We start from the raw sequence: 225973 nt of genomic DNA on the forward strand, positions 1-225973 counted from the left end.
CGTCCTGAGCCAGGATCAAACTCTCCGTGAATGTTTACTCGGCAAGTAAATTAATACAGCCGGTCGACACACACGAGAGCGGAACCATCGGAGGAATAGTCCGATGGTTCACAGCGTCCTCGCTGTGTTTTTTCAAAGGAACCTCGTCCCAGTCAGTGACTGGAGACGGGGTTATCAACATATCTGGCGTTGACTTTTAGCACGCTGTTGAGTTCTCAAGGAACGGTCGCTTCCTTTGTACTCACCCTCTCGGGCTTTCCTCCGGGCTTCCCTTCGGTGTTTCCGACTCTATCAGATCCTTTCGGCGTCTGATTCCCAGTCGGAGTGGGATTTTCTTGGGCTTTTCGGCTTTCGCCGTCCGGCCTTTCGACATTCACTACGTTAGCCGATCTCCGCTGTTACTCATAATCGAGTCTCGCGGAGTCGAATTCGGACGTGCGGGCACGCCGAAATCATCCCCGCCAGGGGAAGTCGTAGGTAGTGGGTGGCCGCTTCCGGCTGCAGGCGAATGCCGTACCCGGTTCAAGCGACTCGGACTACATTACGCATCCCACGGGGACGAGTCAACGTGACCTGCGTCTCGGGACATGGGCCCGGTAGGGGCTCACGGTGGGGTCGTCCGCGATCCAGAAGCGCCAGGGGTGGACGCCCCCGTCGCCGGCCACGCCGGTGCGCGGGCCGCTGCGTACCTGCTCAGGCGGGACGGGCGTGCCTGCCAGGACGCGGATCGGGGTGTCCCCCGGGGCGCAGGCGTCGGTGCCGTCGAGGGAGCGGTCGACGTCCAGGGCGGTCGCCAGGCGGGCCGGGCCCTTGGCCAGTTCCTTGTCGTTGCGGGCCGAAAGGCGGCGCTCGCGGGTCAGCTCGGCGCCCTCGACGATCTCGCCGGCGCGGAGCAGCACCCCGCTCGCGGTGCCCTCGGGGCCGCAGACGAGGTTCATGCAGTGCCACATGCCGTAGGTGAAGTAGACGTACACGTGGCCGGGCGGGCCGAACATCACGTCGTTGCGGGGGGTGCGGCCCCGGTAGGCGTGCGAGCCGGGGTCGTTCGGGCCGTCGTACGCCTCGACCTCCGTGAGGCGGAGGGCTGTCGGACCGTCGGGGGTGGTGCGGACGATCAGGCGGCCGAGGAGGTCGGGGGCGACCTCCAGGACGGGACGGTCGAAGAACTCCCGTGGCAGTGGCATACGGTCCGGGGGCGTGATCATGCCCTCCGAGGGTAGTGCAGCCGCACTGTCGTCCCGGCGGAACCGGTCGTGGCCGGTTCGCGTTTGTACGGGTCGAGGGTTCATTCGTAAAGGGAGAGTCAATGGCGTTCAAGAAGCTGCTCGCGAGCCTGGGGGCCGGGGGCGCCTCCGTGGAGACGGTGCTGACCGAGGTCAACGTGGTGCCCGGCGGTGTCGTCCAGGGTGAGGTCCGGATTCAGGGCGGCTCGGTCAACCAGAACATCGAGGGCCTGTCCGTGGGCCTCCAGGCCCGGGTGGAGGTGGAGAGCGGCGACCAGGAGTACAAGCAGGACGTCGAGTTCTCCAAGGTGTCGCTCGGCGGTGCCTTCGAGCTCCAGGCCGGAGCGGTGCACGCGGTGCCGTTCGGGCTGGAGATCCCCTGGGAGACCCCCGTCACGGTGATCGACGGGCAGGAGCTGCGCGGGATGCACATCGGGGTGACGACCGAGCTGCAGATCGCGCGGGCGGTGGACTCCTCCGACCTGGACCCGATCCGGGTGCACCCGCTGCCCGCGCAGAAGGCGCTGCTGGACGCCTTCATCCAGCTGGGCTTCCGCTTCAAGAGCGCCGACATGGAGCGCGGCCACATCCGGGGCACCCGGCAGCGGCTCCCCTTCTACCAGGAGATCGAGTTCTACCCGCCGTCGCAGTACCGGGGTCTGCACCAGGTCGAGGTCAGCTTCGTGGCCGACGACAACGCGATGGACGTCGTGCTGGAGATGGACAAGAAGCCGGGCCTCTTCAGCGAGGGCTCGGACACCTTCCGCTCCTTCCAGGTGGGTCTGCACGACTTCCACGGCACCGACTGGGCCGGTTACCTCAACCAGTGGCTGTCCGAGGTCGGCAGCCGGCGGAACTGGTTCTAAGGTCGGAAGGACCGAACGGAACGATCAGCAGGAGGTATCGACGTGACCGAGCACAAGCGGCGGCCGCTCCCCCATGAGTTCCATCCGCCCGTGCCGTCGTTCACGGTGACGAGTGAGGACATCACCGAGGGCGGGACGCTGAAGGACGCCCAGGTGCAGTCGGAGGGGAACACCTCTCCCGAGCTGAGCTGGTCCGGCTTCCCGGCGGAGACCAAGAGCTTCGCCGTGACCTGCTTCGACCCGGACGCGCCGACCGGCAGCGGTTTCTGGCACTGGGTGGTCTTCGACATCCCGGCCTCGGTGACCGAGCTGGCGGCGGGCGCGGGCAGCGGTGACTTCGCGGAGCTGCCCAAGGGCGCGATCCAGGCGCGCAACGACTACGGCGCGCCGGGCTACGTCGGCGCGGCCCCGCCGCCCGGCGACGGATCGCACCGGTATGTGTTCACGGTGTACGCGGTGGACGAGGAGAAGCTGGGGATCGGCGCGGACGCCACTCCGGCGGTCGTCGGCTTCAACCTGCGTTTCCACGCGCTGGCGCGTGCCCAGCTCATCGGGGAGTACGAGATTCCCGCGCAGGGCTGAGTACCCCTTCGGTGTTTGCCCGCCCCTGGTCTTGGAATTGATCAGGGGCGGGCGCTTTTTATTTCGTTGTCCATCTCGTTGCGTCCGTCCAGAGTTGATCCAGGTCCGCCGGGGGTGCGGACAGGCGCACGGGAGGTGGGCGGGATGCGTGGCACATTGGTCCTGAACGCGAGTTTCGAGCCGCTGTCGACGGTGACGGTGAACCGTGCCGTCGTGCTGGTGCTCCAGGACAAGGCGGTGGTGGAGCAGGCGCACACCGGGCTGCGGATGCGCGGCACGGCGGTGGACATGCCGGCGCCACGGGTGATCCGGCTGTGCAGATACGTAAGGGTGCCGTTCCGAAGACAAGCGCCGTGGTCGCGGCGGGGTGTGCTGGTGCGGGACCGGCACCGCTGCGCGTACTGCGGGCGGGCGGCGACCACGGTGGACCATGTGGTGCCCCGGGCGCAGGGGGGCGCGGACTCCTGGCTGAACACGGTGGCGTCCTGCGCGGAGGACAATCACCGCAAGGCGGACCGGACGCCGGCGCAGGCGGGGATGCCGTTGCTGCGGCAGCCGTTCGAGCCGACTCCGGCGGACGCGATGCTGCTGGCGCTGGGGTCGGCCGACTTCGCGGCGCTGCCGGAGTGGCTGGCGCCGCCCGCGGCGGCATAGGGCATGTATGACAGAGGGCCCGCTTTCCCCTGCCGGGAGAGCGGGCCCTCTGTCGTGTCCGGCTCAGTCGATGGTCGGGCGTTCGCGGCGGTCGGTGCCGGTGGCGGTGCCCTTGTTCTGCTGGGGTACGGCGCCCCCGCCGCCGCCCCCGCCTCCGCCGAAGTTGCCGAAGTTGCCCATGGCGCCGGAGAGGCCCTTGAGGGCGTCGCCGATCTCGCTGGGGACGATCCAGAGCTTGTTGGCGTCGCCCTCGGCGATCTTCGGGAGCATCTGGAGGTACTGGTAGGAGAGGAGCTTCTGGTCCGGGTCGCCCGCGTGGATGGCCTCGAAGACGGTGCGTACGGCCTGGGCCTCGCCCTCGGCGCGGAGGGCGGCGGCCTTGGCCTCACCCTCGGCGCGCAGGATCTGGGACTGCTTCTCGCCCTCGGCGGTGAGGATGGCGGCCTGCCGGGTGCCCTCGGCGGTGAGGATCGCGGCGCGCTTGTCGCGGTCGGCACGCATCTGCTTCTCCATCGAGTCCTGGATGGAGGTGGGCGGCTCGATGGCCTTCAGCTCGACACGGTTGACGCGGATGCCCCACTTGCCGGTGGCCTCGTCGAGGACGCCGCGCAGGGCCGCGTTGATCTCCTCGCGGGAGGTCAGGGTCCGCTCCAGGTCCATGCCGCCGATGATGTTGCGCAGCGTGGTGACGGTGAGCTGCTCGATCGCCTGGATGTAGCTGGCGACCTCGTAGGTGGCGGCGCGGGCGTCGGTGACCTGGTAGTAGATGACGGTGTCGATGTTGACCACCAGGTTGTCCTGGGTGATCACCGGCTGGGGCGGGAACGGTACGACCTGTTCGCGCAGGTCGATGCGGTTGCGGATGGTGTCGATGAACGGGACGACGATGTTCAGGCCCGCGTTCAGGGTGCGCGTGTAGCGGCCGAAGCGCTCGACGATGGCGGCGCTGGCCTGTGGGATGACCTGGATGGTCTTGATCAGGGCGATGAAGACCAACACCACCAGAATGACCAGGACGATGATGACCGGTTCCATCGTGTTCCCCGTATCCCCTCTCCGCTTCGGTGCGCGCGGCGGATGCCGTGGCCGTGAAGGATCTTGCCGGTCGAGTCTGCCAGACCGTCCGGCAAGTCGCGTGCTGTTCGGTTCAGTTGAGTCGTGCGAGGTCAGATGACGAGCGCGGTGGCGCCGTCGATGTCGACGACGTCCACCTCCTGGCCGACGTCGTAGGCGCGGGCGGCGTCGAGGGCGCGGGCGGACCAGATCTCTCCGGCGAGCTTGACGCGTCCGCCGGAGCCGTCGACCCGTTCGGTGACGACGGCCTGTCTGCCCTTCAACGCGTCGATCCCGGTGGGCAGATGGGGGTGCCGGCTGCTGTGGCGGGCCGCGATCGGACGGACCACCGCGATCAGCGCGACGGAGACGATCACGAAGGCGAGGACCTGGACGACGATGCCGAAGCCGAGTCCGGCCGCGCCCGCGGCGACCACGGCCCCGACGGCGAGCATGCCGAATTCGGGCATGGCGGTGACGACGAGCGGGATTCCGAGGGCCACGGCGACGACGAGCCACCACACCCATGCGTCTATGGCGTTCACCCGGTCATGGTAGGTCCGGGGGCCGGGCCGCCGACAGGGTGCGGACGGACCGGTGGTGGCCGAAAGCGGCGGGTCAGCCGAGCGGGAGGCCGCGCGCGGTCCAGCGCTCGCCGGCCTGCTCGACGACGAGCGGGAGGCCGAAGCAGCGGGAGAGGTTGCGGGAGGTCAGTTCCAGCTCGATCGGTCCGGCGGCGAGCACCTTGCCCTGGCGGATCATGAGGACGTGGGTGAAGCCGGGGGCGATCTCCTCGACATGGTGGGTGACCATGATCATGGAGGGCGCGATGGGGTCGCGGGCGAGCCGGCCGAGGCGGCGGACCAGGTCCTCGCGGCCGCCGAGGTCGAGTCCCGCGGCGGGCTCGTCCAGGAGCAGCAGCTCGGGGTCGGTCATCAGGGCGCGGGCGATCAGGGTGCGCTTGCGCTCGCCCTCGGAGAGGGTGCCGAAGCGGCGTTCGAGGAAGTCGCTCATGCCGAGACGGTCGAGGAAGGCGCGGGCGCGCTGCTCGTCGACGTCCTCGTACTCCTCCTGCCAGCCGGCGGTCATGCCGTAGGCGGCGGTGAGGACGGTCTGGAGGACGGTCTGGCGCTTGGAGAGCTTCTCCGCCATGGCGATGCCGGCCATGCCGATGCGGGGGCGCAGGTCGAAGACGTCGACCTTGCCGAGGGTGTCGCCGAGGATGGTGGCGGTGCCCTGGGTGGGGAAGAGGTAGCTGGACGCGACGTTCAGGAGGGTGGTCTTGCCGGCGCCGTTGGGGCCGAGGATGACCCAGCGCTCGCCCTCCTTGACCGACCAGGAGACCTGGTCCACCAGAGCCCGGCCCTCACGGACCACGGATACGTCCTGAAGCTCCAGAACATCGCTCATGAGCGCGTTGTCTCCCCTTGATCTGCGGCCGGTCCCGGCTGTCGCGTACGCCTGTGGCTGGGTCGCCGCGCCGATGGGCGCAGCCCATATGAAATCTACGCCACGAGTGCCCCGCTCCATTCCATCGGTCCGGTCCTTAGGGTGGGGGCATGCTCACGGAACCACGTTCAGGACGCCTCGCCGCTTGGGGAAATGCCCTCTTGGTCGGACTTGTCTCGCCGGATGACGCCGTGCTGGCCGCTGTCGGTGACGACGCGGTGCACCGGGTGGCCGGGCTGCCGGGTGAGAACGGGGTGGTGGGTCTCACGTTGGCGCTGGGCCGGCTGCGGGCGCTCGGGGTGAGCGGGCTCAGGGTGGCACTGCCCGCGCCGGGGCATCCGCTGGGGCTGAGCGGTCCGCCGGACTTCAACGCGCGGGCGCTGGCCGCCGGGGAGGCGGTGGTGTGCACGGGGGCCGCCTTCGGGCTGGTGCCGGAGGTCTCCGAGGCGGGTCCGGCGGGCGACGTGCACGTGGAGGTGGTGTGGCACGTGCTCCCGGTGCGGGAGGCTCCCCCGGCCGACGTGCCCTCGCTCGGTGAGGCGGAGCGGGAGCTGGCGGAGGCGCTGCGGGAGGCCACCGAGGTGCTGTCCCGGCTGGACGTGGCGGGGTCGGGGCCGATGGCCGCGGCGGCGATCGACGCGTACCGGGCGCGTGCCGAGCGGGACGGGGAGGTGCTGGCGCCGGGGTATCCGCCGCGTGCCGCGCGGGTGCTGGAGCTGGCGGGGCGGGTGGGGCTGCTGGTCTCGCTGGCCGAGGAGCGGGGGCACGGCGGGGCGGTGAGCGCCTCGGAGATGGGGGCCCGCGCCGAGGCGTTGCGCCCGGTGGAGCGGACGGCGCGGCGGGCGCGGGTGGCGGCGTACAACTCGGTGGTGGAGGAGCGGGAGCGGCGCTGACGTCCCGGTTCAGTCGGTCATGCCGTGCCGTACGGCCCACAGGGCGGCCTGGGTGCGGTCGGCGAGGTCGAGCTTCATCAGGATGTTGGAGACATGCGTCTTGACGGTCTTCTCGGAGAGGACCAGGGCGCGGGCTATCTCCCGGTTGGAGCGGCCGTCGGCAATGAGGCCGAGTACCTCGCGCTCCCGTTCGGTGAGTGAACCGCCCCTCCCCTGGCCCGAGTTGGGCCCGTCCTGGGTGAGGAGGGCCTCGGCGACCTCGGGCTGGAGCAGGATGTGCCCGGCGTGCACGGAGCGGATGGCGGCGGCGAGCGCGTCGGGGTCGACGTCCTTGTAGACGTACCCGGCGGCGCCCGCGCGCAGGGCGGGGACGACGGTACGGCGCTCGGTGAAGCTGGTGACGATCAGTACGCGGGCGGGGTTGCCGCGTTCGCGGAGTCCGCGCAGGGCGTCGATGCCGTCGGTGCCCGGCATGAGGACGTCCATGAGGATCACGGCGGGCCGCAGTTCCTCGGCGCGGGCGATCCCCTCGGCGCCGTCGGCGGCCTCGCCGACCACTTCTATGTCGTCCTGCACCTCCAGGAAGGTGCGCAGTCCACGGCGGACGACCTGGTGGTCGTCGACGAGCAGCACCCGGATCGGCTCAGCCACCGGGGACCTCCATCTCGATCGCGGTGCCCTTGCCGGGCGCCGATTCCACGGTGAGTGAGCCGCCCACGCCGTCGGCCCGGTCCCGCATGGAGACGAGGCCGAGGTGGCGGCCGGCGCGGCGGACGGCGGTGGGGTCGAAGCCGCGCCCGTCGTCGGTGACCTTGAGGACGGCTCCCCGGCCGCGCCGCGCCAGGTCGACGTGGACGTTCTCGGCGCCGGAGTGGCGCAGGGCGTTGTGCAGGGCTTCCTGGGCGACGCGCAGCAGGGCCTCCTCCTGGGCGGCGGGCAGGGCGCGCAGGCCGTGGCCGCTGAAGGTGACGCGGGCGGTGTGGGCCCGGTCGAGCACCTGGATCTGGGTGCGCAGGGTGGCGGGCAGGCCGTCCTCGTCCAGGGCGGCGGGGCGCAACTCGACGACGGCGGCGCGCAGTTCGTCGGCGGCTTCGGCGGCGAGGGCGGCGACCTGGTGGAGTTCGTCCTTGGCGCGGGCGGGGTCGCGGTCCACGAGGGCGGTGGCGGCCTGGGCGGTCAGGCGCAGGGAGAACAGCTTCTGGCTGACGGCGTCGTGGAGTTCGTGGGCGAGACGGGAGCGTTCCTCGGCGATGGTCAGCTCGCGGCTGCGTTCGTAGAGGCGGGCGTTGGTCAGGGCGATGGCGGCGTGCTGGGCGAGGATGCCGAGCAGGTCCTCGTCCTCGGCGGTGAAGCCGCAACCGCCTTGTGGCTTGGGGCAGTTCTTGTTGGCGAGGAAGAGGGCGCCGATGATCTCGTCGCCGTCGCGGACGGGCAGGCCCAGGAAGTCGGCGAGTTCGGGGTGGGCGTCGGGCCAGCCCTCGAAGCGGGGGTCCTCGCGCACGTCGCCGAGGCGGACCGGGCGCCCCTCGCGCAGCATCGCGGCGAGGATGCCGTGCTGGCGGGGCAGCGGACCGATGGCCTTCCACTGGGCGTCGCTGACGCCGTCGACGACGAACTGGGCGAAGCCCCCGTGGTCGTCCGGGACGCCGAGGGCCGCGTACTGGGCGTCGAGCAGGTCGCGGGCGGAGGCGACGATCGTCTTGAGGACGTCGCGCACCTCCAGATGCCTGCTCATGGCCAGCAGCGCGGCGCTCACCGCGGCGAGACCGGACCGGGGACCTGGATGCATGCCCTCACGGTACCGGCGTGGTGCCAGGAGGCCTCACGAGGAGGTACAACGCGCGCGGGCGGGCGGGCACGCACAGACATCAGGGTGTGGGGGGAGTTTGCTAACGCAGAGAAGCGCACGATGAGCCCGGCGTGACATCGGGCCCGTACCGGTGTGAGCCCTCGCATAGGGCGCACATCACTTACGAACGGACATAGGAGACAGAGCACCCCTAGATGAACGGGGCGGATGGGCTGGTCTGTCCTGTTTTACGTGGACCTGATCCACTACCCGGCTTCGTACGTCACATCATTGCCAGGGCATTTTGCGGCCGCTAAGAATTGCTCATGTCGCTCAGCGCCGCGGTTCACCCCGCGGCGTTCGTGCTGGAGGAACCGATTTCCCCGGCGGACGCGAGAGCGACCTCCGCGCTAACGAAGAGGTCCATCAAGCCATGCCCAAGAACACCCTGAATCGTCGTCTCAGTCGCCCGCTCGAGAAGTTCTCCGCGCTGAACAAGCAGCACAAGATCGCCATCGCGGGTGTCAGCACCCTCGGCGCCGCTGCCATCGCCCTGTCCGCCGTTCCCGGCGGTGCCACGACCGTGGCCGGTGGTACCCCGGCCGTGGCCGCCAAGCCGGTGGCCGCCGAGCAGACCCAGACCCGCGACCTGCACGCCACGCTCAGCAGCCCGCTGACCGGCGACAAGGTCAAGCTCGACGCCATCAAGGCCAAGCAGCAGGCCGCTGCCAAGCAGAAGGCCGCCGACGCCGCGAAGAAGGCCGCGGCCGAGCGCAAGGCCGCCGAGTCGCGCTCCGCCAAGAAGGCCGCCGACCGGTCCGCGAAGCGTCCCCAGATGGAGACCGTCGCCGCCAAGACCTACAAGAACAACCTCGACGGCTGGATCCGCCAGTCGCTCGACATCATGCACTCCAAGGGCATCCCGGGCAGCTACCACGGCCTGCACAAGAACATCATGCGGGAGTCCTCCGGCAACCCCCGCGCCATCAACGGCTGGGACATCAACGCCATCAACGGCGTCCCGTCCAAGGGCCTGCTCCAGGTGATCCCGCCCACCTTCGCCACGTACCACGTGAAGGGCACCTCGAACGACATCTACGACCCGGTCGCCAACATCACCGCCGCCGCCAACTACGCGGCGCACCGGTACGGCTCGATCGACAACGTCAACAGCGCGTACTGAGGTCGGCGCGGACCTCTGAGACGACGCCGAAGGGCGGCACCCGTACGGGGTGCCGCCCTTCACGTGACTTCTCGAGGAGTGAGCGCCGCTACTTGCGCATGACCTCGGGCTCGTGCCGCCGCAGGAAGCGCGAGACGAGGAAGCCGCAGGCCACCCCGAGCGCGATCAGCACGACCATGTCCAGGCTCCAGGCCGCCGCCGAGTGGTTCCACAGCGGGTCGGTACTGGTCGGGTCGTCGGTGTTCGGCGCGATGTTGTTGAAGTCCAGCGTGGTGCCGGCCGCGGCCACCGCCCAGCGGGACGGCATCAGGTACGAGAACTCGTTGACACCGGGCGTGCCGTGCAGTGTGAACAGGCACCCCGTGAACACGACCTGGATGATCGCGAACATCACCAGCAGCGGCATGGTCTTCTCCGCGGTGCGCACCAGCGACGAGATGACCAGACCGAACATCATCGACGTGAAGCCCAGTGCCATGATCGGCAGGCACAGCTCGATCAGCGTCGAGCCGCCGAGGACGAGGCCCCGCTCCGGGATCTCCCGGCTGGCGAAGCCGATCAGGCCCACCATGAGGCCCTGGAGCACCGTGACGGCGCCCAGCACGACCACCTTGGACATCAGGTAGGCCGAGCGGGACAGGCCGGTCGCGCGCTCCCTCTCGTAGATCACCCGCTCCTTGATCAGCTCGCGGACCGAGTTCGCCGCGCCCGCGAAGCAGGCGCCGACCGCGAGGATCAGCAGGACCGTCGTCGCCGTGCCGTTGGGCACGTGCAGGCCGGTTCTGGGGTTGAGCGGGTTGACCAGCAGCCCCTTCTCGTGGTCGATCAGCAGGCTGACCGCGCCGAGCACGGCCGGCAGGATCACCGTGAGCGCCAGGAAGCCCTTGTCGGAGCCGATGACCGACACGTACCGCCGGACCAGCGTGAACAGCTGGGAGCCCCAGCTCTGCGGCTTGGGCGGCTTGACCGCCTGCGGCGGCGGCGCGGTGACGGACTGGGCCGCGACGGCGTCCAGGTCGGCGGCGTACATCTGGTAGTGCTGCGAGCCCTTCCAGCGGCCCGCCCAGTCGTAGTCGCGGTAGTTCTCGAAGGCGGAGAAGACGTCGGCCCAGGTGTCGTAGCCGAAGAAGTTCAGCGCCTCCTCCGGCGGGCCGAAGTAGGCCACCGCGCCGCCAGGCGCCATCACCAGCAGCTTGTCGCACAGGGCCAGCTCGGCGACGGAGTGGGTGACGACCAGGACGGTACGGCCGTCGTCGGCGAGGCCGCGCAGCAGCTGCATGACGTCGCGGTCCATGCCCGGGTCGAGGCCCGAGGTCGGCTCGTCCAGGAAGATCAGCGAGGGCTTGGTCAGCAGCTCCAGGGCGACCGAGACGCGCTTGCGCTGGCCGCCGGAGAGGGATGTGACCTTCTTGTCCTTGTGGATGTCGAGCTTCAGCTCGCGCAGCACCTCGTCGATGCGGGCGTCGCGCTCGGCGGGGGTGGTGTCGGCGGGGAAGCGCAGCTTGGCCGCGTACTTCAGCGCCTTCCGTACGCTCAGCTCCTTGTGCAGGATGTCGTCCTGCGGGACCAGGCCGATGCGCTGGCGCAGCTCGGCGAACTGCTTGTACAGGTTCCGGTTGTCGTAGAGCACCTCGCCCTCGTTGGCGGGGCGGTAGCCGGTGAGCGCCTTGAGCAGGGTGGACTTGCCGGAGCCGGACGGGCCGATGACCGCGATCAGCGACTTCTCGGGGGCGCCGAAGGAGACGTCCCGCAGGATCTGCTTGCCGCCGTCGACCGTGACGGTGAGGTGGCGGGCGGAGAAGGACACCTCGCCGGTGTCGACGAACTCCTCCAGCCGGTCGCCGACGATGCGGAAGGCGGAGTGGCCGACACCGACGATGTCGTCCGGGCCGAGGACCGCGGTGCCGCCCTTGGCGATGGGCTGGCCGTTGACGTACGTGCCGTTGTGCGAGCCGAGGTCGCGGATCTCGAAGCGGCCCTCGGGGGTCGTCTGGAACTCGGCGTGGTGCCGGGAGACCTGGAGGTCGGAGACGACGAGGTCGTTGTCCAGCGAACGGCCGATGCGCATCACATGGCCGAGGGCGAACTGGTGGAACGTGGTCGGGCTGCGGTCGCCGTGCGCGTGCTGGTCCGGCGCGGCGGGCGTGCCGCCCTGCTGGTGCGGGAAGGCCGGGGCCTGCTGCGGGCCGCTGTGCCACTCGGCGCCCTGCGGCTGCGGCTGCGGCTGGGTGGCCTGCGGTACGGCCTGCGTCTGCTGGGCCCAGGTGGCGGACTGGGCGGCGTACGGCGCGGCCTGGTGCGCGTCGGCCCCGGTCAGGTTCAGCCGCGGGCCGTCGGTCGCGTTGCCCAGGTGTACGGCCGTGCCGGCGCCCAGTTCCGTCCGGCCGACGCGGTGGCCCTGCACGAACGTGCCGTTGGTGCTGCCGTGGTCCTCGATGACCCAGGTGTGCCCGTCGAAACGGACCGTGGCGTGGCGCCACGACACCCTGGCGTCGTCGAAGACGATGTCGCCCTGCGGATCACGTCCGAGGGCATAGGACCGGGACGGCTCCAGCGTCCAGGTCCGTCCGTTTGTTTCCAGTACGAGTTCCGGCACTCCATGCCCCACTGAGTTGTCCCCCGAATTACCCCCGACACGGGGAGTCTAGGGATGTCGAACATCGTGGGGAACTATTCCAGGCGGGACCGCCGAACTGTTAGCCGGGCGGGTGGGGGGACGGGAGTCGGGGGGGCGGATACCGGTGCGGAGGGGGCCAATTGACCGCGAGCGGGACGGGCCGGGGCGCCGTCCAGCCGGCGGACCTGTCGGGCGGGGGGTGTTCGGGGGCGGATACGGTGGTGGGACCATGAGCGCTTCGCAGATCACCGCTTCGCGGACCGGTGAGGTCCCCACTCTTCTCGTCAAGGTGTTCGGGAAGGACCGGCCCGGTATCACGGCCGGGCTGTTCGACACCCTGGCCGCCTTCCAGGTCGACGTGGTCGACATCGAGCAGGTCGTGACGCGGGGCCGGCTGGTGCTGTGCGCGCTGGTCACGCAGCCCGGTGAGGGGCTGGAGGGCGACCTCCGGTCGACCGTGCACAGCTGGGCCGAGTCGATGAAGATGCAGGCCGAGATCATCTCGGGGCACGGCGACAACCGCCCGCGCGGTGTCGGCCGCTCCCTGGTGACGGTGCTCGGGCACCCCCTGACCGCCGAGTCGACGGCGGCCATCGCGGCGCGGATCGCCGGGGCCGGCGGCAACATCGACCGTATCTTCCGGCTCGCCAAGTACCCCGTGACCGCCGTGGAGTTCGCGGTGTCCGGCGTGGCGACCGAGCCGCTGCGCAGCGCGCTGGCCGCGAGCGCCTCGGCACTCGGTGTCGACATCGCCGTGGTCTCGGCGGGCCTGCACCGGCGGGCGCAGCGGCTCGTGGTGATGGACGTGGACTCGACCCTGATCCAGGACGAGGTCATCGAGCTGTTCGCCGCGCACGCCGGCTGCGAGGCGGAGGTGGCGGCGGTGACCGAGGCGGCGATGCGCGGGGAGCTGGACTTCGAGCAGTCGCTGCACGCGCGGGTGGCGCTGCTGAAGGGGCTGGACGCGTCGGTGGTGGACAAGGTCCGCGAGGAGGTCCGGCTGACGCCGGGCGCGCGGACCCTGATCCGTACGCTGAAGCGGCTCGGCTATCAGGTCGGGGTGGTGTCCGGCGGCTTCACCCAGGTCACGGACGCGCTCCAGGACCGGCTGGGGCTGGACTTCGCGCATGCCAACACGCTGGAGATCGCCGACGGGAAGCTGACCGGCAAGGTCACCGGTGAGGTCGTGGACCGGGCGGGCAAGGCGCGGCTGCTGCGCCGGTTCGCCGCCGAGGCGGGGGTGCCGCTGTCGCAGACGGTGGCGATCGGTGACGGCGCCAATGACCTGGACATGCTGAACGCGGCGGGTCTGGGCGTGGCCTTCAACGCCAAGCCGGTGGTCCGCGAGGCCGCGCACACGGCGGTGAACTTCCCCTTCCTGGACACCGTGCTCTATCTGCTGGGCGTCAGCCGGGAAGAGGTCGAGGCGGCGCAGACGCACGACGAGGACTGAGCGGACGCGACGAAGGGCCCGGAACCTTCCGGGCCCTTCCGCATGTCCGGGCAGGTCACTCCGAGGGCGCCCAGTAGTCGACCAGCGTCGCCTTGCCCGGCTCCAGGTCCTTCCAGTCGCCGTCGAAGGTCAGCACGGCGAAGGCGGAGGTGGGGAAGCCGCGCCGGTTCATCCGCTCGCGGGCGTCGCCCTCGGCGGTTCCGGCGAGGATCTCGACCAGGTTGTGCACGCCGGGGTTGTGGCCGATGAGGATCGCGTCGCGCACGTCGTCCGGCGTCTCGTTCAGCACGGCGATCAGCTCGCCGGGCGAGGCGTCGTAGACCCGGTCCTCATAGACCGTTTTCGGCCGGTGATCCAGCTCGGGTACGGCGAGTTTCCATGTCTCGCGGGTGCGTACCGCGGTGGAGCAGACGGCCAGGTCGAAGGAGATCCCGGTGTCGGCGAGCCTGCTGCCGGCGACGGGGGCGTCCGCGCGGCCCCGGTCGGCGAGGGGCCGCTCATCGTCGGAAACCTGGGGCCAGTCGGCTTTCGCATGGCGGAAGAGGACGATCCTGCGGGGTTCAGCGACGCTCATGTCACCCAGCTTCGCATGAAACAGGCCACCTGGCGCAGGGAGTTGACATGCGGATTCACCGGTGGCAGGGGGCCGCCCTCAGCGCTCCGCGAGGTGCCGGGCGCGCTCCAGTATCTGCGCGAGGGCGGGGTCGCCGCTCGCCGCGTGCGCGTCGGAGGGGTTCATGATCAGCAGGAGCAGCGCGACGAACGCGAGTATCGGCAGCGCCAGCGCCCACCAGGGCAGCCGGGTGCCGGCGGGGTGGGGCCGGGTGTGGGCGGGTGCCGGCATGGTCGCCTCCGTCGCTCGTCGGACCGTCCGGGAATCGCTCTCCCGGTACCCCTCGAAGCTACGCGGTCACCGCCGGTCAACCCATCCGGGCTTCCACCCACTTGACCCTGATCTCCGCCCCCTAGGGGATGGTGGGGAAAACCCCCGCCGGACCCCTCCGGGCGGAGACGGTCAGGAGGGGGCGAGCAGCATCGCGACGATGCCGATGACGACGAAGATGGCGAAGAAGGAGCCGAAGACGATCAGCATCTTCTTCTGGCCGTTCTGGGGGTTCGGGTCGAGCACAGGCTGCATGCGGCCAGTGTCCCACCCCCGCCGGGGCCAGGGGCCGCCGCCCCCGGCCTCAGTGGGCCTCGTCCTCCACGATCCGGTCGCGCCCGGCGAGGAACCCGACCGCCATCTGCGGCAGCATCAGCGCGGCCATGAGCGCGATCGGCACGCCCCAGCCCCCGCTGCGCTGGTACAGCACGCCGACCAGCAGCGGCCCGGGGATGGAGAGCAGGTACCCGGTGCTCTGCGCGAACGCGGACAGCTGGGCCACGCCCGGACCGGTGCGGGCCCGCATGCCGACCATGGTGAGCGCGAGCGGGAAGGCGCAGTTGGCGATGCCCAGCAGCACCGCCCAGGCCCAGGCCCCGGTGGCGGGAGCGAGGTACAGCCCGGCGTACCCGGCGAGGCCGCAGGCGCCCAGGACCAGCACGATGGGCCCCTGGTGCGGCAGCCGGCTCGCCACGCGCGGGATGACGAAGGCCAGCGGGACGCCCATCACCATGGTGACCGCGAGCAGCACGCCCGCCGTACCGGCCGGGACGCCGGCGTCGCGGAAGATCTGCGGCATCCAGCCCATGGTGATGTACGCGGCGGTGGCCTGGAGGCCGAAGAAGACGGCGAGCGCCCAGGCGGTGCGGCTGCGGGCGATGCGCAGCCGGGGGCCCGCCTCCGCGCCCGGCACCGGGACGGGCGCGGGCACCCGCTCGCGGACCAGCGGCAGCCAGGGCAGTACGGCGATGCCCGCGAGGACGGCCCAGACGGCGAGCCCGGACTGCCAGTGGCCGCCGAGGGCGCCGGTGACCGGCACGGCGACGGCGGCGGCGACGGCGGTGCCGAGGGCCAGCGCCATCGAGTACAGGCCGGTCATGCTGCCGACGCGGTCCGGGAACCAGCGCTTGACGATGACCGGCATCAGCACGTTGCTCAGCGCGATGCCCATGAGGGCGAGCGCGCTGGCCGCCAGGAATCCGGCGGTGGAGCCGATGTAGGGGCGGATCAGCAGGCCGGCGGTGATGGCGGTCATGCCCGCGCAGACCACCGCGCCGGGGCCGAAGCGGCGGGCGAGACGGGGCGCGGTGGCGCCGAAGACGGCGAAACAGAGCGGGGGCACGGAGGTGAGCAGTCCGGCGACGCCGCCGCTCATGCCGAGGCCGTCGCGGACCTCCTCCAGGAGGGCGCCCAGGCTGGTGATGGCCGGGCGGAGGTTGAGCGCGGCCAGCACGATGCCGACGATCACCAGGCGCACGGCCCAGGCGGGCGGGGCGGTGGGTGTCGTCAGGGGGGTGCTTGTTTCGGGGACGGCGGGCTTCCGCACGGTCCGGGTCTCCTCAGCCATGAGACCCATCATAGAATCATGGGATGATTGGTTGTCCATTCCGTTGGTGCGGGCCGGAACTCACGTGCCAAGGTGAGCCATGCCTCTGAGCCACCCGCGCCGGTCGGCGCTGTCCGAACAGGTCATCGCGGAGCTGCGCGCCCAGATCACGTCCGGCGAGTGGCCGGTCGGCTCCCGCATCCCCACCGAGCCGGAGCTGGTCGAGCAGCTGGGCGTGGCCCGCAACACCGTCCGCGAGGCGGTACGTGCACTCGCGCACAACGGCCTCCTCGACATCCGCCAGGGCTCCGGCACCTATGTGGTCGCCACCAGCGAGCTGGCCGGGGTGATGCACCGCAGGTTCGCGGACGCCGATCCCCGGCACATCGCGGAGCTGCGGTCCACCCTGGAGTCGTCGGCGGCGCGGCTGGCGGCGGAGCGGCGTACCGAGAAGGACCTCAAGCAGCTGGACGCGCTGCTGACCCGGCGCGAGGAGGCGTGGGAGGCCGGGGAGGCGGAGGCGTTCGTGACGGCCGACGCCACCTTCCACCTGGCCGTGGTGTCCGCCTCGCACAACGACGTGATGACGGCGATGTACGCGGACCTCGGCGAGGTGCTGCGGGAGTGGCTGCGCGCGGACGTGGGCGCCGAGCTGGAGCCGCGTGCGTACATGGACCACACCCGGCTGGTGGACGCGATCCGCACCGGGGACGCGCGGGCGGCGGCCACGGAGGCGGCGGGCTACCCCTTCCAGTGCCGTCCGGAGCGGTTCAGCCCGCCTTCTGGTGACTGATCCACACCACCCGGATCTCCTTCCAGCACCGCCCGGTCAGCTTCACCGTCAGGGCGGGCCCCGCCGCCACCGGGGCGCTGTCGGTGTCGATGTCCCACCACCGGGCGCACTCGACATGCAGCCGCACCCGGTCGACGTGCACATACGGGTTGTGGCAGTACGCCACCACCTCGGACCCGTCCACCTTGATACGGCAGGACGCCCCGAAGAGGTCGGGCGCGTGCGGCTTGCCGTCACCGGCGCGCGCGACACCGCCGGGCAGCGCGAGGACGAGCGCCGCGACCACGGTCACCGGGGTCAGGCTGCGGGAAGGACGCACGTAGAGGAAACCTCCTCGGCCAGGGCTGCGGAGGGGACGCGTACTACGAGCGTGCGCCGCCGGAGCCGGGACGGCCCGGCCGGTGACCCGAACGGTTGACGGGGCGGCTCAGGTGGCCTCGCGGAGCATCGCGGCGTGCGGGGCCGAGCCCACGCCGAGAGCCAGCACGGCGGTGGCGGCGAGGGCGACGGGCAGGTGGTCCGGGGGCATGAGGATGACCGTCCAGGGGTGGGGCTGACCGCTGCCGCCCGTGTTGCCGATGAGCATCATCGTGATCACCCAGGCGACGGGGGTGATGGCCGCCGCCTGATGACCCGCGATCCGGCGCGCGCAGAGCATCAGCCCGACCAGGAACGCCGTATTGCGGCCCGCCGTGTTCGCAGTCGGGGCGTCGAGGAGCACGGCGACCGCGTACGCCACCACGACGGTGGCCAGGACGGCGGCCAGGATGAGCGCCTGGTCGAAGCGGCCCACCGGACGGCTGCCCGACGCCTCGGCGGCGGGGAGCCTGCTGCCAAGGCAGACCGCCAGCCCCATGCAGACCAGGAGCGGAGCGAAGAGCACCAGGGGCCGGGCGGCATCGCTGCCCAGGGAGGGCAGGTCGACCAGGGTGTCGCCGGCCGCCGCGGTCAGCGCGGCGTAGGCCGCGAGCGCTGCGGCGAGGACGGTGATCCATCGCGTTCTCAGCCAGATGCGCATCGGGTCACTCCCCTTCTGCGGCAACGGCCGGCAGGGTCTCCGGGGCGGGCAGGCACCGCTTCAGCAGCGTGACGTTGCGGGTGAACCACGCGAGCTGCTGGGCGGAGGGCAGTTTCGTCTCCTTGTCCACCACGGACATCACCCGGGGGTCGGCGGCCAGTTTCTGGCCGCGCTGGCTCTGGATCTCGTCGGCGCCCATGCCGCCCTTGACCATCAGCCAGGCGGCGAGCGTGCCCGCGTGGCCGGTGCGGACGTCGGAGGTGTCGGGGCACGACGGCATCGTGGGCAGCGCCGACGCGGCGATGCTCGCCCTCAGGTCGACGTCGGTCATGTCGCGGTAGAGGAACAGCTTCCACGTCCGGGGGCCGGTGCGGGCCGCGTCGGAGACGAAGGCGAGTTGCTCCGGCGGCTCCATGCCCGCGTCGACGAGACGCGGTACGACCTCTTTCGCGGCGCCGGACAGCGGCTTCAGGCTGCCCGCGGCCTCTACGGGGACGCAGATCCGGGGTGCGGCGCCCGCGCACACCGGCGGGTCGGCGCGGGGGCGCGGCGGCGGGTCACCGGTCCAGTCGCGCACGGGCATGACGGCCGAGACGGTGAACACGCTCAGGCAGACCACGGACGCGGCGGCCGCGGCGCCGACGCGTACGACGCGGGGGCCGCGCCACCGGGCGATCCCGGCGCTGACCAGCACGGCGGCCAGGATGCCCGTGGCCAGCACCATCGGGACGGCGAGCGCCACCGGGTTCATGGTGACGGTCAGGTCCCCGTAGGGGGCGTCGAGCCATCCGGTCAGTTCGCGCAGCCACATCGGGTCGACGACCGTGACCGGCATGACGAGGCACAGGTAGTCGACGACGAGGATCAGCGGGGTGGCCAGAATGCGGGGCAGCAGCATGCCGAGCCCGTAGCCCATGACGGTGTGGACGATGATGAGGTAGCCGGCCATGGCGAGGACGCCCAGGTGCGGCCAGTCGTGTGCCGCGCCGGTCTCCAGGCGCACGGTCAGCAGGCAGGCCGCGACCGCCGTCACTCCGAGGGCCACCACGGGCCACAGGACGCCGAAGGCGATCGCGTATCTGCCGCGTACGGGTGCCAGCCGCTGGACACCGGCCCGCTTCAGCCGCCCGGCCTCCCAGGCCGCGAAGGCCGCGCAGGCCGGGGCGTAGAAGGGCAGGGTGTGACCGACCAGGGCGGTGTTGCCGGCCCAGTAGGCGGGTTCGTTCGCGGCCTCGTGACTGGTGACGAGCCACACCCACGCGAGGACCAGAGGTGCGACCCAGACCACGCTGGTGGTCCGCAGCGCTGTCGTCACGCGCATGCGGTCTCCTCCTGGACCGTGTGGTAGTACGCGGCTTCCGCGAGGCGGCCGGGCGCGGTGCCGGGTGGTGCCATGGCGTGGAACTCGCGTACCGCGCCGGCGAACCGGACGGTTCCGCCGTTGAGGACGACGACGTGGTCGTAGGTGTCCTCCAGGTCGGCGACGTCGTGGGTGGAGAGCAGTACGTGCTGGTCGAGTCCGGCGAGGATCTCGTGGAAGACGCGTCGCTGGCGCGGGTCCATGCCGGCCGTCGGCTCGTCCAGGAGGAGGACTTCGGCCTCGTGCACCAGGGACTGCGCGACGCCGACCCGACGCTGCTGTCCGCCGGACAGCCGGTGCACCTTGCGGTCGGCGAAGTCCGCGAGTTCGACCCGCTGGAGGGCGCCGAGGGAGGCGTCCCAGGCGTCCCTGCGGTTCATGCCCTTCAGCCAGCCGACGTAGGCCACCTGTTCGCGGGCGGTCAGCCGGGGCACCGACTCGATGCGCTGGGGCAGCCATGCGATACGCCGGCGGTATTCGGCGAGGTCACCGCGCCGGCCGGTCCTCTGCCTGCCGTACGCGACGGTGCCGGACCTCGGCATCAGCACGGAAGCCGCCAGAGACAGGACCGTCGACTTCCCCGCCCCGTTGGGGCCGAGAAACACGGTCCGCCCGGGCGGAAAGACAAAGGTGAAGTCGTGGATGACCGGAGTGCGGCGTCGATAACCGAACGCAGCGGAGTGGAAGCCGATGGGCATGGGGCGTGCTCTCTGACGGTGGAAAAGCCCGCACCGGATCGGTGCGGGCCCTCTGGCTCCTCAAATCACCACATGTGAACGCGAGTCGCGCTGAGCGTCGGCCCACTGCCGCTGTTCGTGGTCCCGTTCACCGCCTTGATCTGAAAGAAGAGGTCATCGCCCTTGCGTCCGGCCCACTCTCCGTGGGACTGACCTCCGTCGAAGCAGGCGGTGAAGGTCTTCTCCTCCCAATACTCGTTCGGGGTGGTGTAGTTGTAGTTGATCAGCTGGACCTTGGTCGACTCGTCCACCAAGCCGTGGTCCGAGGTCTTGCAGTTGTAGAAGTCGATGATCGTCGGTGCCGAGCCGATGTCGGTCTTGCTGGACTGGAAGCCCGGCCGTACGCCCGAGAGGTAGCTGTCGATGGCCTGGATGGACACTCCGCCACCCTGCGCCTTGCTTCCCTAGGCGTCCTCGGCGGATGCGGCGGGCGCCGCGGCGAGCGGCAACACGGCGGCGCAGGCCACAACTGCGGCGACCTTGCTTATATTGAGGGACGAACGCATGGATCACTCCTGGTGTGACGGCGTTCGCGAGGCCGGATTCGGCCTCGCCGCCTCTCCGGGAGTGCGACCCGGAGGGGCACCCAAGCTTCACCCGCTATTCACAGCCCGCGAAAGCGGATCATGATCACCGTGATCGATTCGTGATCAATTCCAGGTAAAATACGCGTAGTTATTCGGACAAGCGATCACCAGCGAAACGTCAAGTCGCCCCGGTGAGTGGCCTGTTGGGCGCGTCCGCACCTCTGGATGTGTGAACGCGTGCCCCCTGGGCGGCTTCGCATGTCCCCACGCGACGGAGAGGCCCGCACCCCCTTGAAGGGGTACGGGCCTCTCGTGTGCGCGGTGTTGGTCAGGCGCCGATCGCGTGCAGACCGCCGTCGACGTGGATGATCTCGCCGGTGGTCTTGGGGAACCAGTCGCTGAGGAGGGCGACGACGCCCTTTCCGGCGGGCTCCGGGTCCTTCAGGTCCCACTCCAGCGGGGAACGGGTGTCCCAGACGGCGGCCAGGTCGGAGAAGCCCGGGATGGACTTCGCGGCCATGGAGCCGATCGGGCCCGCGGAGATGAGGTTGCAGCGGATGTTCTGCTTGCCCAGGTCACGCGCCATGTAGCGGCTGGTGGCCTCCAGGGCGGCCTTGGCCGGGCCCATCCAGTCGTACTGCGGCCAGGCGTACTGCGCGTCGAAGGTGAGGCCGACGACCGAGCCGCCGTTCTGCATCAGCGGCAGGCAGGCCATGGTGAGCGCCTTGAGCGAGAACGCCGAGACGTGCATGGCGGTGGCGACCGACTCGAACGGGGTGTTCAGGAAGTTGCCGCCGAGGGCGTCCTGCGGGGCGAAGCCGATGGAGTGGACGATGCCGTCGAGGCCGCCCAGCTCCTCGCCGACGATGTCGGCCAGGCGCGCGAGGTGCTCCTCGTTGGTGACGTCCAGCTCGATGACCTTCGCCGGCTTCGGCAGCTTCTTGGCGATGCGCTCGGTCAGCGTGGGCCGCGGGAACGCGGTCAGGATGATCTCGGCGCCCTGCTCCTGGGCCAGTTTGGCGACGTGGAAGGCGATGGAGGACTCCATCAGCACGCCCGTGATCAGGATGCGCTTGCCGTCGAGAATTCCGCTCATGGTGTTCAGTGACCCATTCCCAGTCCGCCGTCAACGGGAATGACGGCTCCAGTGATGTACGAGGCGTCGTCCGAGGCGAGGAACTTCACCGCCGCGGCCACCTCCTCCGGCTCGGCGTACCGGCCGAGCGGTACCTGCGACACGATGCCCTTGCGCTGCTCGTCGGTGAGCGCCTTGGTCATGTCGGTATCGACGAAGCCGGGGGCGACGACGTTGAAGGTGAGGTTGCGCGAGCCCAGCTCACGGGCGAGCGAGCGCGCGAAGCCGACCAGCGCGGCCTTCGACGCGGCGTAGTTCGCCTGCCCCGCCGAGCCCAGCAGGCCGACGACCGAGGAGATCAGTACGACGCGGCCCTTCTTGGCCCGCAGCATGCCCCGGTTGGCCCGCTTGACCACCCGGAAGGTGCCGGTCAGGTTCGTGTCGATGACCGAGGTGAAGTCCTCCTCGGACATCCGCATCAGCAGCTGGTCCTTGGTGACGCCGGCGTTCGCGACCAGCACCTCGACCGGGCCGTGCCGCTCCTCGATCTCCTTGTACGCCTGCTCGACCTGCTCGGCGTCGGTGATGTCGCACTTGACGGCCAGGAAGCCCGCCGGGGGCTCACCCGAGCGGTACGTGATGGCGACCTTGTCGCCGGCGTCGGCGAAAGCGCGGGCGATGGCGAGGCCGATGCCCCGGTTGCCTCCGGTGACGAGAACCGAGCGGCTCAACGGATCACCCTTTCATCAGCGGTCTACAACGTTCCGACAATCCGCCCGGACGCCCTCGTGACGGGCCTGACAGGCGGCTTCCCAAGAAACCTATCGGTCCGCCCGCGACCACGGACAATCGGGCACCGACAGTGACACATCCCTGCTCCTGTCGGATTCCTACAGATCAGGACTCTCCCGTCTCGCACTCCGCCCACACCGTCTTGCCCGGTCCCGTCCTGGGGCTCGTGCCCCAGCGGGTGGCTACCGCCTCGATCAGGAGGAGGCCCCTGCCTCCCTCTGCGGTGGGGTCCTGGGCGGGGAGCTTGGGGTGGGCGGGGTGGGTGTCCGAGACCTCCACGCGGATGCGGTCGGGGGTCTGGTGGAGGCGCAGTTCGAAGTCCCTTCCCGGTACGCGGCCGTGGAGCACGGCGTTCGCGGCGAGTTCGGCGACGAGCAGGGCGACGGTGTCGGAGGTGGGGGTGCCGTACGGGTGGCCCCACTGGTCCAACTGGTGCGTGGCGAGTCGGCGGGCGAGCCGGGCGCCCCGGCGGGTGGCGGAGAAACGCTGCGCGAACGTACGTACGGTGACTGCCTCTTGGGCGGGTGTGGGCGACATACGTCCAGCGTGGGGAGTCCCTCCGGGGGGCCAACAGGAACGAAGCCCATACAACTCCGCTTGTATCAGTGCACACTCTGGACTGGGTGGGTTACTCCCCGTGACGATGAGCGGATCGGCCGGGTTGAGCGGGGTGCGCGAAAGGTGGGCGGCGATGGTGGCAGAGCACGGGGCAGAAGCTTCCGACAGCCTGAAGATGTTCGGCGCGGTACTGAAGTCGCTGCGAGACCAAGGGGGCCTGACTCAGGAGGAGTTCGCGCTCCGGGTGCAATATTCGGCGCCCTATATCGCCAAGATCGAGCAGGGGAAGCGGTTCCCTCCGGCGGACTTGCCGACGCGCGTAGCGGGTGTCCTGGGCGAGGACGCGGCGAAGGTCCTCACAGCGGCGGCCAAGACCCTGACGAGGCGGTCGGGTCTGGCGACCTGGTTTCAGCAGTGGGCGGGGATCGAGGAGGAGGCGATCTCCCTGTGGGCGTACGAATGCCGAGTGATTCCGGGGCTGTTACAGCCGGAGGGGTACATCCGCGCGGTGTTCGAACAGCAGATCCCGCCCCTGTCGGAGGAGCAGTTCGAGCGGCAGGTGGCCGCTCGCCTGGAGCGGCAGCGAATCCTGGACGAGCGGCCGAACACCGGGTTCTCCTTCCTCATCGAAGAGGCAGTCCTGAGGCGCGGTCTCGGTGGCGTGGAAGTGACGCGGGACGTCGTCAGAAATCTTTTGGAGCAGGGCAGCCGGCGGAACGTGGAGATCCTCCTCATGCCGCTCCAACAGGTGGACCACTGCGGTGTCGACGGCCAGATGTACCTCGCCGAACGCGACAGCCACCAGTGGGTCGGCTACATCGAAGGACACGATTGCAGCACCCTGCTCACCCAGCCCAAATTGGTGAGTCCCATGCTCCAGCGCTATGGAAAGATGCGCTCACAGGCCCTGAGTCACCTGGCCACAGCGGACGTGCTGAGAGACATGCAAGGAGCGCTATGAGCACCGAACTGACATGGTTCAAGAGCAGCTACAGCGGCACCGGTGGCGGCAACTGTGTCGAGGTCGCCATGCGCCCCGGTGCGATCCACATCCGTGACTCCAAAGACACCCGCATCCAGCCCCTCACCGTCACCTCGGACGCGTGGGCCATGTTCGTGGGCCGTATCGTGCCCTCATGCCCGGTGATCTGATTCGTATCGTCTCCCGCAACTCCCCCATGGCGCTCGCCCAAGTCGAGCGCGTGCGCGCAGAGTTGGCCGTACTGCACCCCCATGTCCGTACCGAGGTCCTGCCGGTCACGACCACCGGTGACCGGTGGATGGGGGACCTCGCCCAGGTCGAGGGCAAGGGAGCCTTCACCAAAGAGGTGGACGCCGCCCTGCTGCGCGGCGACGCGGACCTCGCCGTGCACTGCATGAAGGACGTACCCGGTGACCGCCCCATCCCCGCAGGGACCCGCTTCGCCGGGTACCTGAAGCGGGACGACATCCGGGACGCCCTCGTAGACCCGCAGGGCCGGACCCTGGACCAGCTCCCGCGGGGGACCCGCATCGGCACCTCCTCCGTGCGCCGGGTCGCGCAGCTCGCCGCGTCCCACCCGCACCTGGAGTGCGTGCCGATCCGGGGCAACGCGAACAGGCGGCTGGAGAAGATGGCGGCCGGAGACGCGGACGCGCTGATCCTCGCCGTGTCCGGCCTGGAGCGCATCGGGCGGATGGACGCGGTCAGTGAAGTCCTGACGCTGGAGACGATGCTGCCCCCGATCGGCGCGGGCGTCCTCGCTCTCCAGTGCCGGGAGGACGACACCGAGACGACCGACGTCGTCAGCGACCTGGGCGACCCCGCCACCCACCGGGAGACCAGCGCCGAACGGATGCTGCTGCACGTCCTCCAGGGCCACTGCAACTCCCCCATCGCCGGGTACGCCCGTACCGAGCGCTCGGGCGAACTCTCCCTGCGCGCGGCCGTGTTCACCCCCGACGGCAAGACCGTGCTGCACGCGCACGAGTGGGCCGGCCGTCTCGACCCCGCCACCCTCGGCACCTCCGTCGCCGTGGCCCTGCTCCGGCAAGGGGCGCGGGAACTCATCGACGGCATCGCCCACTGAGCGACGTATCCTCCTGAGCACCCCACCCTGTGCAGGAGGAACCCGCCCGTGGCTCAACACATCGACCCTTCCTTCCTGGCGCTCCCCCTGAGGGCCCTCGCCGACGCGGCCCTCGCCCGTGCGCGCGCCCTCGGGGCCGAGCACGCCGACTTCCGGCTGGAGCGGGTGCGCAGCGCCTCCTGGCGACTGCGGGACGGACGCCCGTCGGGGTCCTCGGACACCACCGACCTGGGGTACGCGGTCAGGGTCGTGCACGGGGGCAGCTGGGGGTTCGCCTCGGGGGTGGACCTGACGATGGACGGCGCCGCCAAGGTCGCCTCGCAGGCGGTGGCGATGGCCAAGCTGTCCGCGCAGGTGATCAGGGCCGCCGGGTCGGACGAGCGCGTGGAACTGGCCGACGAGCCCGTGCACGCCGACAGGACGTGGATCTCGTCGTACGACATCGACCCCTTCACCGTGCCCGACGCGGACAAGTCCGCGCTGCTCGCGGACTGGAGCGGGCGGCTCCTCGCGGCGCAGGGCGTCGACCACGTGGACGCCTCGCTGACCACCGTGCACGAGAACAAGTTCTACGCCGACACCGCCGGGACGGTCACCACCCAGCAGCGCGTCCGGCTGCACCCGGAGCTGACGGCCGTCTCCGTGGACGACTCCAGCGGTGAGTTCGACTCGATGCGCACCCTCGCCCCGCCCACCGGCCGGGGCTGGGAGTACCTGACCGGCACCGGCTGGGACTGGGACGCCGAACTCGAACAGATCCCCGAGCTGCTGGCCGAGAAGATGCGCGCCCCGAGCGTGGACCCCGGGCTGTACGACCTGGTCGTGGACCCCTCCAACCTGTGGCTCACCATCCACGAGTCCATCGGCCACGCCACCGAACTGGACCGCGCCCTCGGCTACGAAGCCGCCTACGCCGGCACCTCGTTCGCCACCTTCGACCAGCTCGGCAAGCTCAGGTACGGCTCCGAGCTGATGAACGTCACCGGCGACCGCACCGCCGAACACGGCCTCGCGACCATCGGCTACGACGACGAGGGCGTGGCCGCGCAGTCCTGGGACCTGATCAAGGACGGCACCCTCACCGGGTACCAACTCGACCGCCGTATCGCCAGGCTGACCGGCTTCGAGCGCTCCAACGGCTGCGCCTTCGCGGACTCCCCCGGCCATGTCCCGGTCCAGCGCATGGCCAACGTCTCGCTGCGGCCGGACCCCGCCGGGCTGTCCACCGAGGGCCTGATCGGGGGCGTCGACCGGGGCATCTACGTCGTCGGCGACCGGTCCTGGTCGATCGACATGCAGCGCTACAACTTCCAGTTCACCGGCCAGCGCTTCTTCCGCATCGAGAACGGGCGGATCACCGGCCAGCTCAGGGACGTCGCCTACCAGGCCAACACCACCGACTTCTGGGGCTCGATGGCCGCCGTCGGCGGCCCGCAGACCTATGTCCTCGGCGGCGCCTTCAACTGCGGCAAGGCCCAGCCCGGCCAGGTCGCCGCCGTCTCCCACGGCTGCCCCTCCGCCCTGTTCCGGGGCGTCAACATCCTCAACACCACGCAGGAGGCCGGGCGATGAGCGCGCGGACCAGCAAGCCGTACGAGATCGTCGAGCAGGCCCTCGCGCTGTCCCGGGCGGACGGCTGTGTCGTGATCGCGGACGAGGAGTCCAGCGCCAACCTGCGCTGGGCGGGCAACGCGCTCACCACCAACGGCGTGACCCGTGGCCGTACCCTCACCGTGATCGCCACCGTCGACGGGCAGCAGGGCACCGCCTCCGGTGTGGTCTCGCGGTCGGCGGTGACGGCCGCCGAGCTGGAGCCGCTGGTGCGGGCCGCCGAGGCCGCCGCGCGGGCGGCCGGACCGGCCGAGGACGCGCAGCCGCTGGTCAGCGGGGTCCCGGACTCCCCCGACTTCCACGACGCGCCCGCCGAGACCTCCTCCGCCGTCTTCGCCGACTTCGCCCCGGCGCTCGGCGAGGCGTTCGCGCGCGCCCGGTCCGGCGGCCGCGAGCTGTACGGATTCGCCAGCCACGAGACCGTCTCCACCTACCTCGGCACCTCCACCGGCCTGCGCCTTCGGCACGACCAGCCGACCGGCACCCTGGAGCTGAACGCCAAGTCCCCCGACCACACCCGCTCCGCCTGGGCCGGCCGCTCCACCCGCGACTTCAAGGACGTCGACCCCGGCGCCCTGGACACCGAGCTGGCCGAGCGCCTCGGCTGGGCCGAGCGCCGCGTCGAGCTGCCCGCCGGGCGGTACGAGACGCTGCTGCCGCCGTCCGCCGTGGCCGACCTGCTGATCTACCAGCTCTGGTCCGCCTCCGGACGGGACGCCAGCGAGGGCCGCACGGTGTTCTCCAAGCCGGGCGGCGGCACCCGTACCGGCGAGCGGCTCAGCGAGCTGCCGCTGACCCTGCGCAGCGACCCCGACGAGCCGGGCCTGAACTGCGCGCCCTTCGTCGTCGCGCACTCCTCCGGCGGCGACCGCTCGGTCTTCGACAACGGGCTGCCGGTCCGCGCCACCGACTGGATCAAGGACGGCGTCCTCGACCGCCTCACCACCACCCGGCACAGCGCGGACCTGACCGGCCTGCCGCTCGCCCCGGCGCTGGACAACCTGATCCTGGACGGCGGCAGCGACCGCTCGCTCGCGGAGATGGTCGCGGCCACCGAGCGCGGCCTGCTGCTGACCTGCCTCTGGTACATCCGCGAGGTCGACCCGGCGACCCTGCTGCTCACCGGTCTCACCCGCGACGGCGTCTACCTCGTGGAGAACGGCGAGGTCACCGGCCAGGTGAACAACTTCCGGTTCAACGAGTCGCCGGTCGGCGTGCTCGGCCGGGCCTCCGATGCGGGCCGCACCGAGCAGACGCTGCCCCGCGAGTGGAGCGACTGGTTCACCCGGGCCGCGATGCCCGCGCTCCGCGTGCCGGAATTCAATATGAGCTCTGTCAGCCAGGGCGTATAACCTCGTACTCGGCTGTCACCCGACCGCCGCCTGATCATCTAGGAGACACGAGAACCGTGACGGACATCGTCGACGAACTGAAGTGGCGTGGGCTGATCGCCCTCTCCACCGACGAGGACGCATTGCGCAAGGCGTTCGCGGACGGTCCTGTCACGTTCTATTGCGGCTTCGACCCGACCGCGCCCAGCCTGCACCTCGGCAACCTGGTCCAGATCCTCACCATGCGGCGCATCCAGGACGCGGGCCACCGCCCGCTGGGCCTGGTCGGCGGCGCCACCGGTCTGATCGGCGACCCCAAGCCGACCGCCGAGCGCACGCTGAACGAGCCGGAGATCGTCGGCCAGTGGGTGGAGCGGCTGCGCGCGCAGATCCAGCCGCTGCTGGACTTCGAGGGCCCGAACGCGGCCGTCATGGTCAACAACCTGGACTGGACCCAGGGCATGTCGGCCATCGAGTTCCTGCGGGACATCGGCAAGCACTTCCGGGTCAACAAGATGATCGCCAAGGAGGCCGTCTCCCGTCGGCTGAACTCCGACGCGGGCATCAGCTACACCGAGTTCAGCTACCAGATCCTCCAGGGCATGGACTTCCTGGAGCTGTACCGGCGCTACGGCTGCACGCTCCAGACCGGCGGCAGCGACCAGTGGGGCAACCTCACCTCGGGCACCGACCTGATCCACCGGGTCGACCCGGACGCCGTGGTCCACGCGCTGGGCACCCCGCTGATCACCAAGGCGGACGGCACCAAGTTCGGCAAGACCGAGTCGGGCACCATCTGGCTCGACCCGGAGATGACCACGCCGTACGCCTTCTACCAGTTCTGGCTGAACGCGGACGACAGGGACGTCTCCAAGTTCCTGCGGATCTTCAGCTTCAAGTCCCGCGAGGAGATCGCGGAGCTGGAGCGGCTCACCGAGGAGCGTCCGCAGGCCCGTGCCGCGCAGCGCGCGCTCGCGGAGGAGCTGACCACGCTGGTGCACGGCGCGGACCAGACCGCCGCCGTGATCGCCGCGTCCAAGGCGCTGTTCGGCCAGGGCGAGCTGGCGGAGCTGGACGAGGCGACGCTCGCCGCCGCGCTCTCCGAGCTGCCGAACGTCCAGGTCGCGGAGCTGGGCCCGGTGGTGGACCTGCTCGCCGAGGTCGGTCTCGTGGCCAGCAAGTCGGCCGCGCGGCGCACGGTGAAGGAGGGCGGGGCCTACGTGAACAACGTCAAGGTCGCCGGTGAGGACGCCGTCCCGGACGCCGGGGAGCTGCTGCACGGGCGCTGGCTGGTGCTGCGCCGGGGCAAGAAGAACCTGGCGGCGGTCGAGGTCACGGGCGTCTGAGGCATGAAGAGAGGGCGGCTTCCCTTCACGGGGAGGCCGCCCTCTGCCGTACGCGGGTCACACCCGTTCGTCGTACTTGCGCTTGCGGCGCTTGCCGAGGGTCGCGGTGTAGAGCATGTCGACGAAGAACACGATGATGATCGCCGCGACGAGCTGGAAGATGTGCCGGCTCCAGTCGATGCCCTTGGTCTCCGCGACTCCCAGTCCGCGCGCGATGGCGTTGCCCGCCAGGGCGCCCAGGATGCCGCAGATGGTGGTCAGCCACAGGGGGCTGTGCTGCTTGCCGGGAATGATCGCCTTGGCGAGCAGGCCCAGCACGAATCCCACGATGATCGCCCACAGCCAGCCCATGGCGGCCTCCTCGTCCGGTCCGACCTGATCGATCTGATCGTCCTGGCCAGTGTGGGTGTGCCCCGGCCTGCGCGCATGCCGGACGCACCCGGACGGTGGACGTTCCCGCAGGCCGGGCGGCGCCCCGGTATCGAGCGCGGCGGCCCGGCGGCGTACCGTGGGTGGGTGTGCCGGGTCCGGTTCGGGCCCGGATGCGGCTTCGGGCCGGGGTTGGACCCATGCGGGCGGATGGTGGACTGATGGGCAAGCAGCGTGGCGAGGTATTCCGGATCACCGGTGCCCGGACCGGCCTGGCCGAGGACGTGCGGGGCCGGCAGCGGCGGTACGTCATCTCGATGTCGATCCGCACGGTGTCCGTGATCCTGGCCGCCTCGCTGTGGAACGTGGAGCGGTACGTCGCCATCGTGGCGCTGGTGCTGGGCGCCGCGCTGCCGTACATCGCCGTGGTGATCGCAAACGCGGGGCGGGAACGGCCGCAGTCGCTCCCGTCGACCTTCGTCGTGATGCCGTCCAAGCCGATGATCACACCGTCTCGTGACGAGCCTCGTGACGAAGAGTCAGCGGAGCGGTCGGATTCCGGCCCGGAGGAGGCTTCGGCCCGGCCAGGGGCGGAGTCCCGGGAGAAACGTTCCGACCGAGCCTGAGCAGCGCGGGAGCGGAAAAAGCGGAAGACGACTTCCCGCCAAGCTCAGGAAAAGCTCAGTTCAATCATGCTGTTCTTGTGCCGGTCGGCCAGTGGTGCGTGACATACTGCGTACGCGCTCCGCATCCCCCGTCGGAGCGACAGACCGACGCCGGGCAGCTCCCCCCGTGGCTGCTCGGCGTCGCCTTGTTCGCAGCCGTTTCCGCGCGAATTCACTTCGGTCCGGCCGCGTGAATCCCCCTCCGCTCGCCTCGGCTCGCCTCTGCGAGAATCTTTCCGTGAGTGAGACACCGATCTGTTCCGCGAAGGGCTGCCGGGCCGACGCCGTATGGGTGCTGGCGTGGAACAACCCGAAGATCCACACCCCGGAGCGGCGCAAGACCTGGATCGCCTGCGAGGAACACCGCGAGCATCTGTCGCAGTTCCTCGGCGTACGCGGCTTCCTGAAGGACGTGGTCCCGCTCCGGGAGTGGGAGGACTCAGCCGCCGATCGCTGACATGGGGCGGTCGGGCTGGACGAAGGACGGGTCGTCGAGGCCGGCGCCCGCCTTCTTGCCCCACATCGCCTTGCGCCACAGCTCGGCGATCTCCTCGTCCGGCGCGCCGGAGCGCAGCAGGGCGCGCAGGTCGGTCTCCTCGGTGGCGAACAGACAGGTGCGTATCTGGCCGTCGGCCGTGAGCCGGGTGCGGTCGCAGGCCGCGCAGAACGGGCGGGTCACCGAGGCGATCACGCCGACCCGCTGCGGGCCGCCGTCCACCAGCCAGCGCTCGGCCGGGGCCGAACCGCGCTCGCCGGCGCCCTCCTCCGTCAGTTCGAAGCGGGTGCGCAGGGAAGCCAGGATGTCCTGGGCGGTGACCATGCCCTCGCGCTTCCAGCCGTGCTGGGCGTCGAGCGGCATCTGCTCGATGAAGCGGAGTTCGTACGCGTGTTCCAGGGCCCAGGCCAGCAGGTCGGGGGCCTCGTCCGCGTTGAGACCCGGCATCAGGACCGAGTTGACCTTGACCGGGGTGAGGCCCGCGTCGGAGGCGGCTGCGAGGCCGTCCAGCACGTCCTGGTGGCGGTTGCGCCGGGTGAGGGTCTTGAAGACGTCGGGGCGCAGGGTGTCCAGCGAGACGTTGACCCGGTCCAGACCGGCCTGTTTCAGGGCGGCGGCGGTGCGCTTGAGGCCGATGCCGTTGGTGGTGATGGACATCCGGGGGCGCGGCTCCAGGGCCGCGACGCGCTCCACGATGCCGACCAGACCGGGGCGGAGCAGGGGCTCGCCGCCGGTGAAGCGGACCTCCTCGATGCCGAGGTGGGTCACCGCGAGGTCGATCAGGCGGACGATCTCGTCGTCCGTGAGCAGATCGGGCTTGGCCAGCCACTGCAGACCCTCCTCGGGCATGCAGTAAGTACAGCGCAGATTGCACCGGTCGGTCAGTGAAACCCTCAGGTCGGTGGCCACCCGGCCGTAGGTGTCGATGAGCACGTGGGCCCCCTCCCTCGTCTCGGACCGCTTGTCTTCCGTCACCTGCGAGCCTACGCGAGACCTCGGACATCGACAGCCGCTGATGGCCCGGCACGGCACGGGGACGGTACGGACGCGGCCGCGCCGCGCGGGTGTCCTGCCCCCGCGCGGCGCGGCCGTGAGGTGTGCCGGGCGGGCGGCTCAGTGCGCCCCGGTGCCGGTCAGGGACCGTACCTCCAGCTCGGCGTACTTCTCCGCGTCCGGGACCTCCTTGGACAGCAGGGTGCCGACCGCGCCCAGCAGGAAGCCGACCGGGATCGAGATGATGCCGGGGTTCTCCAGCGGGAACCAGTGGAAGTCGGCGTCGGGGAACATCGAGGTCGGCTTGCCGGAGACCACCGGGGAGAACAGCACCAGGCCGACCGCGGTGACCAGGCCGCCGTAGATCGACCACAGGGCGCCGGAGGTGGTGAACCGCTTCCAGAACAGGCTGTAGAGGATGGTCGGCAGGTTCGCCGACGCGGCGACCGCGAAGGCCAGCGCCACGAGTCCGGCCACGTTGAGGTCGCGGGCGAGGGCGCCGAGCACGATGGAGACGGCGCCGATGCCGACGGTGGCGTAGCGGGCGGCGTTGATCTCCTGCTTCTCGGTGGCCCGGCCCTTCTTGATGACGTTGGCGTAGATGTCGTGGGCGAAGGACGAGGAGGAGGCCAGGGTGAGGCCGGCGACGACCGCGAGGATCGTGGCGAAGGCGACGGCGGAGATGCTGGCCAGCAGGATGGCGCCCCAGTTGGAGTCCACTCCCCCGAGGTGCAGGGCGAGCAGGGGGGCCGCGGTGTTGCCCGCCTTGTTGGAGGCGATGATCTCCTCCGGCTTGATCAGCGCGGCGGCGCCGAAGCCGAGGGCGAGGGTCATCAGGTAGAAGGCGCCGATCAGGCCGATGGCCCAGATCACCGACTTCCGGGCCGCCTTGGCGGTGGGGACCGTGTAGAAGCGGATCAGGATGTGCGGCAGGCCGGCGGTGCCCAGGACCAGGGCGATGCCGAGGGAGATGAAGTCCAGCTTGGAGGTGCCGGAGGCGCCGTACTTCAGGCCGGGCTCCAGGAACGCCTTGCCCTTGCCGCTGTTGTCGGCGGCCGAGCCCAGCAGGTCGGAGACGTTGAAGTGGAACTTGAGCAGCACCAGGAAGGTCAGCAGCAGGGCGCCCACGATGAGGAGGACCGCCTTGACCATCTGGACCCAGGTGGTGCCCTTCATGCCGCCGATGGTGACGTACACGATCATCAGGACGCCGACCAGGGCGACGATGCCGATCTTGCCGCTGTCGCTGGTGATGCCGAGCAGCAGCGAGACCAGGACACCGGCGCCGGCCATCTGCGCGAGCAGGTAGAAGATCGACACCACGATGGTGGAGGTGCCCGCGGCGGTGCGCACCGGGCGCTGGCGCATCCGGTAGGCCAGCACGTCGCCCATGGTGTAGCGGCCGGAGTTGCGCAGCGGCTCGGCGACCAGGAGCAGGGCGACCAGCCAGGCGACCAGGAAGCCGATGGAGTACAGGAAGCCGTCGTACCCGAACAGGGCGATGGCGCCGGCGATGCCGAGGAAGGACGCGGCGGACATGTAGTCGCCGGAGACGGCCAGGCCGTTCTGGAAGCCGGTGAACTGGCGGCCGCCCGCGTAGAAGTCGGCGGCGTCCTTGGTCTGGCGGCCCGCCCAGACGGTGATGACCAGGGTCGCGGCGACGAACACCGCGAACAGGGAGATGATCAGCCCTCTGTGCTCACTGGCCTCGCCGGCCGCGAGCACGGCGTGCTGGGCGGCGATCGTGTGCGATGCGGACATCAGGCGCCGCCCTCCATCCGGGACTTGATGGCGTCGGCCTTCGGGTCGAGCTTGGCGGCGGCGTGCCGCGCGTACCACCAGGCGATGAGGAACGTGGTGAGGAACTGGGCGAGGCCCAGCACGAGGGCCACGTTGATGTTCCCGGCGATCTCGGTGCCCATGAAGCCGCCCGCGTAGCAGGAGAGCAGCACGTAGGCCAGGTACCAGGCGATGAAGGCGATCGTCAGGGGGAACGCGAACGAGCGGTGCGCGCGGCGCAGTTCACGGAACTCCGCGCTCGCCTGCGCCTCGGTGAACTCCTCGGGGGAAGGAAGTGGGTGCTTCGCGGGGGGCGGTGTCTCGGTCGCCACTCAAGGTCTCCTCGCGTCACGGACGGGCGGTTGCCGACCTCACTGGAACGGAGATCACGTTACCGGGCGTCAACGCGCGACTCCCCGTGGTGATCCTCCGGGGGGCACGATCCGGCCGTACCCCCTCGTTGACGCACACGGCCCGGCGGTGACGCCGGTTCACGCGGGTTCCGCCCTTTCGGAGTTCCGCGCCACCGGGATAGCTTCACCTTGTTCCACCCGTCATGTACCTGCCCGAGCGCCACCCGTGCCTCGGGCGGTTTCCGTTTCCGGATGATGTGGAGATCCCATGGCTCATCTGCGCTCCCGGCGCCGGTTCGCGCCGGCCGTCCCGGTCGTGCTGTCGCTGACCGCCTCGCTCGGCTTTCTGCCGACGGCGGCTTCTGCGGCCCCGTCCACGGCCCCGACGACGCGGGCGGCGGAGGGTTCGGCCACCACGTACGACGGCCCGGAGCTGTCCTACGTGGTCAACACGAGAACGGACCATCGCACGATCGAGTCGGTGCGCCGCGCGATAGGACGCAACGGCGGCACCGTCGTGGCCAGTTACGACCGTATCGGCGTGATCGTCGTGCACTCGTCGAACCCCGGCTTCGCCACCTCGATCCGCAAGGTGTCCGGCGTCTCCTCGGCCGGGGCCACCCGCAACGCGCCGCTGCCCGCGCAGTCCACCACCGACATGGGCGCGCCGAAGCCGCTGACGGCGGCGGAGCTGGCCAAGGCCAAGGCGGTGGACGGGCAGGACCCGTTGGAGCCGCTGCAGTGGGACCTGCCCGCCATCAAGGCGGACAAGGCCCATGAGAAGACGCTCGGCAGCAGCAAGGTGACGGTCGCCGTCATCGACACCGGGGTGGACGACACCCACCCGGACATCGCGCCCAACTTCGACCGGGCGGCCTCCGTCAACTGCGTCTCCGGTGCGCCCGACACGGCGGACGGCGCCTGGCGGCCGAGCGCCTCGGAGTCGCCGCACGGCACGCATGTCGCGGGCGAGATAGCGGGCGCCAAGAACGGCGTCGGCATCACGGGCGTGGCGCCGGGCGTGAAGGTCTCCGGCATCAAGGTGGGCAACCCGGACGGCTACTTCTACACCGAGGCCGTGGTCTGCGGGTTCGTGTGGGCGGCCGAGCACCACGTGGACGTCACCAACAACAGCTATTACACCGACCCGTGGTACTTCAACTGCACCGGCGACCCGGACCAGAAGGCCCTGGTGGACGCCATCACGCGGGCCACCCGGTACGCGGAGAGCAAGGGCACCGTCAACGTCGCGGCGGCCGGCAACGAGAACTACGACTTCGCCGCCGACTCGATCACCGACCCCTCCTCCCCCAACGACGGCACCCCCTCGGACCGGACCGTCGACCCGCGCAAGTGCTTCGACATACCCACCCAGCTCCCCGGGGTGGTGACGGTCGCGGCGACCGGCGCGAAGGGCGTCAAGTCGTCGTTCTCCAACTACGGCCTGGGCACGATCGACATCGCGGCCCCGGGTGGTGACTCGACCGCCTACCAGACCCCGGCCCCGCCCGCGACCAGCGGCCTGATCCTGGGCCCGCTGCCCGGCGGCAAGTGGGGGTACATGGCCGGCACCTCGATGGCCTCGCCGCACGTCGCGGGTGTCGCCGCGCTGATCAAGTCGGTCCACCCGCACGCCCCCGCCGCCGTGGTGAAGGCCCTGCTGTACGCGGAGGCGACGGCCACGCCGTGCACCGACCCGTACGACATCAACGGTGACGGCAAGGTCGACGCGGTGTGCGAGGGCACGAAGAACCGCAACGGCTTCTACGGCTGGGGGATCGCGGACGCGCTGGCGGCGGTGACGCACTAGGCGCCAGGGCGCCTCCTTGTGGGGCCGGGGTGGCTGATGCATAGTGCGGCCATGATCGATCCCATGACCAAGTCCGCCTGGGTCGCGCTCGGCGGCGATCGCACGCTGCTCGGCCGGCTGGTCTGTGTCGAGCGGCCGGGGGCCCTGATCGCCCGCCTTCCCGTGCAGCGGCTGGCGCGTGCGTGCGTGGGCACGTGCGCGCTGGCCGCCGCCGAACTGGGCGCGCTGCGGGCCGGGCTCGACCCCGTGCCGCGTGCCGTGGTGGACGACGGCGCGGTGGTCACCGCCTTCCACAGCGAGCGGCTGCTGCGGATCGACGGCCGCGCCCCGGTCAACTTCGCCCCGCTGTCCCGCTGGTGGCGCGCCGCGTACGGCTGGGTGCGCACCCACGCCAACTATCCGCACCACCGGCAGCGCCTCCTCGGCGCGCTGGGTCTGCCCGACGACGCCGGTCCGGAGGACGTGGAGCGGGTGCTCCTCGAACGCTCCGCCCTGGAGGTCGAGGAGGCGGTGTACGCGGCCGGGGGGCTGGCGGTGGCCCTGCGCACGCCTGGTCAGTGGGCGGCGCATCCGCAGGGCGCGGAGGTGGCGCAACGGCCGCTGGTCGAGCGCACTCCCATCGGGGCGACCTCGACACGTCAACTCCCGCCCCTGGAAAGGGGTTCCGGGCCCCTGCTGCCCGCCGCCGGGCTGCGCGTCCTGGACCTCACGCGCGTCATCGCCGGGCCGGTCGCCACCCGTACCCTCGCGCTGCTCGGCGCCGACGTACTGCGCGTGGACGCCCCCGAGTTGCCCGAACTGCCGGACCAGCACGCGGACACGGGCTTCGGGAAGCGGTCGGCCACTCTCGAACTCACCGCCGAAAGCGCGGCGTTGGAGGAGCTGCTGGCCTCCGCCGACGTGGTCGTCACCGGCTACCGCCCCGGTGCCCTCGACCGCTTCGGCCTCTCTCCGGAGGCGCTGGCCGAGCGGTACCCCGGCCTGATCGTCGCCCGGCTCTCGGCCTGGGGCGCGTACGGGCCCTGGGGTGAGCGGCGCGGCTTCGACAGCCTCGTCCAGGTCGCGACCGGCATCGCGGCCACCGAGGGCTCGACCATGGAGCCCGGCGCGCTGCCCGTACAGGCCCTGGACCACGGCACGGGCTATCTGCTGGCGGCGGGCGTCCTGCGGTCCCTTACCGAACGCTCCCGCGACGGCCGGGGCCGCCTGGTACGCCTCGCCCTCGCCCGGACCGCGCACTGGCTGACCACCGAGGCCGGCCGCGACCCACGCCCCGGCGGCCCGGAGTACGAGGGCCCGGACCCCTGGCTGGCCGAACAGGACAGCCCCCTCGGCCGCTTGCGGTACGCCCGGCCCCCGGTGTCCTTCACCGGCGGCCCGGCCGACTGGGCCACCCCGCCGGTGCCTTGGGGGTCGAGCCCGGCGAAGTGGAACTGACCGGGGCAGCCGGCCGCGCGCCAGGACGGGCCGGGATACGAGGGCCGAGGCCCGTGGCCGCGCCGGGAAGCCCGGGGCACGCCCGCCCCAGTCGCTCTTCACCGGCAACCGGCCCGACCGGGCCACCTCGCCCGTGCCCTGCGGGTCCAGGCCGGCGACGGGGAGCTGACCGGGCCGACCCGCAGGGGGCGAACCGTCAGTCGTTGGTGACCAGGACCTTCAGGGCCGTCCGCTCGTCCATCGCGCGGTAGCCGTCGGGGACGCCCTCGATGTCGACGGTCATGTCGAAGACCGGGGAGGGGTCGATGGTGCCGTTCAGGACGTCGGGCAGGAGTTCGGGGATGTAGGTGCGGACCGGGGCGACGCCGCCGCGCAGGGCGATGTTGCGGTCGAACATGACGCTGAGGTCCAGGCCGGTGCCGCTGCCGTGGGGGACGCCGACGAAGCCGATGGCGCCGCCGTCGCGGGTGATGTTGACGGCCGTGCTCATGGACTGCTCGGTGCCGACCGCCTCGACGACGGCGTGCGCGCCCTGGCCCCGGGTCAGCTCGCGGACGGCCGCGACCGCCTCCTCGCCGCGTGCCGCGACGACGTCGGTGGCGCCGAAGCGGCGGGCGATGTCGGTACGGGCCTCGTGGCGGCCGAGGGCGATGATCCGCTCGGCGCCGAGCCGCTTGGCAGCCAGTACCGCGCAGAGGCCGACCGCGCCGTCACCGACGACGGCGACCGTGGCGCCGGGGCGGGCGCCCGCGCCGAGGGCGGCGTGGTGGCCGGTGCCGAGGACGTCGGAGAGGGTGAGCAGGCCGGTGAGGAGGTGATCGTCGGAGGCCGCCTCGCCCGGCAGCTTCACCAGGGTGCCGTCCGCGAACGGCACCCGCACGGCCTCGCCCTGGCCGCCGTCGTAGCCGACGGAGCCCCAGAAGCCGCCGTGCACGCAGGACGTGGTCAGGCCCTCGGCGCAGTACTCGCAGGTGCCGTCGGACCACATGAACGGCGCGACCACGAGGTCCCCGCGCCGCAGGGTGCCCACGGCGGAGCCGGTCTCCTCCACCACACCGAGGAACTCGTGCCCTATCCGCTGCCCCGGCTGCCGGGCCGCCTCGCCCCGGTAGGCCCACAGGTCGCTGCCGCAGATGCAGGCGCGCAGCACGCGGACGACCGCGTCGGTGGGGAGCTGCACGATCGGCTCGGGCACGTCCGTCACCCGCATGTCGAACGGGGCGTGGATGGTGGTGGCGCGCATGACGGGGTCCTTCTCGTACCGGTGTGGTGGGGGCGCCCGGAGATGTCCCGAGCGCACCCACGGTACGCCGTCGCGGACCCGCTTCGCGCCGCGCGGTGCCCCGGACCAGCGGTGACGCCGTCAAGGGCGTCTCCCCGTACCGGTCTTGGGGGCGTACATCCTTGCGAGGACCGACCCGGTCGGTGGGGCGGAAGCCCCTGGGCGGCCCGGGTGTCGGCGGTGACCCGTATCCTCATTGACCATGCTCGAAGACCCCGCGACCGCAGTGTCCTCGCCCACCCCGTGGCCGGCCGTGTATCCGAAGGGATACGCGGTCGTTGACGTCGAGACCACGGGACTGGCGCGCGACGACCGGATCATCTCCGCGGCCGTGTACCGGCTGGACGCGCGCGGCGAGGTCGAGGACCACTGGTACACGTTGGTCAACCCCGAGCGCGACCCCGGCCCGGTGTGGATACACGGGCTGACGAGCGACGTGCTCGAAGGGGCCCCGCTCTTCACGGAGGTGGCGGAGGAGTTCGCGGCCCGGCTGGACGGCCGGGTGCTGGTCGCGCACAACGCTGTCTTCGACTGGCAGATGATCGCGCGGGAGTACGCGCGCGCCCGGCGCGAGCCCCCCGTGCGCCAGCGGCTGTGCACGATCGCGCTCTCCAAGGAGCTGCGGCTGCCGCTGCCCAACTTCAAGCTGGAGTCCCTGGCCGCGCACTTCGGGGTCGTGCAGCAGCGCGCCCACCACGCGCTGGACGACGCACGGGTGCTGGCCGAGGCGTTCCGGCCGAGCCTCAGGGCAGCCGCGGCGAACGAGGTGCGGCTGCCGCTGCTGGAGTGCCGTCCGCTCACCGAGTGGTCGGACGCCCCGGTCATCGGCCGCCAGGCGACCAGCTCCTACGGCGGCGGACGCGGCCCCGGCTGGCGCCCGGCGCGCAAGCGGCCCGCGTGCCCGTATCCCAACCCCGGGCGGTACGAACCGGGCAAACGTCTCAAGCAGGGCATGCGGGTGGCCTTTTCGGGTGACACCTCCACCGAGCGCGAGCTGCTGGAGGACCGGGCGACCGACGCCGGGCTGCACGTGGCCACCAGCCTCTCCCGGCTGACCAGCCTGCTGGTCACCAACGACCCCGACTCGGGCACCTCCAAGACGGCCAAGGCCCGCCAGTTCGGCACCCCGGTCATCGACGAGGCGGCCTTCGGGCAGTTGCTGCGCGATGTGGAAGCGGCCGACTGAGAGCCGTACACACGGGTGATTCCCCGCGATTCGCACCCGCGCCCGCTCGCCCGGCGGCCGGGTACGGCCCACTCTGAGGCGCATGGCGAGATGCGAAGTTTGCGGCAATGACTACGGAATGACCTTCGAGGTCCACGCACAGGGCGCGGTGCACGTCTTCGACTGCTTCTCCTGTGCCATCCACCGCATGGCACCCATCTGCGAGCACTGCCGGGTGCAGATCATCGGGCAGGGCGTGGAGGTGGAGGGCCACTGGTACTGCGGCGCCCACTGCGCCCGCGCGGAGGGGAGGGCGGGGGTGGTGGACCGGGTCTGACCCGGTACCCGCCCGAATGCGCCCCACGGCCCACAGGTACCGTCGTGGGGTGCACCGCTACCGCTTCCTGCTCACCCGCCAGTGGGTGATCCTCACCCTCGTCGTGATCGCGCTGGTCCCGACGATGATCAGGCTCGGTTTCTGGCAGCACCACCGGTACGAGGAACGCACCGCCCGCAACAACCTGGTCGCGCACGCCCTGCACGCCGACCCGGTGCCCGTGGAACGGCTCGCCGCCCCCGGCCGCGCCGTCACCCACGCCGACAAGTACCGCACGGTCACCGCGACCGGCACCTTCGACACCGCCCACGAGGAGGTCGTCCGGCGCCGCACCAACGCCGACGACGAGGTGGGCTTCCACGTCCTGACCCCGCTGCGGCTGACCGACGGCCGGGTGCTGCTGGTCAACCGCGGCTGGATTCCGGCGAACGGCGCCCAGACCGAGTTCCCGAAGGTCCCCGCGCCCCCCGCCGGGAAGGTCACGATCACCGGCCGGCTGAAGGCCGACGAGACCACCGCGGCCAGCGGCATCAAGCAGATCGCCGGCCTCCCCGACCGCCAGGTCATGCTGATCGACAGCGCCGACCAGGCGAAGCGGCTCGGCGCCCAGGTGCTCGGCGGCTATGTGGAGCAGACCGCGCCGGAGCCGAAGGGCGACACCCCGGAGCAGATCTCCAGCCCCGGCAGCGAGGACGCCCCGCTGAACTACGCGTACATGATCCAGTGGTGGCTGTTCGCCGCCGCCGTGCCGGTCGGCTGGTGGTTCCTGGTCCGGCGCGAGCTGCGCGACCGGGCGGCCGCCGCCGGACAGGAGAGCGCGGCCGAGGCGGAACCCGCCGCCGTGTGAGCCGGGCGTCACTCCCCCGGCGCACCACCTGATTGGCCGTCAGGCCGTGCGGGGAATCGCCAAGGCGTGAACCCGCGCATCGAGGACTACGCCGTCATCGGCGACGAGCAGACCGCCGCCCTGGTCGGCCGGGACGGCTCGATCGACTGGCTCTGCCTGCCCCGCTTCGACTCCGGCGCCTGCTTCGCCCGGCTGCTGGGCGACGAGGACAACGGCTACTGGCGGATCGCGCCGAAGGGCGCCGGCACCTGCACCCGGCGCGGCTACCGCCCCGACACCCTCGTCCTGGACACCGAGTGGGACACCCCCGAGGGCACCCTGCGCGTCACCGACCTGATGCCGCAGCGCGAGAAGGTCCCTGACGTCGTACGGATCGTGGAGGGCGTCAGCGGGCGGGTCACCGTGCGCAGCACGCTCCGGCTGCGCTTCGACCACGGCTCCATCGTGCCGTGGATGCGTCGCTCGGACGGGCACCGGGTCGCCGTCGCCGGCCCGGACTCCACCTGGCTGCGCTCCGAGCCGCACGTACGGACCTGGGGCGAGGACCTCGGCACGCACTCGGAGTTCACCGTGGCCGAGGGCGAGCGGGTGGCGTTCGTGCTCACCTGGCACCCCTCGCACCAGCCGCGCCCCCGGCTGATCGACCCGTACAAGGCGCTCAGCTCCAGCGTCCGGGACTGGCGGCACTGGAGCGGGCGGTGCCGCTACGACGGTCCGTACCGGGACATCGTGGTGCGCTCGCTGATCACCCTGAAGGCGCTCACCTACCGGCCCACCGGCGGGATCGTCGCGGCGGCCACCACCTCGCTGCCGGAGAAGCTGGGCGGGGTGCGCAACTGGGACTACCGCTACTGCTGGCTGCGCGACTCCACCCTCACCCTGAACGTGCTGCTCGCCGCCGGGTACCACGAGGAGGCCGAGGCGTGGCGCGACTGGCTGCTCAGAGCGGTCGCGGGCAGCCCGGAGGACCTCCAGATCATGTACGGGGTCGCGGGCGAGCGCCGGCTCCCGGAGACCGAGCTGCCCTGGCTCGCGGGGTTCGCGGGCTCGGCCCCGGTCCGCATCGGCAACAGCGCGGTGGACCAGCTCCAGCTGGACGTGTACGGCGAGGTGATGGACTCCCTGTGGCTGGCCCGGCAGTCGGGTCTTTCGGCCCGCCCGCACATGTGGGCCCTGCAGTGCGCGCTGATCGACTTCCTCGATGAGCAGTGGCGACAGCCGGACGAGGGGCTGTGGGAGGTGCGCGGCGGGCGCCGCCAGTTCACCCACTCCAAGGTGATGGCCTGGGTGGCGGTGGACCGCGCGGTACGCACCCTGGAGGAGCACCCGGAGCTGGAGGGCGACCTGTCGGGCTGGCGGGCGCTGCGCGACGAGATCCACGCGGAGGTGTGCGCCAGGGGCTACGACCCGGAGCGCAACACCTTCACCCAGTACTACGGCTCCCGCGAGCTGGACGCCTCGCTGCTGCTCATCCCGCGCGTGGGCTTCCTGCCCCCGGACGACCCCCGGGTGATCGGCACGGTCGACGCGATCGCCGCCGACCTGGGCGAAGGGGGCTTCGTGCGCCGCTACGACACCGAGGACCCCGAGGGCCCGGTGGTCGACGGGCTCCCCGAGGGCGAGGGCTCCTTCCTCGCCTGCTCCTTCTGGCTGGCCGACGCCCTGTACATGACCGGCCGCGCCGACGAGGCCCGCGCGCTGTTCGAGCGGCTGGCCGGGCTGGTCAACGACGTGGGGCTGCTGGCCGAGGAGTACGACGCGGAGGCCGGGTGCCAGCTGGGCAACTTCCCACAGGCGTTCAGCCACATCGCGCTGGTGAACACCGCCCTCACGCTGTTCGGCACCGAGGAGGCAGGATAGGAGCATGGATCTTGGACTGAAGGACCGGGTGTACATCGTCACCGGCGCCTCGCGGGGCCTCGGCAACGCGGCCGCGCGGCAACTGGTCGCGGACGGGGCGAAGGTGATCGTCACCGGCCGGGACGAGCAGCGGGTGGCGGACGCCGCCGCCGAACTGGGCCCGGACGCGGTGGGCGTGGCCGTCGGCAACGCCGAGGAGGACGCCCCGGAGCGGCTGATCGCGCTGGCCCGCGAGCGCTTCGGCCGTTTCGACGGCATCCTCATCAGCGTCGGCGGCCCGCCGCCCGGCTTCGTCGCGGACAACAGCGACGAGCAGTGGCGGGACGCGTTCGAATCGGTGTTCCTCGGCGCGGTGCGCCTGGCCCGCGCGGCGGCGGCCGAGCTGGAGCCGGGCGGGGTCATCGGCTTCGTGCTGTCGGGCTCGGTGCACGAGCCGATCGCGGGGCTGACCGTCTCCAACGGGCTGCGGCCGGGCCTCGCCGGGTTCGCCAAGTCCCTCGCGGACGAGCTGGGCCCGCGCGGCATCCGGGTCGTCGGCCTGCTCCCGGCCCGGATCGACACCGACCGGGTGCGGGAGCTGGACTCGCTGTCCGCCGACCCGGTCGCCACCAGGACGGCCAACGAGTCCCGCATCCCGCTGCGCCGGTACGGCACCCCGGAGGAGTTCGGGCGGGTGGCCGCGTTCCTGCTGTCCCCGGCCGCGTCCTATCTGACGGGCGTCATGCTGCCGGTCGACGGGGGCATGCGGCACGGGTTCTAGTACGGACCTCAGCTCACCCGGTCCGCCTTGTGCTTGACCCTCTTCAGCCGCACGTCCGTGGGCAGCGACTCCAGGCCCGTCGAGTCGCGGGCGGCGGCCAGCGGGCGGGCGCTGAAGTCGGCCAGGGTGGCGGCCGGGGACGCGTCGGGTTCCAGCCGGAGCCCGGCGCGCAGCGTCGGGGACGTACGACCGCCGGCCAGCCGGGTGTCGGCCCCGGCCACGCCCGGCCGGCGGGCCGCGTCGTCCGCGAGCGCGGACCGCAGCGCCCCGCCGCGCACCAGCGCGCCCCTGCCGTCGCCGGTGTCGACGAGGATCTCGGACAGGCTGCGCCTGCGCAGCACCGACACCAGCCACCACAGCCCGATCAGGAACAGGACGGCCAGCAGCGCGATCAGCGCCGGCCACCACCAGTCCTGGTCCCGCCAGGCGGTGCGCTCGGCCCGGCTGAGCAGCACGTCGTGCCGGCCGGAGTGCGGCCACCAGGAGGGCGGGGGCGCGCCGAGGCCGACGGCCAGCACGGACCCGCCGAGCACGAACAGCACCAGTCCGGCGAGCGCCAGCAGAACGCGGTTGAGGGCTCCTGAACGCATGCCGCTCATCCCTTCTTCCCGGGTCCGCGCAGGCGTACCGACAGCTTGGGTGGCCGGACCATGCCGAGGTCGGTCACGGCGCCGGCCAGCGCCGCGTCCAGGTCGCCGCGCACCTCGACGGGGTCACGGAAGTGCGAGATCACCCGCACGTCGGCACGGCGGCGGCGCATCCTCACCCGCGCCTCGCGCACCCCGGAGACCGTGACGGCCCGGTCGCGCAGCACCTGGGCGGCGGCGTCCCGGGTGAGCGCGGCGCGCACGTCGTAACGCGGGCGGAGCATGGGGAGCAGGTCGCGCAGGCCGGGGGTGATCGCGAGCAGGATCAGCCAGAGGCCGACGGCGGTGACGAAGGCGGCGCCCGCGAGCACCGGGATGTCGTCGAGGTGCCGCTCGGCCAGCTGGCGGGCGAGTTCGCGGCGCCAGTACATCGCGGGGTGCCCGGTGCGGACGGCGACCACGTCGTACAGCAGCAGGCCGGCGCCGCCCAGGGTGAGCAGGGCGATGATCGCCGAGGGGACGCGGCGGGCCGACCAGAAGCGGCCGCTGCCCTTGGCGTCCGGCGAGAGGGCGGGCTGCTGGGCGGTCGTGCCGGGGTGCTTCCCGGTGTCGACCACGGGCATGGGCCGGGTGGCGTCCTGCGGCGGCTCGCTCATACCGTCCTCCCCTGAAGCTCACCGGGCAGCCGCAGTCGCTCCACCTCGACGACCACCTCCGGCACCTCCATGTTCGCCAGCGTGCCCAGCCGGTCGGTGACCCGGCGGCGTACGGCGGCGCAACGCGCGCCGATGTCGCCGGGGTACTCCAGTTCCAGCACGACCCGCACCCGGGCGGTGGCGAACGGGCTGTCCTCCACCGGGCCGGTGCCGCGGGCCCGGGGACGGACATTGACCGTGGCGTGCGGGGGGTCGAGGTCGCGCGGCAGCGGGGCGATCGCCTCGCGCGCGGCCCGCGCGGCGATCTTGGCGACGACCCGGTCCGCGATCCGGGTGAACCCGCGCTCACCCGGCGGGGTGCGGTCCGGGACAGCCGGCGCCGCCGCGCCGGTGTCCGTGCTCATCGCGCTCACCGGCGCCAGTCGCGCCGGTCGCCGCCGGCGCGGAACCGGTCGTCACGGGGGCGGTCGTCGCGGCGGCGGAAGAAGTCACCGAGTTCCAGATCGCCGTCCACGAAACGACCGGCGAAGAATCCGACGGCCCCCAGGGCCGCCACCAGCACGAAGGCTCCGAACCCGCCGTAGAACCCGGCGAAGCCCAGCGCCATTCCGGCGATCATGCCGACTGCTGCCATGCTCATCTCTGCGGCGCTCCTTCACGCGAGTCGGCTCGTCCGGCCGAGTGATGTCAGCCGGTCCGGCCACTGGTACGAGTACCCCCCAACTCACTGGATACGAGGCTGCTCCGGCTCCTCGTCGTCCTCCTCGTCGGGGAGGTGGACGTCGCTGACCGCGATGTTGACCTCGACGACCTCGAGGCTGGTCATGCGCTCCACGGCGGCGATCACGTTCTCCCGTACCGCGCGGGAGACGTCGCCGATCGGGAAGCCGTACTCCACGACGATCTCCAGGTCGAGCGCGGTCTGCACCTCGCCGACCTCGGCCTTCACCCCTCGGGTCACGGTCTTGCCGCCGCCCGGGACCCGGTCGCGCATGGCACCGAGCGTGCGGGAGATGCCGCTGCCCATGGCGTACACGCCCACCGCGTCACGTGCCGCCATTCCGGCGATCTTCTCGACGACGCCGTCCGCGATCGTGGTGCGGCCTCTGGTCGCCGGGTCGCCGCCGCCGGGCCGGTTCTGCCTGCGGGCGGAGGTCTGCGGCTCGTTCTCGCCGCCATGGGTTGCCATCTCGCTCATCGCCACTGCTCCCCTTTTCGGTCGTCGTTCTCCGACCACCGTAAGCACGCCTGCGCCGTTGCGCGCCGTGGAGAGGGCAGGGTGGAGGAATGACGGCGGACTGGACACAGGCGGTACGGCAGCGACTGGCGCCCGGCAGACTGCTGCCGCTCGGCGGCAGCCGGGACGGCGCGTGGATGACGGAACGGGCGGCCGCCTCGGTGCTGGCCGGGGCGGCGGCCGGGGTGCCGGGGGCGTGGCTGGGCACGCTGCGGATCGGTCCGGCCGATCCGCCTCAGACGCGCGAGCCGGTCGTACCGGCTCCGCCGAGCGCGCTGTGGCCGGGGCCCCTTCGGGTGACGGCGGACTTCGCGGCGACCGCCGCCCGGCCGCTGCCGGAGACGGCGGACCGGCTGCGGGAGGCGCTTGACGCGGCGGCCGAGCGGCTCGGGCTCACCGTGACGGAGGTGGACCTGCGGGTCACGGACCTGCTGGAGCCGCCCGCCGAACCGCCTCCGGCGCCGCAGGCGCAGCGGGCGCCGGACGCCGAGCGGACCACCGACCCGGACGAGGCGGCGGTGGCCGCGGCCGTGCTCACGGTGGCCGGGGTGACCCGCCTGACGGCGGCCTTCGGTGACCGGGGGCACGCGGTCCGGGTCCAGCGGCGCGAGTCGGACGCGGCCCTCCCGCACCGGCATGTGTACGTGGAGGTCGCCACGGACTCCGCCCACCGGGCCACCGAGGTGGCCCAGCGGGTGCGCGCGGCGGTACGGGACGCGCTGGAGGACCGCCCGACGGTGGCGGTCCTGGTGACCGGCGTGGAGTGAGAGCCGGGGCCGGCTCAGTCGCCGATGCCGGCGAGGTCGCGCAGGCGGCGGGCCTGGGCGGCGCGTTCGGCGACGACCTGGGCGTCGAAGGAGCGGCCGACGGCACCGCGCAGCAGCGCCTTGGTCTCCACCACGGCGTCGCGCGGCGCGGCCAGCACCGCGGCGGCCAGGTCGGTGGCGGCGCCGTCGAGGTCGGCGGCGGGCACGGAGACGCTGGCGAGGCCGGAGACGACCGCCTCCTCGGCGTGCACGAAGCGGCCGGTCACACAGATCTCCAGCGCGCGGGCGTAGCCGACGAGGCCGACCAGCGGGTGGGTGCCGGTGAGGTCGGGGACCAGGCCGAGGCTGGTCTCGCGCATGGCGAACTGCACGTCGTCGGCGACGACGCGCAGGTCACAGGCGAGGGCCAGCTGGAAGCCGGCACCGATGGCGTGTCCCTGCACGGCGGCGATGGACACGATGTCGTTGCGCCGCCACCAGGTGAAAGCCTCCTGGAACGCGGCGATGGCGGAGTCCACCCCGGCGTCGTCACGGCGCGCGAGATCGATGAAGGTCGGCTCGCCCTCGATCCCCTCCGGGGTGAACATCTGGCGGTCGAGACCGGCGGAGAAGGACTTGCCCTCGCCGCGCAGCACGACCACCCGGACGGAGCCCGGCAGCGCCCGGCCCGCCTCGGCCAGCGCCCGCCACAGAGCGGGGCTCTGCGCGTTGCGCTTGGCGGGGTTGGTCAGGGTCACCGTGGCGAGCGCGTCGTCGACGGTGAGCCGTACGCCGTCCTTGTCGAGTACAGGAGTGAGGTCCTGGTCGGGCGAAGCCATGGGGCGCCTCCGGTGGGTGCGGTCATCGCACGGCGCCGTACGGCACCGCGAAGTGACTGCACAGTAACCACCCGGACGATCAGGGGACCGACCGGGTGGCCACCATCGAAGCCGATGGGCCGCCCGGAATCAGGACGACGCGGCCTTCTTGCCCCGCGTCGCACCGCCACGCCCACGGAGCGTGACGCCCGACTCGCTGAGCATCCGGTGCACAAAGCCATACGAGCGACCGGTCTCCTCGGCCAGCGCCCGGATGCTCGCACCGGAGTCGTACTTTTTCTTCAGGTCTGCCGCGAGCTTGTCGCGCGCGGCGCCGGTAACCCGGCTGCCCTTCTTCAGAGTCTCGGCCACCCGGTCCTCCTCATGGGAAGTGCGCTCTGGTCTTCTCATGATCACCCCTTCTCGTCGGGTTGGCCACCCATTCGGCAAGGTCCGTGAGACGAGGTTGTGACGACAGGAGCGGGTCCGCACATACGGAATCAGGGATTCCAGCCCGGCGCGCGCGTACCGCCGAACGGGTGGAATCGGGAAGTCCCAGGTCAGAGACGCGAGACGGCCGGCCCCCCGGTACCGCTCGGGTACGGGGGGACCGGCCGGAAAATCCGTGTAGGACACACCTCGGTATGAGGAGATCTCACTCAGATGGTGGATCACCACTGGGCCGAATGATCGGTGCGAGTGATCGCGCGGGGGTCAGGCGAGGGCCACCAGGTCGGCGTAACCGGAACCCCACAGGTCCTCGACGCCGTCCGGGAGCAGGATGATCCGCTCCGGCTGGAGCGCCTCCACGGCGCCCTCGTCGTGGGTGACCAGGACGACGGCGCCCTTGTAGGTGCGCAGCGCGCCGAGGATCTCCTCGCGGCTGGCGGGGTCGAGGTTGTTGGTGGGCTCGTCCAGCAGCAGCACGTTGGCCGAGGAGACGACCAGGGTGGCCAGGGCGAGGCGGGTCTTCTCGCCGCCGGAGAGGACCCCGGCCGGCTTGTCGACGTCGTCGCCGGAGAAGAGGAACGAGCCGAGCGTCTTGCGGACCTCGACGAGGTCCAGGTCCGGCGCGGCCGAGCGCATGTTCTCCAGCACCGTGCGCTCGGGGTCCAGGGTCTCGTGCTCCTGGGCGTAGTAGCCGAGCTTGAGGCCGTGGCCGGGGACGACCGAGCCGGTGTCGGGCTCCTCCGCGCCGCCCAGGAGGCGCAGCAGGGTCGTCTTGCCGGCGCCGTTGAGGCCGAGGATGACGACGCGGGAGCCCTTGTCGATGGCCAGGTCGACGTCGGTGAAGATCTCCAGCGAGCCGTACGACTTCGACAGGCCCTCCGCCATCAGCGGGGTCTTGCCGCAGGGGGCGGGCTCGGGGAAGCGGAGCTTGGCGACCTTGTCGGACTGGCGGACCGCCTCCAGGCCGGAGAGCAGCTTGTCGGCGCGCTTGGCCATGTTCTGCGCGGCGACCGTCTTGGTGGCCTTGGCGCGCATCTTGTCGGCCTGCGAGTGCAGGGCGGCGGCCTTCTTCTCGGCGTTCTGCCGCTCGCGCTTGCGGCGCTTCTCGTCGGCCTCGCGCTGCTGCTGGTAGAGCTTCCAGCCCATGTTGTAGACGTCGATCTGGGAGCGGTTGGCGTCCAGGTAGAACACCTTGTTGACCACCGTCTCCACCAGCTCGACATCGTGGGAGATCACGATGAAGCCGCCGCGGTAGGTCTTGAGGTAGTCCCGCAGCCAGACGATCGAGTCGGCGTCGAGGTGGTTGGTCGGCTCGTCGAGCAGCAGGGTGTCGGCGTCCGAGAACAGGATGCGGGCCAGCTCGATACGGCGGCGCTGACCACCGGAGAGGGTGTGCAGCGGCTGGCCGAGCGCGCGGTCGGGCAGGTTGAGCGCGGCGGCGATGGTGGCGGCCTCGGCCTCGGCGGAGTACCCGCCCTTGGTGAGGAACTCGGTCTCCTGGCGCTCGTACTGGCGCATGGCCTTGTCGCGGGTGGCGCCGGAGCCGTTGGCGATGCGCTGCTCGTTCTCCCGCATCTTGCGGATCAGCACGTCGAGGCCGCGGGCGGAGAGGATGCGGTCGCGGCCGAGGACGTCGAGGTCGCCGGTGCGGGGGTCCTGCGGGAGGTAGCCGACCTCGCCGGAGCGGGTGATGGTGCCGGCGGCCGGGATGCCGTCACCGGCGAGGCACTTGGTGAGGGTGGTCTTGCCCGCGCCGTTGCGGCCGACGAGGCCGATGCGGTCACCCTTGGCGACACGGAAGGTGGCGTTCTCGATGAGGACGCGCGCACCGGCGCGCAGCTCGATACCGGAGGCGGAGATCACGGACATACTCCTGGGCGTACGTGGTTGACGGATGGGCGGCTGTCGAGGGCGTTCCCGCCGTCTAATGCGCGAGGAGAATGGCCATGGGGCCAGTCTAACGGGGGCGGGCAAGCCCTTTTCCTGCCTCCGGTGGCAGGATGCGGGGACTCTCGGGGTACACATGCGGCGTGAGCTGCGGACGACGGGTGGGACGGGTCGGCCGGAAGCGCGCCAGAGCCGATGGACGCTGACAGAAGGTGACGGGCTGTGCAGTTCGACGACGACGCGAATCTGGACACCTCCGAGGTGCGGGATGTGCGCGGGAGCCGGCTGCCGGGCGGCCGGGCGACGATCGGCGGGGGTGTCGTCGGGCTGGTCGGGCTGTTGCTGGCGCTGTTCCTCGGCGTCGGCCCGGACCAGCTCGGGCTGTCCTCGGGCGGTGACGAGTCCGCGTCCCAGCCCTCCTCGGTGAGCGAGGTGCAGCAGTCCTGCCGTACCGGACGGGACGCGAACACCCGTGAGGACTGCCGGGTGGTCGCGGTGGTCAACAGCGTGCAGGACTACTGGTCGGGCGAGTTCCGGCAGCAGGGCAAGCGGTACACCCCGGCGGAGACCTATCTCTTCAGCGGCCAGATCCGTACCGCCTGCGGGGCGGCGACGGCGGCCGTGGGGCCGTTCTACTGCCCCGGCGACAAGCGGGTCTACCTTGACCTGGGCTTCTTCGACGAGCTGCGCACCAGGTTCGGGGCGACCGGCGGGCCGTTCGCGCAGGCGTATGTGATCGCGCACGAGTACGGCCACCATGTGCAGGACCTGATGGGCACGCTGGGCCGGACCCAGGACGGGACGACCGGTGAGAACAGCAGCTCGGTCCGGGTGGAGCTGCAGGCGGACTGCTACGCCGGGGTGTGGGCGCACCACGCGACCTCGACGCCGGACGGGTCGACGGGCAAGCCGCTGATCACCGAGCTGACCCCGGCGGACATCAAGGACGGGCTGAACGCGGCGGCGGCCGTGGGCGACGACCGTATCCAGCAGGAGTTCCAGGGGAAGGTCACCCCGGAGACCTGGACCCACGGGTCCTCGCTCCAGCGGCAGCAGTGGTTCGACCAGGGCTACCGGACGGGCGACCCGGACCGGTGCAACACCTTCGGCTGAGGCGTACGCCCCCGCGCTGAGCGGCGGGGGCGTCGGGGCGGGCCGCGCTCAGCCGCCGGTGTGCACCTGGAAGGCGGCCCGGCGCACGGCCTTGGCGAGGGCCGGGTCGGGGTGGGCGGCGGCGAGCGCGACCAGGACCTGCACGGTGCGCGGGTGGCCGACGGCCCGGACCTCCTCCAGCAGGGCGGGGACGGTGGGCTGGACCGCCGCCTCCAGGTGCCGGACGAGCATCTCGGTCTCGCCGTGGTCGGCGACGGCCGCGGCGGTGTCGACCCAGAGCCAGGTTGCTTCCTCGCGGGTGAGCACCTCGTGGGCGTCCTCCGGGTCGACACCGTCGTACTCGGCGAGCCACAGCAGGGCGTAGGGGCGCAGCGCGGGCTCGGCGACGACGGCGCGGACCTCGTGCTCGGCGGGGGCGCCGACCACGCGGAGCGCCTCGAAGGCGAGGCCGCGCAGCAGGGCGTCGTCGCCCCGGGCGGCGTCCAGGAGCTGGCCGACGGCTCCGCCGACGGTGCGGGCGGCGAGCCAGGCGCGGTATTCGGCGCGGGCGGCGTTGGGGCGCAGCTGGGCGCAGCCGCGCAGCATGTCCTCGGCGGACTGCTCGATGTTCCCGGCGGGACTCTGCGCGGCGACGCAGATCTGCTCCAGCTTGACCCAGACCGCCCAGCTGCCGAGCGGGGTGAGGGTGGCGTGGCCGTCGCCGTGGGTGAGCGCGCCGACGGCCGCCAGCGCCTCCACGGCCCAGTCCAGGAGGGGGGCGAGGGGAACGTCCGGGGCGGGCGCGGTGAGGACGGGGGCCTCGTCGGCGCCGGGCGGGTAGGTGACCTCGCACCGCTCGGTGCGCAGTTCGGTGACCCGCTGCTGGAGCAGGTCGAGCAGCTGCTCCGCCGGGACGGGGCCCGCGGAGAGCTGGAGGAAGGAGAGGACCTGGGGCATGGCGGAGACGACCTCGGCGACCGTGGCCGGCTCCTGCCCGTGCGGTTCGGGGCAGGCCAGCGACCAGGCGTCGAAGAGGGCGACCCAGCCGCGCAGTACGGCGCTGTCGTCCCGGTCCCAGGCGCGCAGGCGCCAGCCGGGGCGGGCGCTGTCGCCGTGCACCTCGACCAGGCCGGAGAGGCGGGCGGTGTCCCAGTCGGCGCGGATCTGCGCGGGGGTGAGGCCGAGGTCGGCGGCGGCGTGCTCGGCGGTGCTGTCGGAGAGGGTGGCCTTGCCGTCGGCGGTGGCGGCGGCGCTGCCGGGGCCGAGGGCGAGGTCGGCCCACCGGGCCACCCGGACCGCCCCGGCGAGGACGGTCCGGGCGAGTCTCGCCAGTTCGGCGGGGGCCGGCGTCCCCTCGGGCGGCCGGGGTGCGGCGCGGCGCACGCGCCGCTGGTTCACAGCTCTGGGGGCGGCGGCCAGGGGTCGCGGTCGGACGAGTCGAAGCCTGGAGTCGCGCGGGATACGGGACGTCACGGGTGCAGTCTTCCGGTTGACGGTCCGAAAACCCAAACGGGAAGTCACAGGGGGCAACAGAGAGGGCCAGAACCGGACCTCCGGCCGGGGTCCGCGACGCCGCGTCGCTACAGCAGCGGGGTGAGGAAGCGGCGGAGGAGGTCCTCGTAGGCCGTGGGGTCGGCGTTCCACATGGCGGCGTGGGGGGCCTTGGGGACGGGGTGGAGGGATATGAGGCCGGGCTGGCGGGCGGCGAGGCGGCGGGAGTCGGCCCAGGGGGCGATCTGGTCGTCGGGGCCGTGGATGATCAGGGTGGGGACCTTGAGGGGTTCGACGGCCACGGCGTGCTTGGCGGTGCGCATCCCGGCCCGGCCCTGGGCGGCGCGCACCGCGAGGGGCAGCAGGGGGCCCGGGACGTGCCGGGCGTGGGCCAGGGCGCGCAGGGTGGCCTCCCAGCCGAGGACGGGCGAGTCGAGGATCAGCCCGGCGATCCGGTCCCGTACCGAGGAGCGTTCGGCGGCGCGCAGCGCCATGGTGGCGCCGGTGGACCAGCCGAGGAGGACGACCCGTCGGGCGCCGTAGCGGACGGCGTACCGGATGGCCGCGTCCACGTCCCGCCACTCGGTCTCGCCGAGGTGGCTCAGGCCGTCCTGGGAGCGCGGGGCGCCGATGTCGCCCCGGTAGGCGAGGGCCAGTACGGGCAGGCCGAGGGCGTGGAGTATCCCCATGACGTTGAGGGTCTGCTCGCGGGTGGTGCCCAGGCCGTGCACGGCGATGACCCAGGTGTCCCGGGGTCCGGGCACGAACCAGGCGGGGAGCGGGCCGAGTTCGCCGGGGATGTCGATGTCGGCGTACTCCAGGCCGAGGGCGGAGCCGGGGTCGCCCACGTACGCGTTGGGGGTGAGCCAGGCCGGGTCGCCGGGGGCGAAGGCGCCGTGGGTGAGGCGTTCGAGACGGCGTACGACGGTGTCCGGGCTCTGTTCGGCCCCCTCCAGCACCGCGCCGACGACCGCGTGCGAGCCGTTGCCCGCGAGGCCGTGGACGCCGGGGCGGCGGGAGGCGAGGTCACGGGTGAGGGTGATGCGTCCGCCCTCCAGGCCGTGCACGGTGAGCCGGGGTTCGGTGGGCAGCGGGCGGCCGGGCGGCAGTTTCAGCGCGGCTCCGCTGGCCAGCCTTCCGACGGCCACGGACGCGGCTCCGGCGGCCAGCACGGCACCGATGGCGGCGGCGACTACGTGGACTTTGCGCACCCGTCCAGTGTCATGGGCCGGGCGGGTCCCGGCCAGTGGAGCACCGGCGCTCAGCGCTGCCCGTACCCCCGCAGCCGCTCCCCCGCCTCCGCCAGTTCCGCCTCGCTCAGCAGCGACGGGCTCAGGCCCGGGACCGAGGACGCGGTGAGCCAGACGCGGCACATCCACTCCAGCTGGGCGGTGCGGTCGTAGGCGCGGTCCAGGGTGTCCCCGTGGGTGAGCGTGCCGTGGTTGCGCAGCAGGCAGCCGGAGCGGCCGTCGAGGGCCCGGAGCACGTGGGCGGCGAGTTCGGGGGTGCCGTAGGGGGCGTAGGGGGCGACCCGGACGGGGCCGCCGAGGGCGCCGGTCATGTAGTGGATGGCGGGCAGCTCGGTGACCAGGGTGGAGACGGCGGTGGCGTGCACGGCGTGGGTGTGGACGATCGCGCGGGCGCCGGTGGTGCGGTACACCGCGAGGTGCATGGGGAGTTCGCTGGTCGGCACCAGGGTGCCGAGCACCTGACGCCCGGCGAGGTCGACGCCGGTGACGTCGGCCGGGGTGAGCCGGTCGTAGGGCACGCCGGAGGGGGTGACGAGCACGGTGTCGCCCACCCGTACGGAGACGTTGCCGGAGGTGCCGACGACCAGTCCGTCGGCGACGGTCCGCCGGGCGGTGGCCACCAGTTCGTCCCAGGCCCGCGCCTCGTCGCCGTCCGCGTCCCGCCGCTGTTCCGCCATGCCGTGATCCTGCCAGCCGGCGGCCGGACGTGTGCCCGCTTCGGCCCGCCCACGCGCCGCCGAACGAGCGAAACCGACCGGAAACGCCTGAAATAGTCACACTTCTGACGGCCCCCCGGCTTTCACTGATCCCTCTTGCCGCTGGACCACGTCTCGCCGGGGGACCGCATGGCCCGTGACCGCTCATCAACCCGTCGCCGCGCGGGCGTCCTCGCGGCGGCCCTTACGGCCCTCACCCTGACCGGGACGGTCACCGCCGCCCACGCCCCGCTGGCCGCCGAGGCCGGAACGCGCGGGAGCCGGCCCAAGGGCCACGACGTCTCCTCGCATCAGCGCGGCGTCGACTGGTACACGGCCCGCGCCAAGGGCGCCCGCTTCGCGTACGTCAAGGCGACCGAGTCCACGACCTACCGCAACCCCTACTTCACCGGCCAGTACGACGGCGCCCGCCGGGCCGGCCTGATCCGGGGCGCGTACCACTTCGCCCTGCCGAACCGTTCCTCCGGCGCCGCGCAGGCCGCGTACTTCGTCCGGAACGGCGGCGACTGGCGGGCGGACGGGGTGACGCTGCCGCCCGCGCTGGACATCGAGTACAACCCGTACGACAAGCACCACAAGTGCTACGGGCTGAGCCGGGCGCGGATGGTGCGCTGGATCAGGTCCTTCAGCGACGAGGTGCGCCGGGAGACCGGCCGCCGCCCGGTCATCTACACCACCACCAACTGGTGGACCGCCTGCACGGGCGACACCCGCGCCTTCGCCGCCGACCACGCGCTGTGGATCGCGAGCCACGGCTCCTCCGCCGGCCCCGGCAGGCTGCCCGGCGGCTGGCGGTACTGGACGTTCTGGCAGCACGGCACCAAGGGAGGACTGCCGGGTGACCAGGATCTCTTCGGCGGCTCCACGACCCGGCTGCGGGCCTTCGCGCGCGGGCGCTGAACAGGCCCCGCAAGGCCGCCGGGAGCCCCCGGAATCCGGTGCCCCGCTTCCGGCACCAAGGCGCCCGTCCCAGTTCACCTTCCGTTCACCCAGGTTGCCTACGTTCATCCTGCCAACGACTTCGAACGATTGCCTGGGTAAATGGAAAGCTTCTCGCTGATCCTCGCGATAGTGGTGATAACCGCACTCGCGTTCGATTTCACGAACGGTTTCCACGACACCGCCAACGCGATGGCCACCACCATCTCGACCGGCGCTCTCAAGCCCAAGGTCGCGGTGGCCATGTCCGCCGCGCTCAACCTGGTGGGCGCTTTCCTCTCGGTGGAGGTCGCCAACACGATCTCCAAGGGTCTCGTCGACGAGACCGGCATCCGTCCCGAGGTCATCTTCGCGGCCCTGACCGGCGCGATCCTCTGGAACCTGCTGACCTGGCTGGTGGGCCTGCCCTCCAGCTCCTCGCACGCACTGATGGGCGGCCTCGTCGGCGCCACCGTCGCCTCGGCGGGCTTCGGCGCCGTCCACGGCGACGCGCTGGTGACCAAGGTGCTGCTCCCGGCCGTGGCCGCGCCGATCGTGGCGGGCCTCGCCACGATGTTCGCCACCCGCCTCTCCTACGGCATCGGCCGCGACGGCGACACCCCCGCGACCCGCAAGGGCTACCGCGCCGGCCAGATCGCCTCGGCCGGCCTGGTCTCCCTCGCGCACGGCACCAACGACGCGCAGAAGACCATGGGCATCATCACCCTCGCGCTGATCGCGGGCGGTGCCCTCTCCCCCGGTTCCAACCCTCCCACCTGGGTGATCCTCTCCGCCGGCCTGGCCATCGCGCTCGGCACCTACATCGGCGGCTGGCGCATCATCCGCACCATGGGCAAGGGCCTGACCGACCTGGAGCCCCGCCAGGGCTTCGCCGCGCAGACCAGCGCCGCGACCGCGATCCTGGCCTCCTCCCACCTCGGCTTCTCCCTCTCCACCACCCACGTCGTCTCCGGCTCGGTGATGGGCGCGGGCCTGGGCCGCAAGGGCGGAGTGGTCCGCTGGTCCACCGCCAGCCGCATGTTCGTCGCCTGGGCGCTGACCCTGCCGGCCGCCGCGCTGGTCGGCGCGGGCGCCGAGGCCGTGACCGGCCTGGGCGACTGGGGCACCGGGCTCGTCGCGCTCTTCCTGATCGGCTCCAGCTTCGCCATCTGGAAGATCTCCCGCCGCGAGGTCATCGACCACACGCACGTGGCCGCCGAGGAGTACACGGAGCCGGCCGGTGTGGTGACCACCGCGATGGCCATGGTCACCCCGCCCCCCGTGGGCATGGTCGCGGACGACCTGACGGCCACCATCCCGGCCGCCACCGCCGAGCCGCGTACGACCGAGCCCACCCCCGCCACCACCGCGCCGTCGGCCCGGGTCTGACCACCCGGCAACTGGAGGAACATCCCCATGAAGATCGACTGGGCGGCCCTCGGCTCCGTCTTCGGCGTCAGCCTCGTGGTCACGGTGGCCCTGGTGGGCCTGTTCACCCTCGGCGTCGGCGGGCTGGCCCGTCGCGAGCGCGCGGCGGCCACCGGCGGCTCGGCCCCGCTCGCGGTGACCGGCGCCTACGCCTGCTTCGCCGCCTGCGCGGCGGCGGTGGCCTACGGCTTCTACCTGATCGTCGCCTAGCGCCCACGCTCCGGAAGGCCCCCGCACGGCATGTGCCGCGCGGGGGCCTTCCGCTGTTCCCACCGGTGCCGGTGTGGGGCTCCACACACTCTTCTCCCGCAGGTCACAGGCAGGTTGACGGCCCTTCCGGGCACGTGGTGGACTTCGCGGGCCATGTACGGCGACAGCAGAGGAAGCCGGTGCGAATCCGGCGCGGTCCCGCCACTGTCACCGGGGAGAAGTCCCCGGGAGCCAGGAACTCTCGTCGCCGGTCTCGTCGAACCAGGGCGTGGACACCCTGAGTGAGGACTACCGTGATGCCCGGCCGCCGTCCGAGAGCCCGTACCAGGAACACCGGCACGCCCACGGCGAGTTAGCCGATGGGCGCCGATCGCTCGTACGCGTACGGTGCCGCCGCCGGCCTCCTCGGTGATCTCCTCCTGGGCGATCCCCAGCGCATGCACCCCGTCGCCGCCTTCGGGCGGGCCGCCGGGCGCGTGGAGCGCGCGCTGTGGCACGACCACCGCGGCTGGGGCGCGCTGCACACCCTGGTGTGCGCCGGAGGCGCCACCGCGCTCGGCGTGGTGGCCGCCCGCGCCGTACGTCCTTCCTTCACCGGGTCCGCCGCGCTGACCGCCGCCGCCACCTGGGCCGTCGTCGGCGGCACCTCGCTCGCCCGCGAGGCGTCCGCCGTCGGCCGCGCCCTGGAGCGGGGCGACCTCACGGCCGCCCGCGCCCGGCTGCCGCACCTGTGCGGCCGGGACCCCGAGGCGCTGGACGCCGACGCGATCGCGCGCGCCGTGGTGGAGTCGGTCGCGGAGAACACCTCCGACGCCGTGGTGGGCGCCCTGGTGTGGGGCGCGGTGGCCGGGGTGCCGGGGCTGCTGGGGTTCCGGGCCGTGAACACGCTGGACGCGATGGTCGGGCACAAGTCGTCCCGGCTGCGCCGCTTCGGCTGGGCCTCCGCCCGGCTGGACGACGTGGCCGGCTGGCCCGGCGCCCGGCTCACCGCCGTACTCGCCGTGCTCGCCGGGGACGACCCGCGCGGGGCGGTACGGGCCTGGCGGGCGGACGCACACCGGCATCCGAGCCCCAACGCGGGCCCGGTGGAAGCCTCGTTCGCGGGCGCGCTCGGCGTCCGGCTGGGCGGCACCCTCTCCTACGGCGGCCGGGTCGAGCACCGGCCCGTGCTCAACGGCACCGGGCGACCGGTCCAGGTCGCCGACATCGGGCGGGCCGTACGGCTCTCCCGCCGGGTCGGTCTGCTCGCGCTCGGCGTCACCGTCGCCGGGCGCCTCATCGGGAAGGGGCGGGACAGGTGAGCGGTGGTCTGCTGGTCGCGGGGACGACGTCCGACGCGGGCAAGAGCGTGGTGACGGCCGGGATCTGCCGGTGGCTGGTCCGGCAGGGCGTGAAGGTGGCGCCGTTCAAGGGGCAGAACATGTCCCTCAACTCCTTCGTGACCCGGGAGGGCGCGGAGATCGGACGGGCGCAGGCCATGCAGGCCCAGGCGTGCCGGGTGGAGCCGACCGCGCTGATGAACCCGGTGCTGCTCAAGCCCGGTGGCGAGCGCAGCAGCCAAGTGGTGCTGCTGGGGAAGCCGGTGGGCGAGCTGAGTGCGCGCGGGTACCACGGCGGACGTCAACAGGCTCTGCTGGGCACGGTGTTGGAGTGCCTGGAGGAGTTGCGGGGCACGTATGACGCGGTGATCTGTGAGGGCGCGGGTTCGCCCGCCGAGATCAACCTGCGGCGCACCGACATCGTCAACATGGGCGTCGCCCGGGGCGCCGGGCTGCCCGTCCTCGTCGTCGGCGACATCGACCGGGGCGGGGTCTTCGCCTCCTTCTTCGGCACCGTCGCCCTGCTCTCCCCGGAGGACCAGGCGCTGGTCGCCGGGTTCCTGGTCAACAAGTTCCGGGGCGACGTGACCCTGCTGGAGCCGGGCCTCGACATGCTGCGGGGCCTCACCGGACGGCACACCTACGGGGTGCTGCCGTTCCGGCACGGGCTCGGCATCGACGAGGAGGACGGCCTCCGGGTGTCGCTGCGCGGGACCGTACGGGAGTCGGCCGTCGCTCCCCCGCACGGCGAGGACGTGCTGCGGGTCGCCGTGTGCGCCGTCCCGCTGATGTCCAACTTCACCGACGTGGACGCCCTGGCCGCCGAACCCGGCGTCGTGGTCCGCTTCGTGGACCGGCCCGAGGAACTCGCCGACGCCGACCTCGTGGTGGTGCCGGGCACGCGCGGGACCGTACGGGCGCTTCAGTGGCTGCGCGAGCGGGGGCTCGCGAAGGCGCTGGCGCGCCGGGCCGCCGAGGGGCGTCCGGTGCTCGGGATCTGCGGCGGCTTCCAGTTGCTCGGCGAGCACATCGAGGACGACGTGGAGTCCCGCGCCGGACAGGTGCCGGGGCTCGGACTGCTCCCGGTGCGGGTGCGGTTCCACCCGGAGAAGACCCTGGCCCGGCCCGCCGGGGAGGCCCTGGGCGAGCCCGTCGAGGGGTACGAGATCCACCACGGGGTCGCCGAGGTGCTGGGCGGGACGCCCTTCCTGGACGGCTGCCGCACCGGCCAGGTCTGGGGCACCCACTGGCACGGCTCGCTGGAGTCGGACGGCTTCCGGCGCGCCTTCCTGCGCGAGGTCGCCGCCGCCTCCGGCCGCCGCTTCGTCCCGGCCCCCGACACGTCCTTCGCCGCGCTGCGCGAGGAGCAGCTCGACCTGCTCGGCGACCTCATCGAACACCACGCGGACACGGACGCGCTCCGGCGGCTCATCGAGTCGGGCGCGCCCGCAGGACTGCCCTTCATTCCACCGGGAGCGCCCGCATGAGCACAGTGTTGCTGCTGTCCACCGCCGACACGGATCTGCTGGCCGCCCGCGCCAGCGGCGCCGACTACCGGATCGGCAACCCGTCCCGCGTCGACGCGGCCGACGACCTGCCCGCCCTGCTCGACGGCGCGGACCTCGCCGTCGTCCGGCTGCTGGGCGGCAAGCGGGCCTGGGAGGACGGGCTCGCCGCGCTGAAGGCGTCCGGGGTGCCGACGGTGCTGCTGGGCGGCGAGAGCGTGCCGGACGCCGAGCTGATGGCCGATTCCACCGCACCGGCCGGAGTCGTCGCGGAGGCGCTGCGCTATCTGGTCGAGGGCGGTCCGGCGAACCTGCTGGAGCTGTCCCGGTTCCTCTCCGACACCGTCCTGCTGACCGGCGAGGGCTTCGAAGAGCCGCACCGGATGCCGGAGTTCGGGACGCACGGCGCCTACGAGCAGCAGCCCGGGCGGCCGACCGTGGGCGTGCTCTTCTACCGGGCCCACGAACTCAGCGGCAACACCGCCTTCGTGGACACCCTCTGCGCGGCCATCGAGGAACGGGGCGCCAACGCCCTTCCGGTGTACTGCGGTTCGCTGCGCGACGCGGACGCCGGGCTGTACGAGCTGCTGGGCCGGGCCGACGCCCTGGTCGCCACCGTGCTCGCGGCCGGCGGCGCGCACGCCTCGGCCGCCTCGGCGGGCGGCGACGAGGAGGCATGGGACATCGGCGCCCTCGCGGACCTGAACGTGCCGGTGCTGCAAGGGCTCTGCCTCACCTCCACCCGGGCCGCCTGGGACGCCTCGGACGCGGCCCTGTCCCCCATGGACGCCGCGATGCAGGTCGCCATCCCGGAGTTCGACGGCCGCCTGATCACCGTCCCGTTCTCCTTCAAGGAGCCCGGCCCCGACGAGGTCCCGGTCTACGTCGCCGACCCCGAGCGCGCGGCCCGGGTCGCCGGGATCGCCGTACGGCACGCGGTACTTGGGCACAAGCCGAACGCGGAGAAGCGGATCGCGCTGGTCTTCACCGCCTACCCGACCAAGCACTCCCGCGTCGGCAACGCCGTCGGCCTGGACACCCCCGCCTCGGCGGTCCGGGTGCTGGACGCGCTGCGGGACGCCGGGTACGGGGTGGACGAACACCCGTCCGAGGGCGACGAGTTGATCCACCGGCTGATCGCGGCCGGCGGTCACGACGTGGAGTGGCTGACCGAGGAGCAGCTCGCCGCCGCGCCCGCCCGAGTACCGCTCGCGGACTACCGGGCCTGGTTCGACACCCTCGACCCGGAGCTGCGCGAAGCCATGCTGGATGCGTGGGGCGAGCCGCCGGGCAGCCTGTACGTGGACGGCGACGACATCGTGCTGGCCTCCCTGCGGTTCGGGAACGTCGTCGTGATGATCCAGCCGCCACGCGGCTTCGGCGAGAACCCCATCGCCATCTACCACGACCCCGACATGCCGCCCTCGCACCACTACCTGGCCGCCTACCGCTGGCTGGAGAACAGTTTCGGCGCCGACGCGGTCGTGCACATGGGCAAGCACGGCACCATGGAGTGGCTGCCCGGCAAGGGCCTCGGCCTCTCGCGCGGCTGCGCCCCGGACGCCGTCCTCGGTGAACTCCCGCTGATCTACCCGTTCATCGTCAACGACCCCGGCGAGGGCACCCAGGCCAAGCGGCGCGGCCACGCCACGGTGGTCGACCATCTGGTGCCGCCGATGGCCCGCGCCGACACCTACGGCGACCTCGCCAAGCTGGAACAGCTGCTGGACGAGTACGCGCTCGTCTCCGACCTGGACCCGACGAAGGCGCCGGCCGTGCGCGCCCAGATCTGGACCCTGGTCAAGGCCGCCGAGCTCCACCACGACCTGCATGTGGACGAGCAGCCGGAGGACGACGACTTCGACTCGTTCGTCATGCACATCGACGGCTACCTCTGCGAGATCAAGGACGTGCAGATCCGCGACGGACTGCACATCCTGGGCGGCGGACCCGAGGGCGAGGCCCGCGTCAACCTCGTCCTCGCCGTGCTGCGCGCCTCCCAGGTGTGGGGCGGCCAGGCGAACGCCCTCCCCGGACTGCGGGCCGCGCTGGCGCAGCACTTCGGGCTGGTGGAGAAGGAGCTGCTGGCCGAGCCGGGCGCGCCGGTGAAGGTGCCGGTGGAGCTGACCGACCTGGCCGAGGGCCCGGCGCGCACCGGGGCCGACGCGGTCGACCTGCTGGAGAAGCTGTGCCGGGGCGTCGCCGAGGGCATGGAGGCGCGGGACTGGGACCGGGCGGCCGTACCGGCGGTGCTGGACGAGGTGCTCGGCTTCGAACTGGCCGATGCCACGGCAGTGTTGGAGTTCGCCTGTACGGAGGTGGTGCCCCGGCTCGCCCGGACCACTGACGAGATCGGGCACATCCTCCGCGCGCTGGACGGCGGTTACGTCCCGGCGGGGCCCTCCGGGTCGCCCACGCGGGGTCTGGTCAACGTGCTGCCGACCGGGCGCAACTTCTACTCCGTCGACCCCAAGGCCATTCCGTCCCGCCTGAGTTGGGAGGTCGGGCAGTCGCTCGCGGACTCGCTGGTGCAGCGGTACCTCGCCGACACCGGGGAGTATCCGAAGTCGGTGGGGCTCACCGTGTGGGGCACCTCCGCGATGCGGACCCAGGGCGACGACATCGCGGAGATCCTCGCGCTGCTGGGCTGCCGCCCGGTGTGGGACGACGCCTCGCGCCGGGTCACCGGTTTCGAGACCGTGCCGCTCGCCGAGCTGGGGCGTCCGCGCATCGACGTCACCGTGCGCATCTCCGGCTTCTTCCGGGACGCGTTCCCGCACGTGGTCGGGCTGATCGACGACGCGGTGCGCGCGGTGGCCGAGCTGGACGAGCCCGGCGAGTCCAACTACGTCCGCGCCCATGTCGAGGAGGACACCGCCCAGCACGGCGACCGCCGCCGCGCCACGGCCCGCGTCTTCGGCTCCAAGCCGGGCGCGTACGGCGCGGGTCTCCTCCCCCTGATCGACGCCCGCAACTGGCGCTCCGACGCGGACCTCGCCGAGGTGTACGCCGTCTGGGGCGGCTACGCCTACGGGCGCGGGCTGGACGGGCGCGCGGCGCGGGGGGACATGGAGACGGCGTTCAAGCGGATCGCGGTGGCGGCGAAGAACGTCGACACCCGCGAGCACGACCTCGTCGACGCGGACGACTACTTCCAGTACCACGGCGGCATGGTCGCCATGGTCCGCCATCTGACCGGCACCAGCCCCGAGGCGTACGTGGGCGACTCGGCCGTCCCGGACCAGGTCAAGACCCGCACCCTCGGCGAGGAGACCCACCGCGTCTTCCGCGCCCGCGTGGTCAACCCGCGCTGGATGGCCGCGATGCGCCGGCACGGCTACAAGGGCGCCTTCGAGATGGCGGCGACCGTGGACTACCTCTTCGGGTACGACGCCACGGCGGGCGTGGTGGACGACTGGATGTACGAGAAGCTCGCCAGCGAGTACGTGTTCGCGCCGGAGAACCGGGAGTTCATGAAGCGCTCGAATCCCTGGGCACTGCGGGGCGTGACGGAACGTCTGCTCGAAGCGGCCGATCGAGGGCTGTGGGCGGAGCCGGACCAGGAGACCCTGGAGCGGCTCCGCGCGACCTACCTCGAACTCGAGGGAGATCTGGAGGAGGCCGAATGACCCTCCTCCGCACCCCCGCACCTGCGGGGACCACTGGATGCAGGAGCAATTGTCCGCCGAGTACGTCGGACCACCCCCGCGCCTGCGGGGAGCACGTGAGCAGCATCGCAGGCACCGCAGCGCACGGCGCCCTATCAGCACATCAGTCCCTCGAAGGAGTGATCGCAGCGTGACCACCCCCTTTCCGTTCACCGCTGTCGTCGGTCAGGACGACCTGCGGCTGGCGCTGCTGCTGAACGCGGTCTCGCCGGCTGTCGGCGGCGTCCTCGTGCGCGGCGAGAAGGGCACCGCCAAGAGCACCGCCGTCCGCGCGCTGGCGGCGCTGCTGCCCGAGGTCGAGGTGGTCGCGGGATGCCGGTTCTCCTGTGATCCGGCTGCCCCCGATCCGACCTGCCCGGACGGGCCGCACACCGGGGAGGGGGCCGAGGCGCGGGATGCGCGGATGGTCGAGTTGCCGGTGGGGGCCTCCGAGGACCGGCTGGTCGGGGCGCTGGACATCGAGCGGGCACTCGCGGAGGGGGTCAAGGCGTTCGAGCCGGGCCTGCTGGCGTCGGCCAACCGGGGCATCCTCTACGTCGACGAAGTCAACCTGCTGCACGACCACTTGGTGGACGTGCTGCTGGACGCGGCCGCGATGGGCGCCTCCTACGTCGAGCGCGAGGGGGTCTCCGTACGGCATGCCGCGCGGTTCCTGCTCGTCGGCACGATGAACCCCGAAGAGGGCGAACTGCGCCCGCAGTTGCTCGACCGGTTCGGGCTGACCGTGGAGGTCGCGGCCTCGCGGGAGCCGGATCAGCGGGTGGAGGTCGTACGGCGCAGGCTGGCGTACGACGACGATCCGGCGGCCTTCGCGGCGCGCTGGGCGGACGAGGAGCGTGCCGTACGGCAACGCATCGTCTCGGCACGGGAGTTGCTGCCCAAGGTGCGGCTGGGCGACGGGGCGCTGAAGCAGATCGCGGCGACCTGCGCGGCCTTCGAGGTGGACGGCATGCGGGCCGACATCGTGATGGCGCGCACCGCGACCGCGCTGGCCGCGTGGGACGGGCGGAGCGATGTGCTCGCCGAGGACGTGCGGCAGGCCGCGCTGCTGGCGCTGCCGCACCGCCGTCGGCGCAACCCCTTCGACGCGCCGGGTCTGGACGAGGACAAGCTCGACCAGACGCTCCAGGAGTCGGCCGGGGACGACGACGATCCCGATCCCGAACCCGATCCGGATGGGCCCGGTGGCGGCGGGCAGCCGTCGCCCTCGCCCGAGGAGGGTCCGCAGGGCGGGGACGCCGGTGCGCAGCCGGAAGCCGGCGGGGACGGGGCGGACGGTGAGCCCCAGCCGGCCGCCGGCGGTGCGGGTGAGCAGGCGCCGGCGCGGGCGGCGGAGCCGTTCCGCACCAAGGCGCTGACCGTGCCCGGTGTCGGCGCGGGTGCGGCCGGGCGGCGTTCGCGGGCGCGGACCGAGCGCGGGCGGACCACCGGCGCGCTGCGGCCGCGCGGGACGCTGACCAAGCTGCACCTGGCGGCCACCGTACGGGCCGCCGCGCCGCATCAGCGGGCACGGGGCCGGTCGGGGCCGGGGCTGGTGCTGCGCCGGGACGATCTGCGGCAGGCGGCGCGGGAGGGGCGCGAGGGGAACCTCGTGCTGTTCGTGGTGGACGCCTCCGGTTCGATGGCGGCGCGGCAGCGGATGAGCGCGGTGAAGGGGGCCGTGCTGTCGCTGCTGCTGGACGCCTACCAGCGGCGGGACAAGGTCGGCCTGGTGACCTTCCGGGGTACGGCCGCCGAGGTGGCGCTGCCGCCGACCTCGTCGGTGGACGCGGCGGCGGTCCGGCTGGAGTCGCTGCCGACGGGCGGCCGCACGCCGCTGGCGGCGGGGCTGCTGAAGGCGCACGACGTGCTGCGGGTGGAGCGGCTGCGGGACCCGTCCCGGCGGGCGTTGCTGGTCGTGGTGACGGACGGCCGGGCGACCGGTGGTCCGGAGCCGGTGGCGCTGGCGGGGCGTGCGGCGCGGCTGTTCGGCGCGGAGTCGGTGGCCTCGGTGGTCGTGGACTGCGAGTCGGGGCCGGTGCGGCTGGGGCTCGCGGGGCGGCTCGCGGAGGAGCTGGGGGGTACGGCGGTGACGCTGGACGAGCTGCGGGCGGACGCCATCGCCGGGCTGGTCAGGGATGTGCGGGGGACGACTTCGAGGAGGGCAGCGTAGTGCCGCAGGGGCAGCCGAGTGTGGTGCCGGACGACGGGTTGACGACGCGGCAGCGGCGCAATCGTCCGCTGGTGGTCGTGCACACCGGGATCGGGAAGGGCAAGTCGACGGCCGCGTTCGGGCTGGCGCTGCGGGCCTGGAACCAGGGGTGGCCGATCGGGGTGTTCCAGTTCGTCAAGTCGGCGAAGTGGAAGGTCGGCGAGGAGAACGCGCTGCGCGTGCTCGGCGCCTCCGGCGAGGGCGGGACCGTCGACTGGCACAAGATGGGCGAGGGGTGGTCCTGGGTGCAGCGGGACGCCCAGCTCGACAACGAGGAGAAGGCTCGGGAGGGGTGGGCGCAGGTCAAGCGGGACCTGGCCGCCGAGACGTACCGGCTGTACGTGCTGGACGAGTTCGCGTACCCGATGCACTGGGGGTGGGTGGACACGGAGGAGGTCGTCTCGGTGCTGCGTTCCCGGCCGGGGAATCAGCATGTGGTGATCACCGGGCGCAACGCGCCGGGCCCGCTGGTGGAGTTCGCGGACCTCGTGACCGACATGTCCAAGGTGAAGCACCCGATGGACGCCGGGCAGAAGGGGCAGAGGGGCATCGAGTGGTGATGTCCGTTCCCCGGCTGGTCATCGCCGCGCCCTCGTCGGGGTGCGGGAAGACCACCGTCGCCACGGGGCTGATGGCCGCGTTCGCCGCGCGGGGGCTTGCCGTGTCTCCGCACAAGGTGGGGCCGGACTACATCGATCCCGGGTATCACGCGCTCGCCACCGGGCGGGCGGGGCGGAATCTCGACGCGTATCTGTGCGGGCCGGAGCTGGTCGCTCCGCTGTTCGCGCACGGGGCGCGGGGGTGTGATCTCGCTGTCGTCGAGGGTGTGATGGGGCTGTACGACGGGGCGGCGGGGCAGGGGGAGCTGGCGTCCACGGCGCAGGTTTCCAAGGTGCTGCGGGCGCCGGTGGTGCTGGTGGTGGACGCGTCGTCGCAGTCGCGGTCCGTGGCGGCGCTGGTGCATGGGTTCGCGTCCTGGGATGCGGGGGTGCGGATCGGGGGTGTGATCCTCAACAAGGTGGGGTCTGCCCGGCATGAGGCTCTGCTGCGGGAGGCGCTGGACGAGGCGGGGGTGCCAGTACTGGGCGTGCTCCGGCGGGCGGCCCAGGTGGAGACGCCTTCTCGGCATCTGGGTCTGGTACCGGTCGCTGAGCGGGGTGCTGCCGCTGTGTCTGCGGTCGCGGCGATGGGGGCGCAGGTTGCTGCCGGGTGCGACTTGGATGCGCTGATGGCGCTGGCGCGGAGTGCGGGGGCGTTGCCGGGTGGCGGGTGGTCTCCGGCTGAGGCCCTTTCTTTGGCCAGCCACGACCACCCGTCTCGGTCGGTCGAGAGGCGGGACGAGGGGTCGGGGCGGCCGGGCGGGGTGACGGAGCGCGGGTCTGGCCTGCGTGAGCGTCCCGTGGGCGCCGTCGCCGCGAGCGAGCGCCCAGCCCTCGCCGGCGCCGAGCGCCCCTCCGCGAGTGAGCATGCCGCGCACGCCGCCGGCGCGTCCGGTGCAAGCGAGCACCACGGCATCAGCAGCGTCACGGGCCCCTCCGCAAGCGAGCGTCCTGTCATTGCTGTTGCCGGTGGAGCCGCGTTCACCTTTTCCTATGCCGAGCACGCCGAGTTGCTGGCCGCTGCCGGGGCGGAAGTCGTCACCTTCGACCCTCTGCGGGATGAGCGGTTGCCTGAGGGGACTCGGGGGCTTGTCGTCGGTGGGGGGTTTCCCGAGGTGTACGCCGGTGAGCTGGGGGCCAATGAGGTGCTGCGTGAGGAGATTGCCGCGCTGGCGCTCTCCGGGGCGCCCGTGGCGGCCGAGTGTGCCGGGTTGCTCTATCTGTGCCGGGAGTTGGACGGCGTCCCCATGTGCGGGGTGCTGGACGCGTCCGCGCGGATGGGCGAGCGGCTGACGCTCGGGTACCGGGATGCCGTGGCCGTGGGGGACAGCGTGCTGGCGGTGGCGGGGACCCGGATGCGGGGGCACGAGTTCCATCGGACCGTGGTCGAGCCGGGGGCCGGCCCCGCGCCCGCGTGGGGGGTCGTCGCACCCGGGAGGCGGGTGGAGGGGTTCGTGCAGCAGGGCGTGCACGCGAGTTATCTGCATACGCACTGGGCGTCGGAGCCCGGGGTGGCCCGGAGATTCACGGAGAGGTGCCGGACTTCATGAGCAGCAGGCTGGTCGGGGTCGGAGTGGGTCCCGGGGACCCGGAGCTGGTGACGGTGAAGGGGGTCAACGCGCTGCGGGCCGCCGATGTGGTGGTCGTACCGGTGATGGACACCCTGGAGCGGGGCCGTGCGGAGGCGACGGTGCTGCACCACGTGGCCGGGCAGAAGATCGTACGGGTGGTGTTCGCGCTGAACGAGCGGACGGACCGCGCGCGCCGGGAGGCCGCGTGGGACGCGGCGGGCGCGCGGGTGGCGGAGCTGCTGCGGGAGCACGCGTACGTGGCGTTCGCGACCATCGGCGACCCCAACGTGTACTCCACCTTCACCTACCTCGCGCAGACGATGAAGGAGCTGCTGCCGGAGCTGGTGGTCGAGACGGTGCCCGGCATCACGGCGATGCAGGATCTCGCGGCGAGGTCGGGCGCGGTGCTGACCGAGGGCACCGAGCCGCTGACGCTGGTCCCGGTGACGGCGGGCGAGGCGGCGCTGAAGGAGGCGCTGGCGGGTCCGGGGACCGTGGTGGCGTACAAGTTCGGGCGGCACGCGGCCGAGGTGGCGGAGGCGCTGCGGGAGGCCGGCCGGCTTCAGGACGCGGTGTGGGGCTCGGCGCTGGGCCTGCCGGAGGAGTCGGTGCGGCCGGCCGCCGAGCTGGACGGCGACGCGCTGCCGTACCTGTCGACGCTCATAGCGCCGCCCCGGCGCGACGGCGGCCGGGGCGGGAAGCTGTGAGGGGGTCAGCCGCCGGAGAGGCCGACCACCAGCCAGATGAAGGCCGCGCCCGCGACGGTGCACAGCACGGTGGAGCGGGCCGGGTGGTCGTGGTGGGCCTCCGGGAGGATCTCGGCGGCGGCGAGGTAGAGCAGCGCGCCGCCGAAGAGGCCGAGGTAGCCGCCGAGCAGCGGCTCGGGGATGTGCACGAACATCGTGGACAGCGCGCCCAGCATCGGCGCGCAGGCGTCGGCGACCAGCATGGCGACGGCCCGGCGGCGGGCGTTGCCGTACAGGCTGGTGATGGTGAAGGTGTTGAAGCCGTCGGCGAAGTCGTGCGCGATCACGGCGAGGGCGACGGACAGGCCCATGCCGCCGCCGATCTGGAAGGCGGCGCCGATGGCGACGCCGTCCATGAAGCTGTGCCCGACCATCGCGGCGGCCGCCGTGAGGCCGACCTCGGGCGCGCGGTGGCTGTGCTCGGCGGCGCCGTGCGCGGCCTGACGGCCGGCGAGGAGACGTTCCACCAGATGGGCCAGCAGGAACCCCGCGACGAACAGCACCAGCGCGGCGGGTACGCCGAAGACTTTGTGACCGGCCGCCTCCAGCGCCTCGGGCATCAGGTCGAGTCCGACCACGCCCAGCATGAGGCCGCCGGCCAGGCCGAGGACCAGGTGGCGACGGTCGGTCACGCGCTGTGCCGTCCAGCCGCCGGCCAGCGTCATCAGGAACGCGCCGAGCGCGACAAGGACCGCCATAGGCCCTTGCTATCCGATGCGGGGCCCTGTGCGCACATCGTGCGCCCCGCAAACCTCGCCAGACCCTGACATTCACCCCAGTCCACTGACCCCCGGACCGCGACCACGCGTCCGGGCTTCCCGTAGGAGAGGACCCTTCCCATGGCCGATGCCCCCGCCGGCAAGGTGACGTTCGTCGGTGCCGGGCCCGGTGCCGCCGACCTGCTGACGTTCCGCGCCGCCCGCGCGATCGCCGAGGCGGACGTGGTGATCTGGGCGGCCAGCCTGGTCCGCGCCGAGGTGCTGGAGCACGCCCGCGCGGACGCGGAGATCCTCGACTCGGCGACCCTCTCCCTGGAGGACGTGGTGGCCGTGTACCGGCGTGCCCGGACGGAGGGCCTGAAGGTGGCCCGGGTGCACTCCGGCGACCCCTCGCTGTGGGGCGGCACCCAGGAGCAGCTGGACCGGTGCGCGGAGGTCGGGATCGCCACGGAGATCGTGCCGGGCGTGTCGTCGTTCTCGGCGGTGGCCGCGCTGGCCGGGCGGGAGCTGACCATCCCGGAGGTGGCCCAGTCGGTGATCCTGACCCGGCTCGGCGGCGGCAAGACGCCGATGCCGCCCGGCGAGGAGGTGCGCGAGTTCGCCCGGCACGGCACCACGATGGCGGTGTTCCTGTCGGCGGCGCGCAGCGGCCAGCTGGTGCGGGAGCTGCTGGAGGGCGGCTACCCGACGTCCACCCCGGTCGTGGTCGCCCATCAGGTGACCTGGCCGGAGGAGCTGGTGGTGCGGTGCACGATCGGCACGCTGGAGGAGACGGTCAAGGAGCACAAGCTGTGGAAGCACACCCTGTTCCTGGTGGGCGCCGCGCTGGACGCGCACGGCACCCGCTCGCACCTGTACCACCCCGGCCACTTCCACGGCTTCCGCAAGGCCGACCCGGAGGCGCGGCGGGCGCTGCGTGAGCGGGGGGCGAGCAGTTGATCACGGTCGTCGGCGCGGGCACGGGCACCCCGCTCCCGCCGGACGCGCTCGCCGGGGCGGAGCTGGTGGTCGGCGGGCGGCGCCATCTGGACGCCGCGCCGGTGCCCGGGGGCGCGGCACGCGTGGTGCTCGGCCCGCTGGCGCCCGCCCTGGACGCGATCGGCACGTATGTCGCCGAGGAGCGCCCGGTGGTGGTGCTGGCCTCGGGTGATCCGGGGTTCTTCGGGATCGTGCGGGTGCTGGCGGAACGCTTCGGCGCCGGGCTGCTCGATGTACGCCCCGGGGTGTCCTCGGTGGCCGGTGCCTTCGCCCGGCTTGGGCTGACCTGGGACGACGCGGTCGTGGTGAGCGCGCACGGGCGGGATCTGCGCACCGCGGTGAACGTCTGCCGGGCGCGCCCGAAGGTGGCCGTGCTGACCGGTCCGGGTGCGGGTCCGGCCGAGCTGGGTGCCCGGCTGGACGGTACGGGCCGGGTGCTGGTCGTGGTGCGCGCGCTCGGTGATCCGGAGCGGGAGCGGGTGGAGCGGGTGACGCCCGCCGAGGCCGCCGCGCGGGACTGGGGTCCGGCGGTGAGCGTGGTGCTGTGCCTGGACGAGACCCGGACGCCGGACGGTCCGCGCACGGTCGCCGGTCCCGGTGCCGGGCCCGCGCGGTGGGCGCTCGCGGAGGACGCGTTCGCGCACCGGGACTCGATGATCACCAAGTTCGAGGTGCGGGCGCTGGCGCTCGCCCGGCTCGGACCGCGCCTGGGCGACCTGGTGTGGGACGTGGGCGCGGGCTCGGGCTCGGTGGCCGTGGAGTGCGCGCGGCTCGGCGCGGCCGTGACCGCCGTGGAGAAGACCGAGGACGGCGCCGGACGGGTACGGGCCAACGCCCGCGCCCATGGCGTCGACGTGAGCGTGGTGCACGGCACCGCCCCGGAGGCGCTGGCCGGGCTGGACGAGCCCGACGCGGTGTTCGTGGGCGGTGGCGGGCGTGACCTGCCCGCCGTGGTCGGTGTCTGCGCGGAGCGGGCGCGGCGGACGGTCGTGGTGGCCGTGGCCGCGCTGGACCGGGTCGGCCCGGTGCGCGAGGCGCTGACGCGGGCCGGGCTGAGCTGCGACGGCGTGCTGTTGCAGTCCTCGCGGCTGGCGCCGCTGCCGGGTGATGTGACCCGGCTGGCGGCCGGCAACCCCGTTTTCCTGCTGTGGGGCGACCGCCTCCCGGCACGGAGTGAAGGAGGAGTCCAGTGATCGGCCTGATTTCCGCCACCGCGGCGGGGGCGGCGGCCCGCGACCGGCTGGCCGCGGCCTGGCCGGACCGTACGCGGGTGTACGAGGGCCCGGCCGGGGAGGCCGTACGGGCGGCGTTCGCGGAGTGCGACCGGCTGGTGTGCTTCCTGGCCACCGGCGCCACGGTCCGGCTGCTGGCCCCGCTGCTCGGGGACAAGGCGGCCGATCCGGGCGTGGTGTGCGTGGACGAGGGCGGCCGGTTCGCGGTGTCCCTGGTCGGCGGGCACGGCGGCGGCGCCAATGAACTGGCTTACGAGGTCGCCGAGTTGCTGGGCGCCGAGCCCGTGGTGACGACGGCGACGGACGCGGTGGGCCTGGCCGGCCTGGACACCCTCGGCCTGCCGGCCGAGGGCGCGGTCGCGGCGGTGTCGCGGGCGCTGCTGGACGGGGAACCGGTGGCGCTGGAGGCCGAGTTGGCGTGGCCGCTGCCGCCGGTGCCGTTCGCCGAAGAGGGCGCGTACACCGTGCGGTTGACCGACCGGGATGTGCAACCCGGTCCGCAGGAGGTGCTGTTGCGCCCGCCGTCCCTGGTCGTCGGGGTCGGCGCGTCCAAGGGTGCGCCTGCCGATGAGGTGCTCGGGCTGATCGAGGAGGCGCTGCGCGAGGCGGGGCTCTCGGTGCGCTCGGTGGCGGAACTCGCCACCGTGGACGCCAAGTCGGAGGAGCCCGGCATCCTGGCCGCCGCCAAGCGGCTGGGCGTGCCCCTGGTGACGTACCCGGCGGACGAACTGGCCGCCGTGTCCGTGCCGAACCCCTCCGACGCGCCCCTCGCGGCGGTCGGCACCCCGTCCGTGGCGGAGGCCGCCGCGCTCAGGGAGGGCGGCGAACTCCTGCTGCCCAAGCGGAAGTCGACGGCGAAGCCCGCCATGGCGACCTGTGCGGTCGTCCGGCGTCCCGCGCGGGGGCGGCTCGCGGTGGTCGGGCTCGGCCCCGGCGCCCGCGACCTGCTGACCCCGCGTGCGGCCGCCGAACTGCGGCGCGCCTCGGTGCTGGTGGGCCTGGACCAGTACGTCGACCAGATCCGCGACCTGATCCGGCCCGGCACCCGGGTGCTGGAGTCGGGACTCGGCGCGGAGGAGGAGCGGGCTCGTACGGCGGTCGCGGAGGCCCGTGAGGGGCACGCGGTGGCGCTGATCGGCAGCGGGGACGCGGGCGTGTACGCCATGGCCTCCCCGGCGCTCGCGGAGGCGTCCGACGACATCGACGTGGTCGGCGTACCGGGTGTGACGGCGGCGCTCGCGGCCGGGGCGATCCTGGGTGCGCCGCTGGGCCACGACCATGTGTCGATCAGCCTCTCCGACCTGCACACCCCGTGGGAGGTCATCGAGCGCCGGGTGCGCGCGGCCGCCGAGGCGGACATCGTGGTGACCTTCTACAACCCCCGTTCGCGCGGCCGGGACTGGCAGCTCCCCAAGGCACTGGCCGTGCTGGCCGAGCACCGGGAGCCGGGGACACCGGTCGGTGTGGTGCGCAACGCCTCCCGGCCGGACGAGTCCGCGCGGCTGACCACGCTCGCCGGACTGGACCCGGCGACCGTCGACATGATGACGGTGGTCACCGTCGGCAACACCGCCACCCGGAACATCGCCGGGCGCATGGTGACCCCGCGCGGCTACCGCTGGCAGCACGCCCCGGAGGGAGCCCGGTGAACCGTGTCGTCCACCCCATCGAGCAGGAGTCGTTCCGGCGGCTGCGCGCCCGCCTGGACACCTCCGGCTTCCCGCCGCTGACCCGTGCGGTGGTGGAGCGGGTCATCCACTCCGCCGCCGACCTGGAGTACGCCACCGACCTCGTCACGGCCGAGGCCGACCTCCGGCGCGGGCACACCGCGCTGCACGCGGGGGCGCCGGTCGTCGTGGACGTGGAGATGGTGGCGGCCGGGATCACCCGCCGCGACACCGTCTGCCGGCTGCGGGAGGCCAAGGCCCTCGACGGCCTGACCCGTTCGGCGCACGCGATACGGCTCGCGTACGAGCAGGTCGGCCCCGGCGCGCTGTGGGTGATCGGCTGCGCGCCGACCGCCCTGGAGGAGCTGCTCACCCTGGACGCCGACCCGGCGCTCGTCATCGGGCTGCCGGTCGGCTTCGTGGGCGCCGCCGAGTCCAAGGAGGCGCTGCGCGCGAGCGGGCTGCCCGCCGTGAGCAACGTGTCCGAGAAGGGCGGCTCGGCGGTCGCCGCCGCCGCGCTCAACGCCCTGCTGTACCACCCCACTTCACCCGAGGAGAAACCGTGACCCCCCATTCCCCCGCCCTGCTCGTCGCCGGACACGGCACCCGTGACGAGGCCGGGGCCGAGGCGTTCCGTGACTTCGTGAAGGAGCTGGGCCGCCGCCATCCCGAGATTCCCGTCGCGGGCGGCTTCATCGAGCTGTCCCCGCCCCCGCTGGGCGACGCCGTGACCGAGCTGGTGGAGCGGGGCGTACGCCGCTTCGCCGCCGTGCCGCTGATGCTGGTGTCCGCCGGGCACGCCAAGGGCGACATACCGGCGGCGCTGGCCCGCGAGAAGGAGCGCCATCCGGGCGTCACCTACACCTACGGCCGCCCCCTCGGCCCGCACCCCGCCCTGCTGCGGGTGCTGGAACGCCGGCTGGACGAGGCACTGGCCGGCACCCCCCGCGAGGACGTGACCGTGCTGCTGGTCGGGCGCGGCTCCACCGACCCGGACGCCAACGCCGAGGTGTGCAAGGCGGCCCGGCTGCTGTGGGAGGGGCGCGGATACGCGGGCGTGGAGACGGCGTTCGTCTCGCTGGCGGCGCCGGACGTGCCGAGCGGCCTGGACCGGGTCGCCCGGCTCGGCGCGCGCCGGGTCGTCGTGCTGCCGTACTTCCTGTTCACCGGCATCCTCCCGGAGCGGGTGCGGCGGCAGACCGAGGAGTGGGCGGCCGCGCACCCGGACGTGGAGGTGCGCTCGGCGGACGTGATCGGGCCGGAGCCCGAGCTGCTGGACCTGGTGATGGAGCGGTACGCGGAGGCCGTCGCCGGTGATCTCCGCATGAACTGCGACTCCTGTGTGTACCGGATCGCGCTGCCGGGCTTCGAGGACAAGGTGGGCCAGCCGCAGCAGCCGCACTTCCACCCGGACGACGACGGCCACGACCACGGACACGGCCATCACCACCACGGCGGCCACTCGCACAGCCATGCGCACTGACGCCGGGCCCGATCTGCGCCACCACGGGGACGCCGAGGTCCGTGACGCCGGGGCCGGCCTGGTGGACCTCGCCGTCAACGTCCGCTCGGACACGCCCCCGCGCTGGCTGCGCGAGGAGATCGCCGCCTCGCTGACCGGTCTCGCGGCCTACCCGGACGATCGGGCCGCGCGGGCGGCGGTGGCGGCGCGGCACGGGCTGCCGGAGGAGCGGGTGCTGCTGACGGCGGGCGCGGCGGAGGCGTTCGTGCTGCTGGCCCGCGCGCTCCGGGTGCGGCGGCCGGTGGTGGTGCATCCGCAGTTCACCGAGCCGGAGGCGGCGCTGCGGGACGCGGGGCACACGGTGGAGCGGGTGCTGCTGAGCGCGCGGGACGGCTTCCGGCTGGACCCGGCGCTGGTGCCCGAGGACGCCGATCTGGTGATCGTCGGCAACCCGACCAACCCGACCTCGGTGCTCCACCCTGCCGGGGTACTCACCCAACTGGCCCGCCCTGGTCGGACGTTGGTGGTGGACGAGGCGTTCATGGACGCGGTGCCGGGTGAGCGGGAGGCGCTGGCCAAACGGACGGACGTGCCCGGCCTGGTGGTGCTGCGCAGCCTCACCAAGACCTGGGGCCTGGCCGGGCTCCGGGTCGGCTACGTCCTCGCGCCCCCGGAGACGGTCAGCGCCCTCCAGCGCGCCCAGCCCCTGTGGCCGGTGTCCACCCCGGCCCTGGCCGCGACCCGGGCCTGCGTGGCCCCCCGCGCCCTCGCCGAGGCGGCCCACGCGGCCCACCGCACGGCCGCCGACCGCACCCATCTCCTCACCGCCCTGGCCGAGTCGACCCCGCACGGCCTCAAGGTGACGGGCCCGGCGGAGGCCCCCTTCGTCCTCCTGGAACTGCCGGACGCCCACCGCGTACGCCACCGCCTGCGCGACCTGGGCTACGCCGTCCGCCGGGGCGACACCTTCCCCGGCCTCGGCCCCGACTGGCTCCGGGTGGCGGTCCGGGACCGGACGACGACGGCGGGGTTCGTCGAGGCGCTGCGCACGGCGCTGGCGTAAGCGCGTCAGCCCCGGCGCCTGCGGGCCATTGTCACCGCGCCGCCGCCCAGCAGGAGCAGGGCCAGCGCGCCGCCCGCGATGTACGGGGTGACCGAACTGCCACCGGTTTCGGCGAGGTTGCTCCGGGTGCCCTGGGGTTCGACGCGGGGCGCGGGGGCCTCGCCGGACCGCTCCGGCCGCGGCGCGGCGGGCGCCGAGGACTCCGGGGCCTCGCTGGGCGCCGGCTCCTCCTCACCCGCCGGGGTCTCACAGCTCGCCTCGGCCAGGGTGACGGTGCCCGTCACCTCGGCCACGTTCAGCCGGAGCGGGTTCACGGAGACCTTGAGGCGGAGCGCGGTGGCGGCCGCCGTGCCGGAGGTGGTCCGGTGTTCGGCCAGGTCGAGGCGGACCTCGCCGACGCCGGGGACGCGGACCTCGGTGGGGCCGCCCGCGGTGAGGGTGGTGCGCCTGCCGAGCACGGTGACGGCGCCGAGGGCGTTCGCCTCCGCCTCGGGCTCCTCCCCGGCCGCGCAGGTGGCGCGGGCGGTGACCGTGCCGACCTCGATCAGGGAGAGCAGCGGCAGGCCGGGCACGTGCAGCCGGGCGTCGGTGAGGCGGACCGAGCCCTCGGCGCGCTCGTCGGTGGCGGTGGCTCTGGCGGAGGCGACGTCGGCGCGCAGGACGGAGAAGGGGCGGCCGTCGTTCACGCCGTCGAGCCGGGCCGAGAGCGCGGTGCGGTCGGCGTCGCCCGGGGCCTGGACCTCGTTGAGGGAGAGGCTGAGCGGGACGTCGGCGGTGTGGTGGAGCAGGGAGACGTCGAGCCCGGCGCGCAGCACGGCGGCGGAGGCGTGGCCCTGGCCCTGGCCGCCGGTGGCGTGCGCCGGGCGCGCGCTGAGGATCAGGGGCGCGGCGGTGAGGGCGGCGGCCGTCGCGAGGGCGGCGAGACGGCGTGCGGGCATCGGGAAGTTTTCGCTGTTCAAGACGGTGGGACCCCCAGGAGAAACGTGCTCGGGACACGCCAACCCTTACGCACTGTGGGTGAACGGTCAGCGATCCTGGGTTACTTCACTCCATCGTGGGGTTTCCGCCCTCGTATTCGATTAGACGGGCACGCCCGTTCGCCGCGCCTACTGCACGACCCGCCCGTTCAGCACCACCCGGCTCGGCGCCGCGAGCACCCGTACGTCGGCGCGCGGGTCGGACGCGTAGACCACCAGGTCGGCCGGGGCGCCCTCCTCCAGGCCGGGGCGGCCCAGCCAGGCGCGGGCGGCCCAGCTGGTGGCGGCCAGCGCCTCGACGGGCGGGATGCCCGCGGTGACCAGTTCGGCCACCTCGGCGGCGACCAGACCGTGCGGCAGCGAGCCGCCCGCGTCGGTGCCGACGTACACCGGGATGCCCGCGTCATAGGCGTCGCGCACGGTGTCATAGCGCCGTTCATGGAGGCGGCGCATATGTGCCGACCAGCGGGGGTACTTGTCGTCGCCGCCCGCCGCCAGGTCGGGGAAGGTGGCGATGTTGACCAGGGTCGGCACGATGGCGACCCCGCGCTCGGCGAACAGCGGGATCAGCTCGGGGGTGAGGCCGGTGGCGTGCTCGACGCAGTCGATGCCCGACTCCACCAGGTCCCGCAGCGAACTCTCCGCGAAGCAGTGCGCGGTGACCCGCGCGCCCAGCCGGTGCGCCTCCGCGATGCCCGCCTCGACGGCCTCGCGCGGCCAGCAGGGCGCGAGGTCGCCGGCGTCCCGGTCGATCCAGTCGCCGACCAGCTTGACCCAGCCGTCCCCGCGCCGCGCCTCCTGGCCGACGTAGGCCACCAGGTCGGCGGGCTCGATCTCGTGGGCGTAGCCCCGGATGTAGCGGCGGGTGCGGGCGATGTGCCGGCCGGCACGGATGATCTTCGGGAGGTCGTCGCGGTCGTCCACCCAGCGGGTGTCGGAGGGGGAACCGGCGTCGCGGATCAGCAGGGCCCCGGCCTCGCGGTCGGTGAGCGCCTGCTTCTCGGCGGTGTCCGCGTCGACCGGGCCGTGGGCGCCGAGGCCGACGTGGCAGTGGGCGTCGACCAGGCCGGGCAGCGCCCAGCCCTCGACGGTCGTGATGTCACCGGCGCCGGCGGGGCGGTCGTAGGTGACACGCCCACCGACCACCCACAGCTCGTCGCGGACGTCGTCGGGCCCGGCCAGGACCCGCCCCTTCACGTGCAGCACCGCGTGATCGCTCATGCACCGCACCTTAGTGAGCGGGCCCCGCGCACTGAAGCCCCGGCGGCTACTCCGCCGTCTTGCCGGGCACGTCATCGACCTCGGCCATCGCCGGGTCCAGGACGCGGGAGAGGAAGTGCCGGGTCCGCTCGTTCTTCGGGTTCCCGATGACTTCCTCGGGGGTGCCCTGCTCGACGATGACCCCGCCGTCCATGAAGACGACGCGGTCGGCGACCTCGCGGGCGAAGGTCATCTCGTGGGTGACGACCATCATCGTCATGCCCTCCTCGGCGAGCCCGCGCATCACCGCGAGCACGTCACCGACCAGCTCGGGGTCGAGCGCGGAGGTCGGCTCGTCGAAGAGCATGACCTCGGGGCCCATGGCGAGCGAGCGGGCGATGGCCACCCGCTGCTGCTGGCCGCCGGAGAGCGAGGACGGGTAGGCGTGCGCCTTGTCGGCCAGCCCGACCCGGGCCAGGTTCTCCGCCGCGACCTTCTCCGCCGCCGCCTTGTCCCGCCCGAGCACCCGGCGCTGGGGCAGCGTGAGGTTCTCGGTGACGTCGAGGTGCGGGAACAGGTTGAACTGCTGGAACACCATGCCGATGCGCCGGCGTACGGCGTCGATGTCCACGTCCGGGTCGGTCAGCTCGGTGCCGCCGACCACGATGGTGCCCTGCTGGGGTTCCTCCAGCAGGTTGACGCAGCGCAGCAGGGTGGACTTGCCGGAGCCGGACGGCCCGATGACGCAGACCACCTCGCCCTGGCCGATCTCCAGGTCGATACCGCGCAGGACGTGGTTGTCGCCGAAGGACTTGTGCAGCCCCTCGACGCGGATCTCGGGGGTGCTCACCGGATCGCCTCCTGGGACTTGGACTCCATCCGCCGTACGACGAAGCCGAGCGGGATGGTGACCAGCAGATAGCACAGGCCGGCCACCAGGATGGGGGTGGAGTTGGCGGTGGTGCTGGCCAGGTCGTTGCCGAACTTGGACAGCTCGCGCTCCTCCAGCGTGACACCGAGGAACAGCACCAGCGAGGAGTCCTTGAACAGCAGGACGAGTTCGTTGGTGAGCGGGGGCAGGATGATGCGGAACGCCTGCGGGATGACGATCGAGATCATGGCCCGCGCGGGCGAGAAGCCCAGCGAACGCGCCGCCTCCATCTGCCCCTTGGGCACCGCCTGGATGCCCGCCCGGATCGTCTCGGCCATGTAGGCGGCCGAGACCAGGCCGAGGGCGACCGCGACCTTGCCGTAGGTGCCGCCCGGGTACTGCACGTCCGGGAAGGCCAGCGGCACGCCGACGCCGACGAAGATGAAGATCAGCAGGGCGGGCAGGCCCCGGAAGATCTCGATGTAGATCCCGGCGAGCCAGCGGTACGGCCCCACCGAGGACAGCCGCATCAGCGCGACGAGGATGCCCAGCACGAGGCCGACCACGAAGCCGGACAGCGTGTAGAGCACGGTGTTCTTCAGCGCCAGCGTGATGATGTCCGGGAACATCTGCTCGGCGATGGGCAGTTGCGCGAACTGGTTCTTCAGCCGTCCCCAGTCCGCGGAGAACGCGAAGGCGAGGACGGCGGCGACGAAGACGACGTACTGCGCGCCGCGCGAGAGCCTGCGCCGCTGCCTGCGGGTCAGGCCCTTCTTGCGGGGCTGGATGCGGGTGTCCGTGTCGGCCATGGGGTCAGGAGCCCGCGGAGGGGGAGGCGGCGGACGGGTCGTACGGGCCGATCCACTTCTCGTAGATCTTCTTGTACTCGCCGTCGGACTTGGCGTGGGCGAGCGCCTTGTTGATCGCGTCGCGCAGGGCGGTGTTGCCCTTCTTCACCGTGAAGCCGTACTGCTCGCCGGTGTTGATGTTGTCCACCACCTGGAAGGCGGAGGCGTTGGCCTTGTCCTTCAGCCAGCCCTGGACCACCGGGTAGTCGATGACCACGGCCTGGACCTGGCCGGTGCGCAGGCCGTTGAGGACCGCGTCGGAGGAGTGGAAGGAGACCGGGTCGAGGCCCTTGCTCTTGGCGAGGTCCTCACCGGTGGTCTGCGCCTGCGCGCCGAGCTTCTTGCCCTTGAGGTCCGCCAGCGACTTGATGCCGCTCTTCTTGTCGACCAGCACCGCCTGGGTGGCCTCGAAGTACGGGTCGGAGAAGTCGACGTTCTTCTTGCGCTCGTCGGTGATCGTCATGCCCGCCGCGGCCAGGTCGCACTGGCCGGAGTTGAGGAAGGCGCCGGTCTTGAAGTTCTCGAACGGCGTGTCCACGATCTTCTGCTTCACGCCCAGGTCCTTGGCGACCAGGTCGATCAGGGAGACGTCGAAGCCCTGCACCTTGCCGTCCACCACCGACTGGAACGGCGGGTAGGGCAGGTGGGTGCAGACGGTCAGCGCGCCGCCGTTGGCGAGGTGGACCCCCTTGACGGTGGTCTTCCCGCCCCCGCCGCCGGAGGAGCAGCCGGCGACGAGCGCGATCGCGGCCGTCGCGGTGATGGCTGCCAGCACTCGGGGCCGGCGCCGAAGGAGGGTCTTCATGGGGGGAATCTCCCGATCGGGGGAACTGTGGGTTCTGATTATAAGGAGAGGTTTGGGTCTCTCAAATCAAACTGATGGCTTCGCGGCCGCCCAGCCTAAGATGTCGCCGGTCAAAACGGCACGGAGGCCGCCAGTTACCCTCGTCACCGTCGGCCTGCCGGGGCCGGCCCCGTGGACCTCGTGAGCGAAGAAGGCACCCGCCGTGACCCATCCCCTCCTCGACCTGCCCCCGCTGACCGCCGCGCGGTTCGCCGCCATCGAGGACCGGGTGGCCCGGCTGCTGGACACCCGGCAGGACGTGCTGATCACCCAGGGCGAGGCGCTGCTCCCGCTGGAGGGCGCGATCCGCGCGGCCGCCGGTCCGGGCACCGTCGCGCTGAACGTGATCACCGGCCCGTACGGCCAGACCTTCGGCGACTGGCTGCGCGACTCCGGCGCGACCGTGCACGACCTCGCGGTGCCCTTCGACTCGGCGGTCACCGCCGACCAGGTCCGGGCGGCGTTCGCCGAGCACCCGGAGATCGACTTCGTCTCCCTGGTGCACGCCGAGGCGGCCACGGGCAACACCAACCCGGTCGCGGAGATCGGCGAGGCGGTGCGGGAGCAGGGCGCCCTCTTCTACCTGGACGCGGTCGCCTCGGTCGGCGCCGAGCCGGTGCTGCCGGACGCGTGGGGTGTGGACCTGTGCGTGATCGGCGCCCAGAAGGCGATGGGCGGGCCCGCCGGGGTGTCCGCGATCTCGGTGAGCGAGCGGGCCTGGGAGCGGATGGCCGCCAACCCCGACGCGCCGCGCCACTCCTACCTCTCCCTGCTGGACTGGAAGGAGCGCTGGATCGACGGCGGCCGCAAGGCGCTGCCGCACGCCCCGGCGCAGCTGGAGATGCTGGCGCTGGACGCCTGTGTCGAGCGGATCGAGGCGGACGGCCTGGACACCGTGATGGCCCGGCACCGCGACCTCGCGCGGGCGACCCGGGCCGGTGCGCTCGCGCTCGGCGGGGGTCTCGAGCCGTATGTGCGCGAGGAGCGGGACGCGGCACCGGTGGCGACCACGCTGCGGGTACCGGCCGGCACGGTGGCCTCGGAGCTGGTGGCGCGGGCGCTGGAGAGCGACCCGGGGCTGCCGCTGGCGGCCGGTGGCGGGGCGCTGGCCAGGGAGATGATCCGGGTGAACCACTACGGGCCCGACGCCACACCGCAGGTGGTGCGCCGCACGCTGGCGGCGCTGGGCGCGGCGCTGGCCGGACAGGGGCTGACGGTGGACCCGGCGGCGGCCTCGGCGGCGGTGGACGAGTTCACTCGCTGATCCACGGCACGAAGGAGCGGCCCGCGCGACCCCGCGCGGGCCGTTTTCTTTTCCGGCCACCGCTCCAGCCGCTTATCCATATGACGTAAATTCCCCGTGAATTCATTTGTTGAGGCTCGGCCTTTTTATCCTGCCCGGTTTTTGCAGAGCTAAACAACATTGGTTTCCAACAGGTTTCCGGCCTGTGACACACTCCACACGGAGAGCCTTTTGTCATGGTTTGACCTAGGTCAAATACGGCATAACACCGAGAGGTCCAGACCCCGTCGAGGTCTCCCCCGTGCATTTCGCAATTCACCTCGCTAAATTCAGGCCGCATGACTTCCGCATCCGCCGACCTGCTCATCGACAGACCCGCGGTCACCGACGGCGCCGCACTCTGGCGTCTCGCCAGGGACTCGAAAACGCTCGACCTGAACTCCTCGTACAGCTATCTGCTGTGGTGCCGTGACTTCGCCGGCACCTCGGCGGTGGCGCGGGGCGCGGACGGGGAGCCGGTCGGGTTCGTCACCGGCTACGTCCGCCCGGACCGCCCGCACACGCTGCTCGTCTGGCAGGTGGCCGTGGACGGCTCCCAGCGCGGCCGGGGCATCGCCGGCGCGCTGCTGGACGGGCTGACCGCGCGGCTCGCCGCCGAGCAGGGCGTGACGGATGTGGAGACGACCATCACCCCCGGGAACACCGCCTCCGAGCGGCTGTTCACCTCGTTCGCCGAGCGCCACGGCGCCGGGCTGAGCCGCGAGGTGCTGTTCCCGGAGGAGCTGTTCCCGGACGGCCCGCACGACCCCGAAGTGCTGTACCGCATAGGCCCGCTGACCCACGTCCCGGCGCACTGACGTCCCCCGAGGAGCGAAACACCGTGACCATCACCCAGCCCGACCTGAGCGTCTTCGAGACCGTGGAGTCCGAGGTCCGCAGCTACTGCCGCGGCTGGCCCGTCGTGTTCGACCAGGCGCGGGGCAGCAGGATGTACGACGAGGACGGCCATGCCTACCTCGACTTCTTCGCCGGGGCCGGCTCACTCAACTACGGCCACAACAACCCGGTGCTGAAACGGGCGCTGATCGACTATCTGGACCGCGACGGGGTGACCCACGGCCTGGACATGTCGACCACGGCCAAGCGGACCTTCCTCCAGACCTTCCAGGACCTGGTGCTCCGGCCGCGTGACCTGCCGTACAAGGTCATGTTCCCGGGCCCGACGGGCACCAACGCGGTGGAGTCCGCGCTGAAGCTGGCCCGGAAGGTGAAGGGGCGCGAGGCGATCGTGTCCTTCACCAACGCCTTCCACGGCATGTCGCTGGGCTCGCTCGCGGTCACCGGCAACGCCTTCAAGCGGGCCGGCGCCGGAGTGCCGCTGGTGCACGGCACCCCGATGCCCTTCGACAACTACTTCGACGGCACCGTGCCGGACTTCCTGTGGTTCGAGCGGCTGCTGGAGGACCAGGGCTCCGGCCTGAACAAGCCGGCCGCGGTGATCGTGGAGACCGTGCAGGGCGAGGGCGGCATCAACGTGGCCCGGCCCGAGTGGCTGCGCGCGCTGAAGGAGCTGTGCGAGCGGCAGGACATGCTGCTCATCGTCGACGACATCCAGATGGGCTGCGGCCGTACCGGCGCGTTCTTCTCGTTCGAGGACGCGGGGATCACCCCGGACATCGTCACGGTCTCCAAGTCGATCTCCGGCTACGGCCTGCCGATGTCGCTGTGCCTGTTCAAGCCAGAGCTGGACATCTGGGAGCCGGGCGAGCACAACGGCACCTTCCGCGGCAACAACCCGGCGTTCGTCACGGCCACGGCCGCGCTGGAGACGTACTGGGCCGACGGCGCCGCGATGGAGAAGCAGACCCGTACCCGCGGTGAGCAGGTCGAGCGCGAGCTGATCTCCATCACCGAGGAGAACCTCGCCGACGTCAAGGAGTACCGCGGGCGCGGGCTGGTGTGGGGCCTGGAGTTCCACCACAGCGACCGTGCCGCACGGGTCGCCAAGCGCGCCTTCGAGCTGGGGCTGCTGATCGAGACGTCCGGCCCGCAGGGCGAGGTCGTCAAGCTGCTGCCCGCGCTGACCATCACCCCGGAGGAGCTGGACGAGGGGCTGAGCATCCTCGCCCGCGCCGTCCGCGAGACCGCCTGACCAGCAAGAGCGCCTGACCAGCCAGACCGCCTGACCAGCTAGACCGTCTGACCGGCTAGTAAAGAGGAGGAGACACCGTGATCGTCCGTTCGTTCAAGGACATCGAGGGCACCGACCGGCATGTGAAGGCCAAATCGGGTACCTGGGAGAGCAAGCGCATCGTGCTCGCCAAGGAGCGGGTCGGCTTCTCCCTGCACGAGACGGTCCTGTACGCCGGGACCGAGACGTCCATGTGGTACGCCAACCACATCGAGGCCGTCGTCTGCACCGAGGGCGAGGCCGAGCTGACCGACCACGAGGACGGGCAGGTGTACACCATCACGCCCGGCACCATGTACCTGCTCAACGGGCACGAGCGCCACACGCTGCGGGTGAAGGAGGACTTCCGCTGCATCTGCGTGTTCAACCCGCCCGTCACGGGCCGGGAGGACCACGACGAGAACGGCGTCTACCCGCTGCTCACCGAACCCGAGGAGGTGTGAGAACGATGACCACGCTCAGCACCACGCCCGCCGACCTGTACCCGAGCCGGGGCGCGACCGAGGTCCGCGTCCCGCGCAAGGACCCGGTCGTCTGGGGTACCCCGGACACGCCCGGCCCGATCCAGGCGGCCGAGCTGGAGGGGTTCGAGCGCGACGGCTTCCTCACCGTCGACCAGATCATCACCCCCGCCGAGGTGCAGGTCTACCGGCGTGAGCTGGACCGGCTGGTGGCCGACCCCGGGGTCCGCGCCGACGAGCGCTCGATCGTGGAGCCGCAGTCCGGGGAGATCCGCTCGGTCTTCGAGGTGCACCGGCTCAGCGAGCTGTTCGCCAACCTGGTGCACGACGAGCGCGTGGTCGGCCGGGCCCGGCAGATCCTCGGCTCCGAGGTCTACGTCCACCAGTCGCGGATCAACGTCAAGCCCGGTTTCGGCGCAAGCGGCTTCTACTGGCACTCGGACTTCGAGACCTGGCACGCCGAGGACGGCCTGCCCAACATGCGCACGGTGTCCGTCTCGATCGCGCTGACCGAGAACCACGACACCAACGGCGGCCTCATGATCATGCCGGGGTCGCACAAGACGTACCTGGGCTGTGCCGGCGCCACCCCCAAGGACAACTACAAGAAGTCGCTCCAGATGCAGGACGCGGGCACCCCGTCCGACGAGGCGCTGACCGACCTGGCCGGTGAGCACGGCATCCGCCTGTTCACCGGCCCGGCGGGCTCGGCCACCTGGTTCGACTGCAACTGCATGCACGGCTCCGGCGACAACATCACGCCGTTCCCGCGCAGCAACGTCTTCATCGTGTTCAACAGCGTGGAGAACACGGCCGTGGAGCCGTTCGCGGCGCCGGTGCGCAGGCCGGAGTTCATCGGGGCGCGGGACTTCACTCCGGTGCGGTAGCCCTCGCCCGGCCCTGGACACCGGGCCCGGTGCCTCTTCGTGTGGGACGAGAGGCACCGGGCCCGGTCATGTCCGTGTGCGGAGACGGAACGGCTCAGCCGGAGAGCGCGTCCAGCAGATGGTCGACGTCCGCCTCGGTGTTGTAGAGGTGGAAGGACGCCCGCAGATTGCCCGCCCGGTCGGACACCTCGATGCCGGCGCGACCCAGCTCCGGCTGGCGGGAGCCGAGCCCCGGCACCGAGACGATCGCGGAGCCCGGCGCGGGCAGCGCCTCGTGGCCCAGCGCGGCGAGCCCTGCCCGGTAGCGGTCGGCCAGGGCGGTGTCGTGGGCGTGGATCGCGGGCACGCCCAGCTCCTCGATCAGCTCCAGGGAGCGGCGCAGCGCGGGATAGCAGGACAGGGCGGGGCTGAGGTCGAACCGCCGTGCGGAGTGGGCGAGTTCGGTGACGGGGCCGTAGCAGCTGTCCCAGGGCCGTTCGCCCGCGACCCAGCCCGCGAGCAGCGGGTCGAGCCCGCCGAAGTCCTCGGGGACGACGAGGAAGGCGACGCCGTGCGGGCCGAGCAGCCACTTGTAGGCCACGGACGCGGTGAAGTCCCACTCCCCCGCGTCCATCGGCAGCCATCCGGCCGCCTGGGAGAAGTCCACGTAGGTACGCGCGCCGTGGGTGCGGGCGGCCTCGCGCAGCGCGGGCAGGTCGGCCACCCTGCCGTCGGCGGACTGGGCGGCGCTGACGGCGACCAGCGCGGTGCCGGGGCGGACGGACTCGGCGAGGCGCTCCACGGGGACCGCGCGCACCTTGAGGTCGCCCCGGACGTGGAACGGGTTGGGCACGGAGGCGAAGTCGTCCTCGGCGGTGAGGACTTCGGCGCCGGATGGCAGCGAGGCGGCGAGCACCCCGCCGTGCGCGGCGACCGAGGCGCCGAGCGCGACCCGCTCCACGGGGACGCCGGCGAGCCGGGCGTAGGCGGCCCGGCACGCCTCCACGTCCTCCCAGAGCGCGGTCAGCGGCTGCCCCTGTGCCCGCAGCAGGGCCGCGTCGTACAGGGCGGTGACCGCGCGGGTGGGCAGCAGGCCGTTGCTGGCGGTGTTGAGGAAGGTGCCGACCGGGGCGAACTCGGTGCGGACGAGGCTCTCGAACGTCTCCGTGGTCTCCATGGGTCCACTGTGCGGCGCCCGGATGCCGTCGTCCATCACGCGTCTCTACAGGGTGTACCCAAGCAACCCTTATGTGTCAGCCCTGCTGGGGCACCGCGCAGCCGTCGGGGCCGCAGGTGCCGGCGTCGTCCCCCGTAACCGCCCTGAGCGGGGAGCGGTCGCCCCACGCCTGGGTGAGGGCCTGGGTGAAGACCTCGGCGGGCTGGGCGCCGGAGACGCCGTAGGTACGGTCGAGGACGAAGAAGGGGACGCCGTTGGCCCCGAGCTCGGCGGCCTCGCGCTCGTCTGCGCGGACCTCGTCGGCGTAGGCGGTGGGGTCGGCCAGGACGGCGCGGGTGGCGTCGGCGTCCAGGCCGGCCTCGGCGGCCAGCTCCACCAGGTGGTCGTCGCCGCCGGTGAACACCGACTGCTCGTCGGCGAAGTTGGCCCGGTAGAGGCGGTCCAGCAGGGCCTCATGGCGCCCCTGCTCCTTGGCGAAGTGCAGCAGGCGGTGCAGGTCGAAGGTGCTGCCGTGGTCGCGACCCCGGGTGCGGTAGTCGAGGCCCTCGGCGGCGGCCTGGGCGCCGAGGTTGTCCTCGCCGGCCTCGGCCTGGGCCGCGCTCATGCCGTACTTCCGGGTGAGCATGTCGAGCACCGGCTGGACGTCGCCCTTGGCGCGGCCGGGGTCCAGCTCGAAGGAGCGGTGCACGACCTCGACCTCGTCCCGGTGCGGGAACGCGGCGAGCGCCTTCTCGAAGCGTGCCTTGCCGACGTAGCACCAGGGGCAGGCGATGTCGGACCAGATCTCGACGCGCATCTTCAGGGCTCTCTTCCGCTCGTACGTACCGGACGGGGGCTCTCTCCGTCCGGTACGTGAACGTTCAAGCAGCTTGGTTCATTCCCCGGGCGGGGTCCAGCGCAGGTACAGGTGGTGGTCGTCCTCGGCGGGCGGGTTCGCCGGGTCGGGTACCCAGCCCTGGCGGGCGTAGAACGCCTGGGCGCGCCGGTTGTCCACGTGCACGTCGAGCACGGCGGCCCGTCTGCCCCCGGCGAGCCACCGCTCGACGCAGGCGGCGTGCAGGGCGCTGCCGAGGCCCGCGCGCCAGTGGTCCGGCGCGACATGGAACTGGTACAGCTTCACCGTGTCCGCCGCCCCGCCCTCCGGGGTCCGGAAGGAGGCGATCGCGACGATCTCCCCGTCCCGCACCCCGCACAGCACCTCCCCGTCCGGCCGCTCGATCGTCCCGCGCCAGGCGTCCGTCCAGTCCACGTCGGACGGCGGCAGCCCGTCCGGGTAGTACGTCGCGCGGGCCCGCGCGTGCAGCGCGGCGATGACCTCGGCCTCCCCCGGCTCGGCGGGACGGATCACCAGGGCGTCTGCTGTCTCGTCACTGATCATGAGCCTCAGGACGTACGGGCCCGTGCGCGCGGTTCCGCCCTCAGCTGCCGTCGCGCAGGTCGGCGGGCCAGGTGGTCCGGAACTCCAGGTGGTCGTAGGTCACCACGCAGCCCTCGCCGAGGGGGGACTGGGTCATGAAGCCGATGAGAGCGGCGCCGGTCTCCTTCTCGTCGCCGAGGGTGAAGAGGCGGACGAAGGTCCAGCGTTCGCCGTCGCGGGAGGCGTGGAAGGCCAGTGCGCGGCCGGTGCGGCTCACCCGGAGCCAGACGGAACTGCCGGGCACGGTGAAGGAGTTGGCGTCGTCGGAGTGGCCCCGGGTGACCACCGTGCAGATGGTGGGCACGTCCGGGGAGTTCTCCAGGCAGAGCTTGGCCCAGGCCCGGTCGCCGACGTGGACGTAGAGCACCCCGGCGTCGAAGGCGGCGTTGAAGCCGACCGTGACGCGGGCGATCAGCTGGAAGTCGCCCTCGGGCGCGCCGAGGAGCCGGGGCGCGTCGGCGGCCGGGTCCAGCGCCTCCCCGGTCGGCGTGACGAACCGGTCCTGCCGGGGCCCGGCCCAGCCGGTGAGCACGCCCTTCTCGTACGACCAGTGCCCGTCGGGGCCGTATGTCCGCAGGGGGAAGGGGAGTTCGGGAAGCTCTATGTCCATCGGGCGATTCTCGCAGCCGTCGCGCGTCAGCGTTCGAGGACTCCGTCGTACCGGCGGGGCAGGCCGAGCGGGTTGTCGTCGCGCAGCTCGGGCGGGAGCAGCGGCTCGGGGGTGTTCTGGTAGGCGACCGGGCGCAGCCAGCGTTCGACGGCGGTGCCGCCGACCGAGGTCGAGGTGGAGGTGGTGGCGGGGTAGGGGCCCCCGTGGTGCTGGGCCGGGGCCACCGCGACCCCGGTAGGCCAGCCGTCGACCAGGACCCGGCCCGCCAGCGGGGTCAGCCGGGCCAGCAGCGCGGCCGCGTCCCCCTCCCCCGCCGCCTCGGCCGGGGAGAGCTGCACGGTCGCGGTGAGGCTGCCCGGCAGCCGCTCCAGCACGGCGGTCAGCTCGTCCTCGTCCGTGTAGCGGGCGACCACGGTGACGGGGCCGAAGCACTCCTCCAGCAGCGGCGCGTGGGCGTCCTCGGTGAGCCGGGCGGCGGGGACGGTGAGGAAGCCCGCGCCGACCGTGTGCGCCCCGGCCGCGCCCGGGGTGACGGGCGAGTCCACGTCGGGCAGGGCGGTGCGTTCGCCGACGCCCGCGAGGAAGGCGTCCCGCATCCGGTGGTCGAGCAGCACGCCGGGCTCGGTGTCGCTGACGGCGTCGGTGAGCGCCTTGACCAGGCCGTCGCCGTGCGCTCCTGCGGGGACCAGCACCAGGCCGGGCTTCACGCAGAACTGGCCGACGCCGAGGGTCATGGAGGCGGCGAGTCCTGCGCCGATGTCCTGGGCGCGCTCGGCGGCCGCGTCCTCGGTGACCACGACCGGGTTGAGCGAGCCGAGTTCGCCGTGGAAGGGGATCGGCACCGGGCGGGCGGCGGCCGCGTCGAACAGGGCCCGGCCGCCGCGCACCGATCCGGTGAAGCCCGCGGCGGCGACCAGGGGGTGCTCGATCAGGTCGACGCCCGCGGTGAAGCCGTGCACCAGGCCGACGACGCCCGCGGGCAGCCCGTGCGCGGTGGCGGCCCGGCGCAGCACCTTGGCGACCAGCTCGGACAGCGCCGGGTGGTCGGGGTGGGCCTTGACCACGACGGGGCAGCCGGCGGCGAGCGCGCTCGCGGTGTCGCCGCCCGCGACGGAGAAGGCGAAGGGGAAGTTGGAGGCGGCGTAGACGGCCACCACGCCGAGCGGGATCTTCCAGCGGCGCAGGTCCGGCACGGGCGGGGTGGCGGCGGGGTCGGGGTGGTCGATGACGACGTCAAGGAAGGCGCCCTCGTCGACCAGATCGGCGAAGGCCCGCAACTGGTAGGCGGTGCGGGCGAGTTCACCGGTGAGCCGGACGGGGCCGAGGGCGGTCTCGGCGTCGGCGACCTCGATCAGCAGCGCGCTGACCGTCTCCAGGCCGGTGGCCGCCTCACGGAGGAAGGCGGCGCGTACGGCGCGGTCCGCGAGGGCGCCGCGCGCGGCGTGCGCCTCCCGGACGGTGGCGTCCACCTCGTCGGCCGTGGCTTCCACCGCGACCTGCTCCCGGTGCTTCCCCGTACGTGGGTCGACACTCCAGACTGGTGCTGCTGTCACCGCGGTTTCCCTCCGGACAAGGCCGCTCTGCCGGGATTCGGCCATCGGCTCGTTCGATATGCTGAACGCCGTCTCTGATGGTGAATGAGCTGCTCGGAGACTATAGGGCGGGGGCCCGTTGTTTCCAGGGCTCCGCGGCCCCCGGGCGACGGCCGAGCGAAGGGTCCAGGAGCGATGACGACAGCCGATGCGGGCGGCGGGGCGCAGGTCAAGTCCGCGGTGCGGACGGTGGAGCTGCTGGAGTACTTCGCGGGGCGGCCCGGCATGCACTCCCTGGCGGACGTGCAGGAGGCCGTCGGCTATCCCAAGTCCAGCCTGTACATGCTGCTGCGCACGCTGGTGGAGCTGGGCTGGGTGGAGACGGACGCGACCGGCACCCGGTACGGCATCGGGGTACGGGCGCTGCTGGTCGGCACCTCCTACATCGACGGCGACGAGGTGGTCGCGGCGGCCCGGCCGGCGCTGGACCGGCTCGCGGACGACACCACCGAGACCATCCACCTGGCCCGGCTGGACGGCACCAACGTGGTCTATCTCGCCACCCGCCAGTCCCAGCACTACCTGCGCCCCTTCACCCGCGTCGGCCGCCGGCTCCCCGCGCACTCGACCTCGCTGGGCAAGGCGCTGCTGGCCACGCACACCGACGACCAGGTACGGGCGCTGCTGCCCGAGAAGCTCCCCGCGCTCACCGAGCACACGGTGACCGACCGGGAGGAGCTGATCGCCGAGCTGCACCGCATCCGCGAGCAGGGCTATGCCGTGGACCGCGAGGAGAACACCCTCGGCCTGCGCTGCTTCGGCGTCGCGGTGCCGTACCGCACCCCGGCCCGGGACGCCGTGAGCTGCTCGGTCCCGGTGGCCCGGCTGACCCCGGCGCACGAGCAGATGGTCAAGGACGCGCTGCTGGACGCGCGGGACCGGCTGACGCTGGCGACGCGGCGGCTGTGAGCGGTCGCCGCACACGATTCCGGCACGTCCGACACTGAAAATCTGAACATGTGATGAGAACCGTGTCCGGGAGGGAACGGAACCGGTCCTCCCGCTCGTCTTCCCCTGCGCCATGAACAAGACGATCAGGCGCGCCGCCGTCTTCTCCCTGCTGCTCGTACTCGCCCTGCTGCTCCGGTCGACCTGGGTGCAGTTCTACGACGGCAAGGCCCTCGCGGACGCCCCGGAGAACCGCCGGAACGCGATCGGCACCTACTCCCGCCCGCTCGGCGACATCGTCGTGGGCGGCAAGGCGGTCACCGGGTCGGGCCGGGTCAGCAAGAGCGACCTCGCGTACAAGCGGACGTATACCGACGGCTCGCTGTACGCGGCGGTCACCGGCTACGCCTCGCAGGCGTACGCCCCCACGCAACTGGAGGGCGTCTACGCCGACCTGCTCAACGGCACGGACACGCGGCTGCGCACCGTCATGGACACGGTCACCGGGCGGCGGGCCGACCCGGGCAACGTGATCACCACGATCGACCCGGCCGTGCAGAAGGCCGGCTACCGGGCGCTGGGCGGCAACACGGGCGGCGCGGTGGCGCTCGACCCGAAGACCGGCAAGATCCTCGCCGTGGTCTCGACGCCGTCCTACGACCCCTCGGCGCTGACCTCCGCGAACACGGCGGGCTCGGCCTGGCAGAAGCTCACCACCGACAAGGCGAAGCCGCTGGTCAACCGGGCGATGCGGCAGCCGCTGCCGCCCGGCTCGACCTTCAAGCTGGTCGTGGCGGCGGCCGCGCTGGAGGACGGGCTGTACCCGGACGTGGACCGGCCCACCGACAGCCCGGTGCCCTACACCCCGCCGGGCACCACCCGCGAGCTGCCGAACGAGAACACCGCGGCGCCCTGCGAGAACGCCTCGATCCGGGTGGCCCTCCAGTACTCCTGCAACAACGTCTTCGGCAAGCTCGCCGTCGATCTGGGCCAGGACAAGGTGCGGGCCATGGCGGAGAAGTTCGGCTTCGACGACGACAAGCTGGACGTCCCCGTACGGGCCTACCAGAGTGTGTATCCGGCCCACATGGACAAGGCGCTCACCGCGTTGTCCGGCATCGGGCAGTACGACGTCACCGCCACCCCGCTCCAGATGGCCATGGTGTCCTCCGCCATAGCGAACGGCGGGGAGCTGGTGGCGCCCCATATGGTGTCGCAGCTCACCACCGGCGACGGCGATGTGTTGCAGGACTTCGGGGACGCGGACCGCCAGCGGATCGTCAGCGCCCGTACCGCCGAGCAGCTCCAGTCCGCGATGCAGACGGTGGTCCGGGACGGCACCGGCCGCAACGCGCTCATCGACGGGGTGACGGTCGGCGGCAAGACCGGCACCGCCCAGCACGGCCCCAACAACAGCGCGACGCCGTACGCCTGGTTCACCGCGTACGGCAAGTCGGACAGCACGGGCAAGGAGGTGGCCGTGGCGGTGATGGTCGAGCAGTCCGGCGCGGCCCGCTCGGAGGTCAGCGGCAACGGGCTCGCGGCTCCGGTGGCCCGCGCGATGATGGCGGCGGCGCTCAAGCGGAGCTGAGCGCCGCCGCCATCGACAGGATGCGACGGGTCCGTCAGGAGACGAAGTACGTCGGGTTGGGCAGCTTGTACGTGCGGTCGGCGTAGCCGCCGTCCAGGTCGGAGTACTGGTCGCCGAAGTTGGCGATGATCTCGTACCCGAGGTCCTGCTCGATGTGCTTGCGGGTGCCGCCCTTGTACTGGACGGTGGTGCAGGTCCAGGTGCCCGGCGTGGCGCAACCGGACAGGTAGGCGGGCGGGTTGGCCTTGTCCTTGAGGAACATGTGGCCGGCGTCCAGGTTGACGTCGGCGCCGACCTTCCTCAGGTTCTCCACCGCTCCGGCGCGCTGGGACTCGCTCAGGCCGGAGTTGTAGAACACCGTGACGCCCTTGGCGGTGGCGTACCGCACCAGCTCCGGGCTGCCGAAGACCTCGGGGCGGTCGGCGCGGTTCACGTAGTCGTTCCAGGTGGCGGAGTCGTACGTGTAGTTGTAGCGCTTCTCGTAGTCGAGGCTCAGCAGCAGGGTGTCGTCGATGTCGAACACCACGGCCGGCTTCTCGCCCCGGTGGTGGGCCTTGCGGGCCGCCTTGTCGATGTACCGCTTGGCGTCGGCGTCGATCCGCGCCAGGTCCTTGGCGTACGGACTGGTCGGCGACGCCTGGTACTTGCCCGCGCTGTCGGCGGTGGTGCCGTAGTAGGTGTCGATGTCCTTCACCAGGAGCCCGATGTTGTACGGCTCGTGCGTGGAGTTCGCCGTCGACTGCCCGGCGGTGGCCGCCCCGGCGCCGTACAGCGCACCCCCGGCAAGCGCACAGGCGGCGGTGGCGGCCGCGATCCGAAGTGATTTATGCATGACAGGAGTTCTACGCGCGTAAGCGCTGCCGCGCGACGGACGTTGCAGGATCGAGATCAAGCCAGTCCCTGCGGGGCTTGGCGGGGGTGCTCTGCGGGCGGGCCGAGAGGCGCGGGGGTGCCTGCGGGCGCCGCTCGGCTCGGCGCGAGACCCTCGCGGGCCAGGCGGGTTGTCCACCGCGACGGGGGCTCCACGGGCGTTAGGGCGCCTGCGGGCGTCATCCGGCTTGGCGCCGCGCCTTGTCCGGCGGACGCCGGTTGGGGCGTCTCGCGGCAGCGCGGGGGCGGGCCCTGTGGACGTCATCCGGCTGAGTGCCGGGGCCGGTTCGGCGGCAGCCGGAGCACACTCCTCGCGGCGAGCCGACCGGGCTTATGACCCTACGGGCGCCACTCCGGGTCGCGGCCGCTCAGGCCCACCGCTCGGGTCAGGAGGGGGGAGTCCGGGGGGACTTCGATGACCGGGCCGAAGAGGCCGTCGCCTCGGTTGGGGTCTTCGGCGGCGGCGAGGAGGAAGCCGTAGGCGGAGGCCAGGGCGGGGAGGTCGGGGGTGTAGGGGAGGTCGAGGGCGCGGGCCAGGTCCCAGCCGTGGATGACCAGTTCGTCGGCGGCGACGGCGCCCGCGATCCCACCGGGGAGGTCCACTCCGCCGGCGCGGGTCTCCCCCGTCCAGGCGGCGGGGTCGCGCCAGGCGTCGGCCAGTTCGTCCAGCGCCTTGGGCAGTTCCTCACGCCAGTCCGGGGGCAGAGCGGGGACGGCGGCTTCAGGGCTGGTGTCGGTCGTGGGGCCCAGGTCCTTGCGGGCGGCGTCCCGGAAGGCGAGGGACAGGTGCAGGAGGTGTCCGAGCAGGTCGCTTACCGGGGTGTCGGGACACGGCGTCGGCGCCGCGAGCTGCTCGTCGCGCACGGCCTCGGCCAGCCGTGCGACGATCCGGGCCTGCGGGCCGAGATCCAGGGTCGGGTCGGTCATGTCGGTCTCCTCGCGGGTGCGCGCCGGGCGTACGGAGGGGTGACCGGCCGGCCGCCGGAAACTCATCGGCGCCCGGCCTCCTCACCACCCCGCGAGTCCCTCCCGCACCGCCGCCAGGTCCGCGTCCGAGGCCAGGCCCGCGTGGTACAGCCGCAGCTCGTTCGCCCCCTCGTCCCGTGCGCGTGCCGCGTCCGCCGCGAGGGCCGACGGGTTTCCGCCCATGCCGGAGACCACCGTCAGGTTGGCCGCCAGAACCGCCCCCTCCCCCGCGTGCCCTGCGAAGGGTGCCAGACGGTGTGTGCCGTCCACACAGGGGACGACCACACCGTCCGCCCGAGAGAGTATGTGCGCCGGGTCCACCCCCGCGTTCGCCCCGCAGTGATAGGACACCGGGTCCACGTGCAGCAGGACCCGGAACCCCTCGGGAGCGGCCCCGCGCACCGCCGCGACGGCCTCCTCCTGGAGCGAGCCGGCCACCGACTCGCGCCACGCCCGCGTGGCCGCCGCCGTCTCCACGCCGAGCCCCCGCTCCACGTACTCCCAGCCACCGTCCCCGGCCCCCCGCCACACCGGCTCCAGCGCGGCCCGGACACCGGCGGCCAGCTCGTCCGGGTCCAGGCCGTACCCCTCCGCGCAGGCCGGGCAGAAGCACAGCGACATCAGGTACTGCCCCGCCTCCCCCAGCGCCACCCCGCCCGTCTTGTCGTGGGCGTGCAGATGCGCGAGGCCGTACCAGCCGAGGGACTCCAGTTCGGTGCCGGTGGCGCCGGGGCGGACGGCGGCCTCGGCGGCGAGCGCGGTGAGGTAGGCACGGACCCGGGGCTGGGCGATGCAGGGGGCCCACGGGTAGCGGTCGCCGTAGGCGTTGACGACGGAGGTCTCCGGATGCTCGGCGCCCATACGGGAGTTGTGCGCGAGGACGACCCAACTGTGCACCTCCAGACCGGCGGAGGCGAACGCGGAGGCCGCCTCGCCGAAGGCGTCACCGGGCGCCCAGTCACCGGCCGGGTGGGGCCGGAGGTCACGGCCGGCCCAGAAGCCGCCGGGGGGATACAGCACCGCCGCGTACTCGGCCGTGACGATCCGGTGGCGGGGATGACGCGGGGTCAGCGCACGCGTGGAGTGGTAGGCGGCCGCCAGCGTCACCTGCGCGACCCCCAGCGAGGCGATCCGGGCCGGGGCCTCGGGGTCTCCGTTGACGTCCCAGGGGTAGACGAACGCCGACGCCCGCACGTGTTCCTCCTCCGGCGGCCCGACCGCACCACCAGGCAGCAGGCTGACCGGCGTCCGCATGTGTGAACGCTACGAGCCCCCGCCGGACCGGTCAAGGTCACGCGCACCCCGTATCCACCAGCCGATTGACCGCATCCCGCAACCCACTTGACCCACCCCGACCCCCTCTTTAACTTCACCAAGTATGTGAACGAGCCCCGACCGGCCGGACCACGCGAGGAGACCCCACATGCCCGCCCCCCGCCCCCTCCTGCTCACCGGCGCCGCAGGCGGCCTGGGCACCCTGATGCGCTCCCTGCTCCCGGCCCACGGCTACGACCTCCGCCTCCTCGACGCCCGCCCGGTCCCCGACGCCCCGGACGCCGTCACCGCCGACCTCGCCGACCTGGACGCCCTGCGCGCGGCGGTACGCGGTACGGACGCGGTGCTGCACCTGGCCGGCATCTCCCTGGAAGCCCCGTTCGAGAAGATCCTGAAGGCCAACATCGAGGGCACGTACCACCTTTACGAGGCCGCCCGCCTCGAAGGCGTCCGCCGCGTGGTCTTCGCCTCCTCCAACCACGCGGTCGGCGACACCCCCGTACCGGCACCGGGCGCCCCCCGCATCCCGGTGGACACCCCGCACCGCCCGGACACCTTCTACGGCCTCTCCAAGTGCTTCGGCGAGGACCTGGCCCAGCTCTACTGGGACCGGCACGGCATCGAGACCGTCTCCGTCCGCATCGGCTCCTGCTTCCCGGAGCCGACCAGCGTGCGGATGCTCTCGATCTGGCTGAGCCCCGCCGACGCGGCCCGCCTCTTCCACGCGGCCCTGACCGCCGAGGACGTGGGTCACACCGTGGTGTACGGCTCCTCCGCCAACACCCGCCTGTGGTGGGACCTCACCTCCGCCCGCGCCCTCGGCTACACCCCCGAGGACGACTCCGAGCCGTACGCCGCGCGGCTCATCGCCGAGCAGGGCGAGCTGGACCCCGCGAACCCGGCCCACGACCGCCTCGGCGGCCACTTCCTCACCGACCCGCCGATCTGGCCGCACTGACCCCGGCACCGGCGGCCCCACGGCCGAAAACGATCGCGGGCGGGCACCAAACGGGCTCGCTCGCGGTCATGTTCGGGCACACGCAGCGCCCGCTCCCACCCCGGACCCCGCTGCCGCCCAGGTCCGAGGCGGGCGCGGCGGGAGGTGACCGGGCACACACGGGCAGGATCGGGCATCGAACAGACCTGGTCAGCGCCGCGCGTCCGCTGTAGAACTTCCCCCAGGGCCCGAACGGGCATCCCAGCGGGCATCTCGATGACGAGAGCGGGTGACGACTTGAACACCAGGACGGCCGAGGAACGCCAGCGCGAGATCGTGCGCGCGGCGCGGGCCACCGGTTCCGTCGACGTCACCGCGCTCGCCGACGAGCTGGGCGTGGCCAAGGAGACCATCCGGCGGGACCTGCGCGCGCTGGAGGACCACGGACTGGTCCGCCGCACGCACGGCGGCGCCTACCCGGTGGAGAGCGCCGCCTTCGAGACCACGCTCGCCTTCCGCGCCACCAGCCACGTCCCCGAGAAGCGCAGGATCGCGGCCGCCGCGGCCGAGCTGCTGGGGGACGCGGAGACGGTCTTCGTCGACGAGGGCTTCACCCCCCAGCTCATCGCCGAGGCCCTGCCGACCGGCCGGGCGCTGACCGTGGTGACCGCCTCGCTGCCCGTCGCGGGCGCCCTGGCGGAGGCCGAGAACGTGTCGGTCCTGCTGCTGGGCGGCCGGGTGCGGGCGGGCACGCTCGCCACGGTCGACCACTGGACGACCAAGATGCTGGCCGGCTTCGTGGTGGACCTCGCCTACCTCGGCGCCAACGGCATCTCCCGCGAACACGGCCTGACCACGCCCGACCCCGCCGTCAGCGAGGTCAAGGCGCAGGCCATCCGGGCCGCCCGGCGCACGGTCTTCGCCGGGGTGCACACCAAGTTCGGCGCCGTGAGCTTCTGCCGGTTCGCGGAGGTCGGCGCGGTGGACGCGATCGTCACGAGCACCCAGCTCCCGGCGGCCGAGGCCCACCGCTACTCCCTCCTGGGGCCACAGGTCATCCGGGTCTGACACCGCACGGCACCACACGGCTTTCCGCACCACCCACTCCCCCCGAGGGCATCCGTACGCACGGTCATGCCCTTCTGTCCCCATATATCCAGGAGCGATCCATGCGCACCCCGAGCCGACGGAGGCCGCGAACCACATTCGCCATGGCCGCCGCAGGGACGCTGCTCGCCCCGCTTCTCTCCGGCTGCTGGGCCGGCGCGGGCGGGACCGGTTCCGGCGGCGATTCCATCAACGTACTGATGGTCAACAACCCGCAGATGACCGAGTTGCAGAAGCTGACCCGCGCCCACTTCACCAAGGAGACGGGCATCAAGGTCAACTTCACCGTGCTGCCCGAGAACGACGTCCGCGACAAGATCAGCCAGGACTTCGCCAACCAGGCCGGCCAGTACGACGTGGCCACGCTGTCCAACTACGAGATCCCGATCTACGCCCGCAACGGCTGGCTGCAGAACATGGACGGCTATGTGGCGAAGGACCACGGGTACGACGAGCAGGATGTGCTCAAGCCCATGCGCCAGTCGCTGACCGGCGACGACGGCAAGCTGTACGGGCAGCCGTTCTACGGCGAGTCGTCGTTCCTGATGTACCGCAAGGACGTCTTCGCGGCCAAGGGCCTGAAGATGCCCGCGCATCCGACCTGGCAGCAGGTGGCCGGCCTCGCCGCGAAGGCGGACGGCGCCGGGCCCGGCATGAAGGGCATCTGTCTGCGCGGCCTGCCCGGCTGGGGCGAGGTCATGGCGCCGCTGACCACGGTGGTGAACACCTTCGGCGGCACCTGGTTCGACAAGGACTGGAAGGCCCGGCTGGACTCCCCCGAGTTCAAGAAGGCCGTCAACTTCTATGTGGACCTGGTCCGCGAGCACGGCGAGTCCGGCGCCGCCCAGTCCGGCTTCGCGGAGTGCCTGAACAACATGACCCAGGGCAAGACCGCCATGTGGTACGACGCCACCTCCGCGGCCGGACTCCTGGAGGGCAAGGGCTCACCCGTCAAGGGCAAGCTCGGCTACGCCCCCGCCCCGGTGGAGAGGACCAAGTCCTCCGGCTGGCTGTACACCTGGGCCTGGGGCATCCAGCACGCCTCCCGCAACCCCGACAAGGCGTGGAAGTTCGTCTCCTGGGCCTCCAGCAAGCAGTACGAGCAGCTGGTCGGCGACACCAGCGGCTGGGCGAACGCGCCGGCGGGCAAGCGCGCCTCCACGTACACCGACCCGGAGTACCGCAAGGAGGCCGCCTCCTTCCAGGAGATGACCAAGGAGGCCATCGAGAACGCCCGGCCCACCGACCCCGGCGTGCAGCCGCGCCCCGCGCCCGGCATCCAGTTCGTCGGCATCCCCGAGTTCACCGACCTCGGCACCAAGGTGTCCCAGCAGATCAGCGCGGCCATCGCCGGCCGCCAGTCGGTCGACTCGGCCCTGCGCAAGTCCCAGCAGCTCGCCGAGCAGATCTCCAAGGAGTACGAGGGACGATGACAGCGACGACAACGGCCCCGCCCGCGGCCGCCTCCGCCCCCGCCCTCCGGCGCCCCCCGGCCCGACTGCGCGCCTGGGCCACCCGCGCCCCGCTCCTGCCCGCCCTGGTCTTCATGATCGTCGTGACCCAGCTGCCCTTCGTGGCCACGCTGGTGATCTCGTTCTTCGACTGGAACGCGCTCTACCCCAAGGCCCGCCGCTTCACCTGGTTCGACAACTACCAGCAGGTGCTCACCGACGCCGATCTGCGCCACTCGGTGTGGGTGACCGTGCTGCTCACCGCCTCCGTGGTGATCGCCAGCCTGGTCCTGGGACTGGCGCTCGCGCTGCTGCTGGACCGGAAGTTCAAGGGCCGGGGTGTGGTCCGCACCCTGCTGATCGCCCCGTTCCTGGTGGTCCCGGTGGCCGCCGCCCTGCTCTGGAAGCATGTGCTCTACAACCCGGAGTACGGTCTTCTCAATGGGTTGCTGCACTATGTGGGCGGCCCACAGCCGGACTGGGTCTCGAACACCCCGCTGCTCGCGGTGGAGGCTTCGCTGGTGTGGCAGTGGACGCCGTTCATGATGCTGATCCTGCTGGCCGGCCTGCAGAGCCGGGACCAGCAGCAGATCGAGGCCGCCCGGGTGGACGGGGCGAGCGACTGGCAGATCTTCCGCCACCTCACCCTCCCGCACCTGCGCCGCTACCTGGAACTGGGCGCCCTGCTGGGTTCCATCTACATCGTGCAGAACTTCGACGCGGTGTTCACCCTCACCTCCGGCGGCCTCGGCACCGCGAACCTGCCGTACACCGTCTACCAGAGCTTCTACCAGGCCCATGAGAACGGCCTCGCCTCGGCGGCGGGTGTCCTCGTCGTCATCGGCTCCATCATCATCGCCACCTTCGCGCTGCGCGTGGTGTCGTCCCTGTTCCGCGAGGAGGTGTCCCGATGAGCTCCACCACCGCCACCCCCGCGCGGCGTACCGGCCGAGGCGGGCGCAGTCTGGGTCTGGTGGCCTGGCTGGCCGGCATCGTCTTCTTCCTGCCCATCGCCTGGATGGTGCTGACCTCGTTCCACTCCGAGGCGGACGCGGCCACCAACCCGCCGTCCTTCGCCGCGCCGCTCACCCTGGACGGCTACCGCGAGTTCTTCGGCGCGGCCGGCGGCGCCAGCCCCTGGCCCGCGCTGATCAACTCCACGGTCGCCTCGCTGGCCTCCACCCTGTTCGTGCTGGTGCTGGCCCTCCCGGCGGCGTACGCGCTCTCCATCCGGCCGGTGAAGAAGTGGACCGACGTCCTGTTCTTCTTCCTCTCCACCAAGATGCTCCCGGCCGTGGCGGGGCTGCTGCCGCTGTACCTGTTCGCGAAGAACGCCGGGATGCTGGACAACATCTGGCTGCTGGTCGTCCTCTACACCTCGATGAACCTGCCGATCGCGGTGTGGATGATGCAGTCCTTCCTCGCCGAGGTGCCGGTCGCCGTCATCGAGGCCGCGCGGGTGGACGGGGCGCCGCTGCCGGTGATCCTGGCCCGCGTGGTCGCGCCGATCGCGCTGCCCGGTATCGCGGCCACCTCGCTGATCTGCTTCATCTTCAGCTGGAACGAGCTGCTGTTCGCCCGGGTGCTGACCGGGGTGGTCGCGGAGACCGCGCCCGTCTTCCTGACCGGCTTCATCACCAGCCAGGGGCTGTTCCTGGCCAAGGTGTGCGCCGCGTCGCTCGTCGTCTCCCTGCCGGTACTCGCCGCGGGGTTCGCCGCCCAGGACAAGCTGGTCCAGGGCCTGTCGTTGGGAGCCGTGAAATGAAGGCCGCCGTCATCGAGTCCGTGGGCCGCGCCGTCGTCACCGAGGTCCCCGACCCGACCCCGGGCCCGCGCGACGTGGTCGTGGAGGTCGCCGCGTGCGGGATCTGCGGTACCGATCTGCACATCCTTCAGGGCGAGTTCGCGCCCAAGCTGCCGATCGTGCCGGGGCACGAGTTCGCCGGCCAGGTGGTCGGGATCGGCAGCCAGGTCACCGAGGTCGCGGTCGGCGACCAGGTCGCGGTGGACCCGTCCCTGTACTGCTACGAGTGCCGCTTCTGCCGTGACGGCCACAACAACATGTGCGAGCGCTGGGCCGCGATCGGCGTGACCACGGCGGGCGGTGCCGCCCAGTACGCGGTCGCGCCCGTGGCCAACTGCGTCAAGCTGCCCGAGCACGTACGCCCCCAGGACGCGGCGCTCATCGAGCCGCTGTCCTGCGCGGTGCGCGGCTACGACATCCTCAACTCCCGCCTCGGCGCCCATGTCCTGATCTACGGCTCCGGCACCATGGGCCTGATGATGCTGGAGCTGGCCAAGCGCACGGGCGCGGCGAGCGTGGACATGGTCGACATCAACCCGGCCCGGCTGGAGACGGCCAAGCTGCTCGGGGTCTCGGGCTCCGCGGCCGACGCGGACGAGCTGGACCGGCCGCAGGGCTGGGAGATCGTGATCGACGCGACCGGCAACGCGGCGGCCATCCAGGACGGCCTGGGCCGGGTGGCCAAGGCGGGCACGTATCTCCAGTTCGGCGTGGCCGACTACGCGACGCGGGTGACGATCGACCCGTACCGCATCTACAACCAGGAGATCACCATCACCGGCTCCATGGCGGTGCTGCACAGCTACGAGCGGGCGGCGGAGCTGTTCGCGGGCGGGGTGCTGAACCCGGACGTGTTCATCAGCGACCGGATCGCGCTGGACAACTACCCGCAGGCGCTGGAGCAGTTCGCGGCGGGCGTCGGCCGCAAGATCGTCGTGACTCCCTGAGTCGTGCTTTCCCGGCGCCCTGACCCGAACGGGGGTCTCGGCGCCGGGTAAGGGAACGGCAAAGTGGGCTCGTTCGTTCACCCGGCATGACCGCTATGACCCCTGGCTCCAACGTCCCGCTGCCGTCCGCCCGTGTGACGGTGGACGTGGCCGCACCGGTGCGGCTCGACGTGTCGGGCCTGCTGCTCACCGCCGACGGCAAGGTGCGCTCCGACGACGACTTCATCTTCTACAACCAGCCGGCCGGGCCCGGCGTGACCTACCGCTCCGGCGGCGGGTCCGCGCCGGACTCGATCACGGTCGACACCGGCGCGGTGCCGCCGGACATCGAGAAGATCGTCGTCACCGCGAGCCCGGACGCGGCGGGCCAGACCTTCCAGGGCATCGAGCCGACGGCCACGATCCGGGACGCGGACGGCGGCGCGGTCGTCGCCTCCTTCACCCCGCCCGGCCTCGGCGCCGAGACGGCCCTGGTGGTCGTGGAGATCTACCGGCGCAACGGCCAGTGGAAGGCCCGCGCGGTGGGCCAGGGGTACGCGAACGGGCTGGCGGGCATCGCGACGGACTTCGGCGTGACGGTGGAGGAACCGGCCGCCCAGCCGGCACCGGCGCCTCAGCAGCCCGTCTCCGCGCCCCCCGTCCCCCGGACGCCCCCGGCTCCCCAGGCACCCCCGGCCCCGGTCCCCGGCGCGGGCAAGATCAACCTGGACAAGGGCCGGGTGAGCCTCCAGAAGAACCAGACGGTGTCCCTGGTCAAGGGCGGCGCCCCCCTCCTGTCCCGCGTCCAGATGGGCCTCGGCTGGGAGCCCGCCTACCGGGGCAAGGACATCGACCTCGACGCCTCGGTCATCGCCTACGGCTCCCAGCGCAACGCCGTCGACAGCTGCTACTTCGGCAAGCTGTCCATCCTGAACGGCGCCATCAAGCACTCCGGCGACAACCTCACCGGCGAGGGCGGCGGAGACGACGAGGTCATCATGGTCGACCTCGGCCGCATCCCCCCGGAGGTCACCGGCCTGGTCTTCACCGTCAACTCCTTCTCCGGCCAGAAGTTCACCGAGGTCGCCAAGGCATACTGCCGCCTCGTCGATCCCGCCTCCGGCGAAGAACTCGTCCGCTTCGACCTGACCTCGGCCGAGCCCCAAACCGGCGTCCTCATGGCCAAGCTCGTCCGCCAGTACTCCGGCGAATGGGACATGACCGCCCTCGGCGACTTCGTAAAGGCCCGCACGGTGAGGAACATGGTGAAGCCGGGGGGCGAAGCCCTCTGACCGAGGTCTGGAACGTTCGGCCGGGGTCCGTCACCGAGACCCCGGCCGGACACCGAACCACTGCTCGGCGCCGTACGCCTCGAACCGCTGCGCCTCGGTGAACCCGAGCCTCTCCGCGAGGCGCAGCGACCGGGCGTTGCCGCTCTGCGTGGTGAGGACCACGGGCTCACCGGGCAGCACACCGGCCAGCCACTCCAGTACGGCTCCGCACGCCTCGGTCGCGTAGCCGCTCCCCCACGCCTCGGGCAGGAACATGTAGCCGAGCTCGACCTCCCCGCCTTCGGGACGCACGCGCTCCGGCGCCTCCGCGTCGCGCCGGACCAGCGTCACCGTGCCGATCATCGCCCCGTCCCGCTCGACCACGAAGCTGCCGGACCGCCGGGCCGGCACCTCGGGGGCGGTGCGCTCCGCCTCCGCACGCGGGCGGGCGCCGCCGATGTGGGTGCCCACCTCGGGCGAGGTGAAAAGCTCGATGAAGGCGGGACGGTCGCGCCCCTCGGACTCCCGCAGAACGAGCCGCTCGGTCCGTATCGGGGCGGGTGGCCAGGCGACGCTTCCGAGTCCGTTCATGGCGGGCAACTTATCGCGGGACGAGTGCTTCGTAGCGGGACAGCAGGTTCGCCGTGGTCTCCGCGTCCGCCGCGAGCAGCGGTGGTCGTACCGGGCCCGCTGGGAGGTTCAGGGTGTTGAGCAGGGCCTTCACCGTTACCGTGCCCGGCAGGTCCGAGGCCATCAGGGTCTCGATCAACGGGGTTACGCGGGACTGGAGTTCGGCGGCGAGGGCTGTGTCGCCCGCGTCGAAGGCCGCCAGGATGGCCGCCACCTCTCCCGGCGCCACGTTCGCGATCGTGCTCACGCAGCCCGCCGCGCCTGTCGCGTACAGCGGGAGGATGTGTTCGTCGCAGCCCGCGTAGTACGCCAACTCCGTCGCGGCCAGCACCTGCTGGGTGGCGAGGAAGTCGTAGGAGCAGTCCTTGACGGCGATGACGCGGGGGTGTTCCGCCAGGCGGATGATCGTGGCGGGGGTGAGGCGGGTGCCGGTGCGGCCCGGGATGTCGTAGAGCATCAGGGGGAGGCCGCTCGCGTCCGCGACCTGGCGGAAGTGGGCCTCGACGGCGGCCTGTTGGGGGCGGCTGTAGTACGGGGTGACGACGAGGGCCGCGTCGGCGCCCGCCTTCTCGGCGGCGAGGGTGAGTTCGACGGTGTGCCGGGTGTCCGCCGTGCCGACACCCGCGACCAGCGGGACGGCGGGGCCCACCGCGGAGCGGACCGCCGCGATCAGCTCCCGCTTCTCCGCGTCGGTGGTGGTCGGCGACTCGCCCGTGGTGCCGTTCAGGACCAGCCCGTCGCAGCCCCCGGCCACCAGACGGGTGGCCAGGCGGGCCGCCCCGTCCACGTCGAGCGCGCCGGCCGGCGTGAACGGGGTGACCATCGCGCAGAGCGTGCGGCCGAAGGGTGCGTTCCGTTGCCTCATGGTCGTAGTCTCGGCACCACGACCGTGAAGCTCCACTTAAATCTGCTACGAGATGCGGCTGAGCAGACCTGAAGAATCAGGGGCGGAAGCGCAGCACCTGCGGGTCGTGGTCGCTGATCTGGTCGTGGAACTCCGAGTTGATGTGCACGCTGTCGTAGTCGAACGACCCGCGCCGGATCGACTTGCTGATCAGGATCTGGTCGAGCACCTGCGCGTTGCCCTGGTAGTCGTAGGTGTAACGCTCGCTGCGCGGCAGCGACTTGATCGCCGACCAGAGCTGCCCGTCACCCTCCAGGGTCTTCGCGGTGTCGGAGAACTCGAAGTCGTTCATGTCCCCGAGCGCGATGACCTCCGCGTCCTTCTGGACGCCGAGCAGGGACTTGACGAAGGTGTTGACCTCCGTCGCCTGCGCGTGCCGCTGCGTCTCCGAGCTGCGGACGACCGGCTGGTACTGCCCGGTCAACGCCTGGTCGCCGCCCTTGGAGTTGAGGTGGTTGGCGATCACGAAGACCGTCCGGCCCTTGAACACGAACTCCCCGGCCAGCGGCTTGCGGCTGTTGGCCCAGGCCGCGTTCGCGGGGTCGATCCGGCCGGGGGACACGGTCAGCCGGGCCTTGCCGTTCTCCTTCGCGACGCCGACCGCCGTGGTGGAGTCGCCGCCGGGGCGGTCGGTGAAGGAGACCCGCTCGGGGTTGAAGAGGAACACCTGCCGGATGTTGCCGCCCGGCTCCCCGCCGTCCTGCTTGTCGACGGGGTCGATGGAGCGCCAGTCGTAGCGCGGACCGCCCGCGGCCACGATCGCGTCGATCAGCTTGTCGACGGTCGCGGACGCGCCGACCGTACCGTCGTCGGTGGCGCCGTTGTCGTCCTGGATCTCCTCCAGGGACACGATGTCGGGCGAGCGCAGGTTGTTCACGATCGCGGACGCGTGCGCGTCGAAGGTCTTGTCGGACGGGTCGAGGTTCTCGACGTTGTACGTCGCCACCGCCAGCTCGCCGGACGCCTGCTTGCGCGTGGTCTCCCGCTCCAGGCCGCCGCTCTCCAGCGTGCCCAGCGCGCTCGCCACCAGGGTGTAGCCGCCGAACTGGTTGAAGTCCAGCGGGCCGGTGGTGGTGCCGGCGAGGGTGTCGCCGACGTTCGCCTGCGGGAAGTCCGCCGTCGCGCCGAGGGACTGGACCTGGAGGCGCCCGGTGTTCTGCGCGTCGTAGGAACCGTACAGGGTGCCGCCCCGCTCGGTGCGGTGCTCCTTGGGCTTCACGGTGACCCACAGCTCGCTGTACGGGTCGGTGCCGGTGACCACGCGCGCGTCGCTGACCTGGACGTTCATGCCCTCCAGCGACTCGTAGTAGTCGAGGGCGTAGGTCTTGGGGTCGAGCGGCAGGGCGTTGATGGAGTTGTTCGCGGCCGGGTCGCCCGCCGGGGCGTATCGTTCCGGCACCGCGCGCTTGGTGATCACGACCGGGGCCGGGACCGGGTTGCCGGTGGAGACGGTGGTGACGACCGGCTTGGTGATCTCGGTGACCGACTGGTTGCCCGAGGCGGTGCCGCCGGGGACGTACTCCGAGACGGTGCCGGAGACGGTCACCGAGTCGCCGACCGCGGCCTTCGGCGTGGAGCTGGTGAAGACGAAGACGCCCTCGCTGGTGGCGGGGTCGGCGTCGGGGTTCGGGTCCTGGAGCCAGAAGCCCTTGGACGAACCGTAGGTGCGGACGGCGGTGACCACGCCGGGTACGTCGGCGACCTGCTTGCCGGCGTACGGCGAGAGGCGGGTGGTGCCCTGGATGTCGTGGACGCGCACCGAGTCGGCGTGCGCGGGCGAGGTGGCGACGACGGCGGACGCGGCGCCGCACACGGCGGCGACGGTGAGCGCGGCGAGACGCGCGGAAGTCCTGCTCGGCAAGGGGATTTCCTCCGGGAACGTGACGGAACGCCGGGACGGGAACACACAGCAGCGTGCGGGGCTCGTCGCCCTCAGTGACACGCGTAGAGCCGAGTGAACAGTCGTTCCCCCACCTCTACGCGCGTCAATCTCCTGCCTGACGGCTGGAGTTGTCAAGGTTTCGGCCACGTACGAGGGGCGTCGGCGACCGGAACCGGGCGGTGCGCGGGCAAAGCCGTCTAGGCTGAGGGGTTGAGTGCTTTCCCGGTCCTAGGAGAACCAGCCGATGTCAGACAGCTCCCCCCTGCCGCCCGTACGGCTGCGCCCCGAAGCGGAGCTGGCGCGTGCCGCGCTGTCCACCCCGCTGCTCTCCCGCGCCGCCCGGCTCGCCCGCTGGGCGGGCCCCGAGACCCGCGTCGACGGGGGCGGGAGCCTGGTCGAGGAGCAGGTGCCCGCGGCCGCCGAACTGCTCGGACTGACCGGTGACCACGCCGCCGCGGACGCCGCCGAGGCGTGGGGCGTGGCGGTGGACACCGGCCTGGTCGAGATCACCGACGAGGAGGCCGGGACCGTGGCCCCGGGCGCGGACCTCGCCCTGCTGACCGGCGCCCCGCACGACGTGCTGACCATCTGGCTGGCCGCGCTGGACACGGTGGTCGCGGACGCCGGGGTGCCGGACCTGGAGGGGCTGGCCGCCGCTCTGGAGGAGGGCGGCGAGATCGATTTCTCGACGTTCGACTGGGACCCCGAGGGCGAGGCGGAGCTGCTCGACGGCGTGCTCGGCAACCTCTATCTGCTGACCGTGGGTGAGGACGGACCCGGCGAGAGCCCGGTGCCGCTGCCCGCGCTGGCCGCCTCCACCATCGTCCCCGACGATCTGGAGGAGCCCAGCAACGACGTCCTGGAGCAGGTCTCCGACGCGATGATGAAGCTGGACGACCAGTTCCGGCTGCTGGAGCCGATCGGCCTGGTCGAATACCAGCCGGTCGACGAGGAGCTGATGGCCGGCGCGGAGGAGGAGCCCGCCGAGCCGGTCGACGAGGACGACATCGCCCGCTACGGCATGGTCCGGCTGACCCCGCTCGGGCTGTACGGTCTGCGCGCGCGGCTGCTGGAGGCCGGCTTCGAGGCGCCGGCCGTGGGCGAGCTGGCCGACAAGGGCGCGGACGCGCTGCTGGACGGCACCGCCTCCTACGGGGAGTTCGCGGCGCGCGCGGAGACCGAGCAGTGGCTCGGCCGGCGTGAACCGCTGTCCGCCGCGCGGGAGTTGCTCGCGGCGGCGCGTGGTGCGGACGCCGGGGCGCCGCTGCGGCGGCTGCGCTGCCAGCAGGCGCTGTCCCTGGTCGGCGAGGCGGCCGAGCCCGCGCTGCGGGAGGTGCTGGACGACCCCGAGCTGGGCGGCCTGGCCCGGGTCTGGCTGAGCGAGCGGGGCGCGTCCGACGTGCCCCCGCCCTCGGAGGACCTGGTGTTCTGGCTGACCGTGGACACGATCGCCGCGCAGCTCCAGGCCGAGGGCAACTCCGAGGAGCTGCAGGCGCTGGTGGAGGGGCTGGCCGAGCAGCACAGCGGGTTCTTCTCGGCCGCCTGGCGGGTGGAGCACCCGGCGACGGCCGACGTGCTGGAGGCGATGGGCCGGCTGCACCCCGACAAGCGGGTGGCCAAGGAGGCGCGGAAGGCGGCGTTCAAGGCGAGGTCGCAGCAGCAGGGCAACTGAGCCCCTGGGGTGTACGGGCAGCGGTGTCCTGGCCGCGGTGCGGTGTTCAACTGCCGTTCAGCGGAGGGCGGGAGTGTGTCGGCCGAACGAGGCCCCGCCACCCTCGCCCTCCGCCACGGGCATCGAGACCGTCACAGGAGACACCATGTCACTCACCCGCAGGGACTTCGCCAGGTCGACGGCGGTCACCGGTGCCGGGGTCGTGCTCGCGGGCAGCGTCGGCGCCCTCGCCACCGCCCCGCAGGCCCTGGCCGCCACGGACCTCGACGGCGCCCAGGACGCGCACGGCCACCCCGGCATCGGGTACGGCCCGCTGCACCCCGACCCGGACGGCCTTCTCGCGCTCCCTGCGGGCTTCTCGTACCGGGTGGTGACGTACAGCGGCCGTACGCGGCTGGAGTCGGGCGAGCCGACCCCGTCGAACCACGACGGTACGGCCGCCTTCGCCGGTCCGCGCGGTGCCGTGCTGCTGGTGAACAACCATGAGCTGAAGGGGCCGCGCGCCAACTGGGAACACCCGGTGCCGCTGGCCGAGGGGCTGGTGTACGACCCGGCGGCCTCGGGTGGCTGCACGGTGGTGGAGGTCCGCCGGGACCATGTCGCCGAGTGGGTGGGCATCGCCGGTACCTCGACCAACTGCGCGGGCGGCAACACTCCTTGGGGTACCTGGCTGACCTGTGAGGAGACCGAGGACCGGGCCGGGCAGAACGGCATGACCAAGGACCACGGCTACGTCTTCGAGGTCGACCCCGCCGACCGTCGGGCCAACCGCGCGCCCAAGCCGCTCAAGGTGTTGGGCCGTTACGCGCACGAGGCGGTGGTGGCCGACCCGAAGCGGGGCCATCTCCTCCTCACCGAGGACGCGTCCGGTCCCAACGGCCTGTTCTACCGCTGGACTCCGCCGGAGGGCTTCCACCACGGCCGGGGCCGGCTGCGCAGCCTCGCGGACGACGCGGGCGTCCTCCAGGCGTTCCGCTGCTTCGACTCCGGCGGCCGCTTCGTGGACGACCTCTCGCGCGCGACGCGCACCGGCACGGTGTACGGCGTGGACTGGGTCGACGTCCCCGACCGGGACGCGGCGACGGTGCCGGTCCGCAAGCAGTTCACCGACGGCCAGGTGACGCGGGCCCGCAAGCTGGAGGGCATGTGGTGGGGCGACGGCGGGGTGTACGTCGTCTCGTCCTACGCCCGCGATGAGAGCCCGGTCCAGCACGACGGCCAGGTGTGGTTCTACGACCCCCGCCGCCGGACCCTGACCCTGAAGGTGCTGCTCGGCACCGGCGGCGCCTTCGACGGCCCCGACAACATCACCGTCTCCCCCTACGGGGGGCTGGTCATCGCCGAGGACGGCGAGGGCGCACAGCACCTCTTCGGCGCGACGGACGGGGGCCGTACGTACCCCATCGCCCGCAACGAGCTGAACCTCGGCACCGAGTCCGCCCCCGTCTACAGCGAGTTCACCGGCGTCACCTTCTCCCCCGACGGCCACACCCTCTTCGCCAACATCCAGGAACCGGGCATCATGCTGGCGATCACGGGCCCGTGGAAGCGGCAGCGCCGCGGCTAAACTCAGCGGGCACGCACCCCCGCCCGACAGAAAGCCCGGCCCATGCGGGCAGACGCCCGACGCAACCACGCCCGCCTCCTGACCGCCGCCGCCTCAGCCTTCGCCGAACACGGCGAGGGCGCATCCCTGGACGACATCGCGAAACGAGCGGGCGTCGGCTCGGGCACCCTCTACCGCCACTTCCCGACGCGGCGGGCGCTGCTGGAGGCGGCGTACGCGGCCCGCATCGACGCATTGGCCGAGCGCGGCGATGAGCTGTCGCGGTCCCTCCCACCGAGCGAGGCCCTGACGGAGTGGCTGCACGAGGTGTGCGTGGCGACGATCCAGGTCCGGGGCCTGAAGTCCCTGATGGGCTCAGCCGTTGCGGACGCCGACTCGACCCCGCTGACGGCCTGCGGCACGGTGGTCCGCACGACCGCGAAGCGGCTGGTCGAACAGGCACGGTCCGAGGGCGCCCTCCGCCCCGACCTGACCCCCGCCGACCTCCTCCGTCTGACCCACGGCATCGCCACGGCGGCGGAACTGGGCGGCGGGGAGAAGGACACCCGACGGTACCTGGACCTGCTGCTGGAGGGCCTGCGGCCGCTTTGCTGAGTGCGGTGCAGGTCAGGGTGATCAGCCGTGGACGGTCTGCTTCACACCGTCCTTGGTGGTGATGTCCACGGACATACGCCACCTCGTACCCTTGCCGACCTTCACGGTGACCGTGTCCGCGAATTCCCTGCCGTGCAGATCCTCAGCCTTGATACGGGCGCCGAACGTGGCGCTGTCGTTGCAGCCATCGACCTCGGCGCTGAGGCCGGTTCCGCTCGTGACGGTGAGACCGCCAGGCCCGAGACAGTCGTAACGGACGCCAAGTTCGGCGATCCGGTCAGCGGAAACAGGAAGCCTGACCGCCCCGGGCCCGAGCCGGCCCGGCGTCTTCTTCCCACTGTCAGGACGGTCCGGATCAGACACCAACACCGACGCCGACGCCGACGGACTACCGGCAGGAGCCGGCTTTCCCCCTCCGCCACACCCGGCGGCCAGAAGGACGACGACTGGCAGTACGGCCAGCCGCCTTCGTCCCGGTCGTGATTGTCTGCCGGAAAAACCGTAGCCCTTGGTCATCGGGCGATTCCCCCTCGGTTTTCTTTGGTCGACAACGGCCTCTACGGCCGCCGGGGAGAGACGCTAGCGCCGACCTCCACCTCTATTCGCACGGTTGAGCGAAACATGAGGTCCGGAGCGGGATCGAGTCGATTTTCTGAAGGGGTGCGCACGCACGAGCGCCCTCCCGCGCCTTGTGTGGGCGGAAGGGCGCTCAGAGCGGACTTGGGGTCAGTTGTGGCTGTGCAGGATGTCGTTCAGGCCGCCCCATACCGCGTTGTTCGGACGGGCCTCCACCGCTCCCGTCACCGAGTTGCGGCGGAAGAGGATGTTGGAGGCGCCGGAGAGGTCGCGGGCCTTGATGATCTGGCCGTCGGGCATCGTCACGCGGGTGCCTGCCGTGACGTACAACCCCGCCTCGACCACGCACTCGTCGCCCAGCGCGATGCCCACGCCCGCCTCCGCGCCGACGAGGCAGCGCTCGCCGATGGCGATGATGACGTTGCCGCCGCCGGAGAGGGTGCCCATGGTGGAGGCGCCGCCGCCGATGTCGGAGCCGTCGCCGACCACGACGCCGGCGGAGATGCGGCCCTCGACCATGGAGGTGCCCAGCGTGCCGGCGTTGAAGTTGACGAAGCCCTCGTGCATGACCGTGGTGCCCTCGGAGAGGTGCGCGCCGAGGCGGACCCGGTCGGCGTCGGCGATGCGGACGCCCTTGGGGGCGACGTAGTCCGTCATGCGGGGGAACTTGTCGATCGAGGTGACCTGGAGGTGCAGACCGTCCGCGCGCGCGTTCAGCCGGACCTTCTCGATGTCGTCCACCGCGACCGGGCCGAGCGAGGTCCAGGCGACGTTGGCGAGGTGGCCGAAGATCCCGTCCAGGCTCTGGCCGTGCGGCTTGACCAGGCGGTGCGAGAGCAGGTGCAGCCGCAGGTAGACGTCGTGCGCGTCGAGCGGCTTCTCGTCCAGCGAGGCGATGACCGTACGGACCGCGACCACCTCGACGCCACGCCGGGCGTCCGGGCCGAGCGCGGAGACCGCGTTGTCACCCAGGAATTCGGCGGCCCGGTCGGCCGAAAGCCGCTCGCTGCCGGAGGGACCCGGCTCGGCGACCAGCTCCGGCGCCGGGAACCAGGTGTCGAGAACGGTGCCGTCGGCGGCGATCGTGGCGAGGCCGGCGGCGACGGCGCCGGTGGTACGGGAAGCAGTGTCGGTCATGCGGAAAACCTAACGTGGGAGCGGGGTGGGGGCCTAACCGGTGCCTGACAGGTGCGGCGCGCCGGGTACGCGAAGGCGGCGATGCCCGAGGGCACCGCCGCCTCACGTCGGAAAACCGAGCCTCAGACGTTGAACCCCAGCGCCCGCAGCTGCTCGCGGCCGTCGTCGGTGATCTTGTCGGGGCCCCACGGGGGCATCCAGACCCAGTTGATGCGCAGTTCGCTGACCAGGCCGTCGGTGACGGACTTGGCCTGGTCCTCGATGACGTCCGTCAGCGGGCAAGCCGCGGAGGTCAGCGTCATGTCGATCGTGGCGATGTTCGCGTCGTCGACGTGAATGCCGTAGATCAGACCGAGGTTGACGACGTCGATGCCCAGCTCGGGGTCGACGACGTCCATCAGGGCCTCGCGGAGTTCTTCCTCCGAGACCGGTTTCATCTCAGCGGTGTCGGTCATGCCGTCTTCCTTTCGGCGTCCGCGCCGGCCTCGCCAAGGGCCTGGGCCGTCGCGTCCTTCCACGCCATCCAGCTCAGGAGGGCGCACTTGACCCGCGCGGGGTACTTGGAGACACCGGCGAACGCGACCGCGTCCTCCAGCACCTCCTCCATCGCGTCGTCGGGCTCGATCCGGCCCTTGGACTGCATCAGCTCCAGGAAGGTCTCCTGGATCTTCTGCGCCTCGGGCAGGTCCTTGCCCACCAGCAGTTCGTTCAGTACGGACGCCGAGGCCTGGCTGATGGAACAGCCCTGGCCCTCGTACGAGACGTCCGCGATCTTCGTACCGTCGTACCGCACCCGGAGGGTGATCTCGTCGCCGCACGTCGGGTTCACGTGGTGCACCTCGGCGTCGCCATCCCTCAGACCACGCCCGTGCGGGTTCTTGTAGTGGTCCAGGATGACTTCCTGGTACATCGAGTCCAGCTTCACGGTGTCAGCCCACGCCTCTCAGCCGAAGAAGTTCCGTACGTGCTCCAGCCCGTCGACCAGTGCGTCGATCTCGCCGGGCGTGGAGTACAGATAGAACGACGCCCGGGTGGTCGCCGGAATTCCGTACCGCAGGCAGACCGGCCGCGCGCAGTGGTGGCCGACGCGCACCGCGATGCCCTGCTCGTCGAGGACCTGGCCCACGTCGTGCGGGTGGATGTCGCCGAGCGTGAAGGAGATCGCCGCGCCGCGGTCCTCGGCCGTGGAGGGGCCGATGATGCGCAGGTCGGGGACCTCGCCGAGCCGCTTCACCGCGTACTCGGTGAGCGCGTGCTCGTGGGCGAGGACCTTGTCCATGCCGATCGAGTTCAGGTAGTCGATGGCCGCGCCGAGACCGACCGCCTGGGCGATCGGCGGGGTGCCCGCCTCGAACTTGTGCGGGGCCGGCGCGTAGGTCGAGGAGTGCATCGACACCGTCTCGATCATCTCGCCGCCGCCGAGGAACGGGGGCAGGTCCTCCAGGAGTTCCTGGCGGCCCCAGAGCACCCCGATGCCGGTCGGACCGCACATCTTGTGGCCGGTGAAGGCCACGAAGTCGGCGCCGAGCGCCTGTACGTCCAGCGGCATGTGCGGCGCGGCCTGCGAGGCGTCGATGCAGACCAGCGCGCCGACCTCCTGGGCGCGGCGCACGATCGCCTCGACCGGGTTGACCGTGCCCAGGATGTTGGAGACCAGCACGAAGGAGACGATCTTCGTCTTCTCGGTGATGATCTCGTCCAGGTTGGACAGGTCGAGCCGGCCGTCGTCGGTGAGGCCGAACCACTTCAGCTTCGCGCCGGTGCGCTGCGCGAGCAGCTGCCACGGCACGATGTTGGAGTGGTGCTCCATCTCCGTGATGACGATCTCGGTCTCGTGGTCGACCCGGTAGGGCTCGTCGGCCCAGCCCAGCATGTTGGCCACGAGGTTGAGCGACTCGGAGGCGTTCTTGGTGAAGATCACCTCGTCGCGGCTGGGCGCGTTGATGAAGTCGGCGACCTTGTCACGCGCGCCCTCGTACAGCGCCGTGGCCTCCTCGGCGAGGACATGCACGCCGCGGTGGACGTTGGCGTTGTAGCGCTCGTAGTACTCGCTCAGGGCGTCCAGCACCTGGCGCGGCTTCTGCGAGGTCGCCGCGTTGTCCAGGTACACGAGCTTGCGCCCGTCGTGGACCTCGCGGCCCAGGATGGGGAAGTCCTTGCGGATCGCCTCGGTGTCGAGGAGGCCCGGCAGCTCTGTCACGCGGATACGCCACCCTTCGTGTACGCCTCGTAGCCCTCGTTCTCCAGCTTGTCGGCAAGCTCCGGACCGCCGGACTCGACGATGCGGCCGCCGGAGAACACGTGGACGAAGTCCGGCTTGATGTAGCGCAGGATGCGCGTGTAGTGCGTGATCAGCAGGGTGCCGGTCTCGCCGCTCTCGCGGACGCGGTTGACGCCCTCGGAGACGATGCGCAGGGCGTCCACGTCGAGGCCGGAGTCGGTCTCGTCGAGGATGGCGACCTGCGGCTTGAGCAGTTCGAGCTGGAGGATCTCGTGGCGCTTCTTCTCACCGCCGGAGAAGCCCTCGTTGACGTTGCGCTCGGCGAAGGAGGGGTCCATGTGGAGCCGCTCCATGTTCTCCTTGACCTCCTTCACCCAGGTACGCAGCTTGGGGGCCTCGCCGCGGATGGCGGTGGCGGAGGTGCGCAGGAAGTTGGAGACGGAGACGCCGGGGACCTCGACCGGGTACTGCATGGCGAGGAAGAGGCCGGCGCGGGCGCGCTCGTCGACCGACATGGCGAGGACGTCCTCGCCGTCGAGGGTGACGGTGCCGCCGGTGATCGTGTACTTCGGGTGACCCGCGAGCGAGTAGGCGAGGGTCGACTTGCCCGAGCCGTTGGGGCCCATGATGGCGTGCGTCTCGCCCTGCTTCACGGTGAGGTCGACGCCCTTGAGGATCTCCTTCGTGGCGTTGTCGGCCTCGACGGTGACGTGCAGGTCTCGGATTTCAAGCGTTGCCATGGGTGCCTCAGGACTCCTGGGTGAGGGAGACGAGCACGTCGTCCCCTTCGATCTTTACGGGGTATACGGGGACGGGGCGCGTCGCGGGCGGGCCGGACGGCTTGCCGCTGCGGAGGTCGAAGCAGGAGCCGTGCAGCCAGCACTCGATCTGCCCGTCCTCCACTTCTCCCTCGGAGAGGGAGACGTTCGCGTGCGAGCAGATGTCGTAGATCGCGTACACCTCGCCCTCGGTCTTCACGACCGAGACCGGCGTGCCGTCGAGTTCCACCCGCTTGGGGGTGTCCTCCGACAGTTCGCTCAGTCCGCAGGCGCGCTGGAAGGTCGTCGTCATGCGACCGCGGCCTCCAGCTCCTCCTCGATCTTGACGAGCAGGCGCTCCTCGATGTCGGGGACACCGATCTGCTGGACCAGCTCGGCGAAGAAGCCCCGGACCACCAGGCGGCGGGCCTCGTGCTCCGGGATGCCGCGGGCCATCAGGTAGAAGAGCTGCTCGTCGTCGAAGCGGCCGGTGGTGGAGGCGTGGCCGGCGCCGACGATCTCGCCCGTCTCGATCTCCAGGTTGGGGACCGAGTCGACGCGGGAGCCGTCGGTGAGCACCAGGTTGCGGTTCATCTCGTAGGTGTCGGTGCCCTCGGCCTTGGCCTCGATGAGCACGTCACCGATCCAGACCGCGTGCGCGCCCTCGCCCTGGAGCGCGCCCTTGTAGATGACGTGCGACCGGCAGTGCGGGGTGTTGTGGTCGACCAGGAGGCGGTGCTCCTGGTGCTGGCCGGCGTCGGTGAGGTACAGGCCGAACAGCTCGGCCTCGCCGCCGGGGCCCGCGTAGCTGACGCGCGGGTGCAGGCGGACGACGTCGCCGCCGAAGGTGACGACCACGGACTTGAAGGAGGCGTCGCGGCCGACCAGCGCGTTGTGCTGGGCCACGTGCACGGCCTTGTCGTCCCAGTCCTGGACGGAGACGACGGTCAGCTTGGCGCCGTCGCCGAGCACGTAGTCGACGTTGGCGGCGAGCACCGCGTCACCGGTGTGGTCGATGACGACGAGCGCCTCGGCGAAGGCGCCCAGCTCGATCACCTGGTGGCCGTAGGCGGTGCCGCCCTCGCCGTGCACCGCGATGCGGATCGGCTCGGTGAGGACGGTCTCCTTGGGCACGGTGACGACCGACGCCTGCTCGAAGGCGGAGTACGCCTGCGCGGCGACGCGGTCGACCGGGGTGCCCGCCTTGCCGAGCCGGGCGTCGTCACGGCCGACGTTCTCGACGGTGACGCCCTCGGGGGCCTCGACGACGACCTTCAGGCCCTCGCCGGTGGCGACGGCGGTGCCGTCGTGCAGGCCGCGCAGCCGCTCCAGCGGAGTGAACCGCCACTCCTCCTCCCGGCCGTGCGGGACGGGGAAGTCCGCGACGTCGTAGGAGGGGGGCGCGCTCATGCGCGTGGCGACGGTCGACTCCGCGGCGACCGCGATCGAGCCCGCGGTGGTGGACCCCACGGGGATGTTCTGCTCAGCCATGGCTGTCGGGGTGCTCGCTTTCTGGTGCGTGTGTGGCGTGCGGGGGGTACGGGCGGGTCAGCCGACCGCGCCCTCCATCTGCAGCTCGATCAGCCGGTTGAGCTCCAGCGCGTACTCCATCGGCAGCTCCTTGGCGATCGGCTCGACGAAGCCGCGCACGATCATCGCCATCGCCTCGTCCTCGGAGAGGCCGCGGCTCATCAGGTAGAAGAGCTGGTCCTCGGAGACCTTGGAGACGGTCGCCTCGTGGCCCATGGAGACGTCGTCCTCGCGGACGTCGACGTAGGGGTAGGTGTCCGAGCGGGAGATCGTGTCGACGAGCAGCGCGTCGCACAGCACGTTGGACTTCGATCCTGCCGCGCCCTCGCCGATCTCGATGAGACCGCGGTAGGAGGTACGGCCGCCGCCGCGCGCCACCGACTTCGAGACGATGTTGGACGACGTGTTGGGCGCCATGTGGACCATCTTGGCGCCGGCGTCCTGGTGCTGGCCCTCGCCCGCGAAGGCGATGGAGAGGGTCTCGCCCTTGGCGTGCTCGCCCATCAGGTAGACGGCCGGGTACTTCATGGTCACCTTGGAGCCGATGTTGCCGTCGACCCACTCCATGGTGGCGCCCTCGTAGGCGACGGCGCGCTTGGTGACCAGGTTGTAGACGTTGTTCGACCAGTTCTGGATGGTCGTGTAACGGCAGCGGGCGCCCTTCTTGACGATGATCTCGACGACCGCGGAGTGCAGCGAGTCCGACTTGTAGATCGGCGCGGTGCAGCCCTCGACGTAGTGGACGTAGGCGTCCTCGTCGACGATGATCAGCGTCCGCTCGAACTGGCCCATGTTCTCGGTGTTGATCCGGAAGTAGGCCTGGAGCGGGATCTCCACGTGCACGCCCTTCGGCACGTAGATGAAGGAGCCGCCGGACCACACGGCCGTGTTCAGCGAGGCGAACTTGTTGTCACCGACGGGGATGACGGTGCCGAAGTACTCCTTGAACAGCTCGGGGTGCTCGCGCAGCGCGGTGTCGGTGTCCAGGAAGATGACGCCCTGCTCCTCCAGGTCCTCGCGGATCTGGTGGTAGACGACCTCCGACTCGTACTGGGCGGCGACACCGGCGACGAGGCGCTGCTTCTCGGCCTCCGGGATGCCCAGCTTGTCGTAGGTGTTCTTGATGTCCTCGGGCAGGTCCTCCCAGGACTCCGCCTGCTTCTCCGTGGAGCGCACGAAGTACTTGATGTTGTCGAAGTCGATGCCCGAGAGGTCCGAGCCCCAGTTGGGCATGGGCTTCTTCTCGAACAGCTTCAGACCCTTGAGGCGGAGCTTGGTCATCCACTCCGGCTCGGACTTCTTGTCCGAGATGTCGCGGACGACGGCCTCGTTCAGGCCGCGCTTGGCCGAGGCGCCGGCTACGTCGGAGTCGGCCCAGCCGTATTCGTACTTGCCCAGACCCTCGAGTTCGGGGTGGGCAGTCTCCGTGGGGAGCGTCATGCGGGGTTCCTCCCGGCCGTGCTTGCGTGGTGGCTCTGATCGGACTTGTCGGTCGTGTCAGTCTTGGAAATCTTGGGGATGAACGTCGTGCAGACGCCGTCGCCGTGCGCGATGGTCGCCAGTCGCTGGACGTGGGTTCCCAGCAGCTCGGCGAAGAACTCGGTCTCCGCCTCGCAGAGCTGGGGGAACTGCTCGGCGACGTGCGCGACCGGACAGTGGTGCTGGCAGAGCTGCTCACCCTGTTGCGGGAGGGGTGCACTGCGTGCCGTAGCAGCGTACCCGTCCACGGTCAAGGCCCTGGCGAGGGCCTCGGCGCGGCGCTCGGGCTCGACTCCCTCGACGGCCGCGCGGTAGGTGGCGGCCTGGGCCGCGATGCGGGCGCGGGCGAAGGCGGCGACGGCCTCGTCCCCGCCCTCGCGCTCGGCGATCCAGCGCAGGGCGTCGGCGGCGAGCTGGTCGTAGGACTGGTCGAAGGCGTCCCGGCCGCAGGCGGTCAGGGCGAAGACCTTCGCGGGGCGGCCGCGGGTACGGGCTCCGTACACCCGCTGCTCGCGTGCCTGCACGATGTCGTCGGCGGCCAGCGCGTCCAGGTGGCGGCGTACGGCGGCCTGGGTGAGGCCCAGCCGGCCGGCCAGTTCGGCGACGGTCGACGGGCCGTGGTCCAGGATGGACCGCGCGACCCGGTTGCGCGTCGAACGCTCACCGGTCGCTAGCTCTTCCTGGGGCCCCGTGGGGGTCTCCCGAGCCTCGCCGACGTTTTTCACAACGCTATTGTTGCGTAATTCCTCGGGGCCTGACAAGCCGGGCCGGGAGCGGGCGACGGTGCCCTGCGTCACTTAGGCACACCTAACCTGACCTGCGGAAATGATCTCCTGGGCCTCGTTCGCGACCCCCCTCACCAGGCAAAACCGCTGGCGCCCGGACCCTCCGCCGGGCAGACTCCGCGCCATGCCGACCCCCGTCCCGACAGGCCCCCTGGTCACGCGTGTCACCGTCGCCCGACAGCTGGCCGAGCTGGGTGTCGAGCCCGGCGAGACCCTGCTCGCGCACTCCTCGCTGAGTTCCCTCGGCTGGGTGAACGGCGGCGCGGTCGCCGTCGTCCAGGGCCTGCTCGACGCCCTCGGCCCGGACGGCACCCTGGTCGTCCCCACCCAGTCCGCCGACCTCTCCGACCCCGCGCTGTGGCGGGCGCCCCCGGTACCGCCCGAGTGGTGGGAGACGGTACGGGCCACCATGCCGGTCTACGACCCCCGGACCACCCCCTCGCGCGGGGTCGGGGTGATACCGGAGACCGTGCGCACCTGGCCCGGCGCCCTGCGCAGCGCCCATCCGCAGACCTCCTTCGCCGCGCTCGGCCCGCGCGCCGCCGAGATCACCCACGGCCACGCCCCGGACTGCCGGCTCGGTGAGCGAAGCCCCCTGGCCCGGCTGGAGCGCCTCGGCGCCCGGGTGCTGCTGCTGGGCGCGGGCTACGACGCCTGCACCAGCTTCCACCTGGCCGAATACCGGATACCCGCGCCGTATGTGGAGGTCGGGCGGCCCGGCCCCGGCGGCTGGGAGACGGTGACCGAGGTGTCCATCACCTCCGACCGCTTCGACGAGCTGGGCCATGACTTCGAGCGGGACCGGCCGGTCCTGCGGGGCCGCATCGGCGCGACCGACGCCCGGCTGTTCCCGGTCGCGGACGCGGTGGCCTACGCCGAGCGCTGGCTCCCGCTGCACCGCCCCCGCGAAGCCGGATTCCAGCACCCCCGCGCCTGAGCCCCGCCGCGCCTCCCTAGACTCATGACCCATGCATAGTGACCCCGTGGTCCAGGTCCGGGCCCTGGTGAAGCGGTACGGACAGAAGACCGCGGTGGACGGCCTCGACCTGGAGGCCCGGCCGGGCGTGACCGCCGTACTCGGCCCCAACGGCGCCGGCAAGACGACCACGGTCGAGACCTGCGAGGGGTACCGCACCCCGGACTCCGGCACCGTGCGCGTGCTCGGCCTCGACCCGGTGCGGGACGCGGCCGCGCTGCGCCCCCGGGTCGGTGTGATGCTCCAGTCCGGCGGCGTCTACTCCGGCGCCCGCGCCGACGAGATGCTGCGGCACGTCGCCAAGCTGCACGCGCACCCGCTCGACGTGGACGCCCTGATCGAGCGGCTCGGGCTCGGCTCCTGCGGCCGGACCTCCTACCGGCGGCTGTCCGGCGGCCAGCAGCAGCGGCTCGCGCTCGCCATGGCCGTCGTCGGCCGCCCCGAGCTGGCCTTCCTGGACGAGCCGACGGCCGGTCTCGACCCGCAGGCCCGCCGCGCCACCTGGGACCTCGTGCGGGACCTGCGCACCGACGGGGTCTCGGTGATCCTCACCACGCACCACATGGACGAGGCCGAGCAGCTCGCGGACGACGTGGCGATCATCGACGGCGGCCGGGTCGTCACCCAGGGCTCCCCGGAGGAGCTGTGCCGCGACGGCGCCGAGAACACCCTGCGCTTCGGCGGGCGCCCCGGACTGGACGTGGCCTCGCTGCTCAAGGCGCTCCCGGCGGACTGCACGGCCGACGAGCTGACGCCGGGCTCGTACCGGGTGAGCGGCAAGATAGACCCGCAGCTGCTCGCCACGGTGACCTCCTGGTGCGCGCAGCACGGGGTGATGCCGGACCGGATCTCGGTGGAGCGGCACACCCTCGAAGACGTCTTCCTGGAACTGACCGGCAAGGAGCTGCGCTCATGACCACCGCGCCGGGCACGTACGCCCCGAGGCCCGGAGCGGCCCCGCTCCCCCGCATGATCGGCGCGCAGGCCGCGCTGGAGACGCGGATGCTGCTGCGCAACGGTGAGCAGTTGCTGCTGACCGTGGTGATCCCGACGCTGCTGCTGGTGCTGTTCAGCTCGGTGGACGTCGTGGACACCGGGTCCGGCAAGGCGGTGGACTTCCTCACGCCCGGCATCCTGGCGCTGGCGGTGATGTCCACCGCGTTCACCGGGCAGGCCATCGCCACCGGGTTCGAGCGGCGCTACGGCGTGCTGAAGCGGCTGGCCTCCTCACCGCTGCCGCGCTGGGGGCTGATGACCGCGAAGACGGCCGCGGTGCTGGTCACCGAGGTGCTCCAGGTGATCCTGCTGACCGTCATCGCCTTCGCGCTGGGCTGGTCCCCGCACGGCAACCCGGCCGCCGTCCTGCTCCTGCTGGTCCTCGGTACGGCCGCGTTCTCCGGGCTCGGGCTGCTGATGGCGGGCACGCTGAAGGCGGAGGCGACGCTGGCCGCGGCCAACCTGGTCTTCCTGCTGCTGCTGGTGGGCGGCGGGGTGATCGTGCCGCTGGAGAAGTTCGGCTCCGCCGGGCACGTCCTCGGGCTGCTGCCGATCTCCGCGCTCTCCGACGGTCTGCGGGACGTGCTCCAGCACGGCGCCGGCATGCCCTGGGGCGACCTGGCGATCCTCGCGGTGTGGGCGGTCGTGGGGCTCGCGGCGGCGGGGAAGTTCTTCCGCTGGGAGTAGAGCGCGGGGTGCTCGGTGCGGCCCCCTCGTGAAAGCGTGCACAAGCGGCGCCTTACGATGGTGCGCGTGCCAAAGCTGACCCCCGCCGACGCCGCGGCGGCCCTCCGGAACCCGCTCGCCTTCATCGCCGACCGCTGGACCCCGGACCCCCGGACCGTCCGCCGGGCCGCGCTCGCCGCTCTCGTGATGTCGGTGGTCATCGTGGTCACCGGCGGCGCGGTGCGCCTGACCGGCTCCGGGCTCGGCTGCCCGACCTGGCCCACCTGCACCGACGACTCGCTGACCACCACCCGCGCCATGGGCGTGCACGGCGTCATCGAGTTCGGCAACCGCATGCTGACGTACGTGCTCTGCGCGGCCGTCGGCTGGGCGATCATCGCCGCCCGCTCCCGCAAGCCGTGGCGGCGCGACCTGACCCGGCTCGGCTGGGCGCAGTTCTGGGTGGTCATGTCCAACGCGGTGCTCGGCGGCGTCGTGGTGCTGGTCGGGCTGAACCCTTACACCGTGGCCGCGCACTTCCTGCTGTCCACGGCGCTGATCACCGTGGCCACCGTGATGTGGCAGCGCACCCGTGAGGGCGACGCGCAGCCGCGTCCGCTGGTCGGCGGGGCGGTACGGCAGCTCGTGTGGTTCCTGGTCGCCGCGGCCGTGCTGCTGATCGCGGCCGGCACGGTGGTGACCGGCGCCGGTCCGCACGCCGGTGACTCCTCCGAGGTGGCGCGCATCCCGCTGGACTGGGAGACGATCGCCAAGCTGCACGCGGTGCTGGCCTGGATCGTGGTGACCCTGACCTTCGCCCTGTGGTTCATCCTCAAGGCGGTGGACGCCCCCAAGGGTCCCCTGTCCCGCACCCGCGACCTCTTCCTGGTCCTGCTGGCCCAGGGCGTCATCGGCTACATCCAGTACTTCACCCACCTCCCCGAGGCCCTGGTCGCCCTCCACATGCTCGGCTCCTGCCTCATGTGGATCGCCACCCTCCGCGTCCTCCTCTCCCTCCGCGAACGCCCGGACTCATCGGCAGAGGTCCCGGGCCCGGCGACGGAGGTCACGGTGGGCACACCGGCCTGAGTCAGCGCAGGCCGTACACCCGGTGGGCGTTTTCGGCGGCCAGGAGGTGGGCCACTCGGCGGGCGTCGGTGGGGGTGCAGGCGCCTTCGGTGAGCCAGGTGCCGAGGACGCGGTTCAGGGAGTCGCGGAAGAGGTGGGCGCCGACGACGTGGAGTTCGGGGAGGGACTGGGCGCCGGTGGAGAAGAGGATCTTGCCGAAGGGGGCGAGTTCCAGGATGTCGGCGAGGATCGCGGCCGCGCGGGCGCCGGTGCGGGCGAGGGCGGCGCCGGAGTCGGCGTAGACGTGCGGGTGGGCGGCGGCCAGGCGGGCCGCGTACCGGTGGTGGAAGAGGCCGGGCAGCAGGACGAGGTCGGTGCCGAGGCCCGCGGTGGCCCGTACGAAGGCGGTCAGCGGGGCGGGGTCGGTGCGCGGGCCCGGTTCCTCGGGGCCGGCGTGCAGCTGGAGCGGGCGGCCGGTGGCCACCGCGGTCCACAGCAGGTGGCTCAGCAGGACCGGGTCGGTCAGCTCCTCCCCCACGCGCCGTCCGGCCAGCCAGCGGGCGGCGGCGCCGCGTACCGCGCCGGGCCCCGGCGGCTCGGGGGCGAGGGCGGGCCCTTGGCCGGCGAGGGAAGCGGTGGCGGCGAAGGCGGCCGCGTGCGTGGCGGCCCCGTGCACCGACTCGGCCAGATTGGCGAGGAACGAGGCGACCGTGCCCGAGGTGTCCGCGACCTGCTCGGCCAGCGGCTCCAGCCGGACCACCGCGCGCGCCTCGGCGTCACCGGCGGCGGCCATCTCCTCGGGCCCGGTGAGATCGTCGGGCAGCCCGCTGGAGACCAGGTAGGTGGTGATCCCGGACCCCCGCAGCAGCCTGCGCCCGGCCTCCAGCACGCCCAGTTCGCGGCGCCGGGCCAGATAGCGGGCGGGCGGACAGTGCGGCTCCAGACCGAGCAGCGGCGGACACCAGCGCCGCACCGCGAACCCCGTCTGCGTGTCGAACAGCGTGGTCCCCGGCGCGGCCGGCCCGTCCCCCCGTCCCAGCCGCGCCTCGAACGTCCCGAGCCCCAGCTCGGTCCGGAGCACCCCGTGGCAGTACTGATCCACGAGCGTGGGCGTGTCGATCATCGAGGCTCCCGTGAACGGTGTGCTGCTTGACCGTCCTAACGGGGCGGGAGAGGTTCAGGTGGCGCGAGCCCGGGACTCAGAGCTGAATCCCGGCCATCCGCTTCCACTCGTACGCGCTGGTGCGGATCTTCGCCGCGAACTCGCCGTCGAAGTCGTCCTGGAGCGCGACGCCCGCCTTCTCCACCGCCCGGCGCCCGATCTCCACGCTGGGGGCCACGAGGTTGCCCCACTCGCCGTCCTCGCCCACGAGGGCGATACGGGCCCCGCGCTCGCCGAGGTAGGCCACGTTCCCCTCGGCCCCGCCGTGCGCCTTGGCGAACGTACCGATCTGGTGGGCGAGCCGCTTCACCTGGCGCTCGCTCTTCGCGTCAACCTGCTCCGTGTCAGCCATGACAGGGATGCTACCGACGAGTAGGCAAAAGGGCGACGTGAGGGGCGCCTCAGCGCGGGTTCAGCGCAGGAAGGGGTCCACCGCGACGGCGACGAAGAGAATGGAGACGTAGGTGATCGACCAGTGGAACAGCCGCATCTCCTTGAGCTTGGCCCCCGACACCTCGGCCTTGGCCCGGTTCTGCAGGCCGTGCGCCTCCCAGAGCCAGAAGCCGCCGGCCGCGAGGGCGACCACGGTGTAGAACCAGCCGGTGTAGCCGAGCGGGGTCAGCAGCAGGGAGACGGCGACCATCACCCAGCTGTAGATCACGATCTGCCGGGCGACCACCTTGTTGGAGGCGATGACGGGCAGCATCGGCACGCCCACGCGGGCGTAGTCCTCCTTGACCTTCATGGACAGCGGCCAGTAGTGCGGCGGCGTCCAGAAGAACATCACGAGGAAGAGGATGACCGGCGCCCAGGACATCGAGTTCGTGACCGAGGACCAGCCGATGAGCACCGGCAGACAGCCCGCGATACCGCCCCAGACGATGTTCTGCGAGGTACGCCGCTTGAGGATCATCGTGTAGACGACGACGTAGAAGAGGAGCGCACCGAGTGACAGCCACGCGGACAGCCAGTTGACGGTCAGCCCGAACAGCAGCGTCGAGACGACCGCCAGACCGATACCGAAGGCGAGGCACTCGCGCGGGCTGACCAGTCCGGTCACCAGCGGCCGCTGCGAGGTGCGGTCCATCAGCGCGTCGATGTCCCGGTCGATGTACATGTTGAGCGCGTTGGCGCCGCCCGCGGACAGATAACCGCCCACGCACGTGAGCAGGACGAGGCCCAGGTCGGGCACCCCCTGCTGGGCCAGGAACATCACCGGGACCGTGGTGATGAGCAGCAGCTCGATGATCCGCGGCTTGGTCAGCGCCACGAAGCCCTTGACGCGGGCCCCGAACGACCGGTGAACCGGGTCCGGGCTCGTACCGGGACCGGCCTCGCCCAGAGCCTTGAGGGCCTGGGAAGTGCCCCCAGGACGGGATTCGACGGCCGTCACGCACACCCCTGACAGAGACATCAAGCGAGCATTCCCGTGTGAAAGCGGGGTAAAGGCTCGCGCGTACCACGCCACTTTAGACGTTGCCCATATCCGGTTTTTCGCCGGGGTCGGCTCGTGTTGTCGCCCCTTACGGCACACCGCCCGTCCGAGGTCCCTCCCGGCTCGGTTGAGCACTCGGACGAGCGGCTCCGTATTCATGTGCCAAGCGGCTCCCGGGCCGGTCGGGAGGCGGATCGCGACGAGTCCCGGCAGTCTGGAATGACTCGAAAAAACGCACGTCCCCTCGGGGGTAGGCTCGACAACGGCCGGTGGACACCAGTGCACCGGCGGCCGGCGGGCGCCACGCGCCGCGACCCGGCGAACAACATGTGGAGAGGAGCCCTGAGCCAGGGTGAGCACCAAGCCGACCACCACAGACCTTGAGTGGACCGAGCTGGACCAGCGGGCCGTGGACACCGCCCGGGTCCTGGCCGCCGACGCCGTACAGAAGGTCGGCAACGGCCATCCCGGCACGGCGATGAGCCTGGCCCCGGCCGCCTACACCCTCTTCCAGAAGGTGATGCGGCACGACCCCGCCGACCCGCGCTGGGTGGGCCGCGACCGCTTCGTGCTGTCCGCCGGTCACTCGTCCCTGACCCTCTACACACAGCTCTACCTGGCCGGCTTCGGCCTGGAGCTGGACGACCTGAAGTCCTTCCGCACCTGGGGCTCCAAGACTCCGGGCCACCCGGAGTACGGGCACACCGAGGGCGTCGAGACCACGACCGGCCCGCTGGGCCAGGGTGTGGCCAACGCGGTGGGCATGGCGATGGCGTCCCGCTTCGAGCGGGGCCTGTTCGACCCCGACGCGCCCGAGGGCACGTCCCCGTTCGACCACTACATCTACTGCATCGCCGGTGACGGCTGCCTCCAGGAGGGCATCTCCTCCGAGGCGTCCTCCCTCGCGGGCCACCAGAAGCTCGGCAACCTGGTCCTGCTGTGGGACGACAACCACATCTCGATCGAGGGCGACACCGAGACCGCCGTGTCCGAGGACACGATGAAGCGGTACGAGGCGTACGGCTGGCACGTCCAGCGCGTGGAGCCCAAGGCCGACGGCGACCTCGACCCGGCGGCGATCTACGCGGCGATCGAGAAGGCCAAGGCGGTCACCGACCGGCCGTCCTTCATCGCCATGCGCTCGATCATCGCCTGGCCCGCCCCGAACGCCCAGGACACCGAGGCCGCACACGGCTCGGCCCTCGGTGACGACGAGGTCGCGGCCACCAAGCGCGTCCTCGGCTTCGACGAGGCGCAGAGCTTCGCCGTCGCCGACGAGGTCCTCGACCACACCCGCGGCGCCCTGGAGCGCGGCCGTCAGGCCAAGGCGGAGTGGGAGAAGGGCTTCCAGGTCTGGCGCGAGAACAACGCGGACCGCGCGGCCGAGTTCGACCGCATCAGCGAGGGCGCCCTGCCGACCGGCTGGGAGCTGAAGATCCCGGTCTTCGAGACCGGCAAGAGCGTGGCCACCCGTGCCGCCTCCGGCAAGGTCCTCCAGGCGCTCGGCCCGGTCATCCCCGAGCTGTGGGGCGGCTCCGCCGACCTCGCCGGGTCGAACAACACGACCATCGACAAGGACAGCTCCTTCCTCCCGGCGGGCAACCCGCTCCCGGAGGCGTCCCCGTACGGCCGCACGATCCACTTCGGCATCCGTGAGTTCGCGATGGCCGCCGAGATGAACGGCATCACGCTGGCCGGGAACACCCGGGTCTACGGCGGCACGTTCCTCGTCTTCTCCGACTACATGCGCAACGCCGTGCGCCTGTCTGCGCTGATGCACCTGCCTGTGACGTACGTGTGGACGCACGACTCGATCGGTCTCGGCGAGGACGGCCCGACCCACCAGCCGGTGGAGCACCTGGCCGCGCTGCGCGCGATCCCCGGTCTGAACGTGGTCCGCCCGGCGGACGCCAACGAGACCGCCATCGCCTGGCGCGAGGTGCTGAAGCGCTGGACCAAGGAGTTCGGCAAGGGCGCCCCGACCGGCCTGGTGCTCAGCCGTCAGGGCCTGCCGACGTACGACCCGAACGAGGACGCCGCGCGTGGCGGGTACGTCCTGTTCGAGGCCGAGGGTGGCGAGCCCGAGGTCATCCTGATCGCCACCGGTTCCGAGGTGCACGTCGCCGTGGAGGCGCGCGAGCAGCTCCAGGCCAGGGGCGTGCCGACCCGCGTGGTCTCGATGCCGTCGGTCGAGTGGTTCGAGGAGCAGGACCAGGGGTACCGGGACTCCGTGCTGCCGCCGTCGGTCAAGGCCCGCGTCGCCGTCGAGGCGGGCATCGGCCTGACCTGGCACAAGTACGTGGGTGACGCCGGCCGCATCGTTTCGCTGGAGCACTTCGGCGCGTCCGCGGACGGCAAGGTCCTGTTCCGCGAGTTCGGCTTCACTCCGGAGAACGTGGCCGACAAGGCGCGGGAATCCCTCGCCGCCACGCAGCGCTGACGCCCGTAAACGACACGTAGGAGATGCAATTTCCATGACAGACGCACTGAAGCGCCTCTCCGAGGAAGGCGTGGCGATCTGGCTGGACGACCTGTCGCGCAAGCGGATCACGTCCGGCAACCTCGCCGAGCTGATCGACCAGCAGCACGTCGTGGGCGTCACCACCAACCCCACGATCTTCCAGAAGGCGATCTCGCAGGGCGACGGCTACGACCAGCAGCTCACCGACCTCGCCGCGCGTGAGGTCACGGTCGAAGAGGCCATCCGCATGATCACGACGGCGGACGTCCGCGACGCCGCCGACATCATGCGCCCGGTCTTCGACGCCACCGACGGCAAGGACGGCAGGGTCTCCATCGAGGTCGACCCGCGCCTGGCGCACAACACGCGCGCCACGCTCGCCGAGGCCCGCCAGCTCGCGTGGCTGGTGGACCGCCCGAACACGCTGATCAAGATCCCGGCGACCGAGGCGGGTCTGCCGGCCATCGCGGAGACGATCGGCACCGGCATCAGCGTCAACGTCACGCTGATCTTCTCCCTCGACCGGTACCGCAAGGTCATGGACGCCTACCTGAACGGCCTGGAGATGGCCAAGGAACGCGGCCTGGACCTGTCCAAGATCCACTCCGTGGCGTCCTTCTTCGTGTCCCGCGTGGACTCCGAGATCGACAAGCGGCTGAAGGCCGTCGGCACCGACGAGGCCAAGGCGCTGATGGGCAAGGCCGCCGTCGCCAACGCGCGCCTCGCCTACCAGGCGTACGAGGAGGTCTTCTCCTCGGACCGCTGGAAGGCGCTGGAGAAGGCGGGCGCCAACAAGCAGCGTCCGCTGTGGGCGTCGACCGGTGTGAAGGACCCGGCGTACTCGGACACGATGTACGTCACCGACCTGGTCGCGCCGAACACGGTCAACACCATGCCGGAGGCCACCCTGGAGGCCACCGAGGACCACGGTGAGATCACCGGCGACACGGTGTCCGGCACCTACGAGCAGGCCCGTGCCGACCTCGACGCGATCGAGGCCCTCGGCATCTCCTACGACGACGTCGTCCAGGTGCTGGAGGACGAGGGCGTGGACAAGTTCGAGGCGTCCTGGAACGACCTGCTCAAGTCGACCGAGGCGGAGCTGAAGCGCCTCGCCCCCTCGGAGGGCTGATTTGTCACCCCTCAACGGTTCCGGAGCGAACCCGCTTCGTGATCCCGCGGACCGACGGCTCCCGCGCATCGCGGGGCCGTCGGGCCTGGTGATCTTCGGCGTCACGGGCGACCTGTCGCGCAAGAAGCTGATGCCGGCGGTCTACGACCTGGCCAACCGCGGTCTGCTGCCGCCGGGCTTCTCCCTGGTGGGCTTCGCCCGCCGTGACTGGGAGGACGAGGACTTCGCCCAGGTCGTGCACGACGCGGTCAAGGAGCACGCGCGGACCCCGTTCCGCGAGGAGGTCTGGCAGCAGCTCATCCAGGGGATGCGCTTCGTCCAGGGCACCTTCGACGACGACGAGGCGTTCGAGCGGCTGCGCGCGACCATCGACGAGCTGGACAAGCAGCAGGGCACCGGCGGCAACTTCGCCTTCTACCTGTCGGTGCCGCCGAGCGCCTTCCCGGTCGTCATCCAGCAGCTCAAGAAGCACGATCTGACCGACCAGTCCGGGGGCTCCTGGCGGCGCGCGGTCATCGAGAAGCCGTTCGGCCACGACCTGAGGTCCGCCGAGGACCTCAACAAGGTCGTGCACGAGGTGTTCGAGCCGGACCAGGTGTTCCGGATCGACCACTACCTCGGCAAGGAGACCGTCCAGAACATCCTGGCGCTGCGGTTCGCCAACACGATGTTCGAGCCGATCTGGAACCGGTCCTTCGTGGACCATGTCCAGATCACGATGGCCGAGGACATCGGCGTCGGCGGGCGTGCCGGGTACTACGACGGCATCGGGGCCGCCCGTGACGTCATCCAGAACCACCTGCTCCAGCTGCTGGCGCTGACCGCCATGGAGGAGCCGTCCTCCTTCGGCGCGGACGCGCTGGCCAGGGAGAAGACCAAGGTGCTCGGTGCCGTACGGCTGCCGAAGGACCTGGGCGCCGACACCGTGCGCGGACAGTACGCGGCCGGCTGGCAGGGCGGCGAGAAGGTCATCGGCTATCTGCAAGAGGACGGCATCGACCCCAAGTCGAAGACCGACACCTACGCGGCGCTGAAGCTGGAGATCGACAACCGCCGCTGGGCGGGCGTCCCCTTCTATCTGCGCACCGGCAAGCGGCTGGGCCGCAGGGTCACCGAGATCGCGGTGGTCTTCCAGCGGGCGCCGCACTCCCCGTTCGACCACACGGCGACCGAGGAGCTGGGCCAGAACGCGATCGTCATCCGGGTCCAGCCGGACGAGGGCATCACGGTCCGCTTCGGCTCGAAGGTGCCGGGCACCTCGATGGAGATCCGGGACGTGTCGATGGACTTCGCGTACGGCGAGTCCTTCACCGAGTCCAGCCCCGAGGCGTACGAGCGGCTCATCCTCGATGTGCTGCTGGGCGACGCGAACCTCTTCCCGCGTACGGAGGAGGTCGAGCTGTCCTGGAAGATCCTCGACCCGGTCGAGGAGTACTGGGACGAGCACGGGCGGCCCGCGCAGTACAAGTCGGGCACCTGGGGCCCGGCCGAGGCCGACCAGATGCTCGCACGAGACGGACGGAGCTGGCGCCGGCCATGAAGATAGACCTGACCGACACCACCGCCGGTGAGATCAACAAGGCGCTGATCGAGGGCCGCCGCGCCATCGGCACGCCCGCCGTGGGCATGGTGCTGACCCTGGTCATCGTCACCGACGAGGAGAACGCCTACGACTCGCTGCGGGCGGCGAGCGACGCCTCGCGGGAACACCCCTCGCGCACGCTCGTCGTCATCCGCCGGGTCTCGCGCACCCCGCGCGACCGCACCACCTCCCGCCTAGACGCCGAGGTACGGGTGGGCGCGGAGGCCGGCACCGGCGAGACGGCCGTACTGCGGCTGTACGGCGAGGTGTCCGACCACGCCGACTCGGTGGTGCTGCCGCTGCTGCTCCCGGACGCCCCGGTGGTGGTCTGGTGGCCGGTGAACTCGCCGGCCGCCCCGGCCGAGGACCCGCTGGGCGCGCTGGCGCAGCGCCGGGTCACCGACACCTACGCGGCCGAGCAGCCGGTGCGTGCGCTGGCGGCGCGTGCGCAGACGTACACGCCGGGCGACACCGACCTGGCGTGGACGCGGATCACTCCGTGGCGTTCGATGCTGGCGGCGGCCCTGGACCAGGTGGACTGCGAGGTGCGGTCCGTCGAGGTCGAGGGCGAGGAGTTCAACCCGAGCTGCGAGCTGCTGGCCATGTGGCTGGCGGACCGGCTGGGTGTGCCGGTGCAGCGGTCGCTGTCCTCGGGGCCGGGTCTGACGGCGGTCCGGATGGAGACCACGTGCGGGCCGGTCGTGCTGGACCGGGCGGACGGTTCGCTGGCGAACCTGTCCATCAAGGGCCAGCCGTCCCGCGCGGTGGCGCTCCAGCGCCGGGACACCGCCGAGCTGATCGCGGAGGAGCTGCGCCGGCTCGACCCGGACGACACCTACGCGGCGGCCCTGCGCTTCGGCGTGGAGCGGCTGTCGATGGGCGCGGACGCGGTGGCGGCGCTGGGCGGTGCTCCGGCCGAGTCTGCGGCGAAGTCCGCTGAGGACGAGGTGGTCACCGAGGTGGCCGTGGCCGAGTCCGAGGCGGGTACCGAGGAGGGCGAGGCCGAGCGGCCGACCCCGAACTCCCTCGCGAGGAAGGCGGCGTCGAAGTGAGCACTCCGCAACTGGTCGTGCACCGCGACAAGGAACTGATGGCCGAGGCCGCCGCCGCGCGGCTGATCACCAAGATCGTGGACGCGCAGGCGTCGCGCGGTCACGCCTCGGTGGTCCTCACCGGGGGCCGCAACGGCAACGGTCTGCTGGCCGCGCTGGCCAAGGCGCCCGCGCGGGACGCGATCGACTGGGGCCGCCTGGACCTGTGGTGGGGCGACGAGCGCTACCTCCCCGAGGGCGACCCGGACCGCAACTACACGCAGGCCCGCGAGGCCCTGCTGGACTCCGTACCGCTGGACCCGGCGCGCGTGCACCCGATGCCCGCGTCCGACGGGCCCTACGGCGCGGACGTGGACGCGGCGGCCGGCGCGTACGCGGCGGAGCTGGCCAAGGCGGCCGGTCCCGAGGACCACGCCGAGGTGCCGGAGTTCGACGTGCTGCTGCTGGGCGTCGGCCCGGACACGCATGTGGCGTCGCTCTTCCCGGAGCTGCCCGCGGTGCGGGAGACCGAGCGCACGGTGGTGGGTGTGCACGGCGCGCCCAAGCCGCCGCCGACCCGGACCTCCCTGACGCTGCCCGCGATCCGCGCGGCGCGTGAGGTGTGGCTGCTGGCGGCGGGCGAGGACAAGGCCGAGGCGGTGGCGATCGCGCTGTCCGGCGCGGGCGAGGTGCAGGCCCCGGCGGCCGGTGCCCAGGGCCGGGCGCGCACGCTGTGGCTGCTGGACTCGGCGGCCGCGGCGGATCTGCCCCGGTCGATGTATCCGCCGGCGTCACCGTGAGCTGAGCGCGGTCGAGGGGGCGGCGGGGTTTTCCCGTCGCCCCCTTCTCCGTGTCGGCGGTCTCCGTGTCGCCGGTTTCCGTGTCAGCGGGCGGCGCTCACCTGCTCCGGGCCGCCCTGGAGCCGTCCGGCGCCGCGGAGTTCGGCGATGTCGGCGGCGAGCCGGTCGCGGATGTCCTTGCCGGTGCGCCGCCAGCCGAAGAACTCGCAGGTCTGCTTGATGAGTTCGTCCTCGGTCATGCCGGGGCACTCGGCGGCCAGCTCGAAGAGGGCCACATGGCGTTCACCGGGCGCGATGTGCACGACCTTGCGGGGTGTGTCGCCCTCGCGGGGGTGACGGGCCTTCAGCGGGGCGGCGTCGGCGAGCGCGTAGAAGCCGTCGTCCGAGGCGATCCGCCGGGAGCGCACCAGGGCGTCGGCGACCGCGCGGACGTTGTCCCGGATACGGCTGCCGGCCCGGCCGACGCCCCAGGCTTCCCGCGCCCGCTGCACCAGCAGGTCCTCGTGCACCGGGCCTTCGGCCTCGATGATCCGGACCAGCACCTCGCGCAGCGCGGGCCGGGCCTCGGCGGTGTGCAGTTCGTGGCGCGGGGCGACGGTGACGACGCCGGGGGCGTAGGGCGCGCTCCACTCCCGTCCGGTGCCGGGGTCGACGGGGACGCGCTCCAGCGGGATGTCGACGGGCTGGGTCCGCTGCTCGGGCACCTTGGGGAGGGCCGTCGGGCCGGTCACCGTGGTCAACGGCCCGCTCGCGACGGCCTGTTCGACGGCCTCGCGCAGCCGGCGTTCGGCCGCCGCCCGGCCCCGGTACCAGTCGGTGCCCCAGATGCGGTGCAGCCGCCAGCCCAGCCCGTTCAGCACCTGCTCGCGCAGCCGGTCCCGGTCGCGGGCGGCCTTGGACGAGTGGTACATCGCGCCGTCGCACTCGATGCCGAGGGCGTACGCGCCGGGGGATGCGGGATGGCGTACGCCCAGGTCGATGCGGTACCCGGCGACACCGACCTGCGGCTGGACCCGGTAGCCCCAGCCGCGCAGCACGGCGAGGACGGACTCCTCGAAGGGGCTGTCGGGTTCGGCGTCCGACTGGACCACGTCACGGGCGAGCACGGCCGGGCCGTTCTCGGCGTACTCCAGATACCGCTTGAGGTACTGCACGCTCTCGTTCGCGCTGTCCGCGAGGCTCGCGCCACGGAAGGAGGAGACGACCTCCATGCGGAAGCGGGCGCGGGTGACCGCCACGTTGAGACGCCGCCAGCCGCCGTTCTTGTTGATCGGGCCGAAGTTGAGGCCGAGGCGGCCGTGTTCGTCGGGGCCGTAGCCGATCGACATGATCATCACATCGCGCTCGTCGCCCTGCACCGACTCCAGGTTCTTCACGAAGAACCCGTCGAGCCGGTCCTCGGTGAAGCAGTGGTCGAGGTCGGGCCGGGCGAGCCGGGCCTGCTGCACGGCCAGGTCGATCGCGGACGCCTGCGCCTGGGAGAGCGCGACGACACCGAGGGTCTTGCCGGGCCGGGTGTCGAAGTGGTGCAGCACCCGCCGGGCCACGAACTCGGCCTCGGCCCGGTTGTCCCGTCGTCCGCCCCGGTCGTAGACACCGTCGGCCGCCAGGAAGGCCACGCCCACGTCCTCGCCCTCGGCCACCGCGCCGGGGAAGGTGATCATCGAGTTGGCGTAGAACTCGCGGTTGCTGAAGGTGATCAGGTTCTCGTGGCGGCTGCGGTAGTGCCAGCGCAGCGGCAGCTCGCGCATCGCGCCCGCCTTGCAGGCGTGCAGCAGGGACTCGAAGGAGTCGGGCAGGTCCTCGGCGTACTCGTCGGAGTCGTCGTCCACCGCGGAGTCGAAGAAGGAGGTCGGCGGGAGCTGCTTGTCGTCACCGGCGACGATCAGGGTGCGGCCCCGGTAGACGCAGTTCACCGCGTCGCTCGGCCGTACCTGGGACGCCTCGTCGAACACCACCACGTCGAAGTGGAAGTCGGGCGGCAGGAACTGGCTGACGGTCAGCGGGCTCATCATGAAGCAGGGCTTGACCGCCTGGACGACCTCGCGGGTGCGCCCCAGCAGTTCGCGCACCGGCATGTGCCGGGTCTTCTTCTCGGCCTCGCGGACGATGACGGCGCCGCCGCCCCCGGCGAAGTTGCGCGGGCGCCGCTTGTTGCACGCCTCCGTCACCGCGCCGCCCGCCGCCGCGACCAGGCGCAGGTCGGCGGCGCGGAAGTCGGCGACCCGGGTGTCCAGGTCCTCCGAACGGGTGCTGCGCAGCCGGGGGTCGGTGGCGAGCAGGTCGTCGGCCCAGACGCGCAGCACCGCCTGCTCGGCCACCTCGGGCAGCCGCTCCGGGTCGAGCCCGCGCTCGGCGGCGCTGGCCACCAGCGTGTCGGCGCCGTGCCGGGCGAGCACGGCGACCCCGCCGACGTGGGTGTGCCAGACCTCGGGTCCCTGCGGGTCGTCCAGCAGGGCGTCGACGGCCCGGCCGGCCTGGTCGAGCGGGCCGAGCAGGGCGGGCGAGAGCTGGGTGCGCCGGGCCGTGTCGAACTGGTCGAGCAGCTCGGTGACGGCCGCGTTCCAGCGGGCGGCGCGGGCGGTGGCGGCGGCGCACCAGGCGGCCAGGGCACCCTGGATCTGGTCGGCGAGCAGGGTGGGCAGCGGGTCGGGGTCGGCGTCGGCGGCGAGGCGGTCGGCCAGCAGGGCGGGCCGCTCGGCCGGGGCGCCGAGCACCGCGATCCGGTCGGCGGTGGCGAGGGCCCGGTCGGTGCCGGCGCAGTCCGCCAGGGTGCCCGGGGTGTACGGGCCGAGGAGCGCGCGGTGGGCCCTGGTGAGCCGGGCGACCTCGGCGGAGGCCCGGTGCCAGGCGAGCGCGTCGTCCAGGCGGGCGAGGAGGGACTTGTCCCAGGTGCCGGTGCGGGTGAGCGCGGTGAGCGTCTGCCGGTCGGCCTTGTACTGCGCGGAGAAGCGGGCCATCAGCCCCTTGTGCTGCTCCCCGAACCGGGCGACCAGCTCCGGGAGTCCGGGCTCGGCGACCACCTGATCCCCGAACACGTCGGTGGCGGCCGCGCGGGCCCGCTCCTCGGCGTCGAGGGCGGTACGCAGCTCGGCGGCGGCGGTGTGGGCGCGGCCCAGCGTCCCGGCGTCGAACCAGTCGCGCGGCGGGCGGTGTCCGGCGGTGGTGAGCGCGGCCAGCTCGCACAGGGCGAACGCGGCCTCGGGCCGGTCCGGCTTGGGCATGCCGAACAGGTCGGCGAGCTGGGCGGTGTGGGCGGTGACGTCGTCGGGCAGCGTCCCGTCGGCCGGTGCCGTCACGCCGGGCAGCCCGGCGGTGAGGGTGCGGACGAGCTGCTGGAGTTCGCGGACCGTGCGGGGCTCGTCCACGGTGACGGCGAAGGGGCGGCGTCCGGCGGCGGTGACCAGGGCACCGAGGGCGTCGGCTGCCTCGTCCACGGCCTGGTGCGGGGCGGTGCCGGTCAGTCCGCGCCAGGCGAAGGCGTCCCCCTCGGCGGCGGGGCGCCAGGCACGGGCGACGGTACCGGCGGCGGCCAGCAGCTCCTGGAGCGCGCCGGCGCTCAGGGTGCGCACGGCCTTGGCGTTGCGCGCGCCGAGCGGGAGCTGCGGGGTCCCGGCCTGCTCCAGCAGGACCAGCCGGCCCAGGACGTCGTGCAGGGTGCGGCCCAGGGGGTCGCGGGTCTCGTTCATCGCGGCCGCGTACCCGGACAGTTCCTCGCGCAGGGCACGGGCGCGCTCCAGCTCGTGGGCGGCGGCGCCGGTGACGCGGGCCTCGGTGGTGAGCACCCGCGCGAGTTCGGTGGCCACCGCCTTCTTGCTGGTGTCGCCGCTGTGCAGCGCCATCACGAAGTCGCCGAGGCCGACCGCCCCCAGCCGGTTGCGCACCACGTCCAGCGCGGCGGCCTTCTCACTCACGAACAGCACACTGCGGCCGGCGTGCATGAGCGCGGCGATCAGGTTGGTGATGGTCTGGCTCTTGCCGGTGCCGGGCGGCCCGCTCATCACGAAGGACCGCCCGTCCAGCGCGGCCGCCACGCACTGGCGCTGGGAGGCGTCGGCGTCGAGCACGAGCGGGGTGCGCTCGGGGAGCTGGATCTCGTCGATCCGGTCGAGGCCGGGCGGCTCGAAGTCGACCAGATCGGCGGGGAGCCCGGCGTCGGGACCGAGGGCGACGGCGCGGACCAGCGGGTGGGCGAGGATCTGCTCCTCGTTCTGCTGGAGGTCCTGGTACATCGCCTCGCGGTGGGAGGCGAACAGCCCGAGCACCGCCCGCTCCCGCACGTCCCAGCCGTCCAGCCGGGCGGTGACCTTCCGGGCGGCGGCGAGCACGGCGGCCGGGTCGGCGGCGTCGGCGCTCGTGACGGGCGCCCAGTCGACCCCGAGCCGGTCCGCCTTCACGGCGAGCGCCGGGTTGTGGATGCGCTCCTGCCCCTCGGCCGGGTGGAGCCGGTACCGGCGGTTGCCGTCCCGGCGCAGCTCCACGGGGACGAGGAGCAGCGGGGCCGCGCTGCTCTCGTGCGCGCCGGGCTCGCGCCAGTCGAGCATGCCGATGCCGAGCCAGAGCACCCAGAGGCCGTAGTCGTTGAACATCTGGCCGGACTTCTGGCGGAGTTGGTACAGCGAACTGTCCAGCGCCGCCTGGGTGGTCTTCTGGGTGACCAGTCCGGGCCGGGAGCGCCGGGCGGTGCCGCTGTCACCGGACTTGGCCAGCTCGACCCCGGCAGCCCGCTCGGTGACAGGGGCGAACTCCCAGCCCTTGGCCAGCTCCGCGAGCAGGGCGGCCGGGTCCGGTGCGGTGATCTCCAGGGTGGCGGTCCTGGTGTGCCGGAAGTTCAGCAGCCGGTTGCGGCCGCCCATGTCCAGCAGAGAGTTCCGCCATCCGTCGAGCACGGCCTTCAACAGGGTGTGCGGCTGATGGGCCATGTGGTGGGTACCTCCCGGAGCTGCGCAGGGGTGACCACCCTCTCCGGCCCCCCTGGAGGTATCTCCCTATCAGGTACGTTCGCCCGCCACGCCGGAGATCGACAACCCGATATGGATCTGTTGTGAAAGAACGGCGGAACTCTTGCGCGGTCGGCCTGCTTTCACTTGACCGATGGCACCGGAGTCCCCCGGGTGGCGGGCGCGGCGGCCCGAGCCGGCCGCGCCCGCCTCACCGGCCGGTCAGCCGCCCATCTCCCGGTACTCGGCGACCAGCGCCCGCGTCGACGGGTCGAGACCGGGCACGTCCGCGCCCTCGGTGAGGGCGGGTTCGATGCGCTTGGCGAGGACCTTGCCCAGCTCGACGCCCCACTGGTCGAAGGAGTCGATGTTCCAGACGGCGCCCTGGACGAACACCTTCTGCTCGTACAGCGCGATGAGCTGCCCCAGCACGGACGGGGTCAGCTCGGGGGCCAGGATGGTCGTCGTCGGCCGGTTCCCCTGGAAGGTCTTGTGCGGGATCAGCTCCTTGGGCACCCCCTCCTCCCGGACCTCTTCCTCGGTCTTGCCGAAGGCGAGGGCCTGGGTCTGGGCGAAGAAGTTGGCCATCAACAGGTCGTGCTGGGACTTCAGTTCATCACTCAGCTCGTCCACCGGACGCGCGAACCCGATGAAGTCCGCCGGGATCAGCTTCGTCCCCTGATGGATCAACTGGTAGTACGCGTGCTGCCCGTTGGTCCCCGGCGTGCCCCAGACCACCGGGCCGGTCTGCCACTCCACCGGAGTGCCGTCCTTCTGCACGGACTTGCCGTTGGACTCCATGTCCAGCTGCTGCAAGTACGCCGTGAACTTGGACAGATAGTGGCTGTACGGCAGGACCGCGTGCGACTGCGCGTCGAAGAAGTTCCCGTACCAGATCCCCAGCAGGCCCAGCAGCAGCGGCGCGTTCTCCTCCGCCGGAGCGGTACGGAAGTGCTCGTCCACGGTGTGGAAACCGTCCAGCAGCTCCCGGAACCTCTCCGGCCCGATCGCGATCATCAGCGACAGACCGATCGCCGAGTCGAAGGAGTACCGGCCCCCGACCCAGTCCCAGAACTCGAACATGTTGTCCGCGTCGATACCGAACCCGGTGACCTTCTCCGCGTTCGTGGACAGCGCCACGAAGTGCTTCGCGACCGCCTTGTCGTCACCGAGGACGTCCAGCAGCCACTTGCGGGCCGACGTGGCGTTGGTGATCGTCTCGATCGTCGTGAACGTCTTGGACGCCACGATGAACAGCGTCTCCGCCGGGTCCAGATCACGGATCGCCTCGTGCAGGTCCGCGCCGTCCACGTTCGACACGAACCGCACCGTCAGGCCACGGTCGGTGAAGGGACGCAGCGCCTCGAACGCCATCGCCGGACCGAGGTCGGAGCCGCCGATACCGATGTTGACGATGTTCTTGATCCGCTTGTCGGTGTGACCGGTCCACTCGCCCGAGCGGACCCGGTCGGCGAAGCCGGCCATCTTGTCCAGCACCGCGTGCACGGCGGGGACGACGTTCTCCCCGTCGACCTCGATCACCGCGTCCCGAGGGGCACGCAGCGCGGTGTGCAGCACCGCGCGGTCCTCGGTCGTGTTGATCCGGTCACCACGGAACATCGCGTCCCGCTGACCGAACACATCCGTGGCGACGGCGAGTTCCTGGAGGAGCCGCAACGCCTCGGCGTCCACGAGCTGCTTGCTGTAGTCGATGTAGAGGTCCCCGACCTGGACCGTGTACGTCCGCCCGCGCTCCGGGTCGGCGTCGAACAGCTCCCGCAGGCCCGTCCCGCCGAATCCCTCGCGGTGCTCCTTGAGAGCGGCCCACTCGGGCGTCCGGTTCAGTGCTGTACGGCCTTCTGCGTTCATCTCCGGCTTCCGCCTTCCTTTCCGCGCCTGTCGCCTGTCCTGCCCCGTGTGCCCACTGCGGGACCAACCTAATTGATCACGCCGGGGCCGGGCCGGTGGTGACACCGCCCCGCTTCTCGTCCTTCGACACGTCCGCCGAGCGCGCCGGTATCAGTACGAGCACCGCCGCCGCGAAGAGGGCTGCCGTGAGGAGGGCGGGGGTGTAGAGGCCGAGGGTGCGGGCGGCGGCACCGCCCAGCAGGGCGCCGAAGGGCGCTCCGGCGGTGGAGGCGGTGCGGAAGGCGGCCGAGATACGGCCGGTCATCGCGGCGGGGGCGCGCTGCTGCATCAGCGTCACCTGGTTGACGTTCCACACCATGCCCATCGCGCCGAGCAGCAGCATCCCGGCGATCAGCGCGGCCAACTCCCGGACGGAGCCCATCAGGAGCAGCGCCCCGGTCTGCACGGTGCCGCCCAGCAGCAGGGCCCGTACCCGGCCGAGGCGGCCCGCCAGGCGCTGGGCCAGGAAGCCGCCGGCGATGCTGCCGGCCGAGTAGGCGGTCATGGCGGCGGCGTATCCGGCGTTCCCCGCGTGCAGCCAGCCGGTGACATGCAGGACCAGGGTGGCGATCAGGGCGCCCATGCCGATGTTGCACAGCAGGGTGGCTCCGCAGGTCGCGCGGAGCGCGCGGTCCCGCCAGAGGGCTCGCAGCCCCTCTCCCATGTCCGCGCGCAGGGTCGCGCCGGGCGGGCGCGGTTCACGTGCCGGCGACCCTGTGCGCAGGGAGGCCACGAGGGCGGCGCCCAGGAAGTAGGTGAGGGAGTCGACCGCATAGGGCAGGAACGCCCCGGCCGTCAGCAGCAGCGGCACCAGGGGTCCCCCGAGCAGTCCTCCGGCGAGCTGCTGACCGGTCATCAGGCGGGCGTTGGCGCTGCCCAGGGACTCCGGCCGGACCACGGAGGGCAGCAGGGCGGTCGCCGCGTTGTCGAACAGGGTCTGGAGCGCGGTGAGGGAGAAGGCGAGCGCGATCAGCAGCGGGATCGAGGCGTGCCCGAGGGCCACCGCGAGGGCGAACGCGGCGACGAGCAGCCCGCGCGCCACGTCCACGGCCCACATCGCGCGCCGTTGGTCCACCCGGTCGGCCACGGCGCCGCCCAGCAGGCCGAACAGCAGCCAGGGCACATAGCCGCAGGCGGTCACGGCGGCGACGGCGAGCGGGTCGTCGGTCAGCCGCACGGCGAGCAGCGGCAGCGCGGCCGTACGCAGCGCGTCGCCGAAGCGGGAGAGCACGGCGGCGCTCCACAGCCGCCCGAATCCGCCGCGCCACGCGGGCGTTGCCGCCCCCACCACCTGAGCCGTCGTCATGGCCGTCCCCCTGAGTCGCAGTTACCTCACTCACGGTAGGGGGCACCACTGACAACGGGGTCCGGCCTGCGGACGGGACAGCTCCGGCCGGGCACCCTCTCGGGTCCCGGCCGGCATCAACTCCTAGATCTCGCCCCGCAGTTTGGCGAGCGCCTCGGCGAGGATCGCCTCGCCGTCCGCGTCGCTGCGCCGCTCACGCACATAGGCGAGGTGCGTCTTGTAGGGCTCGGTGCGCGGCGGGTCCGGCGGGTTGTCCCGGTCCTGACCGGCCGGGAAGCCGCAGCGCGGGCAGTCCCAGGTGTCGGGGACCTGCGCGTCGCTGGCGAAGCTCGGCTGGGTCTCGTGCCCGTTGGAGCACCAGAAGGAGATGCGCAGACGCGGTGCGGACTCGCCGCGCTCGGCCTCGCCCATCGGCCCCGCACCGACCCGGCTTCCCCGGATCGCGTTGCCACTTGCCACGGTCGTAACTCCCTGCGTGATGGTGCCGCGAAGCAGGTCGGCCTATCGCTTCGCCGCGAGCGCCTCAGTCTACGTAAGGCCCAACGCGCGTCCAGTGAGGGGAGGTACCGCCTCCGCACAGACGCAAGCCCCATGATAGGCCGCGCTCGTGAGCGCGTACCGAACATGGGGCCTTACGTGTGGAATCTATGTACTTGTGGGACGTGCGGGGCATCGCGGCTGTACGCGCGGCCCCCGCCTCGGCGGTGCGGTCAGCCGCTCGACTTCATGAGCAGGCCGAGCACGATGATCGAGGCGAACCAGAGCACGGCGATCACGACCGTGATCCGGTCGAGGTTGCGCTCGGCGACCGAGGAGCCGCCCACGGAGGACTGCATGCCACCACCGAACATGTCGGAGAGGCCGCCGCCCTTCCCCTTGTGCATCAGCACCAGCAGCATCAGCAGCAGGCTGAAGACGATCAGGGCGATCGAGAACCCCAAAACCACGGCTGGACCAACTTCCTCGGATTCGGACGGACGGATTGAGCTGGACGACGGGGGCACGGCACGATGGCCATGCCCCCGCAAGAGTACGACGTATCGCCGCTACCGCCTACTCGCGGACCGGATCACTGATCGCGGAACCGGACGATCTTGACGAACTCGTCGGTGTCCAGCGACGCGCCGCCCACCAGGGCACCGTCGATGTCCGGCTTGGCCATGATCTCGGCGACGTTGCCGGACTTCACGGAGCCGCCGTACTGGATGCGGATCTTGTCGGCGACATCCTGGGAGTACAGCTCGGCGAGCTTGCCCCGGATCGCGCCGCAGACCTCCTGCGCGTCGTCGGAGCCGCAGACCTTGCCGGTGCCGATGGCCCACACGGGCTCGTAGGCGATCACGACGGTCTCGGCCTGCTCGGCCGGGACGTCCTTCAGGCCGCCCTCGACCTGGGCGAGGGTGTGCTCGACGTGGTTGCCCGCCTCACGGACGTCCAGCTCCTCGCCGACGCACAGGATCGGGGTGAGGCCGTTCTGGAAGGCCGCCTTGACCTTGGCGTTGACCACGTCGTCGGTCTCGTGGTGGTACTGGCGGCGCTCGGAGTGCCCGGCCAGCACGTAGGAGCACTTCAGCTTGGCCAGCATCGGGCCCGAGATCTCGCCGGTGTAGGCGCCGGACTCGTGCCGGGAGATGTCCTGGGCACCGTACTTGATCTTGAGCTTGTCGCCGTCGACCAGGGTCTGCACGGAGCGCAGGTCGGTGAAGGGCGGCAGGACGGCGACCTCGACGGCCTCGTAGTCCTTGTCGGCCAGGGCGAAGGCGAGCTTCTGGACGTGCGCGATGGCCTCGAGGTGGTTGAGGTTCATCTTCCAGTTGCCCGCCATGATCGGCGTGCGAGTGGTCATGCGGGGTCAGTCCTCCAGTGCGGCGAGGCCGGGGAGCGTCTTGCCCTCGAGGTACTCGAGGGAGGCGCCGCCGCCGGTCGAGATGTGGCCGAATGCGTTCTCGTCGAACCCGAGCGTACGCACCGCGGCGGCGGAGTCACCGCCGCCGACGACGGAGAAGCCGTCGGAGTCGACGAGCGCCTGGGCGACCGCCTTGGTGCCCTCGGCGTAGTCGGGGTGCTCGAAGACGCCCATCGGGCCGTTCCAGAACACGGTCTCGGCGTCGCCGAGCTTCGAGGCGTACAGCTCGCGGGTCCTCGGGCCGATGTCCAGGCCCTCCTGGTCGGCGGGGATCTTGTCCGCGTCGACCACGGTGTGCTCCGAGGGCGCCTTGGTCTTCAGGTCCGGGAACTCCGGGGAGACCAGGACGTCCACGGGCAGGACCAGCTCGACGCCGTTCTTCTCGGCGCGCTCCATGTACTCCTTGACGGCCGGGATCTGGTCCTCCTGGAGGAGGGAGATGCCGACCTCGTGGCCCTGCGCCTTGAGGAACGTGTAGGCCATGCCGCCGCCGATGAGCAGACGGTCGGCCTTGCCGAGCAGCTCGTCGATGACGGCGAGCTTGTCGGAGACCTTGGCGCCGCCGAGGACGACGACGTAGGGGCGCTTGACGTCGTCGGTGAGCTTCTTCAGGACGCCGACCTCGCGCGCGATCAGGTAGCCGGCATAGTGCGGCAGCCGGGCCGGGAGGTCGTAGACGGAGGCGTGCTTGCGGTGCACGGCGCCGAAGCCGTCGCCCACGTACACGTCGGCGAGGGCGGCCAGCTGGTCGGCGAACTCGCCGCGCTCGGTGTCGTCCTTGGAGGTCTCGCCGGGGTTGAAGCGCAGGTTCTCGATGACCGCGACCTGACCCGGCTCCAGGCAGTCGACGGCCGCGTGGGCGGCGGGGCCGACGGTGTCCTCGGCGAAGGCGACCGGGGTGCCGAGGAGTTCGGCGAGACGCTCGGCGACGGGCAGCAGCGAGAAGGCCGGGTCCGGGGCGCCCTTGGGACGGCCAAGGTGGGAGGCGACGACCACCTCGGCGCCCGCGTCGGCGAGGGCCTTGATGGTGGGCACGACGGCACGGATGCGGCCGTCGTCGGTGATGGTCCCGTCTGCCAGCGGCACGTTGAGGTCGGCGCGGACGAATACCCGCTTGCCGCTCACGCCGTCGGCGAGAAGTTCGTCGATCGTCTTCATTGAGTGGACTCCTGGAGAGGGCTCGTGATGCCCCTGATCGTAAGAGGGCGTGGTCCGTGCGTGAGACAGGGCCCGGACGGCGCGGCCGTGCGCTGCCCGGGCCCTGCTCTCACTTCAAGGTCCTGCTGTGTCCGATCCCGTGGATCAGAGCTGCTCGCCGACGAAGACCGTCAGGTCCACGAGACGGTTGGAGTAGCCCCACTCGTTGTCGTACCAGCCGAGGATCTTCACCGTGTTGCCGTCCTGGACCATGGTCAGGGACGAGTCGAAGGTGCAGGAGGCCGGGTCGCCGACGATGTCGGAGGACACGATCTCGTCCTCGGTGTAGGACAGGAAGCCCTTGAGCGAACCGTCCTCGGACGCCTTCTTGAACGCGGCGTTGACCTCGTCCTTGGTGACCTCGCGCTGGAGCTCCACGACCAGGTCGGTGGCCGAGCCGGTCGGGACCGGGACGCGCATCGCGATGCCGTCGAGCTTGCCCTTGAGCTGCGGCAGGACCAGCGCGGTGGCCTTGGCGGCACCCGTGGTGGTCGGGATGATGTTCTCGGCGGCGGCGCGGGCGCGGCGCAGGTCCTTGTGCGGGAAGTCCAGGATGCGCTGGTCGTTGGTGTACGCGTGCACCGTGGTCATCAGGCCGCTGACGATGCCGAAGTTCTCGTCCAGCACCTTCGCCATCGGCGCCACACAGTTGGTGGTGCACGAGGCGTTGGAGATGACGTGGTCCTTCGCCGGGTCGTACTTGTCCTGGTTGACGCCCATGACGATGGTGATGTCCTCGTCCTTGGCCGGAGCCGAGATGAGGACCTTCTTGGCGCCGCCGGCCAGGTGCTTGGCGGCGTCGTCGCGCTTGGTGAAGATGCCGGTCGACTCGATGACGATGTCGACGCCCAGCTCGCCCCACGGGATGTCGGCGGGGTTGCGCTCGGAGAGCACCTTGATGGTGTGACCGTCGACCGTGATCGTGTCGTCGGTGTGCGTCACCTCGGCCTTGAGGCGGCCCAGGATGGTGTCGTACTTCAGCAGGTGCGCCGTGGTCGCGGTGTCACCCAGGTCGTTGACAGCCACAACCTCGATGTCCGCACCCTGCTCCAGCAGAGCGCGGAAGTAGTTACGCCCGATGCGGCCGAAGCCGTTGATGCCTACGCGGATCGTCACGAACCGATCTCCTCGTTGGTACGCCGGCCATGCGGTGCCGGCGAGCTGTATTTGGGATGTCCCCGACCACCCACGACCCTACCCCTCCGCAGCCCCTGGGGTGACATCGAGATGGCGCATAAAAGGGCAGGCGTTCCGTACCCGTCAGTAGGGTACGGAACGCCTCGGAACGGCGGTGGATTCACTCCTCTTTGTCAGGGAATGACGGGCACCGCTGACGCGCTTTTCACTCGTTCGTGAGCGGGTTGGCTCACCTGATACGGGCGCCTTCCGCGCACCGTTGAGAGGGGGTCTCGCTCACCTGTCGAGTGCGGCGAGCGCCTTGCGGACGAGAGCGGTCCGTTCGGCCGCCGACGGGACCTGTTCCAGGCCGAATCCGAGCAGCACGGTGTCGTCGGTGGTGATGGCCCCATAGGTCTGGAAGAGGGCGCCGGTCCGGGTCCAGTCCTTCAGCACCGCCGGGCTCCCGGCCGGGGGGCCGGAGGCGCGCCAGGGGCCGAGGGAGGACTCGAACCCTTCCGTCTCCTTCGCGTTGCCGCCGACGACGAGCGAGGCGTCGTCGACGAGCACGCCGTGGCCGCCGGTGCCGGGGTCGGTGATGTAGGAGACGGACAGCTCGATCTGCTTGCCCGCGTAGGTGCTCAGGTCGAAGTCCACCCGCTGCCAGCCCGACGAGCGTCCGGTGAGGCTGTGCCACCGGCCGGTGGTCCCGGTGGCGGTGCAGGCGTTGCCCGTGAGCGTCAGGTAGTGCTTGAGCCAGGGGTGCTCCCCGACCAGGAACCCGGCCCCGCACTCGGCGGGCACGGCGTCGGTGGTGGCACCGCCCGCCTCCGGCAGGGTCGTCCAGTCGTCGGCGCCGACGGTGTGCACCTCCACCACCGCGTGGTCGTAACCCCGCTCGGTGTCCCACAGCAGCCGGGTGCCGAACGCGGGCTTCTCGGCGGCGCCGACCCCCGTGAGGTCGATGGTGCGGGTGAGGCGCTTGTAGGCGTCGTCGGTGTGCACGGCGGCGGCCATGTACGAGCCCGCGTACGGCCCGTACGGGCTGACGGCACCCGTGAACCGGCCCGCGCCCGCGCTGCGGAACTGCGGGTACGTCGCGGCGGGCAGCTCGTCCGAGGTGACCCCGTAGGCACCGGCCGCGTCGAGCGGGTTGCCCGGGGCGTCGCCGAGCGTGGCGGAGACGCCGTTCAGTGCGCCGGTGCCGGTGATGCCGGTGGCGCCCTTGGTGGAGGTCCGGCTGTAGGCGCCCAGGTAGTACTGGCTGAAGTCGTCGGAGAGGTTGCCGCCGCCGAGGTCCACCTCGCCGCCGGCCTGCTCGCCGGCCTCGATCAGCTTGCCGCCCTCGTTGAGGTGGGCGCGCAGCTGGAGCTGGGTGGCGTTGCCGGGCCCGTCGGGGCCGGAGTAGTGGACGACGGTGCGGAAGTGGCCGAGGACGCCGAGGGCATCGGGGGTGCCCTGCCGGGCGGTGTCCCACACCAGGGGCCGGCGGCCGGCCGCCTTGAGCGCGTCGGTGTAGGCGCGGGCCTGGGTCGCGGTGACGCCCTCTTCCGCTACGACGAGGGTGTCGGCGGTGCCCCGGTCGGCGACGGTGTAGGTGAAGTGACGGCTCGCCTTCGCACGGCCCGCTCCCGTGAACCAGACCTCGACCCGGTCGCCGGCTCTGCCGCCGGGCACCTCGGCGCGGTACTGGTCGAAGTGGAGGTTGTCGTCGCCGCCGTAGGTCTCGCCGCCCTTCCACGGGCGCAGGGTGCGCTCGTGGGTGCGGCCCTTGTTGACGCGGTACACCAGTCGCTTGTTCCGGACCGACTTGCGGGCGACGACGGAGACCTGCTGGCCGCTGCCCCGCGCGTAGGAGGTGGTGAAGGCGGCCGGGGTGAAGTCGGGGGCGCTCAGGCCGACCGTGGAGACGGGCCGGTCGGGGTGGGCGGCGGTCTCCGCGACGGAGAGCGCGAACGGCACGTTCTTCTCGAACTCCCGCTGGATCAGCGTCTCGTCGTCCGGGAAGGTGAAGACCGAGCGGCAGTCGTCGGGGTTCCAGGCGTCGTCCGGGTCGGACTCGGAGGCGGTCGCGCAGGTGGACATCTCGGGGGTGAACATCGCCATGCCGTTGACGTTCGCGGCCTGCCCGTCCGCCTCGCCGTTGGTGGTGTACAGCTCCGAGGAGACCTGCGAACGGTAGCCGGGGATCGCCGGGTTGTCGGGGGTGCCGGCCAGCGCCCGGTAGAGGACGTCGTCGGGCGTGTCGGTGGCGACCTGCCAGCCGACGCCGTAGAGGAGCAGCTCGGCGGCGGAGTGGTAGTTGATGCCGTACGCGAACCGCACGCGCTTCTCCAGCGCGTCCAGCGCCCTGGTCTCCGGCTCGGAGTTCGCGCTCGGGCCGCGGTAGGTCTCGCTGGCGGGGCTGGGGGACGAACCCTCGTCGTCGTAGCCCCACTTGTAGCCGAAGTTGCGGTTGAGGTCGACGCCGTCGCCAGTGCCGATGACCCCGTCGCCGTTGACGTCCCGCAGGTTCTTCCGCCACAGCCGGGTACTGGAGTCCTTGAAGGTGTAGTCGTAGCCGTCGGGGTTGGCGGACAGCACGAACCACAGCTCGGTGGTGTCCACGAGCTTCTTGATCCGCTTGTCCGACCGGTAGTTGTCCAGATAGTGGTGCATCAGGCGCCGGGTCATCTCCGGCGTGATCCACTCCCGCGCGTGCTGGTTGGACACGTACAGCACGGCGGGCCGGGAGCCGTCCTTCGTGCTGCGGGCGTTCCTGGTGACCTTGAGCGCGAGGATGTCCTGGCCGCGCACGGTACGGCCGATGGACTCGACCTTGGCGAGGCCGGGGTTTTCCTGGGCGGTCCGCAGGATCTCCTCCTTGAGCCCGCCGCTCCCGCTGTACGGGCGGAACACGCCCTGGGCGGCGGCCGACAGGCGCTTGCCGGCGCCGCTCGGCAGGGCGTGCTCGGTGAGGCGGACGCCCTGCGCCTTCAGGCCGCGGGCCTGTCCGTCGGTGAGGTAGACCTCGACGGCGGTCCGGCCGCGCGCGGCCACCCGCTCCCCCAGCTCGTGGGCGTCCTGTCCGGCCCTGAGCAGCAGGGGCACCTGGGCGCGGGTCACCTCGGCCCGGAAGACCTTGACCTCGCTGCCGCTACCGGCGGGCGCGCTCTCCCTCGCCTGGGCGACGGGCGTGAGGCAGGCCGCTCCGGCCAGCAGCGCCCCGACGGCGAGGACCGCCCTGGCCGTGGGTCGGGACACGGGTCTTGGCGTGGTTCTTGCTGTGGGCCGGGCTGCGGGTCTCACTCGGTGTCTCATGAACCCCCCTCGCGATGGTCCGCCACAGCGGCGAACAGGTTGCCAGGCTCATGTCACTGCATGATCGAGTCAAGAGCGCCCCAAGGACACGCGAAACGCCGGTGCCGACCACCCGATCGGGCGACGGCACCGGCGTCTGTGCGGCGTTTTCCCGCCTTCGCGGCCCGGGGCTCAGCCCGCGAGGTTGTCCGCCAGCTCCTCGGAGAGGTTGGCCTCGGTGCTCGGGATGCCGAGGTCGGAGGCGCGCTTGTCGGCCATCGCCAGCAGCCGGCGGATACGGCCTGCCACCGCGTCCTTGGTCAGCGGCGGGTCGGCCAGCGCGCCCAGCTCCTCCAGGGACGCCTGCTTGTGCTCCATGCGCAGCCGGCCGGCGGCGGCGAGGTGCTCGGGCACCTCCTCGCCCAGGATCTCCAGCGCCCGCTGCACCCGCGCCCCGGCGGCCACGGCGGCCCGCGCCGAACGGCGCAGGTTGGCGTCGTCGAAGTTGGCGAGCCGGTTGGCGGTCGCGCGGACCTCGCGCCGCATCCGGCGCTCCTCCCAGGCCAGCACCGACTCGTGCGCGCCGAGCCGGGTGAGCAGGGCGCCGATGGCGTCACCGTCGCGGACCACGACCCGGTCCACGCCCCGCACCTCGCGGGCCTTGGCGGCGATCGACAGCCTGCGCGCGGCGCCGACCAGCGCGAGCGCGGCCTCGGGGCCGGGGCAGGTGACCTCCAGCGAGGAGGACCGGCCGGGCTCGGTGAGCGAACCGTGCGCCAGGAAGGCACCGCGCCAGGCGGCCTCGGCGTCACAGGTGGCGCCGGAGACGACCTGCGGGGGCAGGCCCCGGATCGGGCGGCCCCGGCCGTCCACCAGGCCGGTCTGCCGGGCCAGCTGGTCGCCGCCCGCCACGACCCGCACCACGTAGCGCGAGCCGCGCCGCAGCCCGCCGGGCGCCATCACGATCAGCTCGGAGCTGTGCCCGAAGATCTCCAGGATGTCCCGCTTGAGGCGCCGGGCCGCCATCGCGGTGTCCAGCTCCGCCTCGATCACAATGCGCCCGCTCACCAGGTGGAGGCCGCCGGCGAACCGCAGAATGGCGGAGACCTCCGCCTTTCTGCAGCAGGTCCGGGTGACGGGAAGCCGGGAGATCTCATCCTTCACCGCTGCCGTCATCGCCATGGGCCGATCCTTCCATGCATCCGAAAAATACGGTCGTACGCGGCGGCCAGCAGCTCCGGATCGTGCCGGGGAGTTCCGTCGGTCCGGGCCACCGGCGCCAGCTCGACCGCGGCTCCCAGCCGCTTGGCGGCCTCGGTGAGCGAATCGCGGTCGGGCACGGCCGCCTCGTCGGCCAGCACCACGTCCAGGGCGAGTTTAGGGGCGTGTCGCCCCAAAACCTCCAAATGACGCTGCGGTGAGAAGCCCTCTGTTTCGCCGGGTTGCGGGGCGAGGTTCAGCGGGAGGACCCGGCGCGCCTTGGTCTGGGTGAGCGCGTCCAGCAGTTCGGGCACGAGCAGGTGCGGGATGACGGACGAGAACCAGGAGCCCGGCCCGAGCACCACCCAGTCCGCGTCCAGCACCGCTTCGACCGCCTCCGGCACGGCGGGCGGGTCGGAGGGCACCAGGTGCACCGACTGCACCTCCCCCGGCGTCAGCGCGACCGTCGCCTGTCCCCGGACGGTGTCCACGTCCTCCGGCCGCGCCGGGTCGTGGCCCTTGACCAGGGCCTGGAGCTCCAGCGGCACGGCCGACATGGGCAGCACCCGGCCGTGCGCGCCGAGCAGCCTGCCGACCAGGTCGAGCGCCATCACATGGTTGCCGAGCTGCTCCCACAGGGCGACGATGAGCAGATTGCCGACCGCGTGGTCGTGCAGGTCGCCCTGGGACTGGAAGCGGTGCTGGATGACCCGGGCCCAGGTCTGGCCCCAGTCGTCGTCCCCGCACAGCGCGGCCAGCGCCTTGCGGAGGTCGCCGGGCGGCAGTACGCCCAGCTCGTCGCGGAGACGGCCGCTGGAGCCGCCGTCGTCGGCCACGGTGACCACGGCGGTGAGGTCACCGGTGATCCGGCGCAGCGCGGCGAGCGAGGCGGACAGGCCCATGCCGCCGCCGAGCGCGACCACCTTGGGCTGGGCACCGCGCCTGCGGGGCCGCGCGCCCCGCACCTCGACGGGACGGGACGCGCGGGCCTCGGCCGCGCGCCCGAGGCGCCCCTCGGGGACCACGCGGCGCAGGCCGCGCAGCCGCCCTGCACGGTCGGTCATTCGCGTCCCATGTCCCGGTGCACGACCACCGTCTCCACGCCCTCCGCCGCGAGACGCGCCGCGAGCTTCTCCGACATGGCGACCGAGCGGTGCTTGCCGCCGGTACAGCCGATGGCGATGGTCACGTACCGCTTGCCCTCGCGGCGGTAGCCGGCCGCGATCAGCCGGAGCAGCTCGGCGTACCGGTCGAGGAACTCCTTGGCGCCGGGCTGGTTGAAGACGTAGGAGGCGACCTCCTCGTTGACCCCGGTGAAGGGGCGCAGCTCCGGGACCCAGTGCGGGTTGGGCAGGAACCGCATGTCCGCGACCAGGTCGGCGTCGACCGGGAGGCCGTACTTGAAGCCGAAGGACATCACGGTGGCCCGCAGCTCGGGCTCCTCCTCGCCCGCGAACTGGGCGTCCATCTTGGCGCGCAGCTCGTGCACGTTGAGGCTGGAGGTGTCGATGACCAGGTCGGCGTCGCCGCGCAGCTCGCGCAGCAGTTCCCGCTCGGCGGCGATGCCGTCCACGATGCGGCCGTCGCCCTGGAGGGGGTGCGGGCGGCGCACCGACTCGAAGCGGCGCACCAGGGCGTCCTCGGAGGACTCCAGGAAGACGATGCGCCGGGTGACGCCCCGGCTGTCGAGGTCCGCGAGCGACTCACGGAGGTTGTCGAAGAAGCGGCGGCCACGCACGTCCACCACGACGGCGATCCGCGCCACGTTGCCCTGCGAGCGGGCTCCCAGCTCCACCATGGTGGGGATCAGCGCGGGCGGCAGGTTGTCGACGACGAACCAGCCCAGGTCCTCCAGGCACTTCGCGGCCGTCGAGCGGCCGGCTCCGGACATGCCGGAGATGATCACCAGCTCCGGGATGGGCGCGTCGTTGGCCGCTGCCGGCGTGACGTCCTGACTCACCTGTGCTCCGTTGTCCTGTTCCGCCGCCCCCGGGGGGCTGTCGTCCGTCGCCGCGTGTGCGCGGTCCCGCTCGGCCGTGGGCCGTGCCTCGTGCTCGGTCATGTCTCCTGCCCCCGTCGGTCGTCCGGGAGGCCCGCGCTCACGGACTCTCCGGAGGAACCGCCCGTCGTGTCGGGTTCCTCTTCGTCAATGATCTCTCCGGTCGCCGTGTTCACGGCGGGTGCGGCCGGGGCCGAACGGGCGAGTGCCACCGCGATCGTCTCGGCCGTCTTCCGGCCTATGCCGGGTACTTCCTGGATCTGCTCGATGGTGGCGGCGCGCAGCCGCTTGACCGAGCCGAAGTGCTTGATGAGGGCCTGCTTGCGGGTCTCGCCGAGGCCGGGCACCTCGTCCAGCGGGCCGCTGCGCAGCCGCTTGGCACGCTTGGCGCGCTGGTAGGTGATGGCGAAGCGGTGGGCCTCGTCGCGCACCCGCTGCAGGAGGTAGAGACCCTCGCTGCTGCGGGGCAGCACCACGGGGTCCTCCTCGCCGGGCACCCAGACCTCCTCCAGGCGCTTGGCGAGGCCGCACACGGCGATGTCGTCGATGCCCAGCTCGTCCAGCGCGCGCCGCGCGGCGGCGACCTGCGGACGGCCGCCGTCGACCACGACGAGCTGGGGCGGGTAGGCGAACTTCTGGGGGCGGCCGTCGTCGTCCTTGGGGCCACCGACGACACCGTCGTCCTCGGCGGTCAGGGGGGCACCGGCGGGCGTGCCGTCGACCGGGGTGTCCTCGGCGCCCGCCCACTCGCCGGACTTCTCCTTCTCCGCCAGGTAGCGGCGGAAACGGCGGGTGATCACCTCGTGCATGGAGCGGACGTCGTCCTGGCCGGCGAAGCCCTTGATCTGGAAGCGGCGGTACTCGTTCTTGCGCTGGAGGCCGTCCTCGAAGACGACCATGGAGGCCACCACGTCGTCGCCCTGGAGGTGGGAGATGTCGTAGCACTCGATCCGCAGCGGGGCGCTGTCCAGTTCGAGGGCGTCGGCGATCTCCTCCAGCGCGCGGGAGCGGGTGGTGAGGTCGGAGGCGCGCTTGGTCTTGTGCAGCACGAGGGCCTGCTGGGCGTTGCGCTGGACGGTCTCCATCAGCGCCTTCTTGTCGCCGCGCTGCGGGATGCGCAGCGAGACGTTGGCCCCGCGCCGGACGGTCAGCCACTCCTGGACCGGCTCCACCGGGTCGGGCAGCGCCGGGACCAGCACCTCCTTGGGCACGGAGTCGCCGGTCTCCTCGCCGTAGAGCTGCTGGAGGGCGTGCTCGACGAGGGCGCCGGTGGTGATCTCCTCGACCTTGTCGGTGACCCAGCCGCGCTGGCCGCGCACCCGGCCGCCGCGCACGTGGAAGATCTGGACGGCGGCCTCCAGCTCGTCCTCGGCGACGGCGACGAGGTCGGCGTCGGTCGCGTCGGCGAGCACGACCGCGTTCTTCTCCATGGCCTTCTTCAGCGCGCCGACGTCGTCGCGCAGGCGGGCGGCACGCTCGTACTCCATCTCGTCGGACGCCTCGGCCATCTGGCGCTCCAGACGGCGGAGGTAGGTGCCGGTGCGGCCGGCCATGAAGTCGCAGAACTCCTCGGCCAGCTCGTAGTGGTCCTCCGGCGAGATCCGGCCCACGCAGGGCGCGGAGCACTTGCCGATGTACCCGAGCAGGCAGGGGCGGCCGGTGCGCTCGGCGTTCTTGAAGACACCGGCCGAGCAGGTGCGTACCGGGAAGACGCGCAGCAGCAGGTCGACGGTGTCCCGGATGGCCCACGCGTGGGCGTACGGGCCGAAGTACCTGACGCCCTTCTTCTTGTGACCGCGCATCACCTGGACGCGCGGGAACTCCTCGTTCATCGTGACGGCGAGGTACGGGTAGCTCTTGTCGTCGCGGTATTTGACGTTGAACCGGGGGTCGTACTCCTTGATCCAGGAGTACTCCAGCTGCAGCGCCTCGACCTCCGTGGACACCACGGTCCACTCCACGGACGCGGCGGTGGTGACCATGGAGCGGGTGCGGGGGTGCAGGTTCGTCAGATCCTGGAAGTAGTTCGCCAGGCGCTGGCGCAGGCTCTTCGCCTTTCCGACGTAGATCACCCGGCGGTGCTCGTCACGGAACCTGTACACCCCCGGAGAGTCGGGGATCTCGCCCGGCCTGGGGCGGTAGCTGGAGGGGTCGGCCATGACTCACACCCTACTGGCGAGCGCGGACACCGCGCCGGGCCTGTGGACAACGGTCACGGGGGCACCGGACCAGCCTGTGGACAACCCTTCCGGCGAGGGCTCCGGGGTGTCACGATCCAGGCCATGACGTGACCCAGGGTGTTGTCGGGGTCTGGTCAACACGCTTCAATGCGTGGGAACTCGGGGCCGCGCACTCGGCGCACGCGAACGGCGTGCCCGCCCGCGAGCGCGCCCCCGAGCGGCGCTCGTGGTCGGGCCGGCACCCGACCCCGCACCGCGGTCTGACCAGCCGCGGTGACACCTCACAGAAAGGCTTCTGTGCATGCCACATGTCACAGAGCACCCGGACCTCGCCTCCGCCGAGCTGGAGACAGCCCTGCGGAGCGGCCCCTTCCATGTGGCGCTGCGCGCCGCGATAACCGCCCGCGGGCTGCCGCTCCAGCGCGTGCAGCACCACCTGTCGCGCCACGGGGTGAAGGTCGGCGTGACCAGCCTCAGCTACTGGCAGCAGGGCGCCCGCCGCCCCCAGCGGCCGGAGTCGCTGCGGGCCGTGCGCGCGCTGGAGGAGATCCTCAGGCTGCCCGAGGAATCCCTGATCAGGCTGCTCGCCGAGGCGCCGGAGACGGCCGACGGCGACCGTCCGGCGCCCCGCTCCTACCGCTCGCTCGTCGAGGCGTCCGACACGCTGGACCGGCTCCGGGCCGAGCTGGACTGGATGCCGGACGGCGGCATGCACACCCTCGGCCACCACGAACGCGTCCGCGTCGGGGGACGGCGCGAACTGGCGAGCCGGGAGTCCGAGCACATCGTCCGCGCCCACCGCGACGGCGTGGACCGCTTCGTCGCCGTCCACCACGGCGACCCCGGCTGCCGCCCGGACGACATGGCCGTGCACGCGCTGGAGAACTGCCGCACCGGGCGCGTCCGGCTGGACCGGGAGACCGGTGTCCTGGTGGCCGAGCTGCTCTTCGGCACCCGGCTGCGCTCCGGCGACACCTTCCTGTTCCGGTACGGCATCACCGACGGCACCGCCGGGGCCTCGCACGAGTACGTCCACCGCTTCGGCTCGCCGGGCGGCCAGTACGCGCTCCAGGTGCGCTTCGACGCGTCCGCTCTCCCGGCCCGCTGCCACCGCTTCAGCCAGTTCTCTCCCGCCGCACCGCGCACGGGACGGCAGGAGCTGGCGGTCAGCGAGCCGCACCGCAGCGTCCATGTGGTGGAGCCACGGGTGCGGCCGGGGACGGTGGGGATCGCCTGGGAGTGGGAGTGATTCTCTTTCAGACGCCCTGAGCGGGATGACCAGCGGCGTCAGGCGGCCGGGCCCGCGACGATCCGGCCGTCCGCCACCTTCACCGGCAGCTCGCTCAGCGGCTCGGTCGCCGGCGCCTGGACCACCTTGCCGGTGACGGCATCGAACTCGCTGCCGTGGCAGGGGCAGACCAGGGTCGTGCCTTGCAGTTTGTTGATCACGCACCCGGCGTGCGTGCAGACCAGGCTGTACGCCTTCAGGGCACCCGCGCCGTCCCGGCTGACCACCACGTTGTGGTCGCGGTAGAGCTTCGCGGCGCCCTTGGCCACCTCGCCCTCGGCCCCGAGGTCGACGGAGGAGGTGACCGCCGAGGCGCCCTTGTCGTCCTGGGGAGCGGCGCAGGCGGCCAGCCCGAGCCCGGCGACCGGCGCCACGGCGGCTCCTCGGAGGACGGTACGGCGGCTCGCGGACGATCGGGCGGGCATCGGTCTCTCCACAGGTCAGGGGATGTGCAGAGCGACCTTATCGGGGCATGGGGGACGGCCCCGGGGCGGGGGCGGGCGCCCGAGGCTTCGGCGCCCCCGGACGGGGACGCCTTCGCAAACGCTTGCGCAAGCGTTTACGCACCGGTGGCCGATGGGATACGTTCCCGCCCGTGGGACCGACGGCGGTCGCCGGGGCCCGCAACCGCCCGCCACGCTCCGGCCGGCGGCCGGGACACGTTCCGGGATCTCGGGATCCCGTGGGATTCGTGGGAGGGGAAGCGCGATGTCCACCATGGCCGACGTGGCCCGGAGCGCCGGTGTCTCCGTGGCGACCGTCTCCCACGTGCTCAACGGCACGCGCCCGGTACTCCCCCACACCCGGCAGGCGGTGCTGGACGCCGTCGAGACCCTCGGCTACACGCCCAACTCCCTCGCCCGCTCCCTGGTGACCTCCCGGACCCGCTCCATCGGGCTCGCGGTGTCGGCGATCAGCAACCCCTACTTCACCGAGATCCTCCAGGGCGTGGAGGCGGCCGCACTGGAGGCGGGGTACAGCCTGCTCATCGCGGACCCGCACGACGACCCCGAGCACGAGCTGAAGGTGGTCCAGCTGCTGCACGGGCGCCGGGTGGACGGCATGATCGTCGCGCCCTCCGCCGAGCCGGGCGGACTCGTGGCGTACCTCCGGCGCCAGGCCGTGCCGACGGTGCTGCTGGACCGGGTGCTGGGCCCGGCCGGCCCGGGGCAGGAGCCGTTCGACCAGGTGTGCGCCGAGAACTCCGGGCCCATGGCCGAGCTGGTCACCCACCTCGCCTCCTTGGGACACCGGCGGATCGGCCTGGTCGCCGGGCTGCCGGGGCTCAGCACCACGGACGAGCGGATCGCGGGGTACCGGCAGGGCCTCGCGGCGGCGGGGCTCGACGCCGACGACGCCCTCGTGGTGTCCGGCAGCTCCGAGGCCACGGGTGCCGAGCGGGCCACGGCCGCGCTGCTCGCCCTGCCCGCCGCGCCCACGGCGCTGGTCACCGCCAACAACGCGATGACGATCGGTGCCCTGCGCGCCCTGCGGGAGCGTGGCCTGGGCGTGCCCGGCGACATCGCCCTCGCCTGCTTCGACGACTTCGCCTGGGCCGACCTGTTCGCACCCCGGCTCACCGCGATCGCCCAGCCCAGCCGGGAGATGGGCGCGCGGGCCGTCCGGGTGCTGCTGGACCGCCTGGCGGCGCCGGACCGGGAGGCCAGGACGGTACGGCTGCCCTGCGCCTTCGTCCACCGCGCCTCCTGCGGCTGCCCGGAGCCCCGGCCGGGAGACGCCGGGAGCAGCATGGAATCGACCTCGCAGTCCGAGAAGGGAACCACCCCGTGATCGTCGTCGCCGGTGAGGCACTGATCGACCTGGTACCGCAGGGCCGTGGCGCCCTGGCCGGCCTCCGGCCCGCGCTCGGCGGCGGCCCGTTCAACACCGCCGTGGCCCTCGGCCGGCTGGGCTCGCCGACCGCCTTCGCCTCCCGCACCTCGCACGACGCCTTCGGCGAGGCCCTGCTCGACGGGCTGCGGCAGGCCGGGGTGGACGTGTCCGCGGTCCAGCGCGGCCCGGAGCCGACCACGCTCGCGGTGGCCACCATCGACTCCGGCGGCTCGGCGGCCTACTCCTTCTACGTCGAGGGCACCGCCGACCGCCTCTTCACCACCCCGGCCGCCCTGCCCGAGGGCACCCGCGCGGTGTCCTTCGGCACCTGCTCGCTCGCCCTGGAACCGGGGGCGAGCGCCTACGAGGCACTGATGCGGTCGGCCGCCGGTCAGGGCCTGTTCACCGCGCTCGACCCCAACATCCGGGCGGGCCTGATCCCGGACGCGGACGCCTACCGCGAGCGGTTCCGGGGCTGGCTGCCCTCGGTGACGCTGCTGAAGCTGTCCGAGGAGGACGCCGAGTGGCTCGGCGGTACCCCGCGCGAGTGGCTGGCGGCGGGCCCCTCCGCCGTGGTCGTCACGCGGGGCGGTGACGGCCTCACCGTCTTCACCGCCGACGGCGCGGAGCACCGGGTGCCCGGCGAGAAGGTCGACGTCGTGGACACCATCGGCGCCGGGGACACCGTGAACGCGGCCCTGCTGCACGGCCTGTCCACCCTGGACGCGCTGTCCGCGCGGGCGCTCGCCGGGCTGCACCCGGACACCTGGCGACGGCTGCTCGGCTTCGCCGCGCGAGCGGCGGCGATCACCTGCTCCCGGGCGGGCGCGGAGCCGCCGTACGCCGCCGAGCTGGGCGAACTGTGACCCGCTGAAACGGCGAGCGGCGCCTCGCGGGAGGAGTCCCGCGAGGCGCCGCTCGTACGAAGGTCCGCCGTCAGGCCTTGGGGGCCCGCGTCGTCTTCTTGGCGGCCGTCTTCCTGGCCGTGCCGGCCTTGGCGGTCGCGGTGCTGTTGGCCTTGGCCGGCACCGCCTTCGCCGCCGTCTTCTTCGCGGTCTTCCGCGCCCTCGGGGCCTTCACCGGGCCCGCGTCGCTGACCCGGTCGGCACCGAGGACCTCGCGCAGGAACTTGCCGGTGTGGCTGGCCGGGACCGCCGCGACCTCCTCGGGCGTGCCCTCGGCGACCACGAGACCGCCGCCCGCGCCGCCCTCCGGGCCCATGTCGATGACCCAGTCGGCAGTCTTGATCACGTCGAGGTTGTGCTCGATGACGACGACCGTGTTGCCCTTGTCCACCAGACCGGTGAGGACCTTCAGCAGCTTGCTGATGTCCTCGAAGTGCAGACCGGTGGTCGGCTCGTCCAGCACGTAGACCGTGCGTCCGGTGGAGCGCTTCTGCAGCTCGCTGGCGAGCTTGACGCGCTGCGCCTCACCACCGGACAGGGTGGTCGCGGACTGGCCGAGCCGGACATAGCCGAGGCCGACGTCCTTCAGGGTGCGCAGGTGCCGGGAGATGGCGGGCACCGCCTCGAAGAAGTCGGTCGCCTCCTCGATCGGCATGTTCAGCACGTCGGCGATGGACTTGCCCTTGTAGTGGACCTCCAGGGTCTCCCGGTTGTACCGGGCGCCGTGGCAGACCTCGCACGGGACGTACACGTCCGGGAGGAAGTTCATCTCGATCTTGATCGTGCCGTCGCCCGAGCAGTTCTCGCAGCGGCCGCCCTTGACGTTGAAGGAGAAGCGGCCGGGCTGGTAGCCCCGCACCTTCGCCTCGGTGGTCTCGGCGAACAGCCTGCGGACGTGGTCGAAGACACCGGTGTAGGTCGCCGGGTTGGAGCGCGGGGTGCGTCCGATGGGCGACTGGTCGACGTGCACGACCTTGTCCACCAGGTCGTCGCCGTCCACGCGCGTGTGGCGGCCGGGGACGTTCCGCGCGCCGTTCAGCTCGCGGGCCAGGTGGGTGTAGAGGATGTCGTTGACCAGGGTCGACTTGCCCGAGCCGGACACACCGGTGACGGCCGTGAAGACGCCCAGCGGGAAGGACACGTCGATGTCCTGGAGGTTGTTCTCCCGCGCGCCGCGCACCACGAGCTGACGGGACGGGTCGAGCGGCCGGCGCATGCCCGGCAGCGGGATCGACTTGCGGCCGGAGAGGTACTGGCCGGTCTGCGACTCCGCGTTGGCCAGCAGCTCCTTGAGGTGACCGCTATGGACGACCTTGCCGCCGTGCTCGCCGGCGCCGGGGCCGATGTCCACGATCCAGTCGGCGACCTTGATGGTGTCCTCGTCGTGTTCGACCACGATGAGGGTGTTGCCCATGTCGCGCAGCCGGACCAGGGTCTCGATCAGCCGGTGGTTGTCCCGCTGGTGCAGGCCGATGGACGGCTCGTCCAGCACGTAGAGCACGCCGACCAGGCCGGAGCCGATCTGGGTCGCCAGGCGGATGCGCTGCGCCTCGCCGCCGGACAGGGTGCCGGCCGCGCGGTTGAGGGAGAGGTAGTCCAGGCCGACGTCGACCAGGAAGCGCAGCCGCTCGTTGACCTCCTTCAGCACGCGCTCGGCGATCTTCTTGTCACGGGCGTTCAGCTTCAGCTCGCCCAGGAAGTCCGCGCAGTCGCTGATCGACATCGCGGAGACCTCGGCGATCGACTTCCCCATGACGGAGACCGCGAGGACGATCGGCTTCAGACGGGTGCCCTCGCAGGAGGGGCAGGGCACCTCGCGCATGTAGCCCTCGAAGCGCTCCCGGCTGGCGTCGCTCTCGGCCTCGCTGTGCCGCCGCTTGACGAAGGGCACCGCGCCCTCGAAGGGGGTGGTGTACACCCGCTCCCGGCCGTACCGGTTGCGGTAGCGGACCTCGATCTGGGTCTTGTGGCCGTACAGCAGGGCCTTCTTGGCCCGCTGGGGCAGCCCGGCGAAGGGGATGTCGGTGCGGAAACCGAGGGCGTCCGCGAGAGCGTTGATCAGCCGGCCGAAGTAGTCCTTGGTGTGGCCGTGCGACCAGGGGTGGATGGCGCCCTCGTCGAGCGACTTGTCCTCGTCCGGGACGATCAGCTCGGCGTCGACCTCCATGCGCGTGCCGATGCCGGTGCACTCCGGGCAGGCGCCGAAGGGCGAGTTGAAGGAGAAGGAGCGCGGCTCCAGCTCCTCGAAGGACAGGTCGTCGTACGTGCAGTAGAGGTGCTCCGAGAACATCCGCTCGCGCTCGGGGTCGTCCTCGGGGAGGTCGACGAAGTCGAGCACGACCATGCCGCCGGAGAGACCGAGCGCGGTCTCCACGGAGTCGGTGAGGCGGCGCTTGGCGGAGTCCTTCACCGTGAGGCGGTCGACGACCACCTCGATGGTGTGCTTCTCCTGCTTCTTCAGGGTCGGCGGCTCGGACAGCTGGATGGTCTCGCCGTCGACCCGCGCGCGGGAGTAGCCCTTGGTCTGGAGGTCGGCGAAGAGGTCGACGAACTCGCCCTTGCGCTCGCGCACCAGCGGGGAGAGGACCTGGAAGCGGCTGCCCTCGGGCAGTTCCAGCACCTTGTCCACGATGGCCTGCGGCGACTGGCGCGAGATGGGCCGGCCGCACTCGGGGCAGTGCGGCTTGCCGATGCGCGCGAAGAGCAGCCGCAGGTAGTCGTAGACCTCGGTGATGGTGCCGACCGTGGAGCGCGGGTTGCGCGAGGTCGACTTCTGGTCGATGGAGACCGCGGGCGAGAGGCCCTCGATGAAGTCGACGTCGGGCTTGTCCATCTGCCCGAGGAACTGGCGGGCGTACGAGGAGAGCGACTCCACGTAGCGGCGCTGGCCCTCGGCGAAGATGGTGTCGAAGGCCAGGGAGGACTTGCCCGACCCGGACAGGCCCGTGAAGACGATGAGCGCGTCACGCGGCAGGTCGAGCGAGACATTCTTCAGGTTGTGCTCGCGCGCGCCACGGACGATGAGACGGTCGGCCACGCCGGTCCGCACCTTTCTTCAGAGAAGTGACAGGGGCCGAGGCCCCGTGCTTCTTCGAGCCTAGGGGGAGCCACTGACAACGCCGGTCGGATTCCCGGATGCATAACAATCCCCAGCTATCCAGCATGCCCGACGCCGCTCCCGACGATATAGCACGCGCTTTCGAATTACGGAGGATGTTCGCCACCTTCACCCGAAGGAGTGGTCCCGCTAGGGTCGGGCCTCATGACCGATCACGCTCATGACCTGGCCCGTGTACAGGAAGCGACGGAACGGCTGCTCAGCGCGGCCGCCGCACTGGACAACGCGGCACTGGCCGAGCCGTCACGGCTTCCGGGCTGGACGCGCGGACATGTCCTCGCTCACATCGCCCGCAACGCCGACGCCCTCGTGAACGTCCTCGAGGGCCGCCCGATGTACGTGAGCGCCGAGACCCGCGACGCCGACATCGAGCGGGACGCGCCGCGCCCCCTGGAGACCCACCTCACCGACGTGCGCGACAGCGCGGCCCGGTTCGACGCGGCCGGCGCGGCGCAGGGCGACTGGGACCGCGAGGTGGAGCTGCGCAACGGCATCACCGACATCGCGGCCCGGCTGCCCTTCCGGCGCTGGGCCGAGATCGAGCTGCACCACGTGGACCTCGGCGCCGGTCACGAGCTGGAGGACCTCCCGGCCGAGTTCACCGAGCGCGAGACGGAGTTCCTGGCCCGGCGCTTCCTGGGCCACGCGGACGTGCCCGCGACGCGGCTGAGCGACGGCACCCGGACCTGGGACACCGGACAGGAGGCCGATGATCCCGAGATCACCGTCACCGGGACGCCGGCCGACCTGCTGGGCTGGCTCGCCGGGCGCCGCGAGGGGACCGCGCTGGAGGTGAAGGGCGGCGAGCTGCCCGCACTGCCCCCGCTGTGACACGGCGCCGGGCCGCCAACCCCCGCCCCGCTATAGGCTGATCGTCATGACGTACAGCGGCGAGGTCAGGGTCGGCGGTCCGGCGGACGTGCACGAGCTGAAGGACCTGATGATCACGAAGGTCGCGGTCGGCCCGATGAACAACAACGCGTATCTGCTGCGTTGCCGGGCCACCGACGAGCAGCTCCTGATCGACGCGGCCGCCGAGCCGCACACCCTCCTCACCATGATCGGCGAGGACGGCATCGCCTCCGTCGTCACCACCCATCAGCACGGTGACCACTGGCAGGCCCTCGGCGAGGTCGTCGGCGCCACCGGCGCCCGTACGTACGCCGGCCGGGAGGACGCCCCGGGCATCCCGGTCGCCACCGATGTGCCGGTGGACGACGGGGACGTCATCCGGGTCGGACAGGTCGAGCTGACCGCGCGCCATCTCGTCGGGCACACGCCGGGCTCCATCGCGCTGGTCTACGACGACCCGCACGGCCACCCGCACGTCTTCACCGGCGACTGCCTCTTCCCCGGCGGCGTGGGCAACACCCACCAGGACCCCGAGGCGTTCGCCAGCCTGATCCGGGACGTCGAGACGAAGATCTTCGACGCGCTGCCGGACGAGACCTGGGTCTACCCGGGCCACGGCGACGACACCAGCCTCGGGGCCGAGCGCCCGCATCTGCCGGAGTGGCACGCGCGCGGCTGGTGAGCCGGGACGGCGCTCAGGCGTCGGCCCGCGCCGACCCCGCCAGCGTGGCGATCCGCTCCACCGCGAAGACGTACCCCTGCACCCCGCAGCCCGCGATCACCCCGTCGGCGCGCAGCGAGACGTAGGAGTGGTGCCGGAAGGACTCGCGCTGGTGGATGTTGGAGATGTGGACCTCCACCACAGGCAGGCCGTCGCAGGTGTTGAGCGCGTCCAGGATCGCCACCGAGGTGTGCGAGTAGGCGCCGGGGTTGATGACGATCCCGGCGTGGCCGAGCCGTGCCTCGTGGATCCAGTCGATCAGCTGTCCCTCGTGGTTGGACTGCCGGCAGTCCACCGTGCCGCCGTACGCGGCCGCCGTCTCGGCGCACATGGTCTCCACGTCGGCCAGCGTGTCCTTGCCGTAGATCTCGGGCTGTCGCTGGCCGAGGAGGTTCAGGTTGGGCCCGTTGAGGATCATGATCGGGGCGCTGGCCAGGCTGCGGGGCACGGTGGTTTCCTCCGGTGCGTCGGGGCGGCCGGCGGGGCGGCCACGGGTCGCACCCGGTCTATCACGGGCCGCCGGACGACCCGCGGGCCCGGTGGAGCGCTGTCGGCTACGGGTTGAGGGCCAGCTCCAGGTAGGCGGCGAAGATGACCAGGTGGACGCCTCCCTGGAGCGGGGTGGCGCGGCCGGGTACGACCGTGAGCGAGGCGACCACCACGGTGAGCGCGAGCAGCAGCATGTGCGTGGAGCCCAGGCCCAGCACGAGCGGTCCGGTCAGCCAGATCGACGCCAGGGCGACGGCCGGGATGGTCAGTCCGATGCTCGCCATGGCGGAGCCCAGCGCGAGGTTGAGGCTGGTCTGCACCCGGTCGCGGCGGGCTGCGCGCAGCGCGGCGATGGTCTCCGGGAGCAGCACGAGCAGGGCGATGATCACACCGACGACCGCAGGGGGCAGCCCCGCGCTCTCCACCCCGGACTCGATGGTGGGCGAGACGCCCTTGGCGAGTCCGACCACGCCGACCAGGGCGAGGCCGAGCAGACCGAGGCTGATCCAGGCCCGGCGGGCGGTCGGGGGTGCCGCGTGGTCGGCCCCGGTGATGGGGTCGCCCTCCTTGGTGACCGGCAGGAAGTAGTCGCGGTGCCGCACGGTCTGGGTGGTGACGAAGAGTCCGTAGAGGATCAGCGAGGAGAAGGCCGCGAACGTCAGTTGCACGGAGGAGAACTCGGGGCCGGGCTTGCTGGTCGTGAAGGTCGGCAGCACCAGGCTGAGGGTGGCCAGGGTGGCGACCGTCGCCAGGGCGGCTCCGGTGCCCTCGGGGTTGAAGACGGCGGTGCCGTGGCGCAGCGAGCCGACCAGCAGGCAGATGCCGACGATGCCGTTGCAGGTGATCATCACGGCGGCGAACACCGTGTCGCGGGCCAGCGTGGCGCTCTTGTCACCGCCGTCCACCATGAGGGTCACGATCAACGCCACCTCGATGATGGTGACGGCGACGGCGAGCACCAGGGAACCGAAGGGTTCGCCCACCCGGTGGGCGACGACCTCGGCGTGGTGCACGGCGGCCAGTACGGATCCGGCGAGCACGAGGGTGACCAGGGCGACGACCGCGCCGGGCAGGCCGCGGCCCCAGGTGAAGACCAGGAGGACGATTGCGAGCACCGGCACGAGGAGCGTCCACCGCGTGGCGAGCGACCTGAACCGAGTGATCATGCAGTGATGGTGGCAGAGGCGTACAGGGTTCGCATTCCGTTCGTTTCGTCCGGCGCACCGCCGAGGCGGGCGCGGTGGGTCCGCCGGGCGGCACCTTCCCTCGCGGGCCGGTGCCGCTCGGGCGGCGAAAGGGTCAGGCGTCGATGCTGTCCTTGTAGGCGTCGCCGCCTCCGGCCGCCTCGGCGGCGGCCTGCTTCCTGGAGGCGATGAGGCTGGTGATCGTGGTGATGACCAGCACGCCGCAGATCACGGCCAGGGAGACCGGGATGCTGATCTCCGGGACATGCACCCCCAGCTCGTGCAGAGCGTGCAGCACCAGCTTGACGCCGATGAAGCCGAGGATGACCGACAGGCCGTAGGACAGGTGGACCAGCTTCTTCAGCAGGCCACCGATGAGGAAGTAGAGCTGGCGCAGACCCATCAGGGCGAAGGCGTTCGCGGTGAAGACGATGTACGGGTCCTGCGTCAGGCCGAAGATCGCGGGGATGGAGTCCAGCGCGAACAGCACGTCGGTGGTGCCGATGGCGAGCATCACGACCAGCATCGGGGTCATGACCCGCTTGCCGTTCTCCTCGATCCACAGCTTGGTGCCGTGGTACCGGTCGGCGACACCGAACCTGCGCTCGGCGGCCTTCAGCAGCTTGTTCTCCTCGTACTCCTCGTCCTCGTGATCGGCGCGGGCCTCCTGGATGAGCTTCCAGGCGGTCCAGATCAGGAAGGCGCCGAAGATGAAGAACACCCAGGAGAAGCTGGCGATGATCGCCGCGCCGGCAGCGATGAAGACGGCCCGCAGGACCAGGGCTATGAGCACACCGAAGAGCAGGACCCGCTGCTGGTACTGCGCGGGCACCGCGAACTTCGACATGATCAGGACGAAGACGAAGAGGTTGTCGACACTCAGCGACTTCTCGGTGATGAAGCCGGCGAAGAACTCCCCGGCGGGCTGGGCGCCGCCGAAGTAGAACAGTCCGAGGCCGAAGAGTCCGGCCAGGGCGATCCAGACGGCTGTCCAGATGCCCGCTTCCTTGATGGACACCTCATGCGGCTTGCGGCCGATGAAGAAGTCCACCGCGATCAGGGCTGCCAGCCCCACGATGGTCAAGACCCACAGGGTCATCGAGACGTCCACTGCACCTCCGGCATCACGTCACGGCAAACATCAGCGTTGTCGCTGCCGGAGGTCTCTTCCACCCGGGGAACGGGCCGGCGTCCCGGGATCCATGGGGATCCGTACTGACGGGTGCGCCGCATCAGGGAGTACTCCCCTCCGCACGAACACGGTAGCGCAATCACCAAGGAAGAGTAAAGAGAAAGGCAAAGTAAAGACCAAGTGAGCAGCTCAGAGGTTCTTTACTTTCCCTTGATCCGAGCGTCGGAGACCGCGCCGAGCACCTGCTGGAGCACCTCGCCGCCGTGCGGCGGGAGAGACGGTTCGAAGGTCCAGGCGTGTCCGACCCAGGGATCGGCGAAATGGTCGTCAGGTGACGGCGTGAGTCGCGTCAGCGAACGCCACAGCGGGTCGAGCAACGGCCCGTACTCCCCCGCGTCCGCACGGTCCGCGACCAGCATCAGATGGACCCCGGCCGCCGGACCCTCGTCGGCGAGGAAGCGGAGCCGGGTCAGGGCGCGGTCGTCGAAGCCCTGCGGGAAGTCGTTGACGATCAGCAGCCGCCGGGCGGTGTCGAGGCCGTCCGGCAGCGCCTCGGTGGCGCCGCCGCCGATCGCCATCCGTACGAGGTCGACCCGCCGGGTGAGCGACTCCAGCGCCTGCGCGACGCCCGCCGTGCCCCTCGCGGGCGGCCCGGTCAGCGCGCCCGAACGGGTGAGGGCACCGAGCGGCCCGGCTCCGGTCCCGGCCGGGTCGACGACCTCCACCGAGAACTCGCCCACCGGGTGGACGGCGAGCAGCCGCGCGGCGAGGGCCACGGCGACGTCCAGGGCCAGTCGGCGCCGCTCGGCGGAGTCGATGAAGTCGGCCCGTGTGGCGCCGCTGTCGACCCACAGGCCCCGCTCCAGCGGCAGCCTGACCAGCATCGGGATACGCAGGGACGCGCTCTCGGGGAGGTGGAGGTCGCCCAGCCGTACCGCCTGGGGCGGCTCGGCCGGCAGCCGGTGGCCCTGCCAGACCGGGCTGTCCCAGCGGGCGTACGCGGGCGGCAGCGCGGGTTCGACGACCTCCGCCTCGGCGGTGAGCTGGGCGAGGTCGCGGTCGTGAACCGCCCGCGCCCGGCCCATCAGCTCGTCGCGCCTGGCCTGGGCCCCTCGCCGTGCCGCGTCCCCGGCGCCGCCGGTCCGGGCACGTGGGTCGGCCAGGGCCTCGTCGATCTCGCGGTCCAGGCGGGCGGCGGCGAAGCCGGCCGCGCTCCGGAGGGCCGCCGTGGAGCGGGCCAGGTCCTCGAACATGCCCCAGACCTGGTTGTACAGCCGCTCCTCCATGGACCAGCCCACCGCGTCGCCCGCGACGGGCCGCGGCTGCCGGGAAGCCGGGCGGCCGGGGTGGGCGTAGTCGACCGGTCCGCTCCGGGACGGGCGGGCCTTTGAGGGGGCGGCGGCCTGTGCCGCCCCGAGGCGCCCCTCTTCGTGCATCGCCTCGGCCACCTCGCGGGCCTCGGGCAACCCCAGGTCCGCCAGGAGTGCGGTGAGGCCCTCCGCGTACCCCTGGCCGACGGCGCGCACCTTCCAGCCGCCCTGCCTGCGGTACAGCTCCAGCGCGACGACGGCCGACTCGGAGTCCAGCCCGGCGAGGGTGAAGCGGACGATCTCCGTGCCGTCGGCATCGGTGACGGTCGCTCGCGGGGCGCCGGTCGCGCCGAACCGGCTTTCCGCACCTGGCCGTTCGGGCAGGGCCAGCAGCACGGTGACGCGGTGCACGGCCTCGGGCAGCTCGCCCAGGTCGGCGGAGAGGCGGTGCTCGGCGGCCGCCGTGCGGGGCACCTCGATGCCGGGGAGGGCGGGGGCGCCGGGACGGGCGATCCGCTGGCCGTCGTGCACGCGGCCGCCCTCGTCACCGAGAGCGGCCGACACGAGCACGGGGACCTCGGCCGAGATCAGGATCTCCAGCCGGGTCCGGGGCAGCGGGTGGTTCTGCCCCCGCACCAGTTCGGCCACCGTCGCCGTCCCCCTGTGTCGTGTGGTGCCGCGCGCCGGGCGGGTCCTACAGGTGCGGCAGGATCGCCGGCATCAGGTCCTGGAAGGTGCGCCCGTTGGCCGGCTCGCCCAGCGCGGTCATCGTCCAGCCGGCGCCCTGACGGTGCACCTTGGCCATGATCTGCGCGGTGTACTCGCCGCCGCCCGCCAGCGTGTAGCGCGCGAGTTCCTGGCCGTTGGTCTCGTCCACCAGGCGGCAGAACGCGTTCTGCACCTCCTGGAAGGTCTGCCCGGTGAAGGAGTTCACCGTGAAGACGATCTGGTCGACGTGCGGCGGGACCCGCTGAAGGTCCACCAGCACGGCCTCGTCGTCGCCGCCCTGCCCGACACCGCCGACGAGGTTGTCACCGGTGTGCCGCACGGAGCCGTCGTCGCTCACCAGATGACGGAAGAAGACCACGTCGACCGGCTGCTTCTCCGCGAAGAGGACCGCCGAGGCGTCCAGGTCGATCTCGCGGGTGCGCGAGCCGAACAGCCCGCGCCGCTTCGCCGCCTGCCAGCCGAGACCCATACGGACCGCGGTCAGGGTGGCACCGTCCTTCTTCTCCAGGCTGATGGCCTGGCCCTTGGTCATGTTGACGGTCACGGCTGAATCCCCTCTCGGTGTTCCCCTGTTGCCGCGCGTCGCGCGGTTGCCCAGAACCCTACGCAGCGTCGCCGACCGTGCCGAACCCCGGCCCGCGCTTTGTGTCGGTGTTGCAACACTGGGCGCGTACGCCGAGGTCCGTGGGGGTCGGGAGGGTCAGGCGAGGCCGGCCTCCCGCATCTGGCGCAGTTCCTTCTTCATCTCGGACACCTCGTCGCGCAGCCGGGCGGCGATCTCGAACTGGAGCTCCGCGGCGGCCGCGCGCATCCGGTCCGTCATCTCCTCGATCTGTCCGGCGAGTTCGGCGGCCGGCTGGTCGGTGGGCTGCGTCTTGTCCTTGGCCTTCGTCTTGGCCGCCTTCGCCTTGGCGTCCGCCGTCGCCTTGCCGCCGAGGCTGGGCACCGGCGTCTTGGGCGCCTTGCCGTCCTTGTGCTGGCGGTAGCCGGTGCCGAGGAGCTGCTCGGTGTCGACGTCCTCGCGGGCGATCTGCGCGACGATGTCGTTGATCTTCTTGCGCAGCGGCTGCGGGTCGATGCCGTGGGCCGTGTTGTAGGCGACCTGCTTCTCACGGCGCCGGTTGGTCTCGTCGATGGCCTTCTCCATCGCCGGGGTGATCTTGTCGGCGTACATGTGGACCTGGCCGGAGACGTTGCGCGCCGCGCGGCCGATGGTCTGGATCAGCGAGGTGCCGGAGCGCAGGAAGCCCTCCTTGTCGGCGTCCAGGATGGCCACCAGGGACACCTCGGGCAGGTCGAGGCCCTCGCGCAGCAGGTTGATGCCGACCAGGACGTCGTACTCACCGGCGCGCAGCTCGCGCAGCAGCTCCACCCGGCGCAGGGTGTCGACGTCGCTGTGCAGATAGCGGACCTGGATGCCGAGTTCGACGAAGTAGTCGGTGAGGTCCTCGGCCATCTTCTTGGTGAGCGTGGTGACCAGGACACGCTCGTCCTTGTCGGTGCGCTCGCGGATCTCGTGCACCAGGTCGTCGATCTGGCCCTCGGTGGGCTTGACCACGACCTCGGGGTCGACCAGGCCGGTCGGGCGGATGATCTGCTCCACCACGCCGTCGCCCCGCGACAGCTCATAGGCGCCCGGGGTCGCCGACAGGTAGACCGTCTGCCCGATGCGCCCCTGGAACTCCTCCCACTTCAGCGGGCGGTTGTCCAGCGCGGACGGCAGCCGGAAGCCGTGGTCGACCAGGGTGCGCTTGCGGGAGGCGTCGCCCTCGTACATGGCGCCGATCTGCGGGACGGTGACGTGCGACTCGTCGATGACCAGCAGGAAGTCGTCCGGGAAGTAGTCCAGCAGGGTGTTCGGCGGGGAGCCGGGGAGGCGGCCGTCGAAGTGCATCGAGTAGTTCTCCACGCCGGAGCAGGTGCCGATCTGGCGGAGCATCTCGATGTCGTAGGTGGTGCGCATCCGCAGGCGCTGGGCCTCCAGGAGCTTGCCCTGCTTCTCCAGCTCGGCCAGACGCTCCCCCAGCTCCTTCTCGATGCCGTTGACGGCGCGCTCCATGCGCTCCGGTCCGGCGACGTAGTGGGAGGCGGGGAAGACGTAGAGCTGCTGGTCCTCGCTGATGATCTCGCCGGTGATCGGATGCAGCGTGGAGAGCGCCTCGATCTCGTCGCCGAACATCTCGATGCGGACGGCCAGCTCCTCGTAGACCGGGAAGATCTCGATGGTGTCGCCGCGCACGCGGAAGGTGCCGCGCGAGAAGGCGGTGTCGTTGCGCGTGTACTGGATGTCGACGAAGCGGCGCAGCAGGTCGTCGCGGTCGATCTCCTCGCCGACCTTCAGCGGGACCATGCGGTCCACGTACTCCTGCGGGGTGCCCAGGCCGTAGATGCACGAGACGGAGGCGACCACGACCACGTCACGGCGGGTGAGCAGGGAGTTCGTCGCCGAGTGGCGCAGGCGCTCGACCTCCTCGTTGATCGAGGAGTCCTTCTCGATGTAGGTGTCCGACTGCGGGACGTACGCCTCGGGCTGGTAGTAGTCGTAGTACGAGACGAAGTACTCGACCGCGTTGTTGGGGAGCAGCTCGCGGAACTCGTTGGCCAGCTGGGCGGCCAGGGTCTTGTTCGGCGCCATGACCAGGGTGGGGCGCTGGAGCTTCTCGATCATCCACGCGGTGGTGGCGGACTTGCCGGTGCCGGTCGCGCCGAGCAGTACGACGTCCTTCTCGCCGCCCCGCACGCGCTTGGCCAGGTCGGCGATGGCCGCCGGCTGGTCGCCGCTGGGCTGGTAGGGGCTGACGACCTCGAAGGGCGCCACCGTGCGTTCGATCTTTGAAACGGGCCGCATGGCATCAACCGTACGACCCCCCACTGACAACGGGTCGGGAGTCAGTGGCGCTGCGGGGTGCGGGAGCCGTGGGCGTCGGCGTGGACCGGCTCCCGGAGCGGCCGCCGCGGAGGACGAACGCGCTGGTGGGAGGGTACGTCGGCGGCCGGGACGCCCGGCTTGGACTCCTCGGGGACGCGGAGCGGCGCGCCCTTGACCATCAGGGGGTCGAACATCACGACGACGGCCGCGAGGAGCAGGAGGGCGAGCGGTCCGATGAGGATCGGCGCGAGCACGGCGGCGGGCGAGCCGCTGGTCGCGGTGCCGGGGGTGCCGTGCAGGTGGACGGTGAGGCCGGCCATGCCGGTGTAGTGCATGCCGCTGACGGCGAGGCCCATGACGAGGCTGGCGCCGATGCTGCCCCGCCATCCCCTGACGTGTCCGGCGGCCCAGAGGGCGACGGTGGCGGCCACGACGGCGATGACGACGGACGCGACGACACCGGTGATGTCGTAGGTGAACCGTCCGTCGAAGCGCATGCCGGCCATGCCGAGGTAGTGCATCGAGGCGACGCCCAGGCCGGTGATCGTGCCGCCGGTGACGAGCGAGGTGCCGGTGGCGCCCCGGTAGCCGATGATGAAGATCCCGACGCCCACCATGACGACGGCCAGGCCGAGGCTGGCGAAGGTCATCGGTTTGTCGAACCGGATCGGTGTCTCGTCGATGGAGAAGCCCATCATGGCGATGAAGTGCATGGTCCAGATGCCGGAGCCGATCGCGGTCGAGCCCAGGGCCAGCCACGCGGGCCGCCAGGAGTGGGTGACCAGCAGGGACCGGGTGGTGCAGCGCAGGCCGAGAGCACCGCCCAGGCAGGCCATCACATAGCCCAGGAGGGGGGTGACCACCCCGTAGCTGAATCCATCGATCGTGCCTCGCATGCGCGGCTGTTCCTCGCCTTCTCGCGTCCCTCTACCGACGCGATGTTCCCCCTGCCCCGCATCGCTGTGGCGGCCGGGGCTGTCGGAGAGAGTATGGCTGCCACCGGAATGGTCGAATGATTTTCCGGCAAAGAAACACGGCCTTACCTCACTTGTGCGCCACCGGTGTGCGGAGTTGGCCCCCGGCGTTCATCGTGTGGCCGTTCTGCGCTCCTGTGCCGTTGACGCTCTGCTGTCACTCTGGAGCTGTTGGTATTCGCCGGACGTGAGGAGTACGCATGCACGCGCACGCAGTCGCCGTTGCGGCCACCGCGGCCCTGGGGGCGACGGTCCTGCTGAGTCCCGGCTCCGACGGCCGGCCGGCCAAGGCGGCGCAGCCCACGGTGGTCGCCCACCGCGGGGCCTCCGCGTACGCGCCCGAGAACACGCTGTCCTCCATCGACAAGGCGGCGAAGCTGGGCTTCTCCTGGGTGGAGAACGACGTGCAGCGCACCAAGGACGGCAAGCTGGTCGTCATCCACGACGACAGCCTGGCGCGCACCACGAACGTCGAGGACGTCTTCCCGGGCCGGGCGCCCTGGAAGGTCAAGGACTTCACGGCGGCGGAGATCGCCCGGCTGGACGCGGGGAGCTGGTTCTCCCCGGCCTACGCGGGCGCGCGCGTGCCGACGCTGGAGCGCTACGTGCGCCGGGTCGAGCACAACCACGAGAAGCTGCTGCTGGAGGTCAAGAACCCCGAGCTGTATCCGGGCATCGAGGCGCAGATCCTGAAGACCCTGAGCAACGAGGGCTGGCTGGACCACGCGCACCGGAACCGGCTGATCGTGCAGAGCTTCAGCGCGGACAGCATCCGTACCGTGCACCAGCTCAAGCCCGCGCTGACCACCGGCTACCTGGGCCGCCCGAAGGTCACCGAGCTGAGCGGGTACGCCCGGTTCGCCGACCTGGTCAACCCGGCGTACGCGGACATCTCCGCGAGCTACGTCTCGACCGCGCACGCCCTGAAGGGGCCGCACGGCAAGCCCCTCCGGGTCTTCACCTGGACGGTGAACGACGCGGCCACGGCGCGCAAGGTCCGGGGCTACGGCGTCGACGGCATCATCACCAACAAGCCGGACGTGGTGCGCACGGCCCTCAGCGCCGACTGATCCCGGCACCGGGGCCCGTTGTCGGTGGCGGGTCGTAACGTGGTCGGCATGGACAGCCAGGGGCAGGACGGACAGCGGGTCGTGTGGGCGGTCGTGGACAGCCGCATCGGTCCGCTGATGCTGGCCGCGAGCGGCCAGGGACTGGTCAACGTGGTCTTTCACGCCACCGGCCCGGTGTGCGAGCGCGCGCTGAGCCGGCTGGCGGCGCGGTACGGCACCGAGCCGGTCGAGGAGCCGGGCGCGCCCCTGCTGGCCGAGGCGATACGGCAGGTCGAGGCGTATCTGGCGGGCGAGCGCCGGGCCTTCGACCTGCCGCTGGACTGGTCGCTGATCTCCGGCTTCAACCGGGCGGTGCTGCGCGAGCTGGCCGACGGCGTGCCGTACGGCACGGTGGTCGGCTACGGCGATCTGGCCCGGCGGGTCGGTCAGCCGGGCGGGGCGCAGGCGGTGGGCACGGCGATGGGGGCCAACCCGCTGCCGGTCGTGGTGCCGTGTCACCGGGTGGTGGAGAGCGACGGCGGGATCGGGGGGTTCGGGGGCGGTCTGGAGACGAAGCGGCAGTTGCTCGCGCTGGAGGGTGTGCTGCCCGAGCCGCTGTTCTGACGGTGCCTCCGGCCGATTCCGGGGCCCGGCGTTTGGCCGGGGGCCGCGCCCGCCAGGAATGAGGGGAGGCGACTGACGGGAGGCGGGCGCGTGGTGCTGGTGTTGTCGGAGGAGGTCCGGGAGGCGACAGGCGCCGGACGGCCGGTGGTGGCCCTGGAGTCCACGATCATCGCGCACGGGCTGCCGCGCCCGCGCAATCTCCAGGTGGCGCTGGAGCTGGAGGACGTGGTCCGGCGCGAGGGGGCCGTTCCGGCCACGATCGCCGTGCTCGACGGGCAGCCGCATGTCGGTCTGGACAAGGGCCAGTTGGAGCGGGTCGCCAACGAGGACGGCATCCGCAAGCTGGGCCACCGGGACCTGCCGCTCGCCGTGGCGTCCGGGGCGAGCGGGGCCACCACCGTGTCGGCGACGGCACAGTTGGCGGCGCTGGCCGGCCTCCGGGTGTTCGCCACCGGCGGCCTGGGCGGGGTGCACCGGGAGTGGACGGCGACCCAGGACGAGTCGGCCGACCTGGGGCTGCTGGCCCGGACCCGGATCACCGTGGTGTGCGCGGGCGTGAAGTCGATCCTTGACGTGCCGGCCACCTTGCAGCGGCTGGAGACGCTGGGCGTGGCCGTCGCCGGTTACCGCACCGAGCGGTTCCCCGGTTTCTATCTGTCCGACTCGGGCCATCCGGTGGACTGGACGCTGCGGGACCCGGAGCAGGTCGCGGAGGTCATGCGCGCTCAGGACGCCCTCGGCGAACCGGAGTCGGCGCTGATCGTGGCCAACCCGGTCCCGCCGGAGCAACAGCTCGACCCCGGGCTGCACGCTCGCGTGCTGGACGAGGCGCTGCGGGCCTGCGAGGCGGAGGGGATCACCGGCCAGGCCGTCACCCCGTTCCTGCTGGCTCACCTCGTCCGGCACACGGACGGGGCGTCGCTGCGCGCCAACCTGGCCGCGGTGCGCGGCAATGTGGAGCTGGCGGCGCGGATCGCAACGGCGTGGGCGATGAGGTGACCGGCGGCCCGGCGGGAGGGCTGCTGGTCGTCGGGGACGTGATCACCGACGTGGTGGCCCGGCACCGGGGTCCGCTCGCCGCGCGCACCGACACGGCCGCGGTGATCCGGACCCTGCCGGGCGGCGCGGGCGCCAACGTGGCGTGCTGGGCCGCCGACGCGGGCTGCGCGGACGTGACGCTGCTGGCGCGGGTGGGCGCGGACGCCGCGCGATGGCACGAGCGGGAGCTGCTGGCGGCCGGGGTGCGGCCACGGCTGGTGGTGGACCCGGTGGCACCGACCGGCACGGTGATCTGCCTGGTCGACGGCGAGGCGGCGGCCGAGCGCACGTTCCTCACCTCCAGCGGGGCTTCGCTGCGGCTCAAACCGGCCGACTGGTCGGAGCGGTTGCTCGACGGGGTGGCCCGGCTGCATCTGTCGGGGTACCTGCTGTTCGCCGAGTCCAGCCGGGCGCTGGCCGGGACCGCGCTGGCGGCGGCGCGGGCGCGCGGGGTGCCGGTCAGTCTGGACCCGGCTTCGGCGGGGTTCCTCGCGCGGTTCGGGACGGACCGGTTCCTTCGGTTCGCCAAGCAGCTCGATGTGCTGCTGCCCAGCCGCGACGAGGTGTGCCTGCTCACGGGCGTGTCCGACTGGGCCGACGCGGCGGCGGAGCTGAGCGGGCTCGGGCCGGTGGTGGTGGCCAAGTCAGGGGCGGAGGGAGCGCTGGTGGCGCGGTCGGGGGAGGTGAGCGCCCGGGTCCCGGCGGTGCCGGCACGGCCGGCGGACAGTACGGGTGCCGGGGACGCGTTCACCGGCGCGTTCCTCGCGGCTCTGGTGGCGGGCGCCCCCGCCGAGGCCGCCGCGGAGTGGGGGTGCCGGGCCGGGGCGCGGGCGGTGGAGCACGTGGGCGGACGGCCGCCGCGCCCGGACGACGACGGCCGGGCGCCGCCCGCCCCCTGAGCCCGGCGGCAGCTCAGACCTTGCGCCCCCACGCCGAGATCATCGGCGCGGTGGCCAGATCCATGCCGCCTGCCGCGACGTTGGCGAGGTGGCGGTCGACCTCCTCGTCGGTGGCGAACCCCGCTTCGAGCAGGCGGCCCCGGATCTGACGGACCGTGGCCAGTTCGAGCGCGGTGCACGCCGGTGAGGTGAGCGGGAAGTACGCGTCGGCCTCGACCTGCCGCAGCCCCGCCTCGCGGAGCAGCCGTGGCAGCCGGCGCCCGTAGGAGAGGTCGGCGCCGCGCTCGGCGAGGAGCCGGCGGAAGCCCTGGCGGAGCCGGTTGGCGAGCCGCTCCTCCGGGCCGTGCTCGTCGGGGCAGGTCAGCGGTTGCAGAGCCGGGTCCGCGTCCTCGATCAGCAGCCGGCCGCCGGGCCGCAGGGCGTCGATCATGGACCGCAACGCCCGCTCCCGGTGCGGGACATGGACGAGCACCAGCCGTGCGTGCACCAGGTCGAAGCCCCGGCCGGGCGGCTCCTCGCCGCCCACGTCGTGGGTGCGGACCTGCACCGGCGGCCGGGCCACGGTGTCCAGGCGCGAGGTGTCGATGTCGGTGGCGAGGACGGTGCCGGTGGGACCGACCTTCCGGGCGAGCCAGGAGACGACGGAGGTGCCCCCGGCACCGACTTCCCAGCAGCGCCAGCCGGGACCGATGCCGAGGCGTTCGAGGTGGCGGAAGGTGGTGGGGTCGAAGAGGGAGGCGAAGGCGTCGAAGCGCTCGCCGGCCTCGGTCTGCCGGTTGTCCAGGAGGTATCCGTCCGATGGCGTCATGTCCGTATCGTCCCAGCCGGTCGCCGGGCCGGGGGCGGCCGACCCTCCGTCCACAGGCGGGAACCAAGCGGAATCTGCTGTTCCCACAGGCTTTCCCGGCCTTCTCGACGGACTGGCAGACTGATCGCGCAGGGCACGAAAGCAGGGCACGAAAGGTGTCGGGTGCGGAGATCCAGGCAAGGAGATCCAGATGTCGATGGCGGGGAATCTGCGGAAAGTCACCAAGCTGAGCAGGGTCGGCGGCCTGCGCAAAGTGGCCGGTCTGGCCCGGCGCCGGCCGCGTGTGGACCTGAGCCACCCGGCCAGGTCGCCCCTGGGTTCCTCGGTCGTGAACTGCGTGATGTATCAGGACGGCATACGCGTGCCGGGCTCCGCCGATGTGGTGGACGCCGTGAAGACGGTCCGCAACACCGGCGACGGCTTCGTCTGGCTGGGGCTGCACGAGCCGACCGCCGAGGAGTTCACCGATGTCGCCGAGCTGTTCGACCTGCACCCGCTGGCGGTGGAGGACGCGGTGGAGGCCCATCAGCGCCCGAAGCTGGAGCGGTACGGCGACACGCTCTTCGCGGTGCTGAAGACGGTCTGTTACGTGGAGCACGAGAAGCTGACGGCGACGAGCGAGGTGGTGAACACCGGCGAGATCATGGTGTTCGTCGGCGAGGACTTCGTCATCACCGTGCGGCACGGCCACCATGGCTCACTGGGACCGCTGCGCGAGGAGTTGGAGGCGCGGCCACGTCAGCTCGCCAAGGGCCCGTCGGCGGTGCTGCACGCCGTGGCGGACCATGTGGTGGACGAGTATCTGAACGTCACGGACGCGGTGCAGGGCGATGTCGAGCAGGTCGAGACGGACGTCTTCTCGGAGGAGGGCGCGCGCGCCGATCCGGGGCGGATCTACCAGCTCAAGCGTGAACTGCTCGAACTGAAACGGGCCGCGGTGCCGCTGGTGCGCCCGGTGGAGGACCTGGCCACCCGGCCGATGCGGGTGGTCGACCCGGAGATACAGGCGTACTTCCGCGATGTGATGGACCATCTGATACGCGCCAAGGACCAGATCGCCGCGTTCGACGAGCTGCTGAACTCCATCCTCCAGGCGCATCTGGCGCAGGTGACGGTCGCGCAGAACGAGGACATGCGGAAGATCACGGCCTGGGCCGCGATCGTCGCGGTGCCGACGATGGTCTGCGGTGTGTACGGCATGAACTTCAAGTACATGCCCGAGGCCCGCTGGCACTACGGCTATCCGCTGATCATGGGCATCACCGCGCTGGCCTGTGTCGCGCTCTGGCGCGGCTTCCGGCGCAACGGCTGGTTCTGACCAGCCGGGCCGCCGGGCCTCGCAGGCGGGGTCAGCCGTTCCAGGCGGGGTGCCGAGGGTCGTCGGCGCGTACCACCACGTCGGCGGTGGCGGCGGGGTCGGTCTCCGTCTCGTAGCGGGCGAAGGCGGGGAGCGTCCAGTGGTCGGTGTCGGGGGTGCGGCGGCTCAGGGCGCCGGAGGACAGCAGGACGTGGACGGTCAGGTCGAGGGGGAACCAGTGCTGGAGGAGAAGGGGGCCGTGCAGCAGCAGTACCCCGCCGGGCGGTAGCCGGACGTAGGAGCTGCGGGTGGCGCGGTCGGTGACCGGGTCCCACAGGTCGGGCAGCACCCGCCCGTCGCCCCCGGCGTCCAGGGGGCCGAGAACCTCGCGCCAGAGTGCCCCGGTGTCGAACCAGCCGCTGTAGTACGACTCCTCGTCACGCCGTCCGTGCTCCAGGCGGAGGGAGGCGGGGCGCAGGAAGCCCTCGGTGCCGACGACCAGGGAGGGCCGGCCGCGTACCCGGAGGGCTTCGGCGATCCGGGTGGCGAGGTCACCCGGTCCGGCGGCGGGCGCTCCGTCGAGGCCCACGCGCGGCCAGGGGCTGCCGCCGGCGGGCTCCAGCGCCAGAATCCGGTCGGCGAGCCGGTCGGCCAGCCGCTCCCAGGTGATCGCTTCGAGTCGCACACGCCCATGATGCCGGGAAGCCGGAGGAGGGCGGAGAGGAGGGAGAGGAAGAAAAGGAGGAGCGGCCCTCCCGCGCGGGAGGGCGGGCCGGTGGCGGGGAAGGAACCGCGTATGGCACGTCCCGCAGGTGCACGCCGTCCCATGGAGCCCCGCTCCCCCGAACCGCCCGGTGCCGGGGGCGGCCCGGTCGTGGTGCAGCCGCAGCGGCGGAAGCACTGCGCGGCCTGCCGGCAGGGTCCGCTGGCGCTGCTGGTGCTGGAGGACGGGGTGCCGCGCTGCCTCGACTGCGCGGATCTGGGGCACCTGGTGTTCCTGGCGCGCGGGGACGCCGCGCTGACCCGCAGGGCCCGGGAGGAGAGCGCGCTGTCGGCGGTGGTGGTGCGGTTCGCGCGGCGGCGCGGCCGGTACGAGCGCCAGGGCCTGCTGGTGGAGGAGGCCGCGCTGGCGCGGGCGGAGGAGCGGTGCCTGGCGGATGCGGAGGTCCGGGAGCGGCGCCGGGTGCGGGACGCGCGGCGGCGGGTGGCGGAGGACGAGCGCTTCGTCGCCGAGCTCGCGGCGGAGATCGGGCGGCTGTTCCCCGGCTGTCCGGCCGGCCGGGCGCGGGCGGTCGCCGGGCACGCGGCCCTGCGGGGCAGCGGGCGGGTCGGGCGCAGTGCGGCCGGGCGAGCGCTGTCGGAGGCGGCGGTGACCTCGGCGGTGGTGGCCTCGGTACGGCATCTGGACACGCCGTACGACGGGCTGCTGATGAGCGGGGTGCCCCGGCGTGAGGCACGCGAGCGGATCGCCGGTGCCGTGGAGGGAGTGCTGCGGGAGTGGCGGGAGCCGGCCGCGCGGGAGGTGGTGGAACCGGGACGGGAGCAGGGAGTGGGGTGACAGGAGTGGAGCGAGGGAGCAGCGGTTCGCGGGCGCGTGCCGACGGTGTGTGGAGTGCGGAAAGGTGGCGTCCGCCGCCCTGCGCGGGGGTGGGTGGCGACGTATCGTGGCCAGAAGAGCACCGGGACGGGGTCGCGTCCGGCCCGGGTGGCCGCCGACTGACCCCCGCCCGATGCCGCACGGCCCGTGGTACCCCCAGTGCCCTCCGTACCCCGGTACACGTCCGCGAGGAAGACGCCCATGGCCGATCCCAAGGGGTTCATGAGCACACCGCGCCAGGAGTGGCCGCGGCGACCCGTGGTGGAGCGGGTCCGGGACTGGGACGAGGTCTATGTGCCGGGGGCGTTGCTGCCGATCGTCAGCGCGCAGGCGAACCGGTGCATGGACTGCGGGGTCCCCTTCTGCCACGACGCCTGTCCGCTGGGGAATTTGATCCCCGAGTGGAACGAGCTGGTGGCCCGGTCGGACTGGCGGGCGGCGAGCGAGCGGCTGCACGCGACGAACAACTTCCCCGAGTTCACCGGCAGATTGTGCCCGGCGCCCTGCGAGGCGGGGTGTGTGCTGGCCATCAACCAGCCCGCCGTCACGATCAAGAACGTGGAGTGGGCGATCGCCGAGCGGGCCTGGGAGGAAGGGTTCGTGCCGCCCCGGCCGCCGGACCGGCTCTCCGGGAAGACGGTCGCGGTGATCGGGTCCGGGCCGACCGGGCTGGCCGCCGCGCAGCAGCTCACGCGGGCGGGGCACACCGTGGCGGTGTACGAGAAGGACGACCGGATCGGGGGGCTGCTGCGGTACGGCATCCCCGAGTTCAAGATGGAGAAGCGCTTCCTGGACCGGCGCCTGGAGCAGATGCGGGCGGAGGGGACGCGGTTCCGTACCTCGACGGCAGTCGGGCGGGACGTCCCGGCGCCGGAGCTGCGGTCGCGGTACGACGCGGTGGTGGTCGCCACCGGAGCCACGGCCTGGCGGGAACTGCCGGTGCCGGGGCGGGAGTTGGCCGGGGTGCATCAGGCCATGGAGTATCTGCCGCCGGCCAACCGGGTGTGCGCCGGCGACCTGGAGGCCAACCCTCTGTCGGCGGCCGGGCGGCATGTGGTGATCGTGGGCGGCGGGGACACCGGGGCCGACTGTCTGGGGACGGCGGTGCGCGAGGGGGCGGCGTCCGTGACCCAGTTGGACATCTACGCCCGGCCGGGCGGGGAGCGGGACGCGGAGGCGGAGCCGTGGCCGACGTACCCGAAGCTCTACCGTCTCTCCGGCGCGCACGAGGAGGCGGGTGAGCTGCGGACCGCTCCGGCGGCGGACGCGGACGCCCGGCTGTTCGCGGCGTCCACGCTCCGGTTCACCGGGGACGGCCGGGGCCGGGTGAAGGAGCTGCACGTGGTGGAGGTGGACGAGGGCAGGCAGCCGGTGCCGGGCACCGAGCGGGTGCTGCCCGCCGATCTGGTGCTGCTGGCGCTCGGGTTCTCCGGCCCGGACCGCGCGGACGGGCTCATCGGGCAGCTGGGACTGGAGACGGAGCCGCGCGGCACGCTCGCGCGGGACGGGGAGTTCGGCACGAACGTGCCGGGCGTGTTCGCCGCCGGGGACGCGGCGCGCGGTCAGTCGCTCGTGGTGTGGGCGATCGCGGAGGGCCGGGCGGTGGCGGCGGCCGTGGACCGGTATCTGATGGGCGAGTCGTGGCTGGAGGCGCCGATCTCGCCGCACGACCGGCCGATGGCGGTGTAGCCATCGGCCGGACCGGACCGGACCGGAGGGGAAGGGGAGGGGGGGTGGGGCGGGGGCGGGGGGCCAGGAGTGGCGGGCAGAGTCAGAAACGCAGAGTCAAAAACAACGGCAGCCGTTCAGGAGAGCAGGAAGTCCGCCTCTCCCGCCTTGGCGCCCTCGATGAAGGCGGTCATCTCGGCGGTGGTGTATATCAGCGCGGGGCCGTCGGGGTCGGTGGACTGGCGTACGGCGATGCGGCCGTCGGCCAGCTTCATGGCCTCCAGGCAGTTGCCGCCGTTGCCGCCGCTCCAGGGCTTGTGCCAGCCCACGGCGCCCAGTTCCCGCGCGGGCATGCCGTTGTAGACGCGGTGGCGCGGATTGATGCGATCCATTCACAGCTCCTTGCGGAGATCCCGCAGGATCTCCTTCGTGCGTTGTGCCGTGGCGGCCTGCGCCGCCATGCGGTCCATGACCTCCAGGTGAGTGGCCACCTCGGAGCGCGCGTCGAGGTAGACCGCGCCGGTCAGGTACTCGCTGTAGACCATGTCCGGCAGTTCGGGCATGGCGAACCGGAACAGTACGAAGGGGCCGTACGTGCCCGGATGCGGCCCGTTGGCGAACGGGGCCACCTGGAGGGTGACGCCGGGCAGCGTCGTGGCCTCCAGGAGTTTGTCGAGCTGGGCGCGCATCACCTCGGGGCCGCCGACCGGGCGGCGCAGGGCGGTCTCGTCCATCACGGCCCAGAAGCGGGGCGCGTCGGGGCGGGTGAGGAGTTCCTGACGGCGCATCCGGAGGTCGACGTGGCGCTCGATGTCGTCGGGGCTGGTCTGCCCGATGGCGCCGGAGCGGAGCACCCCGCGCGCGTAGTCCTCGGTCTGGAGCAGGCCGGGGACGAAGTGCGGCTCGTAGGAGCGGATGAGCGCGGCGGCGCCCTCCAGGCTGACGTACATGGAGAACCAGCCGGGCAGGATGTCGTGGAACCGCTGCCACCAGCCGGGCCGGTTGGCCTCCTCGGCGAGCTGTACGAAGAGTTCGGCCTCGTCGTCCGGAACGCCGTAGGACTTCAGAAGGAGTTGGAGGTAGGGGATCTTGAGGGAGACCTCGGCCATCTCCATGCGGCGCACGGTGGCGGGGGCGACGCGGAGGACGCGGGCGGCCTCCTCGCGCTTGAGCCCGGCGCGTTCCCGCAGGTCCAGCAGGCGGCGGCCGAGGACCACCTGACCCACGGTAGGCGCGGACCGCGGTTCGCTCACGTTGCCACCTCCGACGGAAGGGATACCGGTTGACTGGGCGGGGACACCCGGTGAAGGAACCCCGACAGCCCTGCGGCGCCGTTCGAAGACCCATTCGACGATCCGGGCGGATCGACGAGGGTCCCAATTGGCGCCGCGCGAGGTGCTGTTGCGAGCAGTGTGCCACGGCCGTTCACCGCGTCATACCGCACTCTGCATTTTTCAGAGTGACACTTGCCAAGTGTGCACGGCGGGGAGATAGTGGCAAGCGTGATTCCGTCCGCGCCCTTAGGAACAGATCCCGCCGCAGACCGTTCCCGTCCCGGCGTCGCACCGGCATCGGCGACGGCTCGGGCCGGCCGCCGGTTCCGCTTCGAGCTGGCCGCGCACCCGGGCTCCCCGGCTCGGGCCAGACGCCTGGCGCGGACCCGGCTGGCCGACTGGTCGGTGTGCGCGGACACCTGTGAGAGCGCGGTCCTGGTCGTGTCCGAGCTGGTCACCAACGCCGTCGTGCACACCGCGAGCAGTCGTGTGGTGTGCGAACTGGCCGACCACGACGGCCTGGTGCGCATAGCCGTACGGGACGAGGGCTGCGCGCCCGGCGAGCCCCACCCGGCACAGCAGCGGCCCGACGAGGAGCACGGGAGGGGGTTGCTTCTCGTCGCCGCGCTGTGCCGGGCCTGGGGTGCCCAGGAGCACGGGCCGGGCCTGCTGGTCTGGGCCGAGCTGGACCGGGGCCCCGCCACGGACGGCCGGCCGGGGACCCCGGCGAGCACCGGAGCCCGCACCGGTACCGGCACCCGTGCCGTCGAACCCCGTCACGACCTCGGCTGGGGCACCCGCGGCAAGCCCGACCCCGCCCGCGCCCCGGGCGAGGACGTACGCTCCGCCCCCGCCCGCCACATCCGGGTGCCGGAGCAGTACGCCCACGCCGCCGAACGGGCCGAAGCCTGGAGCCGGTCCTGACCGGCACCGCCGGGCAGCCGCTCGGCCTGAACACCCTGGTCCGGCTCGGACGCGGCCGCCCCGCTCCGGACCGGGTCCCGGGACCGCCCGTACCCGAGGGCATGACCGCCCCGCTCGGCTGCGACGCCGTCGCCATGCCCGACCGCCTGGCCGCCCTGATCGTCCCCCGTCTCCCCCGGGTGGGCTGTGTGTACGCCGAGGGCGGCCGCTGGTGGTGGCTCGTCCCGGCGGACTCCGACTACGCGCTCCCCTGGCCCGCCCCCGCCCAGTACGCCCCCGGCGCCCCCGTCCCCCGCACCGCCCATCTGCTGCGCCGCCCGGCCGGCACGATCCCCTACACCCCGCCGATCCCGCTCTACCTGGCCCTGTGCCGGGTCACCGGCACCACCCCGGACTGGTCCCGCCCCATATCGGCCTGACGGCACGCACACGGCACCCGCTCCGGCCGCCCGCCGTCCCTCCCCGCGCACCTCCGTACGCCCCCGTTGCCCCCGCTCGCGCTCTGCCCGTGCCGGGCGCCCGCGGGGATAGTGGCCGTTCGGTCACGGCGAGGGGGAGGTCCGGTGCGGCGGCGACGGAACAGACCAGGCGCGGCAGAGGTGCCGGACGGTCCCGAGCTCTCGGAGTCGGAGCGGCTGCTCTTCGGCGGCCCCCTCCGGTACGACATGGGGTGGAACGAGCACGCCGACGCCTTCCTGGAGCTGAGCCTGCGCTCGATGGTGCGGCGGCTGCCCGGCATGCTGGCGTCCAGCCTGGAGCTGGCCCGGCAGGCGGACCCGGGGGCCGCCCGCACGGTGCTCGCCGCCGAGGTGGGCCGGGGCCTGGCCCAGGCGGTGAGCCTGCTGGCCGTCAACAGCGCGCTCGGCAGCCTGCTCACCGGCCCGGACATCGAGCAGCGGCTGCGTGCCGCCGTACCCGCCCTCGCGGTGATGGCGGCGACGATGCTGGTCGCGGCGCTGCTGCGGGCCGCCTCCACCTATGCCACCGGGCGGCTTGAGCCCAAGGTGGAGCGGGTGGCGACCGAGCTGTATCTGGAGCGGGCGGCCAATGTGGAGCTGGCCGCGATCGAGGACCACGCCTTCCACAAGCTGCTGGACACCGCGCAGTACGGCGCCCGCTCGGCGCGCCACATGATCTCCTACGGCGCGCGGGTGATCAACGCGCTGATCTCGCTGCTCGCGGCGGCCGGTGTGCTGACCGTGCTGCATCCCGCGCTGCTGCCGCTGCTGGTCACCATGACGCTGCCGAGCGCCTGGAGCGCCCTGACCAACGCGCGGCGGCGCTACGAGTCGTTCCACACCTGGGTGCAGCATGTGCGGGCCGGGCAGCTGATCGGCAGTCTGCTCACCGAGCCGGGGGCGGCGCCGGAGATCCGGGTGCACGGGGTCGGCCCGTTCCTGCTGCGGCACTACCGGGCGATGTCGGAGACGGCGGAGGCCGAGCAGGCCCGGCTCTCCCGGCTGGCGGCCCGCACCGGCCTGGCGGCGGCCGCCTGGACGGGGCTGGCGACCCTCGCCACCTACGCCACCCTGGGCGCGCTGCTGCTGGCCGGGGCGATGGCGCTGTCGGTGGCGGGTACGGCGGTCATCGCCATCCGTACCGGGTCGGCGAGCCTGGAGACGCTGGTGCTGGAGATCAACCAGTTGCACGAGGAGGCGCTGTTCGTCGGGGACCTGAAACGGCTGTACGTGGAGGCGGCCGAGCGGGCGATCCCGGTGGGCGGGGAGGAACTGCCGAAGGAGCCGAAGGAGATCAGGTTCGAGGACGTCACCTTCAGCTATCCCGGTGAGGCGGCCCGGCCCGCGCTGGACGGGGTGAGCCTCAGCCTGCCCATGGGCCACATCATCGCGCTGGTCGGCGAGAACGGTTCGGGCAAGACGACCCTGGTCAAGCTGCTCGCGGGCCTGTACGCGCCGGACCGGGGACGGGTGCTGTGGGACGGGGTGGACGCGGCGCGGGCGGACCGGCGGCTGCTGGCCGAACGGGTGGCGATGGTGGCGCAGGACTTCAAGCGGTGGCCGTTCACCGCGCGGGTCAACGTGGCGGTGGGCCGTTCCTCCGTGCCGCTGACCGAGGAGCGGCTGGCGTCGGCGGTCGCGGAGGCCGGTGCCGAGGAGGTGGTCGCGGGCCTGCCGCGCGGTCTGGACACCCTGCTGGCCCGCAACTTCACCGGCGGCCACGAGCTGTCCGGGGGCCAGTGGCAGCGGCTGGGGATCGCGCGGGCCGCCTACCGGCGCGGCGGCATCCTGATCGTGGACGAGCCGACGGCGGCGCTGGACGCGCGGGCCGAGCTGGCGGTGTTCGAGAAGATCCGGGCGCTGGCGGGCAGCGGGCAGACCGTCGTACTGATCACGCACCGGCTCGCCTCGGTCCGGCACGCGGATCTGGTGCATGTGCTGGAGCGGGGCCGGCTGGTGGAGTCCGGCAGCCCGGACGAACTGCTCGCGCGGGGCGGGGTGTACGCGGAGCTCTACGCGCTCCAGGCGGGGCAGTTCACCGCCCCCGTCCCCGCGCCGAAGCCCGGCTGAGCCGGCCCCGTTCGGAAGGCCGGTCCACGCCGTCGGCGCCGCGCAGGATCACCAGGAAGGTGTCGGTCGCCAGGTCCATCACGACCTCGACCGGCATCCCCTCCTGCCGTCGTGCGTGCGCGAACTCCTCCGCGGGCCATGAGCCGCGCGGGCCGCCTGCGGGAAAGCGTTCGAGCACCGTCCGCCCCGTCACCATCTCGCACCTCCAGTCGTGCGTCGTGCAGTCATCCGTCGTGCTTACCGAGGACAACGCGCTGGAGGGGGTGATCGCCTCGCCCGGTGACGGGACTGAGACACAGCCGACACCGGTTCACAGCCGAACGTGCACGTCCGCTCACCGGAAGACACCGGCGGGCGCGTTCGGTGCCCGGACGGACACGGAACGGCACGGGACGGTCAGTGGTCGTACTCGTCGTACTCGTCGTACTCGTCATGCAGGCGGAGCCGGTCGCCGCCGGACGGGAGGGGGCCGAGGGCGGTGAGGTCGAGCAGCCCGGAGAGGGCGCCGATACCGTCCAGGGCGTCGTCGTACACCGAGTAGGTGTGGAAGATCCGGTCGCCGTCACGCAGGAAGCAGCTCAGGCCGGGGCGTTCGACGGGGGCGCCGTCGCGGTCCACGGTCGCCTCGAAGTCGCGGTTGAAGTCGCTCTCGCCGGAGGAGTACCAGGGCACGGTCCAGCCCATCCGCGCCTTGAACGGCAGCAGCCGGATGAAGGGCGCGAGCGAGACGGCCGCGAAGGCGGTGTCCCGGGCCCGGAGATGGGCGAGGGGGCCGATCTGGTCGAGGAAGACGGCGCAGCAGGGGCAGCCGGCCTCCTGGTCCGGCGCGAACATGAAGTGGTGGACGACGAGTTGGGCGCGGTCCCCGAAGAGGTCGAGCAGGGTGGCCTTGCCGTCGCCGCCCTCGAAGACGTACGCGTCGGCGACCTCGGCCATGGGCAGCCGTCGCCGTTCGGCGGCGAGCGCGGCCCGAGCCCGCTCGACAGCACGCTCCTTGCGCCGTAACTCCTCGCGCGCCGCCCGCCACCGCTCGCGGCCGACGATCTCCGGAAGCGACATGAGCCCTCCTGTTACTACGGTCCGTTCGGGGTGCTGACCGTGGGCGGGGGCACAACTCATCGGCGTGCGGCGGACTTTTTTGGTGCGGGCGGCTACGCGGCCGTGCGCAGCCCGGTCCAGTCCCGGCCCCCGGCCTCCAGTTCCCGCAGCGCGGAACGGAGTTGGTCGGTGTGCCGGGGGGTGAGGCGGCCGGTGTCGTCCAGGTGGACGGCGCAGGCGGTGGTGGTGTCGACGAGCCGTTCCAGCACGGCGGCCACCTGGTCGGTGCCCCGGGTGTGCCGGGCGACGGCGGGCAGTTCGGCGGCGGAGACGGCGATGGCGGTGCGGGCCTCGGCGAGGGCGCGGTACGCCTCGCGGCGCAGCGCCCAGCGCTCGGCGTGGTCGTCGGTCTCGGCGAGGACGTGCACGAGGTAGGCGTGCGCGGCGCCCCCGGCGGCGGTGAGCCGGGCCCGGACCCGGGCGCCCCGGCGGCCCGGCATCGGCAGGTGGCCGACGATCAGGACGAGCGCGCAGGCCACCAGGGTCTCGGCGATCCGCCCGAGGCACGCCTGCGGCTCCCCGCCGGCCATGATCAGGGCGAGCACCAGCACGGTGACGACGGCGGTCAGCGCGGCGAAGTGCCGGGTGGAGACGGGCAGCAGCGCCCCGCACACCGTGACCAGCGTGATCAGCCCCGCCGGGCTGGGCAGCAGCGCGGCCAGGGCGGCGAACACCAGCGCGCCGAGCACGGTCCCGGCGGCCCGGCACAGCACCCTGGAGACCAGCGGGCCGAGGTCGGGCTTGACGAGGAAGACGGCGGTGAGCGGCAGCCAGTACCAGTGCGGGTGGCTGCCGTACCAGCCGGTGTGGTGCAGGGCCTGGGCGATGCCGGCTCCGGCGCCGAAGCAGAGGGCGACGCGCAGCCCGTACTCGCGGCCCGCCGTGCCGGTCATGGCCCGCAGCGCGCCGCGCATCCCGCCGCGCCGGCCGGGGGTGAGATGACGGCCGCTCCCGGCGCGGTCGAACGCCTCGGCGGCGCGCAGCAGGGCGTCGTCGAGGGCGCGCAGGGCGGGCGCGGCGCGGGTGGGGGCGGGCAGCGGGCCCGCGGCGGTGTTGTCGCGGACGGCCGCGGCGAGCCTGCGCGGGCCCGCCGAGGCCCGCGCGGAGAGCGGGTCGCCGGCCCAGGCGAGGGCGGTGGCGGCCTCGGCCAGGGGCAGCGCGGCCCGGTACCGGGCGTGCAGGCGCCGTTCGGCGGCGGAGGTGGCGTGGCGGCGCAGGCGGGGTCCGGCGAGGGCGTCCTGCGCGTGGTCGAGCGCGGCGGTGAGCGCGGCCCGGCGGGCGGGCGCGGTGTCGGTGCCGGCCGCGTCGAGCAGGGCGGCGACGGCGTCGTACACGTCGGCCACCGCCTGGCGTTCGCCGTCGAAGCGGAAGTCGCCCGCGAGCGAGCCGGGGGTGGGCAGGGCGAGGCGGAGCAGGAGGAGCCAGAGCGCTCCGGCGAGGAAGGCGAGGGCGCCCTGCCAGGCGGGCGGACCGGCCGGGGTGCCCGCGCCGACGGCGGCGGTGACGAGGAGCTGGGTGCCGGCCGCCGAGGCGACCGGGCCGACGGCGCTGATGGAGCCCGCCAGCAGGCCGAGCACGGTCAGGGCGAGGGTGAGCGGTACGGCGGACAGGTGCTGTCCGCCGTAGGTGCCGGCGAGCAGGCCGAAGGCACCGGCCAGGGCCGGGGTGCCCAGCCGGTCGACTGAGGCGCGTCGGCTGCCCGGGCGGTCGTTGATCCCGGCGAGCATCGCGCCGATCGCGGCGAGGACGCCCTCGGCGGTCCGTCCGGCGAGCATCCCGGCGACCAGCAGCGGCCCGGCGGCGAGGGCGCCCCGGACCACCGCGCTCCAGGGCACGGGGCCGCGCTGGGCGCGGAAGGCGTGGGCGAGCCAGGGCGGAAGTGACCGGACGGCGGGGCGCGACACGGGGCTCCTGTTCGTACGAGGGTGGGGGCCTTCGGACGACGGTGGCCGAGTGGGGGTCACTCCAGGGTAGAGCGTGGCGCGGTGGTGGGTGCGACACCCGGGTTTCGGGGAGGTGAAAGGTGCCCCGGCGGCGTGAGCAGGATCTCCTCCGCCTCGGTCACCGCGCCGGCCAGGGTCCCGGGGGTGAGGGCGCCGGTCACCTCGTCGATCCGGCGCAGTCCGGCGCGCTCCAGCAGCCGCTTCTCGTTGGTGATCCACTCCCCGCGCTCGGCCAGCACCGCGTGCGCGGCCTGGGCGGCGGCGGTGGCCAGCGCCCCGGCGACCTCGGTGAGGCGGCCGCGGGGGGCGTGGTGGGCCTTGGCGTAGCCGAGGGTGGCACGGGCGGTGCCCCGCCAGTGTTCGGGCGCGGTACGGCGCAACGCGTCCGGGTAGCCGGCGGGGCGGGGCAGCGTGCCGCGCAGCACCCGGTTGACGGCCAGCTCGGCGACGATCAGATACGTGGGAATCCCGGCGAGGTGGAACAGCAGGGGCTCGACCCGGAAGCGGCCCTGCTCCGCCTCGGCCAGCTCGTGCTCGACGCTGTCGAGATCCCGGTAGTGGACGTCGACCCGGCGGCCGTCGACGGTGAGCCAGGCTCCGCCGTTGAACACCCCGCCGCCCCAGCCGCCGACCTCGGAGACCTCGCCCTCCCAGCCGAGGGCGCGCAGGTCGTCGGGGTCGAAGGCGCCCCGGTAGTACACGGCGAGGTCCCAGTCGCTGTCCTCGGTGTGGGTGCCCTGGGCCCGGGACCCGCCGAGCGCGACGGCCCGCACGGTGGGCAGTCCGGCGAGGCGGCCGGCGGTGGCGGAGAGGAAGTCGGTGTCGGAGAGGGTGGGCACGGTGCTCGCTTTCTGGCGTCGTTATTCGGATGCGCGGGCGGCTTCGGGCGTCCCATGATGGGCGATCGTCCGCCGCGCTTCGAGGGAGCCGCCATGATCCGCCGCGTCACCGTCCCCGGTCTCTTCCCGCCGCCCGCCTATTCGCACGCCTCCGTGGTGGAGGCGGGCACCCGGCTCGCCTTCCTCGCGGGCGCGGTCCCGCTGGACGAGCGGGGCGAGCTGGTCGGGCCGGGCGATCCGGTGGCCCAGGCCGGGCAGGTGATCGGCAACCTGCGCGAGCAGTTGCGGGCCGTGGGCAGCGGCCTGGAGCACGTGCTGGTGACCGAGGTGTACGTGGTGAGCGACCAGCCCTCGGTGCTGTCGTCGGTGTGGGAGGTGGTGGAGGCGTCCGGTCTGAGCAAGGGCCCGCACTCCTCCACCCTGCTCGGCGTCGCCTGCCTCGGCTACACCGGCCAGCTGGTGGAGATCACCGCCACGGCCGCGATCCCGGAGGCGTAGCGGTGACGGTCCTGCTGCGCCGGGCCGTCCCGGCGGACGCCTCCGCCACGGCCGGCGTCTGGCTGCGCTCCTTCGCCGCCGCGCTGCCCACGGTCGTCCGCCCGCGCTCGGACGACGAGGTCCACGCCCATGTCCGGGACGTGGTGATCCCGCTGCGCGAGACCTGGGTGGCCGAGGCGGAGGACGGTGCGATCGTCGGCATGATGGTGCTCGACGGGCGCCTGCTGTCCCAGCTCTACCTGGACCCCGCCCATCGCGGGCGGGGCCTCGGCGACCGGTTCGTGGCGCTGGCCAAGGAGCGCGTCCCGGGCGGGCTGACGCTGTGGACGTTCCAGGTGAACAAGCCCGCGCACCGCTTCTACGAGCGCCATGGCTTCGTGGCCGTCGAGCGCACCGACGGCCACGACAACGAGGAGCGGGAGCCGGACGTGCGGTACGTCTGGCAGCCCCGTTAGCGCAGGCCGGCCATCTGCGCCGCCGTCCCCAGGGTCTCGCGGAGCATCTCCGGGGTGAGGCGGCCGGTGAAGGTGTTGCGCTGGCTGACGTGGAAGCAGCCGTAGAGGTCCAGGCCGCCTTCGAGCGGGACGTGGGCGCCGTGGCCGAAGGCGGGGCGGGGGCGGGGTACGGTCCAGCCCGCCTCGGTGAGCGCGGGCAGCGCCGCCTGCCAGCCGAAGGCGCCGAGCACGACGACGGCCCGGAGCGTCGGCCGGAGCAGCTTCAGCTCCTGCACCAGCCAGGGCCGGCAGGTGTCGCGCTCGCCGTGCGTCGGCTTGTTCGCCGGCGGGGCGCAGTGCACGGGGGCGGTGACACGGACGCCGTACAGTTCCAGCCCGTCGTCGAGGGCGGCCGAGGTGGGCTGGGAGGCGAGGCCCAGGTCGTGGAGGGCCTGGTAGAGCACGTCTCCGGAGCGGTCGCCGGTGAACATGCGGCCGGTGCGGTTGCCGCCGTGCGCGGCGGGGGCCAGCCCGATGATCGCCAGCCGGGCGTCGGCAGGGCCGAAGCCGGGCACCGGGCGCCCCCAGTACGTCCAGTCCGCGAACGCGGCCCGCTTGGTACGGGCCACCTCCTCGCGCCACTCCACCAGGCGCGGGCAGGCACGGCACTCGCTCACGCGCCGGTCCAGCCGGGCGAGGCCACCGCTGTCGTCCATGCCCCTCACGGTAGACCCGGCCGGTCAGGTGAAGGCCGCGCCCAGCGCGACGAACCCGCAGATCAGCGCGAACAGCACGGCCAGCAGCGGCCAGGCGAACCGCAGGTACTTGTCGTAGCCCACCTTGGCCAGCGCGACCCCGCCCATCACGACGGCGGTGGTCGGCACCCACAGGTTCATCCAGCCGCTGGACGCCTGCCAGGCGGTGACGACGACCGCGCGGGACACCCCGGCGAAGTCCGCCAGCGGGGCGAGGATCGGCATGGCGAGCGTGGCATGGCCGGAGGTGGAGGGGATCAGGAAGGCCAGCGGCAGGTTCACCCCGAACACGATGACCCCGAAGACACCGGACGAGGTCCCCCGCACCACCCCCTCGATGGAGTGCAGCACGGTGTCGGTGATCTTCGAGTTGTTCATGATCACGGTGACCCCGCGGGCCAGCACGATCACCAGCGCGGGCGAGATGAAGTCGGCCGCGCCCTGCACGATCGTGGCGCTGAGCCGCTGCTCCCCCATCCGCGCCACCAGCCCGACCAGCACGGCCGCGCAGATGAACAGCGCGGCGAGCTGCGGGAACGACCAGTCCAGCTCGAACCCGTACGGGGTGGCGTCGGCGTCGCCGGTGAGGGCGCTGGACCACGGCACCACGGAGAAGATCATGAACGCGAAGACCAGGACCATCGTGGTCAGCACCGCCCGGTGCAGCCCGGTCAGCTCCGGTTCCGCGTCCGGCGCCTCGGTGGCGTGCTCGCGGTCGCCTGGCAGGAAGCCGGTGAGGGAGCGGGCCGGGTCCCGCCGTACCCGCCGGGCGTACCGGATGACGTAGGCGACCGTCACCGCCGTCAGCACCGCCCACATCACGAAGCGCAGCGCGATGCCGTCGCCGAGGGAGATGTCGGCGGCCGAGGAGGCCACCCCGGTGGCGAAGGGGTTCACCGTCGAGCAGAGCACGCCGATGCCCGCGCCCAGGATGATCGTGCCGACGGCCACCATGCGGTCGTAGCCGAGGGCCAGCATCAGCGGCACGATCAGGCCGTAGAAGCCGAGGGTCTCCTCGGCGAAGCCCTCCACGGTGCCGAGCACCGAGAACACCACCATGATCCCGGCGATCAGCAGCGCCCCCCGCTCCCGCAGCCGGTGGGCGAGCCGCGCGATGCCCCGGTCCAGCGCGCCGGTGGCGAACACCACGGTGATGAAGGCGCCGATGGCCAGCACGAACAGGAACACCCCCGCCGCGCCGTACAGCTCCCCCGTCAGGTCCGGCCCCACCAGCCCGGTCTTCGCGTCCCTCAGGCCGTACAGCCCGTTGACCGGGGAGAGGAACAGGTCGTCGAGCCGGTCGACGAAGGACTCCCCGGCGGAGACCCGGTGGTAGGTCCCCTGCACGGGGGCGCCGGCCGCGTTGCGGGCGTACTGGCCCGGCGGGATGAGGAAGGCGAGCAGCCAGACGGCGATCGTGACCACGACGAGCACGGTGAGCGCGCTGGGGAAGGTGAACGCCCGCCGGCGCGGTGGCGGTTCCCCGGCCTCCGTCTCCATGTCCCCTCCTCGCTCCCGGCGCGACCTCGGCAACAGCCTCCGGGGTGCGCGGGCGGGCCGCATCCGGGGTGGGGCGTGGGAGTGGTGGGAAACGCCGTACCGGCCCGGCGCGGCGGAGCGTTAGGGTCGGCAGCATGGCACTCGCTTCACAGGACCCGGCCGCCGACGGCACCCAGGAGGCCGCCGCCCCCGAGGCACCGGCGGCGGACCCCGGTACCGCCGCCGCGGTGGCCGCCGCCGAGGCCGCGGGGCTCGCCGCCGGGGAGACGGTCCGGATCGACAGCTGGGTCTGGGCGGTGCGCCTGGTCAAGACGCGGTCGCTGGGCGCCACCGCGTGCCGGGGCGGCCATGTCCATGTGAACGGGGAGCGGGTGAAGCCCGCGTACTCCGTGCGGGTGGGCGACGAGGTGCGGCTGCGGCACGAGGGCCGGGAGCGCGTGGTGATCGTGAAGCGGCTGATCCGCAAGCGGGTCGGCGCCCCGGTGGCCGCGCAGTGCTACATCGACAACTCCCCTCCTCCGCCGCCCCGCGAGGCGGTCGCCCCCGTCGGCATCCGGGACCGGGGCGCCGGCCGCCCCACCAAGCGGGACCGCCGCGAGCTGGAACGGCTGCGCGGCCTGGGCACGCCGGACGCCCCCGGTGCCCCCGTCGTCGCCCCGGACCCCCACGGCAGGCGCCGGCCGGGCCACTGAGCCACGGGCGACCGCCTCAGCCCTCAGCCCCTCGGCCCGCCGGCACCGCCCGCACCCATATCCCGTCGTCGGTCAGCTCGGCGTCCACTCTCAGCCCGGCCTCCCCGAGCGCGGCCTCGAACTGCTCCTTCGTCAGGGCCCTGCTGCGGAAGGTCTGGGTCCAGGCGGCGTCCGGGAAGGTGTACTCGGCCCGCACCGAGTCGACCCCGTCCCCGACCGGTTCCACCGAGGCGATCCGGACGGTGAAGCCCCGGGGGTCGACGCGCTCCCTCGGCACGTTCTCGTGGTAGTCGGCGCCCTCCCGCTGGATGAGCACGCAGCCGTCCGGCGCCACATGGCGGGCGCAGGTGTCCAGCAGGGCGTGGCGCAGCGCCGGGTCGGCGGTGTGCACCAGGAACGAGCCGAGCAGGACCACGTCGAACCGCTCGCCCAGGTCCAGGTCCTCGATCGGCGTGCGTATGGTGCGCTCCGCCCCGCGCACCCGCTCCAGCATCTCGGCGGACTCGTCCACCGCCGTCACCCGGAACCCGCGCTCCAGCAGCGGATGGGTGACCCGGCCCGCGCCGCTGCCCAGCTCCAGGATGTGCGCCCCGGCGGGCACGGCGGCGGCGATGACGTCCGGTTCGTCGCCCGGTGGGAAGCGGGCGTACAGCTCCACCGCGCAGCCGTCCGGGGTGATCGCTCCGGGGCCGGTGCCCTGATGTCCTTCACGCATCTCGACTGTCATGCCGGAAGAACGGACGATCTTCGTTCACCCGTTCCCGTCCCGCCCCGAACCACTCGTTCGAGTCAATTCACACCGCTCCGGGAACCGGAGTACGTTGCCAGAGAGGTGGTGATCGGATGCGTACCGGCAGTGAACCGGCGACCGCGCGCAGTGCGCTGCGGGCGCGGCTGTGGCTGAGCGTGTGGGGGTTCGCCTGGACCGTCTTCGGCTCCGTGGCCTTCGCCCTGACCGGACGCACCGGCTGGGCGGTCGCGTGCGCCGTGCTGTGGCTGGTGGTCACGGTCGACCTGGCCGTGGTCGTCCGCCATCTGCGCCAGGGCCCGCACTACCAGCCGGGCCGCGACGTACCCCCGTACGAGCCGGTGCACGACGAGACGGCGGTACGGCCGAGGCGGCGGCGGGGGTTCCCCCGCCTGCCCGCGCCCCGGCACCACCACCCCTGAGCGACCGGGCTCAGGAGTCGAAGCGGGCCGCTCGCAGATAGTCCGGGTTGGGGTCCAGCGCGGCGGCCAGCCGGAAGTGGCGGCGGGCCTGACCGGCCCTGCCCTGGCGCTCGTAGGTGCGGCCCAGCGCGAAGTGGGCGAAGGCGTTGTCCGGCTCGCGCTCCAGCACCACCGTGAACTCCAGCTCGGCGGGCCGCAGTTGCGCGGCGGCGAAGAAGGCGCGCGCCCGCAGCAGCCGGGCGGCGGTGTTCTCGGGATGCGCGGCGATCACTTCGTCGAGCAGTTTCACCGCGCCCCTGGGGTCCCGCGCGTCGAGCAGATGCTCGGCGGCGCGGAAGTCGATGACATCCGTCTCCGGCGTACGTCCGGCGGAACCATTGATCTCGGGCACGGCGAAGTCCTTCCCTCACTCCGCCGTTCCAACGCCTCAAGGCGGAGGGGCTATTCCGCGCCACCGCTCCGCTCGGCCGCGCGCCGGGTCAGTTCGGCCCAGACCTCGTCGACCCGCTTCTCCAGCGCGTCCAGCGGCACGTCGTTGTCGATCACGATGTCGGCGATCTCCCGGCGCTGCTCACGGCTCGCCTGGGCGGCCATGCGGGCGCGGGCGTCCTCCTCGGTCGTCCCGCGCAGCCGGACCAGCCGGTCGAGCTGGGTCCCGGGGCTCACGTCCACGACGACGACGAGGTCGTACAGCGGCGCCAGCCCGTTCTCGGTGAGCAGCGGTACGTCGTGCAGGACGACGGCGTCGGCGCTCGCGGCGCTCTCCAGCTCGCGGGACCGCTCGCCCACCAGGGGGTGCACGATCGCGTTGAGGACGGCCAGCTTCTCCGGGTCGGCGAAGACGATGGACCCGAGCCGGGGCCGGTCCAGCGAGCCGTCCTCGGCGAGGATCTCCGGCCCGAACGCCTCCACCACGGCCGCGAGACCCGGTGTCCCCGGCGCCACGACCTCCCGCGCGATCCGGTCCGCGTCGATCAGCACGGCCCCGTGCTCCACGAGCAGCCGCGACACCTCGCTCTTGCCGGCCCCGATGCCGCCGGTCAGCCCCACTTTCAACATGCCGGGCAGCCTAGACCCTCGCGCCGGAGGGCTTACGCCTCGCCCTCCCGCTCCGCGAGGAACCGCTCGAACTCGAGGCCGATCTCGTCGGCGGACGGGATGTCGACGGGCTCGGCGAGCATGTTGCCGCGGGTCTCGGCGCCGGCGGCCGCGTCGTACTGGTGCTCAAGGCCCTGGATGAGCGAGGTCAGTTCCTCGTCGCCCTCGCGGATCTGGCGGTCGATCTCGGTCTGGGTGCGGTGCGCCTCGGTGCGCAGACCGTGGGCGACACCGGGCAGCACGAGACCGGTGGCGGCGGTGATCGCCTCCAGCACGGTCAGCGCGGCGTCCGGGTAGGCGGAGCGGGCGAGGTAGTGCGGGACGTGCGCGGCGACCCCGAGAACGTCGTGGCCGGCCTCGCTGAGCCGGTACTCCAGCAGCGCGGCCGCGCTGCCCGGCACCTGGGCCTCCTCGAAGGGGCTGCGGTGTCCGGGGACGAGGTCGGTGCGGTTGCCGTGCGGGGTGAGGCCCACGGGACGGGTGTGCGGTACGCCCATCGGGATGCCGTGGAAGTTGACGGACAGCCGGACGCCGAGGCGCTCCACGATCTGCTGGACGGCGAGTGCGAACCGCTCCCACTCCACGTCGGGTTCGGGCCCGGACAGCACCAGGAACGGCGCCCCGGTGGCATCCTGCACGAGGCGGACCTCGATGGCCGGCACCTCGTAGCCGGTCCAGCTGTCGCGCTGGAAGGTCAGCAGCGGACGGCGGGCCCGGTAGTCCACCAGCCGGTCGTGGTCGAACCGGGCCACGACCTGGTGCGGCAGCGTGTCGAGGACCCGCTCCACGATCTGGTCGCCCGTCTCCCCCGCGTCGATGTACCCGTCGAAGTGGTAGAGCATGACCAGCCCGGCCGACTCCTGAGCCAACGCCACGTCCACCACGGCGAGCCCCTTCGGCTCCCAAGCGAACAAACCCTGCGGATCAACCACGATGACCGCCCCTCCTAGTGTCCAAATGAGCCAACACCAGGAACCACCGGACCATTCCCAAGATCATCAAACAGGGTTCAGCTGCAACTCCCCCAAGGGGCGCGGGGAACTGCGCGAACACCCCCCCACAACCCGCACCTGACAACGCACCAGAAAACGCCTGAGGGACCCGCACCCCGAAAGGTACGAGTCCCTCAAGCTTGACTACCGGCTAAACCTCAGCGGTGAGCGTTCAGCTCTGGCCGCCCGCCAGCTTCTCACGCAGCGCGGCAAGCGCCTCGTCCGAAGCAAGGGCACCGGAGGTGTCCGCACCCTCGGAGGAGTACGAGCCGCCGCCACCGGAAGCGGCCGGAGCCGCACCCGCGACGTCGACACCCTCGGCAGCGGCCTTCTCGTCCGCCTCGCGGGACTTGATGACCTGGGCCTGGTGCTGCTCGAAGCGCTGCTGCGCCTCGGCGTACTGGCCCTCCCACGCCTCGCGCTGGGTCTCGTAGCCCTCGAGCCAGTCGTTGGTCTCGGGGTCGAAGCCCTCGGGGTAGATGTAGTTGCCCTGGTCGTCGTAGGACGCGGCCATGCCGTACAGGGTCGGGTCGAACTCGACCGAGGCCGGGTCGGCACCGAAGGCCTCGTTGGCCTGCTTCAGCGAGAGGCTGATGCGGCGACGCTCGAGGTCGATGTCGATGACCTTGACGAAGATCTCGTCGTTGACCTGGACGACCTGCTCCGGGATCTCCACGTGGCGCTCGGCCAGCTCGGAGATGTGGACCAGACCCTCGATGCCCTCGTCCACGCGGACGAACGCACCGAACGGAACCAGCTTCGTGACCTTGCCGGGCACGACCTGGCCGATCTGGTGGGTGCGGGCGAACTGCTGCCACGGGTCTTCCTGGGTCGCCTTCAGCGACAGGGAGACGCGCTCGCGGTCCATGTCCACGTCGAGAACCTCGACGGTGACTTCCTGGCCGACCTCGACAACCTCGGACGGGTGGTCGATGTGCTTCCAGGACAGCTCGGAGACGTGCACCAGGCCGTCGACGCCACCCAGGTCCACGAAGGCACCGAAGTTGACGATGGAGGACACGACGCCGGAGCGGACCTGACCCTTCTGGAGGGTCGTGAGGAACGTCTGGCGGACCTCGGACTGGGTCTGCTCGAGCCAGGCACGGCGGGACAGGACCACGTTGTTGCGGTTCTTGTCCAGCTCGATGATCTTCGCCTCGAGCTCCTTGCCCACGTAGGGCTGGAGGTCGCGGACGCGGCGCATCTCGACCAGGGAGGCCGGGAGGAAGCCGCGGAGGCCGATGTCGAGGATGAGACCACCCTTGACGACCTCGATGACGGTACCGGTGACGATGCCGTCCTCTTCCTTGATCTTCTCGATGGTGCCCCAGGCGCGCTCGTACTGGGCGCGCTTCTTCGAGAGGATCAGGCGGCCTTCCTTGTCCTCCTTCTGGAGAACCAGGGCCTCGATCTCGTCGCCGACCTTGACGACCTCGTTCGGGTCGACGTCGTGCTTGATCGAGAGCTCGCGGCTCGGGATGACACCTTCGGTCTTGTAACCGATGTCGAGCAGGACCTCGTCCCGGTCGACCTTCACGATGACGCCGTCGACGATGTCGCCGTCGTTGAAGTACTTGATCGTCTCGTCGATCGCGGCGAGGAAGGCTTCCTCGTTACCGATGTCGTTGACCGCAACCTGCGGGGTGGTGGCGGTGGTCTCGGTGCTGCTCGTCATGTGGGAAAGGGCTCCGGTACGGACATTGAAGTCGTAGGTACTGCTTACGCCGGGAGCCCGTTTCGCTCTGCAGAAGCCGGACAGCCAAGGAAGCGCCACTTGAGCACCGGGTGCCCGGTGGCGCCTCGAGAACCGAGGGATACATACAGATGCGAGCGCGACCTGCTACGTCTGAGGTGCGCAGGCCCGCAGCGCAACTTGTAGCATACGGGGGCAGCCGGGCAGGGTCAATGCGCGAAGGCGCACACCGCGGACCGAACGCCGCATACCCGGCGGAAGAATCGCCCAACTGGGCGCGCGTGACCGCGTGATCCCTTCCGTGACACGCGTCCGGCGGGCCGGTTGGACGGAAGAGTACGACGAGGGAGCCGATCATCCAAGAGCCTGTGGGGCACGACCCGGAGGGGTCGGAGGAATCAGAGCCGGAGGCCACCCGCCGTGACGCGGGGGTCGCGGAGAGCAGTCGGGCCAACCGGGGCTGGTGGGACCGGAACGCCGACGAGTACCAGGTCGAGCACGGCACCTTCCTCGGTGACGACCGCTTCGTCTGGTGCCCGGAGGGGCTGGACGAGGTGGAGGCCGAGCTGCTCGGCCCGGCGGAGGAGCTGAAGGGCCGGGACGTGCTGGAGATCGGCGCGGGCGCGGCGCAGTGCGCGCGCTGGCTGGCCGCCCAGGGCGCCCGTCCGGTCGCGCTCGACCTCTCCCACCGGCAGCTCCAGCACGCGCTGCGCATCGGCTCGGCGTTCCCGCTGGTGTGTGCGGACGCGGGCGCGCTGCCCTTCGCGGACGCCTCCTTCGACGTGGTGTGCTCGGCGTACGGGGCGCTGCCCTTCGTGGCCGATCCCCGGCTGGTGCTGCGCGAGGTGCGGCGGGTGCTGCGGCCGGGCGGCCGGCTGGTGTTCTCGGTGACGCACCCGATCCGCTGGGCCTTCCCGGACGAACCCGGTCCGGAGGGGCTGTCCGTGGCGGCCTCCTACTTCGACCGCACTCCCTATGTGGAGCAGGGCGACGACGGGAGCGCCGTCTATGTGGAGCACCACCGCACGATCGGGGACCGGGTGCGGGACATCGTGTCCTCCGGGTTCCGGCTGGTGGACCTGGTGGAGCCGGAGTGGCCGGCCTGGAACACCTCCGAGTGGGGCGGCTGGTCCCCGCTGCGCGGCAACCTGATCCCCGGTACCGCGATCTTCGTCTGCGAACGGGACTGACGGCCCCGGCCTCCCGGCGTACGACACTGGGGGCGTGATCCGTGACGACGCCCTCGCCGCGCTGCCCGTGCGCTCCGCCCTGCCCGACCTGACCGCCGCGCTGGACTCCCGGGGCACCGCCGTGCTGGTGGCGCCGCCCGGTACCGGCAAGACGACGCTCGTGCCGCTGGTGCTGGCCGGGCTGGCCGACGGGGGTCCGGCGCGGCGGGTCGTGGTGGCCGAGCCCCGCCGGATCGCGGCGCGGGCGGCCGCGCGGCGGATGGCGTGGCTGCTGGGCGAGAAGCCCGGTGTCAGCGTCGGCCACACCGTTCGCGGCGAACGTGTGGTGGGCCCCCACACCCGCGTGGAGGTCGTGACCACCGGTGTCCTCCTCCAGCGGCTCCAGCGGGACCAGGAGCTGGCCGGCGTCGACGTGGTGATGCTCGACGAGTGCCACGAACGGCACCTCGACGCGGACACGGCCGCCGCCTTCCTCTGGGACGTACGGGGGACCCTGCGGCCCGACCTCCGACTGGTGGCAGCCTCCGCGACCACCGACGCGCAGGGCTGGTCCCGGCTGCTCGGTGATGCGCCGGTGGTGGAGGCGGCCGGTGCGTCGTACCCCGTGGACGTGGTCTGGGCGCCGCCCGCGCGTCCGGTGCGGCCGCCGCACGGGATGCGGGTGGACCCGGCGCTCCTGGCGCATGTCGCCTCGGTCGTCCGGCGGGCTCTGGCCGAGCACTCCGGTGACGTGCTGTGTTTCCTGCCCGGTGTGGGGGAGATCGCGCGCGTGGCCGGGCAGTTGGGCGGACTGGCCGATGTCGACGTGCTCCAGGTGCACGGCCGTGCCCCCGCCGCCGTGCAGGACGCGGTGCTCTCCCCCGGCGCACGGCGCCGGGTGGTCCTGGCGACCTCGGTGGCCGAGTCCTCCCTCACGGTGCCGGGCGTCCGGGTCGTCGTCGACTCGGGGCTCGCGCGGGAGCCCCGCGTGGACCACGCGCGCGGCCTGAGCGGCCTGGCGACGGTACGGGCGTCCCGCGCGGCCGGTGCCCAGCGTGCGGGCCGGGCCGGGCGCGAGGCACCCGGTGTGGTCTTCCGCTGCTGGGACCGCGCCGAGGACACCCGCCTGCCCGCCTTCCCGGCCCCGGAGATCAAGGTCGCCGACCTGACCGCCTTCGCCCTCCAGGCGTCCTGCTGGGGCGACCCGGACGCCACGGGCCTCGCCCTGCTGGACGCGCCGCCCGCCGGGGCGATGGCGGCGGCCCGCGACGTACTGACGGCCGTCGGCGCCGTCGATCCCACCGGCCGGGCCACCCCCCGGGGCACCCGCCTCTCCCGCCTGGGCCTCCACCCCCGCCTCGGCCGGGCCCTGCTCGACTCCCCCGCCTCCGCCGCCGAGACGGTCGCCCTCCTCTCGGAGGAGGTACCGCGCGAGTACGGCGACGACCTGGCGGGTGCCCTGCGCCGGGCCCGCCGGGGCGGCGACGCGTACGCGGCGCGCTGGGCGGCGGAGGTACGGCGACTGCGGGGCGTGGCGCAACCGGACGCGCCCGGTGCCGCCCCTGAGCCCCTCGGCGACGAGGCCGCCGTCGGCCGGGTCGCCGCGCTCGCCTTCCCTGAGCGGATCGCCCGGCTGGACGGCGGGTCGTACCTGATGGTGTCCGGGAGCCGGGTCGAGGTGACTGAGGGGTCGGCCTTGCGGGGGGCGCCATGGATCGTCGTGGCCGTCGCGGACCGGCCGGTGGGGAAGGGGCACGGGCGGATGCGTCTCGGGGCCGCCGTGCCGGAGGAGGTCGCCCGGGCGGCTGCCGCCTCGCTGCTGGATGAGCGGGAGGAGGTGCGCTGGGCCGAGGGGGAGGTCGTGGCGCGGCGGGTCGAGCGGCTGGGGGCCGTGGAGCTGGCCGTGCGGCCTCTCGCGAAGCCCGAGCCCGGGTTGGTGCGGGCCGCCCTGGTCGACGGGCTGCGGCGGGAGGGGCTGGGGCTGCTGCGGTGGACCGAGCACGCTCAACTCCTGCGGCAGCGGCTGGCGTTCCTGCGGGCGCGGCTCGGGGAGCCGTGGCCGGACGTGTCGGAGGAGGCGCTGCTGGCCCGCGTGGACGACTGGCTGGAGCCGGAGTTGGGGCGGGCCCGGCGCCGGGCGGACCTGGGGCGGATCGACGCGGGGCAGGCGCTCACGCGGCTGTTGCCGTGGGCGGGCGGGGAGGCGGCCCGGCTGGACGAGCTGGCGCCGGAGCGGGTCGCCGTACCGAGCGGGTCACGGGTGCGGGTCGACTACACGGACCCCGAACGGCCGGTGCTGGCCGTGAAGTTGCAGGAGCTGTTCGGGCTGCGGGAGACCCCGGAGGTGGCCGGGGTGCCGCTGCTGGTGCATCTGCTGTCGCCCGCCGGGCGGCCCGCCGCCGTGACGGCGGACCTCGCCTCGTTCTGGCGGGACGGCTACCGGGCGGTCCGGGCCGAGCTGCGCGGGCGGTACCCGAAGCATCCCTGGCCCGAGGACCCGGCCACCGCCGAGCCGACCCGTCATACGACGGCCCGGCTCAGGCGGTGAAGGACCTCAGGAGCCGGCCGAGGCGCTCGGCGACGGGTCGGCGGAGGCGCTCGGCGAGGGGCCGGCCGAGGCGGTCGCCAGGACCGAGACCTTCAGCTCGACGGTGACGCTGCCCCCGCCCGGCGTGGTGACGCGGAGCAGGTAGGTGCCGCTGAAGAGGTCCGCGTACAGCTTGGGCAGCGTGACGACGCCGTCGGCGTCGGTGGTGAGCCCGGTGAGGGTGCGGACGGGCTGTCCGTTCGCGTCCTTGAAGTAGGGCCCGACGATGTTCGCGCTGGGGTTGGCCGCGGACTTGATCAGGGTGGCGGTGGCGCCGACCTTGGCCGCCGGAGCGCCCTTGTACGTCGCCTTGACCTGGACCTGCCCGGCGAACTCGCCGCCCGGGGTGCAGGTCAGCGCGGTGTCGGAGGTGCGGACCAGCTTGTCGGCGGGGCGCGGGGTGACGGTGGCCGTGTAGCCGACGCCCTTGGCCGCGTGCCCGACGACCGTGCCGGTGACCTTGAAGGTGCCGGCCTGCTCGCCCGCGAGGAGCTGCGGGGCGAGTGCGGTGCCCTTGGCGTCGGTGGCGATGGTGGCCACCCGCTCGCCGCCGGTGAAGGTGGCGCCGGTGTCTCCGGTGATGGTGAACCGCACCCGGACCTTGGCGACGGACTTGCCGTCCTTGGTCACCGCGCGGGCACTGATCCGCCGCTCGAAGGCGTCCCCGGCCGTGGCGGACAGCTCGGTGCCGTCCAGGTCGGGCGAGACGAGGTGGTCCACCGTGTCGGACGGGGTGGGCGTCCCGGCCGGCGGGGTCGGCTCGGGCGAGGGGCTGCCGGGCTTGCCGGGGTCCGGGCTCGGCTGGGCCGGCTTGGATGGCTTGCCCGGCTTCGAGGGCTTCGGCGAGACGGTGCCCGGAGTGGCGGGCATGCTGGTGCGCGGGAGGCCGTCGTCGCTGCGGTGGCCGGGGATGCCGCCGGTGCCGTCCGCGACGGAGTGGGTGCCCTTGCGGTAGTAGTCCACCCAGCTCAGCACGAGGTCGAGGTAGTCGGTGGAGTTGTTGTAGCTCAGGATCGCGCTGCGCAGGTCGCGTTCGGTGGAGAGGTCCCAGCCGTTGCGGCACAGGTAGTGGCCCGCGGCGAGGGCGGCGTCGTAGACGTTGTTCGGGTCGGCCTTGCCGTCGCCGTTGCCGTCGCGGCCCGCCCACGCCCAGGTGGACGGGATGAACTGCATGGGGCCGATGGCCTGGTCGTAGGAGCTGTTGCCGTCGTAGACGCCGTGGTCGGTGTCCTTGATGAGGGCGAAGCCGTTGCCGTCGAGCTGGGGGCCGATGATCGGGCTGATCGTGGTGCCGTCGGCCCGCACACGGCCGCCCCTGGCCTGGCCGGACTCCACCTTGCCGATGGCGGCGAGGAGTTGCCAGGGCAGGTTGCAGCCGGGCTTGGACGTGCGGAGTTCGGCCTCGGCCTTCTGGTAGGCGTCCAGCACGGTCGCGGGGATGCCCGCCTCGCCCTCGCCCCGCGAGACGGGCGTGCCGTTCGTCGAGGACGGGCTCGGCAGCGGGCTGTTGAGCGGCGGAAGGTCCGTGTAGTACGGCGAGTTGCCGGTGGCGTTGGCATCCGCCGGCACGTCCGGCACGGGGCTGCTCTGGCCCGCGCTGGTCTGGAGGGTGTCCGGAGCGCCGGTCGCCCCCGGCGCCTGGGACGCGGAGAGTGCCGCGACCGCCAAGGCGGCCGCCGCGGTCGTCGCCGCTCCCTTGCGCAGCCGCCTGCCCTTGTGCGCCGCCATAGAGTGAACCCCTCCCGTGGACGCCCTCGGCGTCCGTCTGCGCCTGTCCCGACTGAAGGTGTGACGGCCGGGCCGGTGCCACGGTTGCCCGGTGTGCCGCACTGAGGTCTGTGTGGTGGGTCACCTGACCGTGTGCACGACAGATGCGCCCCGGCCGACCCTACGTCAACTCCCCTGTCGCGAGGGACCCGTGGCACCCGCGTTTTCCGGACTTGGCCGACTCCTGTCGCCCGCCCGGCCGATGAGGGCGCGTCACGCATACTGGGCCCGCGATCACCGGCGCGGCTCGCGCCGGCCGTTCCGGGAGGACCCGTTGCCGTTCACGCTCAGCCATGCCGCCGCCGTACTGCCCGCCGTCCGCCGGGACGGGACCGGGCGGGGGCCGTTGGTGCCGTCGGTGCTCGTGGCGGGCTCCTTCGCGCCGGACCTGACCTATTACGCGGCCGGGGTGCACCCGGAGGCGATGGAGTACGGGACGTTCACGCACTCCTTCACCGGGGTGCTCACCGTGGACGTGCTGCTCTCCTGGGCGCTGGTGGCGCTCTGGCTGCTGGTGCGCGAGCCACTGGTGGCGCTGCTCCCCCGGCCCTGGCAGCCCAGGCCCGCCGCCCTGCTGCGCTGCGGGGCACCCCGCGCGCGGGTCCGGGCGTCGCTGGCGCCGTGGTGGTACGTCTCGGCGGTGCTGGGCGGGGTCACGCACGTGGTGTGGGACGCCTTCACCCACCACGACCGCTGGGGCACCGGGCTGGTGCCGGTACTCGCCCGCATGATGGCCGGAATTCCCCTCTTCCAGTGGCTCCAGTACGGCACCTCGGCGCTGGCCGCCGCCGGGATCGCCGTCTTCCTGGTACGGGCGCTCCGGGCCGCCCCGGCCGGTGATCCGGTGGGCGTACCCCTGCTCTCCGTACGGGACCGGTGCTGGGCGCTGCCCCTGCTGGTGGGCTGCGCGCTGGGCGCGGCGGTGGTGCGGGCGGTGCGCTGGTGGGCGTACTGGGGCGCGGTCGCCCGGCCCTGGGAACTGGTGCCCACGGTGTGCTTCGGCGCGGGCTCGGGCCTGCTGCTCGGGGTGGTGCTGTACGCGGGCGCGGTACGGGTGTGGCGGCCCGTCGGCGCTACGCCCGCTTCCGCGCCGAGCGCCGGGCCGGTGGCACGGGGTGCGACGGTCGGCGCGGGGCGGCGGGAGCGGGGCGGTCGGTGAGGGAGGCCACGAACACGGTGAGCGTGTGCCGGGGGCGCGCCTTCGGCAGGTGGGTCAGCAGCAGCGCGAGGTAGCCGCACAGGAGGTCGGCACAGGCGGGCCGGTCGGGGAGGCGGCGGGTTCCGGCGGCCAGGACCCGGCGGGCGGCGGCGCCGGCCCGGCGGACGCGGGTCAGGGGACGCGCGGGGCGACGGGCGGCGCTGGCACCGGCCGCGACGACGGGCACGGCCGTCCCGGACGCCTCTGGCGCCGGGCCGGTGTCCGTACGCTCCGTACTGCCGTGCCGCGGGGCGGGCCTCAGGCGGTGAAGCATGCGTATACCCATGCCCGCAGTCTCGCGGGTGGCGGGCGGGGGCTGCGTTCTGGCGGGGGCCACGTGAGTGAAACCCCGCGGGGAGGGCGGCTCCGCGCGGGGTTCCGGGTGGCTCAGTGCGCGGCCGACTCCCAGTCGGAAACCCCGCGGGGAGGGCGGCTCCGCGCGGGGTTCCGGGTGGCTCAGTGCGCGGCCGACTCCCAGTCCGGGCCGACGCCCACGGAGACGTCCAGCGGGGCGCGCAGGCTGACGGCGTCCGCCATCTCGCGGCGGACGATCTCCTCGACCCTCTCGCGCTCGCCGGGGGCGATCTCCAGCACGATTTCGTCGTGCACCTGGAGCAGCATCCGGGACTTCAGCTCCGCCTCGCGCAGCGCCCGGTCGACGTGGAGCATGGCGATCTTGACGATGTCGGCTGCGGTGCCCTGGATCGGGGCGTTCAGCGCCATCCGCTCGGCGGCCTCGCGGCGCTGGCGGTTGTCGCTGTTGAGGTCGGGCAGGTAGCGGCGGCGGCCGAAGAGGGTCGCCGTGTAGCCCGTCGCCCGTGCCTCGTCGACCGCGCGGCGCAGATAGTCCCGTACCCCGCCGAACCGCTCGAAGTAGGTGTCCATCAGCGCGCGGGCCTCGCCGGCGTCGATGTTGAGCTGCTGGGAGAGGCCGAAGGCGGACAGGCCGTAGGCGAGGCCGTACGACATGGCCTTGATCTTGCGGCGCATCTCGGCGTCGACCGCGTCCCGGCCGACCGAGAACACCTGGGAGGCGACCGTGGTGTGCAGGTCCTCGCCGGAGGTGAACGCCTCGATCAGGCCGGCGTCCTCGGAGAGGTGGGCCATGACGCGCAGCTCGATCTGGCTGTAGTCGGCCGTCATCAGGGACTCGAAGCCCTCGCCGACCACGAAGCCCCGGCGGATCGCGCGGCCCTCGTCGGTGCGGACCGGGATGTTCTGCAGGTTGGGGTCCGTGGAGGACAGCCGGCCGGTCGCCGCCACCGTCTGGTTGAAGGTGGTGTGGATACGGCCGTCGGCGGCGATGGTCTTGATCAGGCCCTCGACGGTGACGCGCAGCTTGGCCTGCTCCCGGTGGCGGAGCATGATCACCGGCAGTTCGTTGTCGGTCTGCGCGGCGAGCCAGGCCAGGGCGTCGGCGTCGGTGGTGTAGCCGGTCTTGGTCTTCTTCGTCTTCGGCAGCGCCAGCTCGCCGAAGAGGACCTCCTGGAGCTGCTTGGGCGAGCCGAGGTTGAACTCGTGCCCGGCGGCGGTGTGCGCCTCCTTCACGGCCTGCTGCACGGCGCCCGCGAAGGTCTGCTCCATGGTCTCCAGGTGGGGGCGGTCTGCCGCGATGCCGTGCCGCTCCATGCGGGCGAGCAGGGCGGAGGTGGGCAGCTCCATGTCCCGCAGCAGGTCGGCGGCGCCGACCTCGGTGAGCCGGGTCTCCAGCGCGTCGCCCAGGTCGAGGATGGCGCGGGCCTTGATCATCAGGGCCTCGGCCTCGGCGCCGTCGTCCCCGCCGAAGGCGAGCTGGCCGTCGGCCGCGGCGGCCGGGGCCAGCTCGCGGTGCAGGTACTCCAGCGAGAGCGCGTCCAGGTCGAAGGAGCGGCGGCCGGGCTTGACCAGGTAGGCGGCGAGCGCGGTGTCCATGGACACGCCCTCCACGCTCCAGCCGTGCTCGGCCAGCACCCGCATGGCGCCCTTGGCGTTGTGCAGCACCTTGGGACGCGCGGGGTCGGCCAGCCAGCCGGCGAACGCCCGCTCGTCGGCCTCGTCCAGCTCGGCGGGGTCGAAGAAGGCGGCCGCTCCGCCCGCGGCGGCGAGGGCGACCTCGGCGACCGAGCCGGAGCCCAGCGCCCAGGTGTCCACCGTGGCCATGCCCAGCGCCTCACCGGCGTGCTCGGCCAGCCAGCCGGCCAGCTCGCCGGTGCCCAGGACCGTGCCGTCCACTTCGACGCCGTCCGCGACGACCGGGGTGGCCTCGGCCTCCTCGGCGCCGGGGTCGACGGCGAAGAGGCGCTCGCGCAGCGAGGGGTTGCGGATCTCCAGGGTGTCCAGGAAGGCCGCCACGCCCTTGCGGTCGTACGGCTCACGGCCGAGGTCCGCGACCGTCTTCGGCAGCTCGACCGCGCGCTCCAGCTCGGTCAGGACGCGGTTGAGTTTCACCGACTCCAGGTGATCGCGGAGGTTCTGCCCGGCCTTGCCCTTGACCTCGTCGACGCGCTCGACCAGTTCCGCGAACGAGCCGAACTGGTTGATCCACTTCGCGGCGGTCTTCTCACCGACGCCGGGGATGCCGGGCAGGTTGTCGGACGGGTCGCCGCGCAGCGCGGCGAAGTCGGGGTACTGCGCGGGCGTCAACCCGTACTTCTCGAGAACCTTCTCCGGGGTGAAGCGGGTCAGCTCCGAGACGCCCTTGGTCGGGTAGAGCACCGTGGTGTGCTCGCTGACCAGCTGGAAGGAGTCCCGGTCGCCGGTGACGATCAGCACGTCGAAGCCCGCGGCCTCGGCCTGGGTGGCGAGGGTGGCGATCACGTCGTCCGCCTCGAAGCCGTCCACGGCGAAGCGGGGCGCGTGCATCGCGTCCAGCAGCTCGCCGATCAGCTCGACCTGGCCCTTGAACTCGTCCGGTGTCTTGGAGCGGTTGGCCTTGTACTCCGTGAACGTCTCGGAGCGCCAGGTCTTGCGGGACACGTCGAAGGCGACCGCGAAGTGCGTGGGCGCCTCGTCACGCAGGGTGTTGGCCAGCATCGAGGCGAAGCCGTAGATCGCGTTCGTCGGCTGGCCCGTCGCGGTGGTGAAGTTCTCCGCGGGCAGCGCGAAGAACGCGCGGTACGCCAGTGAGTGCCCGTCCATGAGCATCAGGCGGGGTCGGCCGCCGGGAGGGGTGTCGGTCTTCTTCGATGCTGTCTCTGCCACGCCCCCGATCCTGCCACGCCGCACCGACAGCCGAGTCCGCGAACGGGGTCGGCGACGGACCGCCGGTTGTCCACAGGGCTCCCCCGGCCCGTTGTCCACAGGGTTCCCGCTGCGGACGCCCGGGGGGCATGCTTGTTCGGCGGGGCCGCGGGGGACCCGGATGTGAGAAAGACGATCGAAGGGGAGCGGGCGATGGCGACGAAGCCGCCCAAGGGTGATCCGGTGCAGGACGCGCCGCGGACAGGGGAGCCGAAGCACGCGGCGGCGGGACTGCCCGCGGTGGGGCATTCCCTGCGGATCGCGCAGCAGCAGATGGGGGCGCGGCGCACCGCGCTGACCCTGCTGCGGGTGAATCAGAAGGACGGCTTCGACTGCCCCGGCTGTGCCTGGCCCGAGCCGGAGCACCGGCACATGGCCGAGTTCTGCGAGAACGGCGCCAAGGCGGTGGCCGAGGAGGCCACGCTGCGCCGGGTCACCCCGGAGTTCTTCGCCGCGCACCCGGTGGCCGACCTCGCCGGGCGCAGCGGCTACTGGCTGGGCCAGCAGGGCCGCCTCACCCACCCCATGTACCTCCCCGAGGGCGCCGACCGCTACGAGCCGGTGACCTGGGAGCGGGCGTTCGACATCATCGCGGAGGAGATCGGCTCCCTCGGCTCGCCGGACGAGGCCGTCTTCTACACCTCGGGCCGCACCAGCAACGAGGCGGCGTTCCTCTACCAGCTCTTCGCCCGCGAGCTGGGCACCAACAACCTGCCCGACTGCTCCAACATGTGCCACGAGTCGTCCGGTTCGGCGCTCTCGGAGACGATCGGCATCGGCAAGGGCAGCGTCCTGCTGGAGGACCTGTACCGGGCCGACCTGATCATCGTGGCCGGGCAGAACCCGGGCACCAACCATCCCCGCATGCTCTCGGCGCTGGAGAAGGCCAAGGCGGAGGGCGCGCGGATCATCAGCGTCAACCCGCTGCCCGAGGCGGGCCTGGAGCGGTTCAAGAACCCGCAGACCCCGCAGGGCATGCTCAAGGGCGCCGCGCTGACCGACCTGTTCCTCCAGATCCGCCTCGGCGGCGACCAGGCCCTCTTCCGGCTGCTGAACAAGCTGATCCTGGAGACGGACGGCGCGGTCGACGAGGAGTTCGTCCGCGAACACACCCATGGCTACGAGGAGTTCGCGGACGCGGCAGCCAAGGCCGACTGGGACGAGACGCTGGCCGCGACCGGGCTCGGCCGCGCGGAGATCGAGCGGGCCCTGGAGATGGTGCTGGCCTCCAAGCGGACCATCGTCTGCTGGGCCATGGGCCTCACCCAGCACAAGCACTCGGTGCCGACCATCCGCGAGGTGGTCAACTTCCTGCTGCTGCGCGGAAACATCGGGCGTCCGGGCGCGGGGGTGTGCCCGGTGCGCGGCCACTCCAACGTGCAGGGCGACCGCACGATGGGCATCTTCGAGCGCCCCGCGCCCGCCTTCCTGGACGCGCTGGAGCGGGAGTTCGGCTTCGCCCCGCCGCGCGAGCACGGCTTCGACGTCGTCCGGGCCATCCGCGCGCTGCGGGACGGCGAGGCGAAGGTGTTCTTCGCCATGGGCGGCAACTTCGTCTCCGCCTCCCCCGACACCGAGGTGACCGAGGCGGCCATGCGGCGGGCCGGGCTGACCGTGCACGTCTCGACCAAGCTCAACCGCTCGCACGTGGTCACCGGCGCCCGCGCGCTGATCCTGCCGACGCTCGGGCGCACCGAGCGCGATGTGCAGGGCGGGGGCGAGCAGTTCGTCACCGTCGAGGACTCCATGGGCATGGTGCACGCCTCGCGCGGCCGGCTGGCGCCCGCGAGCCCGCAGCTGCTGTCCGAGCCCGCCATCGTGGCCCGGCTGGCCCGGCGGGTGCTGCCGGACAGCACGGTGCCCTGGGAGGAGTTCGAGCGGGACTACGCGGCGATCCGCGACCGCATCGCGCGGGTGGTGCCCGGCTTCGAGGACTTCAACGCCCGCGTGGCCCGCCCCGGCGGCTTCACCCTGCCGCACGCCCCGCGCGACGAGCGCCGCTTCCCCACCGCCACCGGCAAGGCCAACTTCACCGCCGCCCCGGTGGAGCACCCCGAGCTGCCCGAGGGCCGGCTGCTGCTCCAGACGCTGCGCTCGCACGACCAGTACAACACCACGATCTACGGTCTGGACGACCGCTACCGGGGCATCACCGACGGCCGCCGCGTGGTGCTGGTCCACCCCGAGGACGCCCGCGAACTCGGCGTGGCCGACGGGAGTTACGTGGACCTGGTGGGCGAGTGGAGCGACGGGGTGGAGCGGCGGGCGCCCGGCTTCCGGGTGGTGCACTACCCGACCGCGCGGGGCTGCGCCGCCTCGTACTACCCGGAGACCAATGTGCTGGTGCCGCTGGACGCCACCGCCGACACCAGCAACACCCCGGCGAGCAAGTCGGTGGTGGTCCGGCTGGAGGCGCGCCCGGAAGGGCGTCTGGAACAATCGGCGACCGACTGAGCGTTCGCTCAGTGATATCGGGTCGCCGCCGGACAGGCGCACGAGAACGGAGCCGGGCATGGGTGAGCAGCAGCAGGTGAGATTCCCGCAGGAGATCATCGACGAGTACGCGGCGCTCGGGGTGGACCTGCCCGCGATGTTCTCCGCCGGTCACCTGGGGACGCGGATGGGCGTGCAGATCATCGAGGCGGCGCCGGACCGGGTGGTCGGCACCATGCCGGTGGAGGGCAACACCCAGCCGTACGGCCTGCTGCACGGCGGTGCCTCGGCGGTGCTGGCCGAGACCCTCGGCTCGGTCGGCTCGATGCTGCACGGCGGCAACTCCAAGGTCGCCGTCGGCGTCGACCTGAACTGCACCCACCACCGGGGCGTGCGCTCCGGCCTGGTCACCGGCGTCGCCACCCCGGTCCACCGGGGCCGCTCCACGGCGACGTACGAGATCGTCATCACCGACGAGCAGGACCGCCGCGTCTGCACGGCCCGTCTGACCTGCCTCCTGCGCGACCTCCCGGCGGGCGAGGCCCCGGCGAAGGACTGACGCATCCCATTGCCCCGCCCCGTCCCGCGCCGTAGCTTTCGGCGCATGGGACGGGGCGGGGCACTTCTCGTACGGCCCGGTGTCCGGCGATGACCGGCATCGGTCCGCTGGAACCCGGCGAGGACACCTGGGCGCGCGAGCCCGCCGAGGCACGCCCGGCACCCCGCTCAGGGCGCCGCCGCACCCTACTGATTCCGGCCATCGCCTGCGCCGCACTGGCCGCCGGCACCACCCTCTGGGTCACCCGGCCGCGCCCCGCGCCCCCTCCCGAACTCCCCTTTCCCGCACAGACGGTGACCGTGACCTTCCTGGCCGGCCGGCCCACCGCACCCCGGCGCCTCGCCTTCGACGTGCGGCTCGCCGTGGAGTCCGGACCCCCGGTCACCGTGACCAGGGTGAGCCAGCCGTACGCCGGGATGTCGGCCGAATCCGCGCCCCGCGCCCCCTTCCGGACCCCGCCCGGTTCCACCCGCGTGATCACCGTGACCATGCGTGTCACGGAATGCGGGAGGGTGCCCAAAAACGCCGCACTACCTTTCCTGGAAGTAACACTGCGTAATGCGCGCGCAATACAAACCCAGAGTTTCATCCTCGGTCCGCGCTACACCCGATACCTCTCCCACGCACTCGGGGAAGCCTGCGAGGAAAGTGCGCCGTCATCACCAAAACCCCCGAGACGCCTGAACAGTTGAGGGCGCGTGCTGCGCGTTCTCAGCATGTGGACAGGGCGAATCGGCCGGAATTCCGGCGTTCCCCCCAGGGCGTACCGCTCTGCATTACCTCGTGTCATAACAAGAGCGTCACAGCCTTGGTCAAGCTCTCCTCCACGTTCCCATCACACGCTTAGAGTCACGGCCAGTCACCGCGCCCCGGATTCGCTTTTCGGCCAGGCGCGCGGCTCGACCGTTTCCATGGGGATGCGGTCGTCCAGGGAAAGGACTGATCGTGCGTCAACGTTCGCTCATCGCCATCACCGCCGCGCTGTCCGCGGGAGCGCTCACCCTCACCGCCTGCGGCTCGCGCGACAGCGGCGACAACGGCTCCGACGCCAAGGGCGGCACCACCGTCACCATCGGCATCGACGCCCCGCTGACCGGCGACCTGTCCGCGCTGGGCCTCGGCATCAAGAACTCGGTGGACCTCGCGGTCAAGACCGCGAACAAGAAGGAGTACGTCAAGGGCGTCACCTTCAAGATCGACGCCAAGGACGACCAGGCGCAGCCCTCGTCCGGCCAGCAGAACTCCACGGCGTTCGTCACCGACAAGAGCGTCCTCGGTGTCGTCGGCCCGCTGAACTCCTCCGTCGCCGAGTCGATGCAGAAGGTCCTCGACGACGCCAAGCTGGCCCAGGTCTCCCCCGCCAACACCAACCCGGCGCTGACCCAGGGCGTCAACTGGCAGAAGACCAAGACCCGCACGTACAAGTCGTACTTCCGCACCGCGACCACGGACGCCATCCAGGGCCCGTTCGCCGCCCAGTACGTCTACAACAAGGCCAAGAAGACCAAGGTCTTCGTCATCGACGACAAGAAGACCTACGGCGCCGGTCTCGCCGCCACCTTCTCCGCCGAGTTCAAGAAGCTGGGCGGCAAGGTCGTCGGCACCGAGCACATCAACCCCGACACCAAGGACTTCTCCGCGGTCGCCACCAAGGTGAAGAACTCCGGTGCCCAGGTGGTCTACTACGGCGGCGAGTACCCGCAGGCCGGCCCGCTCAGCAAGCAGATCAAGGCGGCCGGCGCCAAGGTCCCGCTGGTCGGCGGCGACGGCATCTACGCCGACGACTTCATCAAGCTCGGCGGCGCCTCCGCCACCGGCGACCTCGCCACCTCCGTCGGCGCCCCGGTGGAGACCCTCCCCTCCGCCAAGCAGTTCGTCGCGGACTACAAGGCCGAGGGCTACAAGGAGGCGTACGCGGCCTACGGCGGCTACTCCTACGACTCCGCCTGGTCGATCATCGAGGCCGTCAAGAAGGTCGTCGACGACAACGACGGCAAGCTGCCCTCCGACGCCCGCGCGAAGGTCACCGCCGCCCTGCAGAACGTCTCCTTCGACGGCGTGACCGGCAAGGTCTCCTTCGACGAGTACGGCGACGCCACCAACAAGCAGCTCACGGTCTACTCCGTCAAGGACGGGGCCTGGAAGGCCGTGGAGTCCGGCACCTACAACGGTTCCTGACCCGAAGCCGCACCAGCCGAGCCGCGCGGGGCGCTCAAGAGGCGCCCCGCGCGGACTCGCATCCGGCCACTTCCGGCCACATCCGTCGCTTATCCCACGCTCGGAGGACATGCGGTGAACGAACTGCCGCAGCAGCTCGTCAACGGCCTGCTACTTGGTTCCATGTACGGGCTGGTCGCCATCGGCTACACCATGGTCTATGGCATCGTCCAGCTCATCAACTTCGCCCACGGCGAGATATTCATGACCGGCGCCTTCGGCGCCCTCACTGTCTACGTGTACATCCTTCCCGACGGCACCTCCATGTGGATCGCCCTGCCGCTGATGCTGGTGGGCGCCATCGTGGTCGCCGTGACCGTCGCCGTCGGAGCGGAACGATTCGCCTACCGGCCGCTGCGCAGCGCGCCCCGGCTCGCCCCGCTGATCACCGCCATCGGCCTCTCCCTCGCCCTCCAGCAGGCCGTGTGGGCCTGGTACCCCGAGGCCAAGTCGGCGCGCACCTTCCCGAGCATCCCCGGCGGACCCTTCGAGATCGGCAACGTCACCATCCAGACCGGTGACGTCTTCCTGGTCGCCGCCGCCCCGCTCAGCATGGCCGTCCTCGCCTACTTCGTGATGCGCACCCGCACCGGGCGCGGCATGCAGGCCACCGCCCAGGACCCGGACACCGCCAAGCTGATGGGCGTCAACACCGACCGCATCATCGTGATCGCGTTCGCCCTGGGCGCCGCCTTCGCCGCGGTCGGCTCCGTCGCCTACGGCTTCAAGTACGGCCAGATCGACTTCCGCATGGGCTTCATCCTCGGCCTCAAGGCGTTCACCGCCGCCGTCCTCGGCGGCATCGGCAACATCTACGGCGCCATGCTCGGCGGTCTCGTCCTCGGCGTCGCCGAAGCCCTGTCCACCGCCTACATCGCGGACATCCCCGGCATGGACAAGTTCGGCAGCCAGTCCTGGGCAGACGTCTGGGCGTTCGTACTCCTCATCCTCGTGCTCCTGCTGAGGCCACAGGGCCTGCTCGGCGAGCGCGTCGCGGACAGGGCGTGACACCGATGACCACACAGACCACCGCACCCGGCGCCCCGGAGACCCCGGAGACCACCGCCCCCGCCGCCACCGGCCTCATCGGTCTGCCGGCCACCGTCGGCCGGGCCCTGGCCACCGGCGGCGGCGCCCTCGCCGTCGTCTCCACCTTCCTGGCCTGGACCTGGACCTCCGAGTTCCCCGGCGACCTCACCGTCTACGGCTACCCCGGCGGCCTCCAGGTCCTCGTCCTCATCGGCGGCCTCCTCACCACCCTGTTCGGCCTCGCCTCCTACGGCGTCAAGGGCCTGAAGCTCCTCACCCCCGGCAACGCCGACAGCGCCCTCAAGCTCGCCGCGTTCGGCACCTTCGCCACCGCCTGGTACACCGTCATCGCCATCAGCACCAAGCTCGGCGGCGTCGTCAACCTCGAACCCGGCGGCTACCTCGTCGCGCTCGCCACCCTCGTCGCCCTGCTCGGCGCCCTCGCGCTGCCCTTCCAGCGGCCCGAGCCCGACCCGGTCGACCCCGACGACACCGGCTGGGAAGCCTTCCGGCACCGCGCCCGGCAGAAGCGCGCCGACTTCAAGGCCGCCTTCGCCGCCGAGGCCCCCGCCCCCGGCCGCACCCTGCCCGCCTGGGCGGAGATCCTCGTCATCACCGGCGTCATGGCCCTCGGCCTGCTCGTCTTCACCTACGGCATCGGCACCGAGTACGACGAACTGTTCATCGGCTTCCTCATCACCGCGGGCTTCGGCTTCGCCGCGGTCGCCAAGGCCGGACTCGTGGCCCGGATCTCGGCGATCACCACCCGGCACCGCACCGTCACCATGACCGGCGCCTTCGTCGCCGCCGCGGCCTTCCCCTTCACCCAGTCCGACGACCAGTACGCCACCATCGGCGTCTACATCCTCATCTTCGCCACCGTCGCCCTCGGCCTGAACATCGTCGTCGGCCTCGCCGGCCTGCTCGACCTCGGCTACGTCGCGTTCCTCGGCGTCGGCGCCTACACCGCCGCCCTCGTCTCCGGCTCGCCCTCCTCGCCGCTGCACGTGCACTGGCCCTTCTGGGCCTCCGCCCTGCTCGGCGCCTTCGTCGCCATGATCTTCGGCGTCCTCATCGGCGCCCCGACCCTGCGACTGCGCGGCGACTACCTCGCCATCGTCACCCTCGGCTTCGGCGAGATCTTCCGCATCACCGTCCTCAACATGGACGGCACCTCCGGACCCGACGTCACCAACGGCTCCAACGGCATCTCCTCGATCCCGAACCTCGACATCCTCGGGTTCGACTTCGGCCAGGAACACCAGCTGTTCGGCGCCACCATCGGGCGGTTCGCCAACTACTTCCTGCTGATGCTGCTCATCACCCTCGTCGTGGTCATCGTCTTCCGGCGCAGCAGCGACTCCCGCATCGGCCGCGCCTGGATCGCCATCCGCGAGGACGAGACCGCCGCGCTCGCCATGGGCATCAACGGCTTCAGGGTCAAGCTCATCGCCTTCGCCCTCGGCGCCTGCCTCGCCGGACTCGCCGGCTCCGTCCAGGCCCACGTCACCTACACCGTGACGCCGGAGCAGTACCAGTTCGCCCACGTCGTCCCGCCCAACTCCGCCTTCCTGCTGGCCGCGGTCGTCCTCGGCGGCATGGGCACCATCTCCGGGCCCCTCGTCGGCGCCTCGCTGCTGTACCTGATCCCGGCCAAGCTCCAGTTCCTGGGCGACTACCAGCTCTTCGCCTTCGGCGTCGCGCTCGTCCTGCTGATGCGCTTCCGCCCCGAGGGCCTCATCCCCAACCGGCGCCGCCAACTCGAGTTCCACGAGGACACCGCCGCGCCCGCCGTCCTCAGCAAGGCAGGGGCCTGACCACCATGACCACCGACACCACCACCAAGGACACCGCACCCGGCACCACCCCCGGCGAGACGGTCCTCGACGCCCGCGGCGTCACCATGCGGTTCGGCGGCCTCACCGCCGTCCGCGACGTCGACCTGACCGTCAACAGCGGCGAGATCGTCGGTCTCATCGGCCCCAACGGCGCCGGCAAGACCACCTTCTTCAACTGCCTCACCGGTCTCTACGTCCCCACCGAGGGCGAGGTCCGCTACAAGGGCACCGTCCTGCCGCCCAAGTCCTTCAAGGTCACCGCGGCCGGCATCGCCCGTACCTTCCAGAACATCCGGCTGTTCGCCAACATGACCGTCCTGGAGAACGTGCTCGTCGGCCGGCACACCCGGACCAAGGAAGGACTCTGGTCCGCCCTGCTGCGCGGCCCCGGCTTCCACAAGGCCGAAGCCGCCTCCCGCACCCGCGCCATGGAACTCCTCGCCTTCGTCGGCCTGGACGCCAAGGCCGAGCACCTCGCCCGCAACCTCCCCTACGGCGAGCAGCGCAAGCTGGAGATCGCCCGCGCGCTGGCCAGCGAGCCCGGACTGCTGCTGCTGGACGAGCCCACCGCGGGCATGAACCCGCAGGAGACCCGCGCCACCGAGGAACTGGTCTTCGCCATCCGCGACCAGGGCATCGCCGTCCTCGTCATCGAGCACGACATGCGCTTCATCTTCAACCTCTGCGACCGCGTCGCCGTCCTCGTCCAGGGCCAGAAGCTCATCGAGGGCGACAGCGCCACCGTCCAGGGCGACGAACGCGTCGTCGCCGCCTACCTCGGTGAACCCTTCGAGGACGCCCCCGGCGACGAGGAGGCCGCCGAGGTCGAGGCGGCCGAGGCACAGGCCGGGACCACGAAGGACACCGCGCCCGGCAAGGAGAACGAGCGATGACCGCACTGCTCGAAGTCGAGGACCTGCGGGTCGCCTACGGCAAGATCGAGGCCGTCAAGGGCATCTCGTTCAAGGTCGAGGCCGGCCAGGTCGTCACCCTCATCGGCACCAACGGGGCGGGCAAGACCACCACGCTGCGCACCCTGTCCGGGCTGCTCAAGCCGGTCGGCGGGCAGATCCGCTTCAGCGGCAGGTCGCTGAAGAAGGTCCCCGCCCACCAGGTGGTCTCCCTCGGGCTCGCCCACTCCCCCGAGGGCCGGCACATCTTCCCGCGCATGACCATCGAGGACAACCTGCGCCTCGGGGCCTTCCTGCGCAACGACAAGCCGGGCATCGAGCAGGACATCCAGCGCGCCTACGACCTCTTCCCCATCCTCGGGGAGCGCCGGAAGCAGGCCGCGGGCACCCTCTCCGGCGGTGAGCAGCAGATGCTCGCCATGGGGCGGGCGCTGATGTCCCGGCCGCAGCTCCTCATGCTGGACGAGCCGTCCATGGGCCTCTCGCCGATCATGATGCAGAAGATCATGGCGACGATCGCCGAGCTGAAGTCCAGCGGTACGACGATCCTGCTGGTCGAGCAGAACGCCCAGGCGGCGCTGTCGCTCGCGGACCAGGGGCATGTCATGGAGGTCGGCAGCATCGTGCTCTCCGGCACCGGGCGCGACCTGCTGCACGACGAGTCGGTGCGCAAGGCGTACCTCGGCGAGGACTGAGCGGGGTACGAGAAGGCCCGCGCCCCTCCGAGCTCAGGGGGCGCGGGCCTTCTCGTCGTGCTGCCGCTAGTTCTTCTTGGCGGACTTCTTCTCCTGGTCGTCGGAGATGACCGCCTCCGCGACCTGCTGCATCGACAGGCGGCGGTCCATCGAGGTCTTCTGGATCCAGCGGAACGCGGCGGGCTCGCTCAGGCCGTACTCGGTCTGCAGGATCGACTTCGCGCGGTCGACCAGCTTGCGGGTCTCCAGGCGCTGGCTGAGGTCGGCGACCTCCTGCTCCAGCTGCTTCAGCTCGGTGAAGCGGGAGACGGCCACCTCGATGGCCGGGACCACGTCGGTCTTGCTGAACGGCTTCACGAGGTACGCCATCGCGCCGGCGTCGCGGGCGCGTTCCACGAGGTCGCGCTGCGAGAAGGCGGTGAGCATCAGGACCGGGGCGATGGACTCCTCGGCGATCTTCTCCGCCGCCGAGATGCCGTCCATCTTCGGCATCTTCACGTCCAGGATGACCAGGTCCGGCTTGTGCTCGCGGGCCAGTTCCACGGCCTGCTCGCCGTCCCCGGCCTCACCGACCACCGTGTAGCCTTCCTCCTCCAGCATCTCCTTGAGGTCGAGCCGGATCAGCGCCTCGTCCTCGGCGATGACGACCCGGGTCGTCAGCGGGGGCACATGCGACTTGTCATCATCGGACACGTCTGCGGGCTGGGGCGACTCGGGGGTCACGGGGCTCTCCGTTCAGGCAGGGGCACTGCTGACAAGAGCCTACCTAGCTGCGCTTCTCAACGCGGACCCGGTACACTCCTGCAAGGTTGTCGAGCCGGGTTGGCGCAACTGGTTGACGCGGAGGTCTCAAACACCTCTGTCCGAAAGGACGTGTGGGTTCGAATCCCATACCCGGCACAGACAAGCGGAGGATCACGTTCTCGTGGTCTTCCGCTTTTTGCTGTTCGGAGGCCCTGTCGAGTGACGCAGGGTAGTTCCATGGCGTCGCACGCACCTTCGAAACGTACGGAGGCACTCACCCTCCTCAGAGCCGGTGTTCCTAACCGTGAGGTCGCCGAGCAGCTCGGGGTGCCGCGTGGAACCGTCGGCTGGTGGCGCAGCGAAGACCGCAGGGCGCGCGGCGAGGAGTACCGGCGGCCGACCGACTGCCCCCGGTGCACGGAGCACGCCGTGGACCGGACCGCGTACTCGTACCTGCTGGGCCTCTACCTCGGCGACGGGCACATCGTCTCCAAGCCCGGTCAGCACCATCTCTCGGTGTACTGCGACGCCCGGTACACCGGCCTGGTCGCAGCCGCCGAGGACGCCATGCGGGCCGTACTGCCGTCCACCGCCACCGGGCGGCGCAGCCGGAACGGCTGCGTGGAGGTGAAGTCGTACACCCGGCACTGGACGTGTCTCTTCCCCCAGCACGGGCCCGGCCCCAAGCACGAGCGCCGGATCGCGCTGGAGCTCTGGCAGCGGGAGATCGTCGACGCCCGCCCGTGGGAGTTCGTCCGGGGCCTGATCCACTCCGACGGCTGCCGGATCACCAACTGGACGACCCGCAGCGTGGGCGGGGAGCGCAGACGGTACGAGTATCCGCGCTACCTCTTCACCAACAAGTCCGACGACGTCAGGGCCCTCTTCACCGGTGCGCTGGACGCCCTGGGCATCACCTGGACGGTGCTGAACCGCGACGGGAAGCCGTACAACATCTCCGTCGCCCGCAAAGCCTCCGTAGCCCTCATGGACCTCCACGTCGGTGCGAAGTACTGACCCCTACTTCGGGCTGTCGTCCTCGGCGATGTGGTGGACGCGGACCAGGTTGGTGGTGCCGGGTTCGCCGGGTGGGGAGCCGGCGGTGATGACGACGGTGTCGCCCTTTTTGCAGCGGGCGTGGCGAAGGAGCAGCTCGTCGACCTGGTCGACCATCGCGTCGGTGGAGTCGACGTGGGGGCCGAGGAAGGTCTCCACGCCCCAGGTGAGGCTGAGCTGGGAGCGGGTGGCGGGGTCGGGGGTGAAGGCGAGGACGGGGATGGGTGAGCGGTAGCGGGAGAGGCGGCGGGCGGTGTCGCCGGACTGGGTGAAGGCGACGAGGAAGCGGGCCCCGAGGAAGTCCCCCATCTCGGCGGCGGCCCGCGCGACGGCACCCCCCTGGGTGCGCGGCTTGTTCCGCTCGGTCAGCGGCGGCAGCCCCTTCGCCAGCATCTCCTCCTCCGCGGCGGCGACGATCTTCGCCATGGTGCACACGGTCTCGACGGCGTAGTGCCCCACGCTGGTCTCGGCGGACAGCATCACCGCGTCCGCCCCGTCGAGGACCGCGTTGGCCACGTCGGAGGCTTCGGCGCGGGTCGGCCGGGCGCTGTCGATCATCGACTCCAGCATCTGGGTGGCGACGATGACCGGCTTGGCGTTGCGTTTGGCGAGCTTGACCGCGCGCTTCTGCACGATCGGCACCTGCTCCAGCGGCATCTCCACGCCGAGGTCGCCCCGGGCGACCATGAGCCCGTCGAAGGCGGCGACGACGTCCTCGATGTTCTCCACGGCCTGCGGCTTCTCCAGCTTGGCGATGACGGGCAGCCGGCGTCCCTCCTCCGCCATGATCCGGTGCACCTCGGCGGCGTCGCGCCCGCTGCGCACGAAGGAGAGGGCGACGACGTCGAAGCCGGTGCGCAGCGCCCAGCGCAGGTCGTCCTGGTCCTTTTTGGAGAGGGCCGGGACGGAGACGGCGACCCCGGGGAGGTTGATCCCCTTGTGGTCGGAGATCACGCCGCCCTCCACCACCCGGGTGCGCACCCGGGGCCCGTCGACGCCGGTGACCTCCAGGCAGACCCGCCCGTCGTCGACGAGGACGCGCTCACCGGGCCGGACGTCCTCCGCGAGGCCGGCGTAGGTGGTGCCGCACCGGTGCCGGTCGCCGTGGACGCCCTCCTCGACGGTGATGGTGAAGGTGTCGTCGCGTTCGAGGAGTACGGGCCCTTCGGCGAAGGTACCGAGCCGGATCTTCGGACCTTGAAGATCGGCGAGGATTCCGACGCTGCGGCCGGTCTCGTCGGCAGCCTGGCGAACGCGCTGGTAACGCGCCTCGTGTTCGGCATGGGTGCCGTGGCTGAGGTTGAACCGGGCTACGTCCATTCCGGCCTCGACCAGTGCCTTGATCTGGTCGTACGAGTCGGTGGCGGGCCCCAGGGTGCAGACGATCTTTGCTCGGCGCATGGGTCGAGCCTATGGCTTACCGACGGGTAGAGAATTCGGGCTCCATGGCCGCTCAACGACCTTTGGGGAAAGGCTTATTGACAAGTGTTGAATTGTGCGATGAGCCGCTCCTATGAGCGATGTTCTTCGCGCGCTATCTCTTTGCGGCGAAGGTTTGGCTAAAGCCGCGGCGGCACCAGTGTGAAACGCGCGGTGACCTGCGCGGAGACCCACAACTGTGCGGGCTGGAGATCGAACGGCTCGGCGGATTCCGCCGCGTCGGCCCGGCGGGCGGAGCGGCCGAAGGCGGAGACGTTGCGCGGCCGGTCGGCACCGGTGTCGGCGAGTTCGGTCAGCGCGGCGAGGGAGGTGCCGAGCGCGTCGGCGTATTCGCGGGCCCGCTGGAGGGCGTCGGCGACGGCACGCCGGCGGGCCTCGGCGTGGGCCGGCGAGTCGGGGCGCAGCGACCACGAGGGCCCGTCCAGCTCGGTCAGCTCCAACTCGGCCAGCTGTGCGGTGAGTTCGCCGAGGGCGGCGAAGTCGGTGATCTCGGCGTCGATGCGGACGATCCCCTGGTGGCTGCGCACCCGCTCGCCCCGCCCGCGTTCGCTGAGTTCGGGGGTGACGCCGAGGGTGCCGGTGGTGAGGCCGGGCACGGCGTCGCCGTAGGACTTGAGGACGTCGAGGGCGGCGGTGTTGCGGCGGGCCAGGTCGTCGAGGGTGGCGCGGCGGTCGCGGCCGCGTGCGGTGACGGTGACGCCGATGCGGGCGATCTCGGCCTCGGTCTGGAACTCGGCCTCGCCCCGGACGGCGAGGAGCGGGGCGTCGGCGGTGCCGTACGCGGGGTTCGCCTCAGGGGTCATACGTCCCACTGTGTCATGTGTCCGGCGTGCGGGCGGGGGGAGTTGACGGAAATCGGTCACCGGATCGCAACCTGGGGGGTCTGTTGCGACCTGTCATGGTCGGGCCACAATCTACGCGCGTTGTCGACCCCTTGCCGAGGAGACCGAGAGATGCCGTTCGACCGCCGGAAGTTCCTGAAGCAGTCCGCCGTCACCGGGGCGGGCGTGGCGATCGCGGGCGGGGCGGGAGCCCCGGCGGCCCAGGCTGCCGGTGCCGTCACGGCGCGCCACGGGCACCACGAGAAGCGGTACTCGCTGACCGTGATGGGCACCACCGACCTGCACGGTCACGTCTTCAACTGGGACTACTTCAAGAACGCGGACTACACCGACGCGGCGGGCAACGCCCAGGGCCTGGCCCGGATCTCGACGCTGGTGAACCAGGTCCGCAAGGAGAAGGGCCGCCGCAACACCCTGCTGCTGGACGCGGGCGACACCATCCAGGGCACCCCGCTGACCTACTACTACGCCAAGGTGGACCCGATCACCGCCAAGGGCGGCCCGGTGCACCCGATGGCGAAGGCGATGAACGCGATCGGGTACGACGCGGCGGCGCTGGGCAACCACGAGTTCAACTACGGCATCGAGACGCTGCGCCGCTTCGAGCACCAGCTCGACTTCCCGCTGCTGGGCGCCAACGCGGTGGACGCCAAGACGCTGAAGCCGGCGTTCGCGCCGTACTACATGAAGCGGTTCCATGTGCCGGGCGCGCCGCCGGTGAAGGTCGCGGTGCTGGGTCTGACCAACCCCGGCATCGCCATCTGGGACAAGGCGCTGGTGCAGGGCAAGCTGGCCTTCGAGGGTCTTGAGGAGCAGGCCGCGAAGTGGGTGCCGAAGCTCAGGTCGATGGGCGCGGACATCGTGGTGGTCTCGGCGCACTCGGGCACCTCGGGCACGTCGTCCTACGGTGACCAGGTGCCGTACGTGGAGAACGCGGCGGCGAACGTGGCGCGGCTGGTGCCGGGGATCGACGCGATCCTGGTCGGGCACGCGCACCTGGAGATCCCGGAGCTGCGGGTCGTCAACGAGAAGTCGGGGAAGACGGTCGTGCTGTCGGAGCCGCTGTGCTTCGCGGAGCGGCTGACCCTGTTCGACTTCGAGCTGGTCTTCAGCCGGGGCCGCTGGCAGGTGGAGTCGGTGAAGGCGTCCCTGAAGGACTCCCGGACCGTGGCGGACGACCCGACGATCACCAAGCTGCTCTCCAAGGAGCACGCGAAGGTGGTGGCGTACGTCAACCAGGTGGTGGGCCGGGCGACCGAGACGCTGACCACGGTGGAGGCGCGATACAAGGACGCCCCGATCATCGACCTGATCACCAAGGTGCAGGAGGACGTGGTCAAGGCGGCGCTCGTGGGCACCGAGTACGCCTCGCTGCCGGTGCTGGCCCAGGCGTCGCCGTTCTCCCGGACGAGCGAGATCCCGGCGGGCGACGTCACCATCCGGGACCTGTCGGGGCTGTACGTGTACGACAACACGCTGGTGGCGAAGCTGCTGACGGGCGCGCAGGTGCGGGCGTACCTGGAGTACTCCGCGCAGTACTACGTGCAGACGGCGCCGGGCGCGCCGGTGGACGTGGACAAGCTGACGAACGCGGCCGACCGCCCCGACTACAACTACGACTACGTGTCGGGGCTGACGTACGACATCGACATCGCGCAGCCCGCCGGGTCGCGGATCAAGAACCTCTCCTTCGGCGGGGCTCCGCTGGACGACGCGGCCCAGTTCGTGCTGGCGGTGAACAACTACCGGGCCAACGGCGGCGGCGCGTTCCCGTATGTCGCGGCGGCGAAGGAGCTGTGGTCGGAGTCGACGGAGATCCGGACCCGGATCGCGGAGTGGGTGACCGCGAAGGGTGTGCTGGACCCGAAGGACTTCGCTTCGGTGGACTGGAAGCTGACGCGGAACGGCACGCCGGTGTTCTAGTACGCCGGTCCGGGTGAGGCCCCGGTGACGGTGCGGGCCGGTCCGGTCGCGCCGTCACCGGGGCTTCGGCGTTGCGGGTGCAGGCCGAAGGTGGTGAAGGCGGTGCGGGCGGGGAGCGGGTACTGCTCCTTGCCGGTCAGGGAGTTGAGGATGGTGGCGCTGCGCCAGGCGGCGAGGCCGAGGTCGGGGGCGCCGACGCCGTGGGTGTGGAGTTCGGCGTTCTGGACGTGGACGCGGCCGCTGACGGCGGGGTCGAGGACGAGCCGGAACTCGTCGTCGATCAGGGGGCGTCCGGCGCTGTCGCGGCGCAGGTGGGGGCCGAGTCCGGCGAGGAGGCCGTCCAGGGGGCGCATGCGGTAGCCGGTGGCGAGGACGACGGCGTCGGTGGCGAGGCGGACGCGGCTGCCCTGGTCGAGGTGTTCGAGGTGGAGTTCGACCTGTCCGGTGCCGAGGCGTCCCGCGGTGCGGACCTGGACGCCGGGGGTGAGGACGGCGTCGGGCCAGCCGCCGTGGAGGGTGCGCCGGTACAGCTCGTCGTGGATGGCGGCGAGGGTGCCGGCGTCGACGCCCTTGTGGAGCTGCCACTGCGCGGCGACGAGCCGGTCGCGGACGGGTTCGGCGAGGGCGTGGAAGTAGCGGGTGTGGTCGGGGGTGAAGTGCTCCAGGCCGAGCTTGGAGTACTCCATGGGCGCGAAGGCGGCGGTACGGCCGATCCAGTGCAGCTGTTCGCGTCCGGCGGGGCGGTGGCGGAGCAGGTCGAGGAAGACCTCGGCGCCGGACTGGCCGGAGCCGATGACGGTGACGTGTCCGGCGGTGAGCAGCGTCTCGCGGTGGGCGAGGTAGTCGGCGGCGTGCAGGACGGGGACACCGGGGGCGGCGGCGAGGGGGCGCAGCGGTTCGGGGACGTGGGGTGCGCTGCCGATGCCGATGACGATGTTCCGGGTGCGGGTGCGGCCGAGGGCCTCGGCGTGGCCGTCGGCGTCGAGCCGGGTGAAGTCGACCTCGAACACGTCGCGTTCGGGGTTCCAGCGGACGGCGTCGGCGTGGTGGCGGAAGCGGAGTCCGGGGAGCTGGCCGGCGACCCAGCGGCAGTAGGCGTCGTACTCGGCGCGCTGGATGTGGAAGTGCTCGGCGAAGTAGAAGGGGAAGAGCCTCTCGCGGGTGCGGAGCCAGTTGAGGAAGCTCCAGGGGCTGGTGGGGTCGGCGAGGGTCACCAGGTCGGCGAGGAAGGGGACTTGGAGGGTGGCGCCGTCGATGAGGAGGCCGGGGTGCCAGTCGAAGCCGGGGCGCTGTTCGTAGAAGACGGCGTCGAGTTCGGCGAGGGGGGCGGCGAGGGCGGCCAGGGAGAGGTTGCAGGGGCCGATGCCGATGCCGACGAGGTCGCGGGGGGACTCGGGCTCCTGGCCTGCGGGGTGGGGCGGGTGGCTCATGCGGGGGTGTGTCCTTCGGCGAGTTTCAGCAGGTGGGCCAGGTCGTCGGGCCCGGTGTGGGGGTTGAGGAGGGTGGCCTTGAGCCAGAGGCGGCCGTCGGCGCGGGCCCGGCCGAGGACGGCGCGGCCCTCGTGCAGCAGGGTGCGGCGGACGGCGGCCACGGCGTCGTCGCTCGCGTGGGCGGGCCGGAACAGCACGGTGGCGAGGGTGGGCCGGTCGTACAGTTCGAGGCCGGGGTGTGCCTCGACGCGGTCGGCGAAGTCCCGCGCAAGGGTGAGGACTTGGTCGATGAGGTCGGCGAGGCCGGTGCGGCCGAGGGTGCGCAGGGTGACCGCGGCCTTGAGGACGTCGGGTCTGCGGGTGGTGCGGGTGGAGCGGCCGAGGAGGTCGGGGAGGCCGGCCTCGGTGTCGTCGCCCGCGTTGAGGTAGTCGGCGCGCTGGTGGAGGGCGTCGAGTCCGGCGGCGTCGGCGACGGCGAGGAAGCCGGTGGCGACGGGCTGCCAGCCGAGTTTGTGCAGGTCGAGGGCGACGGTGTCGGCGGCGTCGAGTCCGGTGAGCAGGGCGCGGTGGCGGTCGCTGAGGGCGAGGGCGCCGCCGTAGGCCGCGTCGATGTGCAGCCGGACGCGGTGGGCGGCGCAGCGGGCGGCGATCTCGGGGAGCGGGTCGATCAGCCCGGCGTCGGTGGTGCCCGCGGTGGCGGCGACGAGGAGGGGGCCGGTCAGCTCGGTGAGCGCGGCGTCCAGCGCGGCGGGGTCCAGGGTGCCGTTGGGGGCGGGGAGGACGACGGGGTCGGGCAGGCCGAGCAGCCAGGCGGCGCGGGGCAGGGAGTGGTGGGCGGCGGCCGAGCAGACCAGGCGGAGGTTCGCGCCGTGGGCCTCGCGGGCGAGCAGCAGGGCGAGCTGGTTGGCCTCGGTGCCGCCGGTGGTGACGACGGCGTCGGCGAGGCCGATGCGGGCGGCCAGCGCGGCGGTGACGCGGGCTTCCAGGGCGGAGGCGGCGGGTGCCTGGTCCCAGGAGTCCAGCGAGGGGTTGAGCGCGCTGACGGCCAGGTCGGCGGCGGTGGCGACGGCGAGCGGCGGGCAGTGCAGGTGAGCGGCGCAGAGCGGGTCGGCGGGGTCGGCGGCGCCCGCGGCGAGGGCGTGCGTGAGGTCGCGCAGGGCGTCGGGGTCGCCGTGTTCGGGGAGCACGTCGCCGAGGACGTCGGTGACGCGGGCGGCGACGGCGTCGGGGCCCCCTGCCGGCAGCGGGCCGCCGCGGGCGGCGGCACCGGTGGTGAGGGCGCCGAGGACGGTGTCCAGGAGCGGGCGCAGGGCGTCCGGGCCGTGGGGTCCTGAGGCGAGGGGCGGGGTGCTCATGGGCTCTCCTGCGGGGCGGGGACACACGCCGGCCCTCAGGTTCGGGAGCCGGGTGTCCGCGCTGCACAACGAGCGGGAGCGGGAAATGGGTACTGCCGTACGGGGAAAACGCGTTGGAACGGCGTGCCCGGACGGCACTACGGTCGCCGGATGAGCGAGACGTGGACGGTGGACCTGCCCGGTGAGCGGGTGCTGCTGCGCGAGCCGGGTCCGGCCGACGAGGCGGCGCTGCTGAAGATGTTCGAGGAGTGCGAGGACTGGTTCACGGCGCGGACCGGGCTGCCGTCGGCGCCGGGCGATGTGCAGAGCCTGTACTACGCGCTGCCCGAGGGCGCGGACCCCGGCGACAAGGTGCTGCTCCTGGTGGAGCGCGGCGGCGAGGTCGCGGGCCTGGTGGACGCGGTACGGGACTGGCCGGAGCCGGGCGCGGTGGCGGTGGGCCTGTTCCTGCTGGCGCCGTGGGCGCGGGGCCGGGGTCTGGGGCGGGCGGTGGCGGAGTCGCTGCTGGCGCGGG

General features: G+C 72.1%; 209 protein-coding genes, 1 tRNA gene, 1 rRNA gene and 1 riboswitch (2 of these 212 only partly in view). Of the genes, 100 read left to right on the forward strand and 111 right to left on the reverse strand.

Annotation, left to right across the window (positions count from 1 at the left end; translation table 11 throughout):
- Nucleotides 1-31 (reverse strand): 16S ribosomal RNA (locus D0Z67_RS05840) (it extends 1495 nt beyond the left edge of the window).
- A gap of 532 nt (nt 32-563) precedes the next feature.
- Entirely contained in the window at nt 564-1205 is a 642-nt protein-coding gene (locus tag D0Z67_RS05850; protein WP_031182128.1) for a DNA-3-methyladenine glycosylase, read from the reverse strand.
- 101 nt (nt 1206-1306) lie between these two features.
- Here D0Z67_RS05850 and D0Z67_RS05855 point away from each other — a divergent pair, with 101 nt between their 5' ends.
- From D0Z67_RS05855 to D0Z67_RS05865, 3 genes are all read left to right on the forward strand, one after another.
- A complete protein-coding gene (locus tag D0Z67_RS05855) occupies nt 1307-2089 on the forward strand; it encodes a sporulation protein (protein WP_031182127.1) in 783 nt (260 codons plus the stop codon).
- Nucleotides 2090-2131: 42 nt separating this feature from the next.
- Complete coding sequence (locus D0Z67_RS05860) at nt 2132-2671, forward strand: YbhB/YbcL family Raf kinase inhibitor-like protein (protein ID WP_031182126.1); 540 nt, start codon at nt 2132-2134, stop codon at nt 2669-2671.
- A gap of 144 nt (nt 2672-2815) precedes the next feature.
- Complete coding sequence (locus D0Z67_RS05865; protein ID WP_031182125.1) at nt 2816-3325, forward strand: HNH endonuclease; 510 nt, start codon at nt 2816-2818, stop codon at nt 3323-3325.
- Nucleotides 3326-3388: 63 nt separating this feature from the next.
- Here D0Z67_RS05865 and D0Z67_RS05870 read toward each other — a convergent pair whose 3' ends face one another.
- From D0Z67_RS05870 to D0Z67_RS05880, 3 genes are all read right to left on the reverse strand, one after another.
- Nucleotides 3389-4360: an SPFH domain-containing protein gene (locus tag D0Z67_RS05870; RefSeq protein ID WP_031182124.1), complete on the reverse strand. Its 972-nt coding sequence runs from the start codon at nt 4358-4360 to the stop codon at nt 3389-3391.
- A gap of 131 nt (nt 4361-4491) precedes the next feature.
- Complete coding sequence (locus D0Z67_RS05875; RefSeq protein WP_031182123.1) at nt 4492-4923, reverse strand: NfeD family protein; 432 nt, start codon at nt 4921-4923, stop codon at nt 4492-4494.
- Between the two features lie 73 nt (nt 4924-4996).
- Nucleotides 4997-5788, reverse strand: coding sequence for an ABC transporter ATP-binding protein (locus D0Z67_RS05880; RefSeq protein WP_031182122.1), 792 nt, complete (start codon nt 5786-5788; stop codon nt 4997-4999).
- Nucleotides 5789-5937: 149 nt separating this feature from the next.
- Between D0Z67_RS05880 and D0Z67_RS05885 the strand changes: the two genes are divergently transcribed.
- The gene (locus D0Z67_RS05885) at nt 5938-6720 is read left to right on the forward strand and encodes a hypothetical protein (RefSeq protein WP_078873423.1); all 783 of its coding nucleotides are present in this window, start codon (nt 5938-5940) and stop codon (nt 6718-6720) included.
- A gap of 9 nt (nt 6721-6729) precedes the next feature.
- Here the strand turns inward: D0Z67_RS05885 and D0Z67_RS05890 are convergent, their stop codons facing one another.
- Nucleotides 6730-7371 carry a response regulator gene (locus tag D0Z67_RS05890; RefSeq protein ID WP_031182120.1) on the reverse strand — a complete coding sequence of 214 codons (642 nt, stop codon included), beginning with the start codon at nt 7369-7371 and terminating at the stop codon, nt 6730-6732.
- Entirely contained in the window at nt 7364-8509 is a 1146-nt protein-coding gene (locus tag D0Z67_RS05895) for a GAF domain-containing sensor histidine kinase (RefSeq protein ID WP_031182119.1), read from the reverse strand. The genes D0Z67_RS05890 and D0Z67_RS05895 overlap by 8 nt, the downstream gene beginning before the upstream one ends.
- 433 nt (nt 8510-8942) lie before the next feature.
- Between D0Z67_RS05895 and D0Z67_RS05900 the strand changes: the two genes are divergently transcribed.
- Nucleotides 8943-9692, forward strand: coding sequence for a transglycosylase SLT domain-containing protein (locus D0Z67_RS05900; protein ID WP_031182118.1), 750 nt, complete (start codon nt 8943-8945; stop codon nt 9690-9692).
- 88 nt (nt 9693-9780) lie between these two features.
- Here D0Z67_RS05900 and D0Z67_RS05905 read toward each other — a convergent pair whose 3' ends face one another.
- Complete coding sequence (locus D0Z67_RS05905; protein ID WP_031182117.1) at nt 9781-12288, reverse strand: ABC transporter ATP-binding protein/permease; 2508 nt, start codon at nt 12286-12288, stop codon at nt 9781-9783.
- A 250-nt stretch (nt 12289-12538) separates the two neighbouring features.
- Between D0Z67_RS05905 and serB the strand changes: the two genes are divergently transcribed.
- Nucleotides 12539-13762 (forward strand): phosphoserine phosphatase SerB, encoded by a 1224-nt coding sequence (gene serB, locus D0Z67_RS05910; protein WP_031182116.1) that lies wholly within the window; start codon nt 12539-12541, stop codon nt 13760-13762.
- Nucleotides 13763-13817: 55 nt separating this feature from the next.
- On the opposite strand, the gene D0Z67_RS05915 is transcribed toward serB, so the two are convergent.
- From D0Z67_RS05915 to D0Z67_RS05925, 4 genes are all read right to left on the reverse strand, one after another.
- Entirely contained in the window at nt 13818-14336 is a 519-nt protein-coding gene (locus tag D0Z67_RS05915) for a SixA phosphatase family protein (RefSeq protein ID WP_031182115.1), read from the reverse strand.
- Between the two features lie 78 nt (nt 14337-14414).
- Nucleotides 14415-14606 carry a hypothetical protein gene (locus D0Z67_RS05920; RefSeq protein ID WP_031182114.1) on the reverse strand — a complete coding sequence of 64 codons (192 nt, stop codon included), beginning with the start codon at nt 14604-14606 and terminating at the stop codon, nt 14415-14417.
- A 171-nt stretch (nt 14607-14777) separates the two neighbouring features.
- Nucleotides 14778-14900 (reverse strand): SGM_5486 family transporter-associated protein, encoded by a 123-nt coding sequence (locus D0Z67_RS30385; RefSeq protein WP_267881280.1) that lies wholly within the window; start codon nt 14898-14900, stop codon nt 14778-14780.
- A gap of 49 nt (nt 14901-14949) precedes the next feature.
- The gene (locus D0Z67_RS05925; protein WP_031182113.1) at nt 14950-16224 is read right to left on the reverse strand and encodes a CynX/NimT family MFS transporter; all 1275 of its coding nucleotides are present in this window, start codon (nt 16222-16224) and stop codon (nt 14950-14952) included.
- Between the two features lie 67 nt (nt 16225-16291).
- On the opposite strand from D0Z67_RS05925, the gene D0Z67_RS05930 reads away from it, so the two are divergent.
- Nucleotides 16292-16984, forward strand: a complete 693-nt coding sequence (locus D0Z67_RS05930; RefSeq protein ID WP_031182112.1) for a FadR/GntR family transcriptional regulator — start codon at nt 16292-16294, stop codon at nt 16982-16984.
- Here the strand turns inward: D0Z67_RS05930 and D0Z67_RS05935 are convergent.
- The 8 genes from D0Z67_RS05935 to D0Z67_RS05970 all read right to left on the reverse strand — a co-directional run bounded on the left by D0Z67_RS05935 (nt 16962) and on the right by D0Z67_RS05970 (nt 23030).
- Nucleotides 16962-17303, reverse strand: coding sequence for a hypothetical protein (locus D0Z67_RS05935; RefSeq protein WP_031182111.1), 342 nt, complete (start codon nt 17301-17303; stop codon nt 16962-16964). The genes D0Z67_RS05930 and D0Z67_RS05935 overlap by 23 nt on opposite strands.
- Nucleotides 17304-17411: 108 nt before the next feature.
- Nucleotides 17412-18002: a hypothetical protein gene (locus D0Z67_RS05940; RefSeq protein ID WP_051887840.1), complete on the reverse strand. Its 591-nt coding sequence runs from the start codon at nt 18000-18002 to the stop codon at nt 17412-17414.
- Between the two features lie 4 nt (nt 18003-18006).
- On the reverse strand, nt 18007-19323 hold the full coding sequence (locus tag D0Z67_RS05945) for a DUF7224 domain-containing protein (protein WP_031182109.1): 1317 nt from the start codon (nt 19321-19323) through the stop codon (nt 18007-18009).
- Nucleotides 19314-20060 carry an ATP-binding cassette domain-containing protein gene (locus tag D0Z67_RS05950; RefSeq protein ID WP_031182108.1) on the reverse strand — a complete coding sequence of 249 codons (747 nt, stop codon included), beginning with the start codon at nt 20058-20060 and terminating at the stop codon, nt 19314-19316. The genes D0Z67_RS05945 and D0Z67_RS05950 overlap by 10 nt, the downstream gene beginning before the upstream one ends.
- Before the next feature lie 65 nt (nt 20061-20125).
- Nucleotides 20126-20479 carry a hypothetical protein gene (locus tag D0Z67_RS05955; protein WP_031182107.1) on the reverse strand — a complete coding sequence of 118 codons (354 nt, stop codon included), beginning with the start codon at nt 20477-20479 and terminating at the stop codon, nt 20126-20128.
- Nucleotides 20480-20954: 475 nt separating this feature from the next.
- Nucleotides 20955-21722: an enoyl-ACP reductase FabI gene (gene fabI, locus D0Z67_RS05960; RefSeq protein ID WP_031182106.1), complete on the reverse strand. Its 768-nt coding sequence runs from the start codon at nt 21720-21722 to the stop codon at nt 20955-20957.
- A gap of 5 nt (nt 21723-21727) precedes the next feature.
- Nucleotides 21728-22432, reverse strand: coding sequence for a 3-oxoacyl-[acyl-carrier-protein] reductase (fabG, locus tag D0Z67_RS05965; RefSeq protein WP_031182105.1), 705 nt, complete (start codon nt 22430-22432; stop codon nt 21728-21730).
- A 166-nt stretch (nt 22433-22598) separates the two neighbouring features.
- Complete coding sequence (locus tag D0Z67_RS05970; protein WP_031182104.1) at nt 22599-23030, reverse strand: ATP-binding protein; 432 nt, start codon at nt 23028-23030, stop codon at nt 22599-22601.
- A gap of 154 nt (nt 23031-23184) precedes the next feature.
- On the opposite strand from D0Z67_RS05970, the gene D0Z67_RS05975 reads away from it, so the two are divergent.
- Genes D0Z67_RS05975 through tyrS form a run of 6 tightly spaced genes read left to right on the forward strand, consistent with a single transcriptional unit; the run spans nt 23185 to nt 29408 of the window.
- A complete protein-coding gene (locus D0Z67_RS05975) occupies nt 23185-24012 on the forward strand; it encodes a helix-turn-helix domain-containing protein (protein WP_031182103.1) in 828 nt (275 codons plus the stop codon).
- The gene (locus D0Z67_RS05980) at nt 24009-24203 is read left to right on the forward strand and encodes a DUF397 domain-containing protein (protein ID WP_031182102.1); all 195 of its coding nucleotides are present in this window, start codon (nt 24009-24011) and stop codon (nt 24201-24203) included. Before D0Z67_RS05975 ends, D0Z67_RS05980 begins: the two co-directional genes overlap by 4 nt.
- Nucleotides 24188-25120, forward strand: a complete 933-nt coding sequence (gene hemC / locus D0Z67_RS05985; RefSeq protein WP_031182101.1) for a hydroxymethylbilane synthase — start codon at nt 24188-24190, stop codon at nt 25118-25120. Before D0Z67_RS05980 ends, hemC begins: the two co-directional genes overlap by 16 nt.
- A gap of 48 nt (nt 25121-25168) precedes the next feature.
- Nucleotides 25169-26692: a TldD/PmbA family protein gene (locus D0Z67_RS05990; RefSeq protein ID WP_031182100.1), complete on the forward strand. Its 1524-nt coding sequence runs from the start codon at nt 25169-25171 to the stop codon at nt 26690-26692.
- Nucleotides 26689-28083 (forward strand): metallopeptidase TldD-related protein, encoded by a 1395-nt coding sequence (locus D0Z67_RS05995; protein WP_031182099.1) that lies wholly within the window; start codon nt 26689-26691, stop codon nt 28081-28083. Before D0Z67_RS05990 ends, D0Z67_RS05995 begins: the two co-directional genes overlap by 4 nt.
- A gap of 56 nt (nt 28084-28139) precedes the next feature.
- Nucleotides 28140-29408, forward strand: coding sequence for a tyrosine--tRNA ligase (gene tyrS, locus D0Z67_RS06000; protein ID WP_031182098.1), 1269 nt, complete (start codon nt 28140-28142; stop codon nt 29406-29408).
- A 57-nt stretch (nt 29409-29465) separates the two neighbouring features.
- Here tyrS and D0Z67_RS06005 read toward each other — a convergent pair whose 3' ends face one another.
- Nucleotides 29466-29759 (reverse strand): GlsB/YeaQ/YmgE family stress response membrane protein, encoded by a 294-nt coding sequence (locus tag D0Z67_RS06005; protein WP_031182097.1) that lies wholly within the window; start codon nt 29757-29759, stop codon nt 29466-29468.
- Nucleotides 29760-29998: 239 nt separating this feature from the next.
- Here D0Z67_RS06005 and D0Z67_RS06010 point away from each other — a divergent pair, with 239 nt between their 5' ends.
- Both D0Z67_RS06010 and D0Z67_RS06015 read left to right on the forward strand, forming a co-directional pair.
- The gene (locus D0Z67_RS06010; RefSeq protein ID WP_031182096.1) at nt 29999-30403 is read left to right on the forward strand and encodes a DUF3099 domain-containing protein; all 405 of its coding nucleotides are present in this window, start codon (nt 29999-30001) and stop codon (nt 30401-30403) included.
- 277 nt (nt 30404-30680) lie between these two features.
- Nucleotides 30681-30899 carry a hypothetical protein gene (locus D0Z67_RS06015; protein WP_031182095.1) on the forward strand — a complete coding sequence of 73 codons (219 nt, stop codon included), beginning with the start codon at nt 30681-30683 and terminating at the stop codon, nt 30897-30899.
- Here D0Z67_RS06015 and moaA read toward each other — a convergent pair.
- From moaA to D0Z67_RS06030, 3 genes are all read right to left on the reverse strand, one after another.
- Nucleotides 30882-31871, reverse strand: coding sequence for a GTP 3',8-cyclase MoaA (gene moaA / locus D0Z67_RS06020; RefSeq protein WP_031182094.1), 990 nt, complete (start codon nt 31869-31871; stop codon nt 30882-30884). The two genes, D0Z67_RS06015 and moaA, sit on opposite strands and share 18 nt — an antisense overlap.
- A 180-nt stretch (nt 31872-32051) precedes the next feature.
- Nucleotides 32052-33692, reverse strand: a complete 1641-nt coding sequence (locus D0Z67_RS06025) for a solute symporter family protein (RefSeq protein WP_031182093.1) — start codon at nt 33690-33692, stop codon at nt 32052-32054.
- The gene (locus D0Z67_RS06030) at nt 33692-34042 is read right to left on the reverse strand and encodes a DUF485 domain-containing protein (RefSeq protein ID WP_031182092.1); all 351 of its coding nucleotides are present in this window, start codon (nt 34040-34042) and stop codon (nt 33692-33694) included. Before D0Z67_RS06030 ends, D0Z67_RS06025 begins: the two co-directional genes overlap by 1 nt.
- Before the next feature lie 289 nt (nt 34043-34331).
- On the opposite strand from D0Z67_RS06030, the gene D0Z67_RS06035 reads away from it, so the two are divergent.
- On the forward strand, nt 34332-35873 hold the full coding sequence (locus D0Z67_RS06035; protein WP_031182091.1) for a S8 family peptidase: 1542 nt from the start codon (nt 34332-34334) through the stop codon (nt 35871-35873).
- Between the two features lie 51 nt (nt 35874-35924).
- Nucleotides 35925-37310: a CoA transferase gene (locus tag D0Z67_RS06040; protein WP_420824426.1), complete on the forward strand. Its 1386-nt coding sequence runs from the start codon at nt 35925-35927 to the stop codon at nt 37308-37310.
- Nucleotides 37311-37506: 196 nt separating this feature from the next.
- On the opposite strand, the gene D0Z67_RS06045 is transcribed toward D0Z67_RS06040, so the two are convergent.
- Nucleotides 37507-38553, reverse strand: coding sequence for a zinc-dependent alcohol dehydrogenase family protein (locus tag D0Z67_RS06045; RefSeq protein WP_031182089.1), 1047 nt, complete (start codon nt 38551-38553; stop codon nt 37507-37509).
- Nucleotides 38554-38794: 241 nt separating this feature from the next.
- Here D0Z67_RS06045 and D0Z67_RS06050 point away from each other — a divergent pair, with 241 nt between their 5' ends.
- The 5 genes from D0Z67_RS06050 to D0Z67_RS06070 all read left to right on the forward strand — a co-directional run bounded on the left by D0Z67_RS06050 (nt 38795) and on the right by D0Z67_RS06070 (nt 43561).
- Nucleotides 38795-39778, forward strand: coding sequence for a DEDDh family exonuclease (locus D0Z67_RS06050; RefSeq protein ID WP_031182088.1), 984 nt, complete (start codon nt 38795-38797; stop codon nt 39776-39778).
- An 82-nt stretch (nt 39779-39860) separates the two neighbouring features.
- Nucleotides 39861-40094 (forward strand): hypothetical protein, encoded by a 234-nt coding sequence (locus tag D0Z67_RS06055; protein WP_078873419.1) that lies wholly within the window; start codon nt 39861-39863, stop codon nt 40092-40094.
- A 16-nt stretch (nt 40095-40110) separates the two neighbouring features.
- The gene (locus tag D0Z67_RS06060) at nt 40111-40941 is read left to right on the forward strand and encodes an SURF1 family cytochrome oxidase biogenesis protein (protein ID WP_199812207.1); all 831 of its coding nucleotides are present in this window, start codon (nt 40111-40113) and stop codon (nt 40939-40941) included.
- Between the two features lie 66 nt (nt 40942-41007).
- On the forward strand, nt 41008-42801 hold the full coding sequence (locus D0Z67_RS06065) for a glycoside hydrolase family 15 protein (protein ID WP_031182085.1): 1794 nt from the start codon (nt 41008-41010) through the stop codon (nt 42799-42801).
- Between the two features lie 4 nt (nt 42802-42805).
- Nucleotides 42806-43561 carry an SDR family oxidoreductase gene (locus D0Z67_RS06070; RefSeq protein WP_031182084.1) on the forward strand — a complete coding sequence of 252 codons (756 nt, stop codon included), beginning with the start codon at nt 42806-42808 and terminating at the stop codon, nt 43559-43561.
- 8 nt (nt 43562-43569) lie between these two features.
- On the opposite strand, the gene amaP is transcribed toward D0Z67_RS06070, so the two are convergent.
- The 5 genes from amaP to D0Z67_RS06095 form a co-directional block, all read right to left on the reverse strand.
- On the reverse strand, nt 43570-44160 hold the full coding sequence (gene amaP / locus D0Z67_RS06075) for an alkaline shock response membrane anchor protein AmaP (RefSeq protein WP_420824427.1): 591 nt from the start codon (nt 44158-44160) through the stop codon (nt 43570-43572).
- Nucleotides 44157-44804: a DUF6286 domain-containing protein gene (locus D0Z67_RS06080; RefSeq protein WP_031182082.1), complete on the reverse strand. Its 648-nt coding sequence runs from the start codon at nt 44802-44804 to the stop codon at nt 44157-44159. Before D0Z67_RS06080 ends, amaP begins: the two co-directional genes overlap by 4 nt.
- A complete protein-coding gene (locus D0Z67_RS06085) occupies nt 44801-45208 on the reverse strand; it encodes a hypothetical protein (RefSeq protein ID WP_031182081.1) in 408 nt (135 codons plus the stop codon). Before D0Z67_RS06085 ends, D0Z67_RS06080 begins: the two co-directional genes overlap by 4 nt.
- A gap of 5 nt (nt 45209-45213) precedes the next feature.
- Nucleotides 45214-45444 carry a hypothetical protein gene (locus D0Z67_RS06090; protein ID WP_031182080.1) on the reverse strand — a complete coding sequence of 77 codons (231 nt, stop codon included), beginning with the start codon at nt 45442-45444 and terminating at the stop codon, nt 45214-45216.
- Nucleotides 45445-45528: 84 nt separating this feature from the next.
- Complete coding sequence (locus tag D0Z67_RS06095) at nt 45529-45993, reverse strand: Asp23/Gls24 family envelope stress response protein (protein ID WP_234312817.1); 465 nt, start codon at nt 45991-45993, stop codon at nt 45529-45531.
- A gap of 98 nt (nt 45994-46091) precedes the next feature.
- Here D0Z67_RS06095 and D0Z67_RS06100 point away from each other — a divergent pair, with 98 nt between their 5' ends.
- Nucleotides 46092-46808 carry a hypothetical protein gene (locus D0Z67_RS06100; protein WP_031182078.1) on the forward strand — a complete coding sequence of 239 codons (717 nt, stop codon included), beginning with the start codon at nt 46092-46094 and terminating at the stop codon, nt 46806-46808.
- 14 nt (nt 46809-46822) lie between these two features.
- Here the strand turns inward: D0Z67_RS06100 and D0Z67_RS06105 are convergent, their stop codons facing one another.
- The 3 genes from D0Z67_RS06105 to abc-f form a co-directional block, all read right to left on the reverse strand.
- On the reverse strand, nt 46823-47626 hold the full coding sequence (locus tag D0Z67_RS06105) for an enoyl-CoA hydratase/isomerase family protein (protein ID WP_031182077.1): 804 nt from the start codon (nt 47624-47626) through the stop codon (nt 46823-46825).
- A gap of 129 nt (nt 47627-47755) precedes the next feature.
- Nucleotides 47756-47977, reverse strand: coding sequence for a helix-turn-helix domain-containing protein (locus D0Z67_RS06110; RefSeq protein WP_004002281.1), 222 nt, complete (start codon nt 47975-47977; stop codon nt 47756-47758).
- Between the two features lie 342 nt (nt 47978-48319).
- Nucleotides 48320-49918, reverse strand: a complete 1599-nt coding sequence (gene abc-f, locus D0Z67_RS06115) for a ribosomal protection-like ABC-F family protein (RefSeq protein ID WP_031182076.1) — start codon at nt 49916-49918, stop codon at nt 48320-48322.
- 246 nt (nt 49919-50164) lie between these two features.
- Between abc-f and ypfJ the strand changes: the two genes are divergently transcribed.
- Nucleotides 50165-51055 carry a KPN_02809 family neutral zinc metallopeptidase gene (ypfJ, locus tag D0Z67_RS06120; protein ID WP_031182075.1) on the forward strand — a complete coding sequence of 297 codons (891 nt, stop codon included), beginning with the start codon at nt 50165-50167 and terminating at the stop codon, nt 51053-51055.
- A gap of 48 nt (nt 51056-51103) precedes the next feature.
- Here the strand turns inward: ypfJ and D0Z67_RS06125 are convergent, their stop codons facing one another.
- The 3 genes from D0Z67_RS06125 to D0Z67_RS06135 all read right to left on the reverse strand — a co-directional run bounded on the left by D0Z67_RS06125 (nt 51104) and on the right by D0Z67_RS06135 (nt 54452).
- Nucleotides 51104-52507, reverse strand: a complete 1404-nt coding sequence (locus tag D0Z67_RS06125) for a hypothetical protein (RefSeq protein WP_199812206.1) — start codon at nt 52505-52507, stop codon at nt 51104-51106.
- A 107-nt stretch (nt 52508-52614) separates the two neighbouring features.
- Complete coding sequence (locus D0Z67_RS06130; RefSeq protein WP_031182073.1) at nt 52615-53736, reverse strand: alpha/beta hydrolase; 1122 nt, start codon at nt 53734-53736, stop codon at nt 52615-52617.
- 50 nt (nt 53737-53786) lie between these two features.
- Entirely contained in the window at nt 53787-54452 is a 666-nt protein-coding gene (locus D0Z67_RS06135) for a class II aldolase/adducin family protein (protein WP_031182072.1), read from the reverse strand.
- 168 nt (nt 54453-54620) lie between these two features.
- On the opposite strand from D0Z67_RS06135, the gene D0Z67_RS06140 reads away from it, so the two are divergent.
- The 10 genes from D0Z67_RS06140 (at nt 54621) to cobI (ending at nt 68607) form a co-directional block, all read left to right on the forward strand.
- Nucleotides 54621-55391: a lysozyme gene (locus D0Z67_RS06140; protein WP_031182071.1), complete on the forward strand. Its 771-nt coding sequence runs from the start codon at nt 54621-54623 to the stop codon at nt 55389-55391.
- Between the two features lie 141 nt (nt 55392-55532).
- Nucleotides 55533-56798: an inorganic phosphate transporter gene (locus D0Z67_RS06145; RefSeq protein WP_031182070.1), complete on the forward strand. Its 1266-nt coding sequence runs from the start codon at nt 55533-55535 to the stop codon at nt 56796-56798.
- A gap of 27 nt (nt 56799-56825) precedes the next feature.
- Nucleotides 56826-57047, forward strand: coding sequence for a hypothetical protein (locus D0Z67_RS06150; protein ID WP_031182069.1), 222 nt, complete (start codon nt 56826-56828; stop codon nt 57045-57047).
- A 121-nt stretch (nt 57048-57168) separates the two neighbouring features.
- Nucleotides 57169-57307, forward strand: a riboswitch (cobalamin riboswitch).
- Between the two features lie 99 nt (nt 57308-57406).
- Complete coding sequence (locus D0Z67_RS06155) at nt 57407-58348, forward strand: cobalamin biosynthesis protein (protein ID WP_031182068.1); 942 nt, start codon at nt 57407-57409, stop codon at nt 58346-58348.
- Nucleotides 58345-59853, forward strand: coding sequence for a cobyric acid synthase (locus D0Z67_RS06160; RefSeq protein ID WP_031182067.1), 1509 nt, complete (start codon nt 58345-58347; stop codon nt 59851-59853). Before D0Z67_RS06155 ends, D0Z67_RS06160 begins: the two co-directional genes overlap by 4 nt.
- Nucleotides 59850-63500 carry a cobaltochelatase subunit CobN gene (gene cobN / locus D0Z67_RS06165; protein ID WP_031182066.1) on the forward strand — a complete coding sequence of 1217 codons (3651 nt, stop codon included), beginning with the start codon at nt 59850-59852 and terminating at the stop codon, nt 63498-63500. The genes D0Z67_RS06160 and cobN overlap by 4 nt, the downstream gene beginning before the upstream one ends.
- A gap of 169 nt (nt 63501-63669) precedes the next feature.
- The gene (locus tag D0Z67_RS06170; RefSeq protein ID WP_031182065.1) at nt 63670-65691 is read left to right on the forward strand and encodes a putative cobaltochelatase; all 2022 of its coding nucleotides are present in this window, start codon (nt 63670-63672) and stop codon (nt 65689-65691) included.
- Nucleotides 65691-66290: a cob(I)yrinic acid a,c-diamide adenosyltransferase gene (cobO, locus tag D0Z67_RS06175; RefSeq protein WP_031182064.1), complete on the forward strand. Its 600-nt coding sequence runs from the start codon at nt 65691-65693 to the stop codon at nt 66288-66290. Before D0Z67_RS06170 ends, cobO begins: the two co-directional genes overlap by 1 nt.
- Nucleotides 66290-67879 carry a cobyrinic acid a,c-diamide synthase CobB gene (locus tag D0Z67_RS06180; RefSeq protein ID WP_031182063.1) on the forward strand — a complete coding sequence of 530 codons (1590 nt, stop codon included), beginning with the start codon at nt 66290-66292 and terminating at the stop codon, nt 67877-67879. Before cobO ends, D0Z67_RS06180 begins: the two co-directional genes overlap by 1 nt.
- On the forward strand, nt 67876-68607 hold the full coding sequence (gene cobI / locus D0Z67_RS06185; protein WP_031182062.1) for a precorrin-2 C(20)-methyltransferase: 732 nt from the start codon (nt 67876-67878) through the stop codon (nt 68605-68607). The genes D0Z67_RS06180 and cobI overlap by 4 nt, the downstream gene beginning before the upstream one ends.
- 5 nt (nt 68608-68612) lie before the next feature.
- On the opposite strand, the gene D0Z67_RS06190 is transcribed toward cobI, so the two are convergent.
- The gene (locus tag D0Z67_RS06190) at nt 68613-69344 is read right to left on the reverse strand and encodes a ZIP family metal transporter (RefSeq protein WP_031182061.1); all 732 of its coding nucleotides are present in this window, start codon (nt 69342-69344) and stop codon (nt 68613-68615) included.
- Nucleotides 69345-69485: 141 nt separating this feature from the next.
- On the opposite strand from D0Z67_RS06190, the gene cobM reads away from it, so the two are divergent.
- From cobM to cobC, 6 genes are read left to right on the forward strand one after another with little or no spacing between them, the layout of a single operon-like run.
- Nucleotides 69486-70304: a precorrin-4 C(11)-methyltransferase gene (gene cobM / locus D0Z67_RS06195; RefSeq protein ID WP_031182060.1), complete on the forward strand. Its 819-nt coding sequence runs from the start codon at nt 69486-69488 to the stop codon at nt 70302-70304.
- Nucleotides 70301-71536 (forward strand): bifunctional cobalt-precorrin-7 (C(5))-methyltransferase/cobalt-precorrin-6B (C(15))-methyltransferase, encoded by a 1236-nt coding sequence (locus tag D0Z67_RS06200; protein WP_031182059.1) that lies wholly within the window; start codon nt 70301-70303, stop codon nt 71534-71536. Before cobM ends, D0Z67_RS06200 begins: the two co-directional genes overlap by 4 nt.
- Nucleotides 71533-73224 carry a precorrin-3B C(17)-methyltransferase gene (gene cobJ / locus D0Z67_RS06205; protein ID WP_031182058.1) on the forward strand — a complete coding sequence of 564 codons (1692 nt, stop codon included), beginning with the start codon at nt 71533-71535 and terminating at the stop codon, nt 73222-73224. Before D0Z67_RS06200 ends, cobJ begins: the two co-directional genes overlap by 4 nt.
- A complete protein-coding gene (locus D0Z67_RS06210; RefSeq protein ID WP_031182057.1) occupies nt 73221-73808 on the forward strand; it encodes a precorrin-8X methylmutase in 588 nt (195 codons plus the stop codon). The genes cobJ and D0Z67_RS06210 overlap by 4 nt, the downstream gene beginning before the upstream one ends.
- Nucleotides 73805-74725, forward strand: coding sequence for a sirohydrochlorin chelatase (locus tag D0Z67_RS06215; protein ID WP_031182056.1), 921 nt, complete (start codon nt 73805-73807; stop codon nt 74723-74725). The genes D0Z67_RS06210 and D0Z67_RS06215 overlap by 4 nt, the downstream gene beginning before the upstream one ends.
- The gene (gene cobC, locus D0Z67_RS06220; RefSeq protein ID WP_031182055.1) at nt 74715-75767 is read left to right on the forward strand and encodes an Rv2231c family histidinol phosphate aminotransferase CobC; all 1053 of its coding nucleotides are present in this window, start codon (nt 74715-74717) and stop codon (nt 75765-75767) included. Before D0Z67_RS06215 ends, cobC begins: the two co-directional genes overlap by 11 nt.
- 5 nt (nt 75768-75772) lie before the next feature.
- Here cobC and D0Z67_RS06225 read toward each other — a convergent pair whose 3' ends face one another.
- The 5 genes from D0Z67_RS06225 to D0Z67_RS06245 form a co-directional block, all read right to left on the reverse strand.
- A complete protein-coding gene (locus D0Z67_RS06225; protein WP_031182054.1) occupies nt 75773-76726 on the reverse strand; it encodes an SCO1860 family LAETG-anchored protein in 954 nt (317 codons plus the stop codon).
- A 147-nt stretch (nt 76727-76873) separates the two neighbouring features.
- Nucleotides 76874-77965 (reverse strand): amidohydrolase family protein, encoded by a 1092-nt coding sequence (locus tag D0Z67_RS06230; RefSeq protein WP_031182053.1) that lies wholly within the window; start codon nt 77963-77965, stop codon nt 76874-76876.
- A gap of 46 nt (nt 77966-78011) precedes the next feature.
- Nucleotides 78012-78794: an amino acid ABC transporter ATP-binding protein gene (locus tag D0Z67_RS06235; RefSeq protein WP_031182052.1), complete on the reverse strand. Its 783-nt coding sequence runs from the start codon at nt 78792-78794 to the stop codon at nt 78012-78014.
- On the reverse strand, nt 78791-79624 hold the full coding sequence (locus tag D0Z67_RS06240) for an amino acid ABC transporter permease (RefSeq protein WP_031182051.1): 834 nt from the start codon (nt 79622-79624) through the stop codon (nt 78791-78793). The genes D0Z67_RS06235 and D0Z67_RS06240 overlap by 4 nt, the downstream gene beginning before the upstream one ends.
- Nucleotides 79625-79628: 4 nt before the next feature.
- Nucleotides 79629-80468 (reverse strand): basic amino acid ABC transporter substrate-binding protein, encoded by an 840-nt coding sequence (locus D0Z67_RS06245; RefSeq protein ID WP_031182050.1) that lies wholly within the window; start codon nt 80466-80468, stop codon nt 79629-79631.
- Between the two features lie 202 nt (nt 80469-80670).
- Between D0Z67_RS06245 and D0Z67_RS06250 the strand changes: the two genes are divergently transcribed.
- The 5 genes from D0Z67_RS06250 to thpD all read left to right on the forward strand — a co-directional run bounded on the left by D0Z67_RS06250 (nt 80671) and on the right by thpD (nt 85289).
- Nucleotides 80671-81771: a pyridoxal-phosphate-dependent aminotransferase family protein gene (locus tag D0Z67_RS06250; protein WP_031182049.1), complete on the forward strand. Its 1101-nt coding sequence runs from the start codon at nt 80671-80673 to the stop codon at nt 81769-81771.
- A 317-nt stretch (nt 81772-82088) separates the two neighbouring features.
- On the forward strand, nt 82089-82607 hold the full coding sequence (gene ectA / locus D0Z67_RS06255; RefSeq protein WP_031182048.1) for a diaminobutyrate acetyltransferase: 519 nt from the start codon (nt 82089-82091) through the stop codon (nt 82605-82607).
- A gap of 23 nt (nt 82608-82630) precedes the next feature.
- The gene (gene ectB / locus D0Z67_RS06260) at nt 82631-83902 is read left to right on the forward strand and encodes a diaminobutyrate--2-oxoglutarate transaminase (RefSeq protein ID WP_031182047.1); all 1272 of its coding nucleotides are present in this window, start codon (nt 82631-82633) and stop codon (nt 83900-83902) included.
- A gap of 77 nt (nt 83903-83979) precedes the next feature.
- Nucleotides 83980-84384, forward strand: coding sequence for an ectoine synthase (locus tag D0Z67_RS06265; protein WP_030815454.1), 405 nt, complete (start codon nt 83980-83982; stop codon nt 84382-84384).
- A 5-nt stretch (nt 84385-84389) separates the two neighbouring features.
- Nucleotides 84390-85289: an ectoine hydroxylase gene (gene thpD, locus D0Z67_RS06270; protein ID WP_031182046.1), complete on the forward strand. Its 900-nt coding sequence runs from the start codon at nt 84390-84392 to the stop codon at nt 85287-85289.
- A 94-nt stretch (nt 85290-85383) separates the two neighbouring features.
- Here thpD and D0Z67_RS06275 read toward each other — a convergent pair whose 3' ends face one another.
- The 5 genes from D0Z67_RS06275 to D0Z67_RS06295 all read right to left on the reverse strand — a co-directional run bounded on the left by D0Z67_RS06275 (nt 85384) and on the right by D0Z67_RS06295 (nt 90025).
- Nucleotides 85384-86445 carry an aminotransferase class V-fold PLP-dependent enzyme gene (locus tag D0Z67_RS06275; RefSeq protein ID WP_031182045.1) on the reverse strand — a complete coding sequence of 354 codons (1062 nt, stop codon included), beginning with the start codon at nt 86443-86445 and terminating at the stop codon, nt 85384-85386.
- Between the two features lie 76 nt (nt 86446-86521).
- Nucleotides 86522-87241, reverse strand: coding sequence for a DsbA family oxidoreductase (locus tag D0Z67_RS06280; protein WP_031182044.1), 720 nt, complete (start codon nt 87239-87241; stop codon nt 86522-86524).
- Nucleotides 87242-87319: 78 nt separating this feature from the next.
- Entirely contained in the window at nt 87320-87823 is a 504-nt protein-coding gene (locus D0Z67_RS06285; protein WP_031182043.1) for a GNAT family N-acetyltransferase, read from the reverse strand.
- Between the two features lie 40 nt (nt 87824-87863).
- Complete coding sequence (locus D0Z67_RS06290) at nt 87864-88472, reverse strand: DUF1349 domain-containing protein (protein ID WP_031182042.1); 609 nt, start codon at nt 88470-88472, stop codon at nt 87864-87866.
- Nucleotides 88473-88498: 26 nt separating this feature from the next.
- Nucleotides 88499-90025, reverse strand: a complete 1527-nt coding sequence (locus D0Z67_RS06295) for an aldehyde dehydrogenase (NADP(+)) (RefSeq protein WP_078873415.1) — start codon at nt 90023-90025, stop codon at nt 88499-88501.
- 174 nt (nt 90026-90199) lie between these two features.
- On the opposite strand from D0Z67_RS06295, the gene D0Z67_RS06300 reads away from it, so the two are divergent.
- Both D0Z67_RS06300 and D0Z67_RS06305 read left to right on the forward strand, forming a co-directional pair.
- The gene (locus D0Z67_RS06300; protein ID WP_031182040.1) at nt 90200-90973 is read left to right on the forward strand and encodes an IclR family transcriptional regulator; all 774 of its coding nucleotides are present in this window, start codon (nt 90200-90202) and stop codon (nt 90971-90973) included.
- A gap of 112 nt (nt 90974-91085) precedes the next feature.
- On the forward strand, nt 91086-92543 hold the full coding sequence (locus D0Z67_RS06305; RefSeq protein ID WP_031182039.1) for a peptidoglycan D,D-transpeptidase FtsI family protein: 1458 nt from the start codon (nt 91086-91088) through the stop codon (nt 92541-92543).
- A gap of 34 nt (nt 92544-92577) precedes the next feature.
- Here D0Z67_RS06305 and D0Z67_RS06310 read toward each other — a convergent pair whose 3' ends face one another.
- The 3 genes from D0Z67_RS06310 to D0Z67_RS06320 all read right to left on the reverse strand — a co-directional run bounded on the left by D0Z67_RS06310 (nt 92578) and on the right by D0Z67_RS06320 (nt 95573).
- On the reverse strand, nt 92578-93375 hold the full coding sequence (locus tag D0Z67_RS06310; RefSeq protein WP_031182038.1) for an HAD family acid phosphatase: 798 nt from the start codon (nt 93373-93375) through the stop codon (nt 92578-92580).
- Between the two features lie 377 nt (nt 93376-93752).
- Nucleotides 93753-94340: a TIGR03086 family metal-binding protein gene (locus D0Z67_RS06315; protein ID WP_031182037.1), complete on the reverse strand. Its 588-nt coding sequence runs from the start codon at nt 94338-94340 to the stop codon at nt 93753-93755.
- Nucleotides 94341-94421: 81 nt separating this feature from the next.
- On the reverse strand, nt 94422-95573 hold the full coding sequence (locus tag D0Z67_RS06320) for a hypothetical protein (protein ID WP_031182036.1): 1152 nt from the start codon (nt 95571-95573) through the stop codon (nt 94422-94424).
- A 229-nt stretch (nt 95574-95802) separates the two neighbouring features.
- Between D0Z67_RS06320 and D0Z67_RS06325 the strand changes: the two genes are divergently transcribed.
- The 7 genes from D0Z67_RS06325 to D0Z67_RS06355 all read left to right on the forward strand — a co-directional run bounded on the left by D0Z67_RS06325 (nt 95803) and on the right by D0Z67_RS06355 (nt 103171).
- Nucleotides 95803-96612: an NAD-dependent epimerase/dehydratase family protein gene (locus D0Z67_RS06325; protein ID WP_031182035.1), complete on the forward strand. Its 810-nt coding sequence runs from the start codon at nt 95803-95805 to the stop codon at nt 96610-96612.
- A gap of 255 nt (nt 96613-96867) precedes the next feature.
- A complete protein-coding gene (locus D0Z67_RS06330) occupies nt 96868-97659 on the forward strand; it encodes a DeoR/GlpR family DNA-binding transcription regulator (protein WP_031182034.1) in 792 nt (263 codons plus the stop codon).
- Nucleotides 97660-97760: 101 nt separating this feature from the next.
- The gene (locus D0Z67_RS06335; RefSeq protein ID WP_031182033.1) at nt 97761-99131 is read left to right on the forward strand and encodes an ABC transporter substrate-binding protein; all 1371 of its coding nucleotides are present in this window, start codon (nt 97761-97763) and stop codon (nt 99129-99131) included.
- Nucleotides 99128-100063 carry a carbohydrate ABC transporter permease gene (locus D0Z67_RS06340; protein ID WP_031182032.1) on the forward strand — a complete coding sequence of 312 codons (936 nt, stop codon included), beginning with the start codon at nt 99128-99130 and terminating at the stop codon, nt 100061-100063. Before D0Z67_RS06335 ends, D0Z67_RS06340 begins: the two co-directional genes overlap by 4 nt.
- Nucleotides 100060-100914: a carbohydrate ABC transporter permease gene (locus D0Z67_RS06345; protein WP_031182031.1), complete on the forward strand. Its 855-nt coding sequence runs from the start codon at nt 100060-100062 to the stop codon at nt 100912-100914. Before D0Z67_RS06340 ends, D0Z67_RS06345 begins: the two co-directional genes overlap by 4 nt.
- Nucleotides 100911-101900, forward strand: coding sequence for a zinc-dependent alcohol dehydrogenase family protein (locus D0Z67_RS06350; protein ID WP_031182030.1), 990 nt, complete (start codon nt 100911-100913; stop codon nt 101898-101900). The genes D0Z67_RS06345 and D0Z67_RS06350 overlap by 4 nt, the downstream gene beginning before the upstream one ends.
- A gap of 95 nt (nt 101901-101995) precedes the next feature.
- Entirely contained in the window at nt 101996-103171 is a 1176-nt protein-coding gene (locus D0Z67_RS06355; protein ID WP_031182029.1) for a TerD family protein, read from the forward strand.
- Nucleotides 103172-103201: 30 nt separating this feature from the next.
- On the opposite strand, the gene D0Z67_RS06360 is transcribed toward D0Z67_RS06355, so the two are convergent.
- The 3 genes from D0Z67_RS06360 to D0Z67_RS06370 all read right to left on the reverse strand — a co-directional run bounded on the left by D0Z67_RS06360 (nt 103202) and on the right by D0Z67_RS06370 (nt 106545).
- On the reverse strand, nt 103202-103741 hold the full coding sequence (locus D0Z67_RS06360; RefSeq protein WP_031182028.1) for a GNAT family N-acetyltransferase: 540 nt from the start codon (nt 103739-103741) through the stop codon (nt 103202-103204).
- A gap of 10 nt (nt 103742-103751) precedes the next feature.
- The gene (gene dapA, locus D0Z67_RS06365) at nt 103752-104645 is read right to left on the reverse strand and encodes a 4-hydroxy-tetrahydrodipicolinate synthase (RefSeq protein ID WP_031182027.1); all 894 of its coding nucleotides are present in this window, start codon (nt 104643-104645) and stop codon (nt 103752-103754) included.
- 76 nt (nt 104646-104721) lie between these two features.
- Nucleotides 104722-106545, reverse strand: coding sequence for an endonuclease/exonuclease/phosphatase family protein (locus D0Z67_RS06370; protein WP_031182026.1), 1824 nt, complete (start codon nt 106543-106545; stop codon nt 104722-104724).
- Nucleotides 106546-106810: 265 nt separating this feature from the next.
- On the opposite strand from D0Z67_RS06370, the gene D0Z67_RS06375 reads away from it, so the two are divergent.
- The 3 genes from D0Z67_RS06375 (at nt 106811) to D0Z67_RS06385 (ending at nt 110399) form a co-directional block, all read left to right on the forward strand.
- On the forward strand, nt 106811-108238 hold the full coding sequence (locus D0Z67_RS06375) for a hypothetical protein (protein WP_031182025.1): 1428 nt from the start codon (nt 106811-106813) through the stop codon (nt 108236-108238).
- Between the two features lie 145 nt (nt 108239-108383).
- Nucleotides 108384-109805, forward strand: a complete 1422-nt coding sequence (locus tag D0Z67_RS06380) for an alkaline phosphatase PhoX (protein ID WP_031182024.1) — start codon at nt 108384-108386, stop codon at nt 109803-109805.
- Between the two features lie 42 nt (nt 109806-109847).
- Nucleotides 109848-110399 (forward strand): TetR/AcrR family transcriptional regulator, encoded by a 552-nt coding sequence (locus D0Z67_RS06385; RefSeq protein WP_031182023.1) that lies wholly within the window; start codon nt 109848-109850, stop codon nt 110397-110399.
- Between the two features lie 21 nt (nt 110400-110420).
- Here D0Z67_RS06385 and D0Z67_RS06390 read toward each other — a convergent pair whose 3' ends face one another.
- The 10 genes from D0Z67_RS06390 to D0Z67_RS06435 form a co-directional block, all read right to left on the reverse strand.
- A complete protein-coding gene (locus tag D0Z67_RS06390; RefSeq protein ID WP_131589618.1) occupies nt 110421-110915 on the reverse strand; it encodes a hypothetical protein in 495 nt (164 codons plus the stop codon).
- A gap of 210 nt (nt 110916-111125) precedes the next feature.
- Complete coding sequence (dapD, locus tag D0Z67_RS06395) at nt 111126-112112, reverse strand: 2,3,4,5-tetrahydropyridine-2,6-dicarboxylate N-succinyltransferase (RefSeq protein WP_031182021.1); 987 nt, start codon at nt 112110-112112, stop codon at nt 111126-111128.
- A gap of 122 nt (nt 112113-112234) precedes the next feature.
- The gene (locus D0Z67_RS06400; protein ID WP_031182020.1) at nt 112235-112567 is read right to left on the reverse strand and encodes a metal-sulfur cluster assembly factor; all 333 of its coding nucleotides are present in this window, start codon (nt 112565-112567) and stop codon (nt 112235-112237) included.
- A complete protein-coding gene (gene sufU, locus D0Z67_RS06405; protein ID WP_031182019.1) occupies nt 112564-113037 on the reverse strand; it encodes a Fe-S cluster assembly sulfur transfer protein SufU in 474 nt (157 codons plus the stop codon). The genes D0Z67_RS06400 and sufU overlap by 4 nt, the downstream gene beginning before the upstream one ends.
- 18 nt (nt 113038-113055) lie before the next feature.
- Complete coding sequence (locus D0Z67_RS06410) at nt 113056-114312, reverse strand: cysteine desulfurase (protein WP_031182018.1); 1257 nt, start codon at nt 114310-114312, stop codon at nt 113056-113058.
- Nucleotides 114309-115073 (reverse strand): Fe-S cluster assembly ATPase SufC, encoded by a 765-nt coding sequence (gene sufC, locus D0Z67_RS06415; protein WP_031182017.1) that lies wholly within the window; start codon nt 115071-115073, stop codon nt 114309-114311. The genes D0Z67_RS06410 and sufC overlap by 4 nt, the downstream gene beginning before the upstream one ends.
- Before the next feature lie 7 nt (nt 115074-115080).
- Nucleotides 115081-115404, reverse strand: a complete 324-nt coding sequence (locus D0Z67_RS06420; RefSeq protein WP_030815347.1) for a non-heme iron oxygenase ferredoxin subunit — start codon at nt 115402-115404, stop codon at nt 115081-115083.
- Nucleotides 115401-116582, reverse strand: coding sequence for a Fe-S cluster assembly protein SufD (sufD, locus tag D0Z67_RS06425; protein ID WP_031182016.1), 1182 nt, complete (start codon nt 116580-116582; stop codon nt 115401-115403). The genes D0Z67_RS06420 and sufD overlap by 4 nt, the downstream gene beginning before the upstream one ends.
- A gap of 57 nt (nt 116583-116639) precedes the next feature.
- Entirely contained in the window at nt 116640-118061 is a 1422-nt protein-coding gene (gene sufB, locus D0Z67_RS06430; RefSeq protein ID WP_031182015.1) for a Fe-S cluster assembly protein SufB, read from the reverse strand.
- Nucleotides 118058-118825, reverse strand: coding sequence for a helix-turn-helix transcriptional regulator (locus tag D0Z67_RS06435; protein WP_031182014.1), 768 nt, complete (start codon nt 118823-118825; stop codon nt 118058-118060). The genes sufB and D0Z67_RS06435 overlap by 4 nt, the downstream gene beginning before the upstream one ends.
- A gap of 184 nt (nt 118826-119009) precedes the next feature.
- On the opposite strand from D0Z67_RS06435, the gene D0Z67_RS06440 reads away from it, so the two are divergent.
- Genes D0Z67_RS06440 through D0Z67_RS06455 form a run of 4 tightly spaced genes read left to right on the forward strand, consistent with a single transcriptional unit; the run spans nt 119010 to nt 122612 of the window.
- Nucleotides 119010-119822 carry an AAC(3) family N-acetyltransferase gene (locus tag D0Z67_RS06440; protein WP_031182013.1) on the forward strand — a complete coding sequence of 271 codons (813 nt, stop codon included), beginning with the start codon at nt 119010-119012 and terminating at the stop codon, nt 119820-119822.
- A gap of 31 nt (nt 119823-119853) precedes the next feature.
- Complete coding sequence (locus D0Z67_RS06445) at nt 119854-120777, forward strand: ABC transporter ATP-binding protein (protein ID WP_078873413.1); 924 nt, start codon at nt 119854-119856, stop codon at nt 120775-120777.
- The gene (locus tag D0Z67_RS06450) at nt 120774-121544 is read left to right on the forward strand and encodes an ABC transporter permease (protein WP_031182011.1); all 771 of its coding nucleotides are present in this window, start codon (nt 120774-120776) and stop codon (nt 121542-121544) included. The genes D0Z67_RS06445 and D0Z67_RS06450 overlap by 4 nt, the downstream gene beginning before the upstream one ends.
- A 57-nt stretch (nt 121545-121601) precedes the next feature.
- A complete protein-coding gene (locus D0Z67_RS06455) occupies nt 121602-122612 on the forward strand; it encodes a COX15/CtaA family protein (RefSeq protein ID WP_031182010.1) in 1011 nt (336 codons plus the stop codon).
- Between the two features lies 1 nt (nt 122613).
- Here the strand turns inward: D0Z67_RS06455 and D0Z67_RS06460 are convergent, their stop codons facing one another.
- From D0Z67_RS06460 to D0Z67_RS06470, 3 genes are all read right to left on the reverse strand, one after another.
- Nucleotides 122614-123714, reverse strand: a complete 1101-nt coding sequence (locus D0Z67_RS06460; protein WP_031182009.1) for an amidohydrolase family protein — start codon at nt 123712-123714, stop codon at nt 122614-122616.
- Nucleotides 123715-123790: 76 nt separating this feature from the next.
- Entirely contained in the window at nt 123791-124105 is a 315-nt protein-coding gene (locus D0Z67_RS06465) for a hypothetical protein (RefSeq protein ID WP_031182008.1), read from the reverse strand.
- A 60-nt stretch (nt 124106-124165) separates the two neighbouring features.
- Complete coding sequence (locus D0Z67_RS06470) at nt 124166-125152, reverse strand: heme o synthase (RefSeq protein ID WP_031182007.1); 987 nt, start codon at nt 125150-125152, stop codon at nt 124166-124168.
- A gap of 388 nt (nt 125153-125540) precedes the next feature.
- Here D0Z67_RS06470 and tkt point away from each other — a divergent pair, with 388 nt between their 5' ends.
- Genes tkt through pgl form a run of 5 tightly spaced genes read left to right on the forward strand, consistent with a single transcriptional unit; the run spans nt 125541 to nt 132194 of the window.
- Nucleotides 125541-127628, forward strand: a complete 2088-nt coding sequence (tkt, locus tag D0Z67_RS06480; RefSeq protein ID WP_031182006.1) for a transketolase — start codon at nt 125541-125543, stop codon at nt 127626-127628.
- A gap of 34 nt (nt 127629-127662) precedes the next feature.
- Complete coding sequence (tal, locus tag D0Z67_RS06485) at nt 127663-128781, forward strand: transaldolase (RefSeq protein WP_031182005.1); 1119 nt, start codon at nt 127663-127665, stop codon at nt 128779-128781.
- Between the two features lies 1 nt (nt 128782).
- Nucleotides 128783-130321, forward strand: coding sequence for a glucose-6-phosphate dehydrogenase (zwf, locus tag D0Z67_RS06490; protein ID WP_031182004.1), 1539 nt, complete (start codon nt 128783-128785; stop codon nt 130319-130321).
- Entirely contained in the window at nt 130318-131415 is a 1098-nt protein-coding gene (gene opcA, locus D0Z67_RS06495) for a glucose-6-phosphate dehydrogenase assembly protein OpcA (protein ID WP_031182003.1), read from the forward strand. Before zwf ends, opcA begins: the two co-directional genes overlap by 4 nt.
- Complete coding sequence (pgl, locus tag D0Z67_RS06500) at nt 131412-132194, forward strand: 6-phosphogluconolactonase (RefSeq protein ID WP_031182002.1); 783 nt, start codon at nt 131412-131414, stop codon at nt 132192-132194. The genes opcA and pgl overlap by 4 nt, the downstream gene beginning before the upstream one ends.
- An 83-nt stretch (nt 132195-132277) precedes the next feature.
- Here pgl and D0Z67_RS30390 read toward each other — a convergent pair whose 3' ends face one another.
- From D0Z67_RS30390 to uvrC, 13 genes are all read right to left on the reverse strand, one after another.
- Complete coding sequence (locus D0Z67_RS30390; RefSeq protein ID WP_031182001.1) at nt 132278-137116, reverse strand: DUF3320 domain-containing protein; 4839 nt, start codon at nt 137114-137116, stop codon at nt 132278-132280.
- Nucleotides 137117-137356: 240 nt separating this feature from the next.
- On the reverse strand, nt 137357-139003 hold the full coding sequence (gene pgi / locus D0Z67_RS06510) for a glucose-6-phosphate isomerase (RefSeq protein ID WP_131589619.1): 1647 nt from the start codon (nt 139001-139003) through the stop codon (nt 137357-137359).
- A 76-nt stretch (nt 139004-139079) separates the two neighbouring features.
- Nucleotides 139080-140348, reverse strand: a complete 1269-nt coding sequence (locus D0Z67_RS06515; RefSeq protein ID WP_078873516.1) for an MFS transporter — start codon at nt 140346-140348, stop codon at nt 139080-139082.
- A 123-nt stretch (nt 140349-140471) separates the two neighbouring features.
- Complete coding sequence (locus D0Z67_RS06520; protein WP_003957010.1) at nt 140472-140807, reverse strand: RNA polymerase-binding protein RbpA; 336 nt, start codon at nt 140805-140807, stop codon at nt 140472-140474.
- 251 nt (nt 140808-141058) lie between these two features.
- Nucleotides 141059-141295, reverse strand: coding sequence for a preprotein translocase subunit SecG (secG, locus tag D0Z67_RS06525; RefSeq protein ID WP_030809737.1), 237 nt, complete (start codon nt 141293-141295; stop codon nt 141059-141061).
- Between the two features lie 122 nt (nt 141296-141417).
- A complete protein-coding gene (gene tpiA / locus D0Z67_RS06530) occupies nt 141418-142194 on the reverse strand; it encodes a triose-phosphate isomerase (protein WP_031182817.1) in 777 nt (258 codons plus the stop codon).
- Between the two features lie 6 nt (nt 142195-142200).
- Nucleotides 142201-143412 carry a phosphoglycerate kinase gene (locus D0Z67_RS06535; protein WP_031182818.1) on the reverse strand — a complete coding sequence of 404 codons (1212 nt, stop codon included), beginning with the start codon at nt 143410-143412 and terminating at the stop codon, nt 142201-142203.
- A 144-nt stretch (nt 143413-143556) separates the two neighbouring features.
- Nucleotides 143557-144567 (reverse strand): type I glyceraldehyde-3-phosphate dehydrogenase, encoded by a 1011-nt coding sequence (gene gap, locus D0Z67_RS06540; protein WP_031182819.1) that lies wholly within the window; start codon nt 144565-144567, stop codon nt 143557-143559.
- 297 nt (nt 144568-144864) lie between these two features.
- On the reverse strand, nt 144865-147810 hold the full coding sequence (locus tag D0Z67_RS06545; protein WP_031182820.1) for a M14 family metallopeptidase: 2946 nt from the start codon (nt 147808-147810) through the stop codon (nt 144865-144867).
- A gap of 228 nt (nt 147811-148038) precedes the next feature.
- Nucleotides 148039-149028, reverse strand: coding sequence for a DNA-binding protein WhiA (gene whiA / locus D0Z67_RS06550; protein WP_030809753.1), 990 nt, complete (start codon nt 149026-149028; stop codon nt 148039-148041).
- Nucleotides 149019-150110: a gluconeogenesis factor YvcK family protein gene (locus D0Z67_RS06555; RefSeq protein WP_031182821.1), complete on the reverse strand. Its 1092-nt coding sequence runs from the start codon at nt 150108-150110 to the stop codon at nt 149019-149021. The genes whiA and D0Z67_RS06555 overlap by 10 nt, the downstream gene beginning before the upstream one ends.
- The gene (gene rapZ, locus D0Z67_RS06560) at nt 150107-151108 is read right to left on the reverse strand and encodes an RNase adapter RapZ (RefSeq protein WP_031182822.1); all 1002 of its coding nucleotides are present in this window, start codon (nt 151106-151108) and stop codon (nt 150107-150109) included. Before rapZ ends, D0Z67_RS06555 begins: the two co-directional genes overlap by 4 nt.
- On the reverse strand, nt 151105-153204 hold the full coding sequence (uvrC, locus tag D0Z67_RS06565; RefSeq protein WP_031182823.1) for an excinuclease ABC subunit UvrC: 2100 nt from the start codon (nt 153202-153204) through the stop codon (nt 151105-151107). The genes rapZ and uvrC overlap by 4 nt, the downstream gene beginning before the upstream one ends.
- A gap of 322 nt (nt 153205-153526) precedes the next feature.
- Here uvrC and D0Z67_RS06570 point away from each other — a divergent pair, with 322 nt between their 5' ends.
- Nucleotides 153527-154474 carry a hypothetical protein gene (locus tag D0Z67_RS06570; RefSeq protein ID WP_031182824.1) on the forward strand — a complete coding sequence of 316 codons (948 nt, stop codon included), beginning with the start codon at nt 153527-153529 and terminating at the stop codon, nt 154472-154474.
- Between the two features lie 38 nt (nt 154475-154512).
- Here D0Z67_RS06570 and D0Z67_RS06575 read toward each other — a convergent pair whose 3' ends face one another.
- On the reverse strand, nt 154513-154938 hold the full coding sequence (locus tag D0Z67_RS06575; RefSeq protein ID WP_031182825.1) for a Rieske (2Fe-2S) protein: 426 nt from the start codon (nt 154936-154938) through the stop codon (nt 154513-154515).
- Nucleotides 154939-155221: 283 nt separating this feature from the next.
- Here D0Z67_RS06575 and D0Z67_RS06580 point away from each other — a divergent pair, with 283 nt between their 5' ends.
- Both D0Z67_RS06580 and D0Z67_RS06585 read left to right on the forward strand, forming a co-directional pair.
- Nucleotides 155222-156304 (forward strand): LacI family DNA-binding transcriptional regulator, encoded by a 1083-nt coding sequence (locus tag D0Z67_RS06580; protein ID WP_031182826.1) that lies wholly within the window; start codon nt 155222-155224, stop codon nt 156302-156304.
- Complete coding sequence (locus D0Z67_RS06585) at nt 156301-157212, forward strand: carbohydrate kinase family protein (protein WP_031182827.1); 912 nt, start codon at nt 156301-156303, stop codon at nt 157210-157212. Before D0Z67_RS06580 ends, D0Z67_RS06585 begins: the two co-directional genes overlap by 4 nt.
- Nucleotides 157213-157282: 70 nt before the next feature.
- Here D0Z67_RS06585 and uvrA read toward each other — a convergent pair whose 3' ends face one another.
- A complete protein-coding gene (uvrA, locus tag D0Z67_RS06590) occupies nt 157283-160288 on the reverse strand; it encodes an excinuclease ABC subunit UvrA (RefSeq protein ID WP_031182828.1) in 3006 nt (1001 codons plus the stop codon).
- 225 nt (nt 160289-160513) lie between these two features.
- Here uvrA and D0Z67_RS06595 point away from each other — a divergent pair, with 225 nt between their 5' ends.
- Nucleotides 160514-161200: a maleylpyruvate isomerase family mycothiol-dependent enzyme gene (locus D0Z67_RS06595; RefSeq protein ID WP_031182829.1), complete on the forward strand. Its 687-nt coding sequence runs from the start codon at nt 160514-160516 to the stop codon at nt 161198-161200.
- A 46-nt stretch (nt 161201-161246) separates the two neighbouring features.
- Entirely contained in the window at nt 161247-161903 is a 657-nt protein-coding gene (locus D0Z67_RS06600; RefSeq protein ID WP_031182830.1) for an MBL fold metallo-hydrolase, read from the forward strand.
- A 13-nt stretch (nt 161904-161916) separates the two neighbouring features.
- Here D0Z67_RS06600 and aroQ read toward each other — a convergent pair whose 3' ends face one another.
- The 7 genes from aroQ to D0Z67_RS06635 all read right to left on the reverse strand — a co-directional run bounded on the left by aroQ (nt 161917) and on the right by D0Z67_RS06635 (nt 170551).
- Complete coding sequence (gene aroQ / locus D0Z67_RS06605; RefSeq protein WP_031182831.1) at nt 161917-162390, reverse strand: type II 3-dehydroquinate dehydratase; 474 nt, start codon at nt 162388-162390, stop codon at nt 161917-161919.
- Nucleotides 162391-162496: 106 nt separating this feature from the next.
- Nucleotides 162497-163597, reverse strand: a complete 1101-nt coding sequence (locus D0Z67_RS06610) for a calcium:cation antiporter (RefSeq protein ID WP_031182832.1) — start codon at nt 163595-163597, stop codon at nt 162497-162499.
- 133 nt (nt 163598-163730) lie between these two features.
- Entirely contained in the window at nt 163731-164714 is a 984-nt protein-coding gene (locus D0Z67_RS06615; RefSeq protein WP_037775694.1) for a TerC family protein, read from the reverse strand.
- Between the two features lie 233 nt (nt 164715-164947).
- Nucleotides 164948-166705: a TerD family protein gene (locus tag D0Z67_RS06620; protein WP_031182834.1), complete on the reverse strand. Its 1758-nt coding sequence runs from the start codon at nt 166703-166705 to the stop codon at nt 164948-164950.
- Nucleotides 166706-166751: 46 nt separating this feature from the next.
- Nucleotides 166752-167330 (reverse strand): TerD family protein, encoded by a 579-nt coding sequence (locus tag D0Z67_RS06625; protein ID WP_030809798.1) that lies wholly within the window; start codon nt 167328-167330, stop codon nt 166752-166754.
- Between the two features lie 156 nt (nt 167331-167486).
- Complete coding sequence (gene uvrB, locus D0Z67_RS06630; RefSeq protein ID WP_031182835.1) at nt 167487-169634, reverse strand: excinuclease ABC subunit UvrB; 2148 nt, start codon at nt 169632-169634, stop codon at nt 167487-167489.
- A gap of 41 nt (nt 169635-169675) precedes the next feature.
- Nucleotides 169676-170551, reverse strand: a complete 876-nt coding sequence (locus tag D0Z67_RS06635; RefSeq protein WP_031182836.1) for an MHYT domain-containing protein — start codon at nt 170549-170551, stop codon at nt 169676-169678.
- 278 nt (nt 170552-170829) lie between these two features.
- Between D0Z67_RS06635 and D0Z67_RS06640 the strand changes: the two genes are divergently transcribed.
- From D0Z67_RS06640 to D0Z67_RS06655, 4 genes are all read left to right on the forward strand, one after another.
- Entirely contained in the window at nt 170830-171699 is an 870-nt protein-coding gene (locus D0Z67_RS06640; protein WP_031182837.1) for a glycerophosphodiester phosphodiesterase, read from the forward strand.
- Nucleotides 171700-171747: 48 nt separating this feature from the next.
- Complete coding sequence (locus D0Z67_RS06645; RefSeq protein WP_031182838.1) at nt 171748-172302, forward strand: methylated-DNA--[protein]-cysteine S-methyltransferase; 555 nt, start codon at nt 171748-171750, stop codon at nt 172300-172302.
- A 93-nt stretch (nt 172303-172395) separates the two neighbouring features.
- Complete coding sequence (locus tag D0Z67_RS06650) at nt 172396-173301, forward strand: pseudouridine-5'-phosphate glycosidase (RefSeq protein ID WP_037775697.1); 906 nt, start codon at nt 172396-172398, stop codon at nt 173299-173301.
- Complete coding sequence (locus D0Z67_RS06655) at nt 173286-174239, forward strand: carbohydrate kinase family protein (RefSeq protein ID WP_037775669.1); 954 nt, start codon at nt 173286-173288, stop codon at nt 174237-174239. The genes D0Z67_RS06650 and D0Z67_RS06655 overlap by 16 nt, the downstream gene beginning before the upstream one ends.
- 13 nt (nt 174240-174252) lie before the next feature.
- On the opposite strand, the gene D0Z67_RS06660 is transcribed toward D0Z67_RS06655, so the two are convergent.
- Nucleotides 174253-175047 (reverse strand): methyltransferase domain-containing protein, encoded by a 795-nt coding sequence (locus tag D0Z67_RS06660; RefSeq protein WP_031182841.1) that lies wholly within the window; start codon nt 175045-175047, stop codon nt 174253-174255.
- Between the two features lie 190 nt (nt 175048-175237).
- On the opposite strand from D0Z67_RS06660, the gene D0Z67_RS06665 reads away from it, so the two are divergent.
- Nucleotides 175238-176365 carry a magnesium and cobalt transport protein CorA gene (locus D0Z67_RS06665; protein WP_031182842.1) on the forward strand — a complete coding sequence of 376 codons (1128 nt, stop codon included), beginning with the start codon at nt 175238-175240 and terminating at the stop codon, nt 176363-176365.
- Between the two features lie 31 nt (nt 176366-176396).
- On the opposite strand, the gene D0Z67_RS06670 is transcribed toward D0Z67_RS06665, so the two are convergent.
- On the reverse strand, nt 176397-177029 hold the full coding sequence (locus D0Z67_RS06670) for a nucleoside/nucleotide kinase family protein (RefSeq protein ID WP_031182843.1): 633 nt from the start codon (nt 177027-177029) through the stop codon (nt 176397-176399).
- Between the two features lie 141 nt (nt 177030-177170).
- Between D0Z67_RS06670 and D0Z67_RS06675 the strand changes: the two genes are divergently transcribed.
- Nucleotides 177171-177902 (forward strand): DUF2293 domain-containing protein, encoded by a 732-nt coding sequence (locus D0Z67_RS06675; protein ID WP_037775673.1) that lies wholly within the window; start codon nt 177171-177173, stop codon nt 177900-177902.
- A 240-nt stretch (nt 177903-178142) separates the two neighbouring features.
- Nucleotides 178143-179630, forward strand: coding sequence for a glutamate synthase subunit beta (locus D0Z67_RS06680; protein WP_031182845.1), 1488 nt, complete (start codon nt 178143-178145; stop codon nt 179628-179630).
- 116 nt (nt 179631-179746) lie between these two features.
- Here the strand turns inward: D0Z67_RS06680 and D0Z67_RS06685 are convergent, their stop codons facing one another.
- Nucleotides 179747-180001, reverse strand: a complete 255-nt coding sequence (locus D0Z67_RS06685) for a DUF397 domain-containing protein (protein WP_031182846.1) — start codon at nt 179999-180001, stop codon at nt 179747-179749.
- Nucleotides 180002-180862, reverse strand: a complete 861-nt coding sequence (locus tag D0Z67_RS06690; RefSeq protein ID WP_031182847.1) for a helix-turn-helix domain-containing protein — start codon at nt 180860-180862, stop codon at nt 180002-180004.
- 240 nt (nt 180863-181102) lie between these two features.
- Between D0Z67_RS06690 and D0Z67_RS06695 the strand changes: the two genes are divergently transcribed.
- The 3 genes from D0Z67_RS06695 to D0Z67_RS06705 all read left to right on the forward strand — a co-directional run bounded on the left by D0Z67_RS06695 (nt 181103) and on the right by D0Z67_RS06705 (nt 184335).
- Nucleotides 181103-181807: an ATP-binding protein gene (locus D0Z67_RS06695; RefSeq protein ID WP_078873522.1), complete on the forward strand. Its 705-nt coding sequence runs from the start codon at nt 181103-181105 to the stop codon at nt 181805-181807.
- Nucleotides 181804-182226 (forward strand): hypothetical protein, encoded by a 423-nt coding sequence (locus tag D0Z67_RS06700; RefSeq protein WP_031182849.1) that lies wholly within the window; start codon nt 181804-181806, stop codon nt 182224-182226. Before D0Z67_RS06695 ends, D0Z67_RS06700 begins: the two co-directional genes overlap by 4 nt.
- Before the next feature lie 246 nt (nt 182227-182472).
- Nucleotides 182473-184335, forward strand: coding sequence for an ABC transporter ATP-binding protein (locus tag D0Z67_RS06705; RefSeq protein WP_234312883.1), 1863 nt, complete (start codon nt 182473-182475; stop codon nt 184333-184335).
- On the opposite strand, the gene D0Z67_RS06710 is transcribed toward D0Z67_RS06705, so the two are convergent.
- The 4 genes from D0Z67_RS06710 to D0Z67_RS06725 all read right to left on the reverse strand — a co-directional run bounded on the left by D0Z67_RS06710 (nt 184301) and on the right by D0Z67_RS06725 (nt 188215).
- Entirely contained in the window at nt 184301-184531 is a 231-nt protein-coding gene (locus tag D0Z67_RS06710; protein WP_037775675.1) for a hypothetical protein, read from the reverse strand. The genes D0Z67_RS06705 and D0Z67_RS06710 overlap by 35 nt on opposite strands.
- 200 nt (nt 184532-184731) lie before the next feature.
- Nucleotides 184732-185394 (reverse strand): DUF899 family protein, encoded by a 663-nt coding sequence (locus D0Z67_RS06715; protein ID WP_031182851.1) that lies wholly within the window; start codon nt 185392-185394, stop codon nt 184732-184734.
- 92 nt (nt 185395-185486) lie between these two features.
- Complete coding sequence (locus D0Z67_RS06720) at nt 185487-187337, reverse strand: FUSC family protein (protein ID WP_031182852.1); 1851 nt, start codon at nt 187335-187337, stop codon at nt 185487-185489.
- A gap of 56 nt (nt 187338-187393) precedes the next feature.
- On the reverse strand, nt 187394-188215 hold the full coding sequence (locus tag D0Z67_RS06725; RefSeq protein WP_078873526.1) for a nucleotidyltransferase domain-containing protein: 822 nt from the start codon (nt 188213-188215) through the stop codon (nt 187394-187396).
- A gap of 93 nt (nt 188216-188308) precedes the next feature.
- On the opposite strand from D0Z67_RS06725, the gene D0Z67_RS06730 reads away from it, so the two are divergent.
- Nucleotides 188309-188713, forward strand: coding sequence for a RidA family protein (locus tag D0Z67_RS06730; protein ID WP_031182854.1), 405 nt, complete (start codon nt 188309-188311; stop codon nt 188711-188713).
- Between the two features lie 2 nt (nt 188714-188715).
- On the forward strand, nt 188716-189168 hold the full coding sequence (locus tag D0Z67_RS06735) for a GNAT family N-acetyltransferase (RefSeq protein WP_031182855.1): 453 nt from the start codon (nt 188716-188718) through the stop codon (nt 189166-189168).
- Here the strand turns inward: D0Z67_RS06735 and D0Z67_RS06740 are convergent.
- Nucleotides 189165-189863, reverse strand: a complete 699-nt coding sequence (locus D0Z67_RS06740; protein WP_031182856.1) for a uracil-DNA glycosylase — start codon at nt 189861-189863, stop codon at nt 189165-189167. The genes D0Z67_RS06735 and D0Z67_RS06740 overlap by 4 nt on opposite strands.
- A gap of 24 nt (nt 189864-189887) precedes the next feature.
- Nucleotides 189888-191402: a YfcC family protein gene (locus D0Z67_RS06745; protein WP_031182857.1), complete on the reverse strand. Its 1515-nt coding sequence runs from the start codon at nt 191400-191402 to the stop codon at nt 189888-189890.
- Between the two features lie 134 nt (nt 191403-191536).
- Between D0Z67_RS06745 and D0Z67_RS06750 the strand changes: the two genes are divergently transcribed.
- Entirely contained in the window at nt 191537-192094 is a 558-nt protein-coding gene (locus tag D0Z67_RS06750) for an RNA-binding S4 domain-containing protein (RefSeq protein ID WP_051887955.1), read from the forward strand.
- A gap of 16 nt (nt 192095-192110) precedes the next feature.
- On the opposite strand, the gene D0Z67_RS06755 is transcribed toward D0Z67_RS06750, so the two are convergent.
- Nucleotides 192111-192821 (reverse strand): class I SAM-dependent methyltransferase, encoded by a 711-nt coding sequence (locus D0Z67_RS06755; RefSeq protein WP_234312881.1) that lies wholly within the window; start codon nt 192819-192821, stop codon nt 192111-192113.
- A 116-nt stretch (nt 192822-192937) separates the two neighbouring features.
- Here D0Z67_RS06755 and D0Z67_RS06760 point away from each other — a divergent pair, with 116 nt between their 5' ends.
- Complete coding sequence (locus D0Z67_RS06760) at nt 192938-193264, forward strand: DUF6343 family protein (protein ID WP_051887957.1); 327 nt, start codon at nt 192938-192940, stop codon at nt 193262-193264.
- A 10-nt stretch (nt 193265-193274) separates the two neighbouring features.
- Here the strand turns inward: D0Z67_RS06760 and D0Z67_RS06765 are convergent, their stop codons facing one another.
- The 4 genes from D0Z67_RS06765 to rpsA all read right to left on the reverse strand — a co-directional run bounded on the left by D0Z67_RS06765 (nt 193275) and on the right by rpsA (nt 197029).
- Nucleotides 193275-193655 carry a tetratricopeptide repeat protein gene (locus D0Z67_RS06765; RefSeq protein WP_030809873.1) on the reverse strand — a complete coding sequence of 127 codons (381 nt, stop codon included), beginning with the start codon at nt 193653-193655 and terminating at the stop codon, nt 193275-193277.
- A 50-nt stretch (nt 193656-193705) separates the two neighbouring features.
- Nucleotides 193706-194323, reverse strand: a complete 618-nt coding sequence (gene coaE / locus D0Z67_RS06770) for a dephospho-CoA kinase (protein ID WP_031182861.1) — start codon at nt 194321-194323, stop codon at nt 193706-193708.
- A 32-nt stretch (nt 194324-194355) separates the two neighbouring features.
- On the reverse strand, nt 194356-195294 hold the full coding sequence (locus D0Z67_RS06775; protein ID WP_031182862.1) for a PAC2 family protein: 939 nt from the start codon (nt 195292-195294) through the stop codon (nt 194356-194358).
- A gap of 232 nt (nt 195295-195526) precedes the next feature.
- Nucleotides 195527-197029 carry a 30S ribosomal protein S1 gene (gene rpsA, locus D0Z67_RS06780; RefSeq protein ID WP_031182863.1) on the reverse strand — a complete coding sequence of 501 codons (1503 nt, stop codon included), beginning with the start codon at nt 197027-197029 and terminating at the stop codon, nt 195527-195529.
- A gap of 386 nt (nt 197030-197415) precedes the next feature.
- Between rpsA and D0Z67_RS06785 the strand changes: the two genes are divergently transcribed.
- Entirely contained in the window at nt 197416-198237 is an 822-nt protein-coding gene (locus D0Z67_RS06785) for a class I SAM-dependent methyltransferase (protein ID WP_031182864.1), read from the forward strand.
- Nucleotides 198238-198271: 34 nt separating this feature from the next.
- Nucleotides 198272-200764 (forward strand): ATP-dependent helicase HrpB, encoded by a 2493-nt coding sequence (hrpB, locus tag D0Z67_RS06790; protein ID WP_031182865.1) that lies wholly within the window; start codon nt 198272-198274, stop codon nt 200762-200764.
- Between the two features lie 6 nt (nt 200765-200770).
- On the opposite strand, the gene D0Z67_RS06795 is transcribed toward hrpB, so the two are convergent.
- Nucleotides 200771-202531 carry a lytic transglycosylase domain-containing protein gene (locus D0Z67_RS06795; RefSeq protein WP_031182866.1) on the reverse strand — a complete coding sequence of 587 codons (1761 nt, stop codon included), beginning with the start codon at nt 202529-202531 and terminating at the stop codon, nt 200771-200773.
- 313 nt (nt 202532-202844) lie between these two features.
- Between D0Z67_RS06795 and D0Z67_RS06800 the strand changes: the two genes are divergently transcribed.
- Nucleotides 202845-203729: a DUF4184 family protein gene (locus D0Z67_RS06800; RefSeq protein WP_051887959.1), complete on the forward strand. Its 885-nt coding sequence runs from the start codon at nt 202845-202847 to the stop codon at nt 203727-203729.
- Here D0Z67_RS06800 and D0Z67_RS06805 read toward each other — a convergent pair.
- On the reverse strand, nt 203644-204054 hold the full coding sequence (locus D0Z67_RS06805; RefSeq protein ID WP_131589620.1) for a hypothetical protein: 411 nt from the start codon (nt 204052-204054) through the stop codon (nt 203644-203646). The two genes, D0Z67_RS06800 and D0Z67_RS06805, sit on opposite strands and share 86 nt — an antisense overlap.
- 170 nt (nt 204055-204224) lie before the next feature.
- Nucleotides 204225-206948 carry a DNA polymerase I gene (gene polA / locus D0Z67_RS06810; RefSeq protein ID WP_031182868.1) on the reverse strand — a complete coding sequence of 908 codons (2724 nt, stop codon included), beginning with the start codon at nt 206946-206948 and terminating at the stop codon, nt 204225-204227.
- A gap of 192 nt (nt 206949-207140) precedes the next feature.
- Between polA and D0Z67_RS06815 the strand changes: the two genes are divergently transcribed.
- From D0Z67_RS06815 to D0Z67_RS06850, 8 genes are all read left to right on the forward strand, one after another.
- Entirely contained in the window at nt 207141-209441 is a 2301-nt protein-coding gene (locus D0Z67_RS06815; protein WP_031182869.1) for an FdhF/YdeP family oxidoreductase, read from the forward strand.
- Nucleotides 209442-209499: 58 nt separating this feature from the next.
- On the forward strand, nt 209500-209979 hold the full coding sequence (locus tag D0Z67_RS06820) for a PaaI family thioesterase (protein ID WP_031182870.1): 480 nt from the start codon (nt 209500-209502) through the stop codon (nt 209977-209979).
- 89 nt (nt 209980-210068) lie between these two features.
- Complete coding sequence (locus D0Z67_RS06825) at nt 210069-210671, forward strand: hypothetical protein (protein WP_078873530.1); 603 nt, start codon at nt 210069-210071, stop codon at nt 210669-210671.
- Between the two features lie 253 nt (nt 210672-210924).
- Nucleotides 210925-212157 carry a branched-chain amino acid ABC transporter substrate-binding protein gene (locus D0Z67_RS06830; RefSeq protein WP_031182871.1) on the forward strand — a complete coding sequence of 411 codons (1233 nt, stop codon included), beginning with the start codon at nt 210925-210927 and terminating at the stop codon, nt 212155-212157.
- A gap of 114 nt (nt 212158-212271) precedes the next feature.
- Nucleotides 212272-213204 (forward strand): branched-chain amino acid ABC transporter permease, encoded by a 933-nt coding sequence (locus tag D0Z67_RS06835; protein ID WP_031182872.1) that lies wholly within the window; start codon nt 212272-212274, stop codon nt 213202-213204.
- 5 nt (nt 213205-213209) lie between these two features.
- A complete protein-coding gene (locus tag D0Z67_RS06840; protein WP_031182873.1) occupies nt 213210-215042 on the forward strand; it encodes a branched-chain amino acid ABC transporter permease in 1833 nt (610 codons plus the stop codon).
- A gap of 5 nt (nt 215043-215047) precedes the next feature.
- Nucleotides 215048-215956, forward strand: coding sequence for an ABC transporter ATP-binding protein (locus tag D0Z67_RS06845; RefSeq protein WP_031182874.1), 909 nt, complete (start codon nt 215048-215050; stop codon nt 215954-215956).
- Nucleotides 215953-216669 (forward strand): ABC transporter ATP-binding protein, encoded by a 717-nt coding sequence (locus D0Z67_RS06850; protein WP_031182875.1) that lies wholly within the window; start codon nt 215953-215955, stop codon nt 216667-216669. Before D0Z67_RS06845 ends, D0Z67_RS06850 begins: the two co-directional genes overlap by 4 nt.
- A gap of 66 nt (nt 216670-216735) precedes the next feature.
- Here D0Z67_RS06850 and D0Z67_RS06855 read toward each other — a convergent pair whose 3' ends face one another.
- The gene (locus D0Z67_RS06855; protein ID WP_031182876.1) at nt 216736-217392 is read right to left on the reverse strand and encodes an ANTAR domain-containing response regulator; all 657 of its coding nucleotides are present in this window, start codon (nt 217390-217392) and stop codon (nt 216736-216738) included.
- 93 nt (nt 217393-217485) lie between these two features.
- Between D0Z67_RS06855 and D0Z67_RS06860 the strand changes: the two genes are divergently transcribed.
- Both D0Z67_RS06860 and D0Z67_RS06865 read left to right on the forward strand, forming a co-directional pair.
- Nucleotides 217486-217569, forward strand: a tRNA-Leu gene (locus tag D0Z67_RS06860).
- 81 nt (nt 217570-217650) lie between these two features.
- Nucleotides 217651-218430, forward strand: coding sequence for a helix-turn-helix domain-containing protein (locus D0Z67_RS06865; protein WP_031182877.1), 780 nt, complete (start codon nt 217651-217653; stop codon nt 218428-218430).
- A gap of 3 nt (nt 218431-218433) precedes the next feature.
- Here the strand turns inward: D0Z67_RS06865 and pyk are convergent, their stop codons facing one another.
- Together pyk and D0Z67_RS06875 are read right to left on the reverse strand one after the other, a co-directional pair.
- On the reverse strand, nt 218434-219870 hold the full coding sequence (gene pyk / locus D0Z67_RS06870) for a pyruvate kinase (RefSeq protein WP_031182878.1): 1437 nt from the start codon (nt 219868-219870) through the stop codon (nt 218434-218436).
- Between the two features lie 158 nt (nt 219871-220028).
- Nucleotides 220029-220712, reverse strand: a complete 684-nt coding sequence (locus tag D0Z67_RS06875) for an SIMPL domain-containing protein (protein WP_031182879.1) — start codon at nt 220710-220712, stop codon at nt 220029-220031.
- A 150-nt stretch (nt 220713-220862) separates the two neighbouring features.
- Here D0Z67_RS06875 and D0Z67_RS06880 point away from each other — a divergent pair, with 150 nt between their 5' ends.
- Nucleotides 220863-222674, forward strand: coding sequence for a bifunctional metallophosphatase/5'-nucleotidase (locus D0Z67_RS06880; RefSeq protein ID WP_031182880.1), 1812 nt, complete (start codon nt 220863-220865; stop codon nt 222672-222674).
- On the opposite strand, the gene D0Z67_RS06885 is transcribed toward D0Z67_RS06880, so the two are convergent.
- Both D0Z67_RS06885 and D0Z67_RS06890 read right to left on the reverse strand, forming a co-directional pair.
- Nucleotides 222671-224104, reverse strand: a complete 1434-nt coding sequence (locus tag D0Z67_RS06885; protein WP_031182881.1) for a lysine N(6)-hydroxylase/L-ornithine N(5)-oxygenase family protein — start codon at nt 224102-224104, stop codon at nt 222671-222673. The two genes, D0Z67_RS06880 and D0Z67_RS06885, sit on opposite strands and share 4 nt — an antisense overlap.
- Nucleotides 224101-225459, reverse strand: a complete 1359-nt coding sequence (locus D0Z67_RS06890) for a pyridoxal phosphate-dependent decarboxylase family protein (protein ID WP_031182882.1) — start codon at nt 225457-225459, stop codon at nt 224101-224103. Before D0Z67_RS06890 ends, D0Z67_RS06885 begins: the two co-directional genes overlap by 4 nt.
- A 150-nt stretch (nt 225460-225609) precedes the next feature.
- Here D0Z67_RS06890 and D0Z67_RS06895 point away from each other — a divergent pair, with 150 nt between their 5' ends.
- On the forward strand, nt 225610-225973 hold the 5' portion of the coding sequence (locus D0Z67_RS06895; RefSeq protein WP_051887961.1) for a GNAT family N-acetyltransferase. It continues 131 nt past the right edge of the window; only the first 364 of its 495 coding nucleotides appear in the window; it begins with the start codon at nt 225610-225612; its stop codon lies off the right edge, out of view.

Origin of the sequence: Streptomyces seoulensis (assembly GCF_004328625.1) — a bacterium.
Lineage (GTDB): Bacteria > Actinomycetota > Actinomycetes > Streptomycetales > Streptomycetaceae > Streptomyces > Streptomyces seoulensis.

Bases quoted from the DNA above. Each gene is read 5' to 3' on its own strand.
- D0Z67_RS06275 (WP_031182045.1), bottom strand. From the start codon at position 86,445: ATGGAGACCACGGAGACGTTCGAGAGCCTCGTCCGCACCGAGTTCGCC.
- tpiA (WP_031182817.1), bottom strand. From the start codon at position 142,194: ATGACCACTCGCACGCCGATCATGGCGGGCAACTGGAAGATGAACCTC.
- D0Z67_RS06080 (WP_031182082.1), bottom strand. From the start codon at position 44,804: ATGAGCGAGCCGCCGCAGGACGCCACCCGGCCCATGCCCGTGGTCGAC.
- D0Z67_RS05900 (WP_031182118.1), top strand. From the start codon at position 8,943: ATGCCCAAGAACACCCTGAATCGTCGTCTCAGTCGCCCGCTCGAGAAG.
- D0Z67_RS06875 (WP_031182879.1), bottom strand. From the start codon at position 220,712: ATGACCCCTGAGGCGAACCCCGCGTACGGCACCGCCGACGCCCCGCTC.
- D0Z67_RS06645 (WP_031182838.1), top strand. From the start codon at position 171,748: ATGGACAGCCAGGGGCAGGACGGACAGCGGGTCGTGTGGGCGGTCGTG.
- D0Z67_RS06375 (WP_031182025.1), top strand. From the start codon at position 106,811: ATGTCAGACAGCTCCCCCCTGCCGCCCGTACGGCTGCGCCCCGAAGCG.
- D0Z67_RS06045 (WP_031182089.1), bottom strand. From the start codon at position 38,553: ATGCGCGCCACCACCATCCACGCCCCGTTCGACATGCGGGTGACGGAC.
- D0Z67_RS06335 (WP_031182033.1), top strand. From the start codon at position 97,761: ATGCGCACCCCGAGCCGACGGAGGCCGCGAACCACATTCGCCATGGCC.
- rpsA (WP_031182863.1), bottom strand. From the start codon at position 197,029: ATGACGAGCAGCACCGAGACCACCGCCACCACCCCGCAGGTTGCGGTC.
- sufB (WP_031182015.1), bottom strand. From the start codon at position 118,061: ATGACGCTCCCCACGGAGACTGCCCACCCCGAACTCGAGGGTCTGGGC.
- fabI (WP_031182106.1), bottom strand. From the start codon at position 21,722: ATGAGCGGAATTCTCGACGGCAAGCGCATCCTGATCACGGGCGTGCTG.
- D0Z67_RS06035 (WP_031182091.1), top strand. From the start codon at position 34,332: ATGGCTCATCTGCGCTCCCGGCGCCGGTTCGCGCCGGCCGTCCCGGTC.
- D0Z67_RS06760 (WP_051887957.1), top strand. From the start codon at position 192,938: ATGCGTACCGGCAGTGAACCGGCGACCGCGCGCAGTGCGCTGCGGGCG.
- dapA (WP_031182027.1), bottom strand. From the start codon at position 104,645: ATGAGGCAACGGAACGCACCCTTCGGCCGCACGCTCTGCGCGATGGTC.
- cobI (WP_031182062.1), top strand. From the start codon at position 67,876: ATGAGCAGCAGGCTGGTCGGGGTCGGAGTGGGTCCCGGGGACCCGGAG.
- thpD (WP_031182046.1), top strand. From the start codon at position 84,390: ATGACCACGCTCAGCACCACGCCCGCCGACCTGTACCCGAGCCGGGGC.
- D0Z67_RS06575 (WP_031182825.1), bottom strand. From the start codon at position 154,938: ATGCCCGCCCGATCGTCCGCGAGCCGCCGTACCGTCCTCCGAGGAGCC.
- D0Z67_RS06740 (WP_031182856.1), bottom strand. From the start codon at position 189,863: ATGGACGACAGCGGTGGCCTCGCCCGGCTGGACCGGCGCGTGAGCGAG.
- rapZ (WP_031182822.1), bottom strand. From the start codon at position 151,108: ATGACCGAGCACGAGGCACGGCCCACGGCCGAGCGGGACCGCGCACAC.
- D0Z67_RS06515 (WP_078873516.1), bottom strand. From the start codon at position 140,348: ATGACGACGGCTCAGGTGGTGGGGGCGGCAACGCCCGCGTGGCGCGGC.
- coaE (WP_031182861.1), bottom strand. From the start codon at position 194,323: ATGTTGAAAGTGGGGCTGACCGGCGGCATCGGGGCCGGCAAGAGCGAG.
- D0Z67_RS06315 (WP_031182037.1), bottom strand. From the start codon at position 94,340: ATGACCGACCCGACCCTGGATCTCGGCCCGCAGGCCCGGATCGTCGCA.
- D0Z67_RS06615 (WP_037775694.1), bottom strand. From the start codon at position 164,714: ATGACCCTGTGGGTCTTGACCATCGTGGGGCTGGCAGCCCTGATCGCG.
- D0Z67_RS06865 (WP_031182877.1), top strand. From the start codon at position 217,651: ATGGCGTCGCACGCACCTTCGAAACGTACGGAGGCACTCACCCTCCTC.
- D0Z67_RS05920 (WP_031182114.1), bottom strand. From the start codon at position 14,606: ATGCCGGCACCCGCCCACACCCGGCCCCACCCCGCCGGCACCCGGCTG.
- D0Z67_RS06025 (WP_031182093.1), bottom strand. From the start codon at position 33,692: ATGTCCGCATCGCACACGATCGCCGCCCAGCACGCCGTGCTCGCGGCC.
- D0Z67_RS06040 (WP_420824426.1), top strand. From the start codon at position 35,925: ATGATCGATCCCATGACCAAGTCCGCCTGGGTCGCGCTCGGCGGCGAT.
- D0Z67_RS06390 (WP_131589618.1), bottom strand. From the start codon at position 110,915: ATGACCAAGGGCTACGGTTTTTCCGGCAGACAATCACGACCGGGACGA.
- D0Z67_RS06330 (WP_031182034.1), top strand. From the start codon at position 96,868: ATGACGAGAGCGGGTGACGACTTGAACACCAGGACGGCCGAGGAACGC.
- D0Z67_RS06305 (WP_031182039.1), top strand. From the start codon at position 91,086: ATGAACAAGACGATCAGGCGCGCCGCCGTCTTCTCCCTGCTGCTCGTA.
- D0Z67_RS06340 (WP_031182032.1), top strand. From the start codon at position 99,128: ATGACAGCGACGACAACGGCCCCGCCCGCGGCCGCCTCCGCCCCCGCC.
- dapD (WP_031182021.1), bottom strand. From the start codon at position 112,112: ATGACCGACACTGCTTCCCGTACCACCGGCGCCGTCGCCGCCGGCCTC.
- D0Z67_RS06805 (WP_131589620.1), bottom strand. From the start codon at position 204,054: ATGGGTATACGCATGCTTCACCGCCTGAGGCCCGCCCCGCGGCACGGC.
- D0Z67_RS06360 (WP_031182028.1), bottom strand. From the start codon at position 103,741: ATGAACGGACTCGGAAGCGTCGCCTGGCCACCCGCCCCGATACGGACC.
- D0Z67_RS06345 (WP_031182031.1), top strand. From the start codon at position 100,060: ATGAGCTCCACCACCGCCACCCCCGCGCGGCGTACCGGCCGAGGCGGG.
- D0Z67_RS06090 (WP_031182080.1), bottom strand. From the start codon at position 45,444: ATGAGCATGGCAGCAGTCGGCATGATCGCCGGAATGGCGCTGGGCTTC.
- D0Z67_RS06135 (WP_031182072.1), bottom strand. From the start codon at position 54,452: ATGGCGGAACAGCGGCGGGACGCGGACGGCGACGAGGCGCGGGCCTGG.
- D0Z67_RS06445 (WP_078873413.1), top strand. From the start codon at position 119,854: ATGCATAGTGACCCCGTGGTCCAGGTCCGGGCCCTGGTGAAGCGGTAC.
- cobM (WP_031182060.1), top strand. From the start codon at position 69,486: ATGGCCGATGCCCCCGCCGGCAAGGTGACGTTCGTCGGTGCCGGGCCC.
- D0Z67_RS06190 (WP_031182061.1), bottom strand. From the start codon at position 69,344: ATGGCGGTCCTTGTCGCGCTCGGCGCGTTCCTGATGACGCTGGCCGGC.
- D0Z67_RS05870 (WP_031182124.1), bottom strand. From the start codon at position 4,360: ATGGAACCGGTCATCATCGTCCTGGTCATTCTGGTGGTGTTGGTCTTC.
- D0Z67_RS06685 (WP_031182846.1), bottom strand. From the start codon at position 180,001: ATGGATCGCATCAATCCGCGCCACCGCGTCTACAACGGCATGCCCGCG.
- D0Z67_RS06845 (WP_031182874.1), top strand. From the start codon at position 215,048: ATGACCACCGACACCACCACCAAGGACACCGCACCCGGCACCACCCCC.
- D0Z67_RS06285 (WP_031182043.1), bottom strand. From the start codon at position 87,823: ATGATCAGTGACGAGACAGCAGACGCCCTGGTGATCCGTCCCGCCGAG.
- D0Z67_RS06380 (WP_031182024.1), top strand. From the start codon at position 108,384: ATGTCACTCACCCGCAGGGACTTCGCCAGGTCGACGGCGGTCACCGGT.
- D0Z67_RS06325 (WP_031182035.1), top strand. From the start codon at position 95,803: ATGCCCGCCCCCCGCCCCCTCCTGCTCACCGGCGCCGCAGGCGGCCTG.
- D0Z67_RS06145 (WP_031182070.1), top strand. From the start codon at position 55,533: ATGGAAAGCTTCTCGCTGATCCTCGCGATAGTGGTGATAACCGCACTC.
- D0Z67_RS30385 (WP_267881280.1), bottom strand. From the start codon at position 14,900: ATGCAGCCTGTGCTCGACCCGAACCCCCAGAACGGCCAGAAGAAGATG.
- D0Z67_RS06465 (WP_031182008.1), bottom strand. From the start codon at position 124,105: ATGGCTGACACGGAGCAGGTTGACGCGAAGAGCGAGCGCCAGGTGAAG.
- D0Z67_RS06085 (WP_031182081.1), bottom strand. From the start codon at position 45,208: ATGAGCACGGACACCGGCGCGGCGGCGCCGGCTGTCCCGGACCGCACC.
- D0Z67_RS06180 (WP_031182063.1), top strand. From the start codon at position 66,290: ATGTCCGTTCCCCGGCTGGTCATCGCCGCGCCCTCGTCGGGGTGCGGG.
- D0Z67_RS06820 (WP_031182870.1), top strand. From the start codon at position 209,500: ATGGGTGAGCAGCAGCAGGTGAGATTCCCGCAGGAGATCATCGACGAG.
- D0Z67_RS05945 (WP_031182109.1), bottom strand. From the start codon at position 19,323: ATGCGCGTGACGACAGCGCTGCGGACCACCAGCGTGGTCTGGGTCGCA.
- D0Z67_RS06095 (WP_234312817.1), bottom strand. From the start codon at position 45,993: ATGGCAACCCATGGCGGCGAGAACGAGCCGCAGACCTCCGCCCGCAGG.
- sufD (WP_031182016.1), bottom strand. From the start codon at position 116,582: ATGGCTGAGCAGAACATCCCCGTGGGGTCCACCACCGCGGGCTCGATC.
- D0Z67_RS06350 (WP_031182030.1), top strand. From the start codon at position 100,911: ATGAAGGCCGCCGTCATCGAGTCCGTGGGCCGCGCCGTCGTCACCGAG.
- D0Z67_RS05980 (WP_031182102.1), top strand. From the start codon at position 24,009: ATGAGCACCGAACTGACATGGTTCAAGAGCAGCTACAGCGGCACCGGT.
- D0Z67_RS06005 (WP_031182097.1), bottom strand. From the start codon at position 29,759: ATGGGCTGGCTGTGGGCGATCATCGTGGGATTCGTGCTGGGCCTGCTC.
- D0Z67_RS06610 (WP_031182832.1), bottom strand. From the start codon at position 163,597: ATGATCACTCGGTTCAGGTCGCTCGCCACGCGGTGGACGCTCCTCGTG.
- D0Z67_RS06745 (WP_031182857.1), bottom strand. From the start codon at position 191,402: ATGGAGACGGAGGCCGGGGAACCGCCACCGCGCCGGCGGGCGTTCACC.
- uvrC (WP_031182823.1), bottom strand. From the start codon at position 153,204: ATGGCCGACCCCTCCAGCTACCGCCCCAGGCCGGGCGAGATCCCCGAC.
- ectA (WP_031182048.1), top strand. From the start codon at position 82,089: ATGACTTCCGCATCCGCCGACCTGCTCATCGACAGACCCGCGGTCACC.
- D0Z67_RS06240 (WP_031182051.1), bottom strand. From the start codon at position 79,624: ATGGCCGACACGGACACCCGCATCCAGCCCCGCAAGAAGGGCCTGACC.
- D0Z67_RS06385 (WP_031182023.1), top strand. From the start codon at position 109,848: ATGCGGGCAGACGCCCGACGCAACCACGCCCGCCTCCTGACCGCCGCC.
- D0Z67_RS06595 (WP_031182829.1), top strand. From the start codon at position 160,514: ATGACCGATCACGCTCATGACCTGGCCCGTGTACAGGAAGCGACGGAA.
- D0Z67_RS06420 (WP_030815347.1), bottom strand. From the start codon at position 115,404: ATGACGACGACCTTCCAGCGCGCCTGCGGACTGAGCGAACTGTCGGAG.
- D0Z67_RS06070 (WP_031182084.1), top strand. From the start codon at position 42,806: ATGGATCTTGGACTGAAGGACCGGGTGTACATCGTCACCGGCGCCTCG.
- D0Z67_RS06460 (WP_031182009.1), bottom strand. From the start codon at position 123,714: ATGATCGACACGCCCACGCTCGTGGATCAGTACTGCCACGGGGTGCTC.
- D0Z67_RS06580 (WP_031182826.1), top strand. From the start codon at position 155,222: ATGTCCACCATGGCCGACGTGGCCCGGAGCGCCGGTGTCTCCGTGGCG.
- D0Z67_RS06640 (WP_031182837.1), top strand. From the start codon at position 170,830: ATGCACGCGCACGCAGTCGCCGTTGCGGCCACCGCGGCCCTGGGGGCG.
- D0Z67_RS06400 (WP_031182020.1), bottom strand. From the start codon at position 112,567: ATGACCGACACCGCTGAGATGAAACCGGTCTCGGAGGAAGAACTCCGC.
- D0Z67_RS06060 (WP_199812207.1), top strand. From the start codon at position 40,111: ATGCGCCCCACGGCCCACAGGTACCGTCGTGGGGTGCACCGCTACCGC.
- D0Z67_RS06885 (WP_031182881.1), bottom strand. From the start codon at position 224,104: ATGAGCCACCCGCCCCACCCCGCAGGCCAGGAGCCCGAGTCCCCCCGC.
- hemC (WP_031182101.1), top strand. From the start codon at position 24,188: ATGCCCGGTGATCTGATTCGTATCGTCTCCCGCAACTCCCCCATGGCG.
- D0Z67_RS06230 (WP_031182053.1), bottom strand. From the start codon at position 77,965: ATGAGCGATCACGCGGTGCTGCACGTGAAGGGGCGGGTCCTGGCCGGG.
- D0Z67_RS06825 (WP_078873530.1), top strand. From the start codon at position 210,069: ATGACCGGCATCGGTCCGCTGGAACCCGGCGAGGACACCTGGGCGCGC.
- D0Z67_RS06815 (WP_031182869.1), top strand. From the start codon at position 207,141: ATGGCGACGAAGCCGCCCAAGGGTGATCCGGTGCAGGACGCGCCGCGG.
- D0Z67_RS06555 (WP_031182821.1), bottom strand. From the start codon at position 150,110: ATGACCGACCGTGCAGGGCGGCTGCGCGGCCTGCGCCGCGTGGTCCCC.
- pyk (WP_031182878.1), bottom strand. From the start codon at position 219,870: ATGCGCCGAGCAAAGATCGTCTGCACCCTGGGGCCCGCCACCGACTCG.
- D0Z67_RS06010 (WP_031182096.1), top strand. From the start codon at position 29,999: ATGGGCAAGCAGCGTGGCGAGGTATTCCGGATCACCGGTGCCCGGACC.
- D0Z67_RS06105 (WP_031182077.1), bottom strand. From the start codon at position 47,626: ATGGCTTCGCCCGACCAGGACCTCACTCCTGTACTCGACAAGGACGGC.
- D0Z67_RS06100 (WP_031182078.1), top strand. From the start codon at position 46,092: ATGACGGCGGACTGGACACAGGCGGTACGGCAGCGACTGGCGCCCGGC.
- D0Z67_RS06455 (WP_031182010.1), top strand. From the start codon at position 121,602: ATGGTGCGCGTGCCAAAGCTGACCCCCGCCGACGCCGCGGCGGCCCTC.
- D0Z67_RS06730 (WP_031182854.1), top strand. From the start codon at position 188,309: ATGATCCGCCGCGTCACCGTCCCCGGTCTCTTCCCGCCGCCCGCCTAT.
- D0Z67_RS05925 (WP_031182113.1), bottom strand. From the start codon at position 16,224: ATGATGGGTCTCATGGCTGAGGAGACCCGGACCGTGCGGAAGCCCGCC.
- D0Z67_RS06450 (WP_031182011.1), top strand. From the start codon at position 120,774: ATGACCACCGCGCCGGGCACGTACGCCCCGAGGCCCGGAGCGGCCCCG.
- D0Z67_RS05855 (WP_031182127.1), top strand. From the start codon at position 1,307: ATGGCGTTCAAGAAGCTGCTCGCGAGCCTGGGGGCCGGGGGCGCCTCC.
- cobN (WP_031182066.1), top strand. From the start codon at position 59,850: ATGAGCACAGTGTTGCTGCTGTCCACCGCCGACACGGATCTGCTGGCC.
- D0Z67_RS06840 (WP_031182873.1), top strand. From the start codon at position 213,210: ATGACCACACAGACCACCGCACCCGGCGCCCCGGAGACCCCGGAGACC.
- D0Z67_RS06600 (WP_031182830.1), top strand. From the start codon at position 161,247: ATGACGTACAGCGGCGAGGTCAGGGTCGGCGGTCCGGCGGACGTGCAC.
- opcA (WP_031182003.1), top strand. From the start codon at position 130,318: ATGAAGATAGACCTGACCGACACCACCGCCGGTGAGATCAACAAGGCG.
- D0Z67_RS06715 (WP_031182851.1), bottom strand. From the start codon at position 185,394: ATGTCGCTTCCGGAGATCGTCGGCCGCGAGCGGTGGCGGGCGGCGCGC.
- D0Z67_RS06300 (WP_031182040.1), top strand. From the start codon at position 90,200: ATGACGACAGCCGATGCGGGCGGCGGGGCGCAGGTCAAGTCCGCGGTG.
- sufC (WP_031182017.1), bottom strand. From the start codon at position 115,073: ATGGCAACGCTTGAAATCCGAGACCTGCACGTCACCGTCGAGGCCGAC.
- D0Z67_RS06665 (WP_031182842.1), top strand. From the start codon at position 175,238: ATGTCGATGGCGGGGAATCTGCGGAAAGTCACCAAGCTGAGCAGGGTC.
- D0Z67_RS06635 (WP_031182836.1), bottom strand. From the start codon at position 170,551: ATGCGAGGCACGATCGATGGATTCAGCTACGGGGTGGTCACCCCCCTC.
- D0Z67_RS05865 (WP_031182125.1), top strand. From the start codon at position 2,816: ATGCGTGGCACATTGGTCCTGAACGCGAGTTTCGAGCCGCTGTCGACG.
- D0Z67_RS06440 (WP_031182013.1), top strand. From the start codon at position 119,010: ATGCCGACCCCCGTCCCGACAGGCCCCCTGGTCACGCGTGTCACCGTC.
- uvrB (WP_031182835.1), bottom strand. From the start codon at position 169,634: ATGCGGCCCGTTTCAAAGATCGAACGCACGGTGGCGCCCTTCGAGGTC.
- D0Z67_RS06280 (WP_031182044.1), bottom strand. From the start codon at position 87,241: ATGCGCGTCGAGATCTGGTCCGACATCGCCTGCCCCTGGTGCTACGTC.
- D0Z67_RS30390 (WP_031182001.1), bottom strand. From the start codon at position 137,116: ATGGCCCATCAGCCGCACACCCTGTTGAAGGCCGTGCTCGACGGATGG.
- amaP (WP_420824427.1), bottom strand. From the start codon at position 44,160: ATGAGCGGCATGCGTTCAGGAGCCCTCAACCGCGTTCTGCTGGCGCTC.
- pgi (WP_131589619.1), bottom strand. From the start codon at position 139,003: ATGAACGCAGAAGGCCGTACAGCACTGAACCGGACGCCCGAGTGGGCC.
- D0Z67_RS05850 (WP_031182128.1), bottom strand. From the start codon at position 1,205: ATGATCACGCCCCCGGACCGTATGCCACTGCCACGGGAGTTCTTCGAC.
- D0Z67_RS05885 (WP_078873423.1), top strand. From the start codon at position 5,938: ATGCTCACGGAACCACGTTCAGGACGCCTCGCCGCTTGGGGAAATGCC.
- D0Z67_RS06055 (WP_078873419.1), top strand. From the start codon at position 39,861: ATGGCGAGATGCGAAGTTTGCGGCAATGACTACGGAATGACCTTCGAG.
- D0Z67_RS06155 (WP_031182068.1), top strand. From the start codon at position 57,407: ATGGGCGCCGATCGCTCGTACGCGTACGGTGCCGCCGCCGGCCTCCTC.
- D0Z67_RS05970 (WP_031182104.1), bottom strand. From the start codon at position 23,030: ATGTCGCCCACACCCGCCCAAGAGGCAGTCACCGTACGTACGTTCGCG.
- D0Z67_RS05895 (WP_031182119.1), bottom strand. From the start codon at position 8,509: ATGCATCCAGGTCCCCGGTCCGGTCTCGCCGCGGTGAGCGCCGCGCTG.
- D0Z67_RS06140 (WP_031182071.1), top strand. From the start codon at position 54,621: ATGGCCCGTGACCGCTCATCAACCCGTCGCCGCGCGGGCGTCCTCGCG.
- D0Z67_RS06310 (WP_031182038.1), bottom strand. From the start codon at position 93,375: ATGCATAAATCACTTCGGATCGCGGCCGCCACCGCCGCCTGTGCGCTT.
- D0Z67_RS06535 (WP_031182818.1), bottom strand. From the start codon at position 143,412: ATGAAGACGATCGACGAACTTCTCGCCGACGGCGTGAGCGGCAAGCGG.
- D0Z67_RS05880 (WP_031182122.1), bottom strand. From the start codon at position 5,788: ATGAGCGATGTTCTGGAGCTTCAGGACGTATCCGTGGTCCGTGAGGGC.
- cobC (WP_031182055.1), top strand. From the start codon at position 74,715: ATGCGCACTGACGCCGGGCCCGATCTGCGCCACCACGGGGACGCCGAG.
- D0Z67_RS06245 (WP_031182050.1), bottom strand. From the start codon at position 80,468: ATGAAGACCCTCCTTCGGCGCCGGCCCCGAGTGCTGGCAGCCATCACC.
- D0Z67_RS06890 (WP_031182882.1), bottom strand. From the start codon at position 225,459: ATGAGCACCCCGCCCCTCGCCTCAGGACCCCACGGCCCGGACGCCCTG.
- D0Z67_RS06850 (WP_031182875.1), top strand. From the start codon at position 215,953: ATGACCGCACTGCTCGAAGTCGAGGACCTGCGGGTCGCCTACGGCAAG.
- D0Z67_RS06150 (WP_031182069.1), top strand. From the start codon at position 56,826: ATGAAGATCGACTGGGCGGCCCTCGGCTCCGTCTTCGGCGTCAGCCTC.
- whiA (WP_030809753.1), bottom strand. From the start codon at position 149,028: ATGGCGATGACGGCAGCGGTGAAGGATGAGATCTCCCGGCTTCCCGTC.
- D0Z67_RS06710 (WP_037775675.1), bottom strand. From the start codon at position 184,531: ATGGTGACGGGGCGGACGGTGCTCGAACGCTTTCCCGCAGGCGGCCCG.
- D0Z67_RS05915 (WP_031182115.1), bottom strand. From the start codon at position 14,336: ATGAGCGTCGCTGAACCCCGCAGGATCGTCCTCTTCCGCCATGCGAAA.
- D0Z67_RS06050 (WP_031182088.1), top strand. From the start codon at position 38,795: ATGCTCGAAGACCCCGCGACCGCAGTGTCCTCGCCCACCCCGTGGCCG.
- D0Z67_RS06750 (WP_051887955.1), top strand. From the start codon at position 191,537: ATGGCACTCGCTTCACAGGACCCGGCCGCCGACGGCACCCAGGAGGCC.
- tal (WP_031182005.1), top strand. From the start codon at position 127,663: ATGACAGACGCACTGAAGCGCCTCTCCGAGGAAGGCGTGGCGATCTGG.
- D0Z67_RS06795 (WP_031182866.1), bottom strand. From the start codon at position 202,531: ATGGCGGCGCACAAGGGCAGGCGGCTGCGCAAGGGAGCGGCGACGACC.
- D0Z67_RS05995 (WP_031182099.1), top strand. From the start codon at position 26,689: ATGAGCGCGCGGACCAGCAAGCCGTACGAGATCGTCGAGCAGGCCCTC.
- D0Z67_RS06355 (WP_031182029.1), top strand. From the start codon at position 101,996: ATGACCCCTGGCTCCAACGTCCCGCTGCCGTCCGCCCGTGTGACGGTG.
- D0Z67_RS05940 (WP_051887840.1), bottom strand. From the start codon at position 18,002: ATGCGCATCTGGCTGAGAACGCGATGGATCACCGTCCTCGCCGCAGCG.
- D0Z67_RS06570 (WP_031182824.1), top strand. From the start codon at position 153,527: ATGCCACATGTCACAGAGCACCCGGACCTCGCCTCCGCCGAGCTGGAG.
- D0Z67_RS06705 (WP_234312883.1), top strand. From the start codon at position 182,473: ATGGGGTGGAACGAGCACGCCGACGCCTTCCTGGAGCTGAGCCTGCGC.
- D0Z67_RS05975 (WP_031182103.1), top strand. From the start codon at position 23,185: ATGGTGGCAGAGCACGGGGCAGAAGCTTCCGACAGCCTGAAGATGTTC.
- D0Z67_RS06755 (WP_234312881.1), bottom strand. From the start codon at position 192,821: ATGACAGTCGAGATGCGTGAAGGACATCAGGGCACCGGCCCCGGAGCG.
- D0Z67_RS05950 (WP_031182108.1), bottom strand. From the start codon at position 20,060: ATGCCCATCGGCTTCCACTCCGCTGCGTTCGGTTATCGACGCCGCACT.
- D0Z67_RS06680 (WP_031182845.1), top strand. From the start codon at position 178,143: ATGGCCGATCCCAAGGGGTTCATGAGCACACCGCGCCAGGAGTGGCCG.
- D0Z67_RS06660 (WP_031182841.1), bottom strand. From the start codon at position 175,047: ATGACGCCATCGGACGGATACCTCCTGGACAACCGGCAGACCGAGGCC.
- D0Z67_RS06880 (WP_031182880.1), top strand. From the start codon at position 220,863: ATGCCGTTCGACCGCCGGAAGTTCCTGAAGCAGTCCGCCGTCACCGGG.
- D0Z67_RS06675 (WP_037775673.1), top strand. From the start codon at position 177,171: ATGGAGCCCCGCTCCCCCGAACCGCCCGGTGCCGGGGGCGGCCCGGTC.
- D0Z67_RS06290 (WP_031182042.1), bottom strand. From the start codon at position 88,472: ATGGACATAGAGCTTCCCGAACTCCCCTTCCCCCTGCGGACATACGGC.
- serB (WP_031182116.1), top strand. From the start codon at position 12,539: ATGAGCGCTTCGCAGATCACCGCTTCGCGGACCGGTGAGGTCCCCACT.
- D0Z67_RS05930 (WP_031182112.1), top strand. From the start codon at position 16,292: ATGCCTCTGAGCCACCCGCGCCGGTCGGCGCTGTCCGAACAGGTCATC.